Origin of the sequence: Mucilaginibacter xinganensis (genome assembly GCF_002257585.1) — a bacterium.
Taxonomy (GTDB): Bacteria; Bacteroidota; Bacteroidia; order Sphingobacteriales; family Sphingobacteriaceae; genus Mucilaginibacter; species Mucilaginibacter xinganensis.
In genome coordinates this window covers 2934175-3164860 of sequence record NZ_CP022743.1, presented here as the reverse complement: position 1 = coordinate 3164860, position 230686 = coordinate 2934175, and the positions used below count along the sequence as shown (strand labels likewise).

The 230686-nt window shown below is 40.7% G+C and carries 192 protein-coding genes, 2 tRNA genes, 2 pseudogenes and 1 riboswitch (2 of these 197 running past the window's edge); of the genes and pseudogenes, 83 read left to right on the top strand and 113 right to left on the bottom strand.

The window, feature by feature from the left end; genetic code table 11:
* The 10 genes from MuYL_RS13880 to MuYL_RS13835 all read left to right on the top strand — a co-directional run.
* Positions 1-91, top strand: partial view of an ABC transporter permease gene (locus MuYL_RS13880; protein WP_094571145.1) — the end only. 2357 nt of this gene lie to the left of the window's left edge; the window shows 91 of its 2448 coding nt (coding positions 2358-2448); its start codon lies beyond the left edge, outside the window; the stop codon is at positions 89-91.
* An 80-nt stretch (positions 92-171) separates the two neighbouring features.
* Positions 172-2625 (top strand): ABC transporter permease, encoded by a 2454-nt coding sequence (locus MuYL_RS13875; protein WP_094571144.1) that lies wholly within the window; start codon positions 172-174, stop codon positions 2623-2625.
* A gap of 106 nt (positions 2626-2731) precedes the next feature.
* Positions 2732-5185: an ABC transporter permease gene (locus tag MuYL_RS13870; protein WP_094571143.1), complete on the top strand. Its 2454-nt coding sequence runs from the start codon at positions 2732-2734 to the stop codon at positions 5183-5185.
* Between the two features lie 55 nt (positions 5186-5240).
* Positions 5241-7745, top strand: coding sequence for an ABC transporter permease (locus MuYL_RS13865; protein WP_094571142.1), 2505 nt, complete (start codon positions 5241-5243; stop codon positions 7743-7745).
* Between the two features lie 239 nt (positions 7746-7984).
* A complete protein-coding gene (locus MuYL_RS13860; RefSeq protein WP_094572945.1) occupies positions 7985-10417 on the top strand; it encodes an ABC transporter permease in 2433 nt (810 codons plus the stop codon).
* Positions 10418-10659: 242 nt separating this feature from the next.
* Positions 10660-11337 carry an ABC transporter ATP-binding protein gene (locus MuYL_RS13855; RefSeq protein WP_094571141.1) on the top strand — a complete coding sequence of 226 codons (678 nt, stop codon included), beginning with the start codon at positions 10660-10662 and terminating at the stop codon, positions 11335-11337.
* A gap of 24 nt (positions 11338-11361) precedes the next feature.
* Complete coding sequence (locus MuYL_RS13850; protein WP_245845542.1) at positions 11362-12687, top strand: TolC family protein; 1326 nt, start codon at positions 11362-11364, stop codon at positions 12685-12687.
* Between the two features lie 150 nt (positions 12688-12837).
* Positions 12838-13431, top strand: a complete 594-nt coding sequence (locus MuYL_RS13845; protein ID WP_094571139.1) for a porin family protein — start codon at positions 12838-12840, stop codon at positions 13429-13431.
* 216 nt (positions 13432-13647) lie between these two features.
* Complete coding sequence (locus MuYL_RS13840; RefSeq protein WP_211710147.1) at positions 13648-15444, top strand: glycoside hydrolase family 9 protein; 1797 nt, start codon at positions 13648-13650, stop codon at positions 15442-15444.
* Between the two features lie 262 nt (positions 15445-15706).
* Positions 15707-16747 carry a glycoside hydrolase family 53 protein gene (locus MuYL_RS13835; RefSeq protein ID WP_094571138.1) on the top strand — a complete coding sequence of 347 codons (1041 nt, stop codon included), beginning with the start codon at positions 15707-15709 and terminating at the stop codon, positions 16745-16747.
* Positions 16748-16750: 3 nt separating this feature from the next.
* On the opposite strand, the gene MuYL_RS13830 is transcribed toward MuYL_RS13835, so the two are convergent.
* From MuYL_RS13830 to MuYL_RS13810, 5 genes are all read right to left on the bottom strand, one after another.
* On the bottom strand, positions 16751-17809 hold the full coding sequence (locus MuYL_RS13830; protein ID WP_094571137.1) for a DUF3667 domain-containing protein: 1059 nt from the start codon (positions 17807-17809) through the stop codon (positions 16751-16753).
* Positions 17810-17830: 21 nt separating this feature from the next.
* Positions 17831-19090: a nucleoside permease gene (locus tag MuYL_RS13825; protein WP_094571136.1), complete on the bottom strand. Its 1260-nt coding sequence runs from the start codon at positions 19088-19090 to the stop codon at positions 17831-17833.
* 158 nt (positions 19091-19248) lie between these two features.
* Positions 19249-19851: a bifunctional nuclease family protein gene (locus MuYL_RS13820; protein WP_094572943.1), complete on the bottom strand. Its 603-nt coding sequence runs from the start codon at positions 19849-19851 to the stop codon at positions 19249-19251.
* 28 nt (positions 19852-19879) lie between these two features.
* Entirely contained in the window at positions 19880-20857 is a 978-nt protein-coding gene (locus MuYL_RS13815) for an electron transfer flavoprotein subunit alpha/FixB family protein (RefSeq protein WP_094571135.1), read from the bottom strand.
* A 40-nt stretch (positions 20858-20897) separates the two neighbouring features.
* Positions 20898-21635: an electron transfer flavoprotein subunit beta/FixA family protein gene (locus tag MuYL_RS13810; RefSeq protein WP_094571134.1), complete on the bottom strand. Its 738-nt coding sequence runs from the start codon at positions 21633-21635 to the stop codon at positions 20898-20900.
* Between the two features lie 104 nt (positions 21636-21739).
* On the opposite strand from MuYL_RS13810, the gene MuYL_RS13805 reads away from it, so the two are divergent.
* Positions 21740-22081 carry a heme biosynthesis protein HemY gene (locus tag MuYL_RS13805; RefSeq protein WP_094571133.1) on the top strand — a complete coding sequence of 114 codons (342 nt, stop codon included), beginning with the start codon at positions 21740-21742 and terminating at the stop codon, positions 22079-22081.
* A gap of 141 nt (positions 22082-22222) precedes the next feature.
* Positions 22223-23425, top strand: a complete 1203-nt coding sequence (gene chrA / locus MuYL_RS13800; RefSeq protein WP_094571132.1) for a chromate efflux transporter — start codon at positions 22223-22225, stop codon at positions 23423-23425.
* 29 nt (positions 23426-23454) lie between these two features.
* Here the strand turns inward: chrA and dnaB are convergent, their stop codons facing one another.
* A complete protein-coding gene (dnaB, locus tag MuYL_RS13795) occupies positions 23455-25020 on the bottom strand; it encodes a replicative DNA helicase (protein WP_094571131.1) in 1566 nt (521 codons plus the stop codon).
* Positions 25021-25312: 292 nt separating this feature from the next.
* Here dnaB and rlmB point away from each other — a divergent pair, with 292 nt between their 5' ends.
* Together rlmB and MuYL_RS13785 are read left to right on the top strand one after the other, a co-directional pair.
* A complete protein-coding gene (rlmB, locus tag MuYL_RS13790) occupies positions 25313-26080 on the top strand; it encodes a 23S rRNA (guanosine(2251)-2'-O)-methyltransferase RlmB (RefSeq protein ID WP_094571130.1) in 768 nt (255 codons plus the stop codon).
* Between the two features lie 262 nt (positions 26081-26342).
* Positions 26343-26762, top strand: a complete 420-nt coding sequence (locus MuYL_RS13785; RefSeq protein WP_094571129.1) for a DUF2254 family protein — start codon at positions 26343-26345, stop codon at positions 26760-26762.
* Between the two features lie 165 nt (positions 26763-26927).
* On the opposite strand, the gene MuYL_RS13780 is transcribed toward MuYL_RS13785, so the two are convergent.
* Together MuYL_RS13780 and MuYL_RS13775 are read right to left on the bottom strand one after the other, a co-directional pair.
* Positions 26928-28943, bottom strand: a complete 2016-nt coding sequence (locus tag MuYL_RS13780) for a copper-translocating P-type ATPase (protein WP_094571128.1) — start codon at positions 28941-28943, stop codon at positions 26928-26930.
* 672 nt (positions 28944-29615) lie between these two features.
* Positions 29616-30701, bottom strand: coding sequence for a mannose-1-phosphate guanylyltransferase (locus MuYL_RS13775; protein WP_094571127.1), 1086 nt, complete (start codon positions 30699-30701; stop codon positions 29616-29618).
* 321 nt (positions 30702-31022) lie between these two features.
* Here MuYL_RS13775 and recQ point away from each other — a divergent pair, with 321 nt between their 5' ends.
* Complete coding sequence (gene recQ / locus MuYL_RS13770) at positions 31023-33215, top strand: DNA helicase RecQ (protein WP_094572942.1); 2193 nt, start codon at positions 31023-31025, stop codon at positions 33213-33215.
* A 91-nt stretch (positions 33216-33306) separates the two neighbouring features.
* Here the strand turns inward: recQ and MuYL_RS13765 are convergent, their stop codons facing one another.
* Both MuYL_RS13765 and MuYL_RS13760 read right to left on the bottom strand, forming a co-directional pair.
* The gene (locus tag MuYL_RS13765) at positions 33307-35208 is read right to left on the bottom strand and encodes an OmpA family protein (protein ID WP_094571126.1); all 1902 of its coding nucleotides are present in this window, start codon (positions 35206-35208) and stop codon (positions 33307-33309) included.
* Between the two features lie 139 nt (positions 35209-35347).
* Positions 35348-35971 (bottom strand): 7-carboxy-7-deazaguanine synthase QueE, encoded by a 624-nt coding sequence (locus MuYL_RS13760; RefSeq protein WP_094571125.1) that lies wholly within the window; start codon positions 35969-35971, stop codon positions 35348-35350.
* Positions 35972-36138: 167 nt separating this feature from the next.
* Between MuYL_RS13760 and MuYL_RS13755 the strand changes: the two genes are divergently transcribed.
* The 4 genes from MuYL_RS13755 to MuYL_RS13740 all read left to right on the top strand — a co-directional run bounded on the left by MuYL_RS13755 (position 36139) and on the right by MuYL_RS13740 (position 40502).
* The gene (locus MuYL_RS13755; RefSeq protein WP_094571124.1) at positions 36139-36903 is read left to right on the top strand and encodes a hypothetical protein; all 765 of its coding nucleotides are present in this window, start codon (positions 36139-36141) and stop codon (positions 36901-36903) included.
* 4 nt (positions 36904-36907) lie between these two features.
* Positions 36908-37237: a Rieske (2Fe-2S) protein gene (locus MuYL_RS13750; protein WP_094571123.1), complete on the top strand. Its 330-nt coding sequence runs from the start codon at positions 36908-36910 to the stop codon at positions 37235-37237.
* Complete coding sequence (locus MuYL_RS13745; protein ID WP_094571122.1) at positions 37238-37672, top strand: hypothetical protein; 435 nt, start codon at positions 37238-37240, stop codon at positions 37670-37672.
* A 61-nt stretch (positions 37673-37733) separates the two neighbouring features.
* Positions 37734-40502, top strand: coding sequence for a family 78 glycoside hydrolase catalytic domain (locus MuYL_RS13740; protein ID WP_094571121.1), 2769 nt, complete (start codon positions 37734-37736; stop codon positions 40500-40502).
* A gap of 13 nt (positions 40503-40515) precedes the next feature.
* Here the strand turns inward: MuYL_RS13740 and MuYL_RS13735 are convergent, their stop codons facing one another.
* From MuYL_RS13735 to MuYL_RS13700, 8 genes are all read right to left on the bottom strand, one after another.
* Positions 40516-41397 (bottom strand): bifunctional 5,10-methylenetetrahydrofolate dehydrogenase/5,10-methenyltetrahydrofolate cyclohydrolase, encoded by an 882-nt coding sequence (locus MuYL_RS13735; RefSeq protein ID WP_094571120.1) that lies wholly within the window; start codon positions 41395-41397, stop codon positions 40516-40518.
* Positions 41398-41485: 88 nt separating this feature from the next.
* Positions 41486-43273 (bottom strand): translation elongation factor 4, encoded by a 1788-nt coding sequence (lepA, locus tag MuYL_RS13730; protein WP_094571119.1) that lies wholly within the window; start codon positions 43271-43273, stop codon positions 41486-41488.
* Between the two features lie 136 nt (positions 43274-43409).
* Positions 43410-43520: a type II toxin-antitoxin system HicA family toxin gene (locus tag MuYL_RS23530; protein WP_211710146.1), complete on the bottom strand. Its 111-nt coding sequence runs from the start codon at positions 43518-43520 to the stop codon at positions 43410-43412.
* A complete protein-coding gene (locus MuYL_RS13720; RefSeq protein WP_094571118.1) occupies positions 43513-43731 on the bottom strand; it encodes a type II toxin-antitoxin system HicB family antitoxin in 219 nt (72 codons plus the stop codon). Before MuYL_RS13720 ends, MuYL_RS23530 begins: the two co-directional genes overlap by 8 nt.
* A 296-nt stretch (positions 43732-44027) precedes the next feature.
* Positions 44028-45650, bottom strand: a complete 1623-nt coding sequence (locus MuYL_RS13715; RefSeq protein ID WP_211710145.1) for a hypothetical protein — start codon at positions 45648-45650, stop codon at positions 44028-44030.
* 168 nt (positions 45651-45818) lie between these two features.
* Entirely contained in the window at positions 45819-47645 is a 1827-nt protein-coding gene (locus MuYL_RS13710; protein ID WP_094571116.1) for an ABC transporter ATP-binding protein, read from the bottom strand.
* A gap of 74 nt (positions 47646-47719) precedes the next feature.
* Entirely contained in the window at positions 47720-48295 is a 576-nt protein-coding gene (locus MuYL_RS13705) for a hypothetical protein (RefSeq protein WP_211710144.1), read from the bottom strand.
* Positions 48292-49074 (bottom strand): SAM hydrolase/SAM-dependent halogenase family protein, encoded by a 783-nt coding sequence (locus tag MuYL_RS13700; RefSeq protein ID WP_094571115.1) that lies wholly within the window; start codon positions 49072-49074, stop codon positions 48292-48294. Before MuYL_RS13700 ends, MuYL_RS13705 begins: the two co-directional genes overlap by 4 nt.
* A gap of 99 nt (positions 49075-49173) precedes the next feature.
* Between MuYL_RS13700 and MuYL_RS13695 the strand changes: the two genes are divergently transcribed.
* The 4 genes from MuYL_RS13695 to MuYL_RS13680 all read left to right on the top strand — a co-directional run bounded on the left by MuYL_RS13695 (position 49174) and on the right by MuYL_RS13680 (position 52587).
* Positions 49174-50130 carry a PhoH family protein gene (locus MuYL_RS13695; RefSeq protein WP_094571114.1) on the top strand — a complete coding sequence of 319 codons (957 nt, stop codon included), beginning with the start codon at positions 49174-49176 and terminating at the stop codon, positions 50128-50130.
* A 140-nt stretch (positions 50131-50270) separates the two neighbouring features.
* Positions 50271-51215 carry a phosphoribosylaminoimidazolesuccinocarboxamide synthase gene (locus MuYL_RS13690; RefSeq protein ID WP_094571113.1) on the top strand — a complete coding sequence of 315 codons (945 nt, stop codon included), beginning with the start codon at positions 50271-50273 and terminating at the stop codon, positions 51213-51215.
* 53 nt (positions 51216-51268) lie between these two features.
* A complete protein-coding gene (locus MuYL_RS13685; RefSeq protein ID WP_094571112.1) occupies positions 51269-51646 on the top strand; it encodes an STAS domain-containing protein in 378 nt (125 codons plus the stop codon).
* Between the two features lie 23 nt (positions 51647-51669).
* Positions 51670-52587, top strand: coding sequence for a ribonuclease Z (locus MuYL_RS13680; protein WP_094571111.1), 918 nt, complete (start codon positions 51670-51672; stop codon positions 52585-52587).
* A gap of 83 nt (positions 52588-52670) precedes the next feature.
* Here the strand turns inward: MuYL_RS13680 and MuYL_RS13675 are convergent, their stop codons facing one another.
* From MuYL_RS13675 to pbpC, 7 genes are all read right to left on the bottom strand, one after another.
* Positions 52671-54260 (bottom strand): M1 family metallopeptidase, encoded by a 1590-nt coding sequence (locus MuYL_RS13675; RefSeq protein ID WP_094571110.1) that lies wholly within the window; start codon positions 54258-54260, stop codon positions 52671-52673.
* A 12-nt stretch (positions 54261-54272) separates the two neighbouring features.
* Entirely contained in the window at positions 54273-54647 is a 375-nt protein-coding gene (locus MuYL_RS13670) for an energy transducer TonB (protein ID WP_094571109.1), read from the bottom strand.
* 13 nt (positions 54648-54660) lie between these two features.
* Positions 54661-55635, bottom strand: a complete 975-nt coding sequence (locus tag MuYL_RS13665; protein ID WP_094571108.1) for a polyprenyl synthetase family protein — start codon at positions 55633-55635, stop codon at positions 54661-54663.
* A 123-nt stretch (positions 55636-55758) separates the two neighbouring features.
* Positions 55759-57894, bottom strand: a complete 2136-nt coding sequence (rnr, locus tag MuYL_RS13660) for a ribonuclease R (protein ID WP_094571107.1) — start codon at positions 57892-57894, stop codon at positions 55759-55761.
* A 143-nt stretch (positions 57895-58037) separates the two neighbouring features.
* The gene (locus MuYL_RS13655; RefSeq protein WP_094571106.1) at positions 58038-59741 is read right to left on the bottom strand and encodes an ABC transporter ATP-binding protein; all 1704 of its coding nucleotides are present in this window, start codon (positions 59739-59741) and stop codon (positions 58038-58040) included.
* A complete protein-coding gene (locus tag MuYL_RS13650) occupies positions 59741-60445 on the bottom strand; it encodes a 3'-5' exonuclease (protein ID WP_094571105.1) in 705 nt (234 codons plus the stop codon). The genes MuYL_RS13655 and MuYL_RS13650 overlap by 1 nt, the downstream gene beginning before the upstream one ends.
* Before the next feature lie 124 nt (positions 60446-60569).
* Complete coding sequence (pbpC, locus tag MuYL_RS13645) at positions 60570-62963, bottom strand: penicillin-binding protein 1C (protein WP_094571104.1); 2394 nt, start codon at positions 62961-62963, stop codon at positions 60570-60572.
* Positions 62964-62971: 8 nt separating this feature from the next.
* Here pbpC and MuYL_RS13640 point away from each other — a divergent pair, with 8 nt between their 5' ends.
* On the top strand, positions 62972-63694 hold the full coding sequence (locus MuYL_RS13640) for a glycosyltransferase family 2 protein (RefSeq protein ID WP_094571103.1): 723 nt from the start codon (positions 62972-62974) through the stop codon (positions 63692-63694).
* Positions 63695-63746: 52 nt separating this feature from the next.
* Here MuYL_RS13640 and MuYL_RS23875 read toward each other — a convergent pair.
* From MuYL_RS23875 to MuYL_RS13580, 12 genes and pseudogenes are all read right to left on the bottom strand, one after another.
* Positions 63747-64094: pseudogene (locus tag MuYL_RS23875) on the bottom strand (four helix bundle protein).
* Positions 64095-64178: 84 nt separating this feature from the next.
* Complete coding sequence (locus tag MuYL_RS13630) at positions 64179-69785, bottom strand: alpha-2-macroglobulin family protein (protein WP_094571102.1); 5607 nt, start codon at positions 69783-69785, stop codon at positions 64179-64181.
* A 102-nt stretch (positions 69786-69887) separates the two neighbouring features.
* Positions 69888-70292: a hypothetical protein gene (locus tag MuYL_RS13625; RefSeq protein WP_094571101.1), complete on the bottom strand. Its 405-nt coding sequence runs from the start codon at positions 70290-70292 to the stop codon at positions 69888-69890.
* Between the two features lie 97 nt (positions 70293-70389).
* Entirely contained in the window at positions 70390-72783 is a 2394-nt protein-coding gene (gene topA, locus MuYL_RS13620; RefSeq protein WP_094571100.1) for a type I DNA topoisomerase, read from the bottom strand.
* A gap of 188 nt (positions 72784-72971) precedes the next feature.
* Entirely contained in the window at positions 72972-74060 is a 1089-nt protein-coding gene (mnmA, locus tag MuYL_RS13615; RefSeq protein ID WP_094571099.1) for a tRNA 2-thiouridine(34) synthase MnmA, read from the bottom strand.
* A gap of 167 nt (positions 74061-74227) precedes the next feature.
* Positions 74228-75478, bottom strand: a complete 1251-nt coding sequence (locus MuYL_RS13610) for a glutamate-5-semialdehyde dehydrogenase (RefSeq protein WP_094571098.1) — start codon at positions 75476-75478, stop codon at positions 74228-74230.
* Positions 75472-76551 carry a glutamate 5-kinase gene (gene proB, locus MuYL_RS13605; protein ID WP_094571097.1) on the bottom strand — a complete coding sequence of 360 codons (1080 nt, stop codon included), beginning with the start codon at positions 76549-76551 and terminating at the stop codon, positions 75472-75474. The genes MuYL_RS13610 and proB overlap by 7 nt, the downstream gene beginning before the upstream one ends.
* 431 nt (positions 76552-76982) lie before the next feature.
* Positions 76983-77744, bottom strand: a complete 762-nt coding sequence (locus tag MuYL_RS13600; protein ID WP_094571096.1) for a phosphate ABC transporter ATP-binding protein — start codon at positions 77742-77744, stop codon at positions 76983-76985.
* A 1-nt stretch (position 77745) separates the two neighbouring features.
* Positions 77746-78591 carry a phosphate ABC transporter permease PstA gene (gene pstA / locus MuYL_RS13595; protein ID WP_211710140.1) on the bottom strand — a complete coding sequence of 282 codons (846 nt, stop codon included), beginning with the start codon at positions 78589-78591 and terminating at the stop codon, positions 77746-77748.
* Positions 78588-79481 carry a phosphate ABC transporter permease subunit PstC gene (gene pstC / locus MuYL_RS13590; RefSeq protein ID WP_094571094.1) on the bottom strand — a complete coding sequence of 298 codons (894 nt, stop codon included), beginning with the start codon at positions 79479-79481 and terminating at the stop codon, positions 78588-78590. Before pstC ends, pstA begins: the two co-directional genes overlap by 4 nt.
* A gap of 88 nt (positions 79482-79569) precedes the next feature.
* Positions 79570-80547 carry a PstS family phosphate ABC transporter substrate-binding protein gene (locus MuYL_RS13585; RefSeq protein ID WP_094571093.1) on the bottom strand — a complete coding sequence of 326 codons (978 nt, stop codon included), beginning with the start codon at positions 80545-80547 and terminating at the stop codon, positions 79570-79572.
* Between the two features lie 10 nt (positions 80548-80557).
* Positions 80558-81694, bottom strand: coding sequence for a porin (locus MuYL_RS13580; protein WP_094571092.1), 1137 nt, complete (start codon positions 81692-81694; stop codon positions 80558-80560).
* A gap of 290 nt (positions 81695-81984) precedes the next feature.
* Here MuYL_RS13580 and MuYL_RS13575 point away from each other — a divergent pair, with 290 nt between their 5' ends.
* Positions 81985-84966 (top strand): cadherin-like beta sandwich domain-containing protein, encoded by a 2982-nt coding sequence (locus tag MuYL_RS13575; protein ID WP_094571091.1) that lies wholly within the window; start codon positions 81985-81987, stop codon positions 84964-84966.
* A gap of 111 nt (positions 84967-85077) precedes the next feature.
* Here the strand turns inward: MuYL_RS13575 and MuYL_RS13570 are convergent, their stop codons facing one another.
* Complete coding sequence (locus tag MuYL_RS13570; RefSeq protein WP_094571090.1) at positions 85078-85878, bottom strand: peptidoglycan recognition protein family protein; 801 nt, start codon at positions 85876-85878, stop codon at positions 85078-85080.
* Entirely contained in the window at positions 85878-87248 is a 1371-nt protein-coding gene (locus tag MuYL_RS13565; protein WP_211710139.1) for a hypothetical protein, read from the bottom strand. Before MuYL_RS13565 ends, MuYL_RS13570 begins: the two co-directional genes overlap by 1 nt.
* 428 nt (positions 87249-87676) lie before the next feature.
* On the opposite strand from MuYL_RS13565, the gene MuYL_RS13560 reads away from it, so the two are divergent.
* Complete coding sequence (locus tag MuYL_RS13560; protein WP_094571088.1) at positions 87677-88060, top strand: RNA recognition motif domain-containing protein; 384 nt, start codon at positions 87677-87679, stop codon at positions 88058-88060.
* Here MuYL_RS13560 and MuYL_RS13555 read toward each other — a convergent pair.
* On the bottom strand, positions 88057-88341 hold the full coding sequence (locus tag MuYL_RS13555; RefSeq protein ID WP_094571087.1) for a CHC2 zinc finger domain-containing protein: 285 nt from the start codon (positions 88339-88341) through the stop codon (positions 88057-88059). The genes MuYL_RS13560 and MuYL_RS13555 overlap by 4 nt on opposite strands.
* A gap of 125 nt (positions 88342-88466) precedes the next feature.
* Here MuYL_RS13555 and MuYL_RS13550 point away from each other — a divergent pair, with 125 nt between their 5' ends.
* The 7 genes from MuYL_RS13550 to MuYL_RS23460 all read left to right on the top strand — a co-directional run bounded on the left by MuYL_RS13550 (position 88467) and on the right by MuYL_RS23460 (position 94580).
* Complete coding sequence (locus MuYL_RS13550) at positions 88467-89060, top strand: 2OG-Fe(II) oxygenase (RefSeq protein ID WP_094571086.1); 594 nt, start codon at positions 88467-88469, stop codon at positions 89058-89060.
* A 99-nt stretch (positions 89061-89159) separates the two neighbouring features.
* Positions 89160-90623, top strand: a complete 1464-nt coding sequence (locus MuYL_RS13545) for an alpha/beta hydrolase-fold protein (protein ID WP_094571085.1) — start codon at positions 89160-89162, stop codon at positions 90621-90623.
* 404 nt (positions 90624-91027) lie between these two features.
* A complete protein-coding gene (locus MuYL_RS13540) occupies positions 91028-91480 on the top strand; it encodes a pyridoxamine 5'-phosphate oxidase family protein (protein WP_094571084.1) in 453 nt (150 codons plus the stop codon).
* Between the two features lie 201 nt (positions 91481-91681).
* Complete coding sequence (locus MuYL_RS13535; RefSeq protein ID WP_094571083.1) at positions 91682-92899, top strand: PAS domain-containing sensor histidine kinase; 1218 nt, start codon at positions 91682-91684, stop codon at positions 92897-92899.
* 92 nt (positions 92900-92991) lie between these two features.
* On the top strand, positions 92992-93429 hold the full coding sequence (locus MuYL_RS13530) for an Hsp20/alpha crystallin family protein (protein WP_245845539.1): 438 nt from the start codon (positions 92992-92994) through the stop codon (positions 93427-93429).
* A gap of 89 nt (positions 93430-93518) precedes the next feature.
* The gene (locus MuYL_RS13525; protein WP_094571082.1) at positions 93519-94376 is read left to right on the top strand and encodes a universal stress protein; all 858 of its coding nucleotides are present in this window, start codon (positions 93519-93521) and stop codon (positions 94374-94376) included.
* A 42-nt stretch (positions 94377-94418) separates the two neighbouring features.
* Complete coding sequence (locus MuYL_RS23460; RefSeq protein ID WP_170309753.1) at positions 94419-94580, top strand: hypothetical protein; 162 nt, start codon at positions 94419-94421, stop codon at positions 94578-94580.
* Positions 94581-94722: 142 nt separating this feature from the next.
* Here the strand turns inward: MuYL_RS23460 and MuYL_RS13520 are convergent, their stop codons facing one another.
* Complete coding sequence (locus MuYL_RS13520) at positions 94723-95574, bottom strand: universal stress protein (RefSeq protein ID WP_094571081.1); 852 nt, start codon at positions 95572-95574, stop codon at positions 94723-94725.
* Between the two features lie 72 nt (positions 95575-95646).
* Positions 95647-96300, bottom strand: a complete 654-nt coding sequence (locus MuYL_RS13515; RefSeq protein ID WP_094572940.1) for a BON domain-containing protein — start codon at positions 96298-96300, stop codon at positions 95647-95649.
* A gap of 402 nt (positions 96301-96702) precedes the next feature.
* Between MuYL_RS13515 and MuYL_RS13510 the strand changes: the two genes are divergently transcribed.
* Entirely contained in the window at positions 96703-97071 is a 369-nt protein-coding gene (locus MuYL_RS13510; RefSeq protein WP_094571080.1) for a response regulator, read from the top strand.
* Between the two features lie 22 nt (positions 97072-97093).
* On the opposite strand, the gene MuYL_RS13505 is transcribed toward MuYL_RS13510, so the two are convergent.
* From MuYL_RS13505 to MuYL_RS13485, 5 genes are read right to left on the bottom strand one after another with little or no spacing between them, the layout of a single operon-like run.
* Positions 97094-98116 carry an MlaD family protein gene (locus MuYL_RS13505; RefSeq protein ID WP_094572939.1) on the bottom strand — a complete coding sequence of 341 codons (1023 nt, stop codon included), beginning with the start codon at positions 98114-98116 and terminating at the stop codon, positions 97094-97096.
* Positions 98117-98123: 7 nt separating this feature from the next.
* Positions 98124-98903: an ABC transporter ATP-binding protein gene (locus MuYL_RS13500; RefSeq protein ID WP_094571079.1), complete on the bottom strand. Its 780-nt coding sequence runs from the start codon at positions 98901-98903 to the stop codon at positions 98124-98126.
* A 6-nt stretch (positions 98904-98909) separates the two neighbouring features.
* Positions 98910-99680: an MlaE family ABC transporter permease gene (locus MuYL_RS13495; protein WP_094571078.1), complete on the bottom strand. Its 771-nt coding sequence runs from the start codon at positions 99678-99680 to the stop codon at positions 98910-98912.
* On the bottom strand, positions 99681-101138 hold the full coding sequence (locus MuYL_RS13490; RefSeq protein WP_094571077.1) for an MBL fold metallo-hydrolase RNA specificity domain-containing protein: 1458 nt from the start codon (positions 101136-101138) through the stop codon (positions 99681-99683).
* A gap of 38 nt (positions 101139-101176) precedes the next feature.
* Positions 101177-101557 (bottom strand): hypothetical protein, encoded by a 381-nt coding sequence (locus tag MuYL_RS13485; protein WP_094571076.1) that lies wholly within the window; start codon positions 101555-101557, stop codon positions 101177-101179.
* A gap of 246 nt (positions 101558-101803) precedes the next feature.
* Here MuYL_RS13485 and ppsA point away from each other — a divergent pair, with 246 nt between their 5' ends.
* Both ppsA and MuYL_RS13475 read left to right on the top strand, forming a co-directional pair.
* Entirely contained in the window at positions 101804-104215 is a 2412-nt protein-coding gene (gene ppsA, locus MuYL_RS13480) for a phosphoenolpyruvate synthase (RefSeq protein ID WP_094571075.1), read from the top strand.
* A 23-nt stretch (positions 104216-104238) separates the two neighbouring features.
* Positions 104239-104811 carry an HdeD family acid-resistance protein gene (locus tag MuYL_RS13475; RefSeq protein WP_094571074.1) on the top strand — a complete coding sequence of 191 codons (573 nt, stop codon included), beginning with the start codon at positions 104239-104241 and terminating at the stop codon, positions 104809-104811.
* A gap of 9 nt (positions 104812-104820) precedes the next feature.
* Here MuYL_RS13475 and MuYL_RS13470 read toward each other — a convergent pair whose 3' ends face one another.
* The 33 genes from MuYL_RS13470 to MuYL_RS13305 all read right to left on the bottom strand — a co-directional run bounded on the left by MuYL_RS13470 (position 104821) and on the right by MuYL_RS13305 (position 144213).
* Entirely contained in the window at positions 104821-105753 is a 933-nt protein-coding gene (locus tag MuYL_RS13470; protein WP_157740844.1) for a hypothetical protein, read from the bottom strand.
* A 3-nt stretch (positions 105754-105756) separates the two neighbouring features.
* Positions 105757-107208: an MBOAT family O-acyltransferase gene (locus tag MuYL_RS13465; protein WP_094571072.1), complete on the bottom strand. Its 1452-nt coding sequence runs from the start codon at positions 107206-107208 to the stop codon at positions 105757-105759.
* Positions 107209-107320: 112 nt separating this feature from the next.
* Positions 107321-108178, bottom strand: a complete 858-nt coding sequence (locus tag MuYL_RS13460; protein WP_094571071.1) for a universal stress protein — start codon at positions 108176-108178, stop codon at positions 107321-107323.
* 184 nt (positions 108179-108362) lie between these two features.
* The gene (locus MuYL_RS13455) at positions 108363-108761 is read right to left on the bottom strand and encodes a helix-turn-helix domain-containing protein (protein WP_211710138.1); all 399 of its coding nucleotides are present in this window, start codon (positions 108759-108761) and stop codon (positions 108363-108365) included.
* A gap of 410 nt (positions 108762-109171) precedes the next feature.
* Complete coding sequence (locus MuYL_RS13450) at positions 109172-110935, bottom strand: polysaccharide biosynthesis protein (protein ID WP_245845536.1); 1764 nt, start codon at positions 110933-110935, stop codon at positions 109172-109174.
* A 193-nt stretch (positions 110936-111128) separates the two neighbouring features.
* A complete protein-coding gene (locus MuYL_RS13445; RefSeq protein ID WP_094571070.1) occupies positions 111129-112181 on the bottom strand; it encodes a GNAT family N-acetyltransferase in 1053 nt (350 codons plus the stop codon).
* Positions 112182-112206: 25 nt separating this feature from the next.
* Complete coding sequence (locus MuYL_RS13440) at positions 112207-112713, bottom strand: GNAT family N-acetyltransferase (RefSeq protein ID WP_094571069.1); 507 nt, start codon at positions 112711-112713, stop codon at positions 112207-112209.
* Positions 112710-113681 (bottom strand): hypothetical protein, encoded by a 972-nt coding sequence (locus MuYL_RS13435; protein ID WP_094571068.1) that lies wholly within the window; start codon positions 113679-113681, stop codon positions 112710-112712. The genes MuYL_RS13440 and MuYL_RS13435 overlap by 4 nt, the downstream gene beginning before the upstream one ends.
* A gap of 33 nt (positions 113682-113714) precedes the next feature.
* Positions 113715-114518: a phytanoyl-CoA dioxygenase family protein gene (locus tag MuYL_RS13430; RefSeq protein ID WP_094571067.1), complete on the bottom strand. Its 804-nt coding sequence runs from the start codon at positions 114516-114518 to the stop codon at positions 113715-113717.
* 32 nt (positions 114519-114550) lie between these two features.
* On the bottom strand, positions 114551-115693 hold the full coding sequence (locus MuYL_RS13425) for a glycosyltransferase family 4 protein (RefSeq protein WP_094571066.1): 1143 nt from the start codon (positions 115691-115693) through the stop codon (positions 114551-114553).
* 252 nt (positions 115694-115945) lie between these two features.
* Positions 115946-117385 (bottom strand): pectate lyase family protein, encoded by a 1440-nt coding sequence (locus tag MuYL_RS13420; protein ID WP_094571065.1) that lies wholly within the window; start codon positions 117383-117385, stop codon positions 115946-115948.
* 204 nt (positions 117386-117589) lie between these two features.
* Positions 117590-118675, bottom strand: a complete 1086-nt coding sequence (locus MuYL_RS13415) for an NAD-dependent epimerase (RefSeq protein ID WP_094571064.1) — start codon at positions 118673-118675, stop codon at positions 117590-117592.
* 92 nt (positions 118676-118767) lie between these two features.
* Entirely contained in the window at positions 118768-119265 is a 498-nt protein-coding gene (locus MuYL_RS13410; protein ID WP_157740842.1) for a hypothetical protein, read from the bottom strand.
* A gap of 33 nt (positions 119266-119298) precedes the next feature.
* Positions 119299-120396 carry a glycosyltransferase gene (locus tag MuYL_RS13405; RefSeq protein WP_094571062.1) on the bottom strand — a complete coding sequence of 366 codons (1098 nt, stop codon included), beginning with the start codon at positions 120394-120396 and terminating at the stop codon, positions 119299-119301.
* Between the two features lie 2 nt (positions 120397-120398).
* A complete protein-coding gene (locus MuYL_RS13400; protein ID WP_094571061.1) occupies positions 120399-121310 on the bottom strand; it encodes a glucosamine inositolphosphorylceramide transferase family protein in 912 nt (303 codons plus the stop codon).
* A complete protein-coding gene (locus tag MuYL_RS13395; RefSeq protein ID WP_094571060.1) occupies positions 121307-122038 on the bottom strand; it encodes a hypothetical protein in 732 nt (243 codons plus the stop codon). Before MuYL_RS13395 ends, MuYL_RS13400 begins: the two co-directional genes overlap by 4 nt.
* An 18-nt stretch (positions 122039-122056) precedes the next feature.
* Positions 122057-123898, bottom strand: a complete 1842-nt coding sequence (asnB, locus tag MuYL_RS13390) for an asparagine synthase (glutamine-hydrolyzing) (RefSeq protein WP_094571059.1) — start codon at positions 123896-123898, stop codon at positions 122057-122059.
* Positions 123899-123914: 16 nt separating this feature from the next.
* Entirely contained in the window at positions 123915-124976 is a 1062-nt protein-coding gene (locus tag MuYL_RS13385; RefSeq protein ID WP_094571058.1) for a glycosyltransferase, read from the bottom strand.
* Between the two features lie 15 nt (positions 124977-124991).
* Entirely contained in the window at positions 124992-126203 is a 1212-nt protein-coding gene (locus MuYL_RS13380) for an O-antigen ligase family protein (protein ID WP_211710137.1), read from the bottom strand.
* A 49-nt stretch (positions 126204-126252) separates the two neighbouring features.
* On the bottom strand, positions 126253-126849 hold the full coding sequence (locus tag MuYL_RS13375; RefSeq protein WP_094571057.1) for a sugar transferase: 597 nt from the start codon (positions 126847-126849) through the stop codon (positions 126253-126255).
* A gap of 10 nt (positions 126850-126859) precedes the next feature.
* On the bottom strand, positions 126860-128137 hold the full coding sequence (locus MuYL_RS13370; protein ID WP_094571056.1) for a DegT/DnrJ/EryC1/StrS family aminotransferase: 1278 nt from the start codon (positions 128135-128137) through the stop codon (positions 126860-126862).
* Positions 128138-128205: 68 nt separating this feature from the next.
* A complete protein-coding gene (locus MuYL_RS13365; RefSeq protein ID WP_094571055.1) occupies positions 128206-128982 on the bottom strand; it encodes a DUF2334 domain-containing protein in 777 nt (258 codons plus the stop codon).
* A 30-nt stretch (positions 128983-129012) separates the two neighbouring features.
* On the bottom strand, positions 129013-130131 hold the full coding sequence (locus MuYL_RS13360) for a glycosyltransferase (protein ID WP_094571054.1): 1119 nt from the start codon (positions 130129-130131) through the stop codon (positions 129013-129015).
* Positions 130132-130156: 25 nt separating this feature from the next.
* On the bottom strand, positions 130157-131011 hold the full coding sequence (locus MuYL_RS13355) for a glycosyltransferase family 2 protein (protein ID WP_094571053.1): 855 nt from the start codon (positions 131009-131011) through the stop codon (positions 130157-130159).
* On the bottom strand, positions 131008-132189 hold the full coding sequence (locus MuYL_RS13350; protein WP_094571052.1) for a DegT/DnrJ/EryC1/StrS family aminotransferase: 1182 nt from the start codon (positions 132187-132189) through the stop codon (positions 131008-131010). Before MuYL_RS13350 ends, MuYL_RS13355 begins: the two co-directional genes overlap by 4 nt.
* Entirely contained in the window at positions 132186-133625 is a 1440-nt protein-coding gene (locus tag MuYL_RS13345) for a lipopolysaccharide biosynthesis protein (RefSeq protein ID WP_094571051.1), read from the bottom strand. Before MuYL_RS13345 ends, MuYL_RS13350 begins: the two co-directional genes overlap by 4 nt.
* A 9-nt stretch (positions 133626-133634) precedes the next feature.
* Positions 133635-134933 (bottom strand): nucleotide sugar dehydrogenase, encoded by a 1299-nt coding sequence (locus tag MuYL_RS13340; protein WP_094571050.1) that lies wholly within the window; start codon positions 134931-134933, stop codon positions 133635-133637.
* Positions 134908-135603 carry a UpxY family transcription antiterminator gene (locus MuYL_RS13335; protein ID WP_245845533.1) on the bottom strand — a complete coding sequence of 232 codons (696 nt, stop codon included), beginning with the start codon at positions 135601-135603 and terminating at the stop codon, positions 134908-134910. The genes MuYL_RS13340 and MuYL_RS13335 overlap by 26 nt, the downstream gene beginning before the upstream one ends.
* A gap of 96 nt (positions 135604-135699) precedes the next feature.
* Entirely contained in the window at positions 135700-138012 is a 2313-nt protein-coding gene (locus MuYL_RS13325; protein ID WP_094571047.1) for a GumC family protein, read from the bottom strand.
* Positions 138013-138052: 40 nt separating this feature from the next.
* Positions 138053-138721 carry a polysaccharide biosynthesis/export family protein gene (locus MuYL_RS13320; protein ID WP_245845531.1) on the bottom strand — a complete coding sequence of 223 codons (669 nt, stop codon included), beginning with the start codon at positions 138719-138721 and terminating at the stop codon, positions 138053-138055.
* Positions 138722-139289: 568 nt separating this feature from the next.
* The gene (glmS, locus tag MuYL_RS13315; protein ID WP_094571045.1) at positions 139290-141128 is read right to left on the bottom strand and encodes a glutamine--fructose-6-phosphate transaminase (isomerizing); all 1839 of its coding nucleotides are present in this window, start codon (positions 141126-141128) and stop codon (positions 139290-139292) included.
* A 72-nt stretch (positions 141129-141200) separates the two neighbouring features.
* Positions 141201-142244, bottom strand: coding sequence for a response regulator (locus tag MuYL_RS13310; RefSeq protein WP_094571044.1), 1044 nt, complete (start codon positions 142242-142244; stop codon positions 141201-141203).
* Positions 142245-142725: 481 nt separating this feature from the next.
* Positions 142726-144213, bottom strand: a complete 1488-nt coding sequence (locus tag MuYL_RS13305; protein WP_170309752.1) for a PAS domain S-box protein — start codon at positions 144211-144213, stop codon at positions 142726-142728.
* Positions 144214-144781: 568 nt separating this feature from the next.
* On the opposite strand from MuYL_RS13305, the gene MuYL_RS13300 reads away from it, so the two are divergent.
* From MuYL_RS13300 to MuYL_RS13280, 5 genes are all read left to right on the top strand, one after another.
* Entirely contained in the window at positions 144782-145639 is an 858-nt protein-coding gene (locus MuYL_RS13300; RefSeq protein WP_157740840.1) for a glycosyltransferase family 2 protein, read from the top strand.
* Between the two features lie 53 nt (positions 145640-145692).
* A complete protein-coding gene (locus tag MuYL_RS13295; RefSeq protein WP_094571041.1) occupies positions 145693-146769 on the top strand; it encodes a GNAT family N-acetyltransferase in 1077 nt (358 codons plus the stop codon).
* A gap of 22 nt (positions 146770-146791) precedes the next feature.
* Entirely contained in the window at positions 146792-147595 is an 804-nt protein-coding gene (locus tag MuYL_RS13290) for a phytanoyl-CoA dioxygenase family protein (RefSeq protein WP_094571040.1), read from the top strand.
* Positions 147596-147926: 331 nt separating this feature from the next.
* Positions 147927-151205, top strand: coding sequence for a glycosyl hydrolase (locus MuYL_RS13285; protein ID WP_245845529.1), 3279 nt, complete (start codon positions 147927-147929; stop codon positions 151203-151205).
* A 176-nt stretch (positions 151206-151381) separates the two neighbouring features.
* Positions 151382-153913, top strand: coding sequence for an alpha-L-rhamnosidase-related protein (locus MuYL_RS13280; protein ID WP_094571039.1), 2532 nt, complete (start codon positions 151382-151384; stop codon positions 153911-153913).
* Between the two features lie 60 nt (positions 153914-153973).
* Here MuYL_RS13280 and ctlX read toward each other — a convergent pair whose 3' ends face one another.
* A complete protein-coding gene (gene ctlX / locus MuYL_RS13275) occupies positions 153974-154903 on the bottom strand; it encodes a citrulline utilization hydrolase CtlX (RefSeq protein WP_245845525.1) in 930 nt (309 codons plus the stop codon).
* Between the two features lie 90 nt (positions 154904-154993).
* Positions 154994-156439 (bottom strand): arginine deiminase family protein, encoded by a 1446-nt coding sequence (locus MuYL_RS13270; RefSeq protein WP_094571038.1) that lies wholly within the window; start codon positions 156437-156439, stop codon positions 154994-154996.
* Positions 156440-156605: 166 nt separating this feature from the next.
* On the opposite strand from MuYL_RS13270, the gene argS reads away from it, so the two are divergent.
* On the top strand, positions 156606-158369 hold the full coding sequence (gene argS / locus MuYL_RS13265) for an arginine--tRNA ligase (RefSeq protein WP_094571037.1): 1764 nt from the start codon (positions 156606-156608) through the stop codon (positions 158367-158369).
* Between the two features lie 68 nt (positions 158370-158437).
* On the opposite strand, the gene MuYL_RS13260 is transcribed toward argS, so the two are convergent.
* The 6 genes from MuYL_RS13260 to MuYL_RS13235 form a co-directional block, all read right to left on the bottom strand.
* Positions 158438-158731, bottom strand: coding sequence for a hypothetical protein (locus tag MuYL_RS13260; RefSeq protein WP_094571036.1), 294 nt, complete (start codon positions 158729-158731; stop codon positions 158438-158440).
* 140 nt (positions 158732-158871) lie between these two features.
* Positions 158872-159759, bottom strand: a complete 888-nt coding sequence (locus tag MuYL_RS13255) for a 3-hydroxyacyl-CoA dehydrogenase family protein (protein ID WP_094571035.1) — start codon at positions 159757-159759, stop codon at positions 158872-158874.
* Positions 159760-159858: 99 nt separating this feature from the next.
* On the bottom strand, positions 159859-160473 hold the full coding sequence (gene bioD / locus MuYL_RS13250) for a dethiobiotin synthase (RefSeq protein WP_094571034.1): 615 nt from the start codon (positions 160471-160473) through the stop codon (positions 159859-159861).
* Positions 160466-161584 (bottom strand): aminotransferase class I/II-fold pyridoxal phosphate-dependent enzyme, encoded by a 1119-nt coding sequence (locus MuYL_RS13245; RefSeq protein WP_094571033.1) that lies wholly within the window; start codon positions 161582-161584, stop codon positions 160466-160468. Before MuYL_RS13245 ends, bioD begins: the two co-directional genes overlap by 8 nt.
* Positions 161585-161660: 76 nt before the next feature.
* Positions 161661-162023 carry a hypothetical protein gene (locus tag MuYL_RS13240; protein WP_094571032.1) on the bottom strand — a complete coding sequence of 121 codons (363 nt, stop codon included), beginning with the start codon at positions 162021-162023 and terminating at the stop codon, positions 161661-161663.
* Positions 162024-162154: 131 nt separating this feature from the next.
* A complete protein-coding gene (locus MuYL_RS13235; protein ID WP_094571031.1) occupies positions 162155-164299 on the bottom strand; it encodes an FUSC family membrane protein in 2145 nt (714 codons plus the stop codon).
* A 331-nt stretch (positions 164300-164630) separates the two neighbouring features.
* Between MuYL_RS13235 and MuYL_RS13230 the strand changes: the two genes are divergently transcribed.
* The 3 genes from MuYL_RS13230 to tmk all read left to right on the top strand — a co-directional run bounded on the left by MuYL_RS13230 (position 164631) and on the right by tmk (position 168659).
* Positions 164631-167213 (top strand): phosphoenolpyruvate carboxylase, encoded by a 2583-nt coding sequence (locus MuYL_RS13230; RefSeq protein ID WP_094571030.1) that lies wholly within the window; start codon positions 164631-164633, stop codon positions 167211-167213.
* Positions 167214-167420: 207 nt separating this feature from the next.
* Positions 167421-167951 (top strand): DUF4142 domain-containing protein, encoded by a 531-nt coding sequence (locus MuYL_RS13225; RefSeq protein WP_094571029.1) that lies wholly within the window; start codon positions 167421-167423, stop codon positions 167949-167951.
* Between the two features lie 66 nt (positions 167952-168017).
* Entirely contained in the window at positions 168018-168659 is a 642-nt protein-coding gene (gene tmk, locus MuYL_RS13220; protein ID WP_094572935.1) for a dTMP kinase, read from the top strand.
* A gap of 332 nt (positions 168660-168991) precedes the next feature.
* On the opposite strand, the gene MuYL_RS13215 is transcribed toward tmk, so the two are convergent.
* From MuYL_RS13215 to MuYL_RS13205, 3 genes are read right to left on the bottom strand one after another with little or no spacing between them, the layout of a single operon-like run.
* The gene (locus tag MuYL_RS13215) at positions 168992-170194 is read right to left on the bottom strand and encodes a DUF763 domain-containing protein (RefSeq protein ID WP_094571028.1); all 1203 of its coding nucleotides are present in this window, start codon (positions 170192-170194) and stop codon (positions 168992-168994) included.
* A gap of 18 nt (positions 170195-170212) precedes the next feature.
* The gene (locus MuYL_RS13210) at positions 170213-170674 is read right to left on the bottom strand and encodes a DUF4268 domain-containing protein (RefSeq protein WP_094571027.1); all 462 of its coding nucleotides are present in this window, start codon (positions 170672-170674) and stop codon (positions 170213-170215) included.
* A gap of 11 nt (positions 170675-170685) precedes the next feature.
* Complete coding sequence (locus tag MuYL_RS13205) at positions 170686-172857, bottom strand: glycoside hydrolase family 3 N-terminal domain-containing protein (protein WP_170309751.1); 2172 nt, start codon at positions 172855-172857, stop codon at positions 170686-170688.
* 131 nt (positions 172858-172988) lie between these two features.
* Here MuYL_RS13205 and MuYL_RS13200 point away from each other — a divergent pair, with 131 nt between their 5' ends.
* From MuYL_RS13200 to MuYL_RS13170, 7 genes are all read left to right on the top strand, one after another.
* Positions 172989-174467, top strand: a complete 1479-nt coding sequence (locus MuYL_RS13200; protein ID WP_094572933.1) for an alpha-L-fucosidase — start codon at positions 172989-172991, stop codon at positions 174465-174467.
* Positions 174468-174473: 6 nt separating this feature from the next.
* Complete coding sequence (locus MuYL_RS13195) at positions 174474-175370, top strand: SMP-30/gluconolactonase/LRE family protein (RefSeq protein ID WP_094571026.1); 897 nt, start codon at positions 174474-174476, stop codon at positions 175368-175370.
* A gap of 158 nt (positions 175371-175528) precedes the next feature.
* Positions 175529-177103, top strand: coding sequence for a glycerol-3-phosphate dehydrogenase/oxidase (locus tag MuYL_RS13190; RefSeq protein WP_094571025.1), 1575 nt, complete (start codon positions 175529-175531; stop codon positions 177101-177103).
* A 113-nt stretch (positions 177104-177216) separates the two neighbouring features.
* Positions 177217-178716, top strand: coding sequence for a glycerol kinase GlpK (gene glpK, locus MuYL_RS13185; protein ID WP_094571024.1), 1500 nt, complete (start codon positions 177217-177219; stop codon positions 178714-178716).
* Positions 178717-178830: 114 nt separating this feature from the next.
* A complete protein-coding gene (locus tag MuYL_RS13180) occupies positions 178831-179559 on the top strand; it encodes an MIP/aquaporin family protein (RefSeq protein WP_094571023.1) in 729 nt (242 codons plus the stop codon).
* A gap of 44 nt (positions 179560-179603) precedes the next feature.
* On the top strand, positions 179604-179963 hold the full coding sequence (locus tag MuYL_RS13175) for a VOC family protein (protein ID WP_094571022.1): 360 nt from the start codon (positions 179604-179606) through the stop codon (positions 179961-179963).
* A 155-nt stretch (positions 179964-180118) separates the two neighbouring features.
* Positions 180119-180487, top strand: a complete 369-nt coding sequence (locus tag MuYL_RS13170; RefSeq protein ID WP_094571021.1) for a response regulator transcription factor — start codon at positions 180119-180121, stop codon at positions 180485-180487.
* Here the strand turns inward: MuYL_RS13170 and MuYL_RS13165 are convergent.
* Together MuYL_RS13165 and MuYL_RS13160 are read right to left on the bottom strand one after the other, a co-directional pair.
* The gene (locus tag MuYL_RS13165; RefSeq protein ID WP_094571020.1) at positions 180484-180852 is read right to left on the bottom strand and encodes a hypothetical protein; all 369 of its coding nucleotides are present in this window, start codon (positions 180850-180852) and stop codon (positions 180484-180486) included. The genes MuYL_RS13170 and MuYL_RS13165 overlap by 4 nt on opposite strands.
* A 22-nt stretch (positions 180853-180874) precedes the next feature.
* Complete coding sequence (locus MuYL_RS13160; protein WP_157740838.1) at positions 180875-181066, bottom strand: hypothetical protein; 192 nt, start codon at positions 181064-181066, stop codon at positions 180875-180877.
* A gap of 107 nt (positions 181067-181173) precedes the next feature.
* Here MuYL_RS13160 and MuYL_RS13155 point away from each other — a divergent pair, with 107 nt between their 5' ends.
* Positions 181174-182019, top strand: coding sequence for an N-acyl homoserine lactonase family protein (locus MuYL_RS13155; RefSeq protein ID WP_094571018.1), 846 nt, complete (start codon positions 181174-181176; stop codon positions 182017-182019).
* Between the two features lie 12 nt (positions 182020-182031).
* Here the strand turns inward: MuYL_RS13155 and MuYL_RS13150 are convergent, their stop codons facing one another.
* The 3 genes from MuYL_RS13150 to MuYL_RS13140 all read right to left on the bottom strand — a co-directional run bounded on the left by MuYL_RS13150 (position 182032) and on the right by MuYL_RS13140 (position 184380).
* A complete protein-coding gene (locus MuYL_RS13150) occupies positions 182032-182631 on the bottom strand; it encodes a class I SAM-dependent methyltransferase (protein ID WP_094571017.1) in 600 nt (199 codons plus the stop codon).
* 128 nt (positions 182632-182759) lie between these two features.
* Positions 182760-183731, bottom strand: coding sequence for a quinone oxidoreductase family protein (locus MuYL_RS13145; RefSeq protein ID WP_094571016.1), 972 nt, complete (start codon positions 183729-183731; stop codon positions 182760-182762).
* A gap of 64 nt (positions 183732-183795) precedes the next feature.
* Positions 183796-184380: a Crp/Fnr family transcriptional regulator gene (locus MuYL_RS13140; protein ID WP_094571015.1), complete on the bottom strand. Its 585-nt coding sequence runs from the start codon at positions 184378-184380 to the stop codon at positions 183796-183798.
* A 1047-nt stretch (positions 184381-185427) separates the two neighbouring features.
* Here MuYL_RS13140 and MuYL_RS13130 point away from each other — a divergent pair.
* A complete protein-coding gene (locus MuYL_RS13130; protein ID WP_094571014.1) occupies positions 185428-186429 on the top strand; it encodes a T9SS type A sorting domain-containing protein in 1002 nt (333 codons plus the stop codon).
* Between the two features lie 61 nt (positions 186430-186490).
* Here the strand turns inward: MuYL_RS13130 and MuYL_RS13125 are convergent.
* Positions 186491-186574 (bottom strand) — tRNA-Leu (locus MuYL_RS13125).
* A 31-nt stretch (positions 186575-186605) separates the two neighbouring features.
* Positions 186606-187130, bottom strand: coding sequence for a Fe-S protein assembly co-chaperone HscB (gene hscB, locus MuYL_RS13120; protein WP_094571013.1), 525 nt, complete (start codon positions 187128-187130; stop codon positions 186606-186608).
* A gap of 171 nt (positions 187131-187301) precedes the next feature.
* On the opposite strand from hscB, the gene kdsA reads away from it, so the two are divergent.
* The 4 genes from kdsA to MuYL_RS13100 all read left to right on the top strand — a co-directional run bounded on the left by kdsA (position 187302) and on the right by MuYL_RS13100 (position 190646).
* Positions 187302-188078 carry a 3-deoxy-8-phosphooctulonate synthase gene (gene kdsA / locus MuYL_RS13115; protein WP_094571012.1) on the top strand — a complete coding sequence of 259 codons (777 nt, stop codon included), beginning with the start codon at positions 187302-187304 and terminating at the stop codon, positions 188076-188078.
* Position 188079: 1 nt separating this feature from the next.
* Positions 188080-189015, top strand: a complete 936-nt coding sequence (locus MuYL_RS13110) for a KpsF/GutQ family sugar-phosphate isomerase (protein ID WP_094571011.1) — start codon at positions 188080-188082, stop codon at positions 189013-189015.
* Positions 189016-189097: 82 nt separating this feature from the next.
* Complete coding sequence (locus tag MuYL_RS13105; protein WP_094571010.1) at positions 189098-189883, top strand: helical backbone metal receptor; 786 nt, start codon at positions 189098-189100, stop codon at positions 189881-189883.
* Between the two features lie 166 nt (positions 189884-190049).
* Complete coding sequence (locus tag MuYL_RS13100; RefSeq protein ID WP_094571009.1) at positions 190050-190646, top strand: short chain dehydrogenase; 597 nt, start codon at positions 190050-190052, stop codon at positions 190644-190646.
* 78 nt (positions 190647-190724) lie between these two features.
* Here the strand turns inward: MuYL_RS13100 and MuYL_RS13095 are convergent, their stop codons facing one another.
* From MuYL_RS13095 to MuYL_RS13080, 4 genes are all read right to left on the bottom strand, one after another.
* The gene (locus MuYL_RS13095; RefSeq protein ID WP_245845522.1) at positions 190725-191792 is read right to left on the bottom strand and encodes a phosphatidylinositol-specific phospholipase C1-like protein; all 1068 of its coding nucleotides are present in this window, start codon (positions 191790-191792) and stop codon (positions 190725-190727) included.
* 55 nt (positions 191793-191847) lie between these two features.
* A complete protein-coding gene (locus tag MuYL_RS13090) occupies positions 191848-193437 on the bottom strand; it encodes a RagB/SusD family nutrient uptake outer membrane protein (RefSeq protein WP_094571007.1) in 1590 nt (529 codons plus the stop codon).
* A 19-nt stretch (positions 193438-193456) separates the two neighbouring features.
* Complete coding sequence (locus MuYL_RS13085) at positions 193457-196471, bottom strand: SusC/RagA family TonB-linked outer membrane protein (RefSeq protein ID WP_094571006.1); 3015 nt, start codon at positions 196469-196471, stop codon at positions 193457-193459.
* Between the two features lie 308 nt (positions 196472-196779).
* Positions 196780-197304 (bottom strand): DinB family protein, encoded by a 525-nt coding sequence (locus MuYL_RS13080; RefSeq protein ID WP_094571005.1) that lies wholly within the window; start codon positions 197302-197304, stop codon positions 196780-196782.
* 439 nt (positions 197305-197743) lie between these two features.
* On the opposite strand from MuYL_RS13080, the gene MuYL_RS13075 reads away from it, so the two are divergent.
* Both MuYL_RS13075 and MuYL_RS13070 read left to right on the top strand, forming a co-directional pair.
* A complete protein-coding gene (locus tag MuYL_RS13075) occupies positions 197744-198331 on the top strand; it encodes a hypothetical protein (RefSeq protein ID WP_094571004.1) in 588 nt (195 codons plus the stop codon).
* A 396-nt stretch (positions 198332-198727) separates the two neighbouring features.
* The gene (locus tag MuYL_RS13070; protein ID WP_094571003.1) at positions 198728-199417 is read left to right on the top strand and encodes a VIT1/CCC1 transporter family protein; all 690 of its coding nucleotides are present in this window, start codon (positions 198728-198730) and stop codon (positions 199415-199417) included.
* Positions 199418-199767: 350 nt separating this feature from the next.
* Here the strand turns inward: MuYL_RS13070 and MuYL_RS13065 are convergent.
* The 3 genes from MuYL_RS13065 to MuYL_RS13055 all read right to left on the bottom strand — a co-directional run bounded on the left by MuYL_RS13065 (position 199768) and on the right by MuYL_RS13055 (position 201183).
* Positions 199768-199849, bottom strand: a tRNA-Leu gene (locus MuYL_RS13065).
* A gap of 250 nt (positions 199850-200099) precedes the next feature.
* On the bottom strand, positions 200100-200540 hold the full coding sequence (locus MuYL_RS13060; RefSeq protein WP_094571002.1) for a carboxymuconolactone decarboxylase family protein: 441 nt from the start codon (positions 200538-200540) through the stop codon (positions 200100-200102).
* A 70-nt stretch (positions 200541-200610) separates the two neighbouring features.
* The gene (locus tag MuYL_RS13055) at positions 200611-201183 is read right to left on the bottom strand and encodes a Crp/Fnr family transcriptional regulator (protein ID WP_094571001.1); all 573 of its coding nucleotides are present in this window, start codon (positions 201181-201183) and stop codon (positions 200611-200613) included.
* Between the two features lie 152 nt (positions 201184-201335).
* Here MuYL_RS13055 and MuYL_RS13050 point away from each other — a divergent pair, with 152 nt between their 5' ends.
* The gene (locus tag MuYL_RS13050; RefSeq protein ID WP_094571000.1) at positions 201336-202331 is read left to right on the top strand and encodes a Gfo/Idh/MocA family protein; all 996 of its coding nucleotides are present in this window, start codon (positions 201336-201338) and stop codon (positions 202329-202331) included.
* Positions 202332-202439: 108 nt separating this feature from the next.
* Positions 202440-203198 carry a hypothetical protein gene (locus MuYL_RS13045; protein WP_094570999.1) on the top strand — a complete coding sequence of 253 codons (759 nt, stop codon included), beginning with the start codon at positions 202440-202442 and terminating at the stop codon, positions 203196-203198.
* Between the two features lie 70 nt (positions 203199-203268).
* Here MuYL_RS13045 and MuYL_RS13040 read toward each other — a convergent pair whose 3' ends face one another.
* On the bottom strand, positions 203269-204858 hold the full coding sequence (locus MuYL_RS13040) for a carboxylesterase/lipase family protein (RefSeq protein ID WP_094570998.1): 1590 nt from the start codon (positions 204856-204858) through the stop codon (positions 203269-203271).
* A 133-nt stretch (positions 204859-204991) separates the two neighbouring features.
* On the opposite strand from MuYL_RS13040, the gene MuYL_RS13035 reads away from it, so the two are divergent.
* Entirely contained in the window at positions 204992-205744 is a 753-nt protein-coding gene (locus tag MuYL_RS13035) for an NUDIX hydrolase (RefSeq protein WP_094570997.1), read from the top strand.
* 9 nt (positions 205745-205753) lie between these two features.
* Positions 205754-206269, top strand: coding sequence for a GNAT family N-acetyltransferase (locus MuYL_RS13030; protein ID WP_094570996.1), 516 nt, complete (start codon positions 205754-205756; stop codon positions 206267-206269).
* A 45-nt stretch (positions 206270-206314) separates the two neighbouring features.
* Here the strand turns inward: MuYL_RS13030 and MuYL_RS13025 are convergent, their stop codons facing one another.
* Positions 206315-207505 carry an Ig domain-containing protein gene (locus MuYL_RS13025; protein ID WP_094570995.1) on the bottom strand — a complete coding sequence of 397 codons (1191 nt, stop codon included), beginning with the start codon at positions 207503-207505 and terminating at the stop codon, positions 206315-206317.
* The gene (locus tag MuYL_RS13020) at positions 207498-207758 is read right to left on the bottom strand and encodes a hypothetical protein (RefSeq protein ID WP_094570994.1); all 261 of its coding nucleotides are present in this window, start codon (positions 207756-207758) and stop codon (positions 207498-207500) included. Before MuYL_RS13020 ends, MuYL_RS13025 begins: the two co-directional genes overlap by 8 nt.
* A 133-nt stretch (positions 207759-207891) precedes the next feature.
* On the opposite strand from MuYL_RS13020, the gene MuYL_RS13015 reads away from it, so the two are divergent.
* The gene (locus MuYL_RS13015) at positions 207892-209148 is read left to right on the top strand and encodes a hypothetical protein (RefSeq protein ID WP_094570993.1); all 1257 of its coding nucleotides are present in this window, start codon (positions 207892-207894) and stop codon (positions 209146-209148) included.
* A 121-nt stretch (positions 209149-209269) separates the two neighbouring features.
* On the opposite strand, the gene MuYL_RS13010 is transcribed toward MuYL_RS13015, so the two are convergent.
* Complete coding sequence (locus MuYL_RS13010; RefSeq protein WP_094570992.1) at positions 209270-210184, bottom strand: c-type cytochrome; 915 nt, start codon at positions 210182-210184, stop codon at positions 209270-209272.
* A 121-nt stretch (positions 210185-210305) separates the two neighbouring features.
* Between MuYL_RS13010 and MuYL_RS13005 the strand changes: the two genes are divergently transcribed.
* The 9 genes from MuYL_RS13005 to rplT all read left to right on the top strand — a co-directional run bounded on the left by MuYL_RS13005 (position 210306) and on the right by rplT (position 219317).
* Positions 210306-211625 carry an MFS transporter gene (locus MuYL_RS13005; protein ID WP_094570991.1) on the top strand — a complete coding sequence of 440 codons (1320 nt, stop codon included), beginning with the start codon at positions 210306-210308 and terminating at the stop codon, positions 211623-211625.
* A gap of 10 nt (positions 211626-211635) precedes the next feature.
* Complete coding sequence (locus MuYL_RS13000; protein ID WP_094570990.1) at positions 211636-212364, top strand: (Fe-S)-binding protein; 729 nt, start codon at positions 211636-211638, stop codon at positions 212362-212364.
* Between the two features lie 249 nt (positions 212365-212613).
* The gene (locus MuYL_RS12995) at positions 212614-214749 is read left to right on the top strand and encodes an ATP-binding protein (RefSeq protein ID WP_094570989.1); all 2136 of its coding nucleotides are present in this window, start codon (positions 212614-212616) and stop codon (positions 214747-214749) included.
* A gap of 10 nt (positions 214750-214759) precedes the next feature.
* On the top strand, positions 214760-215203 hold the full coding sequence (locus MuYL_RS12990; RefSeq protein ID WP_094570988.1) for a response regulator: 444 nt from the start codon (positions 214760-214762) through the stop codon (positions 215201-215203).
* A gap of 72 nt (positions 215204-215275) precedes the next feature.
* Complete coding sequence (locus MuYL_RS12985; protein WP_094570987.1) at positions 215276-215914, top strand: response regulator; 639 nt, start codon at positions 215276-215278, stop codon at positions 215912-215914.
* A gap of 196 nt (positions 215915-216110) precedes the next feature.
* The gene (gene thrS, locus MuYL_RS12980) at positions 216111-218036 is read left to right on the top strand and encodes a threonine--tRNA ligase (RefSeq protein WP_094570986.1); all 1926 of its coding nucleotides are present in this window, start codon (positions 216111-216113) and stop codon (positions 218034-218036) included.
* 1 nt (position 218037) lies between these two features.
* On the top strand, positions 218038-218604 hold the full coding sequence (gene infC, locus MuYL_RS12975; RefSeq protein ID WP_094570985.1) for a translation initiation factor IF-3: 567 nt from the start codon (positions 218038-218040) through the stop codon (positions 218602-218604).
* Between the two features lie 91 nt (positions 218605-218695).
* Positions 218696-218896: a 50S ribosomal protein L35 gene (gene rpmI, locus MuYL_RS12970; protein WP_094570984.1), complete on the top strand. Its 201-nt coding sequence runs from the start codon at positions 218696-218698 to the stop codon at positions 218894-218896.
* Between the two features lie 76 nt (positions 218897-218972).
* Positions 218973-219317, top strand: coding sequence for a 50S ribosomal protein L20 (gene rplT / locus MuYL_RS12965; RefSeq protein WP_094570983.1), 345 nt, complete (start codon positions 218973-218975; stop codon positions 219315-219317).
* 103 nt (positions 219318-219420) lie between these two features.
* Here the strand turns inward: rplT and MuYL_RS12960 are convergent, their stop codons facing one another.
* Both MuYL_RS12960 and MuYL_RS12955 read right to left on the bottom strand, forming a co-directional pair.
* Positions 219421-220134 carry an SRPBCC family protein gene (locus MuYL_RS12960; RefSeq protein WP_094570982.1) on the bottom strand — a complete coding sequence of 238 codons (714 nt, stop codon included), beginning with the start codon at positions 220132-220134 and terminating at the stop codon, positions 219421-219423.
* Positions 220135-220249: 115 nt separating this feature from the next.
* Positions 220250-221497: a serine hydrolase gene (locus tag MuYL_RS12955; RefSeq protein ID WP_094570981.1), complete on the bottom strand. Its 1248-nt coding sequence runs from the start codon at positions 221495-221497 to the stop codon at positions 220250-220252.
* Positions 221498-221589: 92 nt separating this feature from the next.
* Positions 221590-221787, top strand: a riboswitch (cobalamin riboswitch).
* 105 nt (positions 221788-221892) lie between these two features.
* Here MuYL_RS12955 and MuYL_RS12950 point away from each other — a divergent pair.
* The 4 genes from MuYL_RS12950 (at position 221893) to MuYL_RS12935 (ending at position 226013) form a co-directional block, all read left to right on the top strand.
* Complete coding sequence (locus tag MuYL_RS12950) at positions 221893-223815, top strand: TonB-dependent receptor plug domain-containing protein (RefSeq protein WP_094570980.1); 1923 nt, start codon at positions 221893-221895, stop codon at positions 223813-223815.
* Positions 223816-223864: 49 nt separating this feature from the next.
* Positions 223865-224437 (top strand): DUF6580 family putative transport protein, encoded by a 573-nt coding sequence (locus MuYL_RS12945; protein WP_094570979.1) that lies wholly within the window; start codon positions 223865-223867, stop codon positions 224435-224437.
* Between the two features lie 109 nt (positions 224438-224546).
* On the top strand, positions 224547-225242 hold the full coding sequence (locus tag MuYL_RS12940; RefSeq protein ID WP_094572932.1) for an SIR2 family NAD-dependent protein deacylase: 696 nt from the start codon (positions 224547-224549) through the stop codon (positions 225240-225242).
* Between the two features lie 51 nt (positions 225243-225293).
* A complete protein-coding gene (locus MuYL_RS12935; protein WP_094570978.1) occupies positions 225294-226013 on the top strand; it encodes a Dph6-related ATP pyrophosphatase in 720 nt (239 codons plus the stop codon).
* Positions 226014-226243: 230 nt separating this feature from the next.
* Here the strand turns inward: MuYL_RS12935 and MuYL_RS12930 are convergent, their stop codons facing one another.
* Positions 226244-226492, bottom strand: coding sequence for a hypothetical protein (locus MuYL_RS12930; protein ID WP_094570977.1), 249 nt, complete (start codon positions 226490-226492; stop codon positions 226244-226246).
* Between the two features lie 131 nt (positions 226493-226623).
* On the opposite strand from MuYL_RS12930, the gene MuYL_RS12925 reads away from it, so the two are divergent.
* The 5 genes and pseudogenes from MuYL_RS12925 to MuYL_RS12905 all read left to right on the top strand — a co-directional run bounded on the left by MuYL_RS12925 (position 226624) and on the right by MuYL_RS12905 (position 230611).
* Positions 226624-227103: a GAF domain-containing protein gene (locus tag MuYL_RS12925; protein WP_094570976.1), complete on the top strand. Its 480-nt coding sequence runs from the start codon at positions 226624-226626 to the stop codon at positions 227101-227103.
* Entirely contained in the window at positions 227100-227744 is a 645-nt protein-coding gene (locus MuYL_RS12920) for an alpha/beta hydrolase (protein WP_094570975.1), read from the top strand. The genes MuYL_RS12925 and MuYL_RS12920 overlap by 4 nt, the downstream gene beginning before the upstream one ends.
* Complete coding sequence (locus MuYL_RS12915) at positions 227741-228343, top strand: DNA-3-methyladenine glycosylase (protein ID WP_094570974.1); 603 nt, start codon at positions 227741-227743, stop codon at positions 228341-228343. Before MuYL_RS12920 ends, MuYL_RS12915 begins: the two co-directional genes overlap by 4 nt.
* 45 nt (positions 228344-228388) lie before the next feature.
* Positions 228389-229666, top strand: coding sequence for a kynureninase (gene kynU, locus MuYL_RS12910; protein WP_094570973.1), 1278 nt, complete (start codon positions 228389-228391; stop codon positions 229664-229666).
* A 42-nt stretch (positions 229667-229708) separates the two neighbouring features.
* Positions 229709-230611, top strand: a pseudogene (locus MuYL_RS12905) (histone deacetylase family protein).
* Positions 230612-230615: 4 nt separating this feature from the next.
* On the opposite strand, the gene MuYL_RS12900 reads toward MuYL_RS12905, so the two are convergent.
* Positions 230616-230686: the final stretch of an MATE family efflux transporter gene (locus MuYL_RS12900; protein WP_094570972.1), read on the bottom strand. Its footprint extends 1309 nt past the window's final position; 71 of the gene's 1380 nt are visible here — the last part of the coding sequence; its start codon lies off the right edge, out of view; its stop codon occupies positions 230616-230618.

Here is a 230686-nt window from a genome sequence, read left to right as displayed (position 1 = left end):
ATCGGCAATACTGATAGCGCTGGCAACCATTAGTTTTCAGTCGATAAAGGCTGCGCTGGCAAACCCGGTGAAGAGTCTGAGAAGTGAATAGTAATAAATGAAAATTTACGGATGAGAGAATACGATGTTTAATGTATCACCAAAAAAAACGAACAACCAAACTAAACGATCATGATAAAAAACTATTTCAAAATTGCTTTCCGGGGATTCAGGAAACACAAATTGTTTACATTTATAAACATCATTGGCTTGTCTATAGGTATCAGCGCCTGCCTGGTTATTTACCTCATCGTTTATTATGATCTCACTTTTGACAAATTTCACAAAGATAGCGACAGGATCTACCGCGTTGTAACTAACTATTCGTTCTCTGGTGAAGTTGGTTACAATAGCGGTGTGTGCGGGCCGTTGGCCGGTGCTGTAAAGGCCCAGGTGCCCGGTGTTGACGTGGTAGCGCCGTTTTATACACTATCGCAGGTTAATGTATTTGTTGATGGGATAGGTAACGTACCAACCCGCTTCAAAAACCAGGAGAATATCATCCTTGCCAGCCAGCAATATTTTGAAATATTTAATTATAAATGGTTAGCAGGAGCTTCAAAGACAGCATTAAATGACCCTAAGCAGGTTGTACTTACTTCTGAGCAGGCAAAAAAATATTTTCCCGCCCTGTCATATAATCAGATGATAGGCAAAGTAGTAACCTATGATACAATCAAAACATCTGTAACAGGTATTGTAGAATCTTTAAAAGATCACAGCGATCTTTATTTTAGAGAATTCATATCATACGGTACAGCTAACGTGGTGAAGGACCTGAAGGACCAGTTGCAATTAACGGCATGGGGAAGTACTAATTCCGCCTCTCAGCTTTTTTTAAAGCTATCCGGCAAAACTCCGGCCGCCCGCATTGAAAAGCAGTTGAATGACCTGCTTGGCAAAAACACTAAAAAGGAAAAAGGTAATACCCAGGATTTTCATTTGCAGCCTTTAAATGACCTGCACTTTAACACAAATTACGGCAGTTTTGATTCGGGGCATGTGGCTAACAAAACCACACTTTACGGTTTATTGGTGATTGCATTGTTTTTGCTTATCCTGGGCTGTATAAACTTTGTGAACTTAACAACTGCACAGGCATCACAGCGGTCTAAAGAAATAGGCATAAGAAAAACGATGGGCAGCAGCCGGGAACAACTCATCTTCCAATTTTTGAGCGAAACATTTTTAATAACGCTAACAGCCGTTTTAATTTCCGTTGGAATGGCCCCATTTATATTAAAGGCATTTTCGGCGTTCATATCACCCGATATCACATCAGCATCATTGCTCCAGGCTAATATCATTGTATTTTTGCTCGGCCTAACCCTTATAGTAAGCTTTTTATCGGGCTTTTACCCCGCAATTTTGCTGTCGTCATACAAACCTGTGCTTGTGCTTAAAAATCAGGCGCAAACCGGTAAAAGCCAAACACGCAATGCATGGCTCAGAAAATCATTAACGGTAACGCAGTTTGTTATAGCTCAATTTTTTATAATGGCTACCTTACTGGTAAGCAAGCAAATTTATTACGCGCTCCATAAAGATCTTGGTTTTAAAAAGGATGCCATCGTAATTATACATGCACCCTGGAAAAACAAACAACTTAGCCGGAATTTAGTATTTTTTGATAAACTGCGGTCCATACCACAGGTAACTATGCTGAGTGTTGGATCTGATGCTCCCTCATCAAATAGCACAATGTCTACCGAAATGCTTTATAAGGATGGAAAAAAAGAAATTAAGACAGATGTTCAGGAGAAATATGGCGATGAAAATTACCTTAAGTTATATCAAATAAAACTACTGGCCGGCCGGAACATACAAAAAAGCGATACAGCTAACGCATTCCTCATTAATCAAACCTATGCTAAAGTACTTGGCTTTAAAAACCCCTCAGATGCGATAGGAAAGATGCTGAAATACAATGACAAAGAATGGCAAATTGTTGGTGTAATGGCTGATTTTTATCAACGATCATTACATGCACCAATTAAGCCACTGGCTTTTCTTGTAAACACAGCAATCTACCGTAACAATACATTCCATATTGCTTTGAAACCGCAAACAAAAGACAGAAATGACTGGAAAAAAGCGATTGCAAGTATGGAGCGCTCTTGGAAACAGATCTACCCTGATGACGATTTTGAATATCATTTTTTTGATGAAAATATTGCCAAATTTTATGAAAGTGAGCAGCATACTTCAACGCTTTTAAACTGGGCTACAGGTTTATCTATTTTTATAAGCTGTCTTGGCTTATTAGGCCTTGCCATTTATACTACAACGCAGCGCACAAAAGAAATTGGCGTACGTAAAGTGCTCGGCGCTTCAGTAGCCCAAATTGTGACATTGCTATCCTCTGAACTGATATGGCTGATTCTGCTGGCGTTTGTTTTGGTTACACCGGTAGCCTGGTACGCCATGAATAAATGGATGGAAGGTTTTGCTGACCGTACTACGATAAGCTGGTGGATTTTTGCCTTAAGCGGCGCCGGAATGCTGCTTGCAGCCGTATTTACTTCAAGCTTTCAAACGGTTAAAGCAGCTATTGCAAACCCGGTTAAAAGCTTAAGGAGTGAGTAATAGCAGTTTTAGTTGTCGAAGAAATGGGTATTACTTTAACATAGAGAAATAAAAGCTTGCAACCACATTAATAACAAGAAAAATATATTTATAATTCAACCTCATAATGATTGGAAATTATTTTAAGATCGCTTTCCGAAGCTTCAGGCAGCATAAATTATTTACGGTAATTAATGTGATTGGTTTATCAATAGGGATAAGCGCATCGCTGGTGATATACCTAATCGTACATTATGATTTGACTTTTGATAAATTCCATGAAAATGGCGAAAGGATTTACCGTGTTGTAACTAATTATACCTTTAACGGATCGCCAAATTACAATAGCGGTGTTACGGGGCCGCTGGCTCTGGGTGTAAAAAACGAGGTTACGGGCATTGAGGAATCTGCACCGTTTAAAACTTTCGGCGGGCAGGTTTTAATTCCAAACGGTGCAAAGGCTACGATAAAATTTAAAGGCGAGAATGGTTGTATTTATGCCGACCAATCTTACTTTAATTTATTTAAATACAAATGGCTGGCCGGGTCGGCACAAAATTCGTTAAACAACGCCCACCAGGTTGTTCTTTCCCTTGACCAGGCTAAAAAATATTTTCCTAAACTCGCAATTGAACAAGTATTGGGTAAAGAGATTATTTATGAAGATACCATTAAAACTACCGTTACCGGGATTATAGAAGGCTTTAAGGAAAATACGGATTTTACCTTTCATGATTTTGTATCGCTTGCTACACTTAAACTGAATAAGGACTCGAATCCGGATCAGCAGGATTGGGGAAGTACATCATCAAACTCACAGCTTTTTATAAAGCTTGCTAAAGGCACCTCTGTGCAACATATTGAAAAACAATTAAATGCGCTTTTAAAAAAACATCACCCGCCAAAACCGGAAAATAAAGGAACGACCCAGGCTTTTATGTTACAACCACTTGCTGACATGCATTTTAATGATCGGTATTACAATTATGATATACCGATAGTAAGTAGGGACAGTTTATATGGTTTAATTACAATAGCGGCCTTTTTGTTATTATTGGGGTGCATTAATTTTATTAACCTTACTACAGCACAAGGGTCACAAAGGGCAAAAGAAATTGGTATCCGGAAAACTCTGGGCAGCACCCGCAGCCAGTTAATTGGCCAATACCTTAGCGAAACATTTTTAATCACAGTGTTTGCTATAATGCTAGCTGCGGCAATGATACCTGTTATATTAAAGGTTTTTGCCGGTTTTATGCCCTCCGGACTAAAAGTGGATTTTATCCACCAGCCGCATATTAGTGTGTTTTTAATTTTGCTGGCTATAGTTGTTAGCCTTCTGTCCGGCTTTTATCCGGCGATCGTTTTGTCAGCATATAAACCAGTACAGGTACTGAAAAATCAGGCTGTGGGTGGCAAAAGTAAAACACGTAATGCTTGGATGCGCAAAGCATTAACAGTGACGCAGTTTATGATAGCCCAGTTTTTTATAATGGCAACCATAATGGTGAGCAAACAGATCTACTACGCTCTTCATAAAGACCTCGGGTTTAAAAAGGAGGCTATAATTTATATTAATACCCCATGGAATGACAAGAATCCAGGAAATAAAATGGTGTTTTTAGATAAGGTTCGTAGTATTCCGCAGGTTGAGCTGACAGCCCTTGGAGGGGATATACCATCATCAAATGGATGGAATTCAAGGAACGTTACCTATAGGGACGGAAAAAAGGAAATAAAAAGCGAGTTACAAACAAAATCAGGTGACGAAAATTATATTAAGGTTTATAAAATTAAATTGCTTGCTGGCAGAAATATCCAATTGAGTGATTCTGCTACCGGGATACTAATCAATCAAACCTACACGCAGTTTTTAGGGTTTAAAACACCGCAACAGGCCCTGGGGAAATTTATTGATTTCAACGAGAAACAAAAAATGCAGGTCGTTGGTGTTATCGGCGATTTTCACCAGGGCTCGTTGCATGCACCAATTAAACCGATGTCTATATATCCTGATTATAAGTGGAATTTCAACACGTTACATATCGCCTTAAAACCGCAGACAGATAATGGTAATGACTGGAAAAAAGGCATAGCTAGCATCCAAAAGGCCTGGAATGAAGTTTACCCTGGAATTGATTTTGAATCGACCTTTTTTGACGAAACTATAGCAAAGCTTTATGATGCAGAGCAGAAATTCTCAACCCTGCTGGCTTGGGCTACGGGTTTGTGTATTTTTATAAGCTGCCTTGGTTTGCTGGGTTTAGCCATATACACCTCCAATCAGCGCACAAAAGAAATAGGTGTACGTAAGGTACTTGGAGCTTCAGTAACTCAAATTGTAGCCTTGTTGTCAACTGAATTGGTATGGCTTATCCTATTGGCCTTTGTTTTAATCACTCCGGTAGCGTGGTATGCCATAAACCAATGGATGCGAAATTTTGCTGACCGCACTACGATAAGCTGGTGGATTTTTGCCTTAAGCGGCGCCGGAATGCTGCTTGCAGCCGTATTTACTTCAAGCTTTCAAACGGTTAAGGCAGCCATTGCAAACCCGGTTAAAAGCCTGCGTTCCGAGTAATTGAGCAATAGTTTAAAGTTTCCAAACCAACACAAATAATTAATTAACAAATAACATGTTAAAGACTAACCTAAAACTTGCCGTCCGTAATATTTTCAGGAATAAATTGTACAGCGTTATTAACGTTGTTGGATTAAGCGTTGCCAGTGCATTTTGTATCCTGGTTTACCTTTACGTTAAAAACGAACAATCGTTCGACAGGTTTCACCAGGACCAGGCACAATTGTTCAGGGTGGAAGAGACTGCGTTTAATACAGGTATGTTAGACGAAAAACCAAAGAAAAACTTTTTTTCATTTATGATGAAGGATGCTGAAGAAAAGAATATGATAGTAACACCTCCTGTTTTAGCAATTGATCTTAAAAGGACCTTTCCCGATATCGAAGCAGCTATCCGGTTAATGCCTGTTTATGAGGAACTTGTTCGCACTGGTAATCAATATTTTAGTGAAAAGGGTAATATCGTATACGCTGATGATTCTTTTTTTAAAGTCTTTAATTTTCCCCTGTTAATTGGAGATCCCGCAACGGCGTTGTCCACTCAAAATACCATAGTTATTAGTGAACGTTTGGCTGAAAAATATTTTGGTAAACAAAATCCGGTTGGTAAGGTCATCTCATTTCCCAATGAAAATAAAGTACTTTTTACGATTGGTGCGGTCGCCAAAAACTTTCCGGCCAATTCGAGCCTTCAATTTGATATGGTAATCCCTATGAAGTCGGACCCCGATTATAACGAAAGGATAGCCAATGGCCTTAACACCTACAGCGAACCGCTGGTTTTGAAGTTAAGGGCAGGCACTAACGTTAATAAATTCCGGCAGAAACTGGATGCATTTGCCATGACTTATTTTAAAGAGCAAGTTAAAGAGGCCCAAAAACGAGACAGTAAAAATAAAGTGCCGGATACCCATCTATTTTTAAGGTCGTTTGCCGATGCCCACTATAACCAGAGCGGCCCCTGGGGGCATTATACCGACCTGAAGAATATCTATCAGTTGGTATGCCTAACCGCAATTATTCTTTTTATTGCCTGTTTAAACTATATATTACTTACGCTTACCAGTACTGTTTCCCGGTCACAGGATGTTGGTGTTAGAAAAACTATCGGAGCAGCAAGGATTCAGATTGTGTTGCAATATTATGTTGAAACACAGCTATTAGCGTTTGTATCCGTAATTGTGGGGTTACTGATAGCGACAGTTTGTTTGCCATTCTTTAGCCAGTTAACCGGGACTGCTTTGCAATTATCGTATTTCTCATCAGGTGAAATATTATCGTTACTGTTCATTTTGGCAATTGTACTGGGCCTGGTAGCCGGTGTTTATCCTGCATTTGCTATGTCCGGCCTCAAACCACTTAATGTGTTGCGAAGTTTTTCTGCCTTTAAACTAAATCCTGTTTTGTCAAAAGGCCTTGTGGTTGTGCAATTTAGTATTTGCGTTATTTTAATCATATCGTCGTTAGTTATGAACAGGCAGATTCGTTACATAAATACGACCAGCATGGGCTTTGATAAAGACCAGGTGGTGATCCTTCAATCGCCTTTCCAATGGTCTGACAAACAAAAGACCATCGCATTAAAAAACCAGCTTTATCATTTTACCACAATAGACCCCTCAATGCAGGGCATGACGAGCACTTCGTTTTCCTTTAGCGGAGGAGATAGCAACGGCTTTCTTATAAACGGCCAAAAAACAATGCTGCGTGCCCTGAATGTTGATTACAATTATTTTTCATTTAATAAAATACCTATAGTAAAAGGGCGATCATTTGAAAAGGAAATCAGTAGTGACAGCATTAGAATGAGCATTCCGGACCTGCAGAAAAATCAAAAGGCCAGCCTCGCCCTTCGTAATGTAATAGTGAACCAAACTTTATACAACATGTTGGGTAGGCCGCAGCTTGATGTAATTAATCAGGACATGGGCGGAGTTATTGTTGGTGTATGTCAGGACTATCACATGGATGACCTTACTCAAAAAATTGCTCCTGCATACCATTTTATAAATGCTAACAATACGAGAGTGTTCTGGTTAAAGATCAGGGCCGGGCAGAATATTCCAAAAGCCATGAATAAAATAAAGAATACCTGGAACCAACTCACAGGGAATTTGCCTTTCAGCTATACATTTATGGACGACGAGGTTGCGAAGAGTTACGAAGCCTATCTGCGATGGATGACAACAATCACCACATCGTGCGTACTCGCAATAATTATTGCCTGTCTTGGGCTGTTTGGCCTTTCCGGACTTACAACGCTTAACCGTACCAAGGAAATTGGTATCCGTAAAGTATTGGGGGCATCGGTAGGTAATTTATTTCTTTTGTTAAATCGCGGTACATTAATATTAGCAACGTTATCATTTATAGTTGCAGCGCCAATAGCCTTTTACCTGGTACATCAGTGGCTGGATAATTTTGCCTATCGGATAAACCCCGACTGGGCATTATTTACAACTGCTGGAATTATCGCTATGCTCACAGCAGTTGCAGCGGTTAGCTACCACACTTTAAAAGCCGCAAAAGGTAATCCTGTTGACAGCCTCCGGAGCGAATAGACCTGATCGGAGACCACACATTATTTATAATGCCCTGATCTTGGATTTCGCTGAGTTTGGGGCATTTTTGTTTTTAACTTCTCTGTATTCAACCTTTAGCAGAACTGTATCAATATCGAACAGCGGGTGTTACAATTACGAACATGTTCGTATAATTAAATAGCACATAAAATGCTTATTATTAGGTGTTTAAAAAAATGGTATATGTTTTAAGTGTATGGTGTTATAAGAATTTGATTATGTTAAAAAATTATTTCAAAATCGCATGGCGCAATATAGTCCACCACAAAGGGTATGCAGCCATAAACGTTTCGGGTTTAACCGTTGGTATTGCAGCCTGCTTATTGATATATGTTGTTGTAGAGTACGAACTTAGCTTCGACACTTTCAGGCCCAATTTTAAGAATATTTACCATGTTGTAACCCAGGAGAAAAGAGAAGCCGACTTTTCTTATAATCCGGGTATTCCAATTCCCTCTACCGATGCATTAAGACTTGATTTCCCACAGGCAAAAGTGGCGGCGATTAATACAAGCTACGGAAGCCAGATCACCGTACTTGAAAACGGCACGGCAAACGGTGGTGCAGGCGACAAAAAATTCACCGAAAACCTCGGTGTGATGTTCATGGAGCCACAGTTTTTTGACATTTTTAATGCTACCTGGTTAACAGGTGATAAAAAAGTATTGGCTGAACCTAATATGGCGGTAATTGATAAAAGCACTGCTACCAAATATTTTGGCGATTGGAAAAATGCTGCCGGCAAGTTATTGAAAATGGATAATTTGCTTAATTTAAAAATTGCCGGAGTAATTGAAGATGCACAGCCCAACAGTGATTTTCCGCTTAAAATTTTAGTGTCATTTATTACCTGGAAACAACACCCCAACGAATACGGCTACATTAACGACTGGCACGCTGTGAGCAGTAACCACCAGGTATTTATGGAACTACCCGCAAATGAATCATTTGCACGTGTAAATGAGCAGCTCAAAACGTTTAACCATAAACATTCGGGCGATAAAGGCAGAACAAGCAGGATTAACTTTTTACAACCTTTAGGTGATTTGCATTTTGATACGCGCTTTGGAAATACTATTGGCGACCACATGACCACAAAGGCCACCTTGCGCACATTGTCGTTCATTGCCGTATTAATCATTCTTATGGCATCTATCAATTTCATTAACTTGTCTACAGCGCAATCCGTTGGCCGCTCAAAGGAAGTTGGGATCCGCAAAGTGCTTGGAAGCAGCAGGGCACAACTGATCAGCCAGGTTATGGGCGAGACAACCATCATTGTAGCCGGTTCGGTGCTGCTAGCAATAGTTATAGCCAAGCTTGCTTTACCATATCTCAGCAATATAGCCAGCGTACCCGACAGTATCAGCCTGCTCACAACCGGAAGTGTGTTGTTTCTTTTTTTGATAACCTGTGTTGTTATTTTATTATCAGGGCTTTATCCGGCAATGGTGGTGTCGGGCTTTAAGCCTGTACTGGCGCTCAAAAACAAGATAACAGCCGCTTCAATAGGGGGAATCCCGTTGCGCAGAGGACTTGTAATTATGCAATTTGGGATTTCGCAATTGCTGATAATAGGTACCATTATTGCCATAAAACAAATGAACTTTGTTAATGAGGCCGACCTTGGTTTTAACAAAAGTGCGGTTTTAATAATTCCTGGTTATACAGACAGCATCAGCCTGCATAAGATAGAACCTTTTAAACAACAGCTTATGCAAAACGCTGCCGTTAAGTCTGTAAGTTTTGATTCGGATGCGCCATCTTCTGAAAATAACTGGGGAACAAATTTTTACTTTGATCATTCAACAAAGGAGAACGGAATCACCACATTTTTAAAGTACGGCGATGCGGATTACTTTAAAACCTACGGACTCCGTTTTGTAGCCGGCAAAGGTTATGATGTTAGCGACACTGCAAGGCAGGTAGTGGTAAACGAAACTTTTATTAACAAACTTGGAATAAGGCGCGCAGAAGATGCAATTGGTAAAACGGTGAGGATAGGTGGCAATAAAGCTTTTTGGTGCCCAATTGTTGGTGTTGTTAAAGACTTTAAAACTAACTCGTTAAGGGAAGCGGTTAAACCAATAGTTATTTCTCCCAACAAAAAATTGGAATCGCAGGTCGCTATCAAGATAGAAACAAAGAACCTGACAGCTACGGTTGCCCTGCTCCAAAAACAATGGGAAAATATGTACCCGGAGTACGCGTACAACGGTTTTTTTCTTGATGAAAATATTGCGCAATTTTATAAGCAGGAAAATCAACTGGCATTGGTTTATAAAATATTTGCGGGTATAGCCGTGTTTATTTCCTGCCTTGGCTTGTATGGGCTGGTGTCATTCATGGTAGTGCAGCGCACTAAAGAGGTGGGCGTACGTAAAGTGCTGGGCGCTTCAGTAAAAAGTATCGTCTTTTTGTTTTCAAAAGAGTTTATGATCCTTATTGGAATTTCGTTTTTGATAGCTATGCCTGTGTCATGGTATCTTATGTCCGGCTGGCTTCAAAGTTTTGTTTACCGGATTAATATAAGTGCAGATGTTTTTGTATTGGCGGTACTATCCTCAATTATATTGGCATGGATAACCGTAGGCTACAAGGCTGTAAAGGCTGCATTGGCAAATCCGGTAACAAGCATGCGCTCCGAATGATGCTGCTATCTCCGGTTAACTTAAATAACTTGTATCATAACCGTACGCCACATGTTACATAAGCGAACAGTTTTTTCCTGAGGTTTGTTTTATAATATATTGATTTATAGTAGTTTAAAACTTTGGTATGTTATTGATACTGATGTGCCGGAATGCGGGAAAGCTATAATCGTTTCAAATACTTATTTAATAAATTAGCGCCTCGTAATTCATCAAATAACTAACTTAATAATTTATAACAAATGTTATCACTTCAGCATATTTCAAAGTACTACCAGGTAGGCGGCAACAAAAATTTTGTATTAAATGATATTAACCTTGAGGTAGATGAAGGTGAATTTGTCTCCATAATGGGGCCGTCAGGTTCAGGAAAATCAACCTTGCTAAATGTTATTGGGATGCTTGACGAGCCTTCTGAAGGATACCACTATTTTGCGGGTAACGCGGTGCATCAGCTTAAAGACAAACAACGTTCGGCGTTATATAAGCAATACATCGGCTTCGTTTTCCAGGCATATCACCTTATTGACGAACTTACCGTTTATGAAAACATCGAAACACCGTTGATTTACCAAGACTTTAAAGGAGTTGAGAGAAAAGCTATGGTAGCCGACATGCTTGACCGCTTTCAAATTGTTGGAAAGAAAGACCTTTTCCCGGCGCAGTTATCTGGCGGACAACAGCAATTGGTAGGGATAGCCCGCGCATTGATAGCCAAACCTAAATTGTTACTTGCTGATGAGCCTACAGGTAACCTGAACTCAAAACAGGGAGAAGAAATAATGGAGTTGTTTCGTAAGCTTAATAAAGAGGATGGTGTAACCATTATACAGGTAACGCATTCAGAAAAAAATGCGGAATACGGCTCGAGAATTATTAACCTTTTAGACGGTAAGGTAGAATCATCAAGAAAATTCTAACCGGAAGTAAATATTACAGAAATCATGTTTTTTAAGAAAATACCATTACTCTTTTTATTTTTATCAATAGCTGTATTGGCAAAAGCCCAGCAGCAATTAGACAGTGTGTTAACCCTGCAACAATGTGTCGATTTGGCCATAAAGAATAACCTGACCGTTAAAAATAGCGGAACAACCATGGAAAGGAGCCGCATCGCGCTTCAGCAGGCGCGGGAAAATCTTTTGCCAACGCTAAACGGCAACGCATCACAATCATTAAGCTTTGGACGCAGCCAGGACCCTACAACCTATAACTATGTAAACCAGAAAATAAATTACGGTCAATACAGCTTAAGCAGCAATGTGCTATTGTCAAACGGCTTAAGCTATATAAATGCCATTAAACAAAACGCACTGGCTTACCAGGCAGGTAAAATGGATTTTCAACAGGTAAAGGATTTAACCACATTAAATATAATTTCGTTGTATTTGCAGGTATTAAATAGTGAAGACCAGTTGAGCCAGGCAAATTTTCAATACAACGCCTCGAAGGTTAATTTAGACCGGGAAACAATTTTAAATAATGCCGGCAGCGTAGCTCCTGCAGATTTTTATAACATAAAGGGATCGCATGCCAATGACGCGGCGAATGTTGTTAACGCAAAAAATAACCTGGTGACTGCAAAATTGAATTTGCTGGAAGCGATGAACGTACCGTATAACAAGGATATAAAATTGGTAAGAATGCCGGCCGATCAAACTCCTAAGAGTTATGACCAAACACCTGAACAGATCTATTCAACTGCATTGGGAAGCCTGGCTCAGGTTAAAGCGGCTGACTTTAGGGTTAAAGCGGCTGAAAAAGAAGTTCAATCGCGTAAAGGTAGGTTGTATCCGACACTGTCTTTAGGCGGTTCAATTTACACCAATTATTCAAGCACCGGAGCGACCAGTTTTTTTGACCAGTTCAGGAACAACTACAGCTACGGACCGGGGCTAAACTTGCAAATTCCGATATTAAACTATTTTCAGAACAGGAATAATGTAAAATTGGCAAAGCTTGATTTGATCGATGCACAAAACGTTAGTAATAATACCCAGGTTCAGCTTAAGCAGCAAATAGAGCAGGCATTCGCAAACATGGCGGCTGCAAATGACAGGTTTAATGCGGTAACCGAGCAGGTAGCGGCTTACAAGGAGGCCTATAACGCAACCGAGATTAAGTTTAATGCAGGGGTGATAACAGCAGATGTTTTTGTAATAGCGAAAAATAACCTGGATGTTGCCAATACCAATTTAATAAATGCCCGTTATGATTATTTAATAAGAATTAAAATACTCGATTACTACAGGGGACAGCTAACCTTTTAATTTTTATCTTTTTTCTTGGATTGGTAAAATATCTTTTACTTTTATTCCAGATTGCATCAAATATCCGGTTTGCATTATTTATTTTAATGCAGACCGGATATTGCTAATTTTCAGGGGTTCCTGAAAAAAAAATCATCAAACACTGCTACCATGAAAAAACTTATTATCGCATTAGCTATCGCAGCTACATCGTTTACATTTGCATCTGCCCAGGTTTTACCGTCATTTCAATTGGGGATAAAAGGCGGTGTGAATCTTTCCGGGCTGGAGTATTCGGGTTCCACGTTTAACAGCAGTAACCGTGCAGGTTATTTAGGTGGATTATGGGCTCGGGTAGGGGCCTTAGGCTTTAACTTTCAGCCGGAATTATATTTAACTTCAAAAAATGTTGAGCTTTCTGATGGCACTAGTGACGTAAAAGCAAAATTTACGAGTATCGACGTTCCGCTTTTATTTGGTGGAAAAATTGGTGCATTTGGCTTTGGCGGCCGCTTTTATACAGGCCCGCTGGTTTCATTCGCAATTAATAAAGATCAAACTTTTAACTCAGCAATTGGTAACGCAACTTCATTGAATTATAAAGATCAAAACTTTGCCTGGGTAGTAGGTGCCGGCCTTGATATTAAAAGCATATCCATCGATCTGCGTTACGAAGCCGGGCTAACCAAACAAACTTATGGTAACTCGCATACAAGGGTAAGTTTATTCAACTTAAGCCTCGCGGTGCCTTTATTTAAAATATAATCGGGCGAATAATTAATAGTAGTGACGAATAAAAACAAAAGGTCTGCCCTCAAAAAAGGCGGGCCTTTTGTTTTATAGGTATTCGCTGTTATTACCCCGATATACTTTCTTAGTATTATAATTATATAGCTAATTGGCAATTTAGTATTATACTTACTTTACAGGTTACACGTATCTTTATAAGCCATTTATATCCAGAAATATTAATTTCCCGTAATGAACAACAAATATTTATCTAACTATATTATGCGCAGCATTTGCGCGCTTGTAACTATAATGGTTTTTAGGGCGCATCCGGCGTTTTCACAGGAGCCTGTTGTTAATGAAGGTGTTAATGTTCGTTTAAATCAAATTGGTTTTTATCCGGGCGGGCTCAAAAAAGGTGTTATCTTAAACAGCAAAAGCAATGTTTTTTATATTCAAACCCCGGATAAAAAAAAGGTATACAACGGGAAATTAAAAAAATCAATGAAGCCGGGTTTAAACGGAAGGTTCACAGCAATAGCCGATTTCAGCGCTTTTAACCACCCCGGCAACTATCAACTCTATGTACCCGGCTCCGGTTATTCTTATCCGTTCCAAATTAAGCGGTCAGTTCATCGCAATGTTGCAGCAGCAAGTATAAAGGCCTATTATTTTATGCGGGCCTCGGTGTCCTTGAAAGAGAAATATGCAGGTAAATGGAGCAGGGCAGAGGGGCATCCGGATACCAGTGTGTTTATCCATCCATCGGCGGCAGGTGATAAGCGTGCGGCAGGCATGTCCATTTCATCACCGCGGGGATGGTATGATGCAGGCGACTATAACAAATATATAGTTAACAGCGGGATCAGTACGAGTACCTTATTATCGCTATATGAAGACTTCCCAGCTTATATGAAAACTGTTAAATTAAATATCCCAGAAAGTGGAAACAAGGTCCCGGATGTGCTGGACGAAGTGCTTTGGAACCTGCGCTGGATGCTCACTATGCAGGATCCCGGTGATGGGGGTGTTTATCATAAGTTAACCAATGCAGCATTTGATAAGATGGAAATGCCCGAAAAAGGAACCGAGCCGCGTTATGTGGTGCAAAAAGGAACTGCTGCTACACTTGACTTTGCAGCGGTGATGGCACAGGCAAGCCGGATCTTCAGCAAGTTTCCGGGGGAACTTCCGGGTTTGGCTGATTCTTGCTTATTGCAGGCAAATAAAGCATGGCAATGGGCAATTAAAAATCCTGATGTAGTTTATGACCAGGATGCCATGAACAAAGTATTTGAGCCCCAAATTACAACCGGCGGCTACGGCGATCGTAACTTTAGTGATGAATTTATCTGGGCCGCATCCGAATTATTTGTCAGTACACAAAAACCTGAATATTTAAAAGCGGTAAACCTTTTACCTGATACCACTATGCCCATCCCTGCATGGAGCCAGGTAAGGTTATTGGGATATTACACATTGATTAAAAACAGCAATTTGTTAGGCGCAAATTCACCAAAAGAGCTGCCGGAGTTGAAAAACAGACTATTGGCTTTAGCAGATAATTTAATTAGCGGAGCCGCGGAAACCGCCTATCAAACGGTTATGACAAAATCAGCCCGTCATTTTGGATGGGGCAGTAACTCCGAGGCAGCAAACGAAGGAGTTGCCCTGATACAGGCCTATCAACTATCAAAGAACAGGAAATACCTTGATTTTGCTTTAGCTAATCTCGACTATATTTTAGGAAGAAATGGCTCAGGTTATTCCTATGTAACGGGATATGGCAGCAAAACGCCGATGCACCCGCATCACCGGCCATCGGTTGCTGATGGTATTGTTGATCCGATTCCCGGTCTGCTGGTTGGCGGGCCAAACCCGGGTATGCAGGATAAAATCAAAGTTCCCTCTGTTGTACCGGATGAAGCTTATATAGATGATGACCGGGCTTATGCCGCAAATGAAATAGCCATAAACTGGAACGCTCCTTTTGCGTATTTGGTTAACGCTATGGAAGCACTTCAAGATAAATTAAATGCCGCTAAATAAATTGTGATCGGCCGTTATTTATGGTTTAAGCAACAGTTAACGCAGGTTACAAAAGGCTGCCGTTGATGCGGTTTAAAAAACGCAAACAACAGCAGCAAATAAAAGGAGCAAAACACAGAGATTTTTGAGGTATCATCCGGTTTCTAATCTTTCTGATAGGCTGCAGTGTGGATGTTGAATAATAAACGTTAAATAAACATTTTATTTTATTGGGGCGGTCTATATATTTGTTTACCAATTTAAAAGCTAAAAAAATTACTTCATGAAAAAAGGGTGGTGGGTTTACTGTAGTTCGATATTATTAATTTTATCCTGTTCAAATAAGGCAGGCACTCCGCAACCTCAGCCTGAAACTTATAAGCCCCCTGTTGTTTCATCATCATTTGCCAAAGGGGCGGATATCAGTTGGGTGACGCAAATGGAGTCTTCAGGTGTGAAGTTTTATGATAAGGCGGGCAATCAACAGGAACTTTTTGCTTTGATGAAAAGCCTTGGATTTAATTCCATCAGGTTGAGGGCCTGGGTTAATCCTGCCGACGGATGGAGTAATACAGCTGATTTGGTAGCCAAAGCAATACGTGCAAAAAATGCCGGGATGAAGATTATGGTAGATTTTCATTACAGTGATAGCTGGGCCGACCCTGGCAAACAAACAAAACCGGCTGCCTGGGCTCCATTGAACTTTACAACATTAACAAATACGCTTCATGATTATACTGTAGGCGTAATGACCACCCTGAAAAACAACGGGATCAATCCTGAATGGGTGCAGGTAGGTAACGAAACCAACGATGGTATGCTTTGGGAGGAGGGACGCGCATCGAAAAACATGGCAAACTTTGCTGCACTTATAAAAGCCGGTTATTCAGCGGTAAAATCAGTAAATAGTACCACAAAGGTTATTGTTCACATTTCTAATGGATATGATAACGGCCTTTTCCGGTGGATGTTTGATGGATTGAAAGCAAACGGTGCGCAATGGGACATTATTGGTATGTCGCTTTATCCATCAACCACAAACTGGCAAACACTAAACAGTCAATGCCTTGCCAATATAAACGATATGGAAGCGCGCTATTCAACCCCCTGTATGGTGGTTGAAGTTGGGATGGATGCGGCATCACCGGCAACTTCCCGCGACTTTCTTTCTGACATCATCAGTAAGGTTAATGCCGTTTCAGGGAATAATGGCCTTGGCGTTTTTTATTGGGAGCCGGAGGCTTATAACTGGCAGGGTTATGGTCTTGGCGCTTTTGATAATACCGGGAAACCTACAACCGCGCTGGACGCGTTTGGAAATTGATAGTTAAGCAAGCGTAAGCGCCGTAGCCACCAGTATCAGGGAGAAGCAAAACATCAGCACAACCACGTACATAAAATACATCCCTATAAACTTTGTTATGGTTCTGAATACACTTCGGTTATAAACAACTCTTAACGACCGGTAAATATACCATACAATATAAAAGAAGGCAAAACCGCCAATCAAACCCTGTATTGTTTGCTGTTCAGGAAGTATCAATTGCAGCAGTATGATTAAAGAAAGGAATATAAACAGGAAGCAATGCAAATGAAATGAATAGATGAGGTGTTCAACATAAAATTTTTTATTGCGCCAAAATGTAATTTTTAATATCAAGGCAAACAGGGGGAGCATCAGGAACATCATTTTAGGAACATTATGTTTCAGCTCATCAAAAAACACTTCTTTTGATCTGGTTCCGTATTTAACTTTATAATCAAAGCCTCTTTTATTGATCAGCCTGTCAATAAAACCATCCCGTTTGGCTTCCGGTAGTTTTTGTTGATTTGCGATGTATTGAGCATAGGTGCTATCCTCAGTAAATACCAGTAAGCCTGAACGGTATCCTTTAACAACTTTCTCATCAGATGTAGGCGTTTTTTTTACACCATCTTTTTTGATCTTAGATAATAATACCTTTTTCTGGGCGGCACTCAGGTTATGGTTGTTAAGAATGGCTTTATTGACGGAGTCAACCAGCTTTGATGATGTTACCGGTTTATTTGGTGTTTCATTAACCTTCACGATCTCGTGTCCGGATTTAAACAGCATCAGGAAGTAAACGACACTTATAAAGATATACATCTTCACCGGGTGCAGGTATTGCGCGCGCCTGCCTGCCATATACTCGTTTGTGAGAAATCCAGGTTTAAACAGAAGCGGCTTTAGCGTATGAAAAAACTGGTGATCGAAGTGGAAGTAATCACTTACGGCATGATTCATCATGTGGCCGAAGCTTTCCTTCAGTTCCAGGTTTTCCTGACCGCAATTATGGCAAAACTTCCCTTCTAATAAAGTACCGCAGTTAAGACAGTTATTTTCCTTACGGTAGTGTTTTTTCATTTTTAAGGAATCAAAGAAATTTTAGGCGTGTTCAATAGCGTGTTTAAGCGCCGCGTTATGTTTATACCTGAATACAAATGGAAAAATAATAGCAATTACCAGCGCATACGCTGCAAAAGTAAGCCAGATGCCCTGCCAGTTTTTACTTTGATCTGCATGGGTAAAAAACTTGTCGATTATTACCCCGCTGGTAAAGCTTCCAAATAAGGCACCAAAACCATTTACCATCATCATGAATAAACCTTGCGCGCTTCCACGTATTTCCGGTGGTACCTGGGTTTCAACAAATAATGAACCTGATATATTAAAGAAATCAAACGCCATACCGTACACAATGCATGACAGCACTATCATCCATAACCCGCTGGCAGGATCGCCAAAAGCAAAAAGGCCAAAACGTAATACCCATGCCAGCATACTGAAAAGCATCACGTACTTAATTCCAAATTTACGAAGAAAGAAGGGAATGGCTAAAATGAACAGCGTCTCAGAAATCTGAGATATGGACATGATGATTGCCGGATACTTTACTGCGATGGAACCTTTATATTCTGCCACATTTTTAAAGTCGTGGATAAATGTATCACCGTAAGCATTCGTGAGTTGCAATGCTGCTCCTAAAAGAAGGGAAAATGCAAAAAAAATAGCAAACCTTGGTGTTTTAAATAATGCAAAGGCGTTTAATCCCAATGAGTTTACGAGCGATTTATTACCCGTTTTAACAAAAAGAGGCGGGCATTTAGGCAGTGAGAACGAATAAATGCCCAACGCCAGCGCTATTGCAGAGGCAATATAAAACTGGTTTGCAGATGTCTCGTTATGCGTAATGCTTACCGTCCATAATGCCGCGATGAATCCAATAGTACCCCAGATGCGGATAGGAGGGTACTCTTTAACTACATCAATATTGTTTCGTTTTAAAGCTGAATATGCAACGGTTATTGAAAGGGATAAAGTAGGCATATAAAACACCATATTTAATAAAATTACCCAAAAAAACGTTGTGGGATTAGTTACCAGTGGCAGGCTAAATAGCGTTAATGCACCGAAAATATGCATAACGCCATATAGCTTTTCTGCATTAATATACCGGTCTGCAATAATCCCGGTAAGAGCAGGCATAAAGATCGCTGAGATCCCCATGGTAGAAAAAATGGCTCCGAATTGCGCACCCGACCAGTGTTTATTTTGAAACCAGTACGCACCAATGGTGATCAGCCAGGCACCCCATACGAAAAATTGCATAAAATTCATCAGTATTAAGCGAAACTTAACATTCATATGGGGCCAATTAAAAATAAGAAATGGTCAGTATTAAATTAAAGCCGGAAAATAGCGAAATAAATGTAAACCGGAAAACTATAAAGCGCAGATTTAACACCAGGCAGAATAAAATTTCAAGTTAGGTTAAGTGTTTGTCTTTTTATCAGTGCAACAGGTTACGATGCTTTGCGCTTGTTTAATTCATCCCTGATTTTGGCTGCCTTTTCGTACGATTCTTCGGCAAGGGCTTCCTGTAATTTTGTTTTCAGTTCATCAACGCTTAACGAAGAGAAACCACCTGCGGCAGATGTAGTCGCATTTTTTTCTTCCTTGGTTTCATTGATATTCTCCAGATATACAAAGTCATTGCCTTCAATCACTATCCCGGCGGTTGACAGGATGAACTCAAATGTGTAAATCGGGCAGTCGAAACGAACCGCTACCGCTATTGCATCACTTGTGCGCGCATCAATTTCAACCACTTTTTTTCCATCCGTGCAAATAAGCTTGGAGTAAAAAATACCGTCAACCAGGTTATAGATCACAATTTCCTGGATCTTAATATTGTACGCCTCGCCAAGGCTTTTAAAAAGATCATGCGTAAGCGGACGACTGGGCGTCATTTTTTCAATCTCAATTGCAATAGCCTGTGCCTCAAAACTCCCAATAATGATTGGAAGCCTTCTGCGGCCGCTTACTTCGCCTAAAACCAAAGCATAGGCACCAGACTGCGTTTGGCTGTATGACAAGCCAACAATGTCCAGTTTAATTTTTTTCATATCATTACCCATCACAACAGATCCTTTTTTATGCTAAAGCTTTATATTCTTTTATTGCTGCAATCAGTTTTGGCACCACTTCAAATGCATCACCCACTATACCATAGTCGGCCACTTTAAAAAATGGCGCTTCAGGGTCTTTGTTTATAACAACAATTACTTTTGAGGAACTAACCCCGGCAAGGTGTTGTATGGCACCTGAAATTCCAATCGCAATATACAAATTTGGACTCACAGCTATGCCTGTTTGTCCAACATGTTCGCTGTGCGGACGCCAGCCGTTATCTGATACCGGTTTTGAACAGGCTAAAGCTGCGCCAAGCAAACCGGCCAGTTCTTCAACCATCCCCCAGTTTTCAGGGCCTTTTAGTCCGCGGCCGCCCGAAACCACAATATCAGCATCAGGTAAAGAAACTTTATCCGTAGCCCGAACAATCTCTTTGATCACCGCTTTAAAATCAGAAGCGTTGCCTTCGGCAGCAAAATCTTCAATAACAGCAGTTTCAATCTTTTCAACTACTTTGTAGGAGTTTGGCGTTAATGAGATCACTTTATTTGCAGATGTTAATTCAACAATCGCAAATGCTTTGCCCGAAAAAGCTGTTTTTTTAACAATGAACTTGCCGCTTCCCTGATCAGGTAAGGAAACTGCACCATCTGCCAGCCCGGCTTCAAGCTTTACGGCAATCCGCGGTGCTAAACCACGGCCCGAAAAAGAGTTAGCTATAACAACAATATCAGCACCCTCTTTTTTAGCAGCTTCTGCAATTACAGATGCGTAGGCCTGGTTTATAAAGCTTTTTAATTTAGCGTTCGAAACGTTTAAAATCTTTTCGGCTCCATACTTTCCAAGTGCTGTTAACTCTGCCTTGCTTACGTCGCCAATGGAGATAGCAACCAGGTTGGTATTATTTTGACCGGCAATTGCGCTGGCGTAGGAAACTGCTTCAAATGTTGATTTTTTGAATTCCCAGCCAACGTTTTCCGTGTAAATTAAGACTGACATATTGTTAGAATAAGATCATTTATAAGATTAAGGCTTTTACTTAAATAACCCGTGCTTCATCATGCAGCAGATCCACCAGTTTGGCGGTCTCATCGGCAGAAATTAGTTTAACCTGGCCGCGTGGGGCAGGTGTTTCGTAACTGATGATTTCTGAAAATGTTTTTACTTCAACCGGCTCAATAACATTCAGCGGCTTTGTGCGTGCCGACATAATGCCGCGCATATTTGGTATTTTAGGTTCAGCAACACCTTCTGCTGTACCCGCAACAATGGGTAGTGGAATAGTCAATATTTCTTTGCCGCCTTCAATTTCGCGTTCAACAGTTACCTTGTCCCCATCAATATCTAATTTTTTAATGATAGAAACCGATGGCAGGTCTAAAAGCTCGCCCAACATACCGGATACTTTTGAACCGTTATAGTCAATAGATTCACGGCCGGTTAAGATCAGGTCGAAAGGATTTGCTTTTACGTACTGCGCTACCTGGTATGCCACGTACCACGCGTCATGCGGTTTTGCATTGATGCGTACAGCCTCCGTAGCGCCAATAGCCAGTGCTTTGCGGATGGTTGGCTCTGTTGCTGCCTCGCCTACATTTATTACTGTTACTGAGCCATTATCGCCGTCTGTAAGTTCAATTGCACGCGCTAAAGCAATCTCATCGTAAGGATTTAATATAAATTGAACACCATTGTTATTAAATTGGGTGTTATTATCAGTAAAAGTTATTTTTGTCGTCGTATCAGGGACATTGCTTATGCAAACCAGGATTTTCATCATGCTGTTTTTTAAAGATGAATACCTATAAGTAAATGAACGAAATGCGTTTTTCAGTCATAAATAGGTTTATGCAAATTTAGTTAAAAAAGAGAGAGTTTAAAATGCAGATAAGCAGATTAGAGAAGCTATTGGAATTTATAAAAAATGAACCGGAAGATCCGTTCCTGAAATACGCACTGGCAACCGAATATTTGCGGATGAATGATACGGGTAAGGCACTGGCATATTATGAAGACCTGGTAAACAACCACCGCAGTTATACAGGTACGTACTATCATCTCGGTAAGCTTTATGAAGCGCTGGGCCGCAAACCGGATGCAATAGCTACTTATGAAACAGGAATGATAGTGACCCGGGAAAAGCACGACAATCATGCATTTTCTGAACTGCAGGCTGTTTATAATGAGTTGACAGGTTTTGGCGATGACGACGACGATTATTAGTGGTTTATAGTTGATTGTAGCTTCACATACAGTTATGACATCGCAAATATTTCAATTTGACGGTTTCATTATTGATTAATGAATATTCAAATCACACCTCTTTTCGGCTATAAACTATGAACCGCCACTATGAACTAAAAAATGACTAAAAGGCATCTTATTTTTCTACGCGATGTAACCTTATACACTTTTACGGCTTTTGGCGGCCCGCAGGCACATATTGCTGTTTTGCTGCGCGAATTTGTTGAGAAACGCAGGTACATAACGGAAGAGGAGTTAATGGAGCTTAATGCATTAGCGCAGGTATTGCCGGGTCCGTCATCAACACAAACGCTGGTTGGCATAGCATGGAAAGTAGGAGGCCTTCAATTGGCCATCATTACTTTCCTGATCTGGATCCTGCCTTCGGCAACTATAATGTGCATGGCCGCTATTAGCTACAAAATGTTTGCCGATAAGGCTAAATTTACAGCTATACTGCGCTTTGTGCAACCTATTGCTGTTGGCATTGTAGCCTACGCTACATATACGTTCGCCAATAAATTCTTAAAAAGCCGGGTAAGTACTATGCTTGCCATCGGTTCGCTCATCGCCACGCTGATACTTCAAAATGCCTACGCGTTTCCGCTGCTTATTTTATTAGGAGGGATTATTTCATCGGCGTTAGAAACGCAGCCGCAGGAAAATGAATTGCGCGTTAAATTGTTTTCAAACGTCAATCCCAATAAGGTAACTTATTTCATCGGCATCCTGCTATTTTTTGCAGCGCTTGGAGCGGTGGTAAACCAAACTTCAGTTTTCAGCCTTCCTATTCGTTTGTTTGAGAATTTTTACCGTAACGGCATCCTGATATTTGGCGGTGGACAGGTGCTGGTACCACTCATGTACACGGAGTTTGTTGAGGTAAAACACTATTTAACAAACTCCGAATTCCTCTCCGGCTACGCGTTGCAGCAAGCGTTACCGGGCCCCACGTTTTCCTTTACATCTTTTTTAGGCGGCATCGCTATGGGAAACAAAGGCGGAGGTATTGTAGGGCAGGTGTTCGGAAGCCTGGTAGCCGTTATCGGGATAAATGCACCCGGACTTATACTTATACTGTTCATTGTGCCATTTTGGAATGATCTGAAAAAAATAACGCGGATAAAAAATTCCCTGAGCGGAATTAATGCAGTGGCTGTAGGCTTTATGGCTACCGCGCTGATCTTGCTGGTCAGGCCTTTCGGGTTAGACTGGAAAGCTTATTTAATTATGGCAGTTTCCTTTTTACTGCTAAATTATACAAAAATAAAAGCACCTTTTATCATCCTTTTAGGGATAGGATTGGGGCTTTTATTTAGTTAGTGCCGCCTTCTGATCTTGAGAAAACCCGACTAAAAAGGAGCTGAATCATCATCATCCATCTGATCCATTTTAGATGGCCTGATGATAAAATTGCTTGGTTTTTCAAATTCGTTTGAAGGGGTTAAGCCGGAGAATGCATTTGTAGGTGAGAATGAGCCATCCATTCCCTGGTCTAAATCGGTAAACTTAACAAACTTACCAACGAATTTAAGCCTTACACGGCCCGTTTCACCGTTACGGTGCTTGGCTATAATTACCTCGCCCACACCCGCAGTAGGCATGTTATCTTCATCAACTTCCAGTCCGTAGTATTCAGGACGATAAAGGAATAATACCATATCCGCATCCTGCTCAATTGAACCCGATTCACGCAAATCCGAAAGCATCGGCCTTTTGGAACCTCCGGGGCGGCTTTCAACGGCACGGCTTAACTGTGATAGCGCTATAACGGGCACATTTAATTCTTTTGCTACCGATTTTAACGCCCTTGAGATACTACCGATTTCCTGCTCGCGGTTACCGCCGCCTTTTGCGTCAGCGGCTTTGCCGTGCATCAATTGTAAATAATCGACGATGATTAGCTGTATGTCGTGCTGTGACTTTAAACGGCGGCATTTAGCCCTGAATTCAAAAATATTAAGAGCCGGGGTGTCATCAATTATCAGGGGTGCTGCTTCCAGTCTGCCAATTTTGGAGTGGATCTGCTGCCATTCCCATTCCTCCATATTCCCTTTACGGATCTTTTCCTGCTCAATCTCGGTCTCACCGGATATTAAACGGTTAACTAACTGAACAGACGACATCTCGAGCGAGAACACAACCACCGGTTTGTTAAAATCAACCGCCGCATTGCGGGCGCAAGTTAATACAAACGCTGTTTTACCCATGGCGGGGCGGGCTGCAATAATAACCAAATCAGATTTTTGCCAGCCGGAGGTCATACGGTCAAGGTCTGTAAACCCGGATGCTACACCGGTAAGTCCGTCTTTTTTATCCTTAAGGGCTTCAATTTCCTTTAACGCCTCGTGCATCAGGTCGTCCATCTTGCGCGAGTCGCGCCGAAGGTTATTCTGCGCGATCTCGAAAAGGTTTTTCTCGGCTTTATCCAACAAATCAAGTACGTCCGAAGTATCTTCGTAGGCACTCTGGATAACTTCTGTGGAGATTCGTATTAATTCGCGCTGGATGAATTTTTGTATAATGATCCGGGCATGATATTCAATATTAGCAGCCGACGCAACCCGGTTGGTAAGCTCTGTGATATAATAAGCGCCGCCTATCATTTCAAGCTCTCCCTGCTGGCGTAACTGGGCTGTAACCGTAAGAATATCTACAGGGGATGATTTTTCGAATAGCATGCGGATAGCCGCAAATATTTTTTGGTGACTGTCTTTATAAAAAACATCAGCTTTTAAAATATCGATCACCGAAGACAGCGCATCTTTCTCTAACATCAGCGCGCCCAGTACCGCCTCTTCAAGGTCAATTGCCTGTGGCGGCAGCTTACCAAGCCCGCTATAGGGAGTTGGCGTTGTCACTCTGCTTCTGCGGTCGGTATTGGGTTTACTATACTGGTTATCGTTCTCCAAAATCATCGGAACAAAAATATACAAAAATTATTCTGCCCGGTATTGGATTAATCAACATTCGTGGTTTTTTATAAAAAAAAATGGTTTAAAAACAGGCTGTTTTTAACCACTACGGTTAACATCTGATGTTTGTAAAATGTTAGCAACTTTAAATATGGTCTGATTGTCAATAATTTGAGTGTATGTTGATAATGTTTGAAAATGTTAACTATTATAAAAAACCAAAATGGTGCATTGGTTCAATAAACTCTAAAATCAATTAATATGGCTATTTTTACAGCCTTAATTAAAACAGACAATGTCATATAACAATAGGGAGCCACGGGAAAGCAACCAGTTAGTTTTTGGGACCCGCGCAGTAATTGAAGCCATCCGCTCAGGAAAAGAGATTGAATCTTTATATATTCAAAGAGGGATAGGTGGCGAATTGCTGAATGAGTTGCGGGCTTTACTGCACGAATACAATATTACCGCTCAACAGGTTCCGGTTGAAAAGCTTAACCGGATCACTATGAAAAATCACCAGGGAGTAATCGCTTTTATATCGCCAATTATTTACCAAAAGATAGAAGATATAATTCCCACCATATATGAGAACGGGGAAGTCCCCCTAATATTGGTACTTGATTCAATAACTGATGTGCGTAATATGGGTGCCATTGCGCGTACTGCCGAATGCAGTGGGGTACATGCTATAGTTGTTCCTGCAAAAGGTTCAGCCCAAATTAATCCTGATTCTATAAAAACATCAGCAGGGGCCTTGTACAAGATTCCGGTTTGCAGGCATGATAACTTTATGCAGACAGTGAAGTTTTTGCAGGAGTCGGGCTTACAGCTGATCTGTTGTACCGAGAAAACACAGGAATATATTTATAAGCCGGATTATACCATGCCAACAGCGATAGTGATGGGGTCAGAGGAAGACGGTGTACGCAACGATATCATCCGCATTGCAAATCACCTTGCCAAAATCCCAATGTATGGTGAAATTGAGTCGTTAAATGTTTCAGTGGCAACAGGGGTGATACTGTATGAAGCGATCAGGCAGCGGTTAGCTGTTGGCTGAAAGGCGGTCACTTATGACCAGCCAAACATCAAGTTATCTTAATGAGAAGCGCTGGTAGAATATTGAATTTTCATAGGGCGAAGCATCCTAAAGTCATCGCTTATTTAAGTTTTACTTCGCATTGATTGATTATTGAATGTATTAGATTACAGAATTTTTAGCGGCGAAATAAATCCTGCCGTTATCATTCCCATAGTATAATTTGCTAAAAACAACTTTGGCTTCTGCATAGTTATAAAATCCACCTAAATAAGACCCAAACATGGCCCAATCGCCATTTTACTTGTTACGTAATTCATATTCTTTATACTCCCTTTTAGTCGGTTATCGACTTTTTTTGACAGCGCTTAGCAAAACGCAAAAAGACAACTTGCTTTTACTGCTTGATTTTTATTCAGGACGGGATGTGAAACAAAATTTCTATTATGGTTTTCACCAATTGACCGAGGTGGCATTAAAAGCCCTCAGCCACGGCATCAACGATCCGAAAACCGCGGTGTTGAGTATCCACGCTTTAGCCGACCTTTTTCAATATCGTATAAAACATAACACCGAACTGGAGATTTGCGACGAGGCCGGACAAGCAGCGATTCATCTTACTGGCAGAAGCTTTAATGAATTATTTTCCGAATACATTTACCCAATATGGGATTGGCGTCAAAGACCGTTACATCCAGAATAGCTTACAACCGATGATCTCGCAATTATTATACGCTCAGCCAGATAATGAAGACGAACAGATTTTGACTGAAATGCTGAAAAAAGTAAAAAATAGGATTGCCGATATAATGTAACTCCAACCAAAAGTTACATTAGTCACACTTTAAATACTAAAGAAACGGGATCTTTACTTTGTATATTTGACTTTAAGCAAGCTGGCATTGATAGCCACAACCACTGTGCTAACCGTCATTAATGCCGCCCCAATGGCCGGGCTTAATACAATACCCTGGTTGTACAAAACCCCTGCAGCCAATGGCAATGCAATAACATTATAACCCGTTGCCCAAACCAGATTCTGAATCATTTTTCGATACGTCGCTTTACCAAACAAGATCAAACTCACAATATCATTTGGATTGCTGTTCACCAAAACTATTCCCGCAGTTGCAGCAGCTATATCGCTTCCTGAACCCACAGCTATACCGACGTCGGCTTGTGCCAGTGCAGGAGCGTCGTTTACACCGTCTCCCGTCATCGCTACGAATTCGCCTTTTTGCTGTAGCGCTTTTATTTCTTTCAACTTTTGATCGGGTAATACTTCGGCAATAAAACTATCCATCCCCAAGGTTTTACTTACGCTTGCTGCAACTTTGCTGTTATCGCCTGTAAGCAGGATGGATTTAATATTTTCTTGTTTTAAAGTGTTAATAGCCCCTGCGGATTCTGGTCGTATTTTATCAGACAAAGTAATATATCCGGCCATATTCTTATCAACTACTACAAATACAACCGTTTCTGTGTCATCAGCAGTAAAGCCATCAGGAATAGTGATCTTGTTTTCTTTTAAATAACCCGGGCTGATAACCAATATCTTTTTACCTTCTACAATTGCTTCTACACCTTTTCCTGCTATGGCATTAAATTTTTCAGTTGCCGGAATTTTGATAGACAAGTCTTTTACTTTTTGCAGGATACCTGTCGCAATTGGATGTTCCGATTTTTGCTCCAACGCAGATGCCAAACGAATTATTTCATTTTCCTTTAAGTCCTTATTGAGTGACACTATTTTTGAAACCTCAAATTTCCCAACAGTTAATGTTCCTGTCTTATCAAATACGACCGTGGTGATTTTTCTCGAATCTTCGAATGCGTTCCTGTTTTTGATCAGTAATCCATGTTTTGCGGCCAGGGCTGTTGATTTAGCTACCACTAAGGGCACAGCCAATCCCAAGGCATGCGGACAACAGATAACTATTACTGTTACCATTCTTTCCATCGCAAATGATAAGGTGTGCCCTGTTAAAAACCAATATAAAAATGTAGAAATACCGGTCACCAGGGCAATGATCGTTAACCATTTTGCTGCTGTATCTGCAAGTAACTGCGTTTGTGATTTTGATTTTTGTGCGTCATCAACCAACTTGATTACCTGCGAGAGGTACGAGTCTTTCGCGCCATGTGATACCGTAACTTTAAAAGAGCCATTGCCATTGATCGATCCTGCAATTACTTTATCTCCAGCTACTTTTTTTACCGGTTTTGATTCCCCGGTCAGCATGCTTTCGTTCAGGTAACTTTCACCCTCTAGTATGATCCCGTCGGCTGCCACTTTTTCGCCCGGTTTTACAAGGATAATGTCCTTTTCATTTAAGGTATCCGTTTTTACATCATGAACCTTATCATCTATAACCTTATGCGCATCGGAAGGCATTAACTGAACCAATAGCTCCAACTCGTTGGAGGCTCCCATCACCGACCGCATTTCTATCCAGTGCCCTAAAAGCATGATCAGGATCAAAGTATCCAACTCCCAAAAAAAATCCATTCCTTTTAATCCGAATACGATAGCCGCGCTATAACTGTAAGCAACAGTAATAGCAAAGCCGATCAGGAACATCATCCCCGGGGTTTTTGCCTTCACCTCACTAACCAAACCCGTCAGGAACGGCCAGCCACCATAAATAAAAACAATAGTCGACATCGCAAACAAAATATAGGAAGATCCGGTAAACTGCCAGTTGACGCCCATGAAACGCTGGATGATGGTTGAGAGCAGCATGATAGGAACGGTAAGGATCAACACCACATAAAACCGTTTTTTAAAATCTTCGATCATCGTCGCGTGATGATTATGCGCTCCCATCTTCATCGGTTGAGCAGTTTTGCAGGGGTCTTTCTTTATTTTGTGCTGATGTTCCATATCTTTTGGGCTTAATAAAAGACAAATGAGTAGGCCAAATGTTCCAAGGGGCGTGATATTTATCTACACAGGCCATTGTTATTAGCAAGAAGAACCTGGTTGGGCAAGTCGGTGTTCTTAATTCATTGACTACTGCTCCATTTCCTGTTGCGGACCTTCTGCATTTCTTCACCATACGGATTTATGAAATGTTTATGCTTGATTAATATATTTTTCTTTATCTGGCTTAAGTAATCACCTTTAACGCCCAGGCCGTGCACGCGGTCAACCACATCCATTAACAGGTCAGGCTCTGTTATTGAATTTAGCGATTAGGAATTGATAATGGCCTGTTCAGGCTTTATTTGTCGCCTCAGGTAAGTTTTTGGGCGAGACATTTACCAGCAAGTAAAAGAAATACAATGTAAATAATTTATGCGTTGATGTATTTATTTACCGGCAAGGTAAAACTGGATATAAACAGTATATTTTGATTCGCTTGATTTTTTATCTTTTATGGCGGGGATCCATTTCGGCGAAAGGATAAATCAGACTATAAATTGTAACAATCGTAAATAGTAATTGGGCTTATCTAATCAGAGACGGGAGGATAGTAAAGCCCTTGCGTTGTTTTACAAGGGCTTTACTATCAAAATATAAAGGAACTGATCCCCAATTCCCGGTCAATGATTACTAAATATACTTTGTGCCAAATTGTTGTTTTACATCTGCAACCACCTTTTTAATATTTTGCTCCTGGTCGCGGGGGCATATTAGCAGCGTGTTATTGGCTTCTACAACAATAAAATCATGCAATCCCTGTAATATAACCAGTTTTTCTCCGGGTACGTTAACCATACAGTTTGATGAATCGTACATGATCACTTTTTCTGCAGGTATTACGGCGTTGCCTACGTAATCCTTCTCAGCCAGGTCATATATTGACGCCCATGTACCAAGGTCGCTCCAACCAAACTCCGAGGGCAGCACATAAACATTGTCAGCCTTCTCCATTATTCCGTAGTCGATAGAGATATTGGTGCATTGCAGGTAAGATTTATGAATATGCTGCTTTTCATTACCAGTGTTATACACGGGCCTTGCTTCTGCAAAAATTTCATACATATCCGGCAGGTAACTGTTGAATGCATTTACAATAGCTTTTGCCGACCAAACAAAGATCCCTGCATTCCATAAAAAGTCACCGCTTTGTAAAAACGTTTTGGCTATCTCGAGGGTGGGTTTTTCAGTGAAGGTTTTAACCTTAAAAAAGTCGTTCTTAAGGCTTTGTTCTGTGTATTGGATGTAACCGTAACCTGTATCGGGTCTTGAAGGCTTTATTCCCAGTGTAATTAAGCAATTGTTTTCTGTAGCTACGGCCAGCGATTTTTCAATTGTGGTTATAAACGCAGCTTCATCAAGGATCAGGTGATCAGAGGGTGCCACTACAATTGCTGCATTGGGGTTAAGGTTTTCTATTTTAAAACAACCATAAGCAACGCACGGCGCTGTGTTACGCATTACCGGCTCTGTCAGGATCTGATCATCTGTCATATCAGGCAATTGTTCTTTAACCAGCCCGGTATAAATTTCATTTGTTACAACATAAATATTCTCCTTTGGGCATATTTTCAGGAACCGGTCATAGGTGTTTTGGATCAATGTTTTACCGGTACCCAGTATGTCAATAAATTGTTTAGGGTATGATGTACGGCTGATGGGCCAAAAACGGCTTCCAATACCGCCTGCCATGATAATGGCATAGTAGTTTTTATTCATATTTTAATTAAACAATTTTCATTAAAACGGTTTGTTTTTTATTGTAAAAAAACTATTACGAGCGATTTTGTTTTTATGCAACTCATGTTAGTTTTATTTGGTAAACGCGGGGCAAAATTGGTTATTAATTTGTAAATTAAGAATTAAATAAAACTAAATAAAAACCTCCGCTTACTACGGGATGTTAAACGGAATAAATAAACAAATTGTTTTTGAATGAATAATCATTTTTATATAAAATTTTAAAGTAATTCCATCGTTTATTGAGAAAAATTTGTTACTTTAAACTTTTAAATACAATCAAAGAATACATTTATAATGATAGAAACGAAGAAGTCGCTTTTCGATAATCTCCAGAACTTTTTTGGGTTCGATAACTTTAAGGGAGAGCAGGAAGCGATTATAACTAATATATTGGCGGGTAACGATACGTTTGTGATTATGCCAACAGGTGGTGGTAAATCCATGTGTTACCAGTTACCAGCCCTGATGAGTGACGGTACGGCAATTGTAATTTCCCCTCTAATTGCATTAATGAAGAATCAGGTTGATCAGTTAAGGGCCTTTGGTGGTTCAGACAGTATCGCCCATTTTTTAAACTCATCACTTACAAAATCAGATATTACAAGAGTTAAGGAAGACGTGCTTGCTGGTAAAACCAAGTTATTGTACGTTGCACCAGAATCATTGACCAAGCAGGAAAATATAGATTTTTTACGCCTTAACCAGGTGTCGTTTGTAGCTGTAGATGAGGCACACTGTATTTCTGAATGGGGGCATGACTTCCGCCCGGAATATCGTAAAATCCGGCAGGTAATCAGTAATATTGGTGATAACATTCCAATTATTGCCCTAACGGCAACCGCCACACCAAAAGTTCAGCAGGATATTCAAAAAAACCTGCAAATGAACAATGCAACTATTTATAAATCATCGTTTAACCGCTCCAATCTTTTTTACGAAGTGCGCGCTAAACGGAATGTAATAAAAGAGATTGTAAAGTTTGTTAAGCAAAACCAGGGTAAGTCGGGCATTATTTATTGCCTTAGCCGCAAAAAGGTTGAAGAAGTTGCCGAGGCGTTAAATTTGAACGGCATAAAGGCATTGCCGTATCACGCAGGTTTAGATCCTAAGGTAAGGGCAGATACGCAGGATAAGTTCCTGATGGAAGATGTAGATGTTATTGTGGCAACTATAGCTTTTGGGATGGGGATTGATAAGCCTGATGTTCGTTATGTAATTCACCACGATGTGCCGAAGAGCATGGAGGGATATTACCAGGAAACCGGCCGGGCCGGGCGCGATGGCGGCGAAGGTGTTTGCGTGGCTTTTTACTCAGAGAAAGATATCGACAAGCTTCAAAAGTTCATGAAAGATAAACCGGTTTCAGAACGCGAAATTGGTACCCAAATATTGAAAGAAGTAATTGACTATGCTGAATCATCAGTTTGTCGCCGTAAACAGCTGCTGCATTATTTTGGGGAGAACTTTAATGAAGCAGGCTGCAATAACATGTGCGACAATTGTTGCGGACCTAAAGAACATTTTGATGGCGAATTGCATCTACATAAGGCCTTAAGCCTGATTAAACAAATAGGTGAAAAGTTTGATGATCATCACATTATCAGCATCCTTATGGGTGAAGATAATGCACAGATAAAAAATTATGAACATGACCTGCTTGAATACTACGGATCAGGCAAGGAAGATGGCCTGAACCTTTGGAACTCCTTGTTAAGGCAGGCTTTACTCAATAATTTCCTATCTAAGGATATTGATCAGTATGGCTTGCTGCGTTTAACTAAATTAGGGAATTCATTTATTGATAATCCATACAGCATTAGGTTTGTATTAAATAAGCCTATTGAAGCGGCAGACGATGATGATGACGCTGATGGCCCTAAACAGGGTGGCGGCGCCTTGGATACGGAGTTATTGCAGATGCTTAAGGACCTGCGTAAAAAGCTGGCCAAGCAAAAGGGTTTGCCTCCGTTCGTGATATTTCAGGACCCCTCGCTGGAGGAGATGTGTACACATTACCCTATTACAACCGAAGAATTAAAACAAATCTCTGGTGTTGGGGCGGGCAAGGCGCTTAAATTCGGAAAACCTTTTACCGACCTGATACAGAAGTACGTTGAGGATAATGATATTGACCGCCCTATTGATATGGTAATCAAAAGTGCCGCAAATAAATCAGCCCTTAAAGTGTTCATTATTCAAAATATTGACCGCCATTTAAATCTTGATGATATCGCGGCTTCTAAAGGATTATCCTATGAGGAGATTTTGAAAGAGGTTGAAACTATTGTTAACTCCGGTACAAAACTGAATTTGAACTATTACATTGATGAAATTATTGATGAGGATAAGCAAGAGGAAGTATTTGATTATTTCCGTACGGCCGAGGTTGATTCAATAGAAGATGCCCTGGCCCACCTGGGTAATGACGACTATACCATTGAAGAGATTCAATTGATGCGAATAAAATTCTTATCTGAAATGGGGAATTAAGCTTTGTAAGCAACACAGCCAAAGCTCAAAATATTGATCAAAAGCGTAAAGTAAATATCCCGGATTTTTACTTTACGCTTTTTGTATTTAGCTACTTGGCTATTATCTTAAATTCTGTTCTCCGGTTCTTTTTACGATCCTCTTCTGTTGTATTTGGGGCTATGGGCTGTGTTTTGCCGTAGCCTTTAAAAACGAGCCGGTCTGCAGCAACCTTATTGCTGACAAGATATTGGTAAACAGATTTAGCCCTGTTCTCTGAAAGGGTTTGATTTAGCTGATCATTGCCCACGTTATCGGTATGGCCGGATATTTCGATATGCACCGTTGGGTTAACCGTTAAAAAAGATACCAGTTGCTGTAGCTCCGCAACCGATTCTGTTTTCAAATCAAATTTATTAGTGTCAAAAAATATATTGTTCAGGATAACTTTATTGCCGATCTCTATCGGTTCAAGTAAAACAGCTATTTCAAATGGGTTTTTAGGCTCATGTCCTACCAGTGAGAAATTGGCCGAATAGAACAAGTACCCGCTTCTGGAAATATTTAAGCCATAGTTTTTCCCGGCAGTTAAGGTTGCCAAAAAAGCACCCTGCGAGTCATCGCTGTAATCCTGGTAAACAGCTTCATTTTTTTGCAAATCTATAATCTCTACGGCCGCTTCAAGCGGTCTTTTGGTTTTGGCATCGCTTACTGTGCCCTTTACATAAGTAACCAGTTGCGGCCGTAAATTTGCAGGCAACTCAAAAGTATAAATATCGAATCCGCCAAAGCCATTTAGGTTGTTTGACGAGAAAAAAGCATACGTACCGTTGGCTGTGAGCGTAAGTCCGTTTTCGTCGCCGCTTGAATTGATAGGGTAGCCCAGATTCTCGGGTTTTTGCCATTTGCCATCCTTGCCCAGGCGGCTCATGAACAAGTCTTTTCCGCCTAAGCCAGGCCATCCGTTTGAACAAAAATAAAATGTGCTGTCGTCCGGATGAATAAACGGAGATTGCTCATCATAAACTGTATTGATGTTTGGCCCCATGTTTTCGGGTTCGCCCCAGCCCTTATCAGATAATGACGATTTCCAAATATCATACCCACCATAGCCGCCTTTACGATTACTTACAAAGTAAAGGGTCTTCCCGTCAGCACTTATAGATGGCTGCGACTCCCAACCTGTAGTATTTACAGGCGGACTCAGATCGAATGGTTTGCCCCAGTTATCGCCTTTTTTTTGAGCTATATAGATATCGCAGCGCCCAAGGCCATCCGGGCGGTTACAACCTGTAAAAAACAGATACTTGCCATCCTGCGATATTGATTCTGCCCCTTCATTATACTGGGGGGTATTGATCAGGTCACTCAGGTAAGTGGCTGTTTGCCATTTATTATTCTCCTTATTACTCTTATAAAAATCTTCGTTGTTGTTTATTTTCCGGGTAAATATCAAAGTCGCTTCATCTGCCGTGGCAACCGGGAGGTACTCATCAGCTTCGGTATTAATGGCAGGGCCTAAATTAACCGGTTTAAAAGGTACCGGGTGGGAAACAGCCAAAATACTGAACTTACAGTCGGCTATTAATTTTTGAGCGTAAGCGTTATTTTGCGCAGTTATATTTGGGTAAGTTAAATACTTTTCCAGGTGTTGCTGTGCCAATTCATACTGCGAGCTGTTTATTTCCATTTCGCCGATTTTAAGATAAACGGCCCGGTTAAATTCCGGATTTAATGTAATTACTTTTTTAAATTGCGCTATAGCTGCGTTGTAATTACGCATTTGGCGCAGCAGGTCACCAAGCACGGCGTGGGCTTCAATAAATTTATCATCGGCCTCTATCGCTTTTTGCAAATTTTCAGCCGCTTCATCGTACATATGATCGTCCAGGTTAGTGTTGGCCAGGGCGAAAAATTTAATTGCGTCTCTATCGGTGGTAGAGTATTGCCTCTGTTGGGCGAATGAATAACTGGTAATAAAAAATAACAGAACCGAGAACACTAAAACTCTCATTGGTTTTGATACGTGATTTCGTAACCTAAGTTACATTTTTTTTGGGGATGTGAAATTTGAGTACGAATGTGTGATGCCGGCAAATCAAGAAAAGAAAAGACGGGCGGTGTTTTAAAGCCCGAACTACCGATTGTTTACCTTATGGTATATTTAAATACTTGTGCGTTTGCAATGATACCTCCCATTGCGGATTATTCATTACGTAATCAACTATCAGCGGCGTCATTTCTTTTGATTTAGACCATTCCGGTTGTAAAAAGAGCTTGCAATTTGGTGAAACAAGCTTAGCATTTTCTTCAGCGAACGCAAAGTCTGATTTATTGAATATAATTACTTTCAGTTCGTCGGCGTTTGCAGCAACAAGATGCATTGGCGACTTGAATTTTTTTGGCGATAAACAAATCCAGTCCCAACTGCCGGAAAGGGGATAGGCACCCGAAGTTTCAATAAAGGTTTTAATTCCGCGTTTTTGTAAACCTGCGGTTAAATAGTCAAGATTATATATTAAAGGTTCTCCGCCAGTTACCACCACGGCTTTTGAAGGATGCCTGGAGGCGTTTTCAATAATCTGATCAGCAGACGTTAACGCATGTAATTCAGCATCCCAGCTCTCTTTAACATCACACCAGTGGCAGCCCACATCGCAGCCACCAAGGCGAATAAAATAGGCAGCCTTACCTGTATTATATCCTTCGCCCTGTATCGTATAAAATTCTTCCATTAATGGAAGCAATGTGCCGTCTTCCGGTATCTGGTGTGCCATAATAGGCGGCAAAAATACACTTTTTGAAGCAAAATCTGGGTAAAGGTGGAAAGCTAATGGTAAAAGGTATGAATTATGATAATTAAACGATAATTTAGAGGAAGCAGTATGCGGTAAACTGTTTGCCTTTTATCTGAAATTTACTATTATTACTTAAATTTTGCATTATGAAAAAACTATACTTACCTGTGCTATTTTTCGTTCTGCTTTGCTTTTCTTCGTGTGTTGACATTGAGGAGCAATATAATTTTAAACAGGATGGATCCTGTAATGTGGTTTATGGGTTTGATATGAGCAGTGCCGTATCGGTATTGATGAATTTAATGTCAGACTCTGTGAAAGCTACCCCTCAGTTTTCGTTGGTGAAAGATACAACGCTTAATTTCTATTCAGCGCTGCCTGATACCACCCAGCTCAAGATGAATGCTGAAGAAGCCAATATGGCTAAAAGCAGTAACCTGTCTATAAAAATGAATTTGAAAAAAAGCATAATGAAGGTTAGTGTTAATCACCTGGCAAAAAACTCATCCGACCTGGAGTATTACCTTAAACATATTTCAAAAATCTCCATGAATAGCCAGTTAAAATCTATCTCGAAAAATGAGAAACAACCGATGGGGTTTGATGCGCAACAATTGGTGGCCGGTGAAGATTATTATACTTATGAAATAACCCCGCATAAATTTTACCGCGTAATTGATAAAACAAAGTTTAATGCGTTTTTAAAAAGGACCTCCTCGGCGTTTTCAATGGCAAAAGCCATGCTGATAGACATGCCCTATAAAGTGATACTTAACTTTGCAAAACCGGTGAAAAAGGTAAATAACCCCAAGGCCATCGTATCGCTCGACAGAAAGCGGGTAACGCTGATAACTAACATGGATGATGTAATTAAAAATCCGTCATTAATGAATTTAAAGATAGATTTTTAAACCTATGAAGTGGTACCGGATACCAGTAGCAGATATTAATAACCCATTTGTAACTAAAATAAAAGCAGGTAACCAAACCATTTGTGTTGTTGGTTACAATGGCGATATTTTTGCCGTATCAGCGATGTGCCCTCACCAGGGATTTGACCTTAGTAAGGGCTGGTGTGAGAACGGAAAAATCATTTGTCCCCTTCATGGTAATTCCTTTGATTTGCAAACAGGCAAAGGGAGCGGTGAATTCCTAAAGACATATGCCGTTAAAAAGGATGGCGGTACAGCTTATGTAGGGGTTCGTTCAATATGGGAGGATATAACAAAACTATTTAATAAATAAATGAACGTAAGAGCTATTGATTATATAACGGAAGATTTTTATGAATCGTTAAGTTTTCAGGATGGTGAAATGCCTGACCTGGAAAACGTAAGCGGATTGTTCTATGCAGACGGACTGCTGGTAAATAATAGCTTTGGTAAGCCAATCGCCTTTACTGCTTCATCATTTACCCAATCGCTGGAAAGCCAGATAGCAGAAGGGACGCTGTTGCAATTTATGCAACGGGAGTTGTATTCAAAAACAGAAATATTTGGGAAGGTGGCACAACGTCTTAGTGTGTATGAGTATAGTTTTGCCGATCACGAAATTGATAACCTGCCCCGCGGTATTAACTATATACAATTTGTTTTGGTTGATGACAGCTGGCGGATTACTTCAATGGCCTGGAGCGACGAAAATGAAAATTACCAAATTCCGGCGGAATATTTAGGTTGATAAGGCCGGGGCTAACCAATAGCCACCTTTACCGGCTAACTGCTGTTTTAATCATATATAGATGAAAAAGATCGTTGCAACTTTGTTGTCCCTTTTTATAACAATAAGTTTATTGGCCCAGAGTGCCGTTATCAACCTGACTTGTGAGTATAAAAGTGATGCCGTAGAGGTAGATACCCGAAATCCGGTTTTAAGCTGGCAAATTAGCAGTAATCAGCGTAATTTAATGCAAACCGCTTATAGAGTCCTGGTATCCGACGATGCATCGTTTTTACAAAGAAACACCGGCAATATTTGGGATTCAAAAAAAGTCGCATCACCGCAAAGTCTTGAGGTAATTTTTGCCGGTAAGCCGCTTGAATCTACAAAAACCTATTATTGGAAGGTGATGATTTGGGACAATCAGCATCATGCATCTGCCTGGAGCAAGACGGGAAAGTGGCAAATGGGACTTTTTACAAAATCAGACTGGAAAGGTGCCAGATGGATTGCGTATGAAAAGCTGCCGGACTCGCTACTTTTAGTTACCGGACTGGAAAATACAAATGATAAACGATTTAAGGAGGGGAAAGATGTTCTGCCGATCATCCGAAAGGAATTTACAATACATAAAAAAGTAAAAAAGGCAACTGTTTTTATAACCGGGCTGGGCCAGTTTGATTTAAGCCTTAACGCCGAAAAGGTAGGCGATCATTTTTTAGACCCCGGCTGGACAAAATATGATAAACATGTGCTGTACGTGGCATTTGATGTAACGGATAAATTGAAGCCGGGTAAAAATACAATTGGTGTAATGCTGGGAAACGGGTTTTATTATATCCCGGGAGAACGGTACCACAAGTTAAAAGGCGCATTTGGTTATCCTAAAATGATCTGCAGGATAGCGTTGGAATACGCGGATGGAAGCGAAGAGGATGTCATCAGTGATCAGTCGTGGAAAACTGCGCCCGGGCCGGTGACTTTTTCGAGTATTTATGGCGGTGAAGATTACGACGCAAATCTTGAACAAAGCGGCTGGAAGCAACCTGGCTTTAATGATGCCAACTGGAAGAATGCAGTTTTGGTGGACGGGCCCGGGAAATTAGAAATTCAGGCTGAAGAGCCATTGAAAATATTTGACCATTTTTCACCGGTGAAGATCACGCAACCAAAGCCAGGGGTATGGGTTTACGATATGGGGCAAAATGCCTCTGCAATTCCGTTTATAACTGTAACTGGTAATAAAGGATCGGTTGTTAAGCTAACGCCCGCGGAGCTTTTGGATAATGAAGGCCTTGTTACGCAGGAAGCGGTGGGCACCCCGGTGTATTTTAATTATACTTTAAAAGGAGTTGGTGCGGAATCCTGGCATCCGCAGTTTATGTATTACGGCTTCAGGTATATCCAGGTGGAGGGTGCTACGCCACAGGGGCAACCAAATATGAAGCAACTGCCGGTAATATCGGCTTTAAAAAGTTTGCATACCCGCAATTCAGCCGCCGGCATTGGCATATTTAAATGCTCAAATGATTTGTTCAATAAAACATTTAAACTTATTGACTGGGCCATAAAAAGTAATACAGCAAGTGTTTTTACCGATTGCCCACACCGCGAGAAGCTCGGCTGGCTGGAAGAAGCCCACCTGGTGGGGCCATCTATCAGATATAATTACGATATAGCCGCCTTATGCCGTAAAGTGGTAAGGGATATGATCAACTCACAAACACCCGAAGGATTGATCCCTGATATTGCACCTGAATATGTAAAATTTGGCGGCGGGTTTCGTGATTCGCCGGAATGGGGGAGTAATGGGATTATTATGCCTTATTATATATATCAATGGTATGGCGATAAACAGATATTATCCGAAAGTTATGATATGATGGTGCGCTATGCGGCTTATCTGCAAAAGAGGTCAAAAAATAACTTACTTTATTTTGGCCTCGGTGACTGGTATGACCTTGGGCCCGAAGAGCCGGGCGTATCACAACTAACGCCACAAGGCATTACCGGAACTGCTATTTATTATTACGACCTTACTATTCTCTCGAAAATTGCCCGTTTATTGGGAAAGCATAATGATGCTACCAAATACACCGAGTTAGCTGATGAAGTTAAAATAGCTTTCAACAACGCCTTTTTCAATAAACAAACTATGCAGTACGGTTCCGGAAGCCAAACGGCAAATGCCATGGCTGTTTATACCGGTATTGTAGACCCTGTTAATAAGAAAATGGTTATCGATAATATTGTGAAAGATCTCCGCCATCATAATAATGGATTAACAGCCGGAGATATAGGGTATAGATACCTTTTGAGAGTATTGGATGATGCAGGTCGTTCAGATGTGATATTTGATATGAACAGCAGATCGGATGTACCGGGGTATGGTTTTCAATTGGCAAGGGGGGCCACTTCTCTTACGGAGTCTTGGCAGGGCAACCGAATCTCGTCCAATAATCATTTTATGCTCGGTCATTTAATGGAATGGTTTTACAGCGGACTAAGCGGCATCCGACCTGACACAAACGCGGTAGCCTTTGACAAAATACTGATTAGGCCTGAACCTGTAGGGAATGTTACCTGGGCTGCTGCAAGTTACTTATCGCCATACGGAACGATAGCTAATAAATGGCAAAAACGTAGCGGTTTATTCACTATGCAAACTATCATCCCTGTTAATACAACTGCTGTAATTTACCTGCCTGCCGGCAAAAACAGTTTGTTGACCGAGGGCGGAAGGCCGGTAATAAACCGCAGCGATATAAAGATGTTAAGGCATGAAAATAACCGAGCTGTTTTGACAGTTGGTTCCGGCAGCTATTCTTTTTCTGTAAAAGACACCAGATAACATCAATATTTAGCTATTTATAAACTTCTTTATTGGCAGACGCCAGCGTGTTTTTTAACAACCCTATAATTGTCATTAAACCTACGCCGCCAGGTACCGGAGTAATCCATGAAGCTTTTTTAGAAACATTTTCAAAATCAACATCGCCATAAAGCTTAAAGCCCGATTTTGTGGTGGTGCTGGTTTCGCGGTTCATGCCTACGTCAACCACTACCACACCCTCTTTTACCATATCGGCAGTAATGAAATTCTTTTTGCCAATGGCTACTATAAGAATGTCAGCATCAAGCGTGAACTTTTTAATATCAGGTGTACGGCTATGGCAAATGGTTACCGTACAGTTGCCTGGAGTGGTATTGCGCGCCATCAGGATGCTCATAGGTGAGCCAACTATATTACTTCTGCCAACCACCACACAATGCTTGCCAGCGGTCTCTACGCCGTACTCTTTAAGCATTAGCGTAATGCCATAAGGCGTGGCCGGAATAAATGAGGGCAGGTTACGCTGCATCCGCCCCAGGTTTACCGGGTGAAAGCCGTCAACATCCTTCCGATGGTCTATCTTTTCCGTTACTTTTTCAGGATCGATATGTTTTGGCAGGGGAAGTTGTACGATGATGCCGTCAATATCTGCATCTGTGTTAAGCTCGGCTACTTTGCCTAATAGTTCTTCTTCAGTTACGTCACTTTCATACCGTACCAGGGTTGATTTAAAGCCTACTGCTTCGCAGTTCTTTATTTTACTGGCAACATAAGTCTCGCTGCCGCCATCATGTCCAACCAGCACAGCTACCAAATGCGGCTTGCGCCCGGTTTCTGCCAATATTTTAGCCGCTGCTTCAGCTATTTCACCTTTAAGTTTTTCAGATACGTATTTTCCGTCTAAAAGCTGCATTTATAGCCTCCTAACCCCTAAAGGGGAACGTTAATGAATAAATATTTAATTTGCGCCTTCCTGAACTCCCCTTAAAGGGCCGGGGCGATTAGTCTAATTTCAGCACCGCCATAAACGCACTCTGCGGGATCTCCACGTTACCAACCTGGCGCATGCGCTTTTTACCCTTTTTCTGTTTTTCCAATAGCTTACGCTTACGGGAAATATCACCACCATAACATTTGGCGGTAACATCTTTACGCAGGGCCTTCACGGTTTCGCGGGCTATGATTTTAGCACCTATTGATGCCTGGATAATAATTTCAAATTGCTGGCGCGGGATCAGTTCTTTCAGTTTTTCGCAGATCTTTTTACCAAAATCGTATGAATTTCCTCTAAAGATCAGTGATGATAAAGCATCAACAGGCTCCGCATTTAAACGGATGTCCAAACGCACGAGGTCTGACCTGCGGTAACCTATCTGGTGGTAATCAAATGAGGCATAACCTTTAGAGATCGTTTTTAATTTATCGTAAAAATCAAATACAATTTCGCCCATCGGCATTTCAAATATCATCTCTACCCGGTCAGCAGTAAGGTACGACTGGTTTTTTATAAAGCCTCTTTTTTGGATACAAAGCGACATTATGGGGCCTACATATTCTGCTTTCGAAATTATGGTAGCTTTGATGTAAGGCTCCTCAACAAAGTCAATTCTGCTGGGATCGGGGAGGTCCGACGGGTTGTTTACTACTATCGGCTCGCCTTTAGTCGTATGGGCCACGTAGGATACGTTGGGAACAGTAGTAATCACCGTCATATCAAACTCGCGTTCCAAACGTTCCTGGATGATCTCCATGTGCAACATTCCGAGGAATCCGCAGCGGAAACCAAAACCCAATGCTGCTGACGATTCAGGCTCAAATACCAGCGATGCATCGTTCAGTTGCAGTTTAGCCATTGATTCGCGTAATTCTTCAAAGTCGTCAGTATCAACCGGGTAGATCCCGGCAAAAACCATTGGCTTTACTTCTTCAAAACCCTGGATGCCGGCCTCGCACGGACGGGCAATGGTGGTGATGGTATCACCAACCTTTACTTCTCTTGATTCTTTAATACCCGATATGATGTAACCTACGTCGCCGGTTTTGATCACATCTTTAGGTAGTTGCTTTAATTTTAGCGTACCAACTTCTTCAGCTATGTACTGTTTTTCAGTAGCAAAAAACTTCACTTTGTCACCTTTGCGAATTTCGCCGTTTACCACTTTGAAATAAGCTACGATCCCGCGGAATGAGTTATAAACCGAATCAAAGATCAATGCCTGTAAAGGAGCTTCGGGATCGCCGACAGGAGCGGGGACACGGGCTACAATGGCTCTTAAGATATCATGAACACCCATGCCGGTTTTTCCGGATGCAGCCAAAATATCTTCACGCTTACATCCTATCAGGTCAACTATCTGGTCTTTAACTTCCTCGGGCATTGCACCGGGAAGGTCCATTTTATTTAGTACCGGGATGATTTCCAGGTCGTTTTCTAAAGCGAGGTATAAGTTGGAGATCGTTTGAGCCTGGATTCCCTGTGCCGCGTCAACAATAAGCAAAGCACCTTCGCAGGCTGCTATTGAACGCGAAACTTCGTATGAAAAATCCACGTGCCCGGGTGTATCTATCAGGTTTAACACATAACGCTGGCCGTCAAGAATATAATCCATCTGTATGGCATGACTTTTTATGGTGATGCCGCGCTCGCGCTCCAGGTCCATGTCATCAAGCAATTGCGCCTGCGATTCACGCTGGGTTATGGTATTGGTATATTCAAGCAACCTGTCGGCAAGGGTACTCTTGCCATGGTCGATATGTGCTATAATACAAAAATTACGAATGTGTTCCATTGAAGCGCAAAAATAGCTTTTTAGGGCGACATTTTTTATTTAAAATCACCTTCGGTTAACGCTGACTGACGAAGAATGGAACGAAATGTACCGACAGGGATTTCTTTTCTATTTGCGGGAACTATTACTGTTAAGGTTATTGTATCAATTTTTTAAGTTTCACGTGGCTTCCCTTTTGCGAAATAAAGATAAAACCATGGTCGCCCAGCACCTTAAGTATGTAAGCAGAAGAATAAAGCTTAGGCATATTTTAAAATAGAGCCGACTATTTCAGGTTTATCAATAATAGTAAATTCGGGATGTTCATTGTCTTCCAGGTATAATTCTAAAGCCTCTTGTAAATTATCCAATGCCTCATCCTTTGTATCGCCAAAACTCGAAACCTCAACATTTAAACATTGGGCGACAAAGTAATTCCCTACTTTCCAAACGGCACTATTGATTTGAACAGTTTTCATAGTATTCACTTTACCAAATTTAATAAAATTATATGATACACAAATACGCTACCGCAAACTCCAATCACGGTATGAAATTTCAGCTTCTATGAGAGCCCTATAATAGGTCAAATAAACACGCTGTTAAATTAAATGCGAAATGGAAAAATATCCCATACCATAAGGTATCTTTCTTCAGGTGTATTTACCCTATAAATGGCAAAAGGAATAAGCCAGAACAACGAAATAAAACTAAGATGAATAATGGCGAAAGAACCTTAGCCCGTAACGAAATTAAGTTGCAACAAGATTCTGTTTTACATAATCCCCTCAACAAACACAGGCGTTTCGGTCACCTCAATAGTCACCTTACCATTGGTTGTATTAACAACTTTACTATTCATAACATCGGCACCTATTTTTAAAGTATGGATTTCTGCTTTTGCAGCTTTTCCTAAATCTAATGTATAAGTTGCTTTTCTGCCGGTTTCATCAGGGATGGTTAACACGTACATGGTTTTATTGCCAAGCTGATATTGATCAACCAAAGGATCTTTGCTGATGGTTTTTATATAGTTGTAATCGCCCATCAACTTTGTGGCCTGCAAAATATAATCAGCAGCGGGTCGGCGTTTTATGCCTTCGGCCAGGCCTGATGTGGCGTATTGGGTTGAGCCGCCGGCATTATCGTCAAACAACTGGTAAAAAAATACCCGTTTAACGCCATAGCGAATGTATAGGAGGGAAGTACGCAGGATCCAATCGGCATGATTGGCCAATACGGTTTTTGATCCCACAGATTCTGCCCGCTGATAGCTTCCCTGGTTGATGTCATAGCCCGTTTCGGTTACCCAGACCTCCGGATGTTGCGGCAGGCTATTAGCCAGGTTAACAAACGAACTTGCGATGCTGCCCGATAGCGACAGCTCTGGCGCTATTCCGGTAGTTGCTTTTTTCTGGATCCTTACATCACCGTTATTTGAATATAAGTGATAATTGATCACATCGAAACATAGGTTGATACTGCCATCCTTTTTGTAGCCTCTATTAGCTTTACACCAGTTTATTACCTTTTTTACAAACTCGTAATTTGCAGTTGCCAGGCCGCCCATCACTACCTGCATGGCTGGGTCGGCAGCCTTTACGCCAACGCCGGCGCCCAGCTTACCCATATTGCCGTCATAAAACGCGGATAGATTGGCGGCATATTGTTCGGCGGTTTGGTGGGTTTCATCCCCGCCCCACCACCGGTCGCGCTCATTGCCACATTCTATGTATTTTATTAAGCCCATACCTATTAATGGCTGGTTTGGGATATCTCCTGGCCAACGTTTGCGGGTATCAACTTTTACCAGCGCTTTGTTAACGTTTTTGTTGTAGCCATACCTGGCGGTAAACTGAAAAGCCGCCCGGGCCTGGTCTGCATACGATGCCGGATCATCCAGGCTTTGTCCATAAGGAACAGGGGCATTGTCGTCATCTCTTGAGCTTGCCGGGTAAGTATTTTGCAGCCATTCAGGGATATTTTTCAAATCGGCCAATACCAAAATTCCATCCTGTTTGCAGCGCTCATAAATTATATCATAATCCCAGCCGCCATTATTAGTGGGGTTAAAGGTGTAGTTGCCCCTGGTTGTTTCAATGCGGTTCCAGTTAAGGTAATGTCTTAATGCCGAGAAGGTTTTTACCAGCCGCATGTTGATTTCGTAAATATGTTTCCGGTCGTTTGGGCTGGCGGGGTCCTCTAAAAAATTCCATTCGTAGCCATTGATGCCAAACATGTTTTTTAGCGGAACAGGATCGGAAGAACGATCAATGTTTAGTTGCGGCTGATTACCGGCAGCTATCTTATTGGTGTCAGCACTGCCGGCTGCTTTATTAAGATAGGCAACACTTTCGGAACCTGACGAGCCGGAATGGCAGCCGGTACCTGAAAGCATTACTGAAATTGTAATTAAAAAGGGTTTGTAAAACGATTTCCAATTCATAAAAGATGGCCTGGTTGCCGGGTAAATTTAATAAAAATATGCCCGGGTGTATGCAGGCTGAACGTTTCAGGGGATAACACTTATACGGGTTATTAAGGCGGCTGGTTGTAAAAAAGTTAATTAACTTAACTCAAACTGGAGCCCGCTTAAATAACGGTATAAACCCTGTTCGTTATCTATCAGCTGCTGGTGGCTGCCTGACTCAATAATTTTTCCTTTTTCAAGTACAATAATTTTGTCAGCTTCGCGGATGGTTGAAAGGCGGTGCGCTATAATGATAGACGTGCGGTTCTTCATTAATTCTTCCAGTGCTTCCTGCACTAAACGTTCCGATTCAGAATCTAATGAAGATGTGGCCTCATCCAATATTAGGATAGCCGGGTTTTTTAACAGCGCCCTGGCGATAGCTACGCGCTGCCTTTGTCCGCCCGATAACTTCACGCCACGTTCACCAACTATTGTATTGTAACCTTCAGGGAATGACATGATGAACTGGTGTGCATTTGCGCGCTCTGCAGCCCTGATAATCTCATCATCAGTTGCAGTTAGTTTGCCGTAGGCAATATTTTCCTTTATTGATCCTCCAAAAAGCATTACATCCTGGGGCACAATTGCTACCTGGTTACGGATATCTGTTAACGTGTAATCAGCGGCGGGCTTACTGTCAAATGAAATTGTGCCGCTTTGAGGGTGATAAAATTGCAGGATCAATGCCGCCATAGTTGATTTTCCCGAACCGCTTGGCCCAACAATAGCTACCTTTTGCCCGGCTGTTGCATCAAAAGAAATACTGTTTAGTACGGTAAGCTCCGGGCGCGACGGATACGCGAAAGCTACGTTATTAAAAGAAATATTCCCTTCAATTTTTTGCAGGATAACGTTGTTTATCTCATTAATGGAAACCTCTTCGCCATTTTCGTCCAATATTTCAATCACGCGTTCGCTGGCACCCACTGCCTTCTGGACGTTCGCATACAGGTCGGGAAAGCTGCCCATCGCGCTGCCTACGAAAGAGGCATATAAGGCAAACTTGAATAATTCGCCAACTTTAAGCTCGCCATGACTAACAAGCACACAGCCGTAACCAACTATAGCGACAATTGCGCCGAAAAGACAGAACACAATAAATGATACAAAAATACCACGGTATTTCGCCCCTTTAATGGCAATATCGGCTACATCCCTGATGTTTTTTCCATAACGAGCAGCTTCAAACGCTTCATTAACAAAAGCCTTTACGTTTGCTATCCCCTGCAGGGTTTCTTCAATTATGGTGTTTGATTCTGCAAGTTTATCCTGGGCCTCTCTTGAGATCTTACGAATAAACCGGCCAAAAAACACTGCTATAACTATAAGCGGCGGTACCAATATCAATAACGCTATTGCCAGCTTAACAGAAATTATAGCCATGAAAGCAATTCCTCCGATCAGTAACACTGCTTGCCGGATCATTTCGGCAATGGTAGTAGTTAAGGTATCCTGGATCTGCGACAGGTCGGCAGAGATCCGGCTGTTTAACTCTCCAACGCGACGGTTGGAAAAAAAATTCATCGGAAGCGTTATCAACTTAAAATAAGTGTCTTTTCTAATATCAGCCAGCGAACGCTCAGCCACGTTAACAAACCAAAGAATCCTGAAAAATGACACGAAAGCCTGTAAAAATAATACTATAAAAGCCAACACCAGGATGCCTTTTATTGAGGAAGGCAAAATGCCATTACTTGGCTTACCCTGCGCGGTATCAATCAACCCACCTATAAACGCCGGGAATGCTAACCCAACCAGGCTGGATAAAAACAGGAAAAACAATGCGGCTATAAATTTGCCCCGGTATGGTTTGATATAGGAAAGTAAGCGCGAAATATTGTTTAGGGTTTGCCTGTTCAATTTTGCTTTAGGAAGTTCGGCTTCGGGTGCATTGCTGCTGTTTAATCGTTTTCTTGCCATATAATTAATGTAATTCTATGCCTGTTAAGACGATTGATAAGTTAAGACATTTTAAATTAATGCAAAGGTATTGATTAAACCTGATTGCGGCGCTTACCTGTTGCGCGGGTGCTGCTGCGTTTAGCTTTGACAGGAGGGCGTTTGCTTTTACGGAATGTAAGCATAAGAAATATAAATGCCGCCAATACTAATACTGTTATTATTAATATGTTTCTTACGTTTTGATCCTGCTGTTGCTGTTCTTCGGCATCCTTTTTTAATATATCAATTTGTTTGCGAAGTTTATTGATGGTGGTCATGTAACCGATGGTGCTCTGCTCGGTTTGTTGTGAGCGGGTTTGCACTTGGGTTTGCTGAAACATCCGGTAATCAAGCAGGATCTTTAACTCGCTGTAAATGTTGTTATCGGTTTTAACGATATCCATCAATATGTCATTTGAGCGGCGAATATCTTTTTTGGTTTGAAACCCGAAGATGCCGGTATGCTTTTTAAGGCTCTCATCATACTGTCCGAATTTCAAAGCTCGTTGCTCCAGCATGGTGTTTATCTTTTTGCGCTGCAGGTGATAGGCTAATGAGTCAGTACTGGACTGGCTGTAAGCACTTGCAGAAAACAGGGGAAATAATATGAAAAGAAGAATTTTTTTCATTGATCCAGAAAATCAATAATCACACTATCGCCCAGCCCAAGCCCCAGTAAACCGCTGGCATTTCCTTTATTAATGGCTATCTCCAGGTGGTCGCTGATACCGAAGAGGCAAAGTTTTTCACCTTCGGGTACTTCGTTGTAATGCCAGCTTAAATGATTAATGGTTTCGTTCCGTTTAAATGAGAGCTGAAACCTCCTGTTTTGCTGTACGCGGTTAAAAAATTCCTTGGTGATATTAGTGATCACATTTTGAAACGAATCAATATAAATAACCACTCCTTTTATCAGGTTTTTTTCAATTACCGGTTGCAGGTTCATCTTTTTCTCAATATCGCTTACCGGCAAACCTATCTCGGCCACAGAACCGCCTTTGGCTAAGTGACAGGCAGCTTTAACAAAAATATCTGCCAGTGGAAAATGAAGAAATTTAAGATCCTGCATAATATTTAATTCAAATATTTCATCAGGATCAGAATCGAACATTAACGAAAAAATACCGTTATCTGCGCCCACAAAATAATGATTTTTGTACTTTACGGCCAGGTAGCGCGTGTCAGTATTAAATACAGTATCAATGCCAATTAAGTGGACTGTAGCATCGGGAAAATAATAAAAACTATTTTTTAATATAAAGGCGGCTTGTTGTATATTGTAGGCAGCAACACTGTTGGTTATATCAACAATGTTAACCGATGGTAATAATTTTAGGATACTACCTTTAAGGGCAGCCTGATAAATATCTTTATCGCCCAAGTCAGTAGTTAAAGTTATTATTGCCATTAATTTTTTAAATATTTATCGCTAATCTTGTGCAAGCATTAGGAGCTGCAAATATTCAATTTTAATTCATAAAATTCTGCAACTAAAAATCAATTTGTATTGAACGAACTTAAATTATCGATTGAACAAATCAACCCGGCAGTATTGTGGGGGCCAAATAATGATCATTTTGAGATCATAAAAAAACAATACCCTAAACTTAAAATAGTGGCCAGGGGTAACGAGGTGAAGATATTGGGTGACGACCACGAGCTGAATATATTCCAGGAGAAGTTTCATCATTTGCTTCAGCATGTGGAGAAGTATGAGAATTTGAATATTACAGACCTGGAGAGAATCCTGGGCTCAAAAACTGATACTTCCAAGCCTGATGCCGCAGCAGATAAATTTGCCAGTGGCGAGGTTATCGTATTTGGGCCCAACGGCGTAATGGTAAAAGCACGTACGGCCAACCAGCGTAAAATGGTGGACTGTATTAATCAAAGTGATATACTGTTTGCTATTGGCCCTGCAGGTACCGGTAAAACCTATACGGCGGTTGCCTTAGCGGTAAGGGCGCTTAAAAATAAGGACATCAAACGTATTATATTAACCCGGCCCGCAGTTGAAGCAGGGGAGAACCTCGGTTTTTTACCGGGCGACCTTAAAGAAAAGATAGACCCATACCTGCGCCCTTTATATGATGCGCTGGATGATATGATCCCGGCTGAGAAGCTGAAATTTTATCTGGAAAACCGTACCATTGAGATTGCACCGCTGGCATTTATGCGCGGGAGAACCCTGGATAACTGCTTTGTAATTTTGGATGAGGCCCAAAATGCGACGGACATGCAATTAAAGATGTTTTTAACCCGCATGGGGCCATCGGCTAAATTTATTGTAACCGGAGATGTTACCCAAATAGACTTGCCGAAAAAACAACAATCGGGCTTGCACACTGCTTTACGGATACTTACAGATATTAGTGGAATTGAAATTGTTTATCTTAGCGGCGAAGATGTTGTAAGGCATAAACTGGTACGCAAAATATTGGCAGCCTACGGGGATATACAGTAAATTTTAGTGATTGGAGATTAGTTGAATGCAGGGTAAAGCTCCGATAAAAGATAGATAAATTATAATTTGATTGAAGGACGTTAGATTTAGTAAGGGATTTTTTCTAATCTCGGATTAACTAACCCCTAATCTCTAACACAATGAACGCAATAAAAGAAACACATTTTAATTTTCCGGGCCAGACCAGCTTTTACAAAGGCAAGGTAAGGGACGTTTATACGATTGATAATAAATACCTGGTAATGGTAGTCAGCGACCGCATCTCCGCCTTTGATGTGGTGCTTCCTGAACCTATTCCATACAAAGGGCAGGTACTTAACCAAATTGCAGCCAAGTTTTTAGCAGCCACTGCTGATATAGTTCCCAACTGGGTGGTCAGCGTTCCTGATCCTAATGTTACCATCGGTCGTATTTGTGAGCCGTTTAAAGTAGAAATGGTGATAAGAGGTTATTTAGCAGGACATGCCTGGCGCGAATACAGCGCGGGAAAAAGACAGGTTTGCGGTGTAAGCTTACCCGAAGGTCTGAAGGAAAACGATAAGCTGCCTGAGCCAATTATTACACCTACCACTAAAGCGTCGGTGGGGCATGATGAGGATATCTCGAAAGAGGAGATCTTGAAACAGGGGATCGTTTCGGCACCGGACTATGAACAACTTGAAAAATATACCAGGGCGCTTTTTGCGCGCGGCACCGAAATTGCCCGTAAACAAGGCCTGATACTGGTAGATACTAAATATGAATTTGGTAAAGCCGAAGGAACAATTTATTTAATTGATGAGATTCATACGCCTGATTCCTCCAGGTATTTTTATAGCGAAGGCTATGCAGGCAGGCAGGAAAATAACGAACCCCAAAAACAGCTGTCAAAGGAGTTTGTTAGAAAATGGCTTATTGAAAATGGTTTCCAGGGCAAAGAGGGGCAAGTGGTTCCGGAAATGACACCTGAGAAAGTAAAATCCATCTCAGAACGGTATATTGAGTTGTTTGAGCAAATAACTGGCGAGCAGTTTGTTAAACCGGGGGACCAAAATGTTTTGGCCCGGGTTGAAAAAGCGATAAACAATGAACTATCTGCTTTGTAATTTTTTATTTATACACAAAATAATTATATCTTAGCTTTTTAATTAGACTAAAAATGAAATTTACGGTTGACAAACACGAGAAATATATTCTGGTAAAGCTGAACGAATCAAAATTAAATTCGTTAATTACTCCGCAGCTTAAATCTGAATTGATATTGATCAACACTGAAGGTCAGCGAAATATCATTTTCGACCTTTCGCAGGTTAAATTTGCAGATTCATCAGGACTTAGCAGTTTACTTGTTGGTCATCGTTTATGTAAAAATGCTTCCGGAACTTTTATCCTTACCGGTTTAAATGAGCCTGTAGCCCGCTTAATCACAATTTCACAGCTGGATAGTGTGCTTTCAATTGTACCTACCTGCGAAGAGGCCATTGACCTGGTTTTTATGGAAGAGATTGAAAAAGAATTGAAAAAAGAAGCAAAATAATTTGATCTGATTGATCACCAAGTATGAAATTTGAGGTAACAATACTTGGCAGCAGTTCTGCAACTCCCATTTTTAACAGGAATCCAACATCCCAGGCGATCAATATTAATGATCGCCTATACTTAGTTGATTGTGGCGAAGGGACCCAGCAGCAAATGTTGCGGTTCGACATTAAAGCCAGTCGCATCGATCATATATTTATCAGCCATTTGCATGGTGATCACTATCTTGGTCTGGTTGGGTTAATCTCATCACTTCATTTAAACGGGCGCATCAAACCTTTGAGGATTTATTGCCCGCAGCAGTTAAAAGAGATTATCGACCTTCAATTAAATTATTCTGAAACTACGCTACAGTATCCTGTAGAATACGTATTTACCAACCCGCTAAAAGCTGAAATACTTTTAGATAACCAGGATATTACTGTAGAAACTATTCCGTTGAACCACAGGATTTCTTGTACCGGGTTCTTATTTAAAGAGAAAAAGCGATTAAGAAAACTGATCAAAGAAAAGATTGAGGGGCTGGAAATTCCGGTTGCTTATTATTCTGCTTTAAAAAAAGGGGCAGATTATATAATGCCCAACGGCGATGTGTTGAAAAATGATACCTTAACCACTGATTCGAGCGATCCTAAATCTTTTGCTTATTGTTCTGACACTTTATACGATGAGCGTTATTTTGAGCAAATAAGAAATGTTACGCTACTCTATCATGAAGCTACTTTTCTGAATAATATGCTCGACAGGGCAATGGAAACTCATCATACAACTGCGCTGCAGGCCGCAGAGATTGCCTTAACCGTTAATGCAGAGAAATTAATTATCGGCCACTTTTCAGCCAGGTACAAGACGTTGACGGAACTATTAGATGAAGCGCGAAGTGTTTTCCCCAATACAGAACTGGCAATTGAAGGCAGAACTTTTATAATCGGAGATTAAAGAGATTCATGTAATTTTGTTTGAGCGCATACTAACATCTTGAGGCAGACTTTTATATAGTAATATTGATGAAAATTGTCCTGCTATTCTATTATCAGCTTCTTTAAATAATAAGTGTCCGGATCAATTACCGGGAGTATCTTACTGTTAACCCTGATCCCCTTACTGTCTACCATTATTCTTTTAGTTCCGGCTTCGGTGGTTATATCAATAGGTAACGGTATTGAAATATTATCAAGCTGTATAAGGTATTTATTCCCTGGCTGCTGTTTTATATGCACTTCAAGCTTGTTAACGGACCGTAGGTATAAATCAAATAATGGTTTCAAATCCTTTCCCGATTCCTTGCTAAAAAACTGCTCCACATCGTCTGTCGTAACCAGGTTGCTGTAAGTATATTTAGGTGATGTTACAAATTTTTTAAGGGCCGGAAAAAATACGCTGTCGCCCATGATATAGCAAATGGTGTGCATAAAGAAAGCGCCCTTTCCATATATATCACCATTATATGCTGCTTCCTCATCAATATCTTTTCCTATTACAATAGGGATCTTATTGCCAAAAGTAGGTGCAGCCTGTTTGAAAAATTTAATATAAGCATCCTTACCTTCAAATTCTTTTACATATAATGCATCTCCGTAGGTGCAAATCCCTTCGTGTATCCAGTAGTCTGCCCAGTCTTTAGCGGTTACTTTATTACCCCACCACTCGTGTCCAAACTCATGGTGCATTAATCCATCATAATCTTCCCCGCCAACCTTTGTATAATGGAACTTATTTCCATAAGCATTCATGGTTTGGTGCTCCATGCCCAGGTGCGGGGTTTCGCAAATGGCTATTTTCTCTTTGGCCCAGGGATATTCTCCAAAATACTTCTCCTGCTCATGAATGGTTTTTTCAAAAATGTCCAGATGATGTTCTGCTTTTGAAAGATGTTCTTTCAAAACATAAAATTGCAGCGGTGTAACATGTCCGTCAATGGTTGTGTACTTGCGGCTTACCACAGCAAAATCACCCACATTAAACACGATGCTGTAGTTGTTGATGGTGTAATTTGTTTTCCAGTGAAAAGTTGCGGTTTCGCCATGTTTGGTCACTTTTTGAAGTAAGCCGGGTCCCGCCACTACCAAGTCTTTAGGTACGGTAATAATCATATCAACACCTTCATTCGGCTCATCAGACGGATGATCCTTACAAGGGAAATAAAGTTTGCCACCGGTACCTTCGGCCGTTATAGCCATCCATTGATGCCCGGTTGAATCCGTTTTCCAGATAAACCCATCATCCCATGGCGGTCTGCGGGCTACATGCGGTTTGCCACCGTATGTCACTTTTACGCTGGCTTTCCCGGCAGGCAACTCATTGGTAAGATTGATCCTGATCAGGTTGTTCTTATACTCAAATGGTTGCTTTTTATTGTTAACCAATACCTGGCTAATGTTCAGGGAGTCAAGCAGGTCGAACAATAAAACACGTGTTGGCTGCGCCATAATTACATCAATGGTGGTGGAGCAATCAATTGTTCTTTGCTTAAAATCAACATTCAAAGCAATGGTGTAATGCCTTACATCCATTATGGCTTGCTCTGGCTTTAGCTTGCCGCCGGAGGTTAGTTCCTGGGCGAAATTTTTACTTGTAAGTAAAAGAAATACAATTGTGAATAATTTACGCATTTGATTATTTATTTATCCGGTAATGTAAAACCTGATAGGAACGGTATATTTTGATTTTATAAACTTATTGTTCTTCATAGCCGGGATCCACTTTGGCGAAAGGTTCATCACATGCAGCGCTTCATCATCAAAAGCTATGCCCATGCTTTTTGCGACTTTTATTTCTGTTAAACGACCATCTTTTTCCACGAAAAAACTGATAATGACAATGCCTTGCGATCCACCGTCGTCATCCTTAGGCCATTTCAAATTTTTCTTTAAAAATGCGCTGAACGCTTCCTTACCTCTCGGGAATTCAGGCGGGGTTAAAGTCTGGGAGTAAGTTTTAATACTAAATGAAAATAGCAGCACAAGCATAGCTGCGGATATGATCAACAGTCTTTTCATTCACTAAATATAATTAATTCTCCCTTACCAGCAATCCGTCGGCAAAATCTCGCAGGTATTGTTTGTGTTCTTCGGGTAAACTAATGGCGTCAAGCGCTTCAAATGCTTTATCAGCATAGGTTTGCATAGCATCTTCTGCATGCTGCCTTATATTCAGAGAATTATAAATGGCGGTGACGGCTTCTACTTTTTCAATATTATTGAATTGCTTTAAAGCAATCCAATGGTTTAAATCAGCAGTTTGCCGGGGATCGGCTAATTCTTTAGCCTTTATTAACAGATATGTTTTTTTGTTGGAAATAATATCGCCGCCCACCTGTTTGCCGAATTTTTCCGGTTCACCGTACACGTCCAATATATCATCCTGTAGTTGAAACGCCAGCCCCAAATGCTCGCCAAAGCTACTTAGTAACTCAGCATCTTTTACATCAGCGCCACCTATTAATGCACCAATTTTTAATGCACCGCCTAAAACGACAGCGGTTTTTAAGCGGATCATATTCACATATTCATCAATATTTACATGATCCAGTACTTCAAACTCCATATCCAGTTGTTGACCCTCACAAACACCAACAGCCGTAGTATTAAAAATGTCAAGTATAGGCCGCAGTAAACGGTCTTCCACCTGCATCATTAATTTATAGCCTTCAACCAGCATAACATCGCCCGAAAGGATAGCAGCATTGTTATTCCAGCGCTCATGTACAGTGGTATTGCCGCGCCGTAGAGGTGCATTATCCATAATATCATCATGCATCAAAGTAAAATTATGGAATACTTCAATTGCAAGAGCAGGAGAGATAGCTGCGTCCACATCACCGCCAAAGAGGTCGCAGGCCATCAAAAGTAGGGCAGGGCGCATTCGTTTACCACCCAACGAGAGAATATAGCTTATAGGCTCGTATAGTGCCGCAGGATATATAGGAAAGCTAAGCTTGTTAACAGCATCACTTATAATTTCCTGCAAATCTTCAAGTTTCTTCATTTGTTTTTGGATTTCACCGATTCAAAGATGATTTCACTGATTTTATTTTGATTGATTAGCGAATGGTTGGAGAAATTCAACTACCCAACTCAATCCACCTAATCTAACTTACTCACCCCCTAACTACTCCTGTACCAGTGTAAAGTCGATCTGTTTTTTAGTGAGATCAACATTTTTTACCCTAATTTTAACCTCATCACCCAGCTGGTAAACTTTCTTTTTACGCTGACCGATAATGGCATAGTTTTTTTCGTCTAAAGTATAAAAGTCATCCGAAATATCTCGCAGACGGATCATACCCTCGCATTTATTTTCTATGATTTCTACATACATGCCCCATTCAGTAACACCAGATATAACGCCGCTAAATACGTTGCCAACCTGGTCGCGTAAATATTCAGCCTGTTTATATTTTACTGATGCACGTTCAGCATCTGCCGCTTTCTTCTCCATTTGCGAACTGTGCTGGCAAAGCTTTTCATAATGCTCTTCATTGGCGGATTGTCCACCGTTCAAGTAATGAAATAAAAGCCGGTGCACCATCACATCCGGGTACCGGCGGATAGGAGAGGTGAAGTGGGTGTAATGGTCAAATGCTAATCCATAATGGCTTGAACTTTTAGTGGTATAAATAGCTTTTGCCATTGAGCGGATGGCGAGCTGGGTAAGCACATTCTGCTCTTTCTTGCCCTCTACGTCCTCCATCAAAAAGTTAAGGGATTTTGCAGTTTCTTTGTCTGATTTGGTATTGATCTTATATCCAAACCTTGCAGCGAATAATGCAAAATTAGCAAGCGAATCTGGCTTTGGCGTATCGTGTACACGGTAAACAAAAGTATATTTATGCTTGCCTTTACCCAATTTGCTTACATACTCGGCAACCTTGCGGTTTGCCAGCAGCATAAAATCTTCAATCAGTTTGTGCGCATCTTTGCGTTCTTTTACATAAACACCGATAGGTTTGCCGGCTTCATCAAGTTTAAATTTCACTTCGGTAGTTTCAAAACTGATAGCGCCGTTTTTAAATTTGCGTTCCCTTAGCTTGTAAGCCAATGCATTCAATTTTAAGATCTCATTTACAAAATCACCAGCCTTATTTTCTATTACTTCCTGTACTTCTTCATAAGCAAAGCGCCTGTCGGAGTGGATTACTGTTTTTCCGAACCATTCGGTTATAATATGTGCTTCTTCATCCATTTCAAAAACAGCTGAAAAACACAGCTTATCCTCTTTAGGCCTCAATGAGCATAAGCCGTTTGACAAGCGCTCCGGTAGCATCGGTATTACCCTGTCAACCAGGTAAACAGATGTAGCCCGGTCAAGTGCTTCCCTGTCAAGTGCCGAATCGGGCTGTATGTAATGCGATACGTCGGCGATATGCACACCTACTTCATAATTACCATTATCCAATATTCTGAATGATAATGCATCATCAAAGTCTTTGGCATCAAATGGGTCAATAGTGAATGTAGTGACATTTCTAAAGTCGCGTCTTTTTGAAATTTCTTCGTTTGTTATTATATCTGATATCTCTTCAGACTCGTGTTCAACTTCTTTTGGAAATGATAACGGGAAACCATATTCCGCTAAAATTGCGTTCATTTCCGTATCGTTTTCGCCTTGTGTGCCAAGAATGTGCTTTATCCGGCCTATCGGGTTTTTTGCTTCAGCGGGCCAGTCAGTAATTTCAGCAACCGCTTTTATACCATTTTTAGCGCCGTTGAGTTCGCTCATCGGGATAAAAATGTCATGCATCATTTTACGGTCGTCAGGAATAAAAAAGGCAAAACGCTCAGATAGTTTTACTATCCCGGTAAATTCCATTTTTGCACGCTGCAGGATCTCAATTACCTCGCCTTCTTTATGCTTACCTTTGCTTTTTGCGTAAACATAAACTTTAACCCTATCGCCGTTTAGCGCATTTCTTAATTTACGGGGAGCAACAAAAATGTCGCTTTCAAACTCGTCATCAGTAACAATAAAAGCTGAACCGTCATTGGTGAGGTCAACTTTACCTTCAATAAAAGTTTTAAGTTCCAATAATTGAAACTTGCCTGGAACTACTTCTTTTAGGGTGCCGGTTTTTGTTTCGTCCCTAAGTATCTCAAAAATTATATCCCGGGCATCCGGGTCGCGAACGTTTAATTTGGCAGAAACTTGTTTGTAATTTAACGGTGTATTGCCGTTTTGCTCAAATATATCAAGTACCATTTGGGTAAGTACTTTTACTATAGATGAACTGTTTTTCTTTTTAGACATATGTATTATTTATACAAAGATACGATGTTTTCATTGCAGAAGGCGGAATGCGGATCAGCGATTTTTCTTCAAATCGCCAATCATGAAATTTTTGAGGCAGCTTGCGCCAATTTTCGCGTTGCATCCGGCAATTGTACCGCCAATCATACTCCCGGAATAGATGCAATCAGCCTTTTAGTGTATTCTTCCTTAGGACGATAGTAAATGTCATCCGGGTCACCCATTTCGACTATTTCTCCTTTGTTCATTACCATCATCCGGTCTGAGATATGTTTAATAACGGCAAGATCATGCGAGATGAAAATATAAGTAAGGTTAAACTCGGCTTGCAATTCGCGGATGAGATTCAATACCTGGGCTTGTACGGAAACATCCAATGCAGAAACAGATTCGTCGCAGATGATAAATTTAGGCTGCAGTGCCAGGGCTCTGGCTATTACGATTCTTTGCCTTTGGCCCCCGGAAAATTCATGAGGATACCTGTTGAAATGCTCAGGCAGCAAATTTACACGTTCCAGTAGTTCAAGCACCTTCTTTTTGCGCTTGCTATCATTGGTGTAAAACTGGTGCACCTGCAACGGTTCCATTAACGAATCGCCAACAGTTAAGCGGGGGTTCAGTGAGGAATATGGGTCCTGGAAAATAATCTGAAGATCTTTTCGAATCTCTCTAAGGGCATCTTTCCTTAAACTTCCTAAATCAGTATTTTCAAATTGTATGGTACCTGAGGTGGGCTCAATCAAACGTAAAATACTACGACCAAGGGTTGTTTTTCCACAACCTGATTCGCCTACCAGCCCAAGCGTCTCACCCGGATATACGTCAAAGCTTACTTGTTTAACCGCCTTTACAAATTCTTTTGACCTGCCGAAAAAACTATTTTTTATGGGAAACCACGTATTAAGGTTGCTAATTTTCAATAACGGTTGCTGGCTGTATAATTTGTTTTTTCGTTCGATAATTTCACCTGCCGGATATTCATAACCTTTTCTTATCTCTTCAATACTAATTGCTTTTTTTGTATCCGTATCTAAAAAGTCGGCAATTACCGGTAGCTTTTTTAAATGGAGCTCAGGGGATGGGCGGCAAGCCAGTAACCCTTTTGTGTAGGAATGTTGCGGATGTGAGAATAGTTCTTTTACAGGCGCCTCCTCAACAACTTCACCTTTATACATCACCAATACCCTATCTGCAATTTCGCTGATCACACCCAAATCATGTGATATAAAGATCAGGCTCATATTGCGTTCAGCTTTTAGCTTTAACAATAATTCTATAATGGTTTTTTGTACAGTCACATCAAGGGCAGTGGTGGGCTCATCCGCAATCAGGATCTCGGGGTTGCAGGACAGTGCCATTGCTATCATTACCCTTTGCTTTTGTCCGCCCGATATTTGGTGCGGGTAACTGTCAAAAATAGCTTCTGGCCGGGGGAGTTGCACTTCTTTAAACAGTGCTATCGTTTTTTTCTTTGCTTCGGCTTTTGTTGTATTGAGGTGCAATTGAATGGCTTCGGTTATTTGGTATCCGCAGGTTAAAACAGGGTTTAACGAGGTCATGGGCTCCTGGAAGATCATTGCCATCTGATGACCTCTTATTTTACGCATTTCACTCTCAGGTAAGCCACATAAGTTATTGTTATTCAATAAAATATGACCATTTATTAAAGCCTGGTTTTTATCCAGTAAGCGCATCAGGGCGAGGGAAGTTACCGATTTTCCAGATCCCGATTCGCCAACAATGCCGATAGTTTCTCCTTTCTTTAGATTGAAAGAGATGCCTTTAACCGCCTCGAAAAGACCATTTTGTGTTTTGAATTTGATGTTCAGATCTTTTACCTTTAGCATTACACTATGGTTATACACTCATCGGTGATCAATTCTTCGCCCCTGTAACGCCGCAGTAATTGGGCAGTCGCCACCACATCCTTTTGGCAATAGATGCAAATTCTTTCCAATTCATTGTCAATCCAGTAAACTTTGCCAACCATACTGCCATCGATGTCGTCTTTAGGAGTGGGAATATCGAAAATTGCGGTAAGCAAACTTAATGAGGTGTAATTTTTATAGTCACCAAACTTCCATAGTTCCATTGTATCGAGGTGATAGATTTCCCATGGTTTTTTGCCTGATAGTTCTAATTGTGATGGAATCTTAATCCCATTTACCAGCATCCGGCGGCAGATATAAGGAAAGTCAAACTCCTTTCCATTGTGTGCACAAAGGATCAGACTAGCCGGTTGACCTGCCAGCAGCGCGGAGAATTTTTCCAGTAGTTCCTTTTCATCATGCGAAGCAAAAGACTTAACCCTTAAACCAACATTACGGCCATTAGTAAAGATTCCTACCGAGATACAAATAATCTTCCCGAATTCGGCCCAAATGCCCGCCCTTTCGTAAAACGCTTCTGCCGTTTCTTCTTTGCGTTGGTGAACGGTTTTTAAATCCCACAACTTTTGAAAATGCTCGGGTAACTCATCAAAGCTCTTGTACTGAGGGACAGTTTCAATATCAATAACCATCAGGTTATGAAGGTCGTATTGTTCAAGCATTTATTAGTTTTTGTTTTTTTGAGCAATATAAGGAATCAGTTCGCAGTTTTTAGTTGGCGGTTTGCAGTTTTTTGTCAAAAGATAATTCAAAAACTACTGCAAACTGCTCATTGGCGAATGTCAACTATTTCTGAAGTATTTCAAATTCAATGTGAACCGTGTTTCCGTTTTCGTCAACAAGGGTAAGCACGTGTTTACCAGGAGGTGGATTTACGGCCATTTGGTGAAAATCTGTCGTCTCCCCAACATATTTATTATCCAGGTGCCAAAAGATCTTAACCCCTTTCTGCCGGTGCGCAGCATTAAAGATCACCCTGCCACGACTACCATCTGCTTCAAGCGGAATGTAAATTTTAGCGCCATCTTTTGGATAAATAACTTCCATTGGTGCCGAATTTTCAGCCTGCACGCAATCAGGCCTGAATGGCGGTAAAACCCGATATTGGTAATTCTTGGTTTTATAATAATATTCCATCGAAGGGGGTAGTACAAACCAGTGTTTATTAACGATCTGATTTGGCGGGGTACAATTTCCTGTTACCTGCCATTTCTCATCCCAGCTAAGGTGAACCAATTGATGATAGGGGCAAACAGCTACCTTTAAACCGCTTTTCGGTACCCACATTTCATCCTGATCATCGCAATATTCGCCCGCGCGATAGCCACTTTGATGGCATACTTTTATTTTTACCATCTCGCCGACCGGCATCTCAAACCAATCGCGTGTAACAGGCAATAACCTGAAGATCTCAAAAAGGGCAGGAGCCGCAGTACTGATCCCCGTTAAATTGGGTCTGCCTTCGCCATCCGTGTTTCCAACCCATACACCAACAACATATTTTGGGGTTATCCCTATAGCCCAGCCATCCCTGAAACCGAAACTCGTTCCGGTTTTCCAGGCTATACGCTGGCTTGAACTGAATTGCTGCCATAACATCTCTTCACCGGGGCGCATCACTTCTTCCATAGCCTGCAGGGTATAAAAAATTGATCCTGCATCCAATAACCCTGATTTTTCCAGGTCTGGTTGTTTTGTTTCGGTGTTTATTTTATAAACCGGGTTATGGTAATCGGCAGGGTTGTACTTACCATTATATTTTTGGTAATGATTTAAAACACGTGCCATATCAGCATAAATCCCGGTCAATTCCCAAAGCGTATTTTCTCCACCGCCTAAAATTAACGAGAGTCCATAATGATCAGCAGGTCTTTTCAACGTGGTTACACCCATCTTTTGCAAAACGTCATAAAAACGCTCATATTTAAATTGCTGTAGCATCTTTACCGCGGGCACATTTAATGAACGTGATAATGCCTTTGAGGCCGGAACGGCGCCATCATAACCCAAATCAAAGTTTTCGGGATGGTATCCCGCGATCTGGGTTGGGATGTCCGGCATAAGGCTGTTTGGCAATAACAAGCCATCATGAAGCATAGAGGCATATAATACTGGTTTTAATGTGCTGCCCGGGCTGCGTGGCGCGTTGATAACATCCACGTCGCTTTCCATTTCGGGATCTTCCTTGTGCGCGATGTTACCTGCGTAAGCCAACGTGGCACCTGTTTCTACATCCAGCACGATAGCCGCAATGTTATTTACATCATTAGCCTTCAATACCTGGTGATGCCGCTCCAAAATATCATTAACCTGTTGTTGTAACGCAGCACGGATACTTGTTTTTATCCGGGTATCGCCATTTGTATTTATTTGGTGATCTGTTTTAAAGCGCTGCAGCAGGTGAGGGGCAAGTTGAGGCAGCGGCATGGGCCTGTCCGGTACGGGTTCAAACTTCGCTAATGCGGCTGTGGTTGAATCTATTATGCCGTTTCGATAAAGCCTGTCTAAAAGCAAATTTCTTTTTTTTAGCAAGGTAGCACGATTTTTACCCGGGTGTACAAGCGATGGCGAATTAGGCAATACAGCCATCGCGGCCATTTCACCCCAGGAGAGTTTATCCGGACTCCGGCCAAAATAGCGCCAGGAAGCAGCGTCGAGGCCAATAACATTACTGCCGAAAGGGGCGTTGCTTGCATAAAATGAAAGTATCTCGTTTTTGGTAAAGCCAGCTTCAAGCCTCATAGCCATAAATATTTCAATCACCTTATTCCAGATATTGCGTTTATGTTTGGTTGCAAGGCGAATTACCTGCATAGTTATGGTGCTGCCGCCGCTGGTTACTTTGTTTGATTGAAAATTTTGCCGGAAAGCCCTACCTAACGCGAGCAGATCAAAGCCAGGGTGGTGCATAAAGCGCTTATCTTCAAAAGTTATAATGCATTGCCTGAATTTTTCCGGGACGTCGGCATTGGGTGGAAACCTCCATTGTCCATCAGTTGCTATCGAGGCACCGAGCAATTGCCCATCCGTGTCGTCAATAACGTAAGAGGTTGGGCTATTGAATAATGGGCTGGGTAAACAAAGCCAAAACAGCAGGAACAAGGCCGACAAAAACGAAAGTATTATTATTACTTTTGGTTTTTTAATTAAAAAAGATATTCGGTTTGAACCCAGTCGCATTTATTGGAATGAAGATAGAGAAATTATCAATTATAATCCCTGCTTACAACGAAGGTAATACGATCCATTTAATTTTAGATAAGATTAAGGCAGTTAAGCTGATTGATAATATCCGAAAGGAAGTGATCATTGTAAATGATTTCTCGACCGATCATACAGAACAGGCTGTTCAAACCTATCAGCAAAACAATCCTGATCTACCAATAAGTTATTTTAAGCACGAACATAATAAAGGTAAAGGAGCTGCGCTTCATACCGGCATCTCAAAAGCAACAGGCGAATACCTTATTATCCAGGACGCCGATTTGGAATATGACCCGGAGGAATACAATGACCTGCTGAAACCAGTTTGTTCCGGCTTTGCAGACGTGGTTTATGGCTCAAGGTTTATGGGGAGCAACCCGCACAGGATATTATTTTTTTGGCATACGATAGGCAACCGCTGGCTTACTTTCGCATCAAACATGTTCAGTAACCTGAACCTTACTGATATGGAAACCTGTTACAAGTTATTTGATACCACGCTGATCCAATCCATCAAGCTAACCGAACAACGGTTTGGCTTTGAACCAGAGGTTACACAGAAAATTGCACGCGTACCAAAAATCCGGATCTACGAAGTTGGAATCTCTTATTATGGCCGTACTTATGAAGATGGAAAAAAAATAGGGTGGAAGGACGGAGTTAGGGCGATTTATTGTATTCTTAAGTACGGGTTGTTTAAGATGTAGTTGATTAAGTTGATTGAGTTAGATTAAGTTGATTTAGTTAAAGCTTAAAAAATCAATCCAACTCATTATTCTTTTTCCTTTTAATAAATTGGATATACCCATTTAATAGTTTTAAGCATTGGTCATATTCTTCCTGAAATGAATTTAGAAATTCTTCAGTTATTAATTCCTCATCAAATGCAACTATCATATGATCAAGTGTTTCAGATAATGAACCTCTTGCTATAATGCAAAATCGGATATTATCCTAGTGATGAAAGCGCCCGTGGCCTTCTGCGATATTGTTTCCTATTGACCTTGAACATCTAGTTATCTGATAGTGAGCCTGAACTTTTCCTCGGATGGGAACTTTTTCACCAAAGCAGAAACTATATTTCTTATCTTTCTTGCTTGTTTCCATGTTTCCAATTCTGTAAATGAAGCCATTCTCTAAATAACTTTCTTTTAATTTTTAACCTAATCAACTTAATCTAACTCAATCAACTTACCTAATCACCTCCACCCATTGCCCTTTTATTAAAGCTGTAATTGCATTATTGTACATTGCTTCGCAGTAAGTCGCTGGCAGATAATATTTGCCAGCATAGGCCGCATTTAACATAACATAATAAGTTACTTCTTTGCCTTCCGGTAAACTAAAATAAGTATTCACCCGGTCGTCCCTTATATCCCTGTAATCTGATGGCGAGGATGGGAATGCTTCGGCGCCGTTCATCATGCGGGTATTCAGTATCTCCCAGCCAGATGGAAAGATTTGTGTAAGCGCCAGGTTATCGTAACGGCCGCGTTTACCGGTGTTCTTAATGATTACCTGTGCTACAAAGTCTGTTCCCTGTTTCAGGCTGGCCGGGTCTAATTGTTTACCGCCAAGGGTGGTGTAGGCAATCCGCATTTGTAAAACATCAGGGTTGATGCGTGTTTGCACATCTTCGCCAGATGATGGTTGTCCCTGTTGGATAAGCCTGATGTACAATTTATTAGTTCCCGTGTTTTTCAATGAAACGTTACCGCCCTTGGCATCAATAGGCAACTGCCATAGGTAAGATTGCGAACTAACGTTGGATTTTAAATTACCGGCCTGGTAACTAAAGGACAGCTTTGCCGATGATTTATGTTCACCGCAATACTGAGCAATAGCAATAAGGGAATAAGCTGTGGTTTGTGTGCTGTACCAATCGTCCTGTGATAATTTGTTCGCAACTGTCCGTAATAAGCCGGCAGCTTTTTGCTGTTGCCCAAGCAGGGTTAGGGTTTCCAATATCATGGCTTCGTCGCGCAAATCGGAGCCATAAGTACCGTACATGCTGTTGTATGGTTTAATTACTAGCGGTAAGCCAACAATCATTTGCAAACCTATCTCCGGCTGGCCAGCCAGTTTATAAGCTGCCGCCAACCGCCATTTTGCTTCAATGCTCAAATATTTAAATTCTCTAAGCCTGTTCATCGCGCCAAGTTCTGGTGAGCGGGCGAGCGCTAACAGGTATAAACGGTAGGCCTGCACCAAATCTGCGCCATAAAAGCTTCTCGAATCAGGTGCCCAGGTCAAGGCCTTTTGTTTTTGATATTTTTTCCATTGGTCTATAAACCCGAGCGGCAGGCTATACCCTTTTGCCTGCGCCGCCAGCATAAAATGCCCAGCATAATTGGTTCCCCAGTCATCGGCCTCGCCAACTCCGGGCCAATAACTTAAGCCCCCATTACTTACCTGGAACCCGTTTAACCTGTTTATGGTTGCTTTAATATTTCGTTCGCTTTCTGCTTTTTGCCTGGCTGTTAAATCAAGCAGTTGGTCAAGATACAATTGCGGGAATGCTGATGAAGTTGTTTGTTCAACGCAGCCATACGGGTATTCTATTAAATAACCCAGTCGTTTGGTCAGATTTAAAGGCGGGATAGATGCAGTTTCCAAAGTTGCCTTATTGGTACCATTAATGCCAATAGCCGTGTAAGGAGCATTCCAGCTTTCGCCGGGCTTAAGCTCCTTTTCCTGGATTCTAGTAACGGGTGGGTTAGGGTTACGAATATTAAGTTCAACATCATAAACAGCAGTTTCACCTCCACTTTTGGCAATGATCCGTACCTTGCCTACGCCAACGAAATCTTTGACACTTAAATCAAAGGTTACCAACTGATCACCCGGTTTTGCAAACGTGATGGACTTTTGATTATTGCCGCCAAGATTGCTAAAGGCATTTGATTGTACCTGAACATTTACCGTTTTAATATTGTTCTCCATTGCAAAAACGGTAACCGGCAATTGAATTTTCTCTGACGGGCCTAAAACCCTCGGCAGGGTAGCAAGGATCATCAAAGGCTTTTTAACAGCCACCACTTTCTCCGCATGGCCATAACTGCCATTATGCCCGGCAATAACCATTGCCTTTACAGATCCAATATACTGGGGTAAAGTAAATGTATGCGTTTGCTTATCTCCTGCATCTAAATGAAATGGCCCTAAAAATTTTACAACAGGTTTAAAACGGTTTACTGACACATTGTGGTTGGCACCCCCGCTTCCGTCACCGCCAATACTTAAGATCCGCTCCAGTCCACCACCGAAAGCGCCGATTATATAATCGAATAAATCCCATGTTTTTACACCAAGGGCCTCGCGTGCATAGAAAGTTTCATGTGGATCAGGGGTTTTATAGTTAGTAATATCAAGCAATCCTTCGTCAACTATGGCCACCGTGTAGGTCATTTCTTTGCCTGATGCTTCTGAAACAGTAATTGACGATTTCGTTTCAGGTCTGATCTTATCTGCCATGCTGATAACAGGTTTCAAAATGGTTTCGGGATTATCAACAGAAAGCGGAATAGCGCCATACATCCGGATTGGCAGATCGTTCACCGTTTGCGAATGGCGCTGCAGCAGGGTAACGTTCACAAAAATATTAGGAGCCATAGTTTTATCAATTTTGAAAGTATAGCGGGTTTGTCCTTTTTTTGTATCTATCCAGGCGGTTTTTAGCACTTTACTACCGGTTTCAAAGCTTACCAAAGCGCGGCCATCACTCATCGTTGGGATTGTCAGGGTGGCATCCTCACCAACTTTATAGCTGTTTTTGTCAGATGTAAAAGACAGCATAGCTGCTTCAGTTGGATTGGTTTGCTGTAACCGTTCTGACCAGTTTGACCAATCAACATATAAGATCTTCCCTGTTGAGTGACCTGTTTCCGGATCTTTAACCCTGATCAGGTAACGACCCCAATCGGCCTGGTTAATGCGCAGGTTCCATTTGCCGTGCCCGTTAACCACCTTTACTGCTGCCGTTTTAATGAGTTTGTTATACTTATCCTGTGTGAAATTACTTAGTGAGTTGCCTGTTTCATCCCACCACCAGCGCCATTGGATCTTATATAGCTCCAGCTCAACATTGCGGGTACCTTCAAATGGTTTGCCATTTACATCAACATCGGCAATGTCAATATCATGGTCTTTGTCGGTCACCAGCATTCCTGAAAGATCACTGCCTTTTTCTGTTTTAATCCCCACATACCCAGGGTAAACATTGTATGGCATACTCAGTGACTGAATGCTAAAATTCCCGCCCGGTTCAAATACTTTAACCAAAAAGTTGGCAGTTAACTGCCCCGGTGCCTGTTTTTCAATGTTGATATTGGTGTTTACTGACGCTTTACCGGTTTCATCAAGCCTGCCATCAAATATTGTTTGGGTTTGGGTAGTGAAGGCAAGGGTAGGGTCATCAAAAACATAATCTTCATATCCTTTAAATGCTGTTGATTTTGGTGATAAAAAAGCGTCAACCTTCGCTTTTAAACTTTGTGCCGTTCCGCCAAACAGCCATTGTGCAGTCAGGTTTCCGGTTACATCACCGCCTTTTGTTAGTTCTTTTGCACTGCCAAACGTTAAACCGATCTTTAACCGGTTAGGCATTATGGTTTCAACTTTTACGTTTTTTTCAAATACTGCGCCGCCAACTTTTACTTTAGCAGACCAGTTACCCGTTGGTGATGAGGCTTCAGTGGCGGTATGAAAACTATAGAATCCATCCAGCGATTTTGTTTGGGTGAGCCGCCGGTACAATTTACCATTCACATCATACAATTCAAACTGAACAGGAAGATCTGCCGGTAACGTTTTCAGTTTATCTTCCAGTATGAATGACATAAATATCGAATCGCCGGGTCGCCAAACGCCGCGTTCACCATATATAAATCCTTTTAAGCCACTTTGAATCTGCTCGCCACCCACATTAAAGCGGGAAAGTGGAAGTGAACTGCCATCGTCCAGCTTTAAATAGCCCCGTTCTTTTCCATTTTTAGCAACAAGCAAGTAAGGCTTGCGCTTCATATCGAATTTGGCAAGGCCATCACCGTCTGATGTTGTTTTCAATATTACCTGTTTTTGGTAATCGAGCAGTTCCAGCTCAACACCGCTCATTGGTTTAGTAGTTAAGATATTGGTTACCGCTACAAGCATACCATTATCGCTGCCTCGTTTCGCTATCAAGCCGATATTTGATGCGATAATATTTCTAACCGCCCAGCGATCTTTGCTGAAGTATGAATTGGTGCAGGGATCATTACGTTCCTGCCAGTTGTAGCCATCCGGGTAAAAATTATCATACCTCGACCAAAAATCATCATCCTCATCGCTTATCGAACCTGAATTAGTACCAAAGCTTCCGTTACCCTCATAACCGTAGCCTTCATCATCGCCCTCATTTTTTAATACAGGAGAGCCGGCTTTACAATTATATATGGAATAATCTTTTCTGAAACCTATAATTACCCTATAAATTGCTCCGGGTTCTGTACGCAAAAGCTGGTCGATATCGAGCATAAAGCGGTTCTTCTTGCTCAGATTAAGGCTTTTATCCTCATCAAGCCTGATAGTTTTTTGAACAACCGGCTTTCCAACATGCCGTAACTCTTCGCCGCCGTCAAATCCGTTGTTCTGGAAATATTGAGGCACATTATTTTCATAAATCTTTACAATACTCACATCAACCGCATTCAGGTTGGTAGCTTCAAAAGGCATCATCAGTTTACCCGAATCAGGCAGGATCACTCCCTTGCCAGGGATGGTTACAGCAGGTAGCCTGTTTTCAAAAAACACGTTGGCAGTATAGGCCTTTGTGATCTTTTTGTGCGATATATTTTCAACGCCTTCGTTTACAAATACGCTATAGTTTCCCTGTAAGCGCTCCGGTGCATAAACTTTTACCATGCTGCCTTCAATGGTGTATGCCGCGTCTGTTACATTACTCATTCCCACAAGGCCATTTAGTTCCTGGCCAACCATTATATTATCAGAAAACTGAACCAGTATATATTGGTCATTATCCTGCACTGCACTAATATTTAGCACCCTGAAATCGCCAATAGCTGGGATGTCAAAAGATTGACTGCCTTTTTTATCAACGTGCAATGCCTCGCCGTCCCAGTTTATGGTAAGTTTATTTGTAATGCCATTTCCCCTATTTAACTGGTTGATGGTAAAGTGGTGCGTTTTAGTGACAGGGTTATGCTGCCATACTACACTGACAGGATTTACAAAATTTGCGCTGATGATTTTTTCTATATCAGCAGGATCTTCATTATCAGCAGTTTGAATAACGCCGCCAAGCTTCATTTTATCAATAGCGGTATTCGTAGCGGTCTGTAAGCCGGTAAATGTAACCGTGTAGTCTGGTTTTGTAGTTTGGAAGCTGAACTTAAAATCTGAAAACCTTCCGTCAACGTCAACGATCTTTTTTAGTTTAAAATCGCCGGTGTAGTTTTTATCCGGATCGAGTTTCCCTTCGGGCCTGAACTCAACGGTGCGGGCATCTATCCAGTATGCTTTACCTTTAATAGAAGGAGAGAAGCTGAAAATATTATCGCTTAAAGGTGCATTTTGCTCATGGCTTACCTGAACCTCGCTGGCCAGCCTGATTTTGATGGTGCTGCCTTTAGATATTATGCCGGTAGTATATGATTCAATGTATTTACTGAATTCAGGGTCAACAGCCGGTTTTTGGCGGTGACGGAAAATAATAAAGACGACCGAAATTGCCAGTGCTAGAAAAATACCGAGGCTGATTAATCCTTTTCGGGTACGGAAAAGGCTATAGAAAGTATCCATGGACAGGTTTATTTATTATCACGTAAATTATGAAATTAATGACAATAAATAATTTTTATTTCGGAATACTGATCGGGATTTTAGCGTGTTTTACAAAAATATTTAAAGTATCATCACGCCAACCTTATTTATCACAGGGAGCTTTGTAAAATTCATTTCAACAATACTTTCGGGTAAAAAAATATATTTTTTGTCGTAGATGTCTTTACCGATGTAATAGCTTAACCAGTATTCATTGTTTAAGCCAAAAGTCTGCTCGTCAATAGGCTCAATAAGTTTATAGGAGTTGCCGTCAACTATAGGAATCATGTGACGAAGGGTAGATGTTTTTACCTGCACACCATCTTTTTCACCATAACCCTTCGAAGTGATTAGGATGTTCTCTATAGGTACGTTCTTAAGATTAATTAAATAAACGTACCAGATCTTGCTCTCAACGCTTTCTTTTTCAAGCGCCACCGCGATGGCAATATCCTTTACAATATTTTTGGGCAGGTCTTTTATCATCTTTTGCTTGATTAAGTTGATTGGGTTTAATTAAGTTGATTGAGTTAGGGAGAAACTACTTAATCAACCGTCCACTCAATCAGCCTAATCAACTAATCTATTTCTTTTTTGCTACAGCCTTTTTCTTAGCAGGGGCCTTTTTAGTTGCCGGGCTTGCAGCTGCAGTTTTACCAAACCTTCCTTTTTTTACATCTTTTGGCGCAGCGTCTGCCAGGGCTTTGCATTCATCGTATGTAAGTGTTAAGGGGTCTTTATCTTTCGGGATTTTTACGTTAAGTTTTCCAAATTCAATATACGCTCCCCACCGCCCGTTCAAAACTTTCATCGCAGGATCTTCATCAAATGCCCTGATAAGTTTTTCAGCATCTTTTTTACGTTTCTCCAGAATAAGTTCAATCGCCTGCTCTTCGGTAACATCAAGCGGATCAATCCCTTTTGGTAACGATACAAATAAACCGTTATGCCTTATATATGGCCCAAACTTGCCGATAGCAACAGTCATGTCCTTATCTTCAAATATTCCTGCTTTTTTAGGCAGCTTGAAAAGTTCAAGTGCTTCTTCAATGGTAATGGTTTCTATGCTCTGTCCGGTACGCAGACTGGCATAAAGCGGTTTGTAATCTTTATCCTCGTCGGTGGCATTTTCACCAACCTGTACAAATGGACCGTAACGACCGATCCTTACCGAGATCTTTTGGCCGCTTTCCGGATGAACACCCAACTCCCGTTCGCCGGTTGCCTTAGTGGCGGTTTGGGTAGTGTTCTCCACTTCCTTATGAAATGGCGTGTAAAAGCTGTGGAGCATATCTGTCCACTCTTTCAAGCCCTGGGCTATTTCGTCAAACTGCTTTTCAACACTCGCCGTAAAGTTAAAGTCAACAATATCTGTGAAATGCTGAACCAGGAAATCGTTCACTACCGCGCCTATATCCGTTGGGAAAAGTTTTCCGCGCTCTGCACCGGTATTTTCAATCTTTTCTTCTTTCGTTATCTGATCGCCTTTTAGTGTCAAAACCCGAAACGCTCTTTGTTTTCCATCGCGTTCTTCCTTTACAACATATCCGCGATTTTGAACGGTCGAAATAGTAGGAGCGTAGGTTGACGGGCGTCCGATACCCAGCTCTTCCAGTTTTTTAACCAAACTAGCCTCGGTATATCTGGCAGGCGGACGGGAAAAACGTTCAGTTGCTGACATTTCCTGCAACGCCAACCGCTGCCCTTTTGTAAGCGGAGGCAGCATTGCGTTTTCGCCATCCTGCACGTTATCCTCATCGTCATCACTGGATTCGAGATAAACTTTAAGGAAACCATCAAATTTCATCACCTCGCCATTCGCTACCAGGTCTTGATTACGGGTTGATATACTGATCTTTGCAGTGGTTTTCTCAAACTGTGCCTCACTCATTTGTGATGCTATAGCGCGTTTCCAGATCAGTTCGTATAAACGCATCTCTCCGGAATCGCCCTGTATCGTGTGCTTGCTAAAATAAGTTGGCCTTATGGCTTCGTGAGCTTCCTGCGCGCTCGCACTCTTTGTCTTATATTTCCTGTGCTGGTGGTATTTATCTCCGTAAGCCGATACAATTTCGTCTGCCGCAGCATTTAATGCGGTATCAGATAAATTAACCGAATCTGTACGCATATAGGTAATATGTCCCGCCTCATAAAGCTTTTGCGCAACCTGCATGGTACGTGAAACAGAATACCCCAGTTTTCGGCTGGCTTCCTGTTGCAGCGTTGACGTAGTAAAAGGAGCAGCAGGAGATCTTTTGGCCGGGCGCGTTTCCAGCGACTTTATGTCGAAATCTGCACCAAGGCAATCCTGCAAAAACTTTTCAGCGTCTTCCTGTTTGGGGAAGCGCTCCGGCAATTCGGCTTTAAAAGCTTCTTTACCTTTACCAAAAATTGCTACTATTTTAAATGCAGCCTCTGATTTGAATTTGTTGATCTCGCGTTCACGGTCAACGATTAGCCTTACAGCCACCGACTGTACCCGGCCTGCAGAAAGGGATGGTTTTACCTTTTTCCAAAGAACAGGAGAGAGTTCAAAACCCACTAATCTGTCAAGCACGCGACGGGCCTGTTGTGCGTTTACTAAATTATAATCTATTTTTCGCGGCGTTTCAATTGCCTTAAGAATAGCAGGTTTAGTTATCTCATGAAAAACTATGCGCTTTGTTGTGGCATCTTTTAACCCTAAAGTCTCGAACAAGTGCCATGATATAGCTTCCCCCTCACGGTCCTCGTCCGATGCAAGCCATACCATATCTGCTTCTTTAGCTAATTTCTTTAATTCGCTAACTACCTGCTTTTTATCTGCAGGTACTTCATAATTTTGTTTAAAGTTATTAGCAATGTCAATGGCATCATCAGATTTAACCAGATCGCGGATATGCCCGTAACTCGACTTAACAGTAAAGTCTTTGCCAAGGTATCCCTCGATGGTTTTGGCTTTCGCCGGAGATTCTACAATGAGTAAATTTTTAGCCATTTAAGCAGTTATTTTTTGCAAATAAAACATAAAGAAAGCGAAACGCCAATTTGTTTTTGGGAAAAGGGTTCTAAAGTTGATGGTTACTGTAAAGATTAACCACTTACAACTGATAAAATTAAGGTAGTTAAAACAGGTGTATTTTTAAATACAAAAACTTTTATCGCCCAAAACTTATTAAGGCTAAACTACATCAAAAATCCGCCGCCAAGCAGATCGTTGCCTTCATAAAAAACCGCAGACTGGCCAGGTGCAATCCCTGATACAGAATGATGGAAATCAACCTTCATGTGCTGGCCCATTTGCACGATAGTGCTTTGAGTGCCCGCATCCTTATATCTTATTTTAGTAACCGCTTCAATCGGTTCTGTAATGGTTTCGTATTTAACCAGGTTAAGGTTTTTAACCCATGCCTGTTTGCGTTCCAGTTCATCTGCAGTCCCCAATACCACGGTATTAGTTTCTGGCTGAATGTTGGTTACAAACATAGGATGGCCCAGGGCAATGCCCAAACCTTTGCGCTGGCCTATGGTATAAAATGGATACCCCTTATGTTTACCTACTATGGTGCCATCTGTTAAAACAAAATTACCACCGGCAACTCTTTCTTCAAGGTCTCCTACTTTATGTCTTAAAAAGGCCCGATAGTCGTTATCCGGCACAAAGCAGATCTCGTAGCTCTCGCTTTTTCCGGCTAATTCAATTTGACCCATATCCATGGCCATTTGCCTGATTTCTGGCTTCGAGAAACTTCCCAGGGGAAATTTTGTACGGGCGAGATTTTTTTGTGATACGCCCCAAAGGACATAAGACTGATCCTTGTTCTCATCTTTACCTTTCGAAATTACATACCTGCCATTGTCCTGTAAACGAATATTGGCATAGTGCCCTGTTGCAATATATTCGCAATCCAATTTGTCAGCGCGTTTTAACAGCGCCTCCCATTTAATATGAGTATTGCACAAAACGCATGGGTTAGGAGTGCGCCCAGCCAGATATTCATCAACAAAATTGTCGATTACAAAGTCACCGAACTCACTTCTTATATCTAATATATAATGTGGAAAGCCATAACCTACGGCAAGTGCGCGTGCGTCGTTAATGCTGTCAAGGCTGCAGCAACCGGTTTCTTTTGAACTTCCGCCGGATGAGGCGTAGTCCCAGGTTTTCATGGTGAGACCAATTACTTCATAGCCCTGCTCATGCAGCATAACTGCCGCCACCGAACTATCAACCCCTCCGCTCATCGCCACTAAGATCCTGCCGTGCTTACTCATAATTTTGCAAAGATAACTTTTTGATTTTTAAGTAAGCCTTGTGTTGGTCAAGCTACCGTCAAATGAATGGATTTGAAAAATTTACAAATTAGTTTTTATCAATTTGTATTTAATATCAAATAGTTATAGATTTCATATAAATTTAAAGTTTGACGAGTAATCATAGTTTACGGCGTTCTGATATGCCCGCTGCCTTTTACAATCCATTTGTAACTGGTTAATTCTTCCAGTCCCATGGGCCCCCTGGCGTGTAATTTTTGCGTGCTTATTCCAATTTCTGCCCCCAGCCCAAACTGTGCACCATCAGTAAAAGCTGTTGACGCGTTTACATAAACAGCAGCGGCATCAACCTGGTTTAAAAATGTTTCTATCCTTACCGCATCCTCCGATATTATCGCTTCGCTATGTTTAGATCCATACAAAGCAATGTGCTCCAGCGCCTCTTCAAAGCTTTCAACAACTTTCACAGCCATTGTCATAGCCAAAAATTCGGTTCCAAAATGTTCGGGCCGGGCGTGATTTAAACAGCCATCCGAATAATGGCCCTTAAGAATGGTAAAAGCGGTTTTATCGGCGTAAAGTGCTACTTTTTTTTCACCCAAAGGTTTTACCAGTTTAGGCAGATCTCGCAGACGGCTGTAATGTACAATTAAACAATCAAGCGCATTGCATACGCTTACCCGGCGGGTTTTTGCATTAAATACAATCGCGGCTCCTTTTTCTACATCGCCAAATTCATCAAAATAGGTATGTACTATGCCGGCACCTGTTTCAATAACGGGTATTTTGCTATTGTTCCTGACATGATCTATCAGCGACTGGCTTCCCCTGGGGATCAATACATCTACATAGCCAACAGCGTTTAGTAACGCATCAGCCGCTTCGCGCTCAACAGGGAGCAATATTGCGTTATTTACATCAATTTCATGATCTGATAAAACCTTGTGAATAACCGAAATAATAGCTTTATTTGAATAACCTGCATCACTGCCTCCTTTTAAAATACAAACGTTCCCGGTTTTAAAACAAAGCGAAAAAACGTCGAAAGTGACATTTGGCCTGGCTTCATAAATAACGCCGACTATACCAAGCGGTACCCTGACTTTGGAAATTTGTAAGCCGTTAGGCATTGTTTTATCAGAGAGCGTCAGCCCCAGGGGGCTTTGCAATGCAGCTATATTCTGTATCTCTTTTGCTATATCAGCAATACGTTCTGTTGTTAATTTTAAACGATCATATTTTGGATCTTTTTTATCCATCAGATCAAGATCGCGTTGATTTTCCTGTAATAAATAATCAGTTTGCGACAACGCCTCATCTGCAACCGCATTCAAAACACGGTTGATCGTATCAGGAGCGACAATTTTCCGGCCGGCGGAACGGGCATTCTCAAAATATGACTTATAACTATTTAACATTCCAGGTAAAGATAATCATAATGTATCAGCGCTTTTTGATTTTTTTGTCCCATCATTTCGGCAGCTTTGTCAGATCCATATTCTGCAATACCTAAACCAATAGGCTTACCCGTTTCGTCAACAAGCTTAATAATTTCACCTTTTTTAAAGGCAGATATAATATTAATTACACCCACCGGGAGCAGGCTTGACGCTTTTGCAGAGGTAAGCGCAGCTTTTGCACCTTCGTTAACCTGCACTATGCCTTTGGCAAAATTGCCTGCATGCGCTATCCATTTCTTTTTCCCGGATGCCGATCTGTTTGGTACAAAATATGTATGTGCAACCTTGTTATCAAGCACATCCACCAGAATATTTTCCTTTGTGCCATTAGCTATATGAACTGCAATTCCTAATTGGGCCGTCTTTTGAGCCATGTTTGATTTGGTGATCATACCGCCTCGACCAAACTGAGAGTGCCCGGTACTTACAAAGGTTGAAAAATCAATAGGTTTTCCACTTACTTCCTCAATTACTTTTGCGCCCTCTATATCCGGGTTGCCATCAAAAATACCATCTACGTTAGTTAACACAATCAGCGCCTGGGCATTCAGCATCGAGGCAATCAGGCCGGCCAGTTCATCGTTATCAGTAAACATCAATTCGGTAACCGACACCACATCGTTTTCATTTACCACCGGGATAACATGATGCTGCAAGAGGATCTTCAAACAGTTTTTCATATTCAGGTAATGCAGCCTGTCCCTAAAATCTTCTTTAGTTACCAATACCTGCGAACAAAGAATATTATACTTTTCAAACTGCTGGGCATAAGTGTTGATCAGCTTAACCTGGCCTATAGAGGCAAATAACTGCCTGGTAGCAATAGAATCGAATTTTTCTGAGATAGTGATTAAACTTCTTCCTGAAGCTACAGCCCCGGATGAAACCAATACCACTTCAATACCCTTTTTTTTAATTTTAGCAATTTGCTCAACGAGGTGATTAATACGATTGTGATCAGGCAAACCATCCTTTTGGGTCAATACATTCGACCCGATCTTAATAATGATTCTTTGGTAATTATAGGCCATCTATGATAATAAATGGTGCAATATAAGGCAAAATATGTTAAAAATTGCGGTTTTTATATAATTTAGGGTAAAGTCAACAGTTATTTAGGGGTAAATTAACTTTTTTGTACTTATTTTATCTATAAATTGGTATAAAATATTATAATTCCATCATTTATTAATCTAAAATAGGTTACTTTAAAGTGATTTCGGCACGGGAAAACGATCATCTTACTTCCAAGCTCTCCTCCAATAGGGTTGAGGCAAAGCGTGATTTTGGGTATCTACACGCCGGCAAAGCGTTCCATTTTTATAAACGGAACACCCGGAACAAAGTGAAAAATACTGATTATCAATTATTTAAGTATTTATCAAGGATTAAAAAGATATAAGTGACTTATAATCAGAATGTTTCACTAATTATGATATCGAACTGAAGTTAATTTATCGCATTAACTTATGTATCCTTTCACGTATTCTTTAGTAAGCTCTTGCTTTGGGTTTAGCAAAACTTCTTCAGTCGGCCCAAATTCAATGATCTTACCCATGTAAACAAATATGATATAGTCCGACACCCGGCGTGCCTGCCTGAGGATATGCGTTACCAATACAATAGAGTATTTTTCTTTCAGGCTGATAAATAGATCTTCAATTATCGCTGTCGAAACCGGGTCAAGTGCAGAGGTCGATTCATCTCCTAAAATAATTTCCGGGCCAACTGCAAGTCCGCGTGCCAGGCATAAGCGCTGCTGCTGACCAATTGATAAACGCGTAGCAGAAGTATTTAAACGGTCTTTTACTTCATTCCATAACCCAGTGGCTTTTAACTGTTCCTCAACCAGTTCATCAAGTACCTGCCTTTTACGGATACCATGAATGCGTGGCCCGTAAGCTACATTGTCGTAAATTGACATCGGCAAAGGATAGGGGCGTTGCGAAAGCAGTCCCATTTTTTTGCGGATATGGGTTACTTCGGCATTGGGATCGTAAATATCTTCACCATCAACTAAAACCTTGCCTGTAATTTTAACATCGGCGGTATTATCCCAAAGCCGGTTAAATGATTTTAATAATGTTGTTTTACCGCAGCCCGAGGGCCCTATGATAGACGTTACTTTTTTGTCCGGAATATTTATATTGATATCCTTTAGTATATGCTGGTTACCTATGTGCACATCCAGGTGTTGTACGCTAATATGTGGAGTTTTAGTCATTTCAGATCTTATGTTTTGAAAACCGTTTTATCAGAATATCTGATAAAACGGTGATTATTAATACAATAATTGTTAGGATGAGCGCTGAAGCGTAACCCCGGCCCTGCACTTCTTCAACCGGGCTGCCTAACTGAAAAAATATAGCAAGCGGCAAGGTAGCAGCAGGTTCATGTAACGATGTAGGGACGTTATCGCTAAAGCCGGCGGTAAACAATACCGACGCAACATCGCCAATGGCCCTGCCGAATGATAACAGGATGGCTGTGAAAATTCCCGGTCGTATTTGCCTCAATACCACTTTAGCCGTTTCCCACCGCGTTGCACCAAGTGAAAGGGCTGCATCACGCAATTCAAACGGCACAGTACGGATAACTTCGTCAAGGGTGCGTACCAATATTGGGATAACCAGTAAGGTTACCGCTATAATACCGCCTAATAGCGAAGCTCTCAAACCGAAATATACCATAATCAGGAACCCAAAGGCGCCGTATACTATAGACGGAATACCAAACAATACATCAAATGCCATGCGGATAGTATTTGATAGAAACCTTTTGCCGTCCATGTACAGGTTAATATATATAGCCACCGGGATGCTTATTACCAACCCAAGTATGGTTGCGCCGCCTGCTACATAAAATGAGCCTATAATTGCATTTAGGATGCCACCTTCTTTTCCAATATAAAAACCACCGCCCGGTGTTTTGGTTACCATATCCAGGTTCATATAGGGCACTCCCTTAAAAAAAATGGTGCCCACTATCAGGAAAAAGCTTCCCGCAACAATTATAGTGGCCAATACCATTAGCACACGGAAAAACAACTCTTCAAATTTTCTTTTTTTCACGCGGAAAGTCTCCTTTCCAACCGGGATAATATTACCCGTGATATGATGTTAAACAATAGGATAATTATAAAAAGAAGCAGCGCTGCAAACATTAGCGCCGAATCATACAGGGGAATTGAAAGCATCTCGCCATAATTATTTGCAATAAGCGCAGGCAGCGGGTATCCCGGATCAAACACCGAATGTGGTACAGCTGCATTATTACCACAAACCATTAGTACAGCTATAGTTTCGCCAAAAGCACGGGATATCGCTAATACCGTTGCTGCAATTATTCCAGGCAAGGCTTTGCGCAGGATCACCTTTTTTATAGTTTCCCATTTGGTAGCGCCAAGTGAGAGTGACGCGTCTTTAAGTTCCTGCGGAATAGTTCGCAATACTTCACTAATGATGCTTACTATCAGCGGGAAGATCATCACTGCCAAAACAATTCCACCGGCCAAAACGCTGTACCCTGTTGAAAATTCAACAAAATGAGGTGCGATATATATTTGAATGAGCGGAATAATAAAAAGCACCCCCCAAACACCAAAAATTACAGGTGGGATACCGGATAATAGATTTACAAAAGGGGTAAGCACCCGCTTGATTTTTGTTGGCGCGTACTCAACAATATAGAGCGCAGTAAGCAGGCATAGCGGTAAAGCAATTATTATGGCTATTGCAGTTACCCATAATGTGCCCATTATAAACGGAAAAAAGCCAAACAGGCCTTTCAGTGGTTTCCAGATGCTTGAGGTAATGAGCTCTCCCCACGACAGCCGATGGATAATTGGAATGGATTTATAATATAAGCCAATCCCTATTATCACTAATAAAGAAACTGATGCCAGTGTAAAAACCAGCATCAGTTTTGATAATATTTTATCTTTAATTAAGCGTGTGTTCATCTTAGTTGATTGAGTTGATCAAGTTTGATTGGGTTGATTAAGTTGGAGTTGTCCAGGACTAGCCACTCGCTCAATCAACCCATTCAACTCAGTTAACTTTCTTTAGTTCCTCCTGGATTTTTGCTTTTGACAGCGCTATATATCCGTTTTCGTCAACATCTTTTTGGCCGGTGGTTAAAACAAACTTTACAAATTCAATCAATTCTTTCTTCTTTGGTTTTCCTTTAAATAAAAAGCCAAGATTACGCGCCGGCGGCGATGGGTACTTACCTGCGGCAATTGCATCTGTCAATTGGTCAACAGTGTCATAAAAATTTTCGTCAGCATCTATTTTACCGTTGCCATTTACATCAATTGGCAACGCATGAACACCCGCAACCTGTTTACGTGTCTTTAAATCGTACAGGTAGGCTATGTTATTATACCCTATACCTGTCACGTCTTTCTTTACGGCCTGTGCCAACCCGGGATCGCCATAAACGCCTACGCCCAGTAAATCCTCCTGCTTTTTACCGAAATACTTTGCCCAGGTTTCTCCGGCACCCGCAGCATCTGAACGATTGTAAACATGGATGGGGACAGATACTTTACCTGCTACCTGGTTCCAGTTTTTGATATTGCCTGTAACAAATATGTTCAGGAACTGATCGCGCTTAACGCCTTTCGCTAATAATGCTGCGGCATCAGGGTTAGCCGTGTTAAAAGTGGGCAACACGGCGTCCTTTGTTACATAAATGGTGTATGCACCTTTCTTAACCTCAGCAGGATCAATATCCCGTGAAGCCAGGCCAATATCCACCAGGCCAGACAATGCGTCGGTGATCCCTTTACCGGCGCCCCCGGCCGAAATGTTGAACTTAACATTTGGATGAATCTTTTTAAATTCATCGGCCCACTTTACCGTAATAGGGTATAAGGCAAATGCTCCCGATATGCTAATGGTTCCCTCCAAATCGTCAGCTGGCTTAGGGAAGTTACGTTTGGTGAAAGAAGAAATAGTTGTTATGGTAGCCAATGCAACTGCGCCGGCAATCAGCGCCCGTTGTCTGAATATTGTGTTTTTCATGATGTTTAATTTAAAATACTATTTGTAATTGAGCATTTAACAGGTTGTTTTTTACCTGCGTTAAAGTTTGTTCTCGGCGGATAGTGTAATCAACGGTAAGCCTTGTCCAGTCGTTAAAATAATAGTTTACGCCGCCGGTGTACCAGTTGGTACGGTCAGTTAAACTGGTTTGAGTTGGGTCGTAGCTATCATATTTCGCAGCAAGCTGAAGGTGTTTTGGCAGGATAAAATAAGCGGCTTGTCCATACCAGCCTGATCTTTTTATGGTACCATCGGTGCCTTTATCATATTCGGCGGTTAGCGATAATGCCTTCCAAACATAGCGGGCATCAATACCGGTACGGTTTCTTTTTTGATTGATAGCGGGCGTTCCGTAGTTACCCTGCCCGTTATAAAAATCTGCAGACACAGATAGATTTTTAACAGGGTGGATGCTCAGCCTTCCGCTCAGGTCTTTGTGGTTATTGTTATCTCCCGTTACATCATACCCGGCACCGTTAAACAAACCCAATGAATAGTCAAATAAATAAAAGTCATCGATTTTTGCGAAACTGCCGCTAACCTGAACCCCGATATCGCGACCGTTTGAATTTCCGATTACATCTTTAGTCCTGGAAGCAAGCGCCTCAACTACCTGCGATCTGTCAGAAAACTCCAGTTGCGAATCGGATGTTAAACTTTCTACAGAGAAAGGAATTTTAAACTGGCCGGCTGAGAATTTTAAGTAATCGGCAACGGTGTATGCCACAAAAGCATCAACCAGTTTTACGCCCGTACCGCCAAATTCGGTGTAAATATCGTACGACCAGCTATCGGTTATGTTACCACGCAAATCAAGTCGTACACGGCGAAGGTCAAAAGAGTTATTGACGGTTGATTGTTCAAATCCCTGGTATCGTGCCTGAACGAGGCCGCTTATTTGCAGGGCCTTTCCTATGGAGATGCCATGGCGGTTTGCTAAGCTCTCTTTTTTTGCCTGTTCTTTAATTGCCTCATCGGCACGAATAGAATCGGCTTCCTGTTGCGTTAAAACATTTTTTTTGATTAGAAGATTCAAGAGATCTTCAGTTTGCTGTGCTTTTGAAGCAAGTGAGCTGAAAAGTATGCTTAATAGAAATACAGTTCTGATTACGTAAGGTAATTTCATTTGTTGTTTTTAGACATGAAAGTTTGGGTGAATACTATGAATTATGCGTTTTGAAAGGAAATATCAACAACAACACATGTATAATTTTGAGGCTTGGAGATAAGGGCCTGCATTGTTGGTTAAGTACAGGTTAAGTTTTAAAGTTTTCATTTTTTGTTTAATGTATATTATATCTACCTATTTAGTAGTGTAAAGATATTGTTAATTATTTTTATTTACAACTTTAAAGGAAAAATATTTGAATATTTATTGGCAATATCCCCTTAATTTTAATTTGAACTACTTTTTTAATGTCAAAGCAATTGTTTTTCTTTAATGCGTTAAATGTTTTTTTTACTTTACTACTAAGAAACTTATTACTAACATCAGCGGTTCTTTTATTTCCGGGAATTACTGCGGAAGCTACTGTTTTCAGAATACCCAATGTTGCAAGAACCTGGAATGCGGGTGCAGCGGAATTGTTCCCTTTTCCGGTAATTTTTAAAAGAACCTATATTTTACCTGTACAAATCTTAGATACAAGCAATACCGCCAACACTGATACTGTAAATGTAACTCATGACTTATCGGCAGATGCAAGTCTCACCAATCTCACCATAAGTGGGGGCACACTCAGCCCGTCATTTTCAAGCATCCTAATCAATTATACCGCAACTGTTACTGATATTAAAAGAAATCATATTATATACACTATGGGCGATAGTATTACTGCGTTTGATGAATACCAGTCCGCTCTTTCATCATTATTAAATAATGTTTTCACAATTGTAAACCTCGGTCTCGGAAGTGACATAACTAATAACATGATTAAAAGATTTCCGGAGGTTACAAATGGATCTGGCGAATATGTAATTATAATGGCTGGCGTCAATGACATAAAGAATGGCGTTTCTTCTTCTGGCGTAGAAAAGAATTTACAAACAATGTATAATTTAGCTCATAATGCCGGTTTAAAAGTAATTGCCCTTACAGTAACCCCGTTTAAAGGTTATGGAAAATGGACATCTAAAGCGCAATCTGTAGAGGACGAAGTGAACGCATGGATACCCGGAGCTGCGAATGTAGATTACGTTATTGATACTTATTCTGTTTTGGTTGATCCTGGAAGTCCGAATCAAATGTTGCCTTTATATGACAGGGGAGACCACTTGCACCCAAATTTAAAAGGTGAAACTAAAATAGCTGAAGCAATTTATTCCAAAGCTATGTTTACGCCGAATCTGACATCTGATCTCAACAATGCTACTATAGAAGTAACGCCAACCACAGCAAATGGTGCTGCTAAAGTGGCAGTGAATGGTGACGGACTCATATCAGGATCCTTATCGAAAAGCCTGCCTTTAAACATGGGCGAAAATATTATTAAGACAGTGGTAACCGCTCAGGACGGCTTAACTACCATGACTTATAATTTAAATGTAAAACGCACGTTATCATGCAACGCAGATCTTGCAAATATTGTACTTAAATCGGGCAATTTATACCCATCGTTTGCAGCAGGTACAACCAATTACACCGCTTTTGCCAGTAACAGTACACTATCTCTTACAGTTATGCCGGTGACACTTGATAGTGGGTCCAAAATAGCGATTAACGGGACGCGTGTATTGTCAGAGCAGGGATCTTTATCAATTTCTTTGGTGGCGGGTCCTAATGCTATTTCAATAAAAGTAACGGCACCTGACGGTATTTCGACTAAGACCTATAATTTAACAATAATTAGAACCCTAAATAATCCGGTGATAACTTTTCCGGTGTTGCCCGTTAAAAACTATGGGGATCCCGATTTTATAATTGCAGCTACAAGTTCTGATACCCAAATACCTATCAGTTACACCAGTGATAATGTAAAAGTAGCAACCATTATTGGAAACAATGTTCACATTACAGGCGCTGGAACAGTCAATATTACAGCGGCTCAGCTGGTTGATACTAATTACACTGTTGCAGTCGGCGTAAGTCGTAGTTTAACTGTAAACAAAGTGAGCCGCACACTTACGTTCAACGAGATAAGAACCAAAATATATGGTGATGAAGATTTTGATGCCAACGCGACAGCCAGTTCAGGTGAAGCTGTAATTTATAAAGATTATAACCCATCAACAATTAACATAGTTAATGGTAAAATACATATTGTTGGAGCAGGCACAACATCCATAACCGCTACGTTGGACTCTAATACTAACTACGATAATATTCCGGTTCAAAGTAGAACTTTAACAGTGAATAAGCATAATTTAAATGTAATTGCTGATAATCAGATCAAAAAATATGGTGACGATAATTTACCTTTTATTATAAGTTACAAAGGTTTTGTAAATAGGGATGACGTTACAACGTTAACCAGTCAATCTATAGCATCAACTGCCGCTACAGTCGTGTCGCCTATAGGTAAATACGATATAACACCAACAGGTGCAGGTTCAAACAATTACACCTTTAATTATGTAAAAGGTATTCTTGATATTATACCTGCTACACGTACACTCTTATTTAGTACAATAGAAAACAAAACCTATGGCGATGCCGATTTTGCTGCAGGGGCTACAGCAAGTTCAGGCGAGCCCGTCATTTACAATGATTATGATCGGTCATTGATTAATATAGTAAATGGCCAGGTACATATTATCGGGGCGGGCATCACCTCCATAACAGCAACTGTGGCACCTGATAGTAACTACACTGATATACCATTTCAAAACCAGGTTTTAAATATAAATAAGGCCAATCAAACAATAACTTTTAAGGATATCCCCAGGCAATTAGTCGGAACATCTTATGGATTGGAAACTATTGCGACGGCAAGTTCAGGCTTACCAGTTAAATTTGTTTCATCAAATTCTGATATTGCCACGTTATATGGATCAGATTTAAAATTGTCCCATCTGGGCAAAATTTCTGTCACAGCATTACAAGATGGTGATTTTAATTACAAGCCCGCATTAAGTGTAACCGTGCCTTTGGAAATAACCGATGCCGATGGCGATGAAGTAAGAATCCGCCCGATGTTGTCGCCCAATGGTGACGGTATAAACGATTTCCTTGAAATAGATGGAATTCGAAGTTACCCTGATAACACGGTAACAATAATTTCCAGGAGTGGAGAAATAATATATGAGGCGAAAGGATATAATAACAGTACCCAGGCATTTGATGGACATTCAGGTAAAACAGGCGCATTGCAGATAGCCGGTACCTATTTCTATTTGATTAAATACATATCAAATGGACAAATAAGGCGTAAAACAGGTTTTTTGGAGTTACGATATTGATATTTTTAAGTATCCTGCCTGGATTTACAAATAGCACAGTAACGGAAAAAATCAAAACCCGGCGCAAGCCGGGTTCTGCCAACTATTTATCACTATTGTATTTGAATTATATCAGGGAGCAATGGCCTGCCATGTTTTGGGGCCAACAATACCATCGGGCACCATATCGTGTGCCTTTTGAAAGGCCCTGATAGCGGCCTCGGTTTTAGGGCCTAAATTACCATCAGCGGTGAGGCCAAGTCTTGTTTGTACAATTTTAACCAGTTCAGGGTTGTTATCCAGGCCGCGCCGCAATGTCGCCCTTGCAGGTTTGGAGGCGGTAGCAGGTGTAACAGAAGGGATCAGGGCTGGAGCGGGGGCGGTACCGTTTAATATATCAGTTACCGCTACCCTAAAGGTATCCATATCAAAGTCAGGATCTGATTTGCGCCCTTTAGGCAATGCATATTCCTTGTGCCCGGCGCAGGAAGAAGCATCTTTGCCGATGTGGTTAAGTATGGCAGCAACGCCGCGGTGATAAGCTTCCAGTTGAATGGCCGGCCACGGAGTATCATCGTGCCCACCGGTATTTTCGGCTTCAATGCCTATAAAGTGCGAATTACCGCTCGTTGTGCCTTGCCACTCGCCGGCACCAGCATGAAAACACCTGCCCGCGGCAACTATGTAATAGGTTCCATCGCGTCCAAGACCAAGCTGTGCCAGCGGACCCGACAGATCGGGCCGACCAACAATCAGCGTTTTAAGCGTCGGCATATTTCCGCTGTTTTTGCCGGGCGTTGCCGTATGATGGCAAATTACGCCGCGCACTTCGCTCATTTCGCCGTGGCCCCGGCTTTCCCAACCTGGCGATAAGGCCACTTTTAAACCGGCGTTTATTAAAACATCCGGCAGCCATGTTAATGAAAATGCCATTATTGTATTCCTCCTTTAGATTCCGGCAGATCTTCATCTCCCGTTAAGTCTGTTGCATCTACGTCGCATCCGTCTGCTTCGCTGTTATCGGTATCCGTTACAGGCGGGTTATCACGCGGTGGTGGTGTAAAGTCCCCGGCCGCGTTGCCATCTTCGCCTCCCGGAGCTGCTCCGGTGCCACCTGTTGTCGAAGTTGTCGCTACCTCCGGTAGTTTGTTTAATGTTTTTACTTCTGCTGTCTTTTTTTGTACCGCTGTTATACCGGCATCAGCCGCAGCCTTTACCGTTTCTGTAAGAGCCGGTACCGCAGCAGCCGTGCTGCCACCTTTGCTATCTCCTTCCGCTTGTGACGGGCCATTATTGATATTAATTACCGGCGCAGGGGGTGTTTGAGGATCCCGCGATGCTTCGTTGCCGCTCTTTTCATTAGGTTTAACGGTTGAACGGATAATCATAACCTTGTTTAGCATGTCAAACCAAAAAGGAGCGCCGAGTGTGGCTGCAAAGGCAGTAATAAGCCAACCCAATAGCGGTCCGGCAAACGTATTCCAAAAGCTATCAGGCTCCTTTGGATCCATTCTTGCCGATGTAAGCGCCTCATTATCCCAGCCCAAAGGAAGTTTTAAGGTATCAAGCGTTGCCTGAGCGTCCTTATAACCTACTGTTTTATTGGTGTCTTTAGCCGCCGACTCTGCGCTGGCTACCAGCATTTTGCGCTGTGTATCGTTTTTTGCAAGATATTTTACTACCTTAATGGTGTTTACATTTAACGCAATAGTTACTATAAGGGCGATCCATAAAATAATCCACTGTGTTGAACGCTTGTACCAGCCCGACACCCTGTCCATACCACTATTGTACCAATCTTCAATACTGGCCTGTACCTTATTAATGTCGCCTTGCGCATTATCAATGGCGTAGAGCAAGATTTGCTGCACGGGGCTGTTTGGCATGTTTGTAACGTTTTTGCGGATGCCGTCTAACGTAATAACCGGGCTTCCGGTAGTAGCTTCGGCTGCTGCGACATCAGTTGCATCATCGCCGGTAACGCCCCTGGCTGCAATATCCAATAGGGCAACGGCAAAACTTTTTGATGGAATGTAGGAGGGGAGGTTCTTGCCGCTGGCCATCAGGTCAGGGCCTTTATCGCTATCGCCGCTTTCTCCTTTTTTATACTCACCATTAAAAAGGCCGAATATCAGGGGGTGATTGTAAAAAGCTTTGGCAAGGCCGGTGCCGTCAGTGTCATGCAGTAATTGACGGATTCCCCGTTCAAGGTAGGCCGCACGGGTTTTAAGTTTAGCCTCAATTCCTTCGCGGATGGCTGTACAAATTGTGCTCACCAGGATAAATACAAAGATTAATCCCATAGCAACCTCCAGAATGTTTGATCCTAACATATTGGTGCGATTAAGTTTATAGGTGATGTATCTGTTTAAGTATGCCTTACGGATAGTTGGTGCTCAGTAATATATTATTAGTGATATTAGGTTTGATATTATTATAAATAAATATCTGACAAAATATATTGATTAGCAAGTGTTTATAAATATTTATTTTCAGCAGAGGCTTAGCCACACTAAAAAAGGCAATTGTGCCTCAAAATGAGTTAAAGCATTTATTAAAAAGCATTAAGCTTAATTAATGACTGAGTCTAAGTAAACAGTAATTTTTGCTTACCCCAATAACATAGTTGTTTTAATAGCACTTGGTCTCCATATATTACTTAACCTTAATAAAATATTGAGGCTGCATTAATCGGTCAGATAGTTATATTTGCGCATTACTGTTTCTATTTATGATAAAATTATTTGTGGGGGGCTTCCCGCTTGATTTCACGGAACTTGACATAGCGATGCTCGTTGGGTTGCATGGTGACATAAGCACCATTAAAATTGTACGCGACAAAAAGACCCGGATTTGCAAGGGTTACGCCTTTGTTGAAATGGTTGATAAAGATGGTGCCGAAAGGGCCGTTGAAGCACTTGATGGAACCGAAGTTGGCGGCAGGCAGTTAAACGTTAAGATCAGGGAAGAAAAACCAGTTGTACCTGTACGTGGTTATTCGTCAGCTCCGAGGCCATTTTCCAGCGACGGAAACAGGGGTAACAGCAGCTTTGGCAGTAGTAATAATAGCGGCGGCAGTTACGAGAAAAAGAAACGTCCCCGCAGGCCTCTTTAAACACCAAATTCCAAAGCAAGGCTTTTTACAGCTTCGTCATAACTCATGTTTTCCATTGCCATTACAAACTCAATAGGTCCGCCTTCTTTGCCGCAGCCAAAACATTTGAAGATGTTCTTAACAGGCGATACCATCAATGAGTCTGAATGATCTGCATGAAAGGGGCAATTTCCTTTTAAAATCCGTCTACCTTCTTCAAGCTTAAGGTGTCGTGAAATAATCCTGGTTATATCCGTTTGTGTTTGTATAAATTCTGGCGACATGGTGTATGCTGCAAACATAAGCAACCTTAACTGTAGCGCAAACCTAACCGGTTGATTGTTGAAAATTTAAGTGTTGTTGGCAAATAGTTAGCAATCTCCACAATAAATAATCTTAACTATTATATTAGCCCTACCTTCACCAGGTGGAGCTGATATTTGATGAAATGATTGATAGTTACCTAACCAGTAGTGTAGGTATCTCTAAGGACTTTTTAAGCGTTCTGCTTTGCGGCCATTTAACGCAAAACCTGCACCAGCTTTATAACGGAGGACAACTGCTTTTCGCTGGCACCGGGAATAATAAGGTGGTGAATTTTGATACTTTGTTAAGGAGTGATAAGATATACTGGCTGGACAGACTGCATAATGATCCGCATGAAAACGCCTTCTTCGATTTGGTTGACCTGTTTGTGGCTTATTTGAACCGTACTTGCTACGCAGGTATTACCGGGTACGAATTTCACTATGCTTTATACGAGACAGGCTGTTTTTACGGAAGGCACCTCGACAGTTTCAAACATAACGGCAACCGCGCCTTTTCCATGATCATGTATCTGAATAAGGATTGGGTGAAGGCAGATGGGGGTGAGCTAAGGATTTATCAACCTGGAAATTTACAGGATATTGAACCTCAAAACGGCAAAAGCGTTTTTTTTAAAAGTACTGAACTGGAGCATGAAGTATTAAAAACAAATAAGCCCCGCATGAGTATTACCGGCTGGCTTAAAACCGATTAACCCTGCCCCGTATAAAGTCGCCCTTGTTTTTTGAATATAATTCTGTTTAAACAACAGAAAATGAAATATCTTAGACCTTTTATTAGCTTCAATTTCACAATGAAAAAAATTCTGTTCAGTATTTTCTTGCTCCCGCTGGTCGTTTTTAACTCATTTTCACAGCAGTTTGAAGTCGGTTACGCCACCGCTGCATCTGATCAGCCTTTTACCGGCTATGTTATATTGTACATGTCGAAAGATAGTAAGATTCCTAAAAGCGGGATGATTGGGTTTGGATCTACAGCCTATTTTTCAGTGTACGTTAAAAATTTAAAACCGGGTGCAACCGTAAAAATTGATGATAAAGCTACTTCGTATCCTGTTGCTTTGTCAGATCTGGAACGCGGCGAGTATTACGCACAAATAGTATGGGACAAAAACCTGGGCGGCCGCTCAATAGCAGAAAGCCCCGGAAATATTTACAGCGACCCGGTAAAACTTACTGTAGATAAAAACACAAAAACAAATTACCACCTGTTTGCCGATAAAGTGATCCCGGTATCGGAATTTAAAGAAACCCAGTTTGTAAAAGAATTGAAAGCACCCTCTGCGCTATTAAGTAAATTTCATGGCAAACCCGTAACGGTTGATGCCGCCGTTATTCTTCCTAAGGAGTATTTTACTGAAACTAACCGCAAATTCCCGGTATTGTTCAAAGTGTCGGGGTTTGGCGGCGATTATCACCGTTATTCGGGGTCGGTTACACCCGGCAGCCCTATTGACACCATTCCCGTAATAACAGTTTATCTCGATGGAAACTGCCCTTTAGGACACAGTGTGTACGCCAATAGCGATAACAACGGTCCGTGGGGAGATGCGCTTACAACGGAGCTGATTCCGCAGTTGGAAAAGCAATACCGGTGTAACGGTGCGAAATTGTTGACAGGCCACAGCAGCGGCGGCTGGACTGTAGCCTGGCTGCAAACCCATTATCCAAAGGTTTTTGACGGCTGCTGGTCAAGCTCTCCCGACCCGGTTGATTTCAGGAGTTTTCAGAAAATTAATTTATATACCGATAAAAGCATGTTTTACGGTAAAGATAGCACCTTAAATAATGTAGCAACTATAGCCGGTTTTTTTCCATGGGTAACCATGAAGAACATTTACAAAGCCGAGCAGGTGATTTATAGGGGCGAGCAGATGCATTCATTTAATGCGGTGTTCAGTAAAAAAGGAAGCGATGGCTGGCCGCAAAGTATATGCAACAGCGTTACAGGCGAAATTGACACCGCTGTAGTTTCACACTGGAAGAACTACGACATCTCCCTGTATTTAAGAACCAACTGGGCACAGCTAAAGCCTGATCTTGATGGTAAGCTGCGAATTTCTGTAGGCAGGCAGGATAATTTCCTGTTGAATTATGCGGTAACCATGTTGGAAGGGGAGATGAAGAAATTAAACTCAACTTTCCAATTTGCCTATTACCCTGGTGATCATTTCACGGTTTCATCACCTGAGTATATGAAAGATGGCAACCAGTTCCTGGCATTAAAATACAAGGAGTGGTTAGCTAAAACAAAATAAATAAGCATAAAAAGTACATTTATATGAGTGTGGAAGGTTTTTAGGCCTTCCTTTTTATTTGTTTTGAGTTTTAGGATGGCTAAAGCCCCGTGCATATTAAAAGCTGTGATATTATAAAGACAGATAAAAATTATTTAATAACGATTCCCTATTGTAATACTTAGCCATTACGCTTTGATCATCATGTGTTTTCTCCTGTTAATTTAAATTCGACAATTGAAAAACAGGAGTGCTGTTAAAGCGTTTATAATTCAAAATAGCCACAACTATTTAAAGGGGGGGATGATGATGGTCAGGTAAATAGCTGATTGTTATCATTTGCTAAATAGAGCGTGCTTTTTACTTTTGAGCATCGAAATTTTAAGCCGGCTGTTTAATTTTAATAAGTATTTATCGGAAAAATTATGTTAGGAGAACTAAATAACGAACAAATTGAAGAGTTATTAACTAACCAGGCAGTTGGCAGGATAGGTTGCCATTCTGGTGGCGTAACCTACATTGTTCCGATAAATTATTTATATGAAAATTCAGTGGTTTATGCTCATTCAGCCCAGGGAATGAAGATCGAAAAGATGCGGGAGAACCCCGATGTATGCTTTGAAGTGGATAAAATTGAGGCAATTGTGAACTGGCAAAGTGTAATTGCCTGGGGTAAGTTTGAGGAAGTAACCGATATGCAAGAACAGGAAGGCGTGATGCGAAAACTCATTATGAAAGTGATGCCATTGATGAACAGTAAAACAAACCATCCCTCGCATGGCATTACTGCGAATGAAAGCGATATTGGCAACAAAAAAGAACTAATAGTTTATAAAATAACGTTAAACCATAAAACCGGTCGCTTTGAAACAAGTTAAAACACTTTGAACAAAATATACTAACTACCTGCTGGTAGTCCTTACTTTTCTTTCCTTTTTAGATTATGACATTCGTCATGATTATAAGTAACAATCGTCATTTATAATTACACCTGTTAATTACATTTTTGTAACCACGGTGCTTATCTCCGGGTAAAATTATCGTTTTGTATCTCCAATTTAAACAATGCCTGTATTGTTATGCCAGAAATTGAGCTGTTTAAAGCAGTTATTGAAAATGTTGTTGATGGCATTATAATCATCGAAAGGAATGGGTGTGTGTTATTGGCGAACCCTTCCGCTTGTAATTTGTTCGGCTACACAAATAGCGACTTAAAGGGCCAGAATATCAGTGCACTTATGCCAGGCAGAGATGGGGCCCTGCATCAAAATTACATTGAACTTTATGAAAGTACCGGGAGAGCTAAAATCATCGGGAAGGGCAGGGAAGTGGTTGGTAAAAAAAAGGATGGATCAACTTTCCCGATGCGGCTGGCTGTAAGCGAGTTGAAATATAACGGTAAGGTTATGTACACGGGTGTGATTCACGATTTGAGTCATAGAAAAGATGCCGAAGAAAAAAGGCAGCACTATACTGCCGGCCTTGAGGCAATTATTGACGAGCGGACTAGCTTTCTAAACAATATAGTTAAAACCCTCGAACAGGCAAAGGAGGAGGTTTATACCTCATTGTTGAAGGAAAAGGAGGTTAATAAATTAAAAACTCAGTTTGTTTCTATTGCATCACATGAGTTTCGTACGCCGCTCAGCAGTATCCAATTGTCAGCTTCGCTGATTGAACGCTACTTTGATAGTTTGAATAAAGCAAAAATATTCAGCCATATCAACAAAATTAAAAACGCGGTAAAATATTTAACGGCTATTTTAGATGATTTTCTGTCGGTAGAAAGAATTGAAATTGGTCAATTGGAGCCTCAGTACAAAGACGTTAATATGGTTGAGTTGATGACAGACATTATACAGGAAATGAAGGCACAGGTTAATCCGCACCAGGTAATTAATTATGTACATAACGGTATAACCACTAAAATAAAACTCGATAGTAATCTGCTTAAACATTGTATTTACAACCTGTTATCAAATGCCATAAAATATTCCGGCAGCTTTGGTAAAATTGCTGTTGAAACAGAAATAAATGATCAAATGTGTCGAATCTCTGTAACGGATAATGGTATCGGCATTCCCAGGGAAGACCAGGATCACCTGTTTGAGGTTTTTTTCAGGGCCGGCAACACGGGTGAAATCCAGGGCACCGGATTAGGATTAAATATTGTAAAGCGATATGCTGAGCTAATGAACGGCAAAGTGACTTTTGAAAGTAAAGAAGGCTATACCAATTTCAATGTAATTTTTCCTTTAAATACTTTGCTGTTGCCGGATAATGCCGGTGATATTTAAGTGACGTAAATCACAGATTTGACTGACCGGAATCATGGTTTAGTTGCGTATTACTGCTGAATTTTACATCACAAACTTAAAATATTACTCCTATGTCAACTTTAGTAAAATCAAAAAAAAAGGGGTTCCCATCATTAGGATCAATGATGGAAGATTTCTGGAATGCAGACAAGTTTTTTAATAAGCCCTTTTTCGATGGTGAAACATTGCCTGCCGTTAATATTATTAACAAGAAAGGCCATTACCAATTAGACCTTGCTGCGCCGGGTTTTAAAAAAGAAGATTTTAAGATCAGCACTGATGGCGGGGTGTTAACCATAAGTGCCGAAACCATCTATGAAAAAAATAAAGAAAATGAAAATTACACCCGCAGGGAATTTTCGCGCTCTTCATTCACCAGGATATTTAACCTGCCCGAGAATGTAAAAGAAGATGATATTAACGCAAAATATCGTGATGGTTTATTGAGCGTTGAATTGAAAAAGTCGGGAAAGGACTTACCGGCACATAGAGAAATAAAAATAGACTGATCCCCGGTTAATATCCAGGTTTTATTTGCCGGGATATTAAATCAAATTCTGCAGCCTGCTATCCTATTTAGCATAATAAATTAAATCACATGGAAACCCTACTGATAGCTACTGATTTTTCGGCCAATGCTAAACATGCCGCCAATTACGGATATATGCTTGCTTCAAGCCTCGGTGCAAATTTAATTTTATGCAACTCGTTTATTGTCCCCGCCGAAGTCCCTGATGCAGGTTTTGTAACCTGGCCGATATATGAATACGATGAGCTGCTGAAAGATAACGCGAATGAATTGACTTTGCTTAAAAATCAGTTGGAACAGGCGGGTAGCAAACATGTTTTTAAGCCACATATTAGCTGTGTTAACGAAGTTGGTGCTGTTGCTGACGTTGTAAATGCAATAGCTGAAAAAAATAAAATAAAACTTATAGTTGTAGGTACCCACCTGATAAATGGGTTAAGCCAGTTTTTAATAGGTAACCATACCCGCCGTTTAATTGACGATACAACCCGCCCTTTGTTGCTGGTACCGGCATCAACTACTATCACTCCCATAAAAAAAGTGGCTTTTGCTACAGATTTTAAAGACCCCGAAAAGGAAATGCAGGCCATTTATGAATTGATAAACCTGATCAGGCCGCTAAACGCCCAGGTGCTGGTTACACATATTCATGATGAAAAAAAACATACTCCTGTATTTGAAAAATGGTTGGGCAGTTTTCTTTCTGAAATTTCGGAGAAGGCTAATTACCCGCATCTCCATTACCGGGTTGTATTAGCCGAAAAACCGGACGGCGCGCTTGATTGGTTATGCGAACATGGCCATATTGATGTTTTAGCGATGATGCACCGGAAGCATAGTTTCTTCGAAGGGTTGATAAACGGCAGCCATACTCAAAAAATGGCAGGCCACATTAAAATACCTTTGCTGGTGATGCCCTCCCACTAAAAAACTAATCCGTTATAAACCTTTTTTTAAAGATATTACGGTATGAAAATAAACAAAGAATGGCACTTAAAACATCCCATGCCTTCAAACCCAACTTTTGAACAACGGGTTGCATGGCACCTGGAACACCAAAAAAACTGTTCATGCAGGCCCATAACAGGAAAGCTGGCGGACGAGATGAAAAAAAGAGGCGTTAAATTTTAATAAAATGCCAGATGAGCATTGTTCTTTGCTATGATCTGTTTTTTTCAACAGTCATTGCAAATGCCGCTATCGTTTTGACATTTCAGGCGGACTTTCCGTCTGCTGTTATTCAATTTCTAAAACATTGGTATTACTTATCAAATTACGCCGGAAAAACCAATAGCGGGATTTTCTGATCCGCCAATTCTTTCCTGGTTTCGCTATGTGTAAACAGCCTGCCAAAAAATGAGCGTTTATTATGAACCATTGCTAACAGGCCGGTTTGGTTTTGTTTGCACAGGTGGTTCAACCTGGATGCAACATCTTTTCCGCGGACTTCGATATAAGAAATTGCCGTGTACCTGGACCTTGCTACGTGCTGAACGAAATGCATTTGTTTTTCTGTTTCTTCAGCATCTTTAATTCCTGGTTCAACAACATGTGCTATCTCAATTTTATAGTTAAACAGTTTTGCAAGTTTAACCAGGTAGTCCATTGCTTTTATATCAACATCATTAAAATCAGTAGCAAAGGTCACTTTATCAATTTCTTTGGGGTTTGTTTTTGACGGTACAATTAATACCGGGCAGGTTGCATGTTCAATTACTGAATTTGTATCATGTCCCAGTAAAAAATCATCCGGTTTGTTTGAACGGGACCCCATCACAATCATTTCAATGCTTTTTTGATGGGTAATCTCTGCAATCCCCAGCCATAGATCGTTGTCGCCCGACTGCCAGTTTATAGTTGGTTTTTTATCTTCCGGATCCAAATTTTCGGAAAGCGCCTCCAGGTTTTCAACAAGCAAAGCAAGGTTATCTTTACTGTGATTTTGTTTCTTTACAAACTCTTCAACAATCCATGACCCGCCTGCGTAAGAATCAATGTTAGGATAATCAATATATGTATTGTATAATAAAAGATTTGCGTGAAGTTTTTCGCTAAGTATTAAGGCGGTAGTTGCCGCGTAGCTGGCGTTGGTTGAAAAGTCGGTGGGTACAAGAATGGTTTTCATAGTTTGGTTGTTAGCTTGATTATATCATGAACGTCAAACGGTAATTTGCCTCTTGATGCTGGAGGTTTATTGTTAGTTGTAGTCAATTATTAGCTGATCTTCAACAGCCGTTACTCCCGGAGCCGACCATGCTGCCCTTTCAATGGCGTTTTTCTCTATTCTTGATCTTGTTGAGCCACTTAAAATTACTTTGTCACCAACAGTATCAACTTGTATGTTGCCTGCCTCAAAATCGGCGCTGCGTTCCAGGGCTTGCTTTATGCTCTCTTTAATTATAGCTGTGTTAACCCTTGGTTTAATTAAAATTAAATTACTTACGCCTTTAACGCCTTTCAAATACTTGATAGCACCAGTTGCCGAGTCTCTTTGGAAGTGCCAGTCAACCTCGCCTTCAAGATATACCCATCCATCAGTAACTTTTACTTTAATATTTTGATCAGGGATAGCTGTATGCCATTTAAGCGTATTAACAATATTGCCGGCAATTTCGGCATCGGTAAGCGTAGTATCAGTAAATTTAACCACGAGTTCTTCAGCAACTGCTTTTACACCTTTAACCCGCCAGGTTGCATTTTCTGCAGCGAGTTTCTTACCATAGCTGTTAACACATCCATTTAATGTTACTACGCCATTTTTTACGGCTACACCAATTTCACTTGCGTTCAGGATAGGCTCCCATCTAAGCTCATCCATCACATCTTTTTGGATTTCTGAATCAGTTTTCATAGCAAAAAAATTCAATGATTTATTAAACAAATATTCTTTTTATGCTCCTGTAATTAAATGATTGCGGTCATTTAACTAATTGATATTAAGCACTAAAAGTAGTTGCCGGATATTGTGGACGCTATTTTTTTTGTGCATTATATAAACTGAAATATTACCCCGGGCATGGGATGAGAAGAATACTTTTTTATAATGAAATATTTGATATAAGTTATTGTTGATTAGGAAATTAGATTGTATATAATAGTAATAGGAATGTATTGTATTTGTTTATTAATTAAAAAATTAGTATTAAATTTGATTAATCCCTTCTTAGTTTAAAAAGCGTTACTTCTTTATTCTCTACAAACTTCTCTCGTGCTATTCTAACTCTTACCTAACTAATATCAAATACCATGGACCATGCAAAAAACTATTCTCTTAATTGAAGATAATGACGATATAAGGGAAAATACTGCTGAGTTGCTAGGGCTGGAAGGCTTTTGCATTATCGCCGCAGATTGTGGCAGCAGCGGACTGAATTTGGCGGAAAAACATTTACCGGACCTGGTAATTTGCGACATAGTAATGCCGGGGATGGATGGTTATGAAGTGTTTGACGCATTAAAAAAAAACGACCGCACCAGACGGATCCCTTTTATATTTACTACGGCAAAATCCGAACAAACCGACAAACAAAAGGCGGCATTTCATGGTATTGATAGCTACCTGGTGAAACCCTTTGATGAAAAAGAACTGATGATTTGTATTGAAAAATATTTACACCAATAGTAGTTCACAAAATCATCAGTATTTATTGCCCTGGATTGGTTGTTGTTGCCGGTACATTGTTCTTATTTTTTTCTTTCAAACGCTGTTTCTCCAGGTTTTTAAAATAGCCGCGCAATAAAAAATTATGTTTTAGCGCCTCCATATCCTGGGCAAAGGCATCCGTACCTTTTTGTACATTGTCCATGCTTTTGCTTAGATTTTTTGCGAGTGTGCTGTCCTTTAATAAAAAATGCAGGGTTCCTTTTCCGCCCTCCAGGTCTCCTTTTACCCCTTTTAACATGCTGTTAAGCTGTAGGGTAAAGTTATTTGCATTGTCGCTGGCTGATTTGATTTTCACCATGGCTGTGTTCAGATTGGCGGCAAACCCAGTGTCACTTAATAAAACGCCAGCGGCTCCTTTTCCATGCTTTGTCTGGCTGATCAGGTCGTTAAGCCCGCCTGTAAGTTCATTTGCGTTAGCACTGGCTTTGCTAATGTTTTTTAGGGTTGATCTTATATTTCTCTCTAATTCCTCATCATTAAACAGCGCTAAAATTTTACTGTTATTGATGCTTAAAACAGTTCCCTTTAATGCTTCAGAGATACTAGCAATGTTGGTGTTGGTTTTTGATAGTGTCTGCAACATTTCATCCGTATTTACTACTTCCCGGTGCGCAAGCTGATCTCCTTCATCGACAAAAGGGGCCGATACTTTTGAAGGAGAAATATTGATAACTTTATCGCCCATCAATCCTTCAGTACCTATTGATGCAATTGCATTTTTATGAATAAAAGGTTTTACTTTATTGTCAATCAGCATTAATACTTCAATTGATGAGTCGCTAACAATAGTTATTTTCTTCACAGTTCCGGCCTGTATGCCTGCGAAAAGAACATTGTTACCTTCTATTAATCCGTTAAGGTTTGAGAAATTAGTCTTCAGTTCAAAATTGGAGCCAAACATGTTACGGTTCTTACCAATCATATAGAAGGCAAATATCAAGGCAATCAGCCCTGTTAACACAAATGTGCCTAGTTTTATATTATTTTCTCCCTGTTTTGCCATTACAATATCATTCAAAAAATTGTTTTATATTTTCATCAGTTGAGTTCTCAAACTCTTCATAAGTTCCCTGTAGATAGCATTTTCCATCCAGCAATAATACCACCCGGTCAGCTGTATTTTTTACACAATTCATATCATGCGAAATAATGATAGATGAGGCGTGATATTTATGTTGCAGTTTAACTATCAGCTTATCAATTTCACGTGCTGTAACAGGGTCAAGTCCTGTAGTTGGTTCATCGTATAAAACAATTTCGGGCTTTAAAATCATGGTTCGTGCCAACGCTATACGCTTAGCCATTCCCCCTGATAGTTCAGCGGGCATCATATCAATGGTGTGCGGTAAATTCACATTCTCCAGGGTTTCTTTAACAAGCCTGTCAACCTCTTGCTGCGAAACATCTATGGAGTGCCTACGGAGTGAAAATTCAAGGTTCTCACGCACGGTCATTGAATCATACAATGCATTGCTTTGAAAAAGGAAACCAATTTTGGTTCGTAACTTATCCAAATCATCATGATTTAACTCAACAACATCATCTCCAAAAACAAGTATTTTGCCGCTGTCGGGTTTCAATAGGCCGATGAGGCATTTTATCAATACCGATTTTCCGGAACCGGATTTACCTAACACAACAACGTTTTCACCTTTATTTATAGTGAGATTAAAGCCATTAAGCACTACATTTTTACCGAATGCTTTGCATAAATTTTCAATTACTATAACCTGCCCGTTATTCGGACTGTCGTTACGATTGCTATTTGATTTATCGGCTGCAGTTGTCATAGTACTTTAGTTAAGCCCCAATAAATCAGTTAGCTGTACCGCCAGCAAATCAATTACAAATACAAGGATTGATGACAGCACTACTGCGGAGTTAGCAGAAATACCCACCCCCTGAGTTCCTTTACTTGAATTATAACCTTTATAGCAGCCAACAATACCTACTGCAAAGCCAAAGAAAAAGGTTTTAACAAATGCTGGGATAAAATCGCTATAAGTAAGGCTGTGGAATACCTCTGTAAAAAATAAAGTAAAACTGGTTACCGAGCGGATGTTAACACCGATATACGCCCCGAATAACGAAACGGCATCGCCCAATATGGTAAGGATGGGAAGCATCAGCGTGGTAGCAAGTACCCGGGTAACTACCAGGTATTTAAACGGATTGGTTCCCCCAACCTCCATGGCGTCAATTTGCTCAGTAACTTTCATAGAACCCAGTTCGGCCCCTATGCTGCTGCCTATTTTTCCGGCGAATATCAATGCGGTTATAACCGGACCGATCTCACGCACAATAGCTATACCTACCATTACCGGCAATTCTGAATCTACACCGTAATGCTCAAGCGAGGGGCGCAGCTGCATGGTTAGTACCAGCCCCATTATAAAACCCGTTAGCCCTACCAGTGGGAACGATTTATAACCTATAAGGTAGCATTGTGCCAACAGCTCTTTAATTTCATAGCGCGGCTTAAAGCCCTCAGAAAAAAAATTGCCTGCAAACCTGGCAATGCTTCCTGTTTGATTTAAATATTCGCGTGCTTTTACCAGTAAATCCATTTATTTATGATATTGGATTGCATGAACCAATTCCGCCGGCTGGGCTTGCTGATCATTTATATAGAATAGAAGTTCCTTTTGATCTTGTTTAAGTATAGTAGCTCTTATACCCAACACGTCTTTTATTTTTACCCTGAGGGCCTGCTGCGCATCCGGTTCACCGTGTACCAGGTAAACATGGGCCGGTATAGTTTTAAAATCTTTTAACCAGCATATGAGTCCTTTTTGGTCAGCATGTGCCGATAAGCCATCAATTTCTTTCACAGTTGCATTTATTAGGTAGTATTGACCATGTATTTTGATTTCATAATCCTTATTTAATAAGGCTTTTCCACGGGTTCCTTCGGCCTGGTATCCAATAATCAGGATAGTATTTTTTGAATCAGAAATATAATGTTTTAGATATTCAAGCACACGCCCCCCGGTAAGCATTCCGCTGGCTGCAAGAATAATTTTGCTTCCTTTTTGATTTATTATTCGTTCGGTTCCATGATAATCTTCATTAATTGTTATGCCGCTGAACATTTGTTCACATTCCTTTTTGCTGATAGTGATCCATTGCGGATACTTTAGCAATGTTTTGCTTGCTGATGCAGCCATTGGGCTATCTAAGAAAACAGGAAGCCCTTGTGGGATACTTTTGTTTCTTTTTAATTTATAAATGATATGAATTACATCCTGCGCCCTTCCAACTGCGAAGCAGGGGATTAGTATATCTCCTTTTTGAAGCAGTGTTTCATTAACAACGTCTGCCAAGGCTTTGTCCGGATCTTCTTCTTCATGCAGTCTGTTGCCATAAGTTGATTCCATAACCACATAGTCTGCTTCGGAAGCATGAACAGGATTTGGAAGTAGTTCAGAATTATGACGGCCAATGTCACCAGAAAAAACTATTTTTTTTCCATAACAGTTCACTAACACGGAGCAGGCACCAGGGATATGTCCTGCTGGTGAAAATTGAAAGCTCAGGTTATTAGTTAAACTGTAGTTTTTATCAATATCAACCGGTACAAAATACCTTAATGCGGTTTCCACATCTGCAATGGTATAAAGAGGCCGGGCCGGGGTATGTTTACTGTAGCCGTGTTTATTTGCTTTTTTAGCATCCTCTTCCTGTAGCTTAGCGGCATCACGTAATATTAGTTCCGCCAGGTCACGGGTTGGCCCAGTCATATAAATCTTTCCGCGAAAACCATTTTTAACCAGTTGGGGAATATAACCACAATGATCAAGGTGTGCATGTGTAAGTATTACAGCATTAATAGCTGAACCCTGTACAGGCAACGGCTCCCAGTTTTTTTCCCTGAGCGATTTAATCCCCTGGAACAACCCGCAATCTACCAATAAGGTAAATTCCGGCGTATTCAATAAGTGCTTGGAACCAGTTACCGTTTCTGCCGCACCAAGCGACTGTAGGTAAACGGCCAGTTTGTCGCCTCCGATTAAATTATCTGTCATCGCTCCCATATTATATATTTAATAATAAAGCTTTATTTCTACATCCATTCAGCCGCAAATCGGTTAAATTCATGATGCATTTCATTAAATATGTTTTCTTCTGTAACATATTGCTCGTATAGATTTTTGTTCTTATCAAGTGAACTTTCTGTAACAAATCCGGTATTTTCAGTTATCTGCACTTCAATAGTTTTTAAATTCGCGTGAAGGTAATGGCGCAGATCATCAATTTGCTGGCGATGTATAATAAATTGATTCTGAAAATGCTCCACCTTTTCCAATACTTCTTTGCCTGTATTATCAGCAGCAATTTCTTCAAGTCGTTCCTGTAATATCGTAAGCTCCTGCGCGTAAAAATCAAGCCCTCTCAGGGCATCATTATGCAGATTCGTAATCTGCTTAACATTGATACTTTTCATAGTACAAGGATATTTCAAATTGAGCCGGGATCTAATGACCAGCGGCACGATTAAAAGTGATTTCGCTCACATTAACAAAACGCTGTCTTTCTCTTTTTGCGGGCCGGTTGGATCAGGTTAAATGTGATGCAGATCATTTCAGTGAATGATTAAAGTCATGGAGTAATGAAGACTCGCCAGTTAGCTTTGAGTAATTAAAATCCCCTGGATACCATCCTTACTCAACATACTCCTAAAATTGTCAAAATGGAAAATTGCATCAAAAAATTCAGTGAAATAGGCATAAAGGATATTGCAGAAGTTGGCGGAAAGAATGCTTCATTAGGTGAAATGTTTAATTGTCTAATCCCTAAAGGTGTATTAATTCCCAATGGCTTTGCCATCACTTCTGCAGCTTACCGCTATTTTATAAGTTTTAACAAACTGGAAGAAAAACTGAATGATTTAATGAAAGAACTGGACAGGGACACCTATTTCAATCTTTCGAAAATTGGCTTTAAAGCAAGGGAACTAATGTTTCAGGGTGTGGTGCCAAATGATTTAAGGCTGGCAATAATTGACGCCTATGATTATTTGTTTGAGTTTAAAGACCCGGCTGTGGCCGTACGTAGCAGCGCAACCGCAGAGGATTTGCCCGAAGCCAGTTTTGCCGGTCAACACGAATCTTTTTTAAACATTACAGGGCATGCTGCATTGCTTGGTGCTGTAAAATTATGTTTTGCATCGCTTTATACCGATAGGGCAATAAAGTATCGGGAGGATAAGGGCTTTGCGCATGATAAAGTTTTTCTGTCAGTTGGCGTGCAGCTAATGGTAAGGGCTGACCTTGGCTGTTCAGGAGTTGGTTTTACCCTTGAACCTGAATCTGGTTTTCGGGACGTTGTACATCTTGCAGGCGTGTGGGGCTTGGGCGAAAATATGGTGCAGGGATCTGTTACGCCAGATGAGTTCCTCGTTTTTAAACCTTCTTTGAAAAATAAAATGAAGGCTATAATCCGGAAGAGCCTGGGAAGTAAGAGTGAAATGATGGTTTATTCAAATACTGAAGACAAAGCAAATTCAACCGTTAATATAAATACACCCTGGGAACTACGCGGGCAATTTGTGCTGCAAGATGCGGAGATTGAACAATTAGGCAATTGGGCGCTGGTAATTGAAGAACATTATCAAAAACCTATGGATTTTGAATGGGCCAAAGATGGGATCAATCATCAGTTGTACATTATACAGGCCCGGCCGGAAACTGTTCATAGCCGGGAAAAAACTGTCAAAATAAAATCCTATCAAATAAAGCAGAAGGGAGAAATTATTGCCAGCGGAAAGGCCGTTGGTAATAAAATAGTCTGCGGGTTTGCAAGGGTATTAACGTCAACTGGTGAAGCCGGTAAACTAAAAGCAGGTGATATCTTAGTTACTGATACTACGAGCCCCGATTGGGATCCTATTTTGAAAAAGGTTTCTGGTATTGTAACTAATAAGGGAGGCCGGACCAGTCATGCTGCTATTATAGCCAGGGAACTTGGCGCTGTTGCTGTAGTTGGTGCTCAAAATGCTACAGAAAATATTAGAGACGGCGAATTAATTACGCTAAGTTGTGCCGAGGGTGAAATTGGCAACGTTTACCGCGGTAAATGTATCTGGACGGAAACTGAAACAGATATCAGTAAAATTCATTTACCGGAATTGGTAAAAGCACAGTTAATTATCGGAGATCCGGATCAGGCTTTCCAATTGTCGTTGTATCCAAACGATGGAGTAGGATTAATGCGTATGGAGTTTATTATCAGTAATTATGTAAAAATACACCCAATGGCATTGGTAAATTTTGAAAGAGTAACAGAGGAAACGGAACGCCTTGAGATTAATAACCTGACATTGTTATATCAGGATAAAAGACAGTATTTTATTGATAAACTCTCGCAAGGGGTAGCTACTATTGCTGCAGCTTTTTACCCAAAAGAAGTTATTGTAAGGATGAGTGATTTCAAGACAAATGAGTATGCCGGTTTATTGGGCGGCCGGTATTTTGAGCCTGAAGAAGAGAATCCTATGATCGGTTTCAGGGGGGCGTCCAGGTACTATAACGAACGTTACAGGGAAGGTTTCAGGCTTGAATGTGAGGCAATGAAGGTTGTAAGGGATGAAATGGGCCTAACTAACGTTAAACTGATGATTCCGTTTTGCCGAACAGTGGGAGAAGGGGAGAAAGTGGTGAACCTGATGCATGAATACGGTTTAGAGCGGGGGAAAAACGCCCTTGAAATATTTGTAATGGCCGAGATTCCCAGTAATGTATTGCTGGCAGAAGAATTTGCACAAATATTTGATGGCTTTTCTATTGGCTCCAATGATCTTACTCAGCTAACGCTCGGGATAGACAGGGATTCAGCGCTGATAGCCGACTTGTTTGATGAGCAAAACTCAGCCACTAAACAACTAATTGTAAGTATGATAAAGAAAGCTAAAAAGCTTAACAAGAAGGTAGGTTTATGCGGCCAGGCGCCAAGTGATTCGCCTGCTTTTACCCAATTGCTGGTTGAAACGGGGATCGATAGCATCGCTTTTAATCATGACGCGCTGATTCGTGGAATTCAAAACATCAACGACGCGTTGGCCCAACAAAACAAGTCATACCTGCGTGAACATCAAACTGTGTAAATTAACTCATAAATTTGAAAATCATGGCGGTGGTAACAAGCAAAACTTATACAAATACAGTTATTTACTGGTGGCTGATATTGTTTTCGGGATTTGTACTGGTGGGGCTTGGGGTATGGGTTTTGCTTTCCCCGTTTGAATCTTATTTGTCATTAAGCGTTGCTTTCGCCTTTGGGATATTAGTAACAGGCTTTTTCGAGGTTTTTTTTTCAATTGCCAATTATAAACACCTTGCCACCTGGGGGCTAACATTGTTTGGCGGGCTTGTTGACATTGCAGTAGGTAGTTACCTGTTATTTTACCCACTAATCACCATGGCTATTTTGCGGCTAATTGTTGGGTTTTGGATTTTGTTCAGGGGGATGTTTGCAATAGGGCACTCTATAGGAATGCGTTCCCGGAGTTTTTGGGAATGGGGGTGGCTTTTGTTATCGGGGATTTTTATCGTGTTTTTTGCGTTGATGATCCTGGGGTACCCGTCATTCGGGATTGTGAACATTATTTTATGGACAGGGCTCGCTTTTATATGCGCAGGTATCTTTAGAATTTACCTTTCCATTAAGTTCAGGCAAATAAAAAATATTCGGGGTCGTTAGCAAAAAATACTATTTAAGTGCAATAAGGCTTTCATTAATAATGTTCTGTTTGTTTTTATAGCTCAATAACCCTGACAACAATTTCAGGTTGAACCATTTTGAAAATTTCAGCGCGCCTTTATAATTCAGGTGCCCAAAGTCAGCGTACTCACTGTCTTCCAACGGAAAATCATTGAAGTCCAATAGTTCAGTATCCGAAAACTTATGCTGCTTAATTGCCAGGTAATCTTTTTCGTTTTTCAAATATTCGTATTGTTTGTGTTGCGGGCTCCTGACCAGGAACACCCGTTTATGCATTTGTTTACAAAAAGCTATGGTTTTTTGTAGGTATATTATATTTACCGCAGAATAATTAGAGGATGCTTTTTCGGCGCTGGTGGTCATCGGTTTTATTTCGTGCTTTTGAACTTCCTGCAGGTGTAAATAGCCGCCTAATTTGGAAGTATAATTATAATTAAAGGTTAAAACATGGTATAAGTCATGTTTTGTTGCTATTGAAAGGCAATTCAAAAAATCTTTTGAATTGTTTTTTGCCAATAACATGAGATCGGGTTTATCAATAAAAGGGAAATACTGTGGAAGCATATTCGACATGTATTTATATCCCCAGGTCCATTCATTCATTTTTTCATCTATCTGGTTATTTGAATACTCAATTAAAACGGTCTCAATTTGAGGGTTCTGGCTTAAAACTTGCTTTACCTTTTGGTAAGTGTAAAAATAAGGTTCTGCAGATTGGGACAGGTTTTTAAAATCTGCTATTACGGAATCGTTAAAGGCACATTCGGGATGCGAATGGCCAAACAAAACTATTTTCGATTTTTTATCAATTTTAAAACTTGAATTTTTATTTATTAAAAAGTACGGTCCGCAAATTAAGCAAATAAGCAGCGCCATGGACATCGCGAAAAATTTGATTGTCTTTATTAAAAAGGGTCTCATAAATTAAAACTGGAAGTAAATAAACTGTTGCTCTCTTCCCATGAACAAGAAAATAAGCAAGATGATACTAAAATAAAATGCCAGCCTGTAACCTCGGCTTTTAAGTTTTCCCAATTTTGCAATAGCGTATTGGTTTTCACGGCCGTTCCATTCGATAACTAAAAAAATTAAAATTAAAATCATGGTTTCCAATACCTCTAAACGATTAGCATCAAATTGAGGGATAGTGAAAAGCGATCCCGAAAATATTCTGCTGATATAATTTGTAGCGTCACTTAAACTACTGGCCCTGAAAAATATCCAGGCAAAAACCACCAGTGAAAACGTAAGCAACATGTTAAGAAACTCCTTTAAAGTTGGCAGGCTTTTGCCTTTTGCAACTATTTCCAGGTTATTTCGGTTGGTGTTGAATAGGATAGAGGGCATTATAAACAATGCGTTTAAAAATCCCCATGCTATAAATGTCCAGTTCGCACCATGCCAAAAGCCGCTAACTAAAAATATTATAAATGTGTTTCTTACCTTTTCCCATGTTCCTCCTTTGCTTCCTCCCAATGGGATGTACAGGTAGTCTCTGAACCAGCTTGATAACGAAATATGCCAACGACGCCAAAACTCTGCAATGTCTCTTGAAAAATAAGGGAAAGCAAAATTCCTAAGTAATTCAATTCCAAAAAGTTTGGCTACACCTAATGCAATGTCAGAGTAGCCCGAAAAATCACAGTAGATCTGGAAAGTAAAAAAAAGTGCTCCCAATACCAATGTGCTGCCGGAGTAAATATGTGAATTGGCAAAAATGGTATTCGCGTACACTGAACATTGGTCAGCTATTACGGCTTTTTTAAACAGGCCCCAAAGTATTTGCCGTAAACCATCAACCCCTAGCGTATAGTCGAATATCCGTTTCCGTTTCACTTGTGGTAAAAGGTGTGTTGCCCGTTCAATAGGGCCGGCAACCAACAGCGGGAAAAAGCTTACAAAAAGGGCATAATCTACAATATTTCGTTCTGCATTGATCCGTTTCTTATAGATGTCAATTACATAAGATAAGCCATGAAAAGTGTAAAATGATATTCCCACAGGAAGGATGACTTTCAGCGTCCACGGGCTCACATAAAAACCTAAATTTGATATAGCCTCCGAAAATGATCCGGCAAAGAAATTATAATATTTGAACACTGCCAGAAACCCCAGGTTTATTGAAACACTTAGCCAAAACCAGAATTTTCGTTTACCCGGTTTTTCGGTTTCACTCATTTTTATACCTGTGAAATAATCAAGAAGTGTTGAGAAAATGAGCAGGAACATAAAGCGCCAATCCCAGCAGGCATAAAAAAAATAACTGGCGACAAGCAGCAATATATTTTGAAGCTTAAGGTTCTTATTTAAAACAAACCAGTATAAAATAAACACACCCGGTAAAAAAATAGCAAACGAGACAGAGTTAAAAAGCATTTGATTTTTTTTGAATTTTATTTATCAATCTTCTTTAATCGCTGAGAGGCGGAATTTTTTTTGAAACGCAGAATGGGGGTAAGAATGCTGTATTAGATTCTCGAATATTCCGTTATTGGTAAGCCGGAACGATCAAAACGGGGATATTGTTATAGTTGAATAATTTTTTTGCCAGAACAGCTTTAAATATGAATTTAAAAAAATGATATTTTCTATGGGGCATTATAAGAATATCAATGTCCTCTTTTTCCACAACATCGTTAAATGTGGTTTCATTTTCGGCGCCATTAAAGTCATGATAGTTAATGGCGGGGTGTTTGTCTGGCGATGAAATATATTCTAAAAATTCCGACACAGCGTCGTCGCTTTTGAGGCAGGGCAGCCCATCAGCGCTTACATGAAGTAAAGACATATTTGAATTGAGCTTCTGCGCTAAATTTCGTAACATTTTCAAATTTTCAAGGTTATACATGCCCGTGTCGGTAGTATAGCAAATGTTTGTTACTTCGCCTAATAATGCGTTTGAGGGGATAAGTAATACAGGGCATTTTGCCTGGTCGGCTATTTGATTAACATACTTTCCAAAAAGGAAATTTGAAAAATCCATGCAATGGTGCGTTCCTATCAATATCATATAAACCGCATCATTTTTTATAATTTGCGCAATACTATTTTCAATAGACCCTTCCTTGATAAGATATTGCAGTTGCGGTCTAAATCCTTCACTGCTGTCAAGAATAGGCTGAAGCATTTTTAGCTGCCTTTCGATATTAAGTAAAAGTTCTTTTCGTGATAAATCAAAGGATTCGCAGACACCATGGTCATCCGAAATATTTTTCAGTATGCCTTCCTCGTTAAAAGGACACAATAAAATCAGGTCGCATCTCAAAGCGTATGCAAGTCGCAGCGCGTTCTTAGCGGTACTGTCATCCTGTGACTTAAGTTCATTTAGAAAGAGGATGTTTTTCATCAGCAAGGCCCATCAAAACTCAGTGGCGCGTTCGCTAATTTTTTAGCGCCGCGCCCTGAACTTTATTAATTAACGTTTAACTTTTCAGGATAAAAATGGCAGGGTAGCAAATAAGATTATTTCCAAATTTTTATTTAAAAATGCAAATAATATTATTTAAGCAATGTCTTATCGGTACAACAGATTATACAAAGAAGATTGTAGAAAACGAGGTGTCCAGGCGGAAAAATAAAATTATAAGCAAACCGGTATTGCCATGGTTTAAAACTTCCGTGTACTTTTCCAATAATTTAATATACCTGTCCATCCAGTAATAAACGGCATTTGGCGGAGGATCTGCAAGGTGTGGTTCAATTCTTCTGTGTTCAGGATTAACGGTTACACTATTGATTGCAAACTCTTCGGGAAATTCCTTTGAGAAATCATGGCCAATTACAAAGCCAATCCTTTTTATAATTTCAACACTAAGCCTTTCCATTTCAAACCAATTGTAAATGGTCCGGCGGCTAACGTCCAGGTTTCGTGAAAGTTCACTAATACTCATACGATCCCTGCGTACCACCCGCTCTAAGATTTCGCCCATGTGAGAGCAAGACGTATGTTGCGCAGTAGAATTGCTTAGACCAACGCCTGGGTAATTGTTTTCACTTTGCATATGTATAGGTTTTATCATTGTGATCTTTTTTACAGGTTTCCTGAGAGTAACTAATTTCATAGTCAAATCAGAATATTGCTTCGTTGTTATTTAAATTTTGTTCATAAATGTATAGATAAGATTTTCAGCTGTAAATGACGCTGATCAACCTGAAAACATAATCAAAGTCAAATTTGGTAATTCGTTTTTTTTTGTATATTCGCAATTTTTTTATTTCTTTCATAATTAAGCTTATTTCGCGTATAACCAGATTATTGATAAAAGATTTTAAATGATCTCTGGTAATTGGGCAAAACTGTGGTGCTTAGTAATTGTAAATTTTTAGTTAGTGGTAAATATTATAATATCTCTAATTTTTCCATTTTGAGATCTAACTTCTCATATTTTGAGTTATTACTTATAAAATCAGGAAGTATAGATTTCATTTTCGAAACCATCAAATCAATATTATTACTTGCGTTGAGTTCCAGCAAATCTTTAATTAAATTGTCAACATCTATATAGCAGTTGGAGATAGTTTTTGAAATTTTTATGCTTTTATTATACGTGGGAATTACCAGTTCCTCATCATTTAAAAGCTCTTCATATAATTTCTCTCCCGGCCTTAAGCCTGTAAAAATAATTTCAATATCTTTTCCGGGTTTTAAACCGGCTAGTTTTATCATATTTGCTGCCAGGTCGGTGATTTTAACAGGGTCTCCCATATCAAATAAAAATATTTCGGCACCTTTTCCCATTACTGCGGCTTCCAAAACAAGCTGTACGGCTTCAGGTATGGTCATAAAATAGCGTGTTATATCCGGGTGAGTTACTGTTACAGGGCCCCCGCGTTCAATTTGTGATTTAAACCGTGGTATTACAGATCCGTTTGAGCCGAGTACATTGCCAAACCGGGTGGTTATAAATTTTGTTTGGCAAAGGCACCCTTCGCTTTGGCCGTCAAATCTGTGTTGCCTATTAAGCATAGCGTTGTTCAACGATTGAATATACATTTCGGCGATACGTTTGGTGGCTCCCATAATATTGGTTGGCCTTACTGCTTTATCCGTAGAGATCATTACAAATTTTTCTACCCCAAACTCAAGCGATATATCTGCAATATTTTTAGTTCCCCATATATTTGTTAAGACTGCCTCGGTTGGGTTGTTTTCCATCATAGGTACATGCTTGTAAGCGGCAGCATGGAAAACAATTTGAGGCTTATACAAATTGAACAGTGTTTTTATGCGGGTCGTATTTTTAATATCTGCAATAAAAATTCGTGTTTTGCCGGCGTAAATCCCATCCTCTATTTCTAATTGGATATCATGCAAGGGCGATTCAGCCTGGTCGCAAAGAATTATATATTCTGGATTGTAACTTAATATTTGTCTTACAATCTCTGAGCCAATAGAGCCCGCCGCTCCTGTAACCAAAATTTTTTTCCCGTCAAGCTCATCAAAAACGTGGTCTTTACATAATTCAATAGGCGCACGCTCTAAAAGGTCCTCGATTTTTAAATCCTTGAACTCATTTAAATTTGGTCTGCCATTAATCCATTGTTTGGATGGGGGGACGGTTATTACTTTAATTCCCAGTTTAATACATTCGTCCAGCGCCGCCCGTTTACAGTCGCTATTTAGTCCTTCGGCGGTAAAAAACATTGTTTTGACGGCATATTTTTGTTTTAAACAAGCGATATCCTGTATCGGGTAAACGCGTTTTTGTTCAAGATGCTTATGTATTTTATCTGCTTTTGAATCAATAAACCCAAGTACATTTATTTTAAGCTCATTTTGTGCCTCCACTGCGTTCTTGATTAAAATTGCTGAATTGTTTGATCCATACACTAACACGTTGTCCTTTTTTAATGTATAACCCGGCACGCAGATATAAACAAACAGATCTTTGATAACAATTCGCATTCCCATTAACAAGGATGAGGATATGAAGATATTTATCATTAACACATGCGCAACTCCGCTTAAGCTGAATTTAAAATAAGGGGAAAACGGCATCGTTAAAATCAATGTAAAAAGGATATTACTAATAAGCACCGCCGCAAAAACACGCATCATGTCCCTGGTATTTGAGTGCCTGATGATGCGGGTGTGTATCCGCATGTACAAAAAAACAAAAGTTGCACAAATGCTATATAATATAATTGCATAAAGATTATATAATTTAAGATATGGTTCACCTTTCAAATAAAATGAAAGGCAAAGGGATAATACCACTATAAAAAAATCAATTAATAGTATTAACCACCTCGAATATATTTTTTCGGGGAAAATTAAATTTTTTATATAAATCATTTTAAATAGATATTAGCGATGAGACAGGTTGGTTATAGCGATAAAGAGGAAAAAAATCTACATCAGAATTTTCATCAATACCTTTTTCATGAAGAAGTTGCTGGTAAACGGATGGATTTGCTATAAAGCGCCAGCTTTTGTAGGGCAAAACATAATCGGTGAAAGACGTTTTCCATTTAAAAATAGTATCATCTTTAAAACCAACTCCACCACCTAGGTTATAATAGCGCATACCTAATGCTCTTCCAATTATGGTAATTTCATCCACCAGGAATTTGGTTGGGCTGTGGCATAGGTATTTTGTTCTCGTACCAACAAGATGGGCCTGAATTATACCATTGGTAAAAATAATTATAGTAGACGATATTACAGTATCGCCATCATATACCATTAATATTTTGGCATGATATTCTTCTGTGTTAATTAATTGATTAATATATGTTTCGCTAAATAAATAAGAATCAGAAGCGCCCACACGCGACATGGTTTCATTATAGATTTCAATAAAAGTAGCTACGGCGGCCGGCCCTTTTTCTTCTCGTACTTTAAAACCTTTTTTCCAGGCATGTTTTACAGCATCCATCGTTGATTGCCGGTACCGTTTTCGTTGTTCTTCAATATTTATTGATAGGTCTAAAACTACTGTCAGGCCATTTTCATGTACTCCGCCAAGCGTTTCAAGTAATATCTGTTGTTTATAAAATGGATGCATTCTTGAAAATACAGAAACATATTTTCCGGCTTCCACGAAATCAAGGAAAGCGGCCTTGAAATTTTCAATCATCGTGTCGCCCAAATCCTCCATTTTTTTATTTGAAATTGGGCCTGAAAAACCATACACACATGTCAGATCGTAAAAAGTGCTTCCGGGAATTTGCCTTTTTACTAAAGGCAGCGCTATAAAATCAGTACCTTCTTCATAAATAAATAGCAAGGAGGATGCGCTGGTGTCGATGTGATGATAATGCCAGGTATGACAAAAATCATATTCCATTGCGTTTTGGACATACCAATTCCATTCATTTTTATCCGCGATAGTAAATAATTGGGTCATATTTTTGAGTTTAATTTTTTATTTATCATTTCTTGAGAAAACCGAGTTTTAAGATATTCTTCTTCAATGCGGACATTCGGATAAGCCCATCCTCTTTGCCTGTAATTTCGAAGCCTGCCTTTTCATAAATGGATATTGCAGGAATGTTTGCAGGATGCACCCGTAAATAAACAAGTTCCAGGTTTCTTTCCAAAAAAGCAAACCTCAGCAATAGCATAGTTGCCTGGTAACCAACACCTTTTCCCCAGTATAATTTATTACCAATAAACAAATGCAATTCTCCCCCGCATTCAGTTATATCAAGTAGTTGAACGTTCCCTATGTATGTGTCAAGTTCTTTTAAACATATTGCAAACCGGCTTTGGTTGGGTTTGTTAAGGTTTTCCCGCAGCCACTCCGTTTCTAACTCCGGCGTAATGTACATAGTGGGTTTAAATTTAGTATAGACCCAAATTTCCGGATCATTTCTCCATTGAAAAGATGTTAATGCATCTGATAAAATCAATGGCCGCAGGTATACTGAAATTGTCATAAAAATTGTTTTAGTGTATTTAACATAAATAACATATCCTGAAGGCTATACCTGTGATCGATAGGTAACGGCACTAAACAACGTGCAAGGTAATTTTCAAACATGGTTGCGTCGGTCCACTCAAATACATTTGGCCAATAGGTTGGTACATATATTCTTTTCTGAATTAAATGCAGATGCAGTTGCCTGTCATTAGTTAAAAAAGGGTACACCATCGGCGAGTGGTGCCCGTTTGAGCTGAACTTAAATAGATTGTGTTCTTTTAAGTGCTCATGTAAAAAGTTGAAATTTCGTTTCCTAATCCTTGCACACTCTTTGTAATCAATACCCGCAAGGATCTTCTGAGTTAAATACGACATGGTTTTTATATTATTACGCTCAAGATCTTTGTTATTAGCCAGGAAACTGGCATAACCTTTTTCTACGCCCATATCAATGCTTTTTATTAGATGCAGAAAACGATGATACGAGACGTCCACCGGAAATTTCCGGTTTGATTTTTTATTGATCTGTAAATAAGCACCATCCGGAACACCAAAAAATTTTCGGCACGAGTAAAATGTATCAACGCCGGGCAGCGGTTTGGAAAAAAAAGCCTGGGAATTGTCAATAATCAGGTTTTGGATTTTACTACCTAATTTCTGGGTAGTCTCACTTTTAAGTCCAAAATAATTAGTGTACAAAAAGCATGCATCGTTTTCAAGTTCAAAATCAATAATAGGATCAAGCCTGGGATCAATTGAATAAAATTGTCTTGCTATTTTAAGCCTTTCAACAGGTTCAAGCAACACATCACAAGTAAAATACGGGAGGTATATTTTTTTATATTTCTTTTGTCTCAAGATATATTCCAGGGCATTGCGTCCGGTGTTTAGTTTAATAAGGTTTGGATAGAATTCTTCTCCTTCCGTTAGCTGAAGTTCAAAATATCCCCCAATCGATTCCAAACCAGTTCTGTCTTTTTGCATGGTAATTAATTATAGGTTTATTGGAGGTTGTAGTTAACCCTGATCGCGCTGATACATTCTTAATTCCGGTGGCTGGTAGTATTCGTCAAGAGTTTCAGGGATTCGGGAATTATAGCCAATAACCTGTTGTAAATCAGGTTTTAATTGTGAAGCGAAATCGTAACCTAAAAAACGTGTGTAATCAAATTGCTGTTTGTAAAACGGGCGCGTAAAACCTAATGTCAATGCTCTTCTTGGTTCGTCTGTATAATTTTCTCCTGCCGCGTGCCAGATATTTGAGTTGAATAAAATGATACTACCTTGAGGGGCTATTGCGCGATCTGCAAATTTTTTAAAGTAAGTTTCATCTGGTCTTAGGTCAATTTTATGCGATCCCGAAAGGAAATATGTTGCCCCATTTAGCCTAGTAAAATCATCTAATGTTACAATCATCTGTAACAGCATTTTGGTGTCGCTACTAAATGTTCGCACATCCCTGTGCATGTTGCTCAAATAAGGGTGTTCCTGCTTCCGGTGGATTACTGCATTTAATCCATTAAGAATGTAATTGCCACCTAAAAAATTACGGATCTCATCATCACAGATCATTTTTTCCAGAAAGGGGATGCTGAAATTATTTCTCTCAACCAGATGGTGCAGCGTTCCGTCCATATTTGCGCTGATACCATTTTTTTCCTGGATTTTTCGCCGGTCTATGTATGCCGCTTCCAAATCATCATTAATCTTTTCAACAAAATCGGTTGATAAAACATCTTCATAAATAACCCATCCATAATGATCCATGGAATGCTTAAAATCGCAAAAGTTCTTTTCAGAATAAAGAAAGTTGTTTTCCATAACTTGAGTTTAATTAGTTAATAATCATTGTGTTATTTTAATTCCATTATTTTAAGCACATCTGCATTAACCAAATAAACACTGAATCTTTTTTTTGCGTAAGCCAAGCCGTTTAAACCGTCAGTGCGGATAGCGTGTGGATTATTGATGTAATATTCCATTTTTGAAACAAGTGCGGGTACATCTTTAGGTGGTACCAGGAATCCGTTTATTGCAGGTGATGATACGATGGTTTCCCTGCAACCAACTGAATCACAGGTTATGATAGGACGCCCCATTGCCATGCTTTCCAGCAGGCTGCGGGGGATTCCTTCGCCATAATAAGAAGGCAAAACTACTATTGCGGCATTTTTTACGTATGGTCTCACATCATCTACATTACCTACATATTGCACGATGGTTCCGCTGTTTATTTCTTTAAATAATTCTGCGCTTATTGCGTCAACATTGTTATCATAAGGGCCGATAAGCTTAAATTCTATGTTTGGGAAACGGGAACGGATTTCTTTGGCTGCTTCAAAATATTCATAAATGCCTTTGGCGTTTATTAGCCGTGCCATCATTAAAAAGCCTATATTTTTGGTATCAGGCTCGTCATACTTATAGTGATCAAGGTCAACACCCGAGCCGCTTACTACAAATGCTTTATGCTTTTCGTTCAGTATGTTATATGATAATAATGTTTGGTAATCATCTTTATTTTGAAATATGATCTTTAGGCTCCTGGAGTGTAACAGGCTGAATTTTAATAAAATCCGTGTTATTTTACTTAACAGTCCGTTTTTGCCTTTTTCAGTAAAGTTGTACCCCAGTCCTGAAAGCATGGGTACTATCCTTTTAACGCGACATAATTTGGCCAGTAAAGTTCCATAAATGACAGGTTTAAAGGTAGAGGGGAAAAAAATGTCGGGCCGTACCTGTTTAATCACATTGTACAAATTGACAATATACTTAAGATCTGAAATAATCGAGACGTTACTGCCTCTCAGCTGGCTTTCGTAAATCCCAACTTTCATCAGCGTTAGCTTGTCCCTATACTGTTTTTTTAGGATTGGGGGAGTGAAAACATATACCTTATGCTGTTCGGCTAATTCTTCAATTAATTTTCCTTTAAAATCCATTAATGCCTGGGCTGTATCGCCCACAATGAGAATTTTTTGCCCGGTCTTGATCATGATAATATCTTGTGAAATGGTAAGTCAGGTAAACGCCGGTAAAATATTATTGGGATTATATAACAGTACCGGATAATTGGTATTATAAAACAGGTTGGGGGAGCCTGTTCATTTAAAGAAATATATCTTAAAAAAAGAGAAGCGCAAGCGCTATGTTAATTAAGGATAAGGTATGTTTAAAAACACCACAAACTATTAAACATAGCTTGTGGTGTTATATTCGCGTTTAATGATTATGCGAACGTATAATATTTAGTGTATAGCACGTGGACCTGTTCCTTTTGTAACTATTGAAGGTACGTTGGCAGCCACATCAAGCGCTGCTTTATAAGAATATGCCGGAACCCAAGTAGAAATAGGAGTAGTAATATCATTTTTACCACAGTTGGCATAAACGTTTGTAGTTACACCGCTAAAATAGCCTGGAGGATCACCTGCTAAATTCGTAGATAATGGCTTAGCGCAGTTTTGAAAATACTCATTATCTGTTCTGACATTTCCGCCTGCTCTTGCTCCGATAGAATAATCATTGTTGTCTAAGTGATAGTTGTTAAACAAATGGACACTTCCGTAGTTCATGTCGGGCTCTCTCTCACTTACATTATACCAGTAATTGTGGTGCAATGTAATATGAAGCTTGCCTTTATCGGCTTCATGTCCTATTATTCCACCACTTATTAATACCGAAAGGTTAGTATCATGGAATTTACACCATGAAATCGTACAAAAATCAGAGGCGCGGGTAATTGAAATATCTTTACCCCAATAATCCCAGCCGTGGGTCCTGTCTGTAGAAAACTCACAGTGATCAACCCAAATGTGGGTTGATTCGTATTTTACCATAACTGCTGCATCATACACATAGTTTTTAAACCTAATATCCTGGACGATAATATTATTCACGGTTTCCATAAAGAGGCTTAAACCTACTAAGGTTGCACCCGGCTTACCAATTATTGATGTGTTTGAGCCTACATACACCAGGTCATCACCGGCACCTGTAATTGTTCCGCTCACATAGATAATTTTAGGAGAGGAGCCTGCAACTGCAGATTTTAATTGAGAGATAGAGGTTACTGTAACCGAGTTACCGCCTTTACCTCCAGTGGTTGTGCCATTAACAAGCGCGTAACCTACAAGTCCGGCATCTACGCCTGTACTGTTGGTTGTTCCGGAGCCAGTTCCAGTTCCGGAACCGCTTCCGCCTGTTGATGCGGTAGTATCTGAGCCACCAAATGAAAATGTATACTTCCTGCCATTTGTTGCGGGATTTGTGTTGTCAGATGCCGAAAAAATCAATGAAGTACCCCAATGACTGTACCGGCCTTTACCTAGGTCCCGAATGTCCTGATGAACAGAATGCGCAGGACCCAGCTTAACTCCATTTTCAAACAGAGCAAGCGAAGACGCTGTTGGTGCTGTGTTTGAATCACCGGTTTGTGTTAAGGGATAAGCGATTTTGTAAGCATAACCGCCATCGGATCTTAACCCTGTTACATCTACATTGTAAACAGTCGCAGCAGCAGCTGCATTTGTAATACCGGCCCCTGCAATACTTGCAGATAAAGCTGTACTGTCAGTGGTAGGTGATGTACCTTCTGTTCCTTTTTTGCAACTTCCAAATAATAGAATTGCACCTAATGCCAAGCTGGCGAAAGCCACGTTTTTAATAGTTTTTTTGTTTCTTTTCATGAATTTTTAAATTATAGTGTTCTCGAACGGGGTACCCGCGAGAAAATTACAACCTATACTTTTTATGAAAAGTGTCTGAATGAATCTCGAAAAACAAAAACAACTGGTTAAGAGGTGGTTAAAGTGTTGCGTTGACAATTAACCACTGTAAACTTATAGTTAAAATTGCACAGTTTATGACAATTAAATGACAATTAAGGCGCCTTATTCAGTAGGTAAAACTGCAATTTCGTGTTTCTGGACCTTGTAAAATGTTTGATACCATGCAATAAACCTGGACACCCCAGTATGTACTGATGTTTGTGGTTTATAATTTAAAATTTGAGCGAGATTTGAAACATCGGCACATGTCTCAGCTACGTCTCCATCCTGCATAGGCAAGAAACATTTTTGAGCGGTTTTATGGGTTTGCTCTTCAATTTCGTGAACAAAATCCAACAGGCTGATCGGTGTTCCTCTTCCGATATTAAAGATCCGGAATGGTGCTGTTGAAGTGGCAGGATCTGGTTTTTTGGGGTCCCAACCTGCATTGCTTTCCGCCGGGCTGTCTATCACATGAACTATACCATCAACTATGTCGTCTATATATGTAAAGTCACGTTTCATTTGGCCATTGTTGAATATCTCAATCGGCTTGTCTTCCAACATTGCCTTAGTGAATATAAACAAGGCCATATCCGGCCGGCCCCATGGGCCATATACTGTAAAAAAACGTAAGCCGGTTGTTCGTAAGTTAAAAAGGTGGCTGTAAGTATGTGCCATCATTTCATTCGCTTTTTTCGATGCTGCGTATAATGACACCGGGTGGTCGGCAATATCGTGCTCACTAAAGGGGAATTTCTTATTCAATCCATAAACGCTCGACGAACTTGCATAAACCAGGTGGTTAACTTTAAAATGCCGGCAGCATTCTAAGATATTTAAAAATCCTTTAATGTTTGAGTCGATATAAACTTCAGGATTTGTTAAGCTATAACGTACACCGGCCTGGGCAGCCAGGTTACAAACAGCATCAAAATGGTATGTCTCAAAAAGATTTTCCAGTTCTATTTTATCCATCAGGTCCAGTTTGACATATGTATAGTTTTTGAACGTTTTGCTAGTGACCGGTTTGGCATATTCAACATCCGACAACGTAATACCTGTCTGCGCGAGGCGCGCATACTTTAAATTTACGTCATAATAATCGTTTAAATTATCGATGCCAATCACTGTATCTCCACGTTTTAAGAGACGCCTGGCCACGTGAAAGCCAATAAAACCGGCAGTACCGGTAACTAAAATTTTCATAAGGGTTTAATTTAAAAGTGAGGTGAAGCCTTTGAGAAAGGCAAATAAGGATATTTTGAGGTTTCAGCTGTTGAGCTATAATGTCAGTTGTATCATTGATCTACTTTGCCTGGTTGAGGATTTACGGCATGTGTTACAACCGTGTCTGTTTTTGGATATGCCATACCGTCTAATGTGCAGGTATATTGTTTTCCATTAGTGATGGGGTTGGTATTGTCTGATGTTGAAAAATATAAGGTTGAGCCCCAGTGACTAAAACGTCCGCCGCCATAGTTGCGGATGTCATCGTGTACGGAATGTGGCGGAAATAATTCTATCCCATTTTCGAAAATTCGCATCTTTGATTTTGTAGGCTCTGCGTTTGAATCTCCACCGTCCAAATCATAACCAATTTTATAACAAAAGCCTCCATCTGCCCTTACCCCGTCAAAGTCAATAAGGTACAGCCCGGGACTAATTTCAACCGGTGGCGTTTTCTCTGTTTTGATCGTCGAACTAAGGGCTTCCTTTTTACAACTACTGAATAAAATTAGGGGACCCGCCATTATACATAATGACGTAATGATCCTTAGTAAACTAAGCGTTTTCATATCAATAAAAATTTAGGGTGTGAAAGTCTAAAATCAGCAATTTGAATAAAGATCCCTGAAGCTGAGAGTATTTAAAATTGAAGAGATGAAAACTTCAGGCTGCCTGTTTTGAAGATAACGGCGGGTTGAGTTTTTTTTGAGCGGTGTGTGCAATTCGATAGCATCTTTTATAGCTAACATTAACGAATCAGTGTTATTTACGTCGGCCTTGTAAATGCCCGGGATACTTTCAATACCGCCCGCACACAGTGTTGCAACAACAACATGGTTCAAACTCATCATTTCAAGCAACACATTCGGAAAGCCTTCTTTGATGGACGACACCACGCACACTTTTGCACGTTTAAAGTATGGCATTGGATTGTCACTTCTTCCTTTAAGAATAATTTGGCGCTCAAGCCCCAGTTCGTAAATTAATTTAATCAAATTTGCTTTATCCGGGCCGTGGCCCAAAATTAACAGCTTTAAAGCAGGATACTGTTTCGCTATAACGCTATAGGCTCTTATTAAAATGGAGAATCCTTTTTCAGGTATTAATCTCCCTGCCGCGCATATAAATTCCGCATCCAGGTCAGGATCGTTCACAAAAACATCTGCTTTTAGCAGGTTTTGGGTAATGTCAACAGGATTTTCTACGACTATTACTTTGTGGGCTTTGACATAAGAGACGTGGCTAATGAATTGGGCTTTCATCAAATCTGTCTGACAGATCACTAAATCTGCGGCCGGGTAACCCAGGTAATAAGCTATTCGATAAGTCCATCTTTTAATACCGGTAAACCTCGTGAAAACAGAGGTACATTCTCTAACAATAAGTTTCGATTTTATATATCCTATGCGTTTTAAAAAACCTAAATATGCGCTTAGATAGGAGTGTGAGGCGATGATTGTGAAATCGTGACGATATTTTTTAATAGCGTTTGCCAGCCCTAAGAAACCGGCAATCATCCCTTTTGAGGTTATAAACTGAGCAGGCTGATCAGCAGGTAAGCACAAACCATCGACAGCTACTTTGGTAAGAAATATCATTGGCGCTTTTGACACAGCTGCAGCCATAAGCATCACCTTTTCTGCACCGTTTCCGGCGTCAGACATAGATACAAAAACTATGTTTTTATTAATTGAATCCATTTTTAAAGGTTATATGCTAGTCTGAGTTTTTTAACAAGCTTTTTAACCGGAGCTAGCGAGCTGAATACTTTACGTTTACCATCAACCAGCAGTAAACCTTCGCTGAAATTTATAGTGTGTAAACCTTCGCCGTATGGTAGTTGAGGCAATATTTCAAAAGCGCTGGTATATTTAAACTCCGTTTGATTAAGCAGCGTAATTTCATTTATTATAATAGATCCACCATAGCATTTTTGATGGTTTTGGCTGGGCATATAAAGCCTGTTATCCACAATAAATAAACCACCTGCTGACCTGCTTAAACATGGTTCAACTTTAATTGGGTTAAGCGAGTGGGGTTTAAACATGCCCAGTAATGAGTCGGCAGAGAAAATGTAGAGATGATCTGGCTTTTTTGAAATGCTTGTAAATAACCAATATTTCCCCCCATATTTAATTATCGAACTATCTACAAACTCACTTCCTTTTAATACTACTTTTATTTTTTTAAAAATAGTTGGAGCTTCTTTATCCACTTTATAAAGCGCTATCTGTTGCGCAGCCGACGTTTCCGGGATGCAGTATAGATCATTATTTTCTTTAATAATATGGGGGTAAGAGAGGTGAACTTGCTGTTTCATTATGCCCGAAACTCTCTTCTTGTTTTTGAAATTAAGGCAGTCGAGCATCATTATCTCGCCTTTCCCTTTCCAAAAATTAAGCTCTTCGTAGTATAAATATGTATTTCCTTTTATTTTTACGGCAAACGGGTCGGCCGAATAATCAGCTTTGTCTTCCTTAAACCAATTTATAGGTCCGTTAAGTTTTTTACTTTGGATAAGGCTTTCGGGAGTTTGATAAAGATAACCGATGTTCCATTTGTCGTGAGCAAATAATTTATAAAATGCTTTAATTAATGGGCTGGAAGGATTCATACTTTAAAAATTTTATTTATAGCAGAAATAATTACAGCTGTTACAGGATAATAGTCTGTCTCCTGTTTTAAGTTACCGCCGAAACTGTCTTTGAACTGGTTTATTTTTAATAAGGACTCGTCGTTCGTACCCTGCGCATACCCCCCCAAGTCATAGGTTCCAAACCCCAGGTTTTTAAAATAGCACATGTCTTTGTAATGCAGCAGTCGGTTCGCTCTTCCGGCAATTGCCCTTATCTGCGTATCGGTCTCTGTTCTGAATAACGATGCTGAATAAAGCAACCGGGTTCTTTTAAGCGCTGCATCTGTAAGATAAGCGTGCATTACTATATCCTCCTGATTGTAGATTGCTTTGGTTATAACTATGTTAGCTTCATAATTTATGAAGTTTCGGCTTAATTGGGGTAACTGTTTTGATTGGGCAAATAGGTTGTAGAATTTTTCAAAGTACTTTAAATCAGTTTCTTGTTCTGTCGCTATTCCGTCTTTAACGGCTCGCCGTATCTCATATGCAGTTTTTTGATCAAACCCGGCTTCTAAATCGGCGGTTGTTGAATTAAGGTCAATGATTTTGGTAAAAAACAACTCCCTGCGATAACCAATAACAGGCACTGAACAGGTACTCTGCTTGTAATAACCATTGATGCAATCCCAGATCTTTGGACGGGAAGCAAACCAGATAATTTTACACGGAATTCCGCCAAACCCCGAAATCTTAATTTGAAGCATATAAATTAGTGGTTGATGTTATGCCAGGTGATAGCCGGGTATGCTATGCGTTTGTTGGTTTTTAAGCCATTGTTTGAACACCAGCAATTTCCAAATTTGTGGGAAACGATTCCACGTACCCGCCATGTGTTCTTTTATAATGATTGACGTTTTCCGGGCGTCAATGCCGGGAATCTCCAATAATTCGTGATAGGATAACTGATCAAGAACATAATCTTTCAATTCGTTTTTAAACCAATGGCGAAAAGGTATTGCAAACCCGGATTTAGGCCGGTTATATAAGTTAGCAGGCACATATTGATATAAAATATCCTTTAAAATTCTCTTTTGAATCCCACCTCCAAATTTAAAATGATCAGGCAGCGTGTTGGCGAAATCAACTACCCGGTAATCCATAAGCGGTGCCCGGGCTTCAAGCGAAAACGCCATTGAAGCGCGGTCTACTTTTGTGTTAATATCTCCGTTCAGATAGGTCTTAATATCAAAAGCTGACATTTTTTGCTGAAGACTAAGGGTAGGGGACGACCAAATCTCCATGTATGGAACGTTTAATCCTAAATCAGGTTTTCCAAGCCATGAAAACTCCAGGCCACCAAACATATAAGCATACAGGGCTTTGATATCAACTTGTGAAATTCCCATTGCAATGAGTTTATGCCGGTAATTAGGAGACAACTTAATTATTTCAGCGAGCATTTTTCTGGCACTATTTGGTAGTTTAAATAACGGGTTAGCGTGACCCAGCCATTTGTACCTGGTATATCCTGAAAAGCTTTCGTCACCGCCGTCACCGCTTAGCGCTACAGTAACATGTCTTTTTGTATATTTGCTTAATAGTAAAGTTGGTATAGCGCTGGAGTCAGCAAATGGCTCATCAAAAAAATCTCCAAAGTTCTCAATTAGTGAAATTCCTTCATCCGGGTTACACTCAATTGTATGATGATTTGTTTTTAAATGCCGGGCAATTTTCTCTGCAAAAACACTTTCATCAAACTCTTTTTCTTTAAATTTAATGCAAAAGGTTTTTACCTGGTCTGTTTGTGCCGAAGCCAGTGCGGCTATTAGCGAAGAGTCAATTCCCCCTGACAAGAAGACACCAACCCCGACATCAGCCTGCATCCGTATTTTAACGGAATCATTTAAAAGCGTTTTTAATTCTGAGACAGCCGTTGAATAATTCCCTATGTATCTGCCTGTTTCTGAAAAATTCAAGTCCCAGTACTTTTCGGTTTTAAAAATGCCGGTTGTAGTGCTGAAAGTAAACTTGTGCCCTGCCTGTAATTTTTTTATCTGTTGCCAGGCTGATCGTGGTTCAGGCACGTACCCCCATATCATATATTCATTAACTGCCTGCTGATCAATACTTACATTTCGTGCTATGATGATTTGCGATGGCTGGCTGGCAAATTCAAAATCAGTGCCGTTTTGGGCATAATAGAAAGGCTTTTTCCCGAGCCTGTCCCTGGCGCCAAATATAGTTTGTGCTTGGGTATCATATATTACAAAAGCAAACATCCCGTTAAAATGATCGACACAATTTTCACCAAATTGAAGATAGGCTGCGGCAAGAACTTCAGTATCTGAACTAGTACTAAACAGATAACCGAACGTTTTTAATTCAGCTTTGATCGCTTGATAATTGTAGATTTCGCCATTAAACACAATTTTTAGGTGATGGTAGGTAAAGGGTTGATTTGAACGGTGGTCAAGATCAACAATGGCTAGCCTGTTATGCCCTAAAATTACATTATTGATCCGTTCAAATCCGGAATAATCGGGCCCACGAAATTGCACCTTATGCAATTTAGCTCTCACAATGTGATCGTCATAATAAATCGTAGATCCGTAAATTCCGCACATGTTAGTATAGTTTTACTTAATTTAGAAGCAGGTTTGAATAACACCGGCCAACGTTTTCCAAAGCGAAGCGCTCGTAAACATCATTTTTAATTTCAGCATAATTCCAGGTTTGCGAACAGGCCTTTATAACAAGTTTTTTAAATTGTGCCAAATCGTTCTGTTCTGCAACATATCCGTTAAAGGATTCTACTATAACGTCATTTATCCCGCCTACACGAAACGAAACTACAGGTACGCCGACAGACAAAGCTTCAAGAACAACATTTGGGAATCCCTCTGTGTAAGAACTCAAGACAAACAGATCGTGCTTTGCAATTTGCGCCGGTACTGCACTAAGCTGCCCCAAAAATGTAACCCGGCTATCCAACGTACGTAAACTAACTTCTTCTTTAAGAGACGCCATTAACGGCCCGGCGCCGGCAATTGTTAACATATAGTTATCAGGTAGCTGGCTCATAATTTCAAGTAATCTTGTTAGTCCCTTTTCTTTTGACAGTCGGGCAACTACAATCAGCCTTTTTTTTGTTGAATTAATTTTATCGTCTTTGAGTAAAAGTGTTTTTAATACCGGATTTGGAATAACCTTTAACTTATTTGATTCAATTCCATATAACTCAGTCATCGAAACTTTCATTTCCTTTGTCTGGCAAACAATGAAATTGAACCGGGTGAAAAAAAGACGGGTAAACAGATTATAGAACCGGGCCTTTTTGTCATAGAAACCTTTCATTTGCTGCGGATTGTTTGAGGCTCTGGCGATAAGATGAGGCACCGTTACAAAAAACGCTACCATTGAAGTTAAAATATTAATATGATCTGTTGTTGAGAATACAGCAAATGGCCGTTCTGTTTTTAACAGCCTGTACAACTTAAAAAAAGACCTGGAAGCTTTAATGGTTTTTAGATCAATAAACCGGATACCTTCTATTTTAGTTGAAAAACACTGTTCGTCTGCTCTCAAAAAAACAACCGAGACGTCGTATTCGCCCATGCAAAAATATTGTGAAAGTAACCAATAAACCCGTTCAGAACCACCTGCTCCCAGGGAACTCACAATTAGGAATATCTTTTTTTTCATGTGGAGATTGGAAAATCAACAAACTGCATTAACTAATTCAGCAACATTTTCAACGAATACATTTTTGGGTGGCAAGGAGTAAATTTTAGCTCCCTGCATCAAACTGAAGTATAAAAATAATGTTGGCCCGTCCGCAGTTAGTAACCATCCGTTATGAGACAATGCGTTAAATGATACCGAAATAAATGAAAAAAGCAGGCATGCAAGTATTGTGTTGTGCTTTAATCTTATATGACTTATAATTTCGCGGGAAAGGCGGATTATTCGATAGTAAATCGCGGCCAATAACCCAATGCACAAGAATGGGCCTAAATAAGTTAAAAACATTAAATATGCGTTATGAGAGCTTAATCCAAAAGGAAAGGCTGGATTTCTGTAAGTTGCATCTTCCCAATTTTTACCGTAAAAAATCAATCCATACGGGTAATCTGCATAAACTTTTAAATTTTCAACGGCCATGCCGGCCCGATTAAAATCGTTAGCTTCTTTTGCCTGGTTTTTTGAGAGGATGTTGTTTTTATCGTCCAGGTTATTCTTTAGAAAATAGGTGTAAATTCCAAACCCTACTGCTAAAACGGCTACAATGAAAAATACAGCTTTAAACCGGTAATAGGCTAACAAAAATACAGTGAGTGCTAAACTGAAGCTTACAAATGCAGAACGGTTCATACCCAGGTAAATAAATACGAGACAGATACAAAGCACCAGTGTTTTTATAAAAAAATGCCGGTTGAAGACAAATGTGGCTACAACTGCGAATGTTGTAAAGGCTGCAATTTGGTAACCAAATGTAAACTGAGTTGCTGCTAAGCCCGACGGGCTTTGTTTTATTCTGTCGTCAAGCATCCTGCTTCTTAAAGGATCGATAATAGATTGATAACTGTGATCCAGGACCATTATCACCATAGAAAGCAACAACAGTAAAAAAAAAATGATAATTGAAACAGTAAAGCGCCTTTTATTAAAACCTACAAAATAATTAAAGTAAAGCGCACAGGTTACAATCGTGATAAGGTATGCAACAAATGAAAGATTATCGCCAGTACCGATTACATAAAATAACAATAACCCAAACGCCAGCATTCCCGTTTCCCTATAATAAGTGAATGAGGGAACCTGTTTATATGTGAAAAGGAGCAAAGGCAAACCAAAGACAAGAGGGGCTGGTATTTTCAAAGTAGTGGTCATGAAAACACCAAAAGCGAGTGTATAAAGGTATAGGGTCATGAAACCGTATACCATCATTTTTTTGAGCAACATACCAGATGAATCGGGATTACGTATGAAATATCTTTTTTAAAGTACCGGCGATGATTTTCAGATCTACCCATAAATTATGATGATCAATATATTTGAGGTTATATGTGATTTTTGAAGGTATAATTTTATTTATATAAAATTTTTCGGGGTCATCCGAGCCCGCCAACAAGTCATTTTCATCAAAATATTGAATTGATGCCCAATCTGTTAGCCCTGGTTTAATGCTAAGCACTTTTAGCTGGTAAGGTGTATAGAGATCTACGTATTTGCGAACCTCGGGTCTCGGGCCTACAAAGCTCATGTGTCCTGCCAGTACATTAAACAATTGAGGTAATTCGTCAACTTTAAACTTACGAAGCCAAAGGCCAATACGCGTAATTCTAGGGTCGTGACTTCCGATGGTTAAACAACCCAACCTATCGGCGTGCACGTACATTGTTCTGAACTTTAACAATCCAAAATCGATGCAGTTACGGCCCACTCGCTGCTGAATGTATAGTACCGGTCCGTTGGAATCAATCATAATAAACAACCCGGTAAGTATAAATAACGGACTTAACACTATTATGCCTGTCAAGGATAGGCAGATATCAAAAGCTCTTTTAAGCATCATAAACAATAATTTAAGAAGCTATTCCTACCTGCCGCAATTTATCAGTCTGCAAATCAACCGATGGTAATATGGAATAGGTAAGTTGCTTTTGTACTGATGAAATTACAGATTCAATAATGAAATCGATCTCTTCGTTTGAGAGTTGCGGATAAATTGGCAATGAAATTTCGCATGAAAATTGTTTATACGTGGTAGGATAATCTGTAATCCGGTAGCCAAGGGCCTTAAAGTATGTTAACATAGGCATTGGTATAAAATGTACGTTTACTGCTACTCCCATGCTTGTCAAATCGTCAATGATTTTATCGCGCTGCTCTTCAGTAATATCGCTGATCCGCAACGGAAACAAATGATAACTTGTTTCCCTTCTGCTGTCGATCAGCGGCGGCTGGATAAACCAGCTGGTATTTTTAAAACCATTGCAATACCTTAAAGCAATTTGCTTACGTAACGGAAGTAAGTAGCTGCTGTATTTTCTGATCTGGGCAAGCCCAATAGCTGCGCAAATGTCGGGCATATTAATTTTAAGGCCTTTAAAAAGGATATCATACTTCCAGCCTGCACCATTTAATTTAGAAAAAGCATCTTTGGTTTGACCGTTAAGCGTGTACATTTTAAGGTACCTGTATTCAGCAATTGAGTCAAATACTGCAGGTAAATTAAGACAAACACAACCGCCTTCTGCTGTCGTTATGTTTTTAACGGCGTGAAATGAAAATATAGTAACATCGCATTTTTTTGCCGATGCAACCCCGTCAAATTTTGCGCCCAAAGAGTGTGCTGCATCTGCTATCAGTAAAATCCGGTTGAGTTTTTGTTGCTCAAAGGTTTCCGGTACAAACAATTTTAAAATTCTCCTATTTGTAATTATAGCGTTTAACTTGTCATAATCGCACGGCCAGCCGGCAATATCAACAGGAATTATAGCCTTGGTTTTCGGAGTTATAGCGTCATAAACAGCTTGCGGCGATATGCAAAAATCATCACCTATATCTACCATTACTGGTTTGGCCCCGCAGTGCAGTACGGCCAGGGCGGTAGCGCTGTAAGTATAAGCTGGTATAATTACTTCGTCCCCTTCTTTTATACCGAACCATTTCAACATCAATATGGCACCCGATGTCCATGAGTTTATACAAACTGCTGCTTTGCACGAAGTCATTGCTACTATTTCATTCTCTAAAGCGGCAACTTTAGGACCCGTGGTTATCCATTTAGATTGGAGTGTGTGTACAACTTCATCAATTACAGACTGATCAATAAACGGCGGTGAAAAAGGAATATTCATGATGTATGTGTTTAAAATTGATAGTAGGAAAATATCTGTGCGACTTTCAAGTGAATGATGATTCCTGGTTAAAGAGGTTGTTGGTATTTGAACCGGGTCTTGCAAGCCAATAAATTGTGCTTTACGAAATCACGAACCAAACGCCGATAAATGCGGTATTTTTCAGCAATAAAGTCAACGGACGTATATGGTTTAAATGTCAGATCAGACGGGCGTACAAAAAGTTTGTGATTTTTATGAATAAAATCTCTAACTTTTTCAAAAGCCTTATCGGTACAAGTTTCCGGGTGATAATTAAAAGTCCAGGTGCCGCTTGATTTAGCTTCAACTTCTGATAGCTGCACCGGGATCCAGCTAAAGCCATACTTTAAATATGGATGTTTTATTAATCCGTCACTAATAGTGTGTATATCGGAGCACTTATTTAATGCTATCAGCGTATTTCGATCAAATGTATGTGATGGTGCAATAAACATCGACGAATCGATATTTTCCCGTGTGAAGATTTGCACAGCGGAATTAATCTTTAATTCCTGATCCGGCAACGATAAGCCAGCAAATTCCGATTTTTTGTTGAGCTTCAATATTCCAGAGTTTTCATTTACATACAGGTGTTGAAAACCGTGCAAGGCTATGAAATAGTTCCTTTTTTGAAGGTCACGGACTAACTGCCAAAAAACTGGATTGAAATCTCCGCATATATTTAAACCTGGATCTTTGTTATCGGGGATAACCGCAATCATCGGTTTAATGTCGTAATGATCAAACAGATCAAAAAACCTTTCCCATTTACTTAAGTTATTCGTTGGACATAGATCATCAAGACGGATTAAATACTGTACCATGAAATTTTAATTTAACAAAGCGACGCAGTTTTAAGTAAGCCGGCTTAAGATTAATCGCTCCCATTTGCCCAGCAACTGGTCTGCATTATTGGTTTTATTAATTTTTATTGCTTCCCGGCTCAGGTTATCTTTTAATAAAGGGTCAGCAATCAATTGTTTTAGCGTATTCGATAGTGCGTCAATGGAGCCGTTAGGTAATAAAATGCCATTTTTTTTATTTTTAATAATTTCTGACGGCCCGAATTCGCAATTCATTGCAATACAAGGGCAACCAAAACTCATTGCTTCAACAAGCGCATTAGGGTATCCTTCATTTCGCGAGGGTAAAACAAATATTTCTGCCTGGCTATAGTAATCTTGCAAATTTGTTTTAGCGCCCAGCAACTTTACACGGTCTCGTAAGCCAAGGTTATAAATCTGGCAAATCAAATTGCTCTTTTCTTCACCATCTCCAACTATCAGCAAATCCACCCCATCCAGCTGTGCATTGCTAAAAGCAGTTATCAGCTGGTCGAATCCCTTTACATACGAAAGCCGGCCTACACCCAGAATAAATGGTCTTGAATGAACTAATCTAGTGGAAGGATTATCAAATTCGGGTACCGCGTTCGGAATTCGGTAAACATTAGTTATATCCTTAAACAATTCATTTTTTCGTAAACAATCTTCAACTCCTTTTGCGCTAACTACAACGGCCTTTGCTTTTTTATATAATAAAGCAGTTATCAGTTTAAGCAAATAACTAAATTGATTTATGGTTCTGTCAGGAGTTGTTCTTTCAGATACAATAAAGGGTGTGTTGGTAATAGTGCAGGTTATTCCGGCCCATAAATTTGCCGAAGTAATAAACGATAATACACAAACGGGCTTCTGCCTCAATATTAGCGCCATCAATTTAAAAGAAGTTTGAAATATATAATATAACCTTAAACTTCTTTTCCCTTGTCTGCGAACCAGGAATATAACTTTGACCGCAGGATTTATCACGTATGCAGGCTCGCATTGATTTAATGCAATGATAACCGGAGTACACTTTAGCTGAACGAAGTAGTTAGCTATAGAAATAAGAACCCTTTCAGCTCCACCACCATTCAAAGTCGGTATGATAAAAAATACCTTTGACTGCTTTAAATTGGAATTACTTTTCACTTATAAAATAATTGCATGTGACAAGTTAAATCAAGTATTTTAAGGTACTATATACTTTGCGTAGCCGCCTATTCCTTAGTTCAAATAACAGATATTCTTTAATGTATAAAAGCAAAAGACTTTTTCTTTTATAGGTCGGATAGGTAAAGTTCTTTATGATCAGGTTAAAATCGCTGATCCTTCTTTCCATCCTTACTTTTGAATCAATCATGCTCCAAACGCCGCCCGTGTGATTACGATAGCAACTCATTACGTCCGGCATCACATAGATTTTTTTTCCGGATAAATGAGTTGCGAAAAGTTTAAAGATCTTATCTCCGGCAAAACAATTAAAAAACCACTGCTTTGCAAATAACTGGTTTATTTCAGGAAAGTTCCTGTAAAGCATAGACGCTGTTTTTGTTTCCTCCTGCTTTCCGGACAAAAGATCAAAATAGGTGTGTTCAAGTGGTATCGGGTTGGGATGCACATATAGTGTTTCATTGTTTTCATTAATCACCCTTGTATAATGACAGCAAATAACGTGGTCAACGCTTTGCTCTAAAAAGTCAACCTGCTTTTGCAATTTAAAAATATCAGTCCAATAATCATCACCTTCGCAAAGCGCAACGTATTTTCCGGTACAAAATTTCTGACAATTGATCAGGTTATTATGTGTCCCAAGGTTCTTTGGCGAGGTAATCAATTTTATTTTCCCGGGATGTTTGTGCGAAAATAGTTTAACGATTTTTAGCGTCTGATCGCTCGAGCAGTCATCACCGACTATGATTTCAAATTCGAAATTAGTCTGCTGCATTAAAAAGCTTTCAATTGCCTGGGCAATAAACCGGCCATGGTTGTATGTGATACAACAAATGCTTACCATGGGTTGATTCGTCATAAAATTCCATTTGTTTTAACTGCTGCGCTTTTTATTTTTGATTTTAGCTGTTCGGCTATTAATACACCTATTTGTTTGGCCCTGGCCATTTGCTTTTCGCCAAAGTTTTGCGAACGTAACAAAATGCGGCAAATAAGATCCAGGTCCGAAATCGTTAATGTATGGTATAATGGCAGACAAATGATACGCTTCGCAATGGAGTCGCATACAGGCATAATAACATTGTCAACGTAGGGGAGGGCTGACAGCGAAGGATAGAAATACCTTCTGGAATAAATTTGGGCTAACTCCAAGTTCGCCTTACTTTCGTGCATCAACTCTTCAGTTTCAAATAATACCGGGAAATAAGCATAGTTAAAGTCTTCCGGATTCTCCAATTTTTGAAATTGTACGTCGAGTTTTTTTAAGCGCAGCCGGTACTGTTCAGATAAGTACCTGCGTTTTTTTAAAATATCGTCGATATGCCCAAGGTTGCAAAGCCCCATAGCAGCGTGAAATTCACAATTCTTTGCGTTAATTCCCTGTTCAGAAAAAGTATCCACCCCTGAATACCCGAAATTTCGCATTAGCGCCAGCTTTTTCAAAATATCAGGATCTGTTGTTATCACAGCCCCGCCCTCAATGGTGTGGAATAGTTTAGTTGAGTGAAAACTTACTGTGCTGATGTCCCCGTAAGCAAAAATTGATTTGTTTTTATAGCGCGTACCAAAACAATGAGCAGCATCGTAGATTACTTTAAGATTGTGCTTACCAGCAATCCGCTGAATTGCCTCTATATCGCATGGGTTGCCATAAACATGAGTAGCCAGGATGGCCGATGTTTGCGGCGTAATTGCTGCTTCTATTTTACTTGCGTCAATATTAAATGTTTCAGGATCGATATCAACAAAAACAGGTTTACAGCCTTGCCAAACTATGCTGCTTGTTGTTGCAACAAACGAAAATGGTGTTGTAATAATCTCTCCCTTTAAATCAAGAGCTTTGATAGCCAGTTGAAGAGCAACCGTTCCGTTCGAGACAAATAATAAATGGTCAAGACCCAAATATTCCTTCAATTTCAATTCAAGTGTATTCACCAATGGGCCGTTGTTGGTAAGCCATTGCCTCTCCCAGATACTTTTGGTATAACTTTTAAATTCTTTTTCTGAGGGCAGAAAAGGTTTGGTTACTGGTATCATCTTTTTAGAATTAATTGTTTAAAATCTCCGACTGCCGGTAGTTTGATCAGCACACTAAAAACGTAGTAAAAAAATGTATAAAGAGCTGTTATTGCCGCAATTCTCAATAAGTCCGGCGTAAAAATTGAAACAAGAAAAAGGTCAATAACATAACACGCAATTCCAATACAACCTGCTAACATCAGGATTGGGAGTATATCTTCAATTTGTTCTTTAACGGGGTAAAAAATTAATTTACCGCTGTAGAAAGAATTGATATAATAAGCTACGAAGTTGAAAAAAAGCTGAAAATATAAGAGCCCGTAAATTCCAAAAGGAATGAATAAAAGTATCCCGGCTACGCTAAGTATTTTTTTTACTATTTCGAGTTTTAAAAACAAGGAACTCTTACCCAGTACCTTCAAAACATTCAAATTGTATGAGTGCAGCGGGTACATAATACCGCTAATACACAGTATTTTGAAATAAGGTACCGCAGGTAGCCATTTATCTGTAAGTAAAAAGTGAAACAACGGTTCGGCTACAACGCATAATACAATTAAGGTAGGCGCGTTCCAAAAAAGTACTTGCTGCATTAGTTTCTTGTAAACAGCTTTTAGCTGGACTAGATCATTAGAAATCTGAGCAAACATTGGATAAGTAACCTTGTTAATTGCTGCAGATATATTTCCGACCGGCAGTTGGCTAACAGAGTCGGCGCGCGAATAAAACCCGAGCTGGCTGGCTGAAAAGTATTTTCCTATAATTATCAAATACAAGTTTTGATAGATGGTATCCAGTATTCCCGACAATGTTATTTTATAACCAAACCGAAAGTGATTTTTAAAACGTTGCCTGTCAAATATCAATGCCGGGCGCCAGGATGAGAAGTACCAATGTAAAACTGTCGATAAAAAGGCAGTAAACAAATACATCCAAACCAGGCTCCAAACGCCATATCCCATTTTTGCCAGTACAATTCCAAGTACACCGCCGCTAATAGCTGCCGGAATTTGAATATTGGTTTGTTTTTTGAACTTCAGTTCTTTTATAAGCAAGGTGCTTTGTACTCCAAAAAAAGCATTGATTATAAAAATTGATCCGTAAACGCGTACTACAGCTCTTAAAAGCGGCTGATTATAAAAATCGGCGATCAGCGGGGCGGCCAGGTAAAGCATCGTATATAAAGTGGTACTTCCTGCGAGGTTGAAATAGAAGATAGTTGATAGATCCCGCTGATCTGCATTTTGTGTCCGTACCAGTGATGCTGTTAAGCCGCTATCCAGTAAGCTGTTTCCTACGGCAATAAAGAGCGATAACATCGCAATTAAACCAAACTGCGCCGGTTCGAGTAGTCGTGCAAGAAAGATGGAGATGCAGAAGCCTATCAATTTTCCGCTAAACTGCTGCCATAACGACCACAGAATGCCTGATACTGCTTTATCTTTTAAACTCATATCGGTAGCCTAAAGGCGGGCATTAACTATATTATCAGGCAAACATGCTTTCAAATCGTATAAAACTGCGTTAGGTTTAAGGAGGTGTGCTAAATCCATTTTTTTAAATTCCTGGTGCGCAACTGCCAGCAGAATCCCGTCATAGGTCCTTTTTTTAGACTCACCGTTCTCGCAATGAATTCCATATTCGTGTTTTACCTGTTCGGGGTTTGCCCAGGGATCATGAATGTGGACTTTTACTTTGTATTCCTCAAGGCGGCGAATAATATCAATTACGCGGGTATTTCGTACATCCGGGCAGTTTTCTTTAAATGTAAAACCGAGCACAAGCACTTCTGCATTGATAAGGGAGGTGCCTTTCTGGGTCATCTTTTTGATGAATTGATCTGCAACATAAGCTCCCATACCATCATTAATACGACGGCCCGCTAAAATAACTTCAGGATGGTATCCCACTTCCTGAGCTTTCTGCGCCAGATAATATGGATCTACGCCAATACAATGGCCACCAACTAATCCGGGGCTAAAATTTAAAAAATTCCACTTTGTCCCCGCGGCCTCCAGTACTTTGTGGGTATCAATGCCCAGTTTATTAAATATCATAGCCAGTTCATTAACAAAGGCAATGTTTATATCCCGCTGCGCATTCTCAATAACTTTTGCTGCTTCAGCCACTTTTATCGAATCGGCTTTAAAAGTACCGGCAGAAATAACGGAACGGTAAAGCTGATCGACAATTTCTGCAGTTTTTGCATTTGAGCCAGAGGTTATCTTGCGTATTTTTGCCACTGTATGTGTTTTATCACCGGGGTTGATTCTTTCAGGCGAGTATCCTGCAAAGAAGTCAATGTTAAAATGAAGGTTTGATGCTTGTTCAAGTACCGGCACACACTCATCTTCGGTAACACCCGGATACACCGTAGATTCATAAATAACGATGTCGTTTTTTTTCAGGATGCTGCCTACTAACCGGCTGGCTTTTATCAAAGGGCTAAGGTCAGGCCGGTTGTTTTTGTCCACCGGCGTAGGCACTGTTACAATGTAAATTGAGCAGTTTCTTAATTTTTCAAGTTCATTGGTACAGTACAAGCCTTTAAGCGTTGTACATTCGAGGGTAATTACTTCCTCCAGTTCAGGTTTGCCAACTTCCATTGTTTGATCAAAACCGGAAATAAGGTCTTTAATCCTTTTGGGATTAATGTCGTAACCAAAAACCTTATACTGTTTAGCAAATTCTACAGCTAATGGCAACCCAACGTAGCCAAGACCAATAACGCCGATTTTATACGTTTCCTGAAGTGATTTCATTTTCGTTTTTTATATTGTTTAATACTACATGACCAAATGGTATACAGGTTACCAGCGCACAATCTATTTGATCAAAAACCATAAGAATCTTCTTTCCCATAATTTGAATTACCTGGCCTGATTGATTTATAAATACACCTTGTTTTATTTTTACCCTGTCACCGATATTTATACTTTGCAGATTCACCACTTCCACGTTTTGGTAAAGTGTCAGATTGATTTTTATCTGTTCTATGATGTGATCGCGAATGACGGCTGGTTTGCCCATGTAGTAAACAAATTTGATTACGCCTAGGGTGTAAAGCACTTCACATTCCTCCCGTGGTGTAACCCTGACAAATACGTACGAATTGAATACTGGGAGGCTTACCAGTTTCTTACGATCGGCCCATTGGTTCTGAACTGTTCTTAACGGACAGTATGATTCAATCCCCTGTTGCTTTAAAAGCTGATCTACTTTTTTCTCCCATTTTGGCCGGGTATATATCAACAGCCATTTTTTTTCGTGCAAAAAGCTTGCGGCCGATTTGGATTCCATAAAACTCTTAAATTGAATGTTTATTTGGTGGTTTGGTATAGCTTCGCTATACCACTTACAGGCTGTTATTGCTACCGGAAAAGCGTCCGGCTCAATTAGTTTGCTGATGTTAGTGGCTGATAACCGTAACATAAAGCTTCGCTATACCACTTACAGGTTATACGCTTTCAAAAACATCGACATTAAACTTACCGGCTAACATAAGCCAGCTGTTTATTACAATATTATTTAGCTACCATATCCTGTAGCGTATCCGTATCCGCCATAAGCATAAGCATGGCGGTTCTCTTTTTTGGCGTCGTTAAACACCACCATCAGGTTTTTTAATTTTTCGTTATCGTAAATATCTTGAAGGATACTCAATTGCTGTGTGTTACTATAGTTGTAACGTACCACGTAGATACTTAAATCGGCAAATCTTGCCAGGCTAAAAGCGTCAGCAACCTGACCAACCGGCGAAGTGTCTATTATCAAATAGTCGAAATTGGCATTCAGCAATTCAAACATCAAATCAACCCGCGGGCTTAGTAATAACTCTGCCGGGTTCTGTGATATTGATCCGCAACCCAGCACATAAAGATTTGTTGCTTTGCCGTAAGGTTTTACCAGATCCATCAAATCAATTGTATTGTCCTGCAGGTAATCAGAAATACCAATTTTTTGAGTCATTCCTAATTTATTTAGAAGATCGGGCTTCCTTAAGTCAAACTCAAGAAGCAATACTTTTTTATTTAGCTGAGCCAGGGTCAGCCCCATATTCAAGCTAAAAAAGGTTTTTCCTTCCCCCTTTATGCATGAGGTTATTAACATCGTCTTAGGTGACATATTAGGGTTTAATATACCAACGTTCGACCTGATGTAGCGGAACAATTCCCCGATTACAGATTGCCTGCCGCTTTGGACAACTATCGGGCTTTTGAAATCGTTATGACTAAGTTCTCCCAGAACCCTTATACCTTTTATCTCCATTAAACTGGCGGCGTTTTTTACAGTGCTGCTAAATAGCTGTTTAAGGTAAATAATCAATATGGGTATAGAAAAACCTATAATAAATGCAAGCAGATACATTAATGGCTTTTTAGGAAAATCAGGGACTGGGCTATATGCTGGTTTATCAATTAGCTGTGAAGTAGGGATTGTTGCGGATAAAGACAATGCTGTTTCTTCCCGCTTTTGAAGCAGGTATTGAAATAAATTTGTTTTCACGCCCTGTTCGCGCCCACGCTGTAACAGACCCTTTTCAAGTGATGGCACTGCCCGAACTTTTGAATCATATTGCGCAGAATTTTGCCTAAGATGATTCCGCTCAATAATAAAACCTGTCTTAATATTAGCAAGGTTCTCCCTAATGTTTCGCTGAAGGCTTGAGATTTGGTCACTGAGGTTTTGAACGAGCGGGTTATTAATGTTTGCGCTGTTCAGCATTCTGTTCCTTTCAATCTGAAGATCGTTAAAACGGGTTATTAAGGTATTTAATACCGGGTCTTTTAATCCCATTGTACTCGGAACCACATTAAACTTGTTGTTGGGGTTGCCTAAATAGGACTCGATAGAATTTACAATGCCCAATTGCACATCAGCATTTTCGAGCAGCTGGTTATATTCAGCAGATTTTTGCAGGTTTATCTGTGTGCCTGAAGCTGCGTCAACTGCACCGTTTTGCTGTTTGAATGATTCGATATCTCCTTCTGTAAGTGAAAGCTCCCTTCCCATATCCTGCAGACGCTTGTCAATAAACAAAATGGTATTAATTGCCATCGCATTTTTCTTTGCTATGCTCTGTGCATTATAGGTAGTTATAAGGTTTGCAAGAATATCAATCCCTCTTTGAGGTACCGCATCATTAAGGCTCACATTAATTGTGTTCGACTCTTTAATTACCGGATCAACCTTTAACCCGCCCAGACTGTACGCTGAAGCCAGTTGTTCCAGGTTCTTAAATTTGATGCCGATCAATTTCGGTCCGGAGCGAAACGCCGGTCCTTTATTCACGGTAAAATTATAATCATTGTGTTTAATTTCCTGCCCGTAATTATAAATCCACCTATGAAGGTCATCCGATAAAACAAAAGTATCACCGGATAGAATTTGTAATTGCAATGGTTGCAGGTAAGCCAACTTTGAGAGCCTGTTCACCGAAACTACCAGCGGCAGTTCGTCTTTATACAGTTCATTGGTTTTTAAAAAATCCGATTCGTAAAAATAGGCTGTTTCAAGGTGCAGCTTTTTAATTACGCTGTAAATAAGATCTCTTGAGCGTAAAATCTCTATTTCATTGTCAGATGTTTTTTCTTCATGAAACATGTTCAGATCGCTGAAAGCAGTTGATTTCAAAATTCCGTCGCCTTTTTTATCATCAGGTATTTGTATGGTACCAGTAACTTTATACTGCGGTGTTGTAAAGTCAAGATATATACTTACTGCAATAAAGCTTATTACCAGGCTTATTAAAAATAAATACCAACGATTTAGGTAGGGCATCATTTTGTCCCTAAAATTGTTAGCCGTTACGCCCGGGTTATAAACTGAATTTGCAGTCATCACTTCTTGCTTATTTCGTTAATTATTTAATTTAACAGTATTATCTTTTTAAAAGCACTGCCGCCAAAACAGCAACGGCCGATATGGATGCTATGACAAGTGGCATTAATCTGGTGTTTTGACTGTACTCAACTGCTTTGGAACGGTCGGGTTCAACATAAACAATATCGTTTTGCGTGAGATAGAAATAAGGCGAATTCATGGCCTCCTGCTTATTCAAATTCAAACGTTTCATGGTTTTATGATTGCCTTCATTTCTTATAACCAGTACATTTTCCCGCCTACCATATACCGTCATATCTCCCGCCATACCCAGGGCCTCCAGCAGGTTTACCTTCTCGTCGGTAATTATAAAAGTCGATGGTTTATTTACCTCGCCAATTACGGTGATTTTAAAATTTACGATCTGGATATCAACCACCGGATTCTTGACATATTTATCCAGTTCAGCGGCAATTTTGGTTTGTGCTTCGTCAACGCCTAATCCTTCAATTTTAAAATCGCCAATCAATGGCAAATTAACATATCCGCTTTTATTTACGCGGTAACCATCTTTGTAAAGTGATGTACCTGATGCGGCATTTTTGTTGCTGATGAAAAGTAAATTTGACTCAGGGTTCGAACTGGTCATGGTGATGTTCACTACATCATTTTTATGAATACGTGTTTCCTGCGCCTGGGTGTTATTTTCAGTAACTGAACTTGCCATATTACTAAAATAAACCAAGTCTCTTTTAGGTGCGCAGGAGCTTACAATGAGTAATGCTAAAATGCAGCAGGGATAAATTGATTTTATATTCATGAGATTAAAAATATAGCCTGTTTATTTGTGTCTGATCGTTTATATAGTCAAATATATAGCATTGATGATCAGTAGTTTATTGTTTTTCCCGATTGAAATTAAATTGTAAAACGGTGCTTGAATATTCACACAAACTGTAAAATAGCTACATAGCAGCTTTACATATTATGTAAAAAAGCAATGAAATTGACTGCTTTTTTACCAAAAAATTCTTTAGATCAGGGTGTGTTTTGAGGTGCTTATAAGAGATTTATTTAAGCCAGACGGCTTAAATAATCGGTATCATAAAAACGTGTTCTAATTTTATTGTAACGACCGAACCTCCAGGGCAATCAGGGCTGCACGAGCCCCGGAAACAGGTGAAAGAAAAATTTAGAGTTAATCCAAATCGAAGCTAAATAAAAAGTCAATTGAACATTTCTTCAATTGACTTTTTATTCTAATTCCGAATTATATAAATATAATGGCGGTAAGGTTATTCAACGGTTACAGATTTTGCTAAGTTGCGTGGCTGATCGACATTACAACCGCGCAGTACAGCAATATGGTAAGCGAGCAATTGTAGTGGAATTGTAGCCAGCAATGGCAAGAAGGCTTCGTCGGCATCAGGTATTTCAATGCAATAATCTACCATTTTTTTTACCTGGGTATCTCCTTTAGTTACAATGGCAATTACGATTCCCTTGCGCGCTAAAACCTCCTGGATATTACTGATCACCTTTTCGTAGGAAGAGTTTTTGGTTGCAATAAATATAACCGGCATTTCTTTGTCAATCAAAGCGATGGGGCCATGTTTCATTTCGGCAGCGGGGTAGCCCTCTGCGTGCACGTACGAAATCTCCTTTAATTTTAGGGCACCTTCCAGTGCTACCGGAAATCCGTTCCCCCTTCCTAAAAATAAACAATTACTTGCATCCTTTATACTAAGTGCGATATCCCTTATCAAATCATTATTGGCCAAAACCGCCTGTATTTTTTCGGGTATGTTATCCAGTTCGGTTAAAAGGCCTATTAACCTTGATGTGGCAAGCGTGCCCTTTTGTTGTGCTATGTAAAATGCAATGAGTGTTAAAACCGTTACCTGAGCCGTGAAGGCTTTGGTAGATGCAACACCAATCTCCGGACCGGCATGCGTGTAAACACCCGCATCTGTTATTCTTGGAATAGACGAGCCTACTACATTACAAACTCCAAAAATGGTTGCACCTTTTTCTTTTGCTATTTCAATTGCCGCCATGGTATCAGCGGTTTCTCCGGATTGCGAGATAGCTATGACAACATCCTTTTCGCTAATAATGGGGTTACGGTACCTGAATTCGGAAGCGTATTCAACTTCAACCGGCACCCGTGCATACTCTTCAATTAAATATTCACCGGTTAACCCGGCATGCCATGATGTACCGCAGCCGATAATAATAATGCGTTCAATGTTCTTTAGCTTTTCGGCGTATTCTTTAATCCCTCCCAAAGCTACTTTCCCGGCCTCAGGGTTAATCCGGCCACGCATGCAATCTCTTATCGAGCGGGGTTGTTCAAATATTTCTTTTAACATGAAATGGTCAAAGTCTCCTTTCTCAAGGTTTTCCAACTTTAATTCCAGTTCCTGTATCATTGGGGTCTGAATAACATTATCCAGGCGTTTTATCAGGAACTCATCACGTGTCATCAATGCAATTTCATTGTCCTTTAAGTATATAACATTTCTTATATACTCAACAATAGGTGTTATGTCTGATGCGATGAAATACTCCGATTCACCTACGCCAATTACCATGGGGCTGCCTTTTCTGGCTGCAATCAACTGGTCGGGATTTTCCCTGTCTAAAATTACAATTGCATAAGCGCCAATCACCGATTTTAAAGCCTGGCGTACAGCTTCAAGTAAATCAATCTTTTCTATATTTTGTATTTCTTCTATAAGATGGATCAAGACCTCGGTATCTGTTTCACTTTTAAAGTTATGACCCCGGCTAATCAGTTCTTCCTTCAGCACGCAGTAATTTTCAATTATGCCGTTGTGTATAATGTGCAGGCGATTATCGTTTGAGCTATGGGGATGGGAATTTTTATCAGATGGCGCTCCATGTGTTGCCCATCTTGTATGGCCAATTGCAATTTTTCCGGTGGTGTTTTTATCTGTAGCGAAATCTTCAAGAAATGATACCTTTCCGGCCTTTTTATAAACATTAAAGCCATCATCATTTATAATGGCTATCCCGGCACTATCATAGCCGCGGTATTCCAACCTTTTTAAGCCTTTAATAACAACCGGCCAGGCATCGCGATAGCCGATATAACCTACAATTCCACACATAATTTAGGGATTTAGTGAAAGTTAAACATTGATGTTGGTTGAAAATACGAGTGCTTTTGTAACTCTGTTAAATTAATTTTTCATGGTCACCAGTTTATTGAATTCAAATATTTCGATCTGGCCTGGTTTTTTATTAATTAATCCTTCGTCTTTAAAATCGCTTAAGGTACGGCTCACTGTTTCGATGGCCATACCGGCCATATTTGCTATCTCTTCTCTGGATATTTTTAAAACCAGCGGATCATCTGAATACCTGCTCAATCGTAATATTACTTTCGCCAGGCGCTTTCTTACCGAATGATAGGCCAATTCAAGCATTTGATCTTCTTTTTCACGCAGATTATTAGAAAGCATTTTTAAAAACTGCTGACTTATATCCGGATAGCGAACAAGTAAATTGGAAATTAAATTTTTGGGAACCATGCACACAGTTGTGTCTTCAATGGCAATTGCCGTTTCGTTGAAACAATCATCCAGCAATATTGCATTTACGCCCAGGTAATCATGAGTCTTATATAAACCAGTCATAAATGTTCGTCCATCGTCCGATTGTTTTATAGTTTTAACGCTGCCTTCAATAATCAAATATATTCCCATCGGCTGGTCGCCCTCATAATAAAGGATCTGTTTTTTTTCAATCTTTCTTATTTTTCTTCCTTCTATTAATAATTTTAATTGATCCCTGCCGTCGTTCATATTACCAGTTGGATTTTTTAATGTATTATGCAGGTAGGTTTTTTGATTTTCATTTTTACTTAACCTGGCTTTTAAAGCATTTACTAATTCAGTTTGTGTAAATGGTTTATGTATATAATCATCAGCGCCCAATTCCATACCTTTTCTGTAATCTAGTCTTTCAGTATTAGCAGTGATAAAAATGAAGGGAATATAAGCCGTCTCCTGGTTCTCTTTTAGCATATTCAACACTGCAAATCCATCCAGATCAGGCATTTTTACGTCACACAATATCAAGTCTGGTTTGTTTTGTATTGCAACGCTAACCCCGGCCATGCCATTTTCAGATTGCATAACGTCATATCCGCTTTGCTCAAGTATTTTAGATGTTAGCGCCCTGATGTTGTTGTCATCATCAATAAGGAGTATTCTTTTATTCATAATCGGTAATGTTTTAGGTTTAATACTAATGTCAATTAGCTTTTAGGGTGAAACAGCAAAAACAATTAATATAGGGCTCGTTTAAATTTTAGCCGAAATTTTTATAATGAAAATTACTTCTTTCTGATTTTTAAAACATTTGACATTTTTGGGGTATTTGCTACAAAAGATTCTAAAACTTCAATTTAAAATGCAATACATTTTTTTGAAGAAATTTAAACAGGCTCTTAAGTTGCATGCCAAAGATTTATTGAAATAAACGAATTTTAAATGTGCAATTCTACGCTATTCAGTAAATCGTAAACAAACTTAGTGTAATACAATATTAATAAATACCTGTAAAAGACCAATTTATGCCTTTTTAAGATCAGGCAATTTTGGTTTCTATACAGTTAATAATTTTGAGAAAATTGATTTTTAGATGCTTTAAAGCACTTTTAAACCAAAAAAGATTTTTTTTGGGTCTAATTTACCAGGATAACTATTTTTTAGGTACCTCCAAAAATATTCCTGAAATTTTTGTGCAAACGCCATTAGACAATTCGGGATATCCGATTACACGTACTCTTTTTAAGTTCCCCTTAGCTGTAATTAACTCCGCTTCAATGTCAAAGGGAATGCCTTTTTTTAAGGCCCTGTTAAATGTTTTTTGGACAAAATTATGCTTAGGGCCTTCGCTATGAAAATTGAAAAAAAAATTGAAGAACGGCTCAAACTCTTCAGATACTTCCAGTATTTCCTTAGTTATTCTACTCCAGGTAACTGTTTTGTTAACATAATCTCTGCTCCAGGCCCCAATGCGTGCGATTTCTTTCGTCTTATTTAGTATCTCAGAAATTTTTTGATTTTCGAGTTCTTTTTGCTTTATAGCACTAATATCTTCCGTAAAAATAAGTAGGCCACCTATTTCATTTTTATAATTGTACCAGGGGCGTATGTCCCATTTCATCCAGGCGACAGTGCCATCGGCCTTTTTTATCAGCTCCTCGTCACCATTATTAATCGCGCCATTTAACGAAGATGTATAGACTTTTTTTAAGTTTAAATTCAACTTAGCGAAAATCTGTTCGTGACAACCACCAATAAGGTACTCTTCGCTCAGATGGTAGTCTGTAATCCATTTGTTTGATACCGCTATGTACCTCAACTCTTTATCGAGCATAGCGATAGCGAAAGGGGCTTGCGAAATAAATATCTTATAACTTTCATCAATACTTTTCTGTATTTCCCTGTTAAGATTATTTTGCGCTTTATTTTCAATGAATCTTTTATAACACGCCGAGAAATTTGAAGGATTTGAAAAATTAAACATGGCAGCGATTTGTTTTCTGCTATACTTTTTTTCGGATAAATATTTTTCCGCCAACTCCATTTGAAGGTCTCTGTAATAAGAGAACAAGCTGGTGTTGTATTTGGCGGCAAATTCTCTTTTAAGTGTAGATTCTGAAATGAAATGCTGTTTGGAAAGATTTACTATTCCCGGGAAATTATCAAACACCTGTGATTTGAGCGTTTCAGCAACATTTTCTATATTTTTTTGAACAGGCAGTAAATTATTTCCATTATGTTTTGAGCCGTTTAACTCGCTGCGATTTAAACTTTTAAGTTTAGTTATATCAGCTACATGCACAAAAAAACCTTTTACTTTGCCGTTTTCAAAATCAGGGCTGTATGTAGCTATCGAATTTCTTACCTGGCCTGAGGGCACTCTAATTGCACGTTCAAAAGTTTGCGTTTTTCCGGCAAGCACACCTTGTATATAGGGTAGGTTTTTTTGAAAAAGTTCACCCAATAATTCGGGCATTCTTAATTTATCAACTATTTCTTCGGGCTTTTTCCCAAACCAATCAATATATGCTTTATTAGCAAATCTGCAGATTAGGTTTCTGTCCCAATAAGCAAGCATAGCCCCGGTATCTTCAATAGCTTCAAAACTCAGTTCGTTAATTTTAGTTTTAAGTTCATTCATTCTTAGCTTCATTTAGTTAAACAAGCAATGTCACTTTGAGTACAAGGAAACTGAGCCATAATTTCAAAAACATCATAACTTAAACTTGATGACCGGCATCAAACAAAAAAATGACATCGTCTATTTTTAAATGCTTTCGCTAATCCTTTTTTAAAATGGCGAATACATTGTTTAGTTTTTAATGTTTTGTAATGGGGTATTACAATTGGTTACGAGTTGAATTTACACAACTTTATAGAATAAAAATAATTGTTTTGCAAAAGTTGCTACAGCCTTGGTTTAATTATGCCCTTTCCCATTTTTCTGCCGCTAATATTACCGTTTTTTTAGCTGGATTTTTTACATAATATGTAAACTGCAACGGATGCTATTTACAAATTGTGTAAAAAAAAATGTGACTATTTACAATTTAATTCCAAATCTGATTTGCTAGAAGTATTTGATGTTCAATGAGATAGATTTGTGATATCAGAAAGTTGTATCGCGATAAAGCAGAAATTTCATGAGTATGCCTGTGGCAATAAGTGATGTTAACACTTTTACTGAAAGTAATAAAATATCCGATTTTATGATTAAGAAAGACTTGATAGTTAGTATATGTTGTATCACTTATAATCATGAGCAGTTTATAGCCCAGGCTGTTGACAGCTTTATGATGCAAAAAACAGATTTTAAATTTGAAATAGTAATTGGCAATGATTGTTCTACAGACGGCACATGCGGAGTATTAACCATGCTCCAGGAGAAGTATCCTGGATTTATAACGGTTCTTCCTGCCGAAAAAAATGTTGGCTGTCACTTAAACATGGTGAACACCCTTAAAGCTTGCAAAGGCAAATATATTGCGCTTTGTGAAGGCGACGATTTTTGGACCGATCCATTTAAGTTACAAAAGCAGGTTGATTTTTTAAATAACAACCCCGAATACATCATCTGCTGTCATTATACCCGGGTAATTGATATGAACGACAATACCCTTTATGTTCATCCCAGCCCTAAGCCCTTGGTGTATTCTTATTACGATTTGCTTTGCGGCAAACAGGAAGAGACAAAAACCGCCACAGTGTTATATCATAATCTGCCGGAGGTATATGAGTTATATAATAAACCCTGGTATTTTAACTGTTATGCAGGAGATAAAATGCTAAAACTGTTTGCAACTTTTGCGACCGGCCGAAAAATATATGTTATTCCCGAGGTAATGAGTTGTTATCGTAATCATACCGGTGGCATTTGGAGCATGATCAGGGACGATTCAAGGATGGAAATGGTCATCAGCGATTTTAACCTGATTACGCAAAAATTCGATTATCACGGTATCCACAAAAGGAAACTTTTATTGCTTTATATCCAAAGATACATCCTGTTTGAATTGAGGCGATGGCGGATAGGTAAAATATACAATACCGTAAAGTACCTGATTTAATGCCGCCTTTAAATTCAATTCTTTTATAATAATACACCTTAATATTCAACGCTATGGGGTACCGCAGTTTTACTGTAAATACTAAAAAAGAATGGGACGACTATATGATGAAGGCATTAATGAATGAATGTTTTCATAGTTGGGGCTATCATTTGCTAAATAATGAAGGTGAACCTCTTTTATTTATTTATGAAGAAGAGGGATTCTTTATTGCCTTACCGGTAATTAAGAGACAAATTGAAAACTCTCCATATTTTGATATGACCTCAGTTTATGGTTATAGTGGCCCTGTATCCAATATTGATCTTTCGCATTTATCTTCGCTTACAATTAGCCAATTTAAAATCTCATTTACCAATTTCATGCAAAACGAATCTGCTATTTGTATGTTTTCGAGATTGCATCCATTTATCAATCAACTGACTTTAACAACCGGATTTGGAGGAATAAGGAAAAACGGGACAACATTATACATAGACCTCTCCATTTCTGTTCAGGACCAGCACAACAGGTACGACAAAAGGCTTTCCAGGCAAATCAGACGGTTGCGTAAACAAGGATTTGAAATAAAGGAAAGTTGCGATCTGGCAGAAATCCGAGGTTTTATTGAAATGTATCATAAGAATATGGATCGGGTAAGTGCATCTAAAAATTATTATTTTGAGGAAAAGTATTTTGTTGACCTGCTTAATATCGACGGCTTTGATAACAGGCTCATCCTGATATACGAGGGAAGAAAATTGGTTTGCGGTGCGCTTGTCTTATTGTCAGACAACATTATCCGAAATCATCTTTCGGCAACAGCGCCCGAATACTTAAAAGAATCTCCCAGTAAATTATTGACAGACGAAATCAGTGTGATGGGGCGCCGGCTGGGAAAAAAGATTTTTCATCTCGGAGGAGGGGTAGGTGGCAAAGAGGACACGCTTTACAGATTTAAAAGACTTTTCTCAGGTCTTCAGGTAAAAGACCATATATGGTGCTATATAAACGATGAACAAGCCTACAATGATCTGGTACAGCGAAATGGAGTTGCCATTGATCCTCAATCTGCATATTTCCCTTTATATCGTCAACCCAAGCGGGATTTGCAACCTTATATTTCAAACATAGAAGCCTCGGTTGTTTAAAATTAACCTTAAAATTTAAATTATGAAAAATAAATTCGCTTATTCAAAAGCTGACCTGGATACATTCGATCAAATTATGAACGAATACGGCTGGATTGTTTATGAGGATGCTTTGGATGTTGATTTTGTTGATGAAATTAACAATTCATTGGACGCTGCTTATGAAATAAGACGACAAATTCAGATTAAAAACGGGATAGGTGAAAACATGAAGGGGACATTGCATCATCTTGTTGAAAGGGAGCTTTTTACATTTAAATTCCTCGAAAGGAAATATTGTGCAGACCAGATCAGGCATTTTTTAAATGGGAATTATATTTTAAACTCCCTGGGTGCTGTAATTAATACCAAAGATGGCAGCCCTTATGTGCAAAATATTCACAGAGATATAAGAAGTTATACAGGAGATTATAAAGTAATGATCCAACTGATGATTATTTTAGATGATTTTACGCTTGATAACGGTGCAACGTTTTTGCTGTCCGGCTCACATAAGCAGGAAAATAAGCCGGATGATGAATACTTTTTTAAGAATGCCGAGCGAGCTATAGCAAAAAAAGGGAGCATTGTTGTTTTTGATGCTAACGTATGGCATGCCACAGGCAAAAACAATACTGATAAACCAAGACGCGCACTTACTATGGCATTTACCCGTCCGTTCTTTAAACAACAGCTCGACTATCCGCGGGCAATAGGCTATGAATTTGGTAAGGGTTTGAATGAAAATTTAAGGCAAGTTTTGGGGTACAATTCCAGAACGCCGGAAAACCTGGACGAATATTATCAACCGGTAGAAAAAAGGATGTATCAACCCGGTCAGGGCTAATTAGAATCTAATCAATGCCGGTGTTAAGCGATGATTATGCCTATAATTGGTATTATCCCCCGTTCCTTGTTTTGCCCTTCACACAATGATAGGCGGGGCAGCATGTATTAACGCATAATGATTTAGATATTTTGCCTCCAATTATTTTTTACCAACAGTTTCCTGTTTATTAAAGACAGTTCATGATAGTTATATTATTGCGCTTGGTTAGCTTAGCAATATAAATCCTAAGTTTTTAGAAAAATTTATTTCCTGATGTTACCATATAAGTCGAATAACTTTTTTTCGGTAAATGGTTTAACAGGTAATACATTTAAAGCTAATCCCATAAATGAGAGCTATCCATCTTACTGCAACAGTTAGTTTTGTCCTTAATTTTATTTTTATTGGTGCGCTATCCCATGTTTGCCTTGCAGATAGCTATTTGGATACGGGTAAAACAACAGTTCCAGCCGCAAACATGCTTAAGCTTGAAAAAGATTTTATAAGCATCCCTAACGCGGTTCAGACAAGTATTTATTGGTACTGGATTTCGGGAAATATTTCAAAACAGGGAGTAATCCGCGACCTTGAATCTATGAAAAAAGTGGGGATAAACAGGGCATTTATTGGAAATATCGGACTTACAGAAGTGCCTAACGGGAAAGTGAAATTATTTTCCAATGAATGGTGGGATATTATGCATACAGCTTTAAAAACAGCTACTAAATTGGGTATTGAAATAGGGATTTTTAACAGCCCGGGCTGGAGCCAATCCGGAGGGCCCTGGGTTAAGCCGGAGCAGGCTATGCGTTACCTCACATCTTCTAAAATAACCGTAAGCGGCCAGCAAACGATCAATTTGAAATTAGTGCAGCCTCAAAAGGATTTCCAGGACGTCAGGGTAATAGCTTATCCTGTACCTGCGGGCTATAATTCAGATATCAGTAGCATTAAACCTGTTCTTAAGTCATCTCCCGAAATAAATAATCTTAATGAGCTGTTTGACAACAACTATAAAACGGGTGTGAAGCTTAAGGAAAAGCAGGGTTTTACGATTGATATTTCAACGCCGGCGGCTTATACAGTACGCAGCCTGGTGATATCTCCCGATACCAAAGCAATGTCATTTGACGGCGATATACAGGTACTGCTGAACGGTACCTATCAATCCATTAAGCATTTTTCTGTTGATAGGTCAAACAACGCGCTCAACGTGGGCTTTAGCCCTCACGGGCCTGCTGCTATTTCAATACCAGCAACTAAATCGGCCAGTTACCGTATCGTGTTTACCAATGCATCGGCTGATGCGGGAATAAATGAACTGAAATTATCGGGCACGCCTGTAGTGGAAAATTATATAGAAAAAACATTGGCGAAAATGTGGCAAACCCCGTATCCGTATTGGACGGCATATCAGTGGCAACAGCAGCCAGCGGTTGATGATAAAAGTTATCTTATTGATCCTGCAAAAGTACTTGATATCTCGAAATATATGGCTGCCGACGGGACTTTGAAATGGCAGGTGCCCGCCGGAAACTGGATGATAGAACGTACCGGGATGACGCCAACTCAAGTTCAAAACAGTCCGGCGCCGCCTGAAGGTACTGGCCTGGAAGCGGATAAAATGAGCAAAAAACATATCAGGGCCCATTTTGACGCTTTTTTAGGCGAAATTCAGCGACGGATTCCTGCAGCGGATAGGAAAACGTGGAAGGTAACCGTTGAAGATAGCTACGAAACAGGGGGCCAGAACTGGAGTGATCATTTAGTGGAGAACTTTAAAAAAGTTTACGGTTACGATCCTGTTCCCTACATTCCTGTACTGCAGGGAACGGTTGTGGGAAGCGAAGATCAGTCAGATCGGTTCCTTTGGGATTTAAGGCGGTTTATTGCCGATAATGTCGCTTATCAATACGTAGCCGGCCTGAGGGAAATCAGCCATGAACATGGGTTGACTACGTGGCTGGAAAATTATGGACACTGGGGTTTCCCGGGCGAATTTTTACAATATGGCGGGCAGTCTGACGAGGTTGGCGGAGAGTTTTGGAGTGAGGGTAGCCTGGGTAACATAGAGAACAGGGCAGCCTCCTCATGTGCGCATATTTATGGAAAAAACAAAGTGTCGGCCGAGTCATTTACCTGCGGCGGTGCCTCGTATTCCCGTTATCCGGCTATGATGAAACAGCGGGCCGACCGTTTTTTTACAGAAGGTATTAACAATACGTTGATGCATGTTTACATTGAACAACCTTATGAAGATAAATTTCCAGGGGTGAATGCTCCATTTGGTAATGAATTTAACCGGCATAACACCTGGTTTTATGATATGGATATATTTATAAAATATATAAAACGCTGCAATATGATGTTACAGCAGGGTAAATATGTTGCCGACGTTGCCTATTTTATAAGTGAGGATGCCCCAAAAATGACCGGTACCCAAGACCCTGAACTGCCTTTGGGTTATTCTTTTGATTACATAAACGGTGAAGTAATAAAGACACGCCTTGCGGTAAAAAATGGTAAATTGATGTTACCCGATGGTTTAAATTACAGCATCCTCGTTTTGCCGAAATTAGAGACTATACGGCCGGAGCTGCTTTTAAAGATCAGTGAGTTGGTTAAGCAGGGTGCAGTTGTACTGGGGCCAAAACCGATGCGCTCACCAAGTTTACAAAATTATCCGGCTGCCGATAACCATGTTCAAAAACTTGCCGATGAATTATGGGGGAATATTGACGGCAAAACTGTTAAAGTGAACAAATTGGGCCTGGGGATGGTTATTGACGGCATGTCTTTACAGGAAGCGTTAAACCTGGTGAAGGTGATTCCCGATATAAAAACTGAAAAAACAGATTCTGTTCTCTTTATTCACCGAAGACTGCAGAAAGGTTCGGTGTACTTTTTGTCCAATCAAACAAATAAATCGATAGCTATCAACCCTAAGTTCAGGATAGCAGGTAAACGCCCGGAGTTATGGGACCCGGCCACGGGCAAGGTTCGCGTTTTGCCGGCTTATACGCAAAATAGTTCAACCACAAGTGTGCCGCTTTCACTCGCACCATTGGAAAGTGCTTTCATTGTATTTACAAAGCCCGGAAAAAAGGGAGATACCCACCGGGAAAATTATCCGGATCCGATAAAAGCGGTTACAATTAACACCCCCTGGAAAGTAAAATATGACTCAAAAATGCGGGGCCCGGTAAAGCCTGTTGTTTTTAACACTTTAACCGACTGGAGTAAAAACGCCAATGATAGTATAAAGTATTACTCAGGTTCTGCGTGGTACCATAATACATTTAGTATGCAGGGTACAAAAAAAAGCACGGTGGTTTTCCTTGACCTGGGGATGGTAAAAGGGATAGCCAAAGTTAAAGTTAATGGTGTTGATATGGGTGGTGTTTGGACCGCACCTTATAAAGTTGACATAACCAAAGCCCTTAAAAATGGCATAAATACTGTCGAAATAAAAGTTGTTAATACATGGGTGAACCGCTTGGTCGGCGATAGCATGTTGCCAGTTGCTGAAAGAAAAACGTGGACAAACTACAATACCTTTACTCCGCAAAGTAGTTTGGAGGCATCAGGATTACTTGGCCCTGTCCAAATAGAAACAATTAAATATTGAGATGCCTTTTGTTGGAAATAAAGACTGCCTGAATTTATTTAACGTTGCTAACAAACCGGCGACTTATGACAAAAAATAGGTAACTTATTAGTTAGCGACCAGATTAATTCTTTAATTTATAGCAAGTCTTTATAGTTTATAATCACCTTAACTTTGCTCACTAAAGCGACCTGCAAATGGCAAATTTTATGTTTTACAGGAAAACGAATATTTTACTTTGTGTTTTTACGATGCTTTTTTTAGGTTACGGCATCGCAGGTGCCAGTACCTCGCTGATCAACAAAAAGGATAAAACGCTCACAATTAAAGGGCATAACATCACTATGGTGCTTAGTTATGGCGGTAGCGCGCGTATCACCTCACTACTTGTAAACGGACGAAAAGTAATAAGCAGCGTCGACGGAATTTTTACGTCGGTGAACGTTGGCGGCAAAACGTATTCATCTTTACAGTTAAAAGCAGCTCCCGCTTTAATAAAAACAAAAAACGGGTTTGAGATAAACGGAATCCGATATGGAGGGGCTAACCTGACAATAACGGAGGACTGGATTTTTACCACCACGGGAAAGGCTGTTAAATGGAGGATTGAGCGAAAGTTTTCTGAAGTAACCAAAGTGGAAGAAACCTACGCCCCCGTGTTTAATTTTGATAGCATCAACACCTGGGAAGGAGCTTACCAGGGATATGGCGGTTTAGCTTGGTTTTATTTATTTAATGAGAAATTATGTACTTATGGCGTACATACCCGGTCTTCAAGTTTTTGGGATAGTAAAACCGGCAACGGGCTTAACATAACAGTTGAGGCGCCCGGCCAAAAAGTGGCCATGAAATATACCAGAACCGGCGATGACAGGCTGTATTGCGGGATCTCCGTGTCAGATAAAGACATGACCTTCCGCCTGGATAGTGGTACAAACAGGAGACGGTTTATTCGAAACAGCACAAACGTTTGGGCACCTTTCGAGCGATCTGCGGCTAAGGAGTCGCAAACGATTACTTTAAGCTATTTTGATTTTAACGAGAAATATGGCCGCGGTAAATTTGTGGGGATCAATGGCGGGCAGGTAAGTGCCGTGTTAAATACCATCGCCAGGATTGGCGTAATTGATTCACTGCATTTTGGCGGGAACAGCTGGCATACCCCTTACGGCCCCATATGCCTGCATGAACAATACATTGCGCAACTTGGGCTGGGTATTAATGACCCTGAATATCTTAAGGGTTATAAAAGCTGCCTTGATTTTTACCGCGATCATGCTATTAAGCCTGATGGACGGGTATTTTCCCGCTGGGCATACACCGATGAGGACATGATGCCGGGGCAAGGTAATAAAGACGGTTTTTATGAGGCCCAATGGGGGATTTTAATGGATTCGAATCCTGATTTTGTCACCAATGTTGCTGAGTTATATGATATGACAGGGGATAAGGCCTGGGTAAAAAAACAACAACCAACCTGTGAGCAGGCGCTTAATTGGATTATAGACAGGGATACTAACGGCAATGGTCTGGTTGAAATGATGACCGACCTGCAATCGCAACATAAAAGCAGTGACTGGATAGATATCATTTGGGCTTCTTATGAAAACGCATTTGTAAATGCCAAGCTTTACCACGCGCTGGTAAACTGGGCAGCTATTGAACGGCAGCTGGGCAACGACTCAAAAGCTAACGGGTATGAAAAGTTTGCAGCCAGGCTAAAGGTTAGCTTTAACAAGCCAACTTCAGAAGGTGGCTTTTGGGATGAGGAAAAAAAGTGTTATGTGCATTGGATAGACAAGGACAAAACTGTGCACGGCCGTAATATGGTTACCCCGGTAAATTTTATGGCAATTGCTTATGGCATTTGTGATAACAACGACCGGCGGAAACTAATTCTCGATGGAATAGAGACCCAAATGGAGCAGGAAAAACTATTCTTTTGGCCGTTAGCCATGACAACTTATGCGCCGGGTGAAGGGAAGGCGTCACAATATCCTTTTCCATCTTATGAAAATGGCGATCTTTTCTTGTCGTGGGGTTCGGTGGCAGTAAAAGCGTATGCCGAATATAAACCAGAACTGGCGGTTAAATATGTGAAAAATGTGCTCAACCAATATAGCAAAGATGGGTTGGCATTTCAGCGCTACAGCAGGGTAAAACAGGATGGCCAGGGAGACGATATTTTATCAGGCAACAGCCTTTCCATAGTGGGTTTATACCATGCTATTTATGGGATCAATCCGTTATATAATCGCTTTTATCTTAATCCGCATATTACTCCGGAACTTGCGGGAACAGCCTTGAAATGTAACTTCAGGGGACAGCGCCTTACCATAAAACTCGATAACAACAGGTATTCGGTGTCTAATGAAAAGTTTAAGATTGTATCAGGGAAAGACTTTGGTTTTAATGCTAAAATAAATCAGCTGAATTATTTTGAGGGTAACAACACACAATCTTCCCTACAGGCAATCACCGAAGGTCCGCTCACCCTAATTATTAAAAAACCGGGAAACCGACAACGGGAATGGGTGCAAAATATCAGTAAAATATCCGGTAACACCATTAGTTATGTAGCGGGTCAGTTAACGCCAGATGTTATCTATAAGCTGATTGTAAACGGAAAGATTATAAAAACATTAAAAAGCAGTGCAAAGGGAGATGTGTCGTTCAATACCGACTGCTCTTCTGTCTCTCAAACCATCCTGCTTTCTGATGAAAATTAAATTATTAGCACTAATTGACCGAAATGCATATTATTGTTAATCCGCAATGATTTTTATCCATCAGGAGCCGGGCGGCAGGTGTACCTCTGCCATCATGCATCTTGCGCTCCCGCCGCCATTTATTTCAATGGTGTTAAGATCTGAGTAAACAAGCTTACCATATTTTTCCAAAGCTGATTTTTGACCGGCCAATAGTGCATTATATGCATTTTTACTCATCACAATTAAAGTTTCTTCGGCGGCATTCCTTACTTCCAACATGTTGCCTGCAAACTGGTTCATCTGTTCAAAAGAAATATCAATTATTTCTTTATGCATTGCCAGCAATGATTCTTTAACAACAACTCTTTCATGCGGGTTTGGAATGCTGTCCATACAAATTACAGCAAACCCGCTGCCTATGCACATCAGCACATTGGTATGGTAAATCGCTTTACCTTTTTCATCAACGGCATCAAAACTAATAGGTTTATAACCGGCCTGCTCGCAAAACAGCGCTAATACTTCAGGGTCTGTGCGGGGAGAAAGGCAAGCATAAGCGATTTTGTTCACCCTGTCGAGCACCATGCTTCCGGTACCTTCAAGAAATTTATGTTCCAGTTCAAACCGGCTTAAATCTGTAACACGCTTTACCGAAAAGTTGTCTTCCAGTTTAGCTATAATATCTTCCCTGCGTTCCAGTCTGCGGTTTTCAGCCTGCATAGGATATAAAAAAACGCTTCCGTCCGCATGGAAAGATACCCAGTTATTTGGAAATATTGAATCGGGCGTATATGGCTGAAGTGTATCATCAATTACCGTTACATCAACGCCGTTGCTGCAAAGGGTATTCACCATCCGGTCAAACTCCTGTTGTGCTTTCCCGTTTACGCCCTCTTTAGGAGCGTGCCTGTTTTGGAACGCATTACTGCCAGCTGTTTCTTCGTTAAAGCCGAAGTTAACCGGCCTGATCATTAATAGGTGAGATGTGGATTGGTTGTTAGTGTTCATCTTTAAAAATTCATTGTTCATAGCCGGACGCTCTTACTTAATGGCTGATAATTCCGGTAGCTGCAGCTGCCATGAACCATCAGCCGCTAACTATAAAATTTTATCCCTCATTAAAGGCATACTCATACAATGAAAACCGCCCCGTGCCCTTGAAAGTTCTGCCGATGGCATCAGGATCAATGTATCAGTCATGCTGTCAGGGTCGAGTTCGCCACTTTCAAATTTCGTCAACAGGTCGGCAACTTTTATAATTTTGAACCCTTTTTCTTTAAACGCTTCAACAGTTTTATCATTACGGTCATAGCCTAACACCACGCCTTCTTTTATTGCGAGCAGGTTGCATGAGTCAGTCCATTGTTCGCGTGAATTGTAGGGGAAAATGTCACCGCCAGAATAAACAAACTGTGTTTTTTCCTTGCTTTCCAAATCCCGTTCGCTAACATCTGCCAACAGATCTTCTATGGTATTAAAAGTTTTTGTTTTCTTACCTTTTCTAAACTGCACTATTTCTACCTTGTCTTTTCCCTTTTTATCGGTGAACCATGCAATCGGCTCATCCTGCTCTTCGGGGCTTTCAGTAATTGCCAGCGACCGCAGCAATACCCACATGTTACGTTTTACCTGGGTAAAAATGGTATCAATATGCATATAGTCGCGCTTGTGCGGGATTTTAACAATAGTTACTTTTTTCACCACATCGTTTTTAAACAGTAGTTTAATTGCTTCGTTGGCCCCGCTTACGGATGTGCGCTCACTGCAGCCAATTATTAAATGCTGCGGGCTTACCATCATCACGTCCCCGCCCTCTAAAGTTGTTTTTTGGTCGTTATCTTCGCCAGGGCGTAAAAAATGCTGCACAGTTTCGGGGATCTCCAATATATTATTGCGATAGGAAGCGAATAGTGTGTGATTGAAAAAAATATACCGCATTATCAATGTTTCGCGCGCCCTTGCTTTTTTTGCCGGTTTATTTAAAAGCATAAAGTTATTTATGGCGATGCCGATATCCCTTGAAAAGATAAGGTTAGGGATAGGGGCAAAGATCATCTCGTCTTTATTTAACGAACCGGAGATGATGATTTTGGCAAGTTCTGCCGCTGCTGTATCTGTCAGCTCTGTTTGCAGGCGGTAATTGCAACCCTCAATAGCACAAACTGCAGCAACCAGGTTTTTGCGGATATCCGTATCCTGCAAAATATCTTCGAGCAAGGTCTGGATCTCGATAACCTTGTTCGATGCATGAAACTTTTTATCGTCGGGCTTATAAAACGACCGGTTATTTTCTTCGGCATCAATCTTTGCCAACTGTCCTTTAATTTTGTCCGGATCTAAAAAATACATCAGGAGCTTTACGTAATAGTCGTATTCATTTTTACGCATGGTGTCCAGGTGTACAATATCTTCAAAAAGCCAGTCTTGTGCTTTTGAGGGTACTACTTTACCAAGGCCATTATCAGGGCTATGGATAAGTAATGCGCGCAGGTTTCCAATTTCGGATGTTACATCTAATTTAAATTCGCTGTTGCTAAGTGTCATAAATGGTTAATAGAATTGGCAAAGGTAGTGAGTTTAGTCGGGAAAGTCCGAAAGTCGGGGACTCCCGAAGATAATTAAAGCCCGGAAGACAAATATTCTCCAATCATTGTCTCACGGGCTTCACTGACTTTCCCAACTTTCGGACTAAAATTTGTATTTTTGCACCATGGATTTTATTATTGAGGCCACCCTTAAAGCTGTTAAACACCTATACAATACTGATATTACCATTGCCGATATAAACCTTCAGGAAACCCGCAAAGAGTTTGAGGGGCAGGTTACCGTAGTTACTTTTCCTTTTACCAGGTTCTCTAAGAAATCGCCTGAGCAAACCGGGAAAGAGATAGGAGAGTTCCTGCAAAGTGATTTGAAAGAGGTATCAGGGTTTAACGTAATTAAAGGCTTCCTCAATTTATCAATAACAGACCATTACTGGATAAACCAATTATATAATGAAATTCTGCCTGATAGCTTTGCCGTAGCTAAACCCAACGGCAAAAGCGTTATGGTTGAATATTCTTCGCCAAATACTAATAAACCGCTGCACCTGGGCCATGTACGCAATAATTTACTCGGATTTTCAGTGGCCGAAATTTTGGATGCAGCAGGTTACAAGGTGATAAAAACCAACCTGGTAAATGACAGGGGGATTCATATTTGTAAATCTATGCTGGCATGGCAAAAGTTTGGTGCAGGGGAAACACCGGAATCAACCGGAATGAAAGGCGATCACCTGGTGGGAAAATACTATGTCATATTTGATAAAGAATATAAAAAGCAGATAGAGGAACTGAAAGCCGGGGGGCAAACCGAGGATGATGCGAAAAAGAATGCACCGGTGATAAAAGAAGCCCAGCAAATGCTGCAGCAATGGGAAGCTGGTAACGAACAAGTAATTAGCCTCTGGAAAACCATGAATAACTGGGTTTACACCGGTTTTGCTGACACCTACAAAAAACTGGGCGTTGCTTTTGATAAATTCTATTATGAATCTGATACCTATTTATTGGGGAAAGATATTGTAGATGAAGGACTTGAAAAGGGCGTTTTCTTTAAAAAAGACGATGGCTCGGTTTGGATTGACCTTACCGCCGAAGGGCTTGACGAAAAACTTGTTTTGCGTTCTGACGGTACGTCGGTATATATAACCCAGGACATGGGCACCGCGCAATTAAAGTATAACGACTTTCACATGGACAAGTCGATCTATGTGGTAGGCAATGAGCAGGATTACCATTTCAAAGTACTCTTCACTATTCTTAACAAACTTGGTAAAGAGGGCGCTGCGGGCCTTTATCATTTATCTTATGGGATGGTTGACCTCCCCTCAGGAAAAATGAAATCACGTGAAGGGACCGTTGTTGACGCTGATGACCTGATTGAACAAATGGAGAACACAGCTAAAGAACAAACTGAAGCGATGGGCAAGGTGGCTGATTTTAGCGAAGATGAAAAACAGGAATTATACCATACCATTGGGATGGGTGCGCTAAAGTACTTTCTTTTAAAGGTTGATCCTAAAAAACGCCTGTTATTTAACCCGGAAGAGTCGGTTGATTTCCAGGGGCATACCGGGCCGTTTATTCAATATACCCATGCGCGGATCAGGTCGGTTTTAAGCAGGGCACAAATTACCGGCACAGGAATGACGGTAACGGAATTAGCACCGGAAGAGCGTGATCTTATCGTATCATTAACCCAATTCCCGGGGATCATCCAAACAGCTGCAGATGGATATAGCCCGGCTATAATCGCCAATTATGTATATGAACTGGCCAAAATCTATAATAAATTCTATCACGAAAAGTCTATTTTGCAGGCAGAAGACGAATCGGCAAAGCAATTCAGGTTGCAGCTTTCTGCGGCGTCGGGAAAAGTGATTAACAAGGCCATGAAATTGTTGGGAATTAAAGTACCAGAGCGGATGTAGTTAGTTGGCAGTGAGCAGTACGCAATCGGAAATTTAAGCAACTGCCCACTGCCAACGGTTACTTCTTATTACCTCCAGTGTCCTCTGCGCCATGCGTAGCCCCGGTTTGAGTGTACCCATCCGCCGCTTACGTATGCACGACCTGCCCTTGGCCTTGCCCAATAGCCTCTGCGGTAAACGTATCTGCCACCGCTATAACCCCAGTCGCCGTCAACCCAAACTGCACCGGCATATGGTGACACAGGACGCACGTAAACAGGTTCAACGGGTTGTTCCGCTACATAATAACTGCCTGCACATGATGCAAGGAACAATGAACCTGCCAAAGCGGCTACCATTCCTAATTTTGATATTGTCTTCATTGGTATGTTTTTATTTGAATAAAATATACCAGGTAAGACAAATTGGGAGAAAAAAGGTTTAATTTTTAGAGACTAGAAATTGGGGGCGGTGAGTAAAGGAGTGCTTTTACCTAACCGCTGTCCTCCAAATGCTAATCTCTTTAACTAAACTTATCAGCAACTACCAGGTCTTTACTTCCTGGCGTATATTTATAAAAGCCGCTGCCCGTTTTTACACCATTGTGCCCGGCCGTTACCATGTTTACCAATAGGGGACAGGGCGCATATTTGGGGTTTCCAAAACCTTTATGCAGTACATTTAAAATTGCGAGGCAAACATCCAGTCCAATAAAATCGGCCAGTTGAAGTGGCCCCATCGGATGAGCCATTCCTAACTTCATAACAGTATCAATTTCCTCAACGCCGGCAACGCCTTCATAAAGCGTATAAATAGCTTCGTTAATCATCGGCATCAGGATGCGGTTGGCTACAAACCCGGGGTAATCATTAACCTCAACAGGAACTTTATCCAGCTGCTTTGAGAGATCCATAATTATATTGGTAACCGCATCGGTAGTAGCGTACCCGCGAATTACCTCAACAAGCTTCATTACCGGCACCGGGTTCATAAAATGCATTCCAATGACATTGCCCGGCACTTTTGTAACTGACGCAATTTGGGTTATAGAGATGGATGAAGTATTTGACGCAAGGATAGCCCCTGCTTTGCAATAATCGCTGAGCTGTTTGAACAGGTTTAGTTTTATCTCCTGGTTTTCAGTGGCTGCCTCTATTACCAGGTCGGCATTTGCAACCGCTGTTTGCAGATCAGTAAAAGTTGTAATGTTATTTAGGGTCAAGGCTTTTAATTGCTCGTCAATAGCCCCTTTTTTTACCTGGCGGTCAAGGTTGCCGGCAATGGTTGTTATTGCCCGTTTAAGTGCATCCTGATTAATATCAACCAGCGTAACTTTAAATCCATGTTGCGCGAAAGTATGCGCAATCCCATTGCCCATTGTTCCGGAGCCTATTACCGTAATGTTTTCCATATTTGTAAGTTAGCTATTGTAAACTTTTAAAGGTTAAAATATTGGTAAGTAGCGGGGGGTAATCGCTCCGGCAATTTTAACACTTATAAATATTACAACCTAAAAAGAAATATAATTTCCGGCATCAATTATTGCCTTTTTGTTGATTGGGTTATATTCCGGAACATGGCCAAGCAACTCAACTCCGCTGTAATCCAAAATAAATTCTTTTGAATAGATATCTTTTAATCCGTTAAAAATGATACCTTTTACCGGTATGTTTCTGCTTCTTAAAGCATCTATCGACAGAAGCGTATGATTTATACTTCCAAGGTAATTTTGTGAAACCAACATTACTTCGGCGTTTAATTGCCTAATCAGGTCTATCATTAAAAAGTTATCGCTGAGCGGTACCATTAAACCACCTGCACCTTCAATAACTAAAGTATTGCGGGTTTCAGGAATAACGAAATTATTTCTATTGATGGTTATTCCATCAATAGCAGCCGATTTATGCGGCGAGAAAGGCTGTGTTAGCCGGTAGGTTTCCGGATGAAAAACAGAAACAGAATTGGTTATTAAGCTTTTCACTTTTAGTGTATCGCTGTTATCTAAATCTCCGGACTGAACGGGTTTCCAGTAATCGGCTTTTAGTTTTTCAACCAGTGCTGCCGAAACTATCGTTTTTCCTATTCCGGTTCCTATTCCTGTTATAAATATGGTTCTGTCAGGCATCAGCAAATTTGTTTATGATGTTTGTTAATAAAATTATATCGTTCGTTTTGTTAAACGAGTGCAGGCAAATCCTGATTCTTTCACTTCCCGGTGCTACAGTCGGGCTTAAAATGGCGCGCACGTCCAGCCCGTTGTTTTGCAACTCCGCCGCAATAGCCTTTGCCTTTATATTGCTTTTCAATATAACGCATTGTATGGCGTTATCGCTTTGAATAAGCGATATATTGGTATTTACGTTTTGTTTAAATAGCCGGATGTTGTTTTCAAGCATCTCTATTTCGCTTTTTGAATTCAGCAGCAATTCATACGCCGCTTTTACAGCTGCCACCTGGTGCGGAGATGCAGCTGTGGTATAAATGAACGATCGGGCATAGTTGATAAGATATTGGCGTAACTCATTGCTTCCTAATACAATAGCGCCATGACAGCCCAAGGCTTTTCCAAAAGTAATAACCCGTGCGAAAACCTGTTTTTGTAACTGCTCATCAACCAGCCCCAAACCATGCAATCCGACAGCATGTGCTTCATCAACTATTAATGCAGCGCCAAACCTTTCTGCGAGTTTCGCTATCGCCGCAATGGGTGCAGTGTCGCCATCCATTGAATAAACACTTTCAATTGCTACGTAACAAATGCCTTTTGCAAGCCGTAGCTTCTCTTCAAGGCTATCGAGGTCGTTATGCTTAAACGTGTAGCGGTTTGCAAAACTAAGCCGGGCCCCGTCAATTATTGACGCGTGCGCCAGCTCGTCTAAAATTATTGTATCCCCGCGCTGGGGGAGGGATGAAAATAAACCGAGGTTAGCATCGTAGCCGGAATTAAATAGTAAGCCGGCTTCGCTGTTGTGCAAGGCTGATATAAACCGCTCGGTTTCTTCGGTATAATCTGAGTTGCCCGCTAACAGCCTGGAGCCGGTAGCGCCGTTTTTGATAAAAAGACGTTTACTTAATTCAATCTCAATTTTGCTTTTTAGTTCGTGGGAGCCTGCAAAACCCAAATAATCATTTGAACAGAAATCAACCAGCGTGTTATCCGGTTTTAATGACCGGTATGTACCGGCTCCGGCTCTTTCCGCTAACTTTTCCCTGATGAACTCTTTTGATTTTACCAATGTTAAAATTTTTCGCGAAAATAGTAAAAGCCTCCGGTTAACCGGGGGCTTTTAGTTAAAAATTGAAATTGCGGGACTAGTTCCCCCTGCCACCGCCTTGCATTCTGGCGCGCATCTCTTCCATCATTTTTTGGTAAGCGGTAGCTTGTTCCGGTGTCAAAAGCGCTTTGATCTGGTCGCTTGCAGCAGTCCTGATCGGGCCCATTGCCGCTCTCATCGCATCTCTGTCACCATTAGCCGCAGTTCTAACGCTATCCATTTTAGTGGCCTGTGTTTTAAAGATTGCCGTTATTTTAGTGGTCTGATCATCAGTTAGCTTTAGTTGCGTTTGCAATTGCTTAGCCTGTTCGTCAGGACTCATTCGCTGGCGGCCTCCTTGTGCGTGGGCCATTGCTGTAATTCCAACAAGGAAGCAGCACATTAACAAAAATTTTCTCATCGTTTTTCAGTTTTTTAATCTATAGATAAAGATAACTGTAACAAGGTTTAATTGCTGAGATGTAACTTAATTGTTGCGTGGCCGGTAAGTTTCAAATATTGACAGTCGGCCGGATAGTAAACTGCATTGAATTAATTCACAATGCTATCCGTTACCCTTGCAATATCAATACTTATTTTATTAATAAAGCCTAATTGTTCTTTTAATAATAAGTCATCAGCCGTAGCTGCACGGGGTTCGGTTTCAGGATTCATTGTTACCTGCCTGGGTGAATTTAATTCAACAATCTGGCCGTCAAGCTTTTTGTTTGAATCATTAAGGACGGCTATACTCTTTTTAATTAATTTTAAATTTTCTGCCGGTGCCTTGTAATGGCTTTTTGATATTACCGCTGATGCAACGGTTGCAATGTATGATGATAAAATATGGTTGAGCACCACAAATTTGTGCACATCTTTAATTTTGCGCTGCTTGCTCTTAGGCTCGGATGTCATTCGCTCAAATGCGGCCGATAAGTTCGCAGATTTTACATACACATCCTTGCGGGCAAGCTTATATTCAATGGTGCTAACCTCACGCCCCAAAATACTTTCTGCAATTTTTGCAAGGTAATTCACGTTGGCGTTTATAACTTCGCGCAGGTTCTGCTGGATTTGTTCAAACTCCCAGCTTGGGAAAATAACGTAACTGGCTATAAACGCAATGGTTGATCCAATTATGGTATCAATAATCCTTTCCTTAACAACCAACCCAACTCCTAAAAATTTAAAGAGGATAAGTACATACGGTGTCATAAAAATAACACTTACCACATAGTTTAATCTCAGAAAGCTGTAGGTGCCTATCATCAAAACAACAAGTAAGATAAATTGGGCATCTTTGTCGGGTACAAATAACAGGATAGCGATACCTGCTATACCGCCGGCTATGGTACCAATTAGTCGCTGGTAGTTACGTTGTTTTGAGAGGCTGAACCCCGGTTTCAAAATAACAATAATAGTTAACAGTACCCAGTAGCTATGATGCCCCAAAGAAATATACTTTGCTGTAATAAAGCCTATTAAGCAAACCAACGAAACTCTTAATGCATGTTTAAATGCTGTTGACCTAAATGAAAAATTATCAAAAAATACGTGAGGGGCGTAATCCTGGTGGGTTACAAACTTTGAATATTCGTCGCTGTCGTTTTTTTCAATCAGCGCTTCGTAGGATTTTGAATTGTAATAGCCATAAATACTTTTTATCCTTTCGTTTAAATCGCGCAGGTTTATCAGTATTTTCTTCAATGCGATATTGCTAACACCCTGATCGTTCGCGCCTATTTCATCAATCCTAATTTTTAGTTTCTCAAGGCCTGTATTAAAATCCGGTTTATGTTTATTGCGCGTGTTGGAAAGTACCATGTAAGCAATATTCTCAAGCTCATCGGCCATCTCCTGTAAAATATCAGCTATTTGCCTAAGCGCCCCGGTTGATTTGAATTTTTCGCGGATATGCCCATAGTCATAATGGGTGGCCATTATTTGCTCGTACATATCAACCAAATCAACAAAAGTTAAAACCATTACGCGGCTTGGGTTGGTTGATTCCTTCACCATAATACGGCTTTTAAACAGCAACTCGCGCACGGCGTCCTGGTGCAGGCTAACTTTTATTTGTTGCGATACCAGCTTTCTGTAGTTTTCGTCGATATCTGTATCCGATAAATAGAAATCAGCTTTAATCCGTAAAAACTTTGCGATGTCCGCAATGCTTTCGCCCAATGTTTGCTGCGCTGCACGGTAGGGCCTGATCCCAAAAAATAAAAGACTGAACAGTAAATACCATATCCCCCCGGCCAATATGATAAGGCTAAGCGACAAAACTTCATTAGGTTTTGCCTCCTTATCCATCATAAATATCATGATCAGCAACGCACACGTACCAATTGAAGCTGCACGGTTACCGTACACAATAAACATGGAAAACAGGAAGGAAAGCAGTGTAATTTCGAGGCCCAGCGTAAAAACATTCAACCTTGCAAACCCCGTTATAATCGCCACTACGAACAGGAATAAATTACCAACCGCCATTGCGTTACGCTTGTGATACAGGGGGCCCGGGCTGTCTATCGTGCAAATACACAATGCACCTAATGACATGGTGATGCCCACATCAAAATAGTTTAGCTGCATAAGTAAAAGCGAGGGAAACAGGATGCCAAAAGACATTCGTAAACCGTCGGAAAAATACTGGCTGTAAAAAAAACTTTTTATCTCCCTGTAATCAATTTTCATCCGGATCGCTTATTTTTTATCTGCAATAAAGTTATATTGAGTGTTTTCGTCAACTGTTTTTATAAGTGTTAGCTTAAACTGATTTCGTAAATGTTTTTTTTAAGGCCGAAAACGAGGTGCAAATTTAAAAAAATAAAATTATAAAGGCTTAATTTGATAAATTTTGCATTAATAATACTCAACCATTATTAATTACTCATTATTTACTAATTTTAAATTTTAGATAGTATGATTTCTTGTTCGTTATTTATTACCTGCTTTGAATCAATTATCCGCACCATTTTGTTGCACAGCCAATTATTATTGAACTTACTTTTTATACCATAGCTATATGCCATCTACGTTAAAACTCAGTCAAAGAGAAACAGCTTTTAACAACGAAGTTGTAACCCGTTTTGAGTTATATAACAGTTTGTTTCAAACCCTGCCTTTTTACCAGGTAAAAGATACGGGTATTTTATTGCCTTTTTTTAGTTCGCACTGTGAAAAGGAAGCCAACAATCAGTTATCTCCATCTGCAATTATCGAGTCGTTTTTTAAGAAATATGTACCGGATATTGATCACCGCGAACAGATAAACCGAATGTTCCGGTTTATCCAGTACATTGAGCGCCAGGTAGTTTTGTTTGATGCTATTGAAGACTCGTCGTTTACCAAATTAGGCCGGGAAGATGAGACCGGCACTATGCAAAGCCTGCTGCAAACAGCGTCAGTGAGTGAGCAACAGCGTATAAATATTGGTAAAAAGCTGGATGATTTTTCGTTGAGGCTGGTTCTGACTGCTCATCCCACTCAATTTTATCCGGGTTCAGTCCTTGGCATTATGACTGACTTGATTGAAGCGCTAAAAACCAATGATATTAATACAATTGACGTATTGTTACAACAGCTTGGTAAAACGCCGTTCTTTAATAAAACTTCGCCAACACCTTTTGATGAGGCTGTAAGCCTTGCCTGGTTTCTTGAGAATATATTTTATCATGCACTTTCAGGTATTCAATCAAAATTGGACGATGAATTTGAACTGGATATCAACAGGAATAACCAACTTTTAGAATTAGGTTTTTGGCCGGGAGGCGATAGGGACGGTAACCCGAATGTAACAACTGAAATTACCGGGGCTGTTGCGATTTTTTTAAGGCAGCGCGTGTTTAGGGCCTACTATCGCGACTTTCGGGTTTTAAAACGCAGGATAACTTTCAGGGGCGTTGAAAAATCAATGGCCACACTGGAGAAACTGATTTATGACAATGCTTACAGCAAACAAGAGCCTAAAAACGTTCAACCGGAGATATTGGCACTGCTTAAGTCAATCAAACAAACATTAATCGCCGACCATGATAGTCTTTTTGTAAAGGTTGTAGATGACCTGATCAGGAAAGTGAGTTTGTTCGGCTGTTATTTTGCAACGCTGGATATAAGGCAGGATAGCAGGGTATTGCGCAACGTATTTAAATTTGTTACCGATAACGTGCCGGCTGAAACGGGGATTGTGAAAGGTTACCAAGAAATGGAGGAGAGCGAAAAACTTAAAAACATAACATTTACACAAACAGATTATCCTTGCCCCCATGATGCCGAAAAACTAATTGCCGATACCCTGAACACGATAAGGCTGATGAAAAAGATTCAGCATACCAATGGCGAAAAAGCTTGCCAGCGTTTTATAATCAGCAACTGCCAGCAAGCGTCGGATATATTGCAGCTGATTGACCTGTTTTTATGGAGCGGATGGGATAAGGATAACCTGAGTGTTGATTTTATGCCGTTGTTTGAGACGGTTAACGACTTAACCCACGCAGCGGGAGTTATGGAAAGCCTGTACACGCACCCGTTTTATAAAGAACATTTAAAAAAACGCGGAAAACTGCAGTCAATTATGCTGGGCTTTTCAGACAGCACAAAGGATGGCGGTTATTTAATGGCCAACTGGTCGATATATAAAGCTAAAGTCGAGCTAACCGCTATGGCGCGCAAATATGGCATTGCCCTGGCGTTTTTTGACGGCAGGGGAGGCCCGCCGGCACGTGGCGGTGGTAAAACACACCGTTTTTATGCTTCGATGGGCGAAGAGATTGCCAACGAACACATCCAGTTAACGATACAGGGACAAACTGTTAGCTCGCAATATGGCTCAATTGAAACAGCTCGTTTCAATATGGAGCAACTAATTAATGCTGGTGTAATATCAGCATTGCGGCCAAATAGTAATGATTTATTGGGTACGAGACAAAAAGAGCTGATCGCCACAATGGCAGATGAAAGCTATAAGCTATTTATAGCGCTACGCCAGCACCCGTTATTTGTTGAATACCTGGAAACATTCAGCCCTTTAAAGTTACTATCTCATATCAACATCAGCAGCAGGCCAACAAAGCGAAATACAGACGCATCATTAAAGCTGGAAGATCTGCGTGCTATAAGTTTTGTAACATCATGGAGCCAGCTGAAACAAAGTATTCCAGGGTTTTACGGCGTTGGTACCGCGCTGAATAAAATGAAGAATAGCGGTAATTGGGACGAAATAAAGGAATTATACAACAAATCCGGATTTTTCAAGACAATGGTTGATAACTGCACTATGTCAATGTCGAAATCTGATTTCAGGGTTACGGCCTACCTTGAAAACGATGAAAGGTTTGGACCTTTTTGGAAGATGCTTAAGGATGAATTTGAACTTACCAAGGCTATGTTGCTTGAATTAACCGGAAGTGATGTATTGATGCAGGAGTACCCCGTTGAGCGCCGCTCCATTGCCATTCGCGAACGAATTGTATTACCGCTGGTAATTATACAACACTATGCACTACAGTGTTTAAATGACTGTAATGACGAGGAGTTGATTAAAATTTACAACAAGCTGGTGATCCGCACCGTGTACGGTATTGTTAATGCGGGCAGAAACCTGGCATAACCCATACTATGTTTTAGAAGTCCGGAAGTGTGGTCTAATGCCGGCTTCCGGACTTTTATTTTGCACTCATTTTAACACTTTAAATTCTTTTTGTTTTTATTAAATATCTCCGCCTGTAACTGCCAATTTTAATTTGCATATTGTCATAGTTTTGTAAACCATACGAGAAATAAACTGTTATAACCTGTAACTACTTAAAATATTAGGATGAAGAATTTAATTTGCCTGTTGTCCGGGATAATGGTTTTGCTTTGTTTACACGCATGCCGGGAGAATAAAAAGGGACGGAATTTTAATCAGGCACAAGATGACCGCGATGGAGTTACGTTTATAAAAAACAGTATTGAAGGGGGAATGATGGAGATAAAGGCATCGGGCATGGTTATCACCAATTCAAATAATCAGAAAGTTATCAGCCTTGCAAAAATGATGATTGATGATCATACCAAATTGGGTGATGAACTTAAACAACTTGAAAAGGAGAAGAAAATAAGCGAAACCGATACGCTGAGCAACTCCCATCAGCAAATGATAAGGGATCTTTCAAAAAAATCAGGAAAAGCATTTGATAAAATGTACCTGCAAATGATGGTAGCCGACCATGAACAGGCCGTAAAATTATTTACCAGTGCAGCCGGCAACTCAGATAGCGCAATCAAAAAAATAGCTGCGGGAAATTTATCTACAATAAAAATGCACCTGGATTCAGCAAATGCTATTTGTGTGGGTTTAAAATAGTTTTATTCAATAAATTAATCCGATAAATTGCGTGCCGGCTGTATATTTGGTGCATACAATTATTTAATGAAGAAGAACTTTTTTATTGCATTTGAGGGTATTGATGGGAGCGGCAAAAGCACCCAGGTGAAGCTACTGAAAGAAAAATTGGAAGCCGCCGGATTGAAAGTATATACTACCTGCGAGCCGACTGACAGCCCTATGGGCAAGATGATAAGGGATATATTTAACCACAGAATTGAGGCAGACCACAGAACGATAGCGGCTTTGTTTGTTGCCGATAGATTAGATCACTTACTCAATAAAACCAATGGGATACTAAAGATGCTGGAAGAAGGATATACTGTTATAACAGACAGGTACTATCTCTCGTCATACGCATATCAAAGCCCTTATATGGATTTGAACTGGGTTATCCAGGCTAACTCATTAAGTGCAGGATTGCTTAGGCCTGACCTCAATATTTATATCGATATTTCTCCCGAGGTAAGCATTGAGCGCATTAACAAAGGAAGAAGCTCCATTGAGCTTTATGAAACCCTTGATAACTTAAAGAACGTACGTACTAAATATTTGGAGATTTTTGAATTGCTGAAAGAGGAGGAGAAGATTTTGGTGGTTGACGGCAACAAAAATCCCGGTGAAATAGCCACCGGGATCTGGAATAAAGTATCAAGCCGGTTTTTAGAAACCAGTGATAATAGTTAAAGCTTTTTTAAGTTAGCGATTTTTAAACGCCGGATGCTGTGATTTAACTTTAACAGGTACCGGGGTATATGCAGGCCTAAGATTAAATAATTTTGCTATTAATTTGTTTATTTTATTTGCGGTTTCTGAAGACAAGACCCCGTTTTTTGCTAAAATTTCGATTAGTGAATTCCTATTCATGGTAATTAATAATTAATTATACAGGTATTAATCTATCAAACGTATTCTTTTCCTCAAAATTATAAATAATTGCGAGAATTCCAAATATTTTTAATGTCAATTTAAACAACAACAGGTTTTATTATCATTTGTTTAACAAATAGTTATAATACTTAAAATAAATTAAGTTGCTGCTGCGCAGGTGCTTTTGCTTTACCAAAAACAGTGCGGCCACCGTATTTCCATGAGTTGTTTCTTTCCTGTTCAATAACTTTATCAAAATTGGCATTGGGTATAAAGTCTTTTTCGGCGCGTTGGGTCACTTGCGTTAAACGCTTTATGGCTTCATTTTTTTCGTTCATGCCCAATTTGGCCCGGGAAATTGCTGTTTGAAGAATGTTAATGGTTTCATCATAAATTTTGAGAGGAACAGGAAAGGGATGCCCGTCTTTACCACCATGGGCAAATGAATATCTTGCAGGATCATTAAACCGCGAAGGTGTTCCATGAATAACTTCGCTTACCAACGCAAGCGACTGCAGGGTACGCGGGCCCAGGCCCTGTAACTGTAGCAAGCCCTCAAAATCATTAGGTTGTTTTTCGTGCGCAAGCCATAAAACTGCGCCAAGTCTTTTCAAATCTACATCTTTGGCTCGTACATCGTGGTGGGCAGGCATAATTAGTTTGCTGATTTCCCTGATCATAGTGTCGGGGCGCTCCGCGGCAATCTGCATAATTCCGTTCCTGGAACTTTCAGCCTGCTTGTCTGCTAGGTTTAAAATACTGCCGGTGTTTTGACCGTAAATAAACGTGTGCGGATCTTCCACAAAAGAAGTTAGTTGTTCAGAGTGCCAGTGGTAACGCCGGGCTGTTTTGCTTTCGGCACTCATTCCCTGTTGAATAACGGCCCATTTGCCGCTGCTGCTTAAAATAAAATTATGAGTATATAACTGAAAACCATCCTGTATAGCAGTATTGTCAACTTTGGCGCTTAGCTTACTACACGTAACCAGGTGATTGCCATCAAGTCCGGTTGCTTCACTGATCCTCATCAGTTCATCAGGGGTTTTGCGGGAATTATTGCCTTTACCGCCGCAGATGTAAATGCCCAGCTCTTTACTGTGCGGGTTTACTGAGCGTTTTAGTGCCCCTAACACCGACGTTGTAATGCCGGACGAATGCCAATCCATACCCATTACCGTACCGAGGCTTTGAAACCAAAACGGATCACTTAAACGGCGCAGCACTTCATCTTTTCCGTAATCAAGTACAATATTTTCAATTACAGCAAGGCCGAGTTTTGCCATCCTTTCGGAAAGCCAAACAGGTACATGACCATAATGTAAAGGCAGATCCGCACTTCCTGAACGCTTCATGCTAACAAAATTAGCAAATTACTTCAAAGCATCAAATCCGTATTTTACATCGTTCCAGAATTCATCAAGCGCAATGATGCGGGGTTTAAAAAAAGAGATCAGTGAAGGCCAGTCGCTTTTATTGAAGATGCTCACGCCGTCTATTTGTTTATAAATCCTGCTAATGGTTTTACCATATTCATCCTGTGCATGCAGTTCCCAAGTCCAGGGTTCTTCAAGTGCAGCATGCATTATATTTTTAAATTCTTTAAACTGCTCAAAAAACAACTCCTGTATGCCAGGGTCGGGGTGAGTAAGTTCAATGGCAATAACGGCAGAACGTTTATCAGCCTGCATTTTAAAATATACATGCTTTAACCCGGTCTTGTAATTTATCCAGTTCACCCTCAATCCTTCGGCAGAAAGCTGTGGTGCAATGTATTGACCAAAGGCTGTCCAAAATTGCTGCTTCAGCTGTGATACTTCGTCTTTACTATACAAGCCAATAGATTTTATTTGCCAACGGTAAATGGCAGGTTAAGTTTTTCATCCCGCGCGTTGCTGCCCAATATCAATTTGTAACTACCGGGATATATCTTCCATTTATGCGATGTCATATCCCATTTCTGCAATTCATTCACCGGAATGCGGATGGTTACAGTTTGATCAGCTCCCTTGTTTACTGAAATCCGTTTAAAGCTTTTTAACTCTCTCACCGGCATCCGGTCAATTTTAGGATATTCAATATAAGCCTGAACCACCTCGTCGCCATCCATTTGCCCGGTATTTTTAACCTTTACTTCAACGCTTAAAGTGTCTGTTGTTTTATAATGAGTTTTAAACTGATCCTGTACCGAATAACCAAACGAAGTATAGCTTAAACCAAAGCCAAACGGAAATTGCACCGGCCCTGTATAGTAGCGGTAAGTGCGGCCTTTCATGCTGTAGTCTTTATAATCCGGAACATTGCTCAACGCTTTATAAAAAGTAAGCGGCAGGTGCCCTGATGGTGAAATATCCCCAAAAACAAGATCAGCGAGTGCATTTCCGGCTTGCTCGCCCGGATACCATGCTAAAATGATAGCATCAGCATAGGGCGCTATAGCGTCAATATCGATATCACTTCCGGCAGTAATAACCGCAATTATCGGTTTGTTTTTTACTGATTTTCTTAACGCTTTCATAAAAGCGATTTCGCTTGCCGGCAAACTTAAGTTTTTACGGTCGCCACCTGTTTCTGATAAAAACGCATCGCCGGCTTCGCCCTCCAGAACAGGTGATAGTCCGATCACTGCAATGGTGGCATCAGCATTGCCTGCCGCCCAGGTGCCGCCAAAATGAGTAGTGTCTTTATAATCAGACCCCTGGTCGTATTCAACCCTGGTACCGGGCCCGACAGCAGCGGTGATGCCTTCCACAAAATTTACAACTTTGCTGCTGGTACCATGGTAGTTGCCAATTATGGCGTCAAGCGACGCCGCATTTGGCCCAAGCACCATTAAGCTGGGATAACCGCTTTTTTTGAGTGGCAAAACATTATGATCATTTTTAAGCAGTACCATACTTTGTTGCGCCGCTTTGCGCGCAAGGGCAATATGAGCATTGTTATGAACGCTGTCGGCACCGTAGTTGTAATAAGGCGATAATTTGGCATCATCATAAAACCCTAATTTAAATTCAGTGCGCAATAGGGCAGTCAATGCAGTATTAATTTCGTTTTCGGTAAGCAAACCTTTTTGAACTGCCTTTAATGCATCATTTTGCAAAACGGTGGAACAATCAAGGTTAATACCCGCTTTTATCGCTGCCGCTGCGGTTTCTACCGGGCCATCAAGCGATTTATGGGTGGAATACACGTCGTCAAGGGCACCGCAATCAGTTACAACATGTCCTTTAAAACCCCACTCTTTTCTCAAAATGTCAGACAAGAGCATTTTATTGATAGAACTTGGTGTGCCGTTAATTTTATTGTAGGCGCTCATTACTGATTCAACACCGCCGTTTACCAATGCATGGAAGGCATAAAGGTAAGTTTCGCGCAGATCCTTTTCATCAACTACAGCATCAAAATAGTCACGGGTAGCCTCAGGGCCGCTGTGAACGGCAAAATGCTTGGCCGTAGCGGACGTTTTTAAATGGCTGGGATCGTCGCCCTGTAAACCTTTTAAAAAAGCAGTACCCATAGTGGCCGTTAAATAAGGATCCTCACCATAGGTTTCCTGTCCGCGTCCCCAGCGCGGGTCGCGAAAAATATTGATATTTGGCGTCCAAAAGGTGAGCCCCATGTACTGCAGGTGCCTGTCTTGTGCAATCGCAAGGTTATATTTTGCCCTTGCTTCAGTTGAGATGGCTGTTGACACCTGTTTCAGCAGTTCGTTGTTAAATGTAGCAGCCATGCCAATAGCCTGAGGGAATATGGTTGCTTCGCCGGCGCGGGCAACACCATGCAGTGCTTCGTTCCACCAATTATATGCCGGGATGCCAAGCCTGGGAATTGCCTTGCTGTTATACCCTAACAGCGATATTTTTTCCTCTAAAGTGAGCTTTGACACCAGGTCTTTCACGCGGTTATCAATAGTTTGAGCCTGATCTTTATAGATTGATTTTTCCTGCGCCCGGAGTAAGCCGGGAGTGAAGACCATTGCGATTAATACAACAATGGGAAATTTTATTTTCTTACGCATAAGTGCGCTAATTTAATTTGTTTGAAGCAGAATTCACTGCGCGCGATGAATATATTGCTGCTATAATTTTGTCGAAAACATTTACATTAGCAAAATCAATATAAATTTATCTTCAATAAATGATCTTAACAATGAAAAACCTGTTATTACCTGTCTTGTTACTGGCGGGTAGTTTAGCCGTGTCGCAGCCGGCACCAAAGCCGTACGGACCGCTGCCTACCAAAGGCCAGCTAAACTGGCAGGAAACAGGAATGTATTGCATTATTCATTTCGGACCCGACACGTACACCAATAAGGAATGGGGGTATGGTGATGAAGATCCCGCTATTTTTAATCCCACGCAATTTGATGCCATGCAGATTGTTGGCGCAGCAAAGGCAGGTGGTTTTAAAGGAATTGTAGTGGTTGCCAAGCATCATGACGGTTTTTGTTTGTGGCCTACAAAAACCACGGAACACAATATTTCAAAAAGTCCGTATAAAAACGGGAAAGGCGATATTTTACAGGAATACAGAGACGCCTGTAACAAATTAGGTATGAAAATGGGCGTTTACTGCTCACCCTGGGACAGGAACAGTGCGCTTTATGGAAAGCCGGAATATGTAACCGAAGTATATCGTAAACAACTTGAGGAGTTATACGCCCACTACGGCCCCGTATTTATTTCGTGGTTTGATGGCGCAAATGGGGGAGATGGTTATTACGGCGGTGCAAAGGAGGTGAGAAAAATTGACCGGTCTACTTACTACGGCTGGAAAGATACCTGGGCAATACCGCGCAGGATGCAACCCAATGCTGTTCTGTTTGGCGATGTAGGCCCTGATGTGCGTTGGGTTGGTAACGAGAATGGCCATGCCGGCGAAACCAGCTGGGCAACCTACACGCCGCACGCCCCCGATGAAGGAAAAGAGGCCGGTAACGGCTACACTAAAGATTATGAAGGCACCGAAGGGCAGCGGGATGGCAAATTCTGGATGCCGGCTGAATGTGATGTTTCTTTACGCCCGGGATGGTTTTACCATAAAGACCAGGATGATAAAGTTAAATCGCCCGATACGTTGTTAAGTCTTTATTATCAAAGTGTTGGGAGAGGTGCTGCGCTCGACCTGGGGCTGTCGCCGGACAGGAGGGGCTTGTTATATGAAAATGATGTAAAATCTTTGAAGGAGTTCGGGGCGATCCTTAAAAAAACATTTGCCGTAAACCTGGCTAAAGGGGCTGCGCTTAAAGCAAGTAATACAAGAGGCGGTAATAAGGCAAAATACGGCGCTGCGAACCTGCTGGATGAAAATCGCTATAGCTATTGGGCTACTGATGACAGCGTAAAAACACCAGAGCTGACTTTAAATCTCCACAGCGAAAAAGTATTTAATGTTATAAGGCTCAGGGAAAATATTAAACTTGGCCAGCGGATAGATGCGGTTGCTGTTGACGCCTGGCAAGATGGTAAGTGGGTGCAGATTGCCGCCGCTACAAGTATTGGCGGTAACCGGCTAATTCGCCTGCCGCAAGATGTGACGGCCAGTAAGGTTAGGTTACGAATAACAAAAGCTGCAACAGGCATTGCGTTAAGTGATTTTGGGTTATATAAAGAAGCAGGTAAAATTTAAAACAGCATGAAAGGCATTTTTAAAATAGCAGGTTTCGTTTTACTGCTGGTTATTACAACAAAAGCGTTCGCGCAGGATACAGCTTTATACGACACTTTATCCAAACCGCAATTGATATCCAACCAATTTGCTTTTACCGAGGGGGCATCAGTTGATAAAAATGGAAACGTTTTTTTTACAGATCAGCCGAATAACAAGATCTGGGAATATAGTATTGATGGAAAATTATCGATTTTTTTGGATAATGCCGGCCGTTCCAACGGGATGTATTTTGATAAAAAAGGAAACCTGGTTACCTGTGCCGACGAGCATAACCAGTTGTGGGCTATCAGTCCTAAAAAAAAAATCAAAGTGATAATGACTGATTTTGGAGGCCATTTAATGAACGGCCCCAATGATATTTGGATAGACGGAAAGGGGGGCATCTTTATGACAGATCCCTATTACCAGCGCGATTATTGGACGAGGACCAAATCAGAACTCGGCGGACAAAAAGTTTACTACCTGCCAAAAGGCAAAAAACAACCTGTTTTGGCGGATGCAAGCCTGAAACAACCTAATGGAATAGTTGGTACACCGGATGGCAAATACCTTTATGTTGCAGATATCGGCGATAATAAAATGTACAAATTCACTATCGGCAAAGGGGGTAAGCTTACCGGACGTGCTTTGTTTGCGCCGCAAGGTGGCGACGGAATAACCCTTGATGAGCGGGGGAATTTGTATATAAGCGGCAACGGGGTTACTATTTACAGCCCTGAGGGTAAAAAAATAGGGCATATTCCCGTTCCGGAACCGTGGACAGCCAACCTATGCTTTGGCGGGGTTAACAGGGATGTTTTATTTATTACTGCTTCCAAAGCCGTTTACACGTTAAAGATGAATGTAAAAGGGGTGGAATAAATTTAAAACTCGGAATTGCTGAATAAGGTTTAGTTACAGAATAGGTTGAATTTTAATTAACATACTGTTATCATTTCCCGTTCATTTATCGCCGGTGGTGATAATACAATTCTTATATTTAGATTTGAACCTAACCTGTTAAATCTAAATGAAAGACTGTGGTTAATACCGGACGTGAAAAATTAGTCAATGCTATTACCGATCCTGAAAAGGTTTGGGACATAATTGTGGTAGGCGGTGGCGCTACTGGCCTGGGCACCGCGCTTGACGCTGCATCGCGCGGGTATCAAACCTTACTGCTTGAACAGGCAGATTTTGCTAAGGGAACTTCCAGCCGCAGCACAAAACTGGTTCATGGCGGTGTACGTTATCTTGCACAGGGCGATATTGGCCTGGTAAGGGAAGCGCTGTACGAACGCGGATTACTTTTAAAAAATGCAGCACACCTGGTTAAAAATGAATCGTTCATTATCCCTAATTACGAGTGGTGGAGCGGCGCTTTTTATACCATCGGTTTAACAATTTACGATTTGCTGGCCGGAAAGCTTAGTTTCGGCAGGTCAAAACACATTTCAAAAAAAGAGACTATCAGTCGGCTTCCCGGTGTTATTGAAAAAGGTTTGTATGGTGGTGTAGTATATCATGACGGACAATTTGATGACTCGCGGCTTGCTATAAACCTTGCGCAAACCTGCCTGGAACAGGGCGCAACGGTATTAAACTATTTTAAGGTGCAGGATTTGCTTAAAGCCGGCGATAAAATATGTGGCGTTACAGCCAAAGATGAAGAATCAGGCAGAATTTATCAGTTAAAAGGCAAGGTTGTAATTAACGCTACAGGTGTGTTTGTTGACGATTTACTGCAGAAAGATGAGCCACATAAAAAGCCGCTGGTTAAAGCGAGCCAGGGCATTCACATTGTGGTAGATAAGCAATTTATGGCTGGTGATGATGCCATAATGATCCCTAAAACGGAGGATGGCAGGGTACTTTTTGTGGTGCCGTGGCATGGAAAACTGTTGATTGGCACTACAGATACCCCATTAAATGAGCACCGGCTTGAACCGATAGCATTGGAAGAGGAAATTGATTTCGTAATGCGTACAGCCGGCAAATATTTAATAAAACCACCTTTAAGACAAGACGTCCGCAGTGTATTTGCAGGATTGCGGCCACTGGCCGCACCGCAGGAAGGATCAGCCAAAACAAAAGAGATTTCACGCAGCCATAAGCTCATTGTTTCTGCATCGGGGCTGGTTACCATAACCGGCGGTAAATGGACAACCTACCGCCGCATGGCGCAGGATACGGTTGATAAAGCCATAGTGGTTGCTAAACTGCAGCCCCATGCGACTGTAACGAGGAATATGGCCATCCACGGCAATAAAACAGATGTTGATCGAGATGATCACCTATATGTTTATGGAAGTGACAGGGAAGCTTTATTGGCTTTGATGGTTGAGCAACCGGAATGGGCTGAATTGCTGCATCCCCGGCTGGAATACACCAAAGCTGAGGTAATATGGGCGGTAAGGCACGAAATGGCGCGTAAATTAGAAGATGTGCTTGCCCGCAGGTTAAGAGCACTTTTCCTTGACGCACTGGCCGCCATTGATATGGCACCAACCGTTGCGCACCTGATGGCTTTAGAGCTTAATAAAGACGAAGATTGGGAAAAAGCCCAGGTTGTCGATTTTAATATGATGGCACAGGGATATTTACTAAAAGACTAATTAGTTCGCGGTTAATTTGTAATTTAACCACGCCAATTATAACCATTATTCAAGTACCGGCTTGCCACCATGTTTTAAACACAGGCAAGGGTTCAAGAATTATAAACCATACCATGGAAGAAGGATACATTTTAGCTTTGGACCAGGGCACTACCAGTTCGCGTGCCATTATTTTCGATCACAGTGGACAAATTAAATCTGTCGCTCAAAAAGAGTTTAAACAGATCTTTCCAAAACCAGGATGGGTGGAACACGATCCCAACGAAATTTGGTCGACACAGGCAGGTGTTGCCGCAGAGGCCACGGTTAAAATAGGGATCAATGGTAAAAATATCCGCGCTATCGGCATAACCAACCAACGTGAAACTACCATTGTATGGAACCGCGAGACAGGTTTACCTGTTTATAATGCCATTGTTTGGCAGGATCGCCGCACCGCCCCTTATTGTGATCAATTGAAGAACGAGGGGCATACTGACCTCATTCGTGCAAAAACCGGTTTGATTATCGATTCGTATTTTTCCGCGTCAAAAATAAATTGGATCCTGAATAATGTGGATGGTGCAAAGGAGCTGGCCGACAATGGCAAGCTGGCCTTCGGGACCGTGGATAGCTGGCTGGTTTGGAAATTTACCCGTGGCAGGGTACACGTTACCGACGTAACCAATGCCAGCCGTACCATGCTTTATAATATTAGCACGCAGCAGTGGGATGAAGAATTATTAAAAATATTTGGCATCCCGGCAAGCATGTTGCCGGAAGTAAAGCAGTCGAGCGAGGTCTATGGCGAAACAGATACTACTGTCTTCGCTTCCAAAATACCGATTGCGGGAATCGCAGGCGACCAGCAGGCCGCGCTGTTTGGACAGATGTGTATTGATAAGGCTATGGTTAAAAATACCTATGGGACCGGTTGCTTTATGTTAATGAACATCGGCAGCGATTTTATTGAATCGAAAAACAACCTGCTGACCACTGTTGCCTGGAAGATAAACGGCGAAATTCAATATGCGTTTGAAGGAAGCATATTTATAGGCGGCGCGGTGGTGCAATGGTTGCGCGACGGACTGGGAATTATCAAAACTTCGGCAGAGGTAGAAAAACTTGCTTTAAGTGTTAATGACACGGGCGGGGTATATTTTGTACCTGCGTTTGCAGGTTTGGGTGCGCCATACTGGGATCCTGACGCACGGGGCACCATAGTTGGAATTACCCGCGGGACAACAGCAGGCCATATAGCAAGGGCGGCTATTGAGGCAATTGCGTACCAGACGGTGGATGTGTTAAAGGCTATGGAGGCTGATGCCGGGATGAAAATTAAGGAATTAAGGGTTGACGGGGGAGCAACAGCCAATAATTTATTGATGCAATTCCAGGCCGATTTGCTTAACTGCAAAGTGATAAGGCCACATATTGTTGAGACCACGGCACTTGGCGCAGCTTATTTGGCGGGATTAGCCGTAGGTTACTGGAGTAATGTGGAAGAGATTCAAAAACAGTGGCAAACAGAGCGGGATTTTGTACCCGGAGCGGACAATGACAAAGTACAAGCTGCAATGGCGGGCTGGAAGCGGGCGGTTGCTGCAACACAAAGCTGGTCGTCAAACCGGTAGCGATGCAATATTTGCCTCTCCGGAGAAAAATAAATGATTAAACTAAAAATCGAATTATAACAGCAACGCAGAGTTTGCGTTGCTGCGGCAAATAACCTTAACCCCTTAATTAAGATGTCACCATTTATAGCTGAACTGCTCGGCACCATGTTATTGATACTGTTAGGCGATGGCGTAGTGGCCAACGTTTTATTAAACGACACCAAAGGCAATAACAGCGGCTGGATGGTGATCACCACCGCCTGGGGTTTGGCCGTTTTTGTAGGTGTAGTGGTTGCAGGCCCTTACAGCGGAGCTCACCTCAATCCGGCTGTTACTATCGGCCTGGCTATTGCCGGTAAATTTGCTTGGGCCGCTGTACCGGGTTATATAGCGGCGCAAATGACAGGTGCATTTTTAGGTGCTTTTTTGGTTTGGATAATGTATTTTGACCACTTTAAAAAGACCAACAAGCCCGATGCCATATTGGCCATTTTTTGTACAGGGCCTGCTATCCGCAACTATGTATCTAACATCGCAAGTGAAATAATCGGTGCTTTTGTGCTGATATTTACGGTTTTTTATATTTCAGGCGCTCAGATCACACCGGGTAAAGTCCCTATCGGCCTCGGATCAGTCGGGGCGCTGCCCGTTGCTTTTTTGGTTTGGGTTATCGGCTTGTCGCTGGGCGGCACTACCGGCTACGCAATTAATCCTGCCCGCGACCTTGGGCCGAGGATGGTTCATTTTATTTTTCCTATTAAAAACAAGGGTACAAGCGACTGGCAATATGCCTGGATCCCTGTATTGGGGCCTATTATAGGAGCCGCGATTGCTGCTTTATTATATTTGCAATTAGCATAAAGTAAAATTTACGTTAATTTAGGCTGCACAAACCTAACATTATAATGAAGCTACTTACACTAAGACCTGTGATTTACACTAAACAGGTTAAATATACAGTTGAATATTATATAGAAATACTCGGTTTTACCTGTGACGGTTATACCGAAGACTGGACATGGGCATCGCTGTCGCGCAACGAGGTGGGCATCATGGTGTCTTACCCAACCTTACATGTTCCTTTTGAAAAGCCGCAATTTACAGGTTCCCTGTATTTTTCTGTGGATAACGTGGATGAACTGTGGAACCAATTTAAGGAAATAACCATCCCGGGGTATGCTATTGAAACTTTTGACTACGGGATGCGCGAATTTGCCATTTATGATAATAACGGCTATTTGCTGCAATTTGGGCAGCCGGTATAAATTGTAATCCGTATCACCCGGAAATGATTGCGTAAAAATTACGGCAGAGGTACTAACAAGACACCTTTTTATACCCTACATGGCTTCGGTAGATTTCGGGAGGCTGTGATAAAAAAGCAGCATCAAAATGGCCTTATAATTGCATACATAAAAAAATGAAGAAAAATGTACTTGTTATAGAAGACGAGCCCGTTATTGCTGAGATGATGAGCATCCTGCTGGAAGAAGATGGGCACCATGTGGTTAGCCTTGCTGATACAGTTAGAGCGCGGCAAAAACTGCATGACAGGGAGGTTGACCTGGTGATGCTGGACCTTGGGTTAAAAGGGGAGGACGGGCAGTCGATGTGTGTATATATTAAAGAGCACGATGACCTGAAACATATTCCCGTGATCCTTGTGTCTGCCAATAGCGACCTGGAGCAGATAAAAAAAGATTGCGGTGCAGATGATCATATCGCCAAACCCTTTGGCCTGGACGATTTTATAGGGAAAGTGCGGAGTTTTACAACGCTGATCAATTAAAACTCATCAGCGGTACTCCGGCTGTCAACATAGGGTGAGCCATAAAATACAATCCGCTGATTATCCTTATCTGCGAAAAATGTCCATTCTGAAGTCTGATCTTTTTTTTCTGTAACAAGATCTTCGCAACCGAAGGTGAAATTAATATCAAGCAATACACGGAAACTGCCTTTGCCTGATTCAGCCTGGTATTTGACCCTGTCAATGGTAATCCGGGTAACATCCGGCGCTCCCTGTGGCCGGAATTCACGATCAAGAGCACTTTTTAAAAGATCGTAAGGTTTGCTGCCCGGTTGAAACAGGTTTTTTAAAAAATATTCGGCATTGTCAACTTCCTCTTTAGTAATTACTTCAAAACTATCCATGATATCAATCAAAGATAACATTTCACGCTGATTTTCCCGGAAGCGGGTTTTCAGGCGGATTACCGGATGGTGGCAATTCTTCGGGATAGTTTTGCGGATCTTCCGCAGGTACTTCGGGTTCCTTTGGGTCGGTTGGTTGATTGATCTCCGGCGTTTTTTTGGGTGCCGGCATCTCGGGTTGTTCGTTAGGAAAGGTATCGTGTTGTTTGGCCATGATGTTTTTATTTACGTTCAATAATTGCAGGTAAACGCCTTTTGTAAAAACTATTTTATTGGGTAACCCCGTTTTTGGATTCTTGTTTTACAAGCTATATTTACCGTATGAAAAAAACAGGACTGCTCTCCATCTTTCTTTTAATCATCATGCTTGCTGCGCATGCCCAAAAAGCGGCTTATAAAGTGTACGCTATTAAATTTGCAGCTTCTGCTTATCCATTCACAGCTGCTGACTGGGCCAAAGGAGGCCCCAAAACAGATAGTGTAAAAATTAATTTTATGATTTGGCTGATTAAAGGAAACGGACGAAACATTTTGGTAGACGCCGGTTTTTTAAGTGACATTGGCGACGCCAAAGATTTTAAGGTGATTGATTATGTACGCCCGGATAGCGCAATTTCTAAATTAGGTTTGAAAGCTACAGACATTACAGATATAATTTTCAGTCACCCGCATTGGGATCACATTGATGGTGCCGGGCTGTTCCCCAATGCGCACATCTGGATTCAAAAAGAAGATTTTAATTACTTTGTAAGTACGGCCTGGCAAAAAGGAGAAAGTAACGGCGGTTTTAACAAAAGAGACGTGCGGATGATGATAGACTTAAATTTAGCAGGCAAAGTGACGCTGGTTGACGGCGACAATAAAGAAATTATACCGGGGATCAAAGTATTTACCGGGTCAAGGCATACCTACAATTCAGAATATGTACTGGTTCAAACCGGGATGAATAAGGTGATTCTTGCATCGGATAATATCTGGATCTATTACAGCCTGGAACACCTGGTGCCCGCTTCAGATGGAGGAACACTTGACCCGGCCGGGTATGTGAAGGCTATGCAGCGGATGAAAACCATGGTAACGGATGTTAAATTTATTATACCAGGGCACGATGCAAAGGTGTTTTCCAAATTTCCGGCAGTTGCGGATGGCGTTGCGGAAATAAAATAAGCACTCTGGGTGCTATCGGTACATAAAAACCGTAAAATCATCGGCAGCGTAACCCTTTAATAGTTTTACATTGTTGCACAGTTTATTGCAGTAAGCGTTAATTTCATCCGGGTCATAGGCAACCAGCATCCCGTTGGGAACGATGTCACTCAATAAATTGAAAGCAAATGCAATACGGCATGCACCATAAAATTTAGTGATGATCTTAAAGATAAATTCAGGGTCGACACTCCGGTAATTGAGCGAGCCGCTTGCAAAAACATAGTCTGCCGGAGTTAACTGCATGGTAGTGAAATCTCCGTGAATAAAACTGGCTTCAGGATGATCTCCGTATCGCTTTATAGCTTCATGAAGCAGCTCCGGGATCTGTTCAACACCTGTATAATTAAGCCTGTTGCAGCGAGCTGCGAGGTAGGGTAGCAGGTCGCCGTACCCGCAACCGACATCCAAAACCGACCTGTTGTTAAGCTCTCCTATTGTAGCTAAGGCGCGGAATCTTGACCGTTGGCTTTCGCGGTCTTTCCACCCCAACGCCAAACTGCTTTGCGGGCCGCAAGCGTCAATCATCTGCCTGTGGTAATTAAAAATAGCTGCTGTATCAAAGAAACTCATTGTATAGGTAATTGAGAGCGGTAATTATCTAAGCAAACATAGTCAACTGATTCGGATACTTAAATTCATACCTTTTTTTGAAAATATTAGTGTGTTGACAAAGCCCCAACTTACGGAGTTTTTAAAAATTATATGGTAACAACCAGTCGCGTTCCGTCGGCAACAGCTAAATCCCAAACTTGAGCAATATCCTTTAATTTAACCCTGTTGGTTTCAACTTTAAGCTTCCCTTCGGCAGCAATTTGAAACATTTCCGGAAGAATCTCTGTAAAAAGCTGTCCTACTTGCTGCTTCGACCAGGAGCCTAGCCCTGAACCGGTTAGGTGAAGATTTACACTTCGCAGGTTTGCAGCTGATAGCCGGATCACATCTCCTGTTATACTGCCTACGGAAACATATCTTATTTTATTTGTGAATGATCCATTGCCTTTTATAATGGCCAATATTATTTCCGCACTATCACCCCACAGGTAGTCGACAATTATGTCTATAGGCGTTTGGAGATGAATTGCTTTGATCTGTTGTTTGAATTGTTCGCCATCCGGAGTTAAGGAAACAATTTCATCTGCACCCAGCATCAATAATTCATCAAGCGATTGCGGATTCCTGCCCGTTACGATAACTTTCTTTGCGCCATAGTGCTTAGCTATCTGCACTGCTACACGCCCCGTGAAGCCAGTAGCACCATTAATTAACACCACATCGCCTCGCTGAATATCCGCCCTGAATTTTAAACCCATTGCCGCGCCAATTACGGCGTTAGGTAAGGCAGCCGCCGTTGCGTCATCCAGTCCGTTGGGTATTTCGACTATCCGGTCTTTGTGAATGATTGCTTTTTCCGCAAGCATTCCACTTACGCCCATCCCATAAACCCTGGTTCCGTTTTCCAGCAAACAAACCCCATCGCCACCCACCACGCGTCCACCCTCGTGCGGCGCATCGGCCGAATAGTGTTTTCCTGTCGCTCGTCCCTTGTCAAAGTGTTTTATTGCAACTGCTTTAACTCTTACTATGACTTCGTTATCATTTTTAATTGTTGGCTCCGCAAAATCCACATATTGTGGTAGCTCAATCCCTGTGTACATTACTGCTGCTTTCATCTTTTTTTTATACAGCAAATTTATCCGGGTAAAGTCGATTCGGCGATAACATATGTTATGAAGTTCAGAAATGCAATTTACCTTTAGCCAGCTTACTTTTTATGCGGCTTAAATGAACAGTGCTGATACCGAGGTATGAAGCGATATAATGCTGTGGTACCCGCATAATTATATGTGGCCTTTCGTTCAATAATTTCTGATAACGCTGTTCAGCTGTGTCACGGATAAAAGAAACGAACTCGTTAATGTAATGGCTTTGCCTATCGGCGAACACCTGCAGAATCATTTGAGTAAAATAAGGTTCACCGCTTAGTTCGTCCATCAATTTTATGACATACTTTTTAGGCAGCAGGTACACAACGGACGGTTCAATCGTTTCAAAAGTAAAACTGCCTGGTTTGTTATTGACAAAGCTGTCAAATGAAGTTAATCCTTCATTTTCAAAAAGAAACTGTACCGTTTTATCCCCCCCGTCTGTATCAAAGAAAGCTCTCACACAACCTTTCTCAATAAAAATATAATGGTGCGATATTTTTCCTTCCTCCAGCAAAATTGTTTTTGCCGGAATTTCCATCCGCTGTTGAAATTCCTGATACTTATCCCAAAAAGGATTTAACTGGGGGAATTTATTTCTGAAATGGAAGAGCATTACCTTTCTATTTAACTGCTAAGATAGGTCCCTTAATTATAATACAATTGGTTTTAGGCGGAGAATTTTGAAATATCGCAGAACTTTTATCGCGATTTGGGTTTTGAAGAAAGTGTACTGTTATATAACGTGTGTTATTTTAAGAAAGATAGCTTCGGTTTTCATTTGCAGGATGCTTACGTAAAGGATTGAATAAATAATTCAATGGTATTTTTAGAAGTTGACGATGTTGATGCGCATTGGAAGGAATTGGTGGCATTGGAACTTACCAGCAAATATAAAAGCTAAAACTAACACCGACAGGCGTATCTAGCGGGGAAGGGAATGTTTTATGTACGACACATCCGGTATTATGTGGCACTTTGGACCCTTTTAAAATGTAGCGGAAAGTAATATTTATTCATGTTTGTTGTCATTAATTATTGTAGAGATTTTCTTGAATTATAGTGCGTTAACTAATCTTGTATAATTTATAGGACGCTTATTTTTTTTCGCTGTAAGGGTTTTATTTTTAGCTGAATCGTTATTTAATAAATTTTATTTCTTGATTTTATCTTCTTTAATAATATTATTTGGCAGTAATATAGTTTGTTGGTTAAAAGACTATGTTTTAGCTTGGTATTGGCACCTCTAGATAAACAAGCTATGTGTTATCTGTCTCGACCTTATACGCAGTGGCATGCATGTTGTATCAATAAGTTAGCTTACAAGTACTTGCATCTATAGCCGTAAGACGTATTTATGATAAACAAAGTAATATTAAAAAGTGGAATACTATATATAGCTGTATGCGTAGCAGTGGCATTGTCCTGTAAGACGGCTCTTGCCAAGAGCACCTCGAACAGGAACGCTTTCGCGCAATCAAATCATATAAATAATGTTAACACCAGAGCGTGCGTATTACCTAGAATATTCACAAACTATACGGAAGTATATAACTTTCTTATTCCTGGTTTAGACATTACTGAAAACATAAAGGCTACTACGACCAGTTCAGGGTTTATAAGTAAATCGGGCGCACCTGCAGCTAGTCCATATAGCGAATATATGATACTAAATATTGCCAGGGACAGCGCAACTAAAAGTGAAATACTTATTGGATTTAACCCAGGTTCGGGTAAAAACTATAATCAGCAGGAGGACGACAGGGATCTTTCCGGTCCGGGCGCACCGGTGGACCTGTGGATCATGTCTCCGGACGGTGTTAAGCTGGTTTCCAAGTGGATGTCGCTACCAAAAGTAACCCGTGCCGATACCGTATTTTTAACAGCTAAAGCAGCTTTGAGTGGCAGATATACAATTAACCGTAGCAAACTTACCACCATTCCTGTCCTATACCAGATTTGGCTTATCGATAAATATAAAAAGGATTCACTGGATTTAAGGCACAACGATAATTATACTTTTGATATAGATTTGAATGATACCGCATCTTTTGGCAGCAATAGATTTCTGGTAATTACCCGTCAGGATCCCGCATTAGGCGTACACCTTTTAAATTTTACCGGGACGAAAGCCTGGGAGGGCGCAGAAATAGAGTGGAAAACTGAAAATGAAGCGGACTACACAGGCTTTACCGTGGAGCGAAGCATAGACGATGGCAGCACATTTACAGCTATCGGAGTTTTTTTATCAAGCGGTATGGGGAGCTATAGCCTGCCTGATAAAACCCCACCCGTGGGTGCCGGTTATTATAGGTTGAAGATACAACTTGTGGATAGTTCAATTGCTTATTCAAAGGTTGTTAAATTGATGTTTTCCAATTTAAATAACAGCGTAACAAGTAATCCGATAAGTATTTATCCTAACCCGGCAAGCAATATGATTAACCTGGAAATCGAAAAAACTAATGCCGTTGGTACAGCTAAAAATCATTCTTATACTATAACGTTAATTAGCAATACGGGTTATATAGTTAAAACGGCCACTACAACCAGCCAAAACTGGCAGGCTGACATAACCGGCCTTATTTCGGGTAACTACGTTGTGCACGTTTTAGATAATAACAACAAAGCCCTGGTAGGTAAGGGTACTTTTATAAAACTTTAGGCAACGTGCGGATTTGTTAAAAAAAACAACAAAGCCCCGATACCATAGTATCGAGGCTTTGTACCCAGAGCCGGGGTCGAACCGGCACGGCCTTGCGACCACAGGTGTTTGAGACCAGCGCGTCTACCGATTCCGCCATCTGGGCATTTTTAAGACATGAACGGTGGATTAGTCGTTCAGAATCGGGATGCAAATGTATTTAAACTCTCTTTAATTCGCAACAGGTATTTTTGTCTAAAATAACAATCTGCAATTTTATTTAAGCGATCTTCCTTTGCTGTATCGTCCAATTGCGGGTACCCTGCGGTAAATCCGGCAATTTTCTCTTCAATATCTCCCTCAATAGCAAGTACTTCCGCAGTAATATGGCCAAGCTCTGTCGCATTATCAACTTCCATCAGCCGCTCATTAAGATCCATCATTTCCATTAAAAAATCTGAAGGAAGTTGTGGTTTTGCCCCTTCTTCGAGCAAATTATGGGTGCGTAAAATGTATTCCAGCCTCTTATAAGGGTCGGAAAGGGTTTGATGCGCCTTGTTATTCAGCGTAGAAAGCTCTAATATTTCCTGCTGTTTGGCATCATCCTCGTTAGCATGAAAATCCGGGTGATATTTTTTGCTTAACTCGTAAAATTTCTTCTTCAGCCATGCTGTATCGGGTGCAAACGATTCAGGGATACCGTAAAACTCAAAGTAATTCATGCGGCAAAGGTAGTCCGAAAGTCCGGAAGTCGGAAAGTCAGGAAGCAAAAATGGAATTTTTATGTGAATTTTAGATCCCGCAGAACTAATTGCAGCGCCTTTCAGACTTCCTGACTTTCCGACTTTCGGACTAAAAAAAAGAATTATCTTTGCATATTATATCCCATCACTATGTTATTTGACCAAATGCGGCAGAAGCCGTTCTTTATACTGGGCCCCTGCGTAATGGAAAACCAGGAACTTTTATACACTGTAGCCGAGAAGGTTGCCGAAGCCGGGCAGAAATATAATGTACCTGTAGTTTTTAAATCGTCGTTTGATAAGGCTAACCGTACCTCAATCCACTCGTACCGGGGGCCCGGATTGGAAAAAGGCATGGAAATGATGCTGAAAATAAAGGAACGTTTCGGATTGCCGCTGATAACCGATATCCACGAGAGTTACCAGGCTGCCATTGCCGGCGAGGTGTTTGATATCTTACAGATCCCGGCGTTTTTATGCCGCCAGACCGATCTGCTGGTTGCCGCTGCTAAAACCGGCAAGATCGTCAATATTAAAAAGGCACAGTTCCTGTCGGGCCAGGACATGTTTTACCCGGCACAAAAAGTTGTTGAAGCCGGGAATACCCAGGTTATATTAACCGAACGCGGCAACATGTACGGCTATAATAACCTGGCTGTGGATTTTAGGAATATTCATGATATGAAGCAATTTGGGTACCCGGTTTGTATGGATTGTACGCACTCCGTACAGCGCCCGGGCGGCGCAGGTGGAAAAACCGGCGGCGACCGAACTTTTGTACCCATGATGGCGCTGGCAGCGAAAGCTTTTGGGGCGGATGGCTATTTTATGGAAATTCATCCTGACCCTGATAATGCTTTAAGCGACGGTCCAAACATGGTTAAATTGCAGGACCTGGATAAAGTAATGGCACCGCTTGTAAGCTAATATGAAAGATATTGCTAAAAGAGTTTTCGATACCGAAATTGCTTCGCTGCAATTTGTTGCCGATGCAATTGACGATGAATTTACCCGTGTAGTAGAGGCGATATTAAATAATACCGGCAAGCTGATTGTTATAGGCATAGGTAAATCGGGCATTATTGGTAAAAAAATAGCTGCCACTTTTGCCAGCACTGGCACCCCCAGCTTTTTTTTACACCCCGGCGAGGCATTTCATGGCGACCTTGGAATGGTTGGCACCAATGATATGGTGATACTGATCTCCTATTCCGGCGAAACGGATGAGGTGCTTAAGCTGATCCCTTTTTTGGAGTGGAATAAGAATACCATAATTGCCATAACAGGGAACCCCAAGTCAACCGTTGCTAAAAACAGCCATTATCATCTTAATATTTGCATTAAACAGGAGGCTTGTCCCTTAGCGCTTGCGCCTACATCGTCAACAACTGCGGCGCTGGTGATGGGCGATGCGCTTGCTGTGGCTTTGATGGAATCGCGCCAGTTTCAGCATGAGGATTTTGCGCGTTTTCACCCCGGGGGAAGCCTGGGCCGTAAACTGCTGATCAGGGTTAAAGACCTGATGCGCACCGACAAGCTGCCTTTTATAGATGTGAATGCATCTTTTACCGAACTATTGCTCAAAATGTCAGAAGGGCGTTTAGGAATGGTTATAGCGGGCGACAAGGACAACGTGAAAGGGATAGTTACCGACGGTGATTTGAGACGGGCGTTGTTTAAAAACCCGGATACCACGCAATTGACCATTGAAGGCATGATGACCAAAACGCCTGTGTATATCAGTGAAAATGAATTTATTAACCAGGCAGAGCAGTTAATGATTGAAAAGAAGATCACCACGGTATTGGTGGGATCATCTGACGAGGGCAGGGTAAGCGGCATCTACCAGATCTATAATCATTAGTTGAATGGACCCGGTTGATTCAGGCGGACTTAGATTTGGTTTCGTTTTTTGATAGGTTAAGCTAACTAATTCAGTTAAAAAAATGCCGTTATTTTATGATCAGCTCAACAGGCAAATAAACCTGCCCTCAGTGCCTCAACGGATAATTTCGGTAGTGCCCTCGCAAACAGAGCTGCTGTTTTATCTGGGGCTGGATAAAGAGGTGATCGGGATAACTAAATTTTGTATCCATCCTGCCGGTAAATTTAAAGCGGCCACAAAAATTGGCGGCACCAAGCAGCTGGACCTCGCTCATATAAAAGCGCTTAGACCTGATCTTATCATCGCTAATAAAGAAGAGAATGACCGCAGTCAGCTGGAAGAACTGATGCAGCACTTCCCGGTTTGGATCAGTGATATATACAACCTGGAAGATGCGCTGGATATGATTGAGCATCTGGGCGCTTTAACCGGGAAAAGCAGCGAAGCGACAGCGCTCTGCAACGCCGTCAAGGAAAACTTCTCAACTCTGGTACCATCCCTGTCAGCCCTTAAAACTGCGTACTTTATATGGCGAAAACCGTATATGGTGGCCGGTAAAAATACTTTTATAGACAATATGCTGCAAAAGTGCGGACTGGTGAATGTATTTGCAGCTGAAAGGTATCCCGAAGTTTCCTTATCGGAGATAACCGAAGCCAGGCCGGATGTGATACTGCTTTCTTCAGAGCCTTATCCATTCAAAGAAAAGCATATTGCAGAACTTAGTGCCGCGGCGCCCGCTGCGATTATTAAACTGGTTGACGGCGAAATGTTTTCATGGTACGGCAGCAGATTACTAAAAGCGCCGGGCTATTTTCAAGATTTAATCAACAGCCTGCACCGATAATAAAAAAACGCATCTCGTACTTTTAATGAAACTTTAAATAGAAAAACAATTTTATTGTGCAGGTTGATTTATCTTTAATGTTTATAACAAAGGCTTTTGTGGCAGCCAAAGTTTGGCTAAAAAGCCGGTGATTTACTGAATAGCAAAAAAATCAATCCTTATGCCTATGAAAATTATTGTAGTTGGTGCCACAGGTACTATTGGTAAACACATTACCGCGGCATTGCAAAAAGAGCATGAAGTAATAACAGCTGGCTCGAAAAGCGGCGATTTACAGGTAGATATAACCTCGCCTGAATCTATTGAGCGATTTTACGAACAGGCAGGAAAATTTGATGCACTGGTTAGCGCAACCGGCAGTGCGTACTTTGGCCCGTTGAATACCATGAAAGATTCGGACTTCAGGGTTGGGATCAACAGCAAGCTGATGGGTCAGGTAAACCTGGTATTAACCGGTCAGCACTATGTTAATCACAAAGGTTCGTTTACGCTAACATCGGGAATATTGAGCGAGGATCCCATCGTACTTGGTGCCAATTTAAGTGCCGTTAACGGGGCAATCAATTCCTTTGTAAAATCTGTTGCTGTTGAAATTGACAATGGGGTGCGTATTAATGCGGTAAGTCCAGGTGTTTTTGAAGAATCACCGGATTACTTTCCCTATTTCGCCGGTCATATCCCTGTTAAAATGGACAGGGTGACGCAGGCGTACATCAAAAGTGTATTGGGCGCTCTTACCGGGCAGGTGATTGAAGTATATTAAATACCGCTGTATATCATACAAAAGCCGCCTCTTTTTGGAGAGACGGCTTTTATCCTGGGTTCACTTATTTTGTAATTTTTAAAAAAGCGGATTTAAACGGAAGTATTTATTGTCGTCGAAACTTACCACGTAATCCGATTTAAAATGAGTGCTCTTTTGGTAGTAATCTGTTGAGATGATCTGTGCATCTGACTGCATAGCTGCGGTGAAGCTGCTTTTATCATTATTGCGTGCTTCAACAGTACCGCTATCGGCCCGGGTACGGATGATGTATCCCTTTTTAACAAGGGACTTTATTAAATCCTTTTGTTTTATAGCATCATTCATAATATGAATAGCCGCTTCGGCTGTACCGGGCTCAGCATCTGCAAAAAGCATCCGGCCCTTTAATGATGGGTGCCCGGCTATATACATGCTGCGTTTAGGGCCATTCTCGTCCAATATAAAAATAAATTTACCCCTGGCATCTTTTAGCTTCGGCCAGTTACCGTGAAGTACGGCGCTGTTTAAAGTTTTATATTTTCCGCGCACCACATCCGGCGTTATCAGGTAGCCCGTGCCCAAATTTGTTGCAATGGCTTTATCCAGGTCATCAAAAACGCGTGGCGTAAATTTCTCGGGTATGGTAAAGCCTGGTTTTTTCATCTTTTCATCCTTCGCGTTCACGGTGATGAAAACAGGGTTATGATCGGGGTGCGCGTCCGACCATTTTTTAAGCTCCTGCAGGCATTGTTTAAAAGTAGGGCAGTTGCTTCTGAAGTCAATATCCTGGATATGGAAAACCTTAAAGCCGGGTTCATTCATTAGCCCCTGCGGGTCGTATGCCGGCTGTCCCGGCACCCATGTCAGGCCTTTGGGATGCGCATAACGGCCGCCTTTGGTATCGGCATATACATCAATTTCAAGGTCGAGTAATCCAAGGTTAAGCTGGTCGGTAAGGCTGATATGACTGTAGTCAATCTTACTCATTTCAACAGAATCCCGCTGCTGTAAAAAGCGGAACAATTTAGGGTCAATAGCCTGTTTGTAACTGTTGTGCGAACCTATTACCTGGATGTGGTTGATAGGCACATTATCATTTCCGTTACCGGGGTTAAAAGCCGGCAGCAGTGCAATTATTAGTAGTCCAAAAATAGCTTTCATCATCGTAAAATATTAAAAGAGGCCGGTTTAATGCCGGCCTGCTTTGTTTTAACACCAATTAATAACCGGGGTTTTGAACCAGGTTAGGGTTTGTTTTAAGCTCGGTAGATGGAATAGGATACAGCCTGCGGCTTGGATCGGTATTCATTTTTAAGTTATCATTTGGCAGCGGGTATTCTTTTTCGAACAGTCCATAACGGATCAGGTCGTTACGGCGCCATGCTTCCCATGAAAGCTCACGTGCACGTTCGTCTAAAAGTCCGTCCAGATCAATTGATCCTGCAGCCTGTGCGCCGGCGCGGGCACGCAGTTTGTTTACCAGTAAAAGCGGTGTCTGCAATTCGCCCCTTGCAGTGGTAGCCGTAGCGCCACGCAGTATGGCTTCTGCCTTCATCAGGTAAACATCAGACAAACGGAATACTGGCACATCATTACTGTTTAAACGTGTAGCCTGGATCATAGTTGGATCAGGATAATATTTGATGGACCTGACACCTTCTGACTGGGTAGCAATGGTATTGCCCAAATCCATAGGTTTTGGTGGTACCAGGATAAGATTAGGCGTAATTACAATTTGCGTAGTTGTGTTTGGATAATAGACGGGCTGGGTTGTAAAACCGCCGTTACCGTCGGGATAAAACTGCGGGCCAACAAGCCAGGTTTTAGTACGCGCATCGCCGGGGATGTTAAAACGGTTGTAAAACTCCGGTGCGGTACTCATGGCAATACTTAGGCCTACGTTAAAACCATAAGCCTGTGCCAGGTAATAAAAGAAACCAAAACGGGTAAACTGGTTGCCCGGTATCTGCTGATCATAAGGAATAGCAAATATGGTTTCGTTAATCTGCGGGCCGTTGTTTGGTAAAAATATATCCCTGAAACGGGCATCCAGGTTATAATTCTGGTTATTCTGAACACTGTCGGCCATGGTAACCACATCCTGGTAACGGGTGGCACCGGTATAAACGCCCGCGTTCAGATACATTTTTGCCAGCAGCGCAAATACCATCCCTTTAGTTGGGCGGCCGTACTGTAAGGTGTTGGTTGCCAAATTACTTGATTTTGATGGCAGCAGCGGTAATACGGCCTGTAGTTCGCTTTCAATAAACTGGAACACTTTTGCCCTTGGCTGTGTTGCAGGCGGCGTAGCTACCGGGAAAGTGGTGATGATGGGCACGTTACCGTAAGTATCCATCATAAAATAATAATACAGCGCACGCATGGCTTTTATCTCGGCTGTGTATGATGTTTTTAAAGCAGCCGATGAGTTGGATGCGGCAATAACGGTTAACAAACGGTTACAGGTATTGATACCGCTAAAACCCCATTGCCAGATGCCGATAACGTTCGGATGGTCAAAAGTCCAGGTGTGGTAATGCAGCTGCCTGTATTGCCCGCCATCGTCAAAGTTACCATCACGCGCCGGCAATATTGCCTCGTCTGTTGACAGTTCCTGCATGCGCCAGTAGTTTACCGCAAAGTTTGATGACAGGTTTGAATATATGGTACCCACCAGTGCGGTATAATCCGCAGGGGTACTTGGAAAGTTAGCTTTTACATATTGTGACTCTACAGGCACATCTAACTTTTTACAGGAGCTTGCAGTAATTGCTGCAACGGCTGCCAAAAATATATAGATCTTTTTCATGATGCTTTATTTATTGCTATTAAAATGATGCGTTTAAGCCCATTAAGAATGTGCGTGTTTTAGGATAAAAGTTATTATTATCAATACCCGGTGTTAAACCGCCGATGTTTACTTCCGGATCAATACCCTTGTATTTGGTGATCAGGAACAAGTTATTACCTGACACATATAAGCGTATGCTTTTTATTGCCGGGATCTTCGGTTTAATGGTATAGCCTAAAGTAGCGTTATCCAGGCGCAGGTATGAACCGCTTTCCAGGAAACGATCTGAGATCAGGTAGCCGTTGATATCTTTGAAAGATTCGCCTAAGGTAAATCTTGGGATATTCTGTAAACGGGAGTCGGCCGGGTTATTCAGGTTGGCCAGCGTGGCATTCAGGATCTTATTGCCGGTTACACCACGGATAAGGAAGTTGAAATCAAAGTTTTTGTAAACAAAGGTATTTGTCCAGCCGTAAATGATATTTGGCTGTGCATTACCTGCAATGCGCTGGTCGGTAGTAAGCGGCTGGGTTGCTATTACATTGCCCGCGGCATTTTGATAGGTACTAACGCCCTGGTCGTTTTTACCCATGTAGTGCCATAAGTAGAAGGTACCTAATGCGTAACCCGGCTGAACGATCTGGCTGTAGTTACCCGATTGCCCTTTACCGCCCAGTTGCGCAGTATAGAATTGCGGCAGGTTGAATTTACCGTTCGACAAGCTTTCGATCACGTTTTTATTGTGCGAAACGTTCACAGATGTTCTCCAACTGAAATCAGATGTTTTTACAATGGTTGAATTTAACACCACCTCGATACCGGAGTTTTTAATTTTACCGGCATTAGCTGTAATGGTAGGGGTAAAGTACTGGGTTAACGACACCGGGTACTGGTCATAGATCAAGTCTGACGTTTTCTTGATATAATAATCAATTGAACCGGTAATGCGGTTTTTAAACAACCCGAAATCCAAACCAATGTTGGTTGTTGCGGTGCTTTCCCACTTCAGGTCGGGGTTTTCATTCCGCACGGCGCCAATGGCGTTTGTAACGTTACCGTTGTATAAAAACTTACTGCTGGTACCGTTTACTGATTGTGTTCCGTAAATAAGGATAGACGAGAATGCATCAAAGCCTACGCTGTTACCTGATACACCGTAACCAACCCTTAATTTAAGATCGCTGAAAACAGGCATGTTCTTCATAAAATCTTCGTTGATGATGCGCCATCCGGCCGAAACCGCGGGGAACAAACCGTAACGATGATTGGCACCAAATGCTGATGAACCGTCATCGCGCAACGAGGCCTGGAACAAATATTTATCGGCAAACTGGTATTGAACACGGCCATAGTAGGAGATGAGCCTTAGTGTTGAGATCGGGTTATTATCAAACGCTATTTGCGATACCGAAGACGGGTTTGATAAAAACAGGTTGTTGTAGGCCAGGTTATCGTTCGAGAAGTTTTGGGTTTGTACGCCAAAGCCATCATTGGTACGGTTTTGCTGGTAGGAGTAACCTGCTAAAAACTTAAGCGTGTGCTGGCCAAATTCTTTATCATAGTTAAAGTACGACTCTACAATGGTGTTGGTGTTTAGCGTGGAGGTGCGGTGCGCCACGCCGTTTAAATTAACGGCCAGGCCCGAAAGGCTGTTCAGGTAACTGTTGTAGTTGTACTGGTCGCGCTGGGTTGATCCGCTTAAGGTAAATTTTAACCCGCTTAAGATATCCACCTGCACCACGCCGTTTATCAGCGTTTTATTGTCGTTGCTTTTTATGGTGTTGTTATTTAAAAGTGACAGCGGGTTTAGCGTTCCGCTGCCGGTACGCGTGTAATTTTCCTTATAACTGCCGTCCGGATTAAAAGGGCCCACAGTTGGCAAATAGAACAGCATGGCGGGCAGGATATTTTGCTGGAAAATATCGTTGCTGTTTGAATTACTGTTGGTTAAATTAAGGTTGAGTTTTAAATGATTGTCAAAAAAACGCTGGTTAATGTAGCCCCTGTAAATGGTGCGCTCCAGCGACGTGCGTTTCAGGATCCCGTCGTTTTTAAAGTAGTTTACGCTGGCGCCGTATTCCGCATTGTTGGAAGCGCCGCCGTATGACAGGTTGTGGTTTTGGGAATAACCTGTTCTTTCGATCAGGTTTTGCCAGTTGGTGTTTGAGCCGTCATCATCAATAGGCGTAGTAAGCGGTTTCTGCCCGTTATCGGCAAGGTACTTGCGCAGTTCATCGCCGCTCAGCATATCTATTTTTTTTGATACATTTTCGAGCGATGCATAAGCGCTGTACGACAAGCGGTTTTGGCCGGACTTTGCTTTTTTGGTGGTAACTATAATTACCCCGTTAGCAGCCCTTGAACCGTAGATAGCTGTTGACGATGCATCCTTTAACACATCTATACTTTCAATATCAGCAGGTGCCAGCACATCAATTGAAGCGCCGGGGATGCCGTCTATCACATAAAACGGTTCCTGTGCACCGCCTGTAGTACGGATGGTTGACGGGCCGCGCAATACTACGGACGGTGCCTGGTTAGGGTCGCCGCTTTTGGTTACGTTTAGCCCGGGTACCTTACCCTGCAGTAATTCGGCCGGGGTAGTGGTAACGCCAACGTTAAAATCTTCGGCTTTGATAGAGGTAATTGAGCCGGTTACATCCTTTTTGCTGGATGTGCCGTATCCTATCACTACCACATCTTTCAGTTGTTTGGCATCAGGTGTTAAGTTAACGTTAATGGTGGCAGATGCGCCAATGGCAACTTCGTTTTTAAGGTAACCAACGAAGGTAAACCTGAGCACTTCGCCGTTACTGACGCTGATGGAATAGTGCCCTTTTACATCGGTATTGGTTCCGCGGCCAGTGCCAATAACGGAAACCGAAACACCGGGAAGGGGTTCGTTTTTTTCGTCGGTAACGGTTCCTGTTACCGTTTTTGCTGATTGTGCGTGAGCCGCATACGCCGAAAACAGCAGCGCAAAAATCAAAAAGAAACTTTGCTTTTTGAGATAACTCAATTGCTTAAAAAAATAATGGTAATTTTTTTTCATGAGGATTAATTAAACAGACATGCAATAAACTAAGGGGCTATCCCTTATTTGTGCAAAGAAAACATGCCATTGTTATCAAATCATCAATTAAAAATTAGCTTTGATACAAAAAAGAAAAATGGAATGGGGGAAATTTGACGCTTAAAAGTGTGATGCAGCGCAATAAACATTTCCTTAATGTTAAATTTACAGGATAACTATGGTAGGTTTAGGTAAATATAGAAAGCCGGCAAGCAATTAAGCTGCCGGCTTTTTCATTAACTATAAAATGCGGGATGGTTTGTGGCTGGATAAATATTCACGGGCTATTAATACCGGGCCCAAAAAGCAGGGGGCTCAATTTCCAAGGAACGGAGGTAAACATAACCCTGCCCCCGGTGATGGATCTCGTTATCAATCCAATATAACACCAGGTCTGAAGTTATCCCTTCAAATTTTCCGAAAGCCAGCATCATTTCATGAAAGCGCTGCTGTGGAACCAGGGGCCAAAGGGTGTCGATTTTATGCGTTACATCGTCCCACAAATTTAAAACCTCTTCCTTTGTGCAGGCGAAACACTTTCCCGAATGGTGGCTGAGTTCTGCAAGGGGTGTGGAGGTGTTATGGAACAGGTCCTGGATGCCTGCATCTGCAATACTTATCATTTCATGCACCATCACTGCAAAGGGGCGCATTCCGCCGATGGCATAGTTGAACAGTTCTTCTTCCGGGAAAGCTTCTATAACCAGCCTTGTTAACCGGCGGTGGCCCTGCCAGTGGTTCAATATGGAAGCGGATGAAGTAAATCCTTCAACCGCATGGTTTACCTGTTGTTTGATCTGATTGTTTTCCATTGTTGTTTGCTTAAGTTGATTTCATTACAAAGAAAAGATGGGGTAATGACAACCCTATGTCAGCAGGGGAGGATTGAAGAAGGAATAATTGCATTTCGCCAATTCATTTCTACCCAGTGGTCTAAGTTTAGCGCAGCGTTACTGCTGCCGGTTACGACGGGGAGCTTAAGTTACCAGTGATCAATAGTCAATTTCAGCCTGAATGCTGTTGGGATAGTTGTAAGATGCTTATAATTAAAGAGGGGCCACTTGAACATGCGGTTTTTTGGTACAATATTATTTTCCAACTAATATATTTGTTTATATTTATAATATATTTTATCAACCTAACTTTATTATGAATATACCATCCGAGAAATCCAGGAAAAATTTAAATAACTTATATATATCCATATTAGTTATAGTTGTAGCAGTTTTGGCTTATTTCTTTTTCAGGTAAATGAAAAGGCCAATTGTTATGCTTATACTTATGATAGTCATACTGTCATTATTAATAGGCAATCTGTTTAAATATCATTTTTTCACCGTTGATAGGATTATCAAACAAAAGGAATTTATTTCAGTAACCAAAGACGTTATCACACTCTTAACTATAGTTTTAGGTGCAATATTTTCTTACTACAGGTTCTTTAATGGAAGGACATTCTCTGCAAAAGCTGAAATCGAAATTGAGGTAACATTAATAGCTAAGCCAGGCGATAAAATAATGCATGCTTTAACGGTTTCGATCATAAACATTGGTACGCTTTCAATTTGGAATCCCATAGCTAAGGTAGCTGTTCGTGATTTTAATAATAATGACGAGAAATACAAAGAAGCTGTTGTTGAAGGGTTTGATAAAGTTAATTACCATAATGAGGTGGGAGATCGTAATTTTATTATCAATCCGGGTGAAAAAGCGCATTTTATGTACTGGAAGGAATTCGATTTAGCAACCTGGGCGGTGACGTACGTAGCGGAAATAAAATGTGCCAATAATCGTATTTGGCAAAAAACCATTACAGTTGCTAATAAAATTGAGGATTAACAGTTAACACTATTTTTCGAATAGTCACCAATTGTCTAAGTTTTAGCGCAGCATAACTTAGCATTAAAACACAGAAGCATTCTGCTTGCGAAACCAACCGGATTATTTATGTAGCATCCCCAATATTATTATATTGAAAAAGATATATTTATTACGGGTTATTTATTAAGCTGAAAGCTTTAAGCATTGTGGGGCTAAGTAAGGTCGCGTTATACTTAGGCCACAAAGAAAGATTCTACATGATCATAATCCCAACTTCTACAAAATGATTCTGTTTGAAATTTGAAGTTTTACAAAAATCAACTATTTATTTACTATTTATAAGTGGTCTATTTATCAATGATTTATAATGCAAACATTTTCTTCCTGATCACGTAATTAGTTCAAATTATTTAAATGAAATCAGAAGAACATTATACCAATAGAAGCGGGTGGTTGCGGGCAGCGGTTTTAGGCGCCAACGATGGCATCCTATCAACAACAAGTATAGCGATAGGCGTTGCGGCGGCCAGTACTACAAGAAGCCCGATCATCCTGGCAGCATTGGCAGGATTAGTAGCGGGTGCACTATCCATGGCTGCAGGAGAATACGTTTCTGTAAGTTCGCAGTCCGATATCGAAACTTCAGACCTCGAAAGAGAGAAAAAAGAACTGGAAACGATGCCGGAGGAGGAGTTGAAAGAACTTGCAATGATCTACCAGAACAGGGGCCTCGACCCTAAACTGTCATTGCAGGTAGCTGAGCAACTTACTAAATATAATGCGCTGGAGGCCCATGCCAAAGACGAATTAGGCATTAATGAGTTCTCGAAGCCAAAACCTTTGCAAGCCGCCCTGGCATCTGGAGCATCTTTTATCTCCGGCGGGATTTTACCATTTTTAGTGGCTTTATTTGCGCCGGTTAGTTCTATGGTTTACCTTTTGTACGGATCAGCAACGATATTTCTTGCTATTTCCGGCGGTGTTGCAGCAAAGGCAGGCGGATCAAATGTGACAAAAGGGATCATAAGGATTTGCTTTTGGGGTACTATAGCTATGGGCATTACTGCGCTGGTCGGCTATTTATTCGGGGTAAAAACTGCATAAATATAAAACTGGTTTAAGTTGTCGCGCAGTGTAACTTAAACCAGTGGGGTTTAAACGCTAAGGCAACAGATAAAACGAAACAGCAATTTTACCCAATTCAAAAAAGTGAAACATGCTGATTATGAATTAATTAAAGCATTTCATTAAAAAGCGGTAATTTTTAAACATACTGATTATCAGATAATTGCATTTATCAGACCTACTATTTAAGGAGTAAGTATCTAACAATCAGCATGTTTCACTTTGTTCCACTCCGTTCCGCTTGAAAAGTGGAACGCTTTGCCAGCGCGGCATTTAGCGCGCCCGGTATAAAGTAAAAAGCCGTTAACTTTTCAGTTAACGGCTTTTTGTGCGGAAGAAGGGACTCGAACCCCCACGCCGTGAAGCGCCAGATCCTAAGTCTGGTGCGGCTACCAATTACGCCACTTCCGCAGTTAGGATTTTTATGAGGTTGCAAAGATAGCCTAAAAATGTAAATTCTAAAATGTTTTTTGCTTTTACTTGTATCAGGCTATTACACAACGGTTTATTTTTTAATCTCCCGTTTGCTGCGATAAAAATGGCACTGTTATTCAGAAAATACGGTGTTGAGCGTAGTTTTTAAATGAAAATTTAGCCGGACCTGAGCAGTAAATAATGCGTAAGTCCGGCTAACTGTTAAAATATTAAGAGGGTAACCTGCTTATAATAAAACCGGTTCCAGTTTGGTGGTAACCCCGATCCGGTTCCAGGCGTTGATGGTGATGATTGCCATAATGACTTGGGCAAGATACGTATGGTCAAACAACGCAGCTGCCCTGTTGTAGGTTTCATCGGAAACCTTGTTGCTGATCAGCGTTACTTCTTCGGTAAGGGCCAGGATAGCGCGTTCCTGCTCGTCAAAAAAGGAAGTTTCGCGCCAGGAGGTCAGTCCGTAAATGCGCTGTTCGGTTTCCCCGGCTTTGCGTGCATCGCGGGTATGGATATCGATGCAATACGTACAGCCATTTAGTTGTGATGCGCGGATCTTGATCAGGTCCTTGTGACGGGTAGTTAAACCGGTGCTTTCCACGTAATGTTCCAGGGCCAGCATCGCTTTGTAAGCTGCAGGTTCGGCCACGTTAATTTTTGTTCTGTTGCTCATGATCTTGTTGTTTTGATAAGGCAAAGTTGCAGATCAAACACCTTCAGAAAAATGAACCACAGTTAAGAAATTAAAGTTTTTTGGCCCTTATCCTGCTCATAAACTGGGGTGTAAAGCCAAGGTAAGATGCGAGCATGTATTGCGGCACCCGCTGCATAAACTCCGGGAACCGGCTCGAAAAGTGGCGATAGCGTTCTTCTTCGGTTTGGTTAAAAATAAAGCCTATCCGCCGCTGAGAGGCCACGTAGGCTTTTTGCATCATTATCCTGAAATAACTTTCCAAACGGGGGATGCGCTCAAACAGTACCGCCTGTTCCTTCTCGCTTAAAAACAAAACATAGGAGGCTTCCACGGCCTGGATATAACAGCTGGACGGCTGTTTGTTCATCAGCCCATCGTAGTCGGTTATCCACCAGTTTTCAATGCCGAATTGTATAATTTGCTCATTCAGCTTTTTATTTACAAAGTACAGTCGAAGGCAACCTTTAATAACAAAATAATTACCGCGGCAATGCTTACCCTGCTCCAATAAAAAATCTTTCTTTTTTAGTTGCAGCGGTTCCAGCTTTTCACAAAGCAGTTGTTCCTCTGCCGGGCTAAGGGAAGTGTATCTTTTGATATGATTGAGTAATTCCGGATACATATATGGGTGTTAAAGGAATATTGAACTGGAAATCTAATTAACTTAAAGCGTATTTATGATAAAATTTAAAGTTACCGAGCAGGCGTTAAAGTTTACATTAATAGTGTTTATTTTTTTGCCGCGTTATTGCTTCCCGGCGCTATCTTCGTATCATGAAAACTATAAGGTGGGGAATTTTAGGTGCCGGTAAAATTGCCGGAAAGTTTGCGGGCGACTTAAAACAGGTTGCTGATGCCGAGCTAATTGCCGTTGGTTCGCGATCACAGGAGTCAGCAGACCGGTTTGCTGATGAATTTGGTATAAAGAACCGCCACGCGGGATATGAAGCACTGGTTAGTGACCCTGATGTGGACGTAATCTATATAGCAACACCGCATAGTTTTCATTATGAACATGCGCTGCTTTGCCTGCAACATAACAAAGCGGTACTGTGCGAAAAGCCATTTGCCATGAATGCTGCCCAAACCCGGGCCATGATTGCGATGGCGCGGGAAAAGAAAGTTTTTCTGATGGAAGCGCTCTGGACAAAATTTCACCCTCATTACATCAAAATGCAGGAAATGATAGGGCAGGGGCTGCTGGGCAATATCCGTTCGGTACTGATCAACTTTGGTTTTAAACCTGTCGCACCAATACCGGCACGGCTTTTTGATCCGGCGCTTGGCGGCGGCACGTTAATGGATATAGGTATTTACAACGTATTTATGGCGATGAGTATTTTGGGTGCGCCTGATGCTATTGAAGCAACAATGACACCTGCCGCAACCGGAGTTGATGAACAATGCGCCATACTGTTTAAGTATAATAATGGTGCAATAGCACAGTTGTTCTCCAGCTTTACATCAAACCTGGCAACCGAAGCCGATATTGCAGGAACTGAAGGGCGGATCAGGCTTACCACGCGTTTTTTTGAACCTTCGGCAACTATTGAATATTACAAACAATATGCGGATAGCAGAGAGGTGATCCCGGTTGAAAAGGAAGCAGGTTTTGGTTACCAGTATGAAGCCCGTCATGTAAACGATTGTTTAAAACGCGGACTTATTGAAAGTGACGTGATCCCGTTTGCTGATACTTTGTTATTGATGGAAACACTGGATAAAATAAGGAGTATTGCGGGCATCCGGTATTCCTCAGACGAATTTTAATTCGTCACACCAAAAACTATTAGCTGGTTTAGTTCGTACATTTTTTAAAACAACAATTGGATTTTTTTATTTTAATTAAATACAATTGTTCTAACTCATCAAAATCTCATGAAAAAATTTACTTACCCGCTATTCTTAGCGTTAACTTTATTTAGTTCGGCTGCTGTAATGGCACAAAAAACAGATACAGTTAAAATGCATGGCTGGATGAAACACCAGCCCGCCGGCGCGATGCAGATACAGGTTACCTATCGCCAGGGCCACATCAGCCAGCTTAATAATGCGCTGAATGCGAACGGAATCCCTTCTATAAAACAATCGGATATATGGATAAACGCATCTATGAGCCATATCTGTGATAAATGGATGTTTGAAGACGGGATAGGTTTTACACCTATTGAAAGCTCATCGGTGAATGACCTTAAAGTTAAATATAACCAGTACCAGTTATTTTGGAGGGCAGGCTACAACGTGTCAACAAATACCAACGTAAGGGTTTATCCATTTGTAGGCGTTAACTTTTCTGCAGCGGTTTTAAATGTTCAGGATAAAGCGCGTGAGCAAAATACAACAAGCCTGCAGGATGAACTGTTAAACAGCACATCGAGCAAAACTTTGTGGCAGCCAAACTTCGGTATTGAACTTGGAGCTGGTTTCGACTACGTAATTAAACTGAAACCTAAGAAAACAGATTGCTTTACGGTTGAAAGAAACATCCCGATAGGCGTTAGAGCGGGTTACTATATTAACACCTACGCCGGTGACTGGAAAATTGACGGCTATAAGCTACAAAATAGCCCTAATCAAAAGCAAAGTGCAGTGTTCTTAACTTTTAACGTTGGTTTAGGCTACAAGGTTAAAAAGTAAAAACAATCTTCACAAAAAAAGGAACCCTCTTAGTAGTATGGCGGTTCCTTTTTCTATTTAAAGCGTCCTGTTATTTCGTATATAATTTATCCAGAAACAAATACCTTCCTTTATTTGCCTCAGCTTCAAGTTTTGAGGTAACATCAATATTCATAAACTTAACAGGACTTCCATTTGTATTTGGATCCCATTTGGGTAATCCCTTGCCATTGGGGTTACCTGTTTTTATAAAGTTGGCAAAGTAATTTTCTATAATTGCCGATACATTATAGTCGTCTTCTGTCCACGCATAAACTTTATTGTATGGAAGATTACCCATGGCAAATTCAATTTCAGACGCATGCGATGCACCTATCATTGCTTTTGGCATTTTATTAACTTTTGCATCATCTGCAGGCTTTACTTCATTTGGCCTTGGAGTAGAAAAGATATAACGATAGACAGGTTTATTAGCTGTTTTGGCTTGCAGGTCGGCCCATTTCCAGGTGCTGTAAACAATAAACCGGTCGCTGGCAAGAGCAGTTGCAGATTTAATAACTTCTTCTTGTGTTTTACCTGGATATAAACTTAAAACCTCATTAGCATTATCAGCAAATTGCGCCTTTACCTTTTTTACATAATTTTCGGGACTAGGCACATCGCCACCCATAAACGCCTGGTAGGAAATCTCAGCAGAATTCCAGCCTACCAATAGTGGAACATGTGCCTGTTCGCCCGCTTCCAATATTTCCAGCGGAGATTTTGGAAGAAAATAGCCGTCAATAGTCGCTGATAATGTCCATGCACCGGGTTTTGACGCAGCGTCAAGCAATTGAGCAGCAGGTATAGCTCGTAATTCTGCCAGTGTTTTGGTTCCGTTCTTTTCGGCAAAACTAACGCCATTCTTTTCGCCGTTGGCAAGCGGTGTGGCCGGCAGAGTAGGTTTTATCATAGCGCCGCTCTCGCCAATGGCACCTGCAATAAGATCTTTTGACAATGGAGATACCATTTGCGCGGACACAGATATAGAACCTGCAGATTCACCGGCGATAGTTACCCTTTTTGAATCACCTCCAAAAGCAGCAATATTAGCCTGCACCCATTTCAAAGCAGCGTTTTGATCAAGCAAGCCATAGTTTCCCGAAGCGTGATGGGGTGATTCCTGGGTAAGTTCGGGATGAGAGAAAAAACCAAAGATCCCTAAACGGTAATTTATAGTGACAGTAACAATTCCTTTTTGTGCCATGCTTTCGCCATCGTAACGAGACTCGGAACCATCACCTCCGACGAAGCCACCGCCGTAAAAATAAACCAGTACCGGCAATTTATCTTTTCCCGTCTTAGCGGGCGTCCAAACATTTAAATAAAGGCAATCCTCGCTCATGGTATCAGCACGGAAGATCATGTCGCTAAAAAAGTGCTTTTGCATCGGCATGTGGCTAAAATGATCAGCCTTAAGTACACCCGTCCAGTTAGCCGGGGGCTGAGGTTCTTTCCACCGCAGGTCGCCAATAGGGGGCAGGGCATAAGGAATACCCTTAAAACTACGTACCTGCGTTGCCTGGTTAAATGTTCCTGCCAACTCGCCATTGCTTATTTTAAGCTGGTTAGTAACGGACTGTGAAAAGGCTGAGGTAAAAAACAGCAGTGCACACAGCAGCGAAAAAGGAGTTTTCATCATAAAAAGTTTAATTGGTAAAATGATTTTGTTTTGAGATCGAAAAATAAATTTCTATTGTATCATTATGTTACAATAATAATCCCTTATTTTGATATTATCAACACATTCCATTTTTAAATTAATTCCTTTGTAGATGACCAAAATAAATTCACCCAGGGAAACAGATGAAAAAGGGGAGGGCTTTTTAAAAAGCATCGCTATTGATGCGGTAATATTTGGCTTTCATAACAACCAGCTAAAAGTTTTGCTGATAGAGTATAAACGAACAGGCTTGTTTGCTTTACCGGGGGGATTTATAAAAGATGATGAAGATGTAAATAGCGCCGCCACAAGGGTAGTAAATGACCGCACAGGCCTGGACGATATTTTCCTTGAACAATTTTATGTATTTGGCGATTATTCGCGCTACAACCCTGCACAGTTTAAAATTATTATTAGTGCCGGTGGGGCAGCTCCGCCAGATGACCATTGGTTATTAAAGAGATTTATTTCGATAGGTTATTACGCACTGGTAGATTTTACCCGCGCCAAACCAACCCCTGCCGCAATATTTGATAGCTGTGATTGGTATGACCTTGGCAGCATGCCGACGCTAATACAGGATCATTCTTTAATTGTTGATAAAGCGCTGAACACCCTCCGCGCGAACCTTGACCATAAGGTTATTGGTTTTAACCTGCTGCCTGGTGAATTTACAATGGGCGATCTGCAAAAGCTTTATGAAACTATATTAGGGAAAAAGCTGTTGCGCCCTGCATTTCAACGAAAAATGCTTGCCCTTGGGATATTGGAACGGGTAGCAAAAAAATGGACAGGTGGTGCACACAAAGCGCCGTATCTGTATAAATTTATAAATGAAACGATTGGTTTTTCATCAAAACAGTAAGTTAGACGCATGAACATCCTTGAAACAGAAAGATTATTGTTCCGCAAACATAGCTTAGCCGACAAGGAATCCTATTGTGCAATGGAAATGGACTCGGATGTTCGCCGCTTTGTTGGCGGCTATCCGCGGACGCGTGAAGAAGCTGAAAAGAGATTTGGCGCTACAACAAAACCCTCGGATAGCAGCCTCGGAATGTGGGCAACCATTTTAAAGAATGAACAGAAATATATTGGCCGCTGCGGCATTTATCCGCACTTTGATGCCGCAAGTAATCCCATTGAAGGCGAAGCATCCCTTGGATTATACATTGCAAAACCTTATTGGGGCAATGGTTTTGCAACCGAAGCCGGCGAAGGTTTTATTGAGATGGGGTTTAATAAGCTCGGACTTAACCGCATAGTAACCATGGTACAGGCCGGTAATAATGCATCGGTAAGGGTATTAGAAAAACTGGGGTTTCAACTTACTTCAACGGAAGAAAGGGTAAGAACATTTTATAATTTTGTGCTGGAAAATGCCAGATAAGACCCTTGCCGGCTTTTTGAACCGCCAAGGCTGAAATAGATTTATTTAATTAACAGATACCTTTAATTTAGCGCTAACCGTTGCCATTGCTGTATCGGTCGCTGTAATCTCAACTTCATACTTTCCGGGTTTTACAGGGTTGCCGGTTATTGTTTTAGTTATGGTATCAAACTTTAACCCCTCAGGCAATTGACCAACAGAAAAGGTTAACCTATTAATTCCGTCATCATCAAAAAATGTATCACCGGGGATTTGAAATGAAAAAGAACTGCCTGCCTTTGCACTCTGGTCCTTTATCGGGTTTTTAACATACGGTTCAAAATTGGTATGCTTTAATTTTTCAAACAGGGTATCAAATCTTACCCAGAAAATAAAACAATCTTTTTCGCTGTGTCCATGCGTGTAAAAGAGGTATTTACCATCCGGACTAACATATTCACCCCAGCGGTGGGCCAGGCCGTTATTAATTAGCGGGCCCAGGCTTTTGGGATTTGTCCAGGTGTCATCCTGCTTATGATAGCTAATGTAGAGTTCGCATTCAAAATCAGGATGTTCTTTTGCGCTGATAATCATGTATGACTCATCTTTTGCCACAAAGAAATCACCATTAAAACCGGGTGAATTTAATGGCACGCCAAGGCTTCTAATAGCAGTATCGCCTTTTGAAGCATCAATTCTTGAAAATTTACAGTTTCGCCAGTCCCTGGTACCCCAGTTGCCATTGCTGCCTGCGTACATATTACCGCTAATGGTTGGCATAAAGTCATAAAGCCTGTAAGGTTTATGCATGTATTCAACGGGTGCCGTCCAGCCCGTATCTGTTCTGTGTGCCTGCCAAACAAAGTCTTTCCCCGGTACTTTATCAGGTCCGCCAATAAAATACATTGTTTTCCCATCCGGCGAAAAAGTGGGCGCATAATACTTTTCAGTTAGCACATAAGGCCCGTTCCATTTACCGTTGGCATATTTTAAGTATTTCACCTTCAGGTTTTTGCCATCAAACCAAGTGTTATTGTGGCTGTAGTAAAACTCCTTCCCATCGTCTGAGAATGCAACCCTGTCGCCTGCCCAGGCGCCTTTTTCAGCCAGTATGCCCGGAGCGAAAACCTTCGGCGTATCGGAAGGAGGGGTTTGCCCTAAATATGCATCGGGGCTATCCCACAGTTTAGCAGGTTCCTGTTGGCAGGCGAAAAATGCAAATAATATGAAAAGTAGTATAAAAGTTAATTTATTCATGATTGTTTATGCTTAAAGATGCTGAAATGCAGTTTGTAGCCGGCTGATCGGGCGACAGTTTAATAGTAACCGGTTCATTGCTACTGAAGGTGTTGACTATAGTAACAGCCTTTTCAATGCTTAATAATGGATCGGTTTGGGTTCCTTTTGCAACGCCTTTGCCTTTTAAAGCGTCAACGTACAGGGTTTGGGCATTTAGGTGCAGGCTTAGTGTCATCAGGGCGATTATCAATAAAAATTTCAGGTAGTTCATTTCTTTAGGTTTAATTTGCCATAATTAATGGCAAGTGATTTTTGCTTTGCGATATAAACTTACAGGAGGTGGTTATTTATACCAATTTCATTTAAAGTTCAATTTTTTTCAAGTTTTATCATTTTGATATTCAATGACTTCTGATATTAAAAAACTTATTGCAATTATTGAACAACAACTCGACTGGGGAGATTCGTCAGCCTGGCAAAGCCGTGATTTTGAAATTTTGAGCCAGCTCATTTATGACAAAACCAAGGTTTCGTTAAGTGAGAGTACACTCAGGCGAATATGGGGGAGGGTTGAATATAAACACCTGCCAAGCGCCACCACATTAGATACCCTGGCTCAGTTTGCTGGATTTGAAAGCTGGCGTACATTTATTAAGCAAAATACCGATAAAGCACCCCTGATAAAGACAAACATATTGCCGGTTAAGCAGAGTGAAAAGCTCGGTATTAATGTGACGTACCTCATATTGACCGTTGTTCTGATAGCAACGGGGGTGGTATCTTTTTTTATTATTAAAAGATCTGATCCGCAGATAAACGCTGCGGATTATAAATTCAGCAGCCAGCGGCTTACCAATGCTATCCCTAATTCTGTAATATTTGATTATAATGCTAAAAATGCCCCTGACGATTCTGTTTACGTTCAACAATCGTGGGATCCGCATACAAAAACGCTGGTGGATAAGAAAATGCACCAGCACACTTCTGTTTATTATGAGCCGGGCTTTTACCAGGCAAAATTACTAGTCGGTAAAAAAGTTGTAAAACAGCACAAGCTGATAATCCCCACCGAAGGCTGGCTGGGCCTTATTGAAGACAAACCCGTACCGGTTTACCTTAATACGCAGGATTTTATTGAAAAAGACATGCTTAACCTGCCGGTAGCTGTGATAAAGCAAAAAAACATGAGCATGCAGCCCAAGCCTACCTATGTAAAATATTATAACGTTGGTAATTTTAGGCCTGTGCCGCTTAATGATTTTAACTATTGCGCCGAAATAAAAAGCGGGTATAAGGAAGGAGAGGCAGCCTGCCAGTTTGCTGCTGTAGCACTTATTACTGACAGCGGACCTATCATCATTCCTCTTTCTATAAAAGGCTGCGTATCCGAGCTCACCTTATTTAATGTTGACAGGATCATATCGGGTAAAACGGCTAATTTATCAGGTTTTGGGGTTGAACTTTCCAATTGGGTTAAGGTTTCCTGTAAAAGCACCGCTAAAACCATCAGGTACTATGTTAATGATAAACAGGTTTTTGAATTTCAATTACCCGCCAATAATGTAAAAATTGTAGGGATATGGTTTGGCTTCCAGGGAACAGGGGCAGTCAGGAATATTGAGCTAAAAGGGCAAGATAAAACGGTGTTTAAGGCGTTTTGAACCCCTGATTCAAATAAGATGATTACTATCTTTAGTATCCGCCAACGCTATTAGAGGCTAAATTATTTGTCACGCTGCTGGAGCTGAACAACTGGAGCAGGAAAAGGTTAATATCAAGTTGTTACAAATGCTTTACCACATGGTATTTGGCGGGTACTGTCATTAAATAGGCATAAATTGCGTTCACCTCTTTGTCGCTTAAATATTCAAACTTTTCCATTGGTGCTTTAAGTTTTCTGTTGGGTGCCTGTCCATCTTTTAAAGCACGGCTAAATTCCTCCTTACTATAGTTGCCAATACCTGTATTTTTATCGGGGGTGATGTTTGAAGCCGCGATATCAGTTCCCTGTTCGCCTTTAAATATTGCACCGCCGGCAAGATATCCTTTGGTTTGTTCAGGGGAGATTGAATTTAACGACTTAAGACTTTTTGAATGGCAATGGTAACAACCAATATTGTCAACTAAATACCTCCCCAATGCAAGAGGTACATTATCCGACGGTCTCTTTATCCCTTCCTTGTAAGGTGCAGGTGCCGCTTTAAAACCTAAGTATATTTTTCCTATTAAACTGTAGCGCGTTAATCCTATTGTAGTATCTGCTGAACGCACTGCGGCATCGTTTGAACGCAGGTAAACAATAATATTATCGATATCCTCATCGGCCATGTTAGGACGAAGCATGTAAGACATAAATCTACCATCTTTGGCGATGCCCGTTTTAAGTAAATATCGTAGCTGGGCATCTGTATATTTAACAGTTAGTCCGTTTGTTTTTGAGTGGGTAAGATTTGCTGAATATACCGTTCCTGCAATAGAAGGCACATCATGAATTGGATTTCCTGCAAATTTTTTAAGCCCCTGATTGTAATGGCAACCCGCGCAAATACTGAAGGCAAGGTTTTTTCCGTGTTCCAAATTAACGTTCGAAAAACTTGCCTGATAGTCACTTTTGGCCGTTTCAAAATGCGTTTTACAGCTGATGACAATTATTACAGCCAGTAGTAAAGCTGTTACTTGGAGGCCTTTGTATTTCATAGCGTGGGGAATGTATTAGTTAATACAGCGTTGCGGTTACAATGTTTTGTTGCCGGTGATAGATTTATCTACTTTTTTAAATTTAATAAATCTTTATAATTTTCCCTACTTTTAACACGCAATGCAACCTAAAAACGATAAAAAAATCATCCGGGCCAGGGCCTTTTTTGATTGGGCCAACTCGGCTTATAACCTGGTAATAACCTCAACTATTTTCCCCGCCTATTATGTCGCTATTACGGCAAATGCTGCAAACGGCGACCGGGTTACCTTTTTCGGACATAGCTTTATCAATACGGCTTTATCCAATTACGCGCTTGCCGCCGCATATTTAATAATGGTTCTGTTGTTGCCTATTCTTACTTCAATTGCCGATTACCGGGGAAACAAAAAGGTGTTTATGCGTTTTTTTACGTGGCTTGGTGCGCTTGCCTGCTGTGGTTTGTTCATTTTTGATAAAAGCAACCTTGAGTTTGGTATTATATGTTTCGCGCTTGCTGCAATTGGGTACAGCGGTGGTTTTGTTTTTTATAACTCTTACCTCCCTGAAATTGCCACACTTGATATGCAGGACAATGTAAGCGCAAAGGGATTTACCTACGGCTACATTGGCAGCGTAATTTTGCAAATCGTTTGCCTTGTGTTTGTACTTATGCCTAAAACGTTTCATTTAACTGCGGGCGGAGCGGCTCAACTGTCGTTTTTACTGGTTGGCTTGTGGTGGATAGCTTTTGCGCATATCCCTTTCAGTGTATTGCCAAAGGGAAGTCCTAATGCCGAGCCCCGCCATAACAATATTATAAAAGGCGGATTTATTGAGCTTGGACATGTTTGGAATAAAGTGAAGGCAATGCCGTTGCTTAAACGCTTTTTACCGGCATTTTTCTTCTACTCCATGGGGGTACAAACCATTATGCTGGTGGCCGCCGGATTTGGCGCTAAAGTGCTGCACATGGAAACCAGCGGACTGATAGAGATCATTCTTATCATCCAGCTGGTAGCAATCGGAGGGGCAACTTTAATGTCGCGGCTTTCCGGTATTTACGGTAATGTACGGGTACTGGCAGGGGTGGTAGTTATATGGATAGGCGCTTGTATAGCCGCTTATTTTACAACAACTGTATTCCAGTTTTATGGATTAGCCATTGTTGTGGGGCTGATTATGGGCGGCATCCAATCGTTGTCAAGATCTACTTATTCCAAATACCTTCCACAGGACATCCCTGACAGCGCATCGTTTTTTAGCTTTTATGACGTTACCGAAAAACTGGCAATCGTTGGCGGGATGGCCAGTTTTGCTTTTATTGAAGAATTAACCGGCAGCATGCGCAATTCGGCGCTGGCCTTATGTGTTTTCTTTATTATCGGCTTAGTTTTATTATTTTCTTTACAGGCACAGGATAAGAAACTTAATAAAAATTCTGAATTTAGCGGTTCTTAATTCAGAGCAGATGAAGGTTGAGTTATTTATTCCGTGTTTTATTGATCAGTTATTTCCTGAAACGGCCTTCAATACCATAAAGGTTCTTGAAAAAGCGGGTTGTACCGTTGAATATAATCCCGCACAAACCTGCTGTGGCCAACCTGCTTTTAATGCCGGTTTTTGGGATGATGCAAAAACGGTGGGAAGCAAGTTTTTAAATGACTTTTCAGCTGATACGGTAATTGTATCGCCATCGGCATCATGCACGGGCATGGTTAAGAATTATTACAACGACCTGTTTACCAACACAACTTCGCACAATAAGTGTCGGGCTATCCAGGCCAACATTTTTGAACTTTCTGATTTTTTGGTAAATGTATTGCAGTTTGATTACTTCGGCGCCGAACTTGATGGCCGCGCTGTTTATCATGACAGTTGTGCCGGCTTACGCGAATGTAAGATAAAGGCCGAGCCCCGGCAATTACTATCAAAAGTACTTGGCCTTGAGGTAGTTGAACTTAAAGATGGTGAAACGTGCTGCGGTTTTGGAGGTACTTTCGCGGTTAAGTTCGACGCTATATCAACAGCTATGGCTCAGCAAAAAGTTGATTACGCCCTGGCTGCCCAGGCCGATTATATTATCTCTACTGATACCAGTTGCCTGATGCACCTGCAAAGTTATATCGACAAGAACAGTCTCCCGTTGAAAACCTATCATATAGCCGATGTGCTGGCGATGGGATGGGGAAATGTTTGATTAGCTATTTTATTGGGTTCAACCCATACCTTTTAGTCGTAGCTCCGTCTATTTGTTTCGCATTTAGATAATGCCCGTCAACTCATATGGAAAAATATTTCCATTCCCGATATCGTAATGATTAATAATTAAATAATATTTCGTAAATTTTCTATATCTGAAATTTTATTTTATTTAATAACGATAAAACAAAATTTTATTTTTTATTGTTTAATCTACAATAAATATAATTCCGCGGTTTACGATGATATGGGTGAAAGAACTACTTCAAATGAATTAATCATAGCTAATCTCCGGCTTGCACTCCAAAATGAAGAGAAAGGAAAGCGGGCGCAGGAACTTGTGATCGCAAATAAAGAGCTGGCTTTTCAAACTAAAGAAAAAGGCAAACGGGCAAAAGAACTGATCATTGCTGACAAAGAACTGGCGTATCAGACTAAGGAAAAGGGGAAGCGCGCTGAAGAATTACTCATTGCCAACAAAGAGTTAGCTTATCAAACTGAAGAAAAAGGAAAACGGGCTGAAGAACTACTTATTGCAGATAAAGAGCTTGCCTTCCAAACTGAGGAAAAGGGGAAACGGGCCGAAGAACTGATAGTCGCCAATAAAGAACTGGCTTTTCAAAATAAAGAAAAGAAAAATCGGGCAGCAGAGCTGATCATTGCTGACAAAGAACTGGCGTATCAGACTAAGGAAAAGGGGAAGCGCGCCGAAGAATTGTTGATTGCCAATAAAGAGTTAGCTTATCAAACCGAGGAAAAAGGCAAAAGGGCCGAAGAATTGGTTATTGCCGATAAGGAGCTTGCATTTCAAACAAAGGAAAAGAGGAAACGGGCTGAAGAATTACTCATTGCCAACAAAGAGTTAGCTTATCAAACTGAAGAAAAAGGAAAACGGGCTGAAGAACTAATTATTGCAGATAAAGAGCTTGCCTTCCAAACTAAGGAAAAGGGGAAACGGGCTGAAGAACTGGTAGTTGCAAATAAAGAACTGGCTTTTCAAAATAAAGAAAAGAAAAATCGGGCCGCAGAGCTGATCATCGCCAATAAAGAGCTTGTTTTTCAAAACAAAGAAAAGGAAAAGCGGGCCGCAGAACTTCATATTGCCAACAAGGAGCTGGCATTTCAAAATACGGAGAAAGAAAATCGGGCCGCAGAGCTGATTATCGCTAATAAGGAACTTGTTTTCCAAAACGGGGAAAAAGAACGCCGGGCAGCAGAGCTCATCATAGCAAATAAAGAACTGGCTTTTCAAAACCAGGAAAAAGAAAACCGGGCGGCGGAACTTATTATCGCAAACAAAGAACTTGTTTTTCAAAACGAGGAAAAAGAAAAGCGGGCCGCAGAACTGCATATTGCCAACAAGGAACTGGCCTTTCAAAATACAGAGAAAGAAAATCGTGCGGCAGAGCTGATTATCGCAAACAAAGAACTCGTTTTTCAAAACCAGGAAAAAGAGAAGCGGGCAGCAGAGCTCATCATAGCAAATAAAGAACTGGCCTTTCAAAACCAGGAAAAAGAGAATAGGGCTGCGGAACTGTTCATCGCTAACAAAGAACTGGTATTTCAAAACCAGGAAAAAGAAAAGCGGGCTGGCGAATTGGTAATTGCCAACACGGAGCTTAAAAAAGCAGAAGAAGATGTGCGCAAATTCAACGAAAAGCTGGAACAAAAGGTAATTGAACGAACAGCTCAACTGGAAATAGCAAATAAGGAATTGGGCTCGTTTTCCTATTCTGTGTCACATGACCTGAGAGCGCCGATAAGAGCAATTAATGGTTACGCCAGGATACTGGAGGAAGATTATTGCGACAAATTTGACGAAGAAGGGTCAAAAGTATTGCATTCTATTATGCGTAACTCGAAAAAGATGGGGGAGTTGATAGATGACCTGCTGGCATTTTCAAAACTAGGACGCAAGCAGGTAGCGTTTATGGACATTAATATGGGTGCACTTGTAAATGCAGTGAAAGACGACTTATTAATTGACAATGATAAGAGCAGGATCGAATTTAAAATAGGTAAGATGCCACCGGCAAAAGGAGACCAATCCCTAATTAAGCAGGTTTGGATAAACCTTGTTTCAAATGCTATAAAATATTCAAAATACAAGCCAAAAACATGTATTGAGATAGGCGCGTACGAAAAGGATGACCTGGTTTGTTATTTTGTAAAAGATAACGGCGCCGGTTTTAACATGCAATATTACGATAAGCTTTTTGGGGTTTTTCAGCGATTGCACCTGCAGGAAGAATTTGAAGGCACCGGCATCGGGCTGGCAATAGTGCAAAAAATTATAAACAGGCATGGCGGTACGGTTTGGGCGACATCCCAGGTAAATGAAGGGTCGCAATTTTATTTCAGTCTCCCATGCCTTAATTCCTAAAATAACAAAAATGAATTATAACAACGTTGAAATTTTATTTGTTGAAGACAGCACCGACGACGCAATGTTAACCATAAGAGCGCTTAGAAAGAGTGGATTTTCAAATAGCCTGCATCATGTAACTGACGGGGCGGAGGCACTTGATTTTATTTATTGCAGGGGGATGTATGGGTTAAGGAACGTTAACGATAAGCCTAAGCTGATTTTACTCGATTTGAAAATGCCTAAAATAACGGGATTGGAGGTTCTGGCGACAATAAAAGCCGACCCGAACAACCGTTTTATACCAGTGGTGATCCTTACTTCCTCAAAAGAAGATCCCGATATTCAAAAGTGTTACGCACTTGGTGCTAATAGCTATATTACCAAGCCAGTTGAGAGCGATAATTTTTTTAATGCGATTAAAGAAATAGGGCTTTATTGGATGGTATTAAGCCAGTTGCCCAATAATTGATCAAATTATATCCCTAATTGTAATCAGTTTGAAGATGACAATACTTGAGTTCGATCACCTAAAATTGATACAATGAGAACTGCTTTTAAAATTTTGATACTGGAAGATAACCAAAGCGATGTTGATCTGCTGCAACGTGAACTTAAAAGAAATGGATTGTATTTTGTGTGCGAGGTGGTGCAAACCCGGGAATCATTTGAAAATGCGCTTGATAATTATTTCCCCGATATTATATTATCAGATTTTACACTCCCTGCATTTGATGGTATCTCAGCATTTAATATCAGGCAGATTAAGGCGCCTGATACCCCATTTATTATAGTGTCGGGATCAATAGGTGAAGAGCGTTCTGTTGAACTGATCAGGGACGGCGTAACTGACTATGCGCTAAAAGACAAGCTATTTTCACTGTGCCCCAAAATAAACCGCGCATTAGCTGATGCCGCAATCAGGAAGGAAAAAAAGCAAACAGATACTGAACTAAAAAAACAGTATGAAAAATTACTTAAAGTTGCGTTCCTTCAATCGCACCAGGTAAGGGTGCCCATAGCCAATATTTTGGGATTGTACAGTTTGTTTAATTTTGAAAACGCAGAGGACCCTATGAACGGTAAAGTGCTGCAAATGTTAAAGCTGGTAGCTGAAGACCTTGATAAAACCATCCACGAAATAGTACAGAATACCAGCGAAATAAGGGATATTATCAAATAGTTTGAAGTTTATCAGGAACAAAAACCGTTATGGCGTCGTAACCGGTTTTTTGGAAATAAAACAATTTTGCGGTAGTAATTGAAATTTTAACGGTGAAACCGACTAAAAAACGCTAAATTTGCCTATAACTAATAAATCACTTTGTAGGTGATTATTTAAAACTTTCTTTTTTATAAACTTTAAATCATAGTTGTAGATGATTAATATTACACTCCCTGACGGTTCTGTTCGTCAGTATGAAAAGGGCATTTCGTCCATGCAGATCGCACAATCGATCTCCGAAGGATTAGCAAGAAACGTGTTAGCAGCCGAAGTTGATGGCCAGGTTTGGGACGCAAGCCGCCCAATTGAAGCCGACGCCCATGTGAAACTTTTAACCTGGAATGATGCCCAGGCAAAGGCAACGTTTTGGCATTCATCAGCTCACCTGATGGCCGAGGCGCTGGAAGCGCTTTATCCCGGAACAAAATTTGGAATAGGACCCGCGATTGAAACAGGATTTTATTACGATGTGGATTTCGGCGAGCGTGAATTCTCATCTGATGAATTTAAGCTGATAGAAGACAAGATAATTGAGCTGGCTAAAACCAAAGAGGAATATATCCGTAAGCCGGTTAGCAAGGCCGACGCTATTGAGTACTTTACTGAAAAAGGCGACGAGTACAAGCTCGACTTATTAAAGGACCTGCCAGATGGCTCGATTACCTTTTATACACAAGGCAATTTTACAGATTTATGCCGCGGGCCACACATCCCGAATACTGGTTTTATAAAGGCTGTAAAGCTGATGAGTGTTGCTGGTGCGTACTGGCGCGGTGATGAAAGCCGCAAGCAGCTAACCCGTATTTACGGTGTTACCTTCCCTAAAGCAAGCGAGCTTACTGATTACCTGCATTTGCTGGAAGAAGCAAAAAAACGCGATCATCGCAAGCTTGGTAAAGAAATGGAGTTATTTGCCTTTTCAGAGAAAGTAGGCATGGGCTTGCCATTGTGGTTGCCAAAAGGCGCTGCATTACGGGAGAGGTTGACGAATTTTCTTCAAAAGGCACAGGTAAAAGCCGGTTACGAACAGGTTATTACGCCGCATATCGGTCATAAAAATCTGTATGTAACATCTGGCCATTATGAAAAGTATGGAGCCGATTCGTTCCAGCCAATAAAAACACCGCAGGAAGGTGAAGAGTTCTTTTTAAAACCAATGAACTGCCCGCACCATTGCGAGATTTACAAAACAAAACCCAGGTCATACAAGGATCTTCCCGTTCGCTATGCCGAGTTTGGAACTGTTTATCGTTATGAACAAAGCGGTGAATTGCATGGTTTGACCAGGGTACGCGGTTTTACACAGGATGATGCACACTTGTTTTGCAGGCCCGACCAGGTAAAAGATGAATTTAAAAAAGTTATTGACCTGGTGTTATATGTATTTAATGCCTTGGGATTTGACAACTATACAGCGCAGGTATCGCTTCGCGATCCTAACAACAAAGCTAAATATATCGGCACTGACGAGAACTGGGCTCTTGCAGAATCGGCAATTATTGAAGCAGCTGAAGAAAAAGGCCTGCCAACAGTAGTTGAGTACGGCGAAGCTGCTTTTTACGGGCCTAAGCTTGACTTTATGGTAAAAGATGCCCTGGGAAGAAAATGGCAGCTTGGAACTATCCAGGTTGATTATAACTTGCCCGAGCGTTTTGAATTGGAGTACACCGGTAGTGATAACCAAAAACACCGGCCGGTAATGATTCACAGGGCACCTTTTGGTTCGCTGGAACGTTTTGTGGCTGTGTTAATTGAGCATTGTGCAGGTAATTTCCCGTTATGGCTTTCGCCCGAGCAATTTATTATTTTGCCGATCTCGGAAAAATATGAAGATTATGCAAAAAAACTTTCAGAATCGTTAAAAGATTCCGATATTTGCGGGCTTATTGATTTCAGGGATGAGAAGATCGGGCGAAAAATCCGTGATGCTGAAGTCAAAAAAATCCCTTATATGCTGATTGTGGGAGAAAAAGAAACCAACGAAGGTTTGGTATCTGTACGTAAACATGGTCAGGGAGATATGGGAAGTATGAGCATAGAAGAATTTAAACAACAAATAATTAAAGAAATAACAGTATAACTTGGCATTAAACAAACCTTTCAACAGAGGACCCAGGCTACCATTTAAGAAAAAGGAAGCCGAGCACAACATCAATCAATTTATCAGGGCCCAGGAGGTTCGTCTTGTAGGCGACAACGTGGAGCAAGGCATTTTTTCATTAAGGGATGCGTTGGCTATTGCTGAAGAGCAGGAGCTTGACCTGGTTGAAATATCGCCTAACGCAGTACCTCCGGTTTGTAAAGTAACGGACTATAATAAGTTTATTTACGAGCAGAAGAAAAAGCTTAAGGAAATAAAAAGCAATGCCAAGCAAACCGTTATTAAAGAAATAAGGTTTGGACCGAACACTGATGATCATGATTTTGAATTTAAATTAAAACATGCCATTAAGTTTTTGGAAGCAGGCGAAAAAGTTAGAGCTTACGTGCACTTTAAAGGCCGTGCTATAGTTTATAAAGAGCAGGGCGAAATTTTGCTTTTGCGCTTTGCACAAGCACTTGAAGAGGTAGGTAAGGTTGAACAATTGCCAAAGCTTGAAGGAAAACGGATGTTTTTAACCGTTACACCTAAAGCAGCTAAGAAATAGAGATTAGAGACTGGAGGTTAGGAAGAACAAGCTTTCAGCTTTCACCTCAAAACAAGCAATTAATTAATAAATTATATATATACAGACGGTTATGCCAAAAATGAAAACCAATTCCAGTGCCAAAAAGCGCTTTAAGCTTACTGGAACAGGTAAAATCACCAGGAAGAACGCCTACAAAAGCCACATCTTAACCAAGATGTCGACAAAACGTAAGCGTAACCTTACTCACACCAGTTTAGTATCTGATGCTGACATGGGTAACGTAAAACGTATGCTTTGCATAGGTAAGTAATTAACAAATTTTTAACCAGGTATTAGAGTTTTTAAGTTCAATTTTAATTTGACACTCACTACCAAAAAACAACAACATGCCACGTTCAGTTAACGCAGTAGCGTCGAGAAGACGCCGGAAAAGAATCATGATCCTTGCAAAAGGATATTGGGGTTCACGCAGCAAGGTTTATACCGTTGCAAAAAACACAGTTGAAAAAGGTTTACAGTATGCGTACCGTGACCGTAAGACCAAGAAAAGAGAATTCAGAGCTTTATGGATCCAGCGTATTAACGCAGGTGCCCGTCAGCACGGAATTTCTTACTCTCAATTAATGGGTAAATTAACTAAAAGTGAAATTGGTTTAAACCGTAAGGTGTTAGCTGATTTGGCTATGAATCACCCAGATGCTTTTAAAGCAGTTATTGATGCAGTAAAATAAACATGGATTCCAACGAATCTTAGGATAATATAAAAAACCCGCTAAATGCGGGTTTTTTTATTGGCAAAAATTAGATTGTTGATTTAAGACCAATGCTAATTCACTATAATACAATTATAACACCTTCTTTTTCAACTATATCCATGTATTGCTTAAAGTTTTGTACATCATCGTCAACTAACTTTTTAAATACCGGATTAAATATGTGTGCCAGGCTTGCGCCAATACCACCAGCAGGAGGCTGATAGCTTATAACTACGTCAACCAATGTACCGCCATCTTCTGTATCACGAAAACGAACCTTTCCGGCATTATCGATTATAGAGTCCGGTAACGAGCTCCAGCCAATCATGTAACCAGGATCATCATGTACAATTTCTGCGTCCCAACTAACGTTAGCCACACCTGTAGGCAGTTTTAATACCCAATGCGACCGTTTGTCGTCAATTAAATCTACACTTTCGAGGTGATTCATAAACAGGGGCAGGTTATCCAGTTTGCGCCAGAAGGCATAGACTTCCATTCTTGACCTGTTAACGGAGAAGGACGTCCGGATATTTACATTAACAGGGGAGGTGCTAACCTTTCCCGCCTGCGAATAAAGTTCGCAATGACCGCTGATGCCCCTGTTTACCAGGTAACCGCCGGCACCCAGTTTAAGCAGGCTGGTAAACGGGCTTTTGAAAATGTTCCTGATGCCCGAAAAACTTAGTTTAACTCCGGCAGCTATTGAAATATAACGTTCGGGCCAATTCAAATTTATAGTAGCGGTTTCCTTATTATCGTTGGGGATGCGCTGTAATGCTGTAATTGCCATATCATGTTGTTTAAATAGGTGTACTTTTTAAACAATAAATATGAAAGGCAGTTTTCTTTAAGTGTATTTAATTTCCCTTTTGATTTAAACGTATTTTTTCAGTCAAACGATAATTTTAATATTTGAATTTAAACTTGGAGAGATCAGGCGTGAATTTTTTCGTCCGGTTTAACTCATATTCGTAAATAACCCGCCCGAGGTTTTTCATAAATGGCAGGCAAACGGTGTCGTATTCATATTTATTATCATTATAGATCCCATCTTCATTTGACTGCACAACAGCAGTTAAAATAAATTCCACATTATGTTTAAAATCAACGATATATGCATTGTCAATATCATAGCCATAAGAGTCGCCCACTTTATTAAAGATCCTTATATCCGGGTTTATCGCCGCAGTGCTATCCGCACCATAAAGCAGGAATTTGCAAAAAGCGGGATAGTAGCCGGGCTGGTTGTAAGATGGTTTTTTACTTTCGCCGGGAAACATGCTCATGTAACGATAAATGAATTGATAATCATTTGGTTTTAAATTAAACTGTTGTCGCCTGGGGAATGAACCGGGAAATAATAACCTCTTTAAAACAGATTGCATATCTGCAATGGCATAAACATTCTTATCTGTAAAATCAAATGGCTGCATAACCAGTTTGTCGTTTTTGTCGAGGTAGCCCTTACCTTGTATCATATTGTCCAGGTGCATGGGATAACTATTTGTATCATATTGCGCCGGCTGATGATAAATCAGTTTGTTGTCCTGGTAAAAATCAATGGCGTTGGTATGCCGGGCGGCTTCACAACCATCGTAAACAGAAAGGCGGCCAATAATCCGGGTATTATTTAACCCATATTTTTTTAATTTATCGTTGATCTCCTTGCGGCCGACAAACTCATAAAGCCTGTTATAGGCGTAATTGTCACTTACGAGAAGGATTTTTTTAATGTAATTTTCGATGCTTGGTAAGCCATTAGCTGCTGAAGTATCTTCAAGCATTTTAGTTTCACCTTTAAAAGAGCTGTCGGTTTTCATCACTGAGCGCATATTCAGGCCTGGGAGATTTAATTCATTAAGTTTTTCAAGCGCGAATATGGCAGTTGGCAGTTTTACGGTACTGGCCGGGTAAAAATAGTGCCTGGCATTAAGCCGGTAGCTATATGAGGTGAAATGCGGTACGTTATTTTTATCGCGATCAATCCGGGTATATAAAATCTGGACCTCGTTGTGTGCAGGGTGGTTCAGGATCCCGCTAAAAAGTTCCGGGTGTGATTTTAATAAGCGCTCCAGGAATACCGTATCCGGATGTTGCGCAAAAGCAGGAATATTTACCATCAATAAAAAAAGAAATAAAATGTTCTTTAGCATATTACCAGCACGTTAATATTTCAAACTTAAACAACTCAATTAAACTGGTCAACTTAGTCAATAACATAATTTGAGTTTATAAATTCTTATTCTACATTTGCATCGCTTTAGGTTCCCGGTTAACTACCGGGATTAAAAGGGAATATGGTGTAAATCCGTAACTGTCCCGCAGCTGTAAGCTCCATAACCAATACCCAATCAAATGGGGTCACTGTTTTGATTTTGATCAGGATGGGAAGACCGGGTAAAGGGGAGTAAGTCAGAATACCTGCCCAGGCATAAATATTATTCAAAGCTTTCGGGGATTGAAGCTTGAATGTGAATGCCCATCCGGAGGTGTATTTCCATTCCAAACTTTCCATTTCTGTATGCTGCGGGTTTAAACTCACAACAACATGAAAAAAAATTACTTTTTTATTATTGCGGGCCTCGGGCTTGCACAGTCGCTGCTTTTTAGTAAAGCGGCCTATGCCCAGGACTCAACCAGGGTTCTTAATGATGTAGTAGTAACTGCTACGCGGTCGGCAAAAAAACAATCGGAAATTGGCCGGGTAGTCACCGTTATTACCAGTGAACAGATTAACAGGTCGGCCGGGAAAACCTTACCGCAGCTATTGAATACTGTCCCGGGAATTACTTTTTCAGGATCAGAAAACGCGCCGGGGATCAGTTCATCTGTATATCTGAGGGGCGCTTCAACAGGCAATACATTGATACTGGTTGATGGTTTTGCGGTTAATAATTCATCATCAATTGAAGGTGCTTACGATCTAAATGCATTTCCGTTAGATCAAATTGAAAGGATAGAGATCTTGAAAGGCAGCGGATCAACCTTATATGGATCAGATGCTGTTGCCGGCGTGATCAACATCATTACAAAACATCCGAAAGAACAAGGATTGAAAACTAATTTGCAGGCAAGCGGGGGCACATACAATACCTTTAACCAGGCAGCTGGTTTAAATGGCAAAATTAACAAGACTGGGATCGCGCTAAATTTGTCAAATACAGATTCAAAAGGTTTTGCCGCAGCTACCGACACCCTGGGTACAGGGAACTTTAAGAAAGATGGTTTTCACCAAAGGTCGGCGAGTTTAAATTTGACCCAACAGGTGTCAGAAAAATTTATGATCAACGGGAACCTGCAAGCCAGCTACAACAAAGGTAATTTGCCGGCCGGTGCTTTTACCGATGATCAGGGCTATACTTATAACAACACGTTTATTTTTGGCGGCATAGGCGGTAAGCTTCAGTTAGATAAAGGCGACCTCAAATTTAACATCAGCCAAAATAGCGTAAAAAATAATTACAACGATTTGGCCGGAGCATCTAACTTCAATACAGCTTCGTATCAAAAGAACAGCGGTAGTATAACCAATTTCGATGTATTGCTTAATTACAACATTAATAAATACCTGGATATAACCAGCGGCGAAAGCTTTAGGTATTACAGCAGCACACAGCTAAGCACCTACGACACATTAAAAAACTTACGGAATAGCATAAATAGCATTTATACTTCACTTTTTTTTAAAGCAGGAATCTTTCACATGGAACTTGGTGGCCGGTACAACCTGGATAGTAAGTACGGGACTAATTTTACTTACACGGTTAATCCGTCGTTATACCTGGCAGACCAGTTTAAGGTATTTGGAACAATTGCTTCGGCATTTAAGACACCATCGTTATACCAACTATTTTCACAATATGGTAATGATGCCTTAAGGCCCGAGACCACAACCTCGTACGAAGCCGGGTTTGATTGGGAACTGATTAAAAACACCCTATCATTCAATACCGTATTTTATAAGTACGACACAAAGGATGTGATTTACTTCAAAAACCTGGCAGATGCTCCTTATGGTATTTATGAAAATGGCTCATTTCAAAAAGATAAGGGTTTTGAAAGTGAGCTTAAGTTAAATTTAGATAAATTCACTGCATCTGCTTATGCTGCCTATGTAACAGGTAAACAGACAGATGTAACGGGAAAAGAAACCAATAATTTGTATCGCAGGCCGAAGAATACTTTCGGAGCAAACGTGTACTATCAATTCATTAAAAGCTTTTCAGCTGGGTTGAATTATAAATATACCGGTGACAGAAGTGATACAAAATTTAATGCCGACTACTCAAGCAGCATTGTTACTTTAAAACATTACAATTTGGTTGACGCGCACCTTCAGTATGATGTGGATAAGCATCTTGGTCTCTTCGCTGATCTTAAAAACCTGTTTAATGCAAAATATACCGATTGGGTGGGCTACAACACCCGCGGGTTTAACTTTATGGCGGGTATCAGATACAGGGTAAACTAACATTTTTATTTAACAGGATAATACGTAATTTTACTGCATAATTTTAAATATGTCACTTAAGAAAATTAACATCCGTACCGTAGTACTTGTACTGATAATTTTGGCAGCTTCCGTTTTTAGGCTGATCAGTTATAAATTTCCTTCTTTAAGTAATTTTACCCCAATGGGTGCGATAGCGCTATTTGGAGGGGCTTATTTTGCAGATAAGTGGAAAGCTTATTTATCGGTTTTAGTAACGCTGTTTGTAAGCGACATATTTATCAATTACCTGTACACATCAAAATGGGTTTTATATTACAGCGGCTTTATATGGATTTACCTGCCGTTCTTAATAATGGTATTTATTGGCACATTTATTAAAAAGCCAAACATTGCAAATGTTGGTCTTTCCTCAATAGCTGCAGTTGGTGTACATTGGTTAGTTAGTGATTTGCCATGGTTTTACGGAACTATGTACCCGCATAATTTAGCCGGTTATGGATTATCATTGACAGCGGCAATACCATTTGAGATCAATATGCTTTTTGCTGACGTGGTATTTTGCGGGATCCTGTTCGGTGGTTTTGAGCTGGCTAAGAGTAAATTCACAGTTTTACGCAGTAAAAAAGAACTCGCTGTTTAATTTAACATAGTTTATTAATGAAAAGCGATTCTTTTTAAAAGAATCGCTTTTTTTGTGGGCTGTTAATTGATCAGGGTAGTACCTGCATTGCGTTTCCATGATAGATAATATGAAAAAGATAGTAGTACTTACCGGGGCCGGAATAAGCGCTGAGAGTGGCTTGAAAACCTTCAGGGACAGCGATGGCCTATGGGAGGGGTATAACATTGAAGACGTAGCCACGCCCGAAGCCTGGCGGCGCAACCCTGCCATGGTGCAGCAATTTTACAATGAGCGCCGTAAATCGGTAATTGAAGCCAAGCCCAACGCAGCACATTATGCATTGGCGAAGCTGGAAGAAAAATACGATGTAACCATCATCACACAAAATATAGATGACCTGCATGAACGCGGTGGCTCAACCAACGTAGTACACCTGCATGGTATTATAACCCGTTCGCAGTCCGGTAAAAATGCAGCGTTGACTTATCCTATTGATGGTTGGGAAATAAAAATGGGTGACCTCTGCGAACTCGGCTCGCAGTTGCGCGCTCACGTAGTGTGGTTTGGCGAGGATGTACCGATGATTGAAAAGGCAGCCCGGATTTGTATGCAGGCTGATATTTTTATCCTGGTGGGCTCCTCCCTGGCCGTTTACCCTGCCGCCGGCCTTATTGATTATGTGCCGCGTAATACAACCCGGTATATTGTTGATCCTAACATCCCTTACATCAGCCAGAACGGTTCATTTGTCAAAATTAAAGATAAGGCTACAACCGGTGTAGTAACCTTAGTGGAAAGCCTGTTAGCAGGTATCAGCAATTAAACAACGTTACCCAATATACTTTCAAATAAAATTATCGCAATATCTTTCGCAATGCTAAAAAAATGCATTTTTAACTGGAGCGGCGGCAAAGACAGTAGCCTGGCTTTATATCATTGTCTCCGGGATCCGGAAATAGAGATAAAATACCTGGTAACCTCTGTTAACGATGCTGCCGACCGTATCTCGATGCATGGAGTACGCGTTGAACTGCTGATTAAACAAGCTGAAAGCATTGGAATTCCTCTGTATCAAATTCGATTGCCGGAAATGCCGGATATGGACACCTATGACAATGCTATGCGAAAGCATCTTAATTATTTTAAGGAGGAGGGAATAACACATTCTATTTTCGGTGATATATTTTTGGAAGACTTAAAAAAGTACCGTGACGACCGCCTTGCCGAAATTGGGCTGAAGGGCATTTATCCGTTATGGCAACGCGATACCAGCCAGTTGATAAGTGAATTTTTATCCCTGGGCTTCGGAACGGTTATTGCCTGCGCACAACAGCATTTGGAAAATATAGTAGGGAAGGAGATCAGCCCCGAACTCATACATTCTTTACCTGCAGATATTGACGCCTGCGGGGAAAATGGAGAGTTTCATACCTTTGCTTTCAAAGGGCCGATCTTTAAGAACGACGTAAAATATAAAACCGGCGAGAAGGTTTTTAAGGAATATAATAATCCAAAAAGCATCGGTACTTCTTCTGGTACTGCAATTAAAAACGAAGTATCCGGATTTTGGTACATCGACCTGATTCCGGCTTAACCTCCCATTTATTTGGCTAATTATGGCAACAAAATTATATTTGGCTTGGTAGATTATTTTATTATAAAAAACTAATTATCAATTATTTAATTAAATATTCTATGAGTTTTAATAAAGCCAGACACATTTAACAGCGTTCGTTTTTGTGTATTTTGCCAAATTTAATTTTGTTATTACTTTTAATTAAATATAAATACTTAATTTTCAATTAATTGTATTATTTATATAAATCAATAGTTGTACCTTGAATAGGATTCTTTAAAATCTTTTCTCATCTCCTCAAAACGAACTGATATGGTCTTTAAAAACGCTTCGTCAAGTAATTCAAATACGCTGTTTACGCCATCGAGTAAATCAGCTTCAGCAATTTTATAGGTTTGCTCCAGGTTTCCTTGCTCTATCTTCACAATAAACTTTCTGTTCATGTTAAGGATAGAAATCTTAAATTCCGGGTGAGGTAATTCTGCAATAATTCTCATGGGGTCATCTCCTTAATTTATACTCTATTCGTTGCTGTAAAGAAATTATTATGTTTTTAGATCGCCAAATAAAAGATTAAATATGAGATTAACCTTATTAACTTTAAGTGCGATGTAACTATTTTTGTGATATGGCAGAAGATTTAAAATTAATAACATCTACCGACAAAGCGGAGCAATACCGCTCATTAATCCCACAGATAGCAGCTTTGTTAACAGGGGAAACGGACCTGGTAGCAAATATGGCTAATGTAAGTGCTGCTTTAAAGGAGCAATTTAAATGGTTTTGGGTAGGGTTTTATTTGGTAAAAAACGATGTGTTGGTGCTCGGGCCGTTCCAGGGTCCAGTGGCTTGTACACGGATTGACCTGGGAAAAGGGGTTTGCGGAACTGCCTGGCAACAAAAACAAACTATCATCGTTCCGGACGTTGATGCTTTTCCCGGCCATATAGCCTGCGCTTCAGCTTCACGCTCAGAAATTGTTTTGCCGCTATTTAGCTATGGAAACGTTTTCGCAGTGCTTGATGTGGATAGTGACAAACTGGATGAATTTGATGAAACCGATGCGCAATATCTTAAACAAGTTGTAGAGCTGATCAAATTTAAATGAGTAAAATCTTCCTGATAGCCGGGCTCGGTGCAGACACCCGCGTTTATAAAAATATCGACCTGGAGGGAAGTGAAGTTACCAGTATAGAATGGGTAGAACCGGCGGGTTCTGATACTTTAAAAAGCTATTCACAAAAGCTTATTATTCAATATAATATAGAACCAGGATCAATTGTTATTGGCAACTCACTGGGCGGAATGATTGCTGTTGAGATCGCAAAGATCATCCCGTTGAAAAAAGTTATTCTTATCTCAACTATCAAAACTATTAACGAAGCTCCCTGGTATTTTTCGCTTTTTAGAAAATTGCCGGTTTATAAGCTTATCCCCGGTAACCTGTTTACCGCTATGGGATTCATGATAGAATTCATGTTCGGAAAAATGGTAAAAACGGATAGTTGGCTATTTAACGACATGCTGAAAAACTCATCGCCAACTTTTGTTAAATGGGCCATGCAAGCGATATTGCACTGGAACAATAAAGTCATACCACCCAATATTTATCACATAACCGGCGACAGGGACCTGATTTTTAATTATAAACTGATCAACGATGCTGTAATTATAAAGGGCGGCACACATATCATGATATTTAATAGGGCAAAAGAAATAAATGAGTTACTGAAAGGTATTTTGAAATGAAATTACCGGAAGCATATTACCATAACCAGGACGTTGTTGCAGTCAGTAAAAATCTTTTAGGGAAGTATTTATTTACTTGCATTGACGGTGTAAAAACAGGTGGATATATTGTTGAAACAGAGGCGTATAATGGAGCCATCGATCGCGCCTCGCATGCTTATGGCAACAAACTGACACCGCGTACTAAAACTATGTTTATGCAGGGTGGCGTTGCCTATGTGTATCTGTGCTATGGTATTCATGAGATGTTTAATATTGTAACTTCTGTTGAGGGGCAGCCGCATGCTATACTGGTACGGGCAATTGATCCAACCGAAGGCCTGAAGACCATGCTCTTGCGTCGTAATCTGCCCTTATTAAAACCGGCAATTACTATGGGTCCGGGCTCCGTAGCTAAAGCGCTGGGGATTTCCCGCGCAATTAACGCTTTTAGTTTGCTAAGTGACACAATCTGGATAGAAGACAGGGGCTTAACCTTTCCGGATGAAAGTATTTCCGCTGTGCCAAGGGTAGGTGTCGGATACGCAGGATCGGACGCATTACTTCCTTATCGTTTTTATGTAAAAGGGAACCCTTACGTGAGCAAACCAAATAAATAATTAATTTTATCCGCAATACTTCGAGCGTTTTAATTCAATAATTCTATGATTTTTCAGAACACTTCACAATTTGCCGACTTGCTCGATGAACAGGATCCGTTAAAAAACTTCCGGTCAAAGTTCCTGGTGCCACAGCATAAAGGAAAAGATACGTTGTACTTTTGTGGTAACTCATTGGGCTTACAGCCGGTAACAGCTCAGCACAACATAAATGGAATATTACAGACCTGGCAAAACCTTGCTATTGAAGGTTTTTTTGCGGGGGAAGATCCTTGGCTGGGTTATCACAAAAAATTAACACATACGCTTTCGTCAATTGTGGGTGCTAAAAGTGAAGAGGTTACCATTATGAACTCTCTTACAGTAAATCTTCATTTACTGATGGTAAGTTTCTATAAACCAACAGGTAAAAGGTATAAAATAATCATGGAAGGCAGTGCGTTTCCCTCAGATCAATATGCACTGGCAAGCCAGGTAAAGTTCCACGGATATGATCCAAAAGACTCAATTATCGAAATCTTTCCGCGCGATGGTGAATTTACGCTACGTACGGAAGATATCCTGGAAGTTATAGATCAGCATGCGTCTGACCTCGCACTGGTACTGTTTGGCGGTATAAATTATTATACAGGCCAGTGTTTTGACATGCTGTCAATAACCGCGGCAGCGCATAAAGCTGGCGCTTATGCCGGCTTTGATCTTGCCCATGCTGCAGGTAATGTAGTTTTAAAGCTGCATGATTGGGATGTTGATTTTGCCTGCTGGTGCGCTTATAAGTATATGAATTCAGGCCCGGGTGGGATTAGCGGGATTTTTGTTAATGAAAAACACTTTGCTAACCCCTATTTAAGCCGGTTTGAAGGATGGTGGGGATTTAAACAGGACGAACGTTTTTTAATGCCGCATGATTTCAAACCGGAAGTTGGTGCGGCTGGGTGGCAGTTAAGTACCAGCCCGGTTGTGTTATTAGCCCTTCATAAGGCCGCCCTGGACATTTTTGAAGAGGCGGGCGGCATTGAGCCGCTCCGCATAAAAAGTGAGCTCCTAACCGCTTATTTGGAGTTTTTAATCAACGATATCAACACAAATAATAATGATGAGTTATTTAGGATCATCACTCCGAAAAATAAAGTTGAACGCGGCTGCCAGCTTTCTCTGGTCTGCAAGAAAAATGCCAGGCAAACCTTTAATTTTTTAATGGAAAACGGCGTAATGGGCGATTGGCGGGAACCAAACGTAATTCGTTTAAGTCCGGTACCGCTTTATAATAGCTTCATGCAGGTTTTTGAACTTGGACAGATACTAGCTGCCGCTGTGGTTTAAATCAGCTTGAAAAGTCAGCCTTTTAATTACCGGTAATCTCAAATGTTAAAAATAGCTTACGATCCTATATACGCGCATCCATTGCCAGAGGGGCACCGTTTCCCGATGCTTAAATACGAGCTGATCCCGGCGCAACTGCTTCACGAGGGACTTATTAACGGGGCGAATCTATTTTCGCCGGGAATTCCTGCTGAAGAAACTATCACACGGACACACGATAAATTATATTGGGAACAATTGCGCGATTTAACCCTGCCGCCGCGCGAACAAAGACGCACAGGTTTTCCGCTCTCCGCTCAGCTTGTTGAACGCGAGATAAGGATTGCGCAGGGAACAATAGACGGTTGCCATTACGCTAGACAGTTTGGCGTAGCCTTTAATGTTGCCGGGGGAACACATCACGCCGGGACAAATTGGGGCGAAGGCTTTTGTTTGTTAAATGACCAGGCTATTGCCGCTAATTACTTACTAAACAATGATTTGGCATCATCTATCTTAATAATAGATTTAGATGTTCACTAGGGTAATGGCACGGCTCAGATCTTCGACGGGAATTCAAAAGTATTCACCTTCTCTATACATGGTGCAAATAATTTCCCGTTCAGGAAAGAACATTCGGATCTGGACTTGCCGCTTCCTGACGGAGTCAGTGATGGCGAATACCTCGACCTGCTAAAACAAACGCTGCCTGTTTTGATAGCGCGGCAAAAACCTGATTTTATATTTTACCTCGCAGGCGTTGATGTGTTGGCGTCGGATAAGCTGGGCAAACTGGCGTTGAGTAAATCAGCCTGTAAGCAACGTGATCAGTTTGTATTTGAGCAATGTATCGGCAACAATATACCAGTACAAGTTAGTATGGGTGGTGGATACTCACCCGACATTAAAGATATTGTCAAAGCACATTGCAATACTTTTCGCGCTGCCGGCGACTTGTATTTTTAAAAAGCTAATCCTGCGCTATAATTAGAATCGCTTTGTCCTGCCTGTGTTTTCTGCTGATATATTGAAAGCGAAAAA

Excerpts from the sequence above, each read along its gene's own strand:
- MuYL_RS13875 (WP_094571144.1), top strand. The coding sequence starts at position 172 with ATGATAAAAAACTATTTCAAAATTGCTTTCCGGGGATTCAGGAAACAC.
- MuYL_RS13870 (WP_094571143.1), top strand. The coding sequence starts at position 2,732 with ATGATTGGAAATTATTTTAAGATCGCTTTCCGAAGCTTCAGGCAGCAT.
- MuYL_RS13865 (WP_094571142.1), top strand. The coding sequence starts at position 5,241 with ATGTTAAAGACTAACCTAAAACTTGCCGTCCGTAATATTTTCAGGAAT.
- MuYL_RS13860 (WP_094572945.1), top strand. The coding sequence starts at position 7,985 with ATGTTAAAAAATTATTTCAAAATCGCATGGCGCAATATAGTCCACCAC.
- MuYL_RS13855 (WP_094571141.1), top strand. The coding sequence starts at position 10,660 with ATGTTATCACTTCAGCATATTTCAAAGTACTACCAGGTAGGCGGCAAC.
- MuYL_RS13850 (WP_245845542.1), top strand. The coding sequence starts at position 11,362 with ATGTTTTTTAAGAAAATACCATTACTCTTTTTATTTTTATCAATAGCT.
- MuYL_RS13845 (WP_094571139.1), top strand. The coding sequence starts at position 12,838 with ATGAAAAAACTTATTATCGCATTAGCTATCGCAGCTACATCGTTTACA.
- MuYL_RS13840 (WP_211710147.1), top strand. The coding sequence starts at position 13,648 with ATGAACAACAAATATTTATCTAACTATATTATGCGCAGCATTTGCGCG.
- MuYL_RS13835 (WP_094571138.1), top strand. The coding sequence starts at position 15,707 with ATGAAAAAAGGGTGGTGGGTTTACTGTAGTTCGATATTATTAATTTTA.
- MuYL_RS13830 (WP_094571137.1), bottom strand. The coding sequence starts at position 17,809 with ATGAAAAAACACTACCGTAAGGAAAATAACTGTCTTAACTGCGGTACT.
- MuYL_RS13825 (WP_094571136.1), bottom strand. The coding sequence starts at position 19,090 with ATGAATGTTAAGTTTCGCTTAATACTGATGAATTTTATGCAATTTTTC.
- MuYL_RS13820 (WP_094572943.1), bottom strand. The coding sequence starts at position 19,851 with ATGAAAAAAATTAAACTGGACATTGTTGGCTTGTCATACAGCCAAACG.
- MuYL_RS13815 (WP_094571135.1), bottom strand. The coding sequence starts at position 20,857 with ATGTCAGTCTTAATTTACACGGAAAACGTTGGCTGGGAATTCAAAAAA.
- MuYL_RS13810 (WP_094571134.1), bottom strand. The coding sequence starts at position 21,635 with ATGAAAATCCTGGTTTGCATAAGCAATGTCCCTGATACGACGACAAAA.
- MuYL_RS13805 (WP_094571133.1), top strand. The coding sequence starts at position 21,740 with ATGCAGATAAGCAGATTAGAGAAGCTATTGGAATTTATAAAAAATGAA.
- chrA (WP_094571132.1), top strand. The coding sequence starts at position 22,223 with ATGACTAAAAGGCATCTTATTTTTCTACGCGATGTAACCTTATACACT.
- dnaB (WP_094571131.1), bottom strand. The coding sequence starts at position 25,020 with ATGATTTTGGAGAACGATAACCAGTATAGTAAACCCAATACCGACCGC.
- rlmB (WP_094571130.1), top strand. The coding sequence starts at position 25,313 with ATGTCATATAACAATAGGGAGCCACGGGAAAGCAACCAGTTAGTTTTT.
- MuYL_RS13785 (WP_094571129.1), top strand. The coding sequence starts at position 26,343 with ATGGCCCAATCGCCATTTTACTTGTTACGTAATTCATATTCTTTATAC.
- MuYL_RS13780 (WP_094571128.1), bottom strand. The coding sequence starts at position 28,943 with ATGGAACATCAGCACAAAATAAAGAAAGACCCCTGCAAAACTGCTCAA.
- MuYL_RS13775 (WP_094571127.1), bottom strand. The coding sequence starts at position 30,701 with ATGAATAAAAACTACTATGCCATTATCATGGCAGGCGGTATTGGAAGC.
- MuYL_RS13765 (WP_094571126.1), bottom strand. The coding sequence starts at position 35,208 with ATGAGAGTTTTAGTGTTCTCGGTTCTGTTATTTTTTATTACCAGTTAT.
- MuYL_RS13760 (WP_094571125.1), bottom strand. The coding sequence starts at position 35,971 with ATGGCACACCAGATACCGGAAGACGGCACATTGCTTCCATTAATGGAA.
- MuYL_RS13755 (WP_094571124.1), top strand. The coding sequence starts at position 36,139 with ATGAAAAAACTATACTTACCTGTGCTATTTTTCGTTCTGCTTTGCTTT.
- MuYL_RS13750 (WP_094571123.1), top strand. The coding sequence starts at position 36,908 with ATGAAGTGGTACCGGATACCAGTAGCAGATATTAATAACCCATTTGTA.
- MuYL_RS13745 (WP_094571122.1), top strand. The coding sequence starts at position 37,238 with ATGAACGTAAGAGCTATTGATTATATAACGGAAGATTTTTATGAATCG.
- MuYL_RS13740 (WP_094571121.1), top strand. The coding sequence starts at position 37,734 with ATGAAAAAGATCGTTGCAACTTTGTTGTCCCTTTTTATAACAATAAGT.
- MuYL_RS13735 (WP_094571120.1), bottom strand. The coding sequence starts at position 41,397 with ATGCAGCTTTTAGACGGAAAATACGTATCTGAAAAACTTAAAGGTGAA.
- lepA (WP_094571119.1), bottom strand. The coding sequence starts at position 43,273 with ATGGAACACATTCGTAATTTTTGTATTATAGCACATATCGACCATGGC.
- MuYL_RS23530 (WP_211710146.1), bottom strand. The coding sequence starts at position 43,520 with ATGCCTAAGCTTTATTCTTCTGCTTACATACTTAAGGTGCTGGGCGAC.
- MuYL_RS13720 (WP_094571118.1), bottom strand. The coding sequence starts at position 43,731 with ATGAAAACTGTTCAAATCAATAGTGCCGTTTGGAAAGTAGGGAATTAC.
- MuYL_RS13715 (WP_211710145.1), bottom strand. The coding sequence starts at position 45,650 with ATGCTTTCAGGTACCGGCTGCCATTCCGGCTCGTCAGGTTCCGAAAGT.
- MuYL_RS13710 (WP_094571116.1), bottom strand. The coding sequence starts at position 47,645 with ATGGCAAGAAAACGATTAAACAGCAGCAATGCACCCGAAGCCGAACTT.
- MuYL_RS13705 (WP_211710144.1), bottom strand. The coding sequence starts at position 48,295 with ATGAAAAAAATTCTTCTTTTCATATTATTTCCCCTGTTTTCTGCAAGT.
- MuYL_RS13700 (WP_094571115.1), bottom strand. The coding sequence starts at position 49,074 with ATGGCAATAATAACTTTAACTACTGACTTGGGCGATAAAGATATTTAT.
- MuYL_RS13690 (WP_094571113.1), top strand. The coding sequence starts at position 50,271 with ATGAACGCAATAAAAGAAACACATTTTAATTTTCCGGGCCAGACCAGC.
- MuYL_RS13685 (WP_094571112.1), top strand. The coding sequence starts at position 51,269 with ATGAAATTTACGGTTGACAAACACGAGAAATATATTCTGGTAAAGCTG.
- MuYL_RS13680 (WP_094571111.1), top strand. The coding sequence starts at position 51,670 with ATGAAATTTGAGGTAACAATACTTGGCAGCAGTTCTGCAACTCCCATT.
- MuYL_RS13675 (WP_094571110.1), bottom strand. The coding sequence starts at position 54,260 with ATGCGTAAATTATTCACAATTGTATTTCTTTTACTTACAAGTAAAAAT.
- MuYL_RS13670 (WP_094571109.1), bottom strand. The coding sequence starts at position 54,647 with ATGAAAAGACTGTTGATCATATCCGCAGCTATGCTTGTGCTGCTATTT.
- MuYL_RS13665 (WP_094571108.1), bottom strand. The coding sequence starts at position 55,635 with ATGAAGAAACTTGAAGATTTGCAGGAAATTATAAGTGATGCTGTTAAC.
- rnr (WP_094571107.1), bottom strand. The coding sequence starts at position 57,894 with ATGTCTAAAAAGAAAAACAGTTCATCTATAGTAAAAGTACTTACCCAA.
- MuYL_RS13655 (WP_094571106.1), bottom strand. The coding sequence starts at position 59,741 with ATGCTAAAGGTAAAAGATCTGAACATCAAATTCAAAACACAAAATGGT.
- MuYL_RS13650 (WP_094571105.1), bottom strand. The coding sequence starts at position 60,445 with ATGCTTGAACAATACGACCTTCATAACCTGATGGTTATTGATATTGAA.
- pbpC (WP_094571104.1), bottom strand. The coding sequence starts at position 62,963 with ATGCGACTGGGTTCAAACCGAATATCTTTTTTAATTAAAAAACCAAAA.
- MuYL_RS13640 (WP_094571103.1), top strand. The coding sequence starts at position 62,972 with ATGAAGATAGAGAAATTATCAATTATAATCCCTGCTTACAACGAAGGT.
- MuYL_RS13630 (WP_094571102.1), bottom strand. The coding sequence starts at position 69,785 with ATGGATACTTTCTATAGCCTTTTCCGTACCCGAAAAGGATTAATCAGC.
- MuYL_RS13625 (WP_094571101.1), bottom strand. The coding sequence starts at position 70,292 with ATGATAAAAGACCTGCCCAAAAATATTGTAAAGGATATTGCCATCGCG.
- topA (WP_094571100.1), bottom strand. The coding sequence starts at position 72,783 with ATGGCTAAAAATTTACTCATTGTAGAATCTCCGGCGAAAGCCAAAACC.
- mnmA (WP_094571099.1), bottom strand. The coding sequence starts at position 74,060 with ATGAGTAAGCACGGCAGGATCTTAGTGGCGATGAGCGGAGGGGTTGAT.
- MuYL_RS13610 (WP_094571098.1), bottom strand. The coding sequence starts at position 75,478 with ATGTTAAATAGTTATAAGTCATATTTTGAGAATGCCCGTTCCGCCGGC.
- proB (WP_094571097.1), bottom strand. The coding sequence starts at position 76,551 with ATGGCCTATAATTACCAAAGAATCATTATTAAGATCGGGTCGAATGTA.
- MuYL_RS13600 (WP_094571096.1), bottom strand. The coding sequence starts at position 77,744 with ATGACTAAAACTCCACATATTAGCGTACAACACCTGGATGTGCACATA.
- pstC (WP_094571094.1), bottom strand. The coding sequence starts at position 79,481 with ATGAACACACGCTTAATTAAAGATAAAATATTATCAAAACTGATGCTG.
- MuYL_RS13585 (WP_094571093.1), bottom strand. The coding sequence starts at position 80,547 with ATGAAAAACACAATATTCAGACAACGGGCGCTGATTGCCGGCGCAGTT.
- MuYL_RS13580 (WP_094571092.1), bottom strand. The coding sequence starts at position 81,694 with ATGAAATTACCTTACGTAATCAGAACTGTATTTCTATTAAGCATACTT.
- MuYL_RS13575 (WP_094571091.1), top strand. The coding sequence starts at position 81,985 with ATGTCAAAGCAATTGTTTTTCTTTAATGCGTTAAATGTTTTTTTTACT.
- MuYL_RS13570 (WP_094571090.1), bottom strand. The coding sequence starts at position 85,878 with ATGGCATTTTCATTAACATGGCTGCCGGATGTTTTAATAAACGCCGGT.
- MuYL_RS13565 (WP_211710139.1), bottom strand. The coding sequence starts at position 87,248 with ATGGGATTAATCTTTGTATTTATCCTGGTGAGCACAATTTGTACAGCC.
- MuYL_RS13560 (WP_094571088.1), top strand. The coding sequence starts at position 87,677 with ATGATAAAATTATTTGTGGGGGGCTTCCCGCTTGATTTCACGGAACTT.
- MuYL_RS13555 (WP_094571087.1), bottom strand. The coding sequence starts at position 88,341 with ATGTTTGCAGCATACACCATGTCGCCAGAATTTATACAAACACAAACG.
- MuYL_RS13545 (WP_094571085.1), top strand. The coding sequence starts at position 89,160 with ATGAAAAAAATTCTGTTCAGTATTTTCTTGCTCCCGCTGGTCGTTTTT.
- MuYL_RS13540 (WP_094571084.1), top strand. The coding sequence starts at position 91,028 with ATGTTAGGAGAACTAAATAACGAACAAATTGAAGAGTTATTAACTAAC.
- MuYL_RS13535 (WP_094571083.1), top strand. The coding sequence starts at position 91,682 with ATGCCAGAAATTGAGCTGTTTAAAGCAGTTATTGAAAATGTTGTTGAT.
- MuYL_RS13530 (WP_245845539.1), top strand. The coding sequence starts at position 92,992 with ATGTCAACTTTAGTAAAATCAAAAAAAAAGGGGTTCCCATCATTAGGA.
- MuYL_RS13525 (WP_094571082.1), top strand. The coding sequence starts at position 93,519 with ATGGAAACCCTACTGATAGCTACTGATTTTTCGGCCAATGCTAAACAT.
- MuYL_RS23460 (WP_170309753.1), top strand. The coding sequence starts at position 94,419 with ATGAAAATAAACAAAGAATGGCACTTAAAACATCCCATGCCTTCAAAC.
- MuYL_RS13520 (WP_094571081.1), bottom strand. The coding sequence starts at position 95,574 with ATGAAAACCATTCTTGTACCCACCGACTTTTCAACCAACGCCAGCTAC.
- MuYL_RS13515 (WP_094572940.1), bottom strand. The coding sequence starts at position 96,300 with ATGAAAACTGATTCAGAAATCCAAAAAGATGTGATGGATGAGCTTAGA.
- MuYL_RS13510 (WP_094571080.1), top strand. The coding sequence starts at position 96,703 with ATGCAAAAAACTATTCTCTTAATTGAAGATAATGACGATATAAGGGAA.
- MuYL_RS13505 (WP_094572939.1), bottom strand. The coding sequence starts at position 98,116 with ATGGCAAAACAGGGAGAAAATAATATAAAACTAGGCACATTTGTGTTA.
- MuYL_RS13500 (WP_094571079.1), bottom strand. The coding sequence starts at position 98,903 with ATGACAACTGCAGCCGATAAATCAAATAGCAATCGTAACGACAGTCCG.
- MuYL_RS13495 (WP_094571078.1), bottom strand. The coding sequence starts at position 99,680 with ATGGATTTACTGGTAAAAGCACGCGAATATTTAAATCAAACAGGAAGC.
- MuYL_RS13490 (WP_094571077.1), bottom strand. The coding sequence starts at position 101,138 with ATGACAGATAATTTAATCGGAGGCGACAAACTGGCCGTTTACCTACAG.
- MuYL_RS13485 (WP_094571076.1), bottom strand. The coding sequence starts at position 101,557 with ATGAAAAGTATCAATGTTAAGCAGATTACGAATCTGCATAATGATGCC.
- ppsA (WP_094571075.1), top strand. The coding sequence starts at position 101,804 with ATGGAAAATTGCATCAAAAAATTCAGTGAAATAGGCATAAAGGATATT.
- MuYL_RS13475 (WP_094571074.1), top strand. The coding sequence starts at position 104,239 with ATGGCGGTGGTAACAAGCAAAACTTATACAAATACAGTTATTTACTGG.
- MuYL_RS13470 (WP_157740844.1), bottom strand. The coding sequence starts at position 105,753 with ATGAGACCCTTTTTAATAAAGACAATCAAATTTTTCGCGATGTCCATG.
- MuYL_RS13465 (WP_094571072.1), bottom strand. The coding sequence starts at position 107,208 with ATGCTTTTTAACTCTGTCTCGTTTGCTATTTTTTTACCGGGTGTGTTT.
- MuYL_RS13460 (WP_094571071.1), bottom strand. The coding sequence starts at position 108,178 with ATGAAAAACATCCTCTTTCTAAATGAACTTAAGTCACAGGATGACAGT.
- MuYL_RS13455 (WP_211710138.1), bottom strand. The coding sequence starts at position 108,761 with ATGGGCGAAATCTTAGAGCGGGTGGTACGCAGGGATCGTATGAGTATT.
- MuYL_RS13450 (WP_245845536.1), bottom strand. The coding sequence starts at position 110,935 with ATGCGGATACACACCCGCATCATCAGGCACTCAAATACCAGGGACATG.
- MuYL_RS13445 (WP_094571070.1), bottom strand. The coding sequence starts at position 112,181 with ATGACCCAATTATTTACTATCGCGGATAAAAATGAATGGAATTGGTAT.
- MuYL_RS13440 (WP_094571069.1), bottom strand. The coding sequence starts at position 112,713 with ATGACAATTTCAGTATACCTGCGGCCATTGATTTTATCAGATGCATTA.
- MuYL_RS13435 (WP_094571068.1), bottom strand. The coding sequence starts at position 113,681 with ATGCAAAAAGACAGAACTGGTTTGGAATCGATTGGGGGATATTTTGAA.
- MuYL_RS13430 (WP_094571067.1), bottom strand. The coding sequence starts at position 114,518 with ATGGAAAACAACTTTCTTTATTCTGAAAAGAACTTTTGCGATTTTAAG.
- MuYL_RS13425 (WP_094571066.1), bottom strand. The coding sequence starts at position 115,693 with ATGATCAAGACCGGGCAAAAAATTCTCATTGTGGGCGATACAGCCCAG.
- MuYL_RS13420 (WP_094571065.1), bottom strand. The coding sequence starts at position 117,385 with ATGAAAAGAAACAAAAAAACTATTAAAAACGTGGCTTTCGCCAGCTTG.
- MuYL_RS13415 (WP_094571064.1), bottom strand. The coding sequence starts at position 118,675 with ATGAAAATTTTAGTTACCGGTACTGCCGGTTTTATTGGCTTTCACGTG.
- MuYL_RS13410 (WP_157740842.1), bottom strand. The coding sequence starts at position 119,265 with ATGAAAACGCTTAGTTTACTAAGGATCATTACGTCATTATGTATAATG.
- MuYL_RS13405 (WP_094571062.1), bottom strand. The coding sequence starts at position 120,396 with ATGGATTCAATTAATAAAAACATAGTTTTTGTATCTATGTCTGACGCC.
- MuYL_RS13400 (WP_094571061.1), bottom strand. The coding sequence starts at position 121,310 with ATGAATCCTTCCAGCCCATTAATTAAAGCATTTTATAAATTATTTGCT.
- MuYL_RS13395 (WP_094571060.1), bottom strand. The coding sequence starts at position 122,038 with ATGCTTCAAATTAAGATTTCGGGGTTTGGCGGAATTCCGTGTAAAATT.
- asnB (WP_094571059.1), bottom strand. The coding sequence starts at position 123,898 with ATGTGCGGAATTTACGGATCTACGATTTATTATGACGATCACATTGTG.
- MuYL_RS13385 (WP_094571058.1), bottom strand. The coding sequence starts at position 124,976 with ATGAAAAAAAAGATATTCCTAATTGTGAGTTCCCTGGGAGCAGGTGGT.
- MuYL_RS13380 (WP_211710137.1), bottom strand. The coding sequence starts at position 126,203 with ATGACCCTATACCTTTATACACTCGCTTTTGGTGTTTTCATGACCACT.
- MuYL_RS13375 (WP_094571057.1), bottom strand. The coding sequence starts at position 126,849 with ATGATGCTTAAAAGAGCTTTTGATATCTGCCTATCCTTGACAGGCATA.
- MuYL_RS13370 (WP_094571056.1), bottom strand. The coding sequence starts at position 128,137 with ATGAATATTCCTTTTTCACCGCCGTTTATTGATCAGTCTGTAATTGAT.
- MuYL_RS13365 (WP_094571055.1), bottom strand. The coding sequence starts at position 128,982 with ATGGTACAGTATTTAATCCGTCTTGATGATCTATGTCCAACGAATAAC.
- MuYL_RS13355 (WP_094571053.1), bottom strand. The coding sequence starts at position 131,011 with ATGACGAATCAACCCATGGTAAGCATTTGTTGTATCACATACAACCAT.
- MuYL_RS13350 (WP_094571052.1), bottom strand. The coding sequence starts at position 132,189 with ATGATACCAGTAACCAAACCTTTTCTGCCCTCAGAAAAAGAATTTAAA.
- MuYL_RS13345 (WP_094571051.1), bottom strand. The coding sequence starts at position 133,625 with ATGAGTTTAAAAGATAAAGCAGTATCAGGCATTCTGTGGTCGTTATGG.
- MuYL_RS13340 (WP_094571050.1), bottom strand. The coding sequence starts at position 134,933 with ATGAAATCACTTCAGGAAACGTATAAAATCGGCGTTATTGGTCTTGGC.
- MuYL_RS13335 (WP_245845533.1), bottom strand. The coding sequence starts at position 135,603 with ATGTTACGGTTATCAGCCACTAACATCAGCAAACTAATTGAGCCGGAC.
- MuYL_RS13325 (WP_094571047.1), bottom strand. The coding sequence starts at position 138,012 with ATGACTGCAAATTCAGTTTATAACCCGGGCGTAACGGCTAACAATTTT.
- MuYL_RS13320 (WP_245845531.1), bottom strand. The coding sequence starts at position 138,721 with ATGGCAAGTTCAGTTACTGAAAATAACACCCAGGCGCAGGAAACACGT.
- glmS (WP_094571045.1), bottom strand. The coding sequence starts at position 141,128 with ATGTGTGGAATTGTAGGTTATATCGGCTATCGCGATGCCTGGCCGGTT.
- MuYL_RS13310 (WP_094571044.1), bottom strand. The coding sequence starts at position 142,244 with ATGAATAAAAGAATACTCCTTATTGATGATGACAACAACATCAGGGCG.
- MuYL_RS13305 (WP_170309752.1), bottom strand. The coding sequence starts at position 144,213 with ATGAATGAACTTAAAACTAAAATTAACGAACTGAGTTTTGAAGCTATT.
- MuYL_RS13300 (WP_157740840.1), top strand. The coding sequence starts at position 144,782 with ATGATTAAGAAAGACTTGATAGTTAGTATATGTTGTATCACTTATAAT.
- MuYL_RS13295 (WP_094571041.1), top strand. The coding sequence starts at position 145,693 with ATGGGGTACCGCAGTTTTACTGTAAATACTAAAAAAGAATGGGACGAC.
- MuYL_RS13290 (WP_094571040.1), top strand. The coding sequence starts at position 146,792 with ATGAAAAATAAATTCGCTTATTCAAAAGCTGACCTGGATACATTCGAT.
- MuYL_RS13285 (WP_245845529.1), top strand. The coding sequence starts at position 147,927 with ATGAGAGCTATCCATCTTACTGCAACAGTTAGTTTTGTCCTTAATTTT.
- MuYL_RS13280 (WP_094571039.1), top strand. The coding sequence starts at position 151,382 with ATGGCAAATTTTATGTTTTACAGGAAAACGAATATTTTACTTTGTGTT.
- ctlX (WP_245845525.1), bottom strand. The coding sequence starts at position 154,903 with ATGAACACTAACAACCAATCCACATCTCACCTATTAATGATCAGGCCG.
- MuYL_RS13270 (WP_094571038.1), bottom strand. The coding sequence starts at position 156,439 with ATGACACTTAGCAACAGCGAATTTAAATTAGATGTAACATCCGAAATT.
- argS (WP_094571037.1), top strand. The coding sequence starts at position 156,606 with ATGGATTTTATTATTGAGGCCACCCTTAAAGCTGTTAAACACCTATAC.
- MuYL_RS13260 (WP_094571036.1), bottom strand. The coding sequence starts at position 158,731 with ATGAAGACAATATCAAAATTAGGAATGGTAGCCGCTTTGGCAGGTTCA.
- MuYL_RS13255 (WP_094571035.1), bottom strand. The coding sequence starts at position 159,759 with ATGGAAAACATTACGGTAATAGGCTCCGGAACAATGGGCAATGGGATT.
- bioD (WP_094571034.1), bottom strand. The coding sequence starts at position 160,473 with ATGCCTGACAGAACCATATTTATAACAGGAATAGGAACCGGAATAGGA.
- MuYL_RS13240 (WP_094571032.1), bottom strand. The coding sequence starts at position 162,023 with ATGAGAAAATTTTTGTTAATGTGCTGCTTCCTTGTTGGAATTACAGCA.
- MuYL_RS13235 (WP_094571031.1), bottom strand. The coding sequence starts at position 164,299 with ATGAAAATTGATTACAGGGAGATAAAAAGTTTTTTTTACAGCCAGTAT.
- MuYL_RS13230 (WP_094571030.1), top strand. The coding sequence starts at position 164,631 with ATGCCATCTACGTTAAAACTCAGTCAAAGAGAAACAGCTTTTAACAAC.
- MuYL_RS13225 (WP_094571029.1), top strand. The coding sequence starts at position 167,421 with ATGAAGAATTTAATTTGCCTGTTGTCCGGGATAATGGTTTTGCTTTGT.
- tmk (WP_094572935.1), top strand. The coding sequence starts at position 168,018 with ATGAAGAAGAACTTTTTTATTGCATTTGAGGGTATTGATGGGAGCGGC.
- MuYL_RS13215 (WP_094571028.1), bottom strand. The coding sequence starts at position 170,194 with ATGAAGCGTTCAGGAAGTGCGGATCTGCCTTTACATTATGGTCATGTA.
- MuYL_RS13205 (WP_170309751.1), bottom strand. The coding sequence starts at position 172,857 with ATGCGTAAGAAAATAAAATTTCCCATTGTTGTATTAATCGCAATGGTC.
- MuYL_RS13200 (WP_094572933.1), top strand. The coding sequence starts at position 172,989 with ATGAAAAACCTGTTATTACCTGTCTTGTTACTGGCGGGTAGTTTAGCC.
- MuYL_RS13195 (WP_094571026.1), top strand. The coding sequence starts at position 174,474 with ATGAAAGGCATTTTTAAAATAGCAGGTTTCGTTTTACTGCTGGTTATT.
- glpK (WP_094571024.1), top strand. The coding sequence starts at position 177,217 with ATGGAAGAAGGATACATTTTAGCTTTGGACCAGGGCACTACCAGTTCG.
- MuYL_RS13180 (WP_094571023.1), top strand. The coding sequence starts at position 178,831 with ATGTCACCATTTATAGCTGAACTGCTCGGCACCATGTTATTGATACTG.
- MuYL_RS13175 (WP_094571022.1), top strand. The coding sequence starts at position 179,604 with ATGAAGCTACTTACACTAAGACCTGTGATTTACACTAAACAGGTTAAA.
- MuYL_RS13170 (WP_094571021.1), top strand. The coding sequence starts at position 180,119 with ATGAAGAAAAATGTACTTGTTATAGAAGACGAGCCCGTTATTGCTGAG.
- MuYL_RS13165 (WP_094571020.1), bottom strand. The coding sequence starts at position 180,852 with ATGGATAGTTTTGAAGTAATTACTAAAGAGGAAGTTGACAATGCCGAA.
- MuYL_RS13160 (WP_157740838.1), bottom strand. The coding sequence starts at position 181,066 with ATGGCCAAACAACACGATACCTTTCCTAACGAACAACCCGAGATGCCG.
- MuYL_RS13155 (WP_094571018.1), top strand. The coding sequence starts at position 181,174 with ATGAAAAAAACAGGACTGCTCTCCATCTTTCTTTTAATCATCATGCTT.
- MuYL_RS13150 (WP_094571017.1), bottom strand. The coding sequence starts at position 182,631 with ATGAGTTTCTTTGATACAGCAGCTATTTTTAATTACCACAGGCAGATG.
- MuYL_RS13145 (WP_094571016.1), bottom strand. The coding sequence starts at position 183,731 with ATGAAAGCAGCAGTAATGTACACAGGGATTGAGCTACCACAATATGTG.
- MuYL_RS13140 (WP_094571015.1), bottom strand. The coding sequence starts at position 184,380 with ATGCTCTTCCATTTCAGAAATAAATTCCCCCAGTTAAATCCTTTTTGG.
- MuYL_RS13130 (WP_094571014.1), top strand. The coding sequence starts at position 185,428 with ATGATACTAAATATTGCCAGGGACAGCGCAACTAAAAGTGAAATACTT.
- hscB (WP_094571013.1), bottom strand. The coding sequence starts at position 187,130 with ATGAATTACTTTGAGTTTTACGGTATCCCTGAATCGTTTGCACCCGAT.
- kdsA (WP_094571012.1), top strand. The coding sequence starts at position 187,302 with ATGTTATTTGACCAAATGCGGCAGAAGCCGTTCTTTATACTGGGCCCC.
- MuYL_RS13110 (WP_094571011.1), top strand. The coding sequence starts at position 188,080 with ATGAAAGATATTGCTAAAAGAGTTTTCGATACCGAAATTGCTTCGCTG.
- MuYL_RS13105 (WP_094571010.1), top strand. The coding sequence starts at position 189,098 with ATGCCGTTATTTTATGATCAGCTCAACAGGCAAATAAACCTGCCCTCA.
- MuYL_RS13100 (WP_094571009.1), top strand. The coding sequence starts at position 190,050 with ATGAAAATTATTGTAGTTGGTGCCACAGGTACTATTGGTAAACACATT.
- MuYL_RS13095 (WP_245845522.1), bottom strand. The coding sequence starts at position 191,792 with ATGATGAAAGCTATTTTTGGACTACTAATAATTGCACTGCTGCCGGCT.
- MuYL_RS13090 (WP_094571007.1), bottom strand. The coding sequence starts at position 193,437 with ATGAAAAAGATCTATATATTTTTGGCAGCCGTTGCAGCAATTACTGCA.
- MuYL_RS13085 (WP_094571006.1), bottom strand. The coding sequence starts at position 196,471 with ATGAAAAAAAATTACCATTATTTTTTTAAGCAATTGAGTTATCTCAAA.
- MuYL_RS13080 (WP_094571005.1), bottom strand. The coding sequence starts at position 197,304 with ATGGAAAACAATCAGATCAAACAACAGGTAAACCATGCGGTTGAAGGA.
- MuYL_RS13075 (WP_094571004.1), top strand. The coding sequence starts at position 197,744 with ATGAAAAGGCCAATTGTTATGCTTATACTTATGATAGTCATACTGTCA.
- MuYL_RS13070 (WP_094571003.1), top strand. The coding sequence starts at position 198,728 with ATGAAATCAGAAGAACATTATACCAATAGAAGCGGGTGGTTGCGGGCA.
- MuYL_RS13060 (WP_094571002.1), bottom strand. The coding sequence starts at position 200,540 with ATGAGCAACAGAACAAAAATTAACGTGGCCGAACCTGCAGCTTACAAA.
- MuYL_RS13055 (WP_094571001.1), bottom strand. The coding sequence starts at position 201,183 with ATGTATCCGGAATTACTCAATCATATCAAAAGATACACTTCCCTTAGC.
- MuYL_RS13050 (WP_094571000.1), top strand. The coding sequence starts at position 201,336 with ATGAAAACTATAAGGTGGGGAATTTTAGGTGCCGGTAAAATTGCCGGA.
- MuYL_RS13045 (WP_094570999.1), top strand. The coding sequence starts at position 202,440 with ATGAAAAAATTTACTTACCCGCTATTCTTAGCGTTAACTTTATTTAGT.
- MuYL_RS13040 (WP_094570998.1), bottom strand. The coding sequence starts at position 204,858 with ATGATGAAAACTCCTTTTTCGCTGCTGTGTGCACTGCTGTTTTTTACC.
- MuYL_RS13035 (WP_094570997.1), top strand. The coding sequence starts at position 204,992 with ATGACCAAAATAAATTCACCCAGGGAAACAGATGAAAAAGGGGAGGGC.
- MuYL_RS13030 (WP_094570996.1), top strand. The coding sequence starts at position 205,754 with ATGAACATCCTTGAAACAGAAAGATTATTGTTCCGCAAACATAGCTTA.
- MuYL_RS13025 (WP_094570995.1), bottom strand. The coding sequence starts at position 207,505 with ATGAATAAATTAACTTTTATACTACTTTTCATATTATTTGCATTTTTC.
- MuYL_RS13020 (WP_094570994.1), bottom strand. The coding sequence starts at position 207,758 with ATGAACTACCTGAAATTTTTATTGATAATCGCCCTGATGACACTAAGC.
- MuYL_RS13015 (WP_094570993.1), top strand. The coding sequence starts at position 207,892 with ATGACTTCTGATATTAAAAAACTTATTGCAATTATTGAACAACAACTC.
- MuYL_RS13010 (WP_094570992.1), bottom strand. The coding sequence starts at position 210,184 with ATGAAATACAAAGGCCTCCAAGTAACAGCTTTACTACTGGCTGTAATA.
- MuYL_RS13005 (WP_094570991.1), top strand. The coding sequence starts at position 210,306 with ATGCAACCTAAAAACGATAAAAAAATCATCCGGGCCAGGGCCTTTTTT.
- MuYL_RS13000 (WP_094570990.1), top strand. The coding sequence starts at position 211,636 with ATGAAGGTTGAGTTATTTATTCCGTGTTTTATTGATCAGTTATTTCCT.
- MuYL_RS12995 (WP_094570989.1), top strand. The coding sequence starts at position 212,614 with ATGGGTGAAAGAACTACTTCAAATGAATTAATCATAGCTAATCTCCGG.
- MuYL_RS12990 (WP_094570988.1), top strand. The coding sequence starts at position 214,760 with ATGAATTATAACAACGTTGAAATTTTATTTGTTGAAGACAGCACCGAC.
- MuYL_RS12985 (WP_094570987.1), top strand. The coding sequence starts at position 215,276 with ATGAGAACTGCTTTTAAAATTTTGATACTGGAAGATAACCAAAGCGAT.
- thrS (WP_094570986.1), top strand. The coding sequence starts at position 216,111 with ATGATTAATATTACACTCCCTGACGGTTCTGTTCGTCAGTATGAAAAG.
- rpmI (WP_094570984.1), top strand. The coding sequence starts at position 218,696 with ATGCCAAAAATGAAAACCAATTCCAGTGCCAAAAAGCGCTTTAAGCTT.
- rplT (WP_094570983.1), top strand. The coding sequence starts at position 218,973 with ATGCCACGTTCAGTTAACGCAGTAGCGTCGAGAAGACGCCGGAAAAGA.
- MuYL_RS12960 (WP_094570982.1), bottom strand. The coding sequence starts at position 220,134 with ATGGCAATTACAGCATTACAGCGCATCCCCAACGATAATAAGGAAACC.
- MuYL_RS12955 (WP_094570981.1), bottom strand. The coding sequence starts at position 221,497 with ATGCTAAAGAACATTTTATTTCTTTTTTTATTGATGGTAAATATTCCT.
- MuYL_RS12950 (WP_094570980.1), top strand. The coding sequence starts at position 221,893 with ATGAAAAAAAATTACTTTTTTATTATTGCGGGCCTCGGGCTTGCACAG.
- MuYL_RS12945 (WP_094570979.1), top strand. The coding sequence starts at position 223,865 with ATGTCACTTAAGAAAATTAACATCCGTACCGTAGTACTTGTACTGATA.
- MuYL_RS12940 (WP_094572932.1), top strand. The coding sequence starts at position 224,547 with ATGAAAAAGATAGTAGTACTTACCGGGGCCGGAATAAGCGCTGAGAGT.
- MuYL_RS12935 (WP_094570978.1), top strand. The coding sequence starts at position 225,294 with ATGCTAAAAAAATGCATTTTTAACTGGAGCGGCGGCAAAGACAGTAGC.
- MuYL_RS12930 (WP_094570977.1), bottom strand. The coding sequence starts at position 226,492 with ATGAGAATTATTGCAGAATTACCTCACCCGGAATTTAAGATTTCTATC.
- MuYL_RS12925 (WP_094570976.1), top strand. The coding sequence starts at position 226,624 with ATGGCAGAAGATTTAAAATTAATAACATCTACCGACAAAGCGGAGCAA.
- MuYL_RS12920 (WP_094570975.1), top strand. The coding sequence starts at position 227,100 with ATGAGTAAAATCTTCCTGATAGCCGGGCTCGGTGCAGACACCCGCGTT.
- MuYL_RS12915 (WP_094570974.1), top strand. The coding sequence starts at position 227,741 with ATGAAATTACCGGAAGCATATTACCATAACCAGGACGTTGTTGCAGTC.
- kynU (WP_094570973.1), top strand. The coding sequence starts at position 228,389 with ATGATTTTTCAGAACACTTCACAATTTGCCGACTTGCTCGATGAACAG.